Below are 227,757 nucleotides of genomic sequence, written 5' to 3' on the forward strand. Positions count from 1 at the left end.
CTCAAGTTTTATATAAAGGTCGTCCAACACGGAATCGACCTCATGGTAAATTTCATCATTGGAATAACGGTAAACCGTCCATCCCAAATTATTTAAATATTCAGTTCTAATTTCGTCTTTTTTCACGCCAACTTCAAAATAATGACTGTCACCATCCACTTCGATTATCACTTTTATTTTTACGCAAGCGAAATCAGTAATATATGGTCCAATTGGATGTTGCTTTCGAAAATGCAGTCCGAAAAATTGTTTGGCTTTTAGCTTATGCCATAATGTCCATTCTGCTTCAGTCAATTTTTTCCGTAACGCCTTCGCCTGACCTCTTGTTTTAGGGTTAGCTTTCATCTGGCTCCACCGCCAAGGCGGGGGAGGTGCTGAGACCCAAGGTCGAAGCGGAGGGGGTGGGCATATTAATTAAAACGCTGCGGCATCAAGCGCCATAACGGGCTCTGCGCCGGTTTTGATCTTGGCCAAATGCGCGTCCATCATGGGCAGCATGCGCAGCATGAAATAGCGGCCCGTGATGATTTTGTTGGCATAAAAATCTTCATTGCTGCCGTTATCAATGGCTTTTTGCGCAGTTACGCCCATCATCGCCCACATATAGGCCAGCGTCGACAGACCCATCATATGCATATAATCAACGGAGCCTGCGCCCGCATTATTGGGGTTTGTCATGCCGTTTTGCATGAGCCACATGGTCGCTTCGGTCAGTTTGCCTTTGGCCGTTTTCAGACCCGTCATGAAGTCCGGCAATTTATCATTATCGCCATTTTCCGCCAAAAACGCATCGATTTCCGCGTTCAGTGTCATCAGGGCGCGGCCGCCTTTGCGGGCGAGTTTGCGGCCGACAAGGTCAAGCGCCTGGATACCATTTGCGCCTTCATAAATCAGGGCGATACGGGTATCGCGGACAAATTGGCTCATGCCCCATTCTTCAATATAGCCGTGACCGCCAAAGATTTGCTGGCAATCAATTGTGGTTTGCATGGCTTTATCGGTCAGATAGCCTTTAATCACAGGCGTCAACAGGCCGAGATAATCATCGCATTTTTCACGGAATTTTTCGTCCGGATGTACATTTTCGAGGTCTTCGAGAAGTGTCGCCCAATAAATCAGAGCCCGCGCGCCTTCGTTAAACGCTTTGGTTTCCATGAGCATACGGCGCACATCAGGATGGACGATAATCGGATCAGCGGGGCCGTCTTCATTTTTGGGGCCCGTCAGACTGCGGCCCTGCAAGCGGTCTTTGGCATAAGCGGCCGCGTTCTGATAAGCGACTTCGGATTGCGCCAAACCCTGCATACCGACATCAACGCGGGCGCGGTTCATCATAACGAACATGACGCGCAGGCCTTTGTTTTCTTCGCCGATCATATAGCCTTCGGCTTCGTCATAATTCATAACGCATGTCGAATTGCCGTGAATGCCCATTTTCTCTTCAATAGAGCCGCAAGATACCGCATTGCGCTCACCGGCATTACCATCGGCATCAAGCTTGAATTTAGGGACGATAAAGAGGGATATTCCCTTCACGCCTTCAGGTGCGCCCTCAATGCGGGCCAATACCAAATGGATGATATTGTCAGACATGTCGTGTTCTCCGGCAGAGATAAAAATCTTCTGGCCGGAAATTTTATAACTGCCGTCGGAATTTGGAACGGCTTTGGTTTTTAAAAGGCCCAGATCCGTGCCGCAATGCGGCTCGGTCAAATTCATCGTGCCTGTCCATTCGCACGATACCATTTTGGGAAGATAGGCCGCTTTTTGCTCTGCGCTACCGCCGATAGAAATCGCTTTGATCGCCCCATTGGTCAGGCCAGGATACATGGCAAAGGCCATATTGGCCGCGCTCTGCATTTCGCCGGCGGCGATGCTGAGAATACCCGGCAGGCCTTGGCCGCCATATTCAGGATCATGGCCCAATGCCGTCCAGCCATTTTCGGCCATCGTCTTGAAAGCGTCTTTAAATCCGGTGGGCGTTGTCACGCTTCCATCCGGGTGACGCACGCACCCTTCATGGTCGCCAACAACATTAAGCGGCGTCAGAACCTCTGTTGAAAATTTCGCGCTCTCTTCGAGAACGGCGTCAATCAAATCGGTATCCACATCGGCAAACCTCTCATATTCTGAAAGCTGAACGGCGTTCAGCATTTCATGCATGACAAATTTCTGATCTCGTGTGGGGGCATTATAAATCGGCATTAAAGGCTCCTGTAAGCATTAAATTCGGGCTGCACTAACGGCAGGTTCGTCAAAAAGTTCATCATCTAAATAGCGGCGCAGAACCGCATCATAGGCCTGGGCATTCATAAAGGTAGCCGCGTCGCGCGCGGGGTCGTTGGCAAAGGCGTCAATGCGCGCGCATAGCGAAGACAGGTTTTCTGTCACAATATCAATATCATCGCGTTGGGTTTTTAAATCCTCGATCAATTGCTCAAAGCCGTTTTTACGGCGCAGTAATTCTTCGCGGCTGAGCACTTTGCCGTCATAAATATCAAGCACAGTGCGAATATCATCGAGCGAAAAGCCCAGACGCTTGCCGCGCAATATATTGTCCATGCGCGCACGCTCGCGCAGACCATAACTGCGCTGGCCGTTAATACGCTGTGGATGGATCAAGCCTTTATCTTCATAAAAGCGAAGCGCGCGCGGGGTTACATTCAGCATATCCGCCATATCGGAAATACTCCATGCTGTATTGGGATGTGCGGCGCTGGGCGTCATGAGCCGTATATGCCTTACGTTTACGTTAACGTCAACTGATATATCGTGCTTGACCGGATTTGCGCGGCGCGGCAAAGCAAAGCTATGAAAATTCTCCTCTATTGCGCCGTTATCAGTCTGTGCTTTACTCCTGCCGCTCTGGCACAGGACGCAGAGCCGTTCGACCCGTATAAAGCTTATAGTCAAGGCGACATCCAGCCGCCTGAACCAGCCGATCCGGCGCAGCCTGAGCCACCCGAAACCACGCAGGACAAAACCGCGCCTGACACGCCTTTATATGAAACGCCAATACCTCAGCCCGTCGAAGTAGCCCCGACGCCCCTGCCTAACGAAAAAAGTGACGCGCCAATTCTTATAGCGCCTGACCCTATCGCGCCGGAGACTGAACCCCTTGAGACTCAAACAGAGCCTGATATAGAGCCCGGCAGCGCCGGGAGCGAAATTCTGACCGGTGATGAAATAATCACGCCGCCGGATGGCGAAGACATTATCACGGGCGGCCAAAAAGTGCCTGAAGACCAAATAGATGTGCCCGTAACTATTGTCGACGAAAAAGACCTCCCCATTGATCGCGGCGAAAATCTGGCCATTGATAAGAGCGTTAAACCTCAGGCCAAGCCAAGTGTAAAAATATCTGAAGCGCCCGTATTGGCAGACTTCCCCGCCGCGCCATTCTACCTGACCGCCGAAGAATATCTTACGCTGCGCGGCGACGGTGACACGCCGCAATTAATGCTCAAATATGATGTCACGAGCAAACGCCTTGATGGCTCTGATATCCAGATCACTAGTCAAGCTGTCCTCATTATGGGCACAGACTTTGCCGCCATCAGCCATGCCCGCCCCGGCGAGCCCGAACGGCTGCGCATATATGATTTTAAGATGGATCGGCATCTGTCCGTCGAGGCGCAAGCCACCGGCGCGCCGCAGCTTTCAAATCACAGCCTATATGCCGGCGCACACCGCAATACGCGGCTTGTCGCCATGATGACCAATAAGGGCGCGCGCGACACAATCGAACTTGGCAAAGGCTTGTCCCTGCCCGCATTTTGGATGGAATCGGCAATCGGATTTTCAGCCAAAAGCCGCAAAGGAGATATCCAGATCACAGACCGAAACGGCGTCATAACCGCGGTCTATAAAGATCAGGACGCCGCGCAAATCACGCTGTCAACCAAACCCTTCCCCGACCGTGATATGAGTAATGTGCAGCTCGTCTTTGCCCATCATTATTGGCCTGTTCACCCCACCATATTACAGCGTCTTTACGGCGCAGTCGCACCGATTGATAAAATTTCCTATGTCTCGCGCGGGCCGGATGATCCCAAGGGCACAGAATATACATGGACGCTGGCGGCCCGCGATAACGTGACGAAACCCTTCCCGCTACCGCGCGACGCTGTTAATATTGTGCAGACCGACACTGCGCCCAAGCTGGCGATGAGCCTGCGCAAAACCCTGACAGACTCGCCGATAGAGCTTGATGAATTATCCCGTCCCTTTGCCGGGCCGAAAACGGCGCGTGCGGCGTGGCTCGCCGCGCAGAAATACCTGACATATTCAGGCCAGTGCGAGAAGAACCCGTCTGGCGAAATCTGCCGCGATATCGCCCAAATGGCGCAGGATGACAGCATTGAAGCTGACCTGCGCCCGCTCATTAAGGCCGCCGCTCAGGCGCGAAACTCCGAGACACGCGCCAAGGCGCTTCCGGTTCTCGTCAAAGCCGCGCAAGACAAAGACGCGGACCCTGCCGTGCTGTATCTGGCCGGTATTACGCGGGCCCGGATGAAGACGTCTGACGTCCCGCGCGACGCCGCAAAATTCGATGCGGAAGCTGCTCTGACCAAAGCGGTAAACGCCGACCCGCATAACCCGTCATATCTTATGGGTCTGGCGCAGGTCTACGCCGCCGCGGACCGGTTCGAAGAAGCCTGGGACATTTACGACACTCTAAAAATCGTACTGGCGCAGCCGCAAATGAAAGGTCACGCTATCAACCTTCCTATCAACCGGGTTGAGAGCGGCCTGCGTGAACTGGCGCCCGCTTATTTTCTTCCCAGATAACAGCAATTTGCTCATAACCAATATGGCCATAGCCAAGCCCGCCGCGCCGCGTTAAAAGACGGCTCATTCATTCTGACGAACAAGGACTATGGCTATGGCTGATCAAGATTTCCCCACAGGCACATTAATGGCCGGCAAACGCGGCCTTATTATGGGCGTGGCGAATAAGAACTCCATTGCCTGGGCCATTGCCCAACAGCTCGCGGCGCAAGGCGCCGAAATCGCATTTACTTTCCAGGGCGAAGCGCTTGAACGCCGGGTCCGCCCCTTGGCCGAGTCCATCGGCTCTGACATCCTGATCGAATGCGACGTTACCGATGACGCGACCATGGATAATACATTTGGCACCCTCAAAGACAAATGGGGCAAGATTGACTTTCTTGTCCACGCCATTGCCTTTGCCGGTAAAGATCAGCTCGCCGGAAGCTTTGTCGACAATACAACCCGCGAAGGCTTTAAAGCCGCGCTCGATATCAGCGCGTTCAGCTTTGTCGATGCCGCCCGCCGCGCATCCGAAATTATGAATGATGGCGGCGCCATGGTCACGCTCACCTATCTGGGCAGCGAACGCGTCATCCCCAATTACAATGTTATGGGCGTCGCCAAAGCTGCGCTGGAAGCCTGCACGCGCTATATCGCCGCCGATCTGGGTCCGCGCGGCATCCGCGTCAACGCCATCTCCGCCGGTCCGATCAAAACGCTCGCCGCCGCAGGTATCGGCTCGGGCCGTCACATGTTCCGGTTCAACAAAGCCGCCGCCGCGCTGCGTGACAATACCGACCCCGTGGGCGTTGCAGGCGCTGCACTGTATCTGCTCTCCGATCTGGGCCTGTCCTGCACGGGCGAAACCCATCATGTTGACGGCGGTTTCCACGCTATCGGCATGCCCGCAGAGGACGCCATGGCGGAAGCGAGCGGTACGCAATAAGTCTGCTAGCCCGCAAGCTGCGCTAGCTTCTTCACTGTTTTTATATTTCGCGCTGTCGCGGCCACTCCTAATTTAGCTTCTGCGCGCGCGGCGAGTTTAGATCGCCCGATGCCGCTCGGCGCGTGAAGGTAAAAGACCTTGGGCGTAAGGGTCCAAGCCTCATCGCTTGCGCGAAGCGAATCCAGAGCGTCCATGTCTGCCTGTATGGCCTCTTGCGCGAGAAAGAAAAAATGGACGGTCGCGCCTTTATCATCATCGACCGGATAAGGGTTGGCCGCCAGAGTAGCCCTTAAATCTTCACGTGTTACCGCTAAAATTCGCGGTTTGAAGTCATATACCTTATCAATAGCGCTCTGAATTTTTTGCTCTATCGCCCCTGCCGATGTTTCGGGGGCGGTAAATATACAATTGCCCGATTGGATATAGGTTTTGATGTCATGACATCCCATGCCCTCAAGCAAAGACCGCAATTCTGCCATAGGTAATTTGTTATGTCCGCCGACATTTATGCCCCTTAATAGAACAATCCATTTCATCATCATTAAGCCGCTTCTAAATCGCTTTTATCCAGATTTGCTGCAGCGAAATAGGCCAGATCGAGCAGAACGAGCGGACGGCTTTTGCCGACGGTTGCGGCCAGTGCCGCGAGCCAGTCTGCATTATCGGGCGAGAGACGTAATGTTGTGCGCCGCGACGGCGCGAAACGCGGCTCGGAGAACCACGCCGTCACTTGCGTGATATGATATTCATCGCGGATATGACTGACCGCGCGGTCCATAATTTTAGACCGTGCTTTCGTTCCCATGGATTTGCCCATTTTTATCAGCAGCGCTTCCGCCCCCGGCTCTATCGCCATTTCAATGATTTTCTGTGTCATAATTAAACTGTACCTGATTAGGGTTAATCAAGATTAAACATTCACATAGATTGAAAGCCATTTTCGCAATCCGTTTACACCTCATTAATTTTACCCTTTAATGAAAGCTAAAGCCGCTTTAATTACGGAATATATCTCGGCTAAAACTGAATTAAAGTTTAATGTTTTACCTGAATTGAAAGCCGAAATAGCTATATTATTTGTCGAGAATCATGTCCAAGCGCCATTCTGCGATGGCCCATCGGGTGACCACATGCGCGCCGGGTTGGTCGGCGGCGGCGCGCCGCAAAGTAAGCAGGAAGCCTGCGGGGCGGCAGCTCCGAAGGCTGCCAAAGAGTTTTCTAGTGTTTACGAAGATGCCATCCCCGCAGCGATATCTCACGGCCGATACGCGGCTCTCGCTAAGGTCACAGTCCACAGCGCAGTCTGCTCCCAAACCCGTTTGATGTGAGCCGTAACCTCACCTCGCCCAGATCCAATACCGTCTTCTGGCGGGCAAGAGACGTCTTACCTGTCCGGTCCAAAAGAACAGTTTAAACATAGGGCAAATAGAAGAGGCGGGGATTGTTCTTTTGAAAAGTGCGGTTTTACGGGGTATCTGGACGATTAAGGCGTTGGATTGGCGTTTCTGCAGTCCGCTGCGCCTTAAACTTGATAAAAATCCCGATACCATTTGACGAAGCGCGGAATGCCTTCGGCAATTTTTGTCTGCGGATTATATCCAAACCCGGCTTTAGCGGCATCAATACTCGCGAAAGTCCGCGAGACATCACCGGCCTGACGCGGCGCGTATATTTTTTGCGCCTCCTGACCACAGGCCGCTTCCACCGCCGCCACCAAATCCATCAGAGCATTGGGCGTATTATTACCCAGATTATAAATTTCGTGCGCGCGGCCGTCACGGCGTGGCACATCGGTCTCTAAAAGCCGCGAAATGCCGTCCGTAATATCGTCAATATAGGTGAAATCGCGGCTCATCTCTCCGGCTGAAAACAGCGTAATCGGCTCCCCGCGCAGAATTTTTTCGGTGAAAATCCAATAGGCCATATCGGGACGTCCCCACGGGCCGTAAACCGTGAAAAACCGCAAGCCCGACAAGGCAATACCGTAAAGCCGGGCATAACTCTCCGACAGCATTTCGCCGCCAAGTTTTGTCGCCGCATAAAGCGAGACCGGGCTGCGCGTCTCGTCCGTCTCAACAAACGGGCCGCCCGCGCGGTCACCATAGACGGAGGAGGATGACGCATAAGCCATATGTTTGAGCGCTTTGGCGCCGCGCGCAAATTCGAGCATATTGAGATGCCCGATCAGGTTGGACTGCGCATAGGCATGAGGATTTTCGAGGCTGTAGCGGACCCCCGCTTGCGCGGCCAGATGCACAATATGCGTGATCGTCTGTTTATCGACCTGGGCTTCGAGCGCGCCGCTCTGCGCCAAATCGACCTGGGCAAAGCGAAACCGGTCAAATCCCGCCAGTGTTTGCAGCCGTGCACGTTTCAAATCCGGATCGTAATAATCATTCAAACTGTCCACGCCTACGACCTGCCGACCGTCATTTAACAGGCGGCGGCAAAGATGGCTGCCGATAAAACCGGCAGCGCCTGTCACGAGAATAGTCATTGTGCATCTATAAGCAGATGTGCGCGCGGGCGTAACAGTTTTTTCGCCTTTTGCTGATATGCCGCTTTTATGGTGGGCAATACACACACAGCTTTGAAGATAGCGGCGCGTCATGCGCGGCAATGGGCCGTGCGTCGCGCCCTGCCGTTTTGGGCGCATGAGGGACGCGGCGGCAAAGGCGCGTTCTATGAAGACATGACCTTACGCGGCGCGGCCAAGCCGCAAACCGTGCGCCGATTGCGCGTTCAGGCGCGGCAGATTTACGTTTATTCCTACGCTCATCATTTGGGGTGGTTCAAAGGTCAGGATGTGGTCGAAGACGCGATGCATTTTATGAACAGCTTTCGTCATAAAGACGGCGGCTATATCCATCTGGTCAATCCCGATTTCACTGTGAAAGATGATCGCCGGGATTTTTATGATCATGCCTTTTATCTCTTGGCGCTGGCCTGGCACGGACGGGTGTTTAATGCGGCGTCCCTGCAACGGGCGGCGGAAGTGGTCGATTTCATCGACGAGACGATGAGCGCAGAAGAAGGATTTACCGAGGGCATCCCCCCGACATTTCCCCGGCGGCAAAATCCGCACATGCATCTATTTGAAGCCTTTCTGGCGCTATATGATGCGACCGGAGACGAGCGCTATCTTTACCGCGCGACCAAGATTTATCAGCTGTTTAAACGCTATTTCTTTGACGCGGAGCGCTCGCGGGTATGCGAATATTTCGGTCCCGACTGGCTGCTGTTAAAGCGCCGCGGCGAAACCGGCGTTGAGCCGGGTCATGCCGCCGAATGGATATGGCTGCTGCGCGAATATGAAAAACGCACATCGGTTGATGTGAGCGCCTATGCTAACGCGCTTTATGATAATGTCATGGCGCATTCCGGCTCGCGCATTTGGCTGATTGACGAATGCCATACAGACGGCTCGCCCATGCGCTCGACGCGGCGGCTCTGGGTACAGTGCGAGCTGCTCAAAGCGCATCTGGCGCAGACCGAAGCGGGCATTGCGCACAGCGCCGATATGGCCGCGGCCATACTCACCGGATTAACGCGCGAATATTTGCGCAGTGACGGATTGTGGAATGATCAATTCGGCCCGGACGGCGAGATGATCGCGCAGTCCGTTCCCGTCAGCACATTTTACCATATCTTTAGCGCTATCACCGAAGCTTGCCGGATATCCGGCCTTCAGGAGACGTCATGATTAAAATTATTCCCGTCATCATGTCCGGCGGCAGCGGCACGCGCCTTTGGCCGGCGTCGCGCAAAAAAGCACCAAAACAGCTTTTGTCGCTGGTGAGCGAACATACGATGATTCAGGATACCGCGCTGCGCTTGGCCGGAGATTTCCCGGACGGGACGTTCCTCGCGCCGATGATTATTTGCAACGCTGCCCATGGTAAGGAGATCAGCCAGCAATTGATCGATGTTGGACTGCCGCCGTCCAAAGTCATTGTCGAGCCGGTCGGACGCAATACCGCGCCCTGCGCTGCTGTCGCCGCCTTAGCCGCCGCGCAGATTGATCCCGATGCGCTGATTTTGCTCGCCCCCGCTGACCACCATATTCAAGACACAGAGGCCCTGCACCGCGCAGTCAGCGCCGCCGCAGAGATAGCGCAGAACGATTATCTGGTGACATTCGGGATTACGCCCAGCCGGGCTGAGACCGGTTACGGCTATATCCAGCAGGGTCTGGCGTTGGGCAATAGCGGCTTCACCGTCAAAGCCTTTAAAGAAAAGCCCGACCTTGCGACCGCCGAGCAATATATAGCCGGCGCGGATTATTTCTGGAATGCGGGTATATTCCTGTTCAAACCGGAAAATCTGCTGCGTGAGATGCGCGCATTTTGTCCGGATATTCTCAGCGCCTGCGAAACCGCTTATAGCGAGGCCGCGCTGGATAATTCAGGATGGGTGCTGGACGAAGACGCCTTCTCGGCCTGCCCGTCTGACTCCATTGATTACGCGATTATGGAGCGAACCGCCCGCGCGGCCGTCGTTCCGGCCGATATTGGATGGAGCGATATCGGCTCTTGGCGCGCGCTGTGGGAGCGCGGCAAAGACAGCCGCGGCAATGCCATAAAAGGCCCTGTTAACGCCATTGATACGGTCAATACATTGATCCACACGGACGGCGCCTATGTCGCCACATTAGGTCTGGAAAATATGGTGGTCGTTGTTCAAGACGGCGCCGTATTAGTCTCGCATATGGACAGAGTTCAGGATGTGAAAAAGGTGGTCGATGATTTAAAGCGCCGCCAAAAATCTGAATTTCTTTAGCGCCATACTCCGGTTTTACGGGGCAATATTAACGCTAAAGCGTTCGATCTCAATTGTTTTGCTTTGCCCTGACATATCCGGCCAAATCCCGACGAAATCCGTACCCGGATCGCCTTTCGGTTTATTTGGCGTAAACGTGAAACTGTAATCTTCAAATGTATCCGTCAATGTGAATGTCTTTAAACCGCTATCCCCGACACCGGCGGTATAATAGGCGGCGGCAAATTGCTCGGCCGGGTTATCACGTCCGGCGCGGGCGCGCACGGTGACGATAATCGGTTTTTCCGCAAATGCCGCTTCATATACAGGGCGAAGTTCGGCAAATACGCCCGCACTTGGCGGCGCTGCCGCGCGGGTCATATGGGCCACCGCGATCGCATATTCGCCCGCAAGATCCAGTTCACCGGCATAGCGCACCGTTGTGCCCGGAGAGGCGATAAGCGCGCGCAAGCCCTCGCCGTCAACGGTATAACCGTCGGCGACAGGGTCTATGTCGGGCTGCTTGCGTAATTGGGCTTGCCCGCCTGCAAACAGTGCGCCGACCACCATCGCGGCGATAAGCACAACAGCAAATGGGTAGAATAATTTATCCGGCATAATGACTTCCTCTTAGCCGCGAACCTGGACAAATCAAGCGCTACGCGCCGGGCGCGGCTTAAAAAGAGTTTAGATTAAAAACAAAACGGCGCGTTCATCCGTGCGCTCAATCAGGGCCCGCTGCAGGGTTTCGGTCAAATCCGCATGAACCTTTTCCGATGCATTGCCTGACCACGCAGTCTGCACGGCCCCGATCAGCTCTGTGCGATGCTCTGCGGCGGCGCGTTTGAGGCGTTTATCCGTCATCATACGCCGCGCTAACACGGGTATTCTGGCCGAGCGCATTTTGCCTTCCAGCGCTTTGCGCCCAAACACAATGCTGCCCACGCCCGCGCCCGCCGCAATAATAAACGTCAGCGGATGGGCCATAAGCGGAACAAGAAGCTGCGCTTTGGCCAGAATAACTCCGATCAAAATGGCGGATATTGTGGTTCCCGCAATCGCCGTGTCCTGCTCCAGATTTGCCAGCTGCGGAGAGCCGACGGACAGTCCTTCAAGGTGGCGCGAGATATGCGCGCTATCATCCAGCGACAGCACCATGGCCGGCAGGCCGTGATCCCGGCATAGCGGATCGGTGACTTTTTCGATATTGCGCTGCAACCGCGCAAACCATTCATCAATGACGGGGCGCAGGGCATCGCGGGCCTGCTCGCTGACAAGCCAGCTGCGCACCCGCTCCTGCAACACCAATTCAACATCATTTAAGCGGGCAATATCGCCGCGCCGCCAGTCCTGAAACACCGGAATAACGCAATATTCGATCAGCGCGTCGACAAGCGCAGGGGCCAGCAGATCGCCCAAATCATCGCCCGCGTCGCGCGCAATCAGGCGCACTTCGCCGCCCGGATCGGTGAGCTCCGTCACGGCGGCTTTAAAGGCCGCGTGAAGATATTCGAACCGGCCGAGCCAGGCGAGACCGCGCGCAATGGCAAATTCCGGCTCTGCGCCGCGCACGACCGTGCTGTCGGCGAAAGCGCGCTTCGTGGCCGGCGCTATTAAAGGCAGGCGAGACGCTCCGCCGGTCAATAGTACAGTCTCCGGCGCCCGCTCGCCCAGCGCCTCTAATGTTTCGCGCAGCGCAAAATCAAAGGCATCCGGCCAGTTATAGCCGTTCAGCGCTTTTATCGGCATGGACAGGATGGCATCGGCATCGGTTTTATCAATGCGGATTTCAAAATAAACGCCGCCCGCAACCGGCAGTCGCCGGATCATTTCGACAGGAACATCCGTGCCGTTGAAATATTCTTCTTTCGCCAACCGGCACCAATATTCCATGATCGGCTGATATTGCGGATAAGCCGCGATCAGTTTCTCAATCTGTTTGCGTGATTTTTGCCGCGCTAAATTCCGGTCGAAAATCAAGCGGTCCAGCAGGCCGGAGCCTAGGAAATTATGGCCGACATCTTCGGCGTTCATATCGCGGCAATAGGTAAAATCTGTGGTCGAACTTCCAATGTCAACGATCAGCACGCTATCGCGAGCGGCCTGCAGCGACAGATAGCCCTGCTCTAACGCCGTCATCAGCGCCGCGCGGCTCTCAGGCACAACGCGGCAGGTTTTCAGCCCGGCTTCGCGGAACACATCCGCGTAAATTTCGCGGTCATCTCCGCTCCAACCGGACGGACAGCCGACAATAAAGCGGCTCTTGGACGGCCCCTGAATCTGGGCCTCTTCAGTCAGCCCTTTAAACAGCGTTTTGGTAAAGAGTTGCGTCGGAATTTTAACGTCTGATTGCGTCAGGTCACGGCTCTTAAACTTGACCCAAATCTGTTGCTTCGCGCCGATTTTACGCGGGCTAAGCGCGGCAATATTGACCGCGTCCGCGCCGATACGCACTTCGCGTCCCGTCTTGGCCACGGCGGAGACAAAGGTGCGTTCGCCGTGATATTCTAAGATTTCCGGTTCGCGGTGCGATCCGCTATGCGCGCGGCCAATAGCGGTTTCGCCATGGCCTAAATCATAGCCGATAAATTCAATCTGGCGGTCTTTCATGACTGTGATTTCCAAACAGTGCCGCGTTTCAAGACGCGCTCATCAACGACAAGAGCGGGCGCGCCTTGCGGGCTGTCCATATCCGTGTCCAGCGCGGGCAGAACGTCAAACAGACGCTTGTCTTTGCTATTATAATTCACAGCACGAATACCTTCACTGGCAAGAACAGAGTTTAATTCCGTTTCAATCACGCGCAGCGCAAAATCCCCGTCGCCTGCCCCGTGGGCTTCAAGAAGGCTCTGCATCAAGCCTGTCACGCGTGAATTATCATACCATTGTGTGTCGGGCATGGGTTCAGACAGGCGCATTAAAATATGGTCAGCCGTGCGCAGAGCGTCAGCCAGACTGTCGACAAATCCGGCGCTATCGACACTGACGCGCGCTTCGGCCAAATGGCGGCGCCCGTCAGGGCCGTCCAGCGCCATCGGTTTGGCCCGCCAGAATGTTAGGAAACGGCCCAGCCCTTTAAAATGCGACGGATCAAAGGCCCGAAGCGCCGCCAATATGCCCGACGCCCACATCAAAAGCGGTATATCCTGTACCAGACCTACGCCTGCGAAAAACAAAGCCGCGCCGTAAAATAACGTCCCGCCCGCAATTTTAATCGGTTGTCGCGGCGGGGCTTCACGCCAGACCACATCAGCGCGCGCGCCGGTATCAAGCACGCCTGCACCGGTTTTGACCATTTCCAGAAGCCATAACCCGGCTTTTTGCACGGCGGGATCAGCCGTCGATTCAGCGAATTGCGCGCCTGTCCGGTCCAAAGCGCGGCGGGCCAGCCGCACGGTCTGCGCTGCGCCCAGATCACTTTCAGACAATTCAGCACGCAGCCCCTCGCGCTCGGCCTCAAAGGCGCGGGCGAGAGACGGGATTATGGCGGGAACGGGGCTCATAATTGGGATGTTGGGGGGATGACGGGTAGAGTCAAGCGGCAAGCCCCCTAATCAAGTGCCACAATATTGCGCGTCACCCGCATATCACCCCCATGCTGCGGCAGCGCCCAGTCAGGGAGCGCGGCAAGCAGGTCCCGGCTCTCTTCTCCCAGACCATACCGATAGGCGGTCAGCGTTAGCGATGGCACGCTTGCCGCGCGGTTAAAGTCGAGAGTGACGGCAAGCTCGCGGCAGCTCCGGCCCGTGCAGCGAAATCCGGCCCAATTTCCCTCGCGACTAAATCCATTAATCGTCAGGCTGTTTACAGTTAGGGAATCGCCTTTAATGCGCGCATCAATAACGTCACTTTGCGCGCCCGTAATGCGCATCTCCATCCGGCGGTTATCCCCCAGCGTTTCATCAGATATGATCTCAATAACCGGCGCGGACATGTCCAGATCAGGCGCGGCAGCCGTCATATAGTCGCCGTTAAATCCGTCGAGCTTTGCCGGTATAAAGTCTTGTTTTTCTAACATTGATAGAGGCAGAGGATCCGCCGTGCGAACGGCATATTGCGCGCCGCCTGACTGATCCGATCCGATATGCATAACGGACAGCCCGCGCGGAGACTCTGCGCTATAGGCCGGGACAATCATCGCGGCGATGACAAAGACTGCGCTAAGCGCAGAGCCAGCAACCGGCCATGCCCAGATGGCGCGGCGATTAGCCTTCACAGGGGTCCAAAATAACGGCGCGATAAGTGTGAAACTCAGGACGAGCAGAGCCGTGAACGGCGCAGCATGTTCGGGGAAGAGCATGACCTCGCCCACTGCAGTCGTCATGACGCTAAAGGCCGCAAAGATAAGCGCGCCGATAAAGAGACAGGCTTTAGCAATCGCGAGGCGGCCCGTAAGCGCCAGCACTGCGCCAATCCCCGCAATCAGCAGGGGAAGCGAAAAGAGTATCGCCGTGCCGGGAATGAAAACCGTCGACACGCCTCCAAGAAGCGCCAGCCACAGCCATCCCGATAAAGTCAGGCGCAGCGGGTCTATATTTTTGGCTATCACGGCCAGCACTAATACTGCGCCGAGCAGAGCCGCGCCGTTTTGAACGCCGCGAATAGCCCAGGCATTGGCCGCAGCGTAATAAAGTTCGGGCCGCATAAGGGCGACAAGAGCGGTCAGGCCAATCGCCAGACCGACGCCGCTAAACAGCGCGGCAGGCGGCACGAGAAGCGGCGTTATCAGACGGCCTTCCCGCCGGCGGGCATAAGCCGCGAGCACCAGAATTGCGCCGAATATAACAAAAGGCAGCGCCAGGATTTGCGGCAATTTAATAATAAATATCCCGAAGACATCCGTATACATCCACTGGCCATCGCCTTGGCCGTGAGATTGCGCGTCATAAGCCTCGACAGCGGCCAGCGCATTAGCGCCCATATGAAATAGTGCGCCCCGGCTTAGATTAGCCAGATTATCACCGGGCGTATGATAAAATTCAGGGTCGCTCGCCATAGCGTAATTGGCCACGTCAATATCGAGCGCTTTATATTCTGTAACGTCCGTACCATTGGGCATAATGTCGTAAATATTAGCAATCAAGGAGCTGCTGGCTGGCTTCGTGCCTTTCATCGACAATACGGAAATGTCGCGACCATTGGGCGTACCGGTTTCAAACATGGACACGCGGCCAGTATTGCCGCGCGCTTCCATGCTAATGACCGCGCCGACATTTTTGGCCAGAGGATCATTTTTCACAAAGGATGCCGCGCCGATCAGGCCCGTTTCTTCGCCGTCTGTGATGAGAACCAGAACGGGACGCTGCATATTACGGGGTTTTATAAGTGAGGCGACCTCTAAGCTGACCGCAACGCCGGAGCCGTCATCAGCCGCGCCAGGTCCGGCGGCGACGCTGTCATAATGAGAGGCCAGCACAATAGCGTCGTCGCCGGGCGCAGTGACCCAGAACATGACATTTTGGACGCGCGCGCAACTCATCGCGCCCCAAGAGGTTACGCAATGAAAATCGTCTCTGATAATGGGGGTAAACCCCAGCGCCGTGATCTCGCCAAGCAGACGGCCGCGCACCGCATCATTGGCCTCACTGTCGACAGGATGGGAACGTTCATCCCCCAATATCCGTGACAGGCGCGAAAATGCGCGCTCGGTTTGAAAGGCATGATCAGGATCAACCGCCGGCGGCGCGGTCAACAGTGAGCGGGCGGTGAAGATAATAAACAGCAGCAACACGGCTATGCCAAATCCAAAATTCCACTGCTTGTTCATAGAGCGCTCCCCGAATTGCACTGCAATAGGCGTGACATTGCCTTAACGTTACTGTCGGCATACAACGGCTACAGATTTTGTCAAAACGGGTTTGAGAGCTGTTTATGACCGACCTTGAAACACAATGCTGCATAGCCGGCGGCGGACCGGCGGGCCTTATGCTGGGCTATCTTTTGGCACGGCAGGGCGTTGACGTCGTTGTTTTAGAAAAACATGCCGATTTTTTGCGCGATTTTCGCGGCGATACGGTTCATCCGTCGACGCTTCAACTTTTTAATGAGCTTGGGTATTTAGACGAGCTCTTAACCTTGCCCCATCAAAAGACTGAGCGCATCAAAGTTACCGTTTCGGGACAGGAGTTCAGTTTAGCCGACTTCACACAGCTTAATGTGCCCGCGCCTTATATTGCGATGATGCCGCAATGGGATTTACTGGACTTTATCGCACGTAAAGCCCGTAAATTGTCAAATTTCAAATTGCTACAATCGACCGAAGCGACGGGCTTGATTGAAAACGGCGGACGCGTAGGCGGTATAACGGCCATAGGCGCCGGCGGGCCTGTCAATATCCGCGCAGATCTTTGCGTCGCGGCAGACGGCCGTAACTCTTGCTTGCGCGCCGCGTCCAAATTACCTCTTAAAGACATTGGCGCGCCCATCGATGTGTTCTGGTTCCGGCTCCCGCGTCAGGATGGTAACAATTCTGAATCCATGGGCACTGCAAATGCATCCGGTTTTTTGGTTCAGATCAACCGGGGTGAGTACTGGCAATGCGCGCTGCCTTTTTTAAAGGGGAGCGCCGATCACATTCGCCTTGACGGATTAGCTGCTTTCAAAACCCGTATCGCTGCAATTAAACCGCAATTAACGGCAGATGTCGCCGCGCTGAAATCCTGGGATGATGTCAAATTGCTTACCGTTCAAGTCAACCGCCTGACGCGGTGGTATAAAGACGGACTTTTATGCATTGGGGACGCCGCCCACGCTATGTCTCCTATTGGCGGCGTCGGCATTAATCTTGCCGTGCAGGACGCGGCGGCGGCAGCGCGTATTCTTGGCCCGGTGTTTAGCAGGGGGCGTCCTGAAATCCGCAATTTGAAAGCCGTGCAGGACCGCCGGGAACGCGCCGCGCGCATCACCCAGGCTATACAAATCACGGCCCATAAACGTGTATTGGTTCCCGCGCTAAATGCGGGCAAACATCTTGATCCACCCAAAATTCTAAAGGTTATAAATAGGTTTCCGCAGATTCAAGGCCTGCTGGCCCGGGCCATCGGCATGGGGCTACAGCCGGAGCACTGGCAAGATAAATGAAGGTTAAACCGGGATACCTTCGCCTTCGCAAAACTCAGCAATGGCGTTGCGCAGGCTGCTGACCGGGCTTTCAAAACGCAGCAATGGCTCAATGACGGATTTTAATTTGGCGGCATCCAGCGCCAAAGTCGCCGCTTTGACCGGCCCGATGCCTGTCACGGACATTGATAATGTATCAAAGCCCAGCGCGATGAGCGCGCAGGCCTCGAGCGGTCGTCCGGCCATTTCCCCGCATAATGAGATCGGCGTGTCATTGCGGTGGCAGCTATCGGCGATAAATTTAAGCATAGACAGCGACGCCGGATGAAGCGGGTCGTAGCGGTCGGAAACGCGGGCATTATCACGGTCGGCGGCAAAGAAAAACTGCATCAGATCATTCGCCCCGACGGAGACAAAATCGGCATAACGGCAAATCGCCTGCGTGGCCCAGGCCAAAGCGGGAGTTTCCAGCATAACGCCGATTTCGACCTTGCGCGGTAAGGAATGGCCCAATTGGCTGGCGCGTTGTAGCTCTCGCATGACCAGCGCTTTGGCTGAGATAAATTCGTCAACCGTCGCCACCATGGGGAACATGATGCGCAAAAGCTCGCCCTCGCCTGCGCTAATCAGCGCGCGGAGTTGATAGCGCATCAGGCCGGGGCGATCGAGCGCGATACGGATGGAGCGCCAGCCCAGCGCCGGATTTTCCTCGGGCACGGGCTCGCTATAGGGCAATATCTTATCACCTCCCAGATCCAGCGTACGGAAGGTAACGGGCTTGCCTTTGGCCGACTCTATGGCCTTGCGGTAAAAATCGGTCTGGGCCTGCATACGGGGCATAACCTCGGAGACCATAAATTGAAACTCTGTGCGGAACAGGCCGATCCCGTCCGCGCCGAAGCGCAGCAAATGCGGCATGTCGACGAGCAGGCCGGCATTAAGCTGTAGCGAAATAGCGCGTCCGTCTTTCGTGACGGCGGGGATGCCGCGCTGGGCTTCATAGACTTTCGCCATTTCACCCAACACGCCAAGACGCATGTCAAAACTATCGATCTGATTTTCCAGCGGGCGGATAAAGACTGTCGCCTGCTCGCAATCCAGCAGGACATTATCGCCGGTCTCAATCTGGTCTAACACGCCTTCGGCGCGGCCCAGAAGCGGCAGTCCCATGGCGCGGCAAATAATCGCCATATGGCTGCTGGGTGAGCCCTCTTCGAGAACAACGCCAACCAGTGAGTGCAGATCATAGTCCAGCAGCTCGGCCGGCCCGAGATCGCGTGCAAAGAGGATGGCATTATCGCCGGTTTCGCGCTTGCCGCCGTCCGGCATCTCACCCGAGAGCATACGTAAGAGGCGATTGGCAAGATCCTCCAGATCGTGGAGACGCGCGCGCAAATAGGGATCGCGGGCCTTCATTAACCGCGCGCGGTGCTCATTACGGACGCGTTCTACGGCGGCTTCTGCGGTAAGCCCGCTCTGCACGGCTTCGCGAAGACGCTCGACCCATTTGCGGTCATAAGCAAAAAGGCGGTAAGCTTCGAAGATTTCTTTGCTCGCCCGCGACAGGCTGGCCGCCTCGCCGGACACCATAATATCAACCGAGGCACGAAGGCGTGATATGGCCTGATTGAGGCGCGCTTCTTCCTCTTGGGGGTTATCGGCGATCAGCTTTCCGGCGAGAGTCGGCGCAACATGGAGATAAGCCTGCCCGCGTGTCAGGCCGCCTGAAAATGTTTTCCCCTTGAAATATTCCGGCTTGCTGGGGATCAGCGCAATACCTTTAAGTCGACGTTTAGCCCCGCCCGCACGCTCGTCTTCGACCGCGATCTCAGCCAGAATCATCGCCACGGTTTGCAGCGTTTCGACTTCGACCTCGTTAAAACTGCGCGCATTAATCGACTGGATGACTAAAACGCCAAGGGTCCGGCCGCCGCGCAATATCGGTACGCCGAGAAAGCTGCGGAACTTATCCTCGCCCGTCTCCGGCTTATAGGCAAACATGGGGTGATCTTTGGCTTCGGCCAGATTGAGCGGGCGCGCCGTATAGGCGACCTGACCGACAAGGCCCTGTCCGGATTCCAAACGGGTTTTATGCACCGCCACTTTGTCCAGACCTTCGGTTGCGCACAGCTCAAGCGAGCCGCCGCCGCGCTGCAGATAAATGGAGGCCACGTCCGCCTGCATATGCGCGGCGATAACTTCGACGAATTGATCCAGACGCGCCTGAACCGCGACCTCGCTTTGCATCAGCGCGCGAATACGGCGCAGCAATGCTAAAGTCGGTCCTACAAGCGTGTTTTCGGTCATAAACTCCGTCTTTAAATGTTGGGTTAAGCCTTGTTCAGCCCGAACGCGCCATGAAGCGCGCGCACTGCAAGTTCAGTATACTCAGCATCAATTAAAACGCTAATCTTAATCTCGGATGTGGCAATAACTTTGACATTTATATTGCGCTCGGCCAGGGCTTCGAACATGGTTTGTGCAACGCCGGTATGGCTGCGCATTCCGATGCCGACGATTGAGACCTTGCTGACCTTGTCATCATATTTAATGGCCTCGAAGCCAATATCGGCTCTGGAAGCTTCGAGCGTCGCCAGAGCCTTTTCGACATCTCGCTTACCGACGGTGAAGGTCATATTGGCCACATCGTCTTTAGACGAGATGCCCTGCACGATCATATCAACGATAATATTGGCCTCGCTCATGGCGCGGGTAATCCGGGCGACAATGCCGGGTCTGTCAGCCAGACGCAGCAAGGTGATCTGGGCTTCATCGCGGCTATAGGCGACGCCGCTGACGACACGTTCTTCCATATTTTCCTCCTCATTGCACACAATCGTGCCCGGGTTATGCGCGCCGGCGCCGGCCATGCTGGTCAGCACGCGGATCGGCAGATTATTATTCATGGCCAGTTCGACGCTACGCGTCTGCAGCACTTTGGCGCCTAGACTGGCCAGTTCCAGCATTTCTTCAAATGATATTTTATTGAGGCGAACGGCGTCGGGCACAATGCGCGGGTCGGTCGTATATATGCCGTCGACATCAGTGTAGATATCGCAGCGGTCAGCTTTGAGCGCCACAGCCAGCGCAACCGCCGATGTGTCGGATCCGCCGCGCCCCAGCGTCGAGATGCGGTCATCCGCTGTCAGGCCCTGAAAGCCTGCGCATACGCCGACCACGCCATCTTTTAATGACGCGTCCATATTCGGAGATTGAATGCCGGATATGCGGGCTTTAGAATAGGCAAAATCCGTGCGTAGCGGGATTTGCCAGCCCAGCCAGCTGCGCGCTTTGAGCCCGCGGCGACGTAGCGCAATGGTCAGCAATCCGGACGTCACCTGCTCGCCGGAGGCGACAACGACGTCATGCTCATCTTCAATATCATCGCCATCAAGACTATCTCCCGCCAGTGCGTCGACAAAGGCGACCAAACGGTTGGTTTCTCCGCTCATCGCGGAGACCACAACGGCCACCTCGTGACCGGCGCGGATTTCATCCTCGACTAAACCCGCCACATTCCGGATGCGGTCAAGGTCGGCCACGGACGTGCCGCCAAATTTCATAACAATACGGGCCACGTGATGCCTCTATACCAAACAGCTGGCCTTTTAGCGCGATAGAGCCATTTATCAACCGCAAGATAGGCTGGCGACGAAGATTGACCTCAATCAAGCCGCGCGCCACAGACAGATATGGCTATTACGATTTCACCCCGTCAAAATTTGATCCTGCGGACAATCATTATCGCCGTGCTTTATTTCACTATAAGCGAGCTGGGCGGTATGTGGGGATGGCGCATACTCTATCCGATACGTCTTTTCGTGACGTTCCTTCATGAATTCGGTCATGCCTTTGGCGCAATTATATCCGGCGGCGCGGTGGAGCATATCCGCATAGACCCGAATGCAGGCGGGCTGACAATGACGCGGGGCGGAAACGCGGCGATCATCATTATGGGGGGCTATATCGGTAGCGCGCTGTTTGGAAACATCCTTTTCTATATTGGCGCCGCGAAGCCAAAATGGGTGAAGCCCACTCTGGCCATTGTTATCACGCTGATGCTCCTAACAGGGTTTATCTGGTATAATTCGCTCTTCACGACGCTGATCTTATGCGCGTTCTCCGCGCTGCTTTTCTATCTCGGTTTTAAAACCAAATTTGGCCGCGATGCGCTGATGCTGCTTGGCCTCGCCAGCATAATTTATATTCTGCAGGACACGGGATCAGGACCAAGTTCTGATCTGCGCGCATTTGAGCGTGAAATGCGGTTTATTCCCGCTACGGTCTGGATGCTGCTCTGGCTTGCCGTCGCGCTCGGGCTGCTTGCCTTTAATTTTCGTCTTTTATTTAAACGCGAGAAGACCGCCAAAGCTGGCGAGATTTAAAGTCAATTCCGCAAATTTCTTTTTTCGCGTAATGTAACCTTGACGTTACACTTAAATTCGGCTTATAAGTAACTCACAGGTTACACATGGAGTAAGAGATGACTACCGATATTGAACGCCTCTCGGCGCGCCGCAGCTTTCTGTTGATGTTTACTGCCTCAGCCTTTTTAATCTGGCAGGTTCCGGGCATGGATTTCTTTAGCCGTATTGCGGACGGTCCGATGCAGGCCATAGATTTAATCGCCCTTAGTGGTGCCTTTCTCTGGATAATAGCCCTCCTCTGGCTTTTGCTGACACAGCGCAAATATTCAAAACTCAGCGCGGATGAAAACGCTATGCTCGAAGATGAGCTGGTCAAAGCCAACCGCGTCAAATCGCTCATATTTGGCTATTGGGCGATGCTGGTTGTGGCGGTCATCATGTTTGTCGCAGGACTGGCTTGGAAGGCTACAGGATTTGACGCCGCCCATATGGTTATTGTCGCGGGCGTTGTGGTTCCCATGTACAGCTTTGCGTGGCTGGAACGCCGCAATGCCTGATCATGACAAGCTCTCCAATCAGTTAAAATCATTGCGCGCCCATGCAGAGCTGACGCAAGCGCAGCTGGCGGTCAAAGCCCGCGTCAGCCGCAAGACAATTAACACGGTGGAAAACGGCGTTTTTATTCCGTCCACCATTCTCGCCCTGCGGCTGGCGCGCGCGCTTAACGTCAATGTTGAAGATATTTTTCAATTGCCGGATTAACACCCTGTCGCGGCCAAGCGCCTCATTGATTTGCCTTCTCAGTGCGCCTACCTATTGGGCGTATTAGGAGTTTGGCTATGACCCACGCAACCACTGCCCCCGAAAAATTATCAACGGTGTCTGTCGATCCGCGCGAGATGGAGAGTTTTTCGCGCATGGCGGAAAATTGGTGGGATCCGACCGGGCCGTTCAAGCCGCTCCATGTCATGAACGGCGCGCGGCTGGGTTTTATCCGCGATACACTCTGCGCGCATTTTCACCGTGACCCCAATGCGGTCCTGCCCCTCAAGGGGTTGCGGATATTAGATATTGGCTGCGGCGGCGGATTGCTAGCCGAGCCGGTCTCTCGCCTTGGCGCGACTGTGGTCGGCGTCGACGCGCTGGAGAAAAATGTCAAAACCGCTAAAACTCACGCCATAGAAACCGGAGCGGATGTCGACTACCGCCACGGCACGATTGAGCAAATGGTAGGCAGACTCAGCCAGAGCGGCGCGGACGCGCCCTTTGACGCCGTACTGAATATGGAAGTGATCGAACATGTTGTCGATCCGGCCGAATTTATGAAAGATTGCGGCGCTATGGTCAGAGAGGGCGGCGTCATAATCTGTTCGACCATTAACCGCACGGCCAAAGCCTTTCTGCTCGCGATTGTCGGCGCAGAATATGTCATGCGCTGGCTCCCGCGCGGCACGCATCAATATGACAAATTAGTCAAACCCGCCGAGATCCAAAGCTATTTGCGCGGCGCGGGCCTCACCCCCCAGCCCAGCGTCGGCATGACCCTCAACCCGCTCACGGATAAATGGTCATTTTCCAATGATCTGGGGATTAATTATGTGACGGTGGGAATTAAGGGTAGCGAATAAGTTTTGGTGCTCAAACACGCTTCTAATCTGAAATCGAAATCATATCTACACACGGCCGGAACGCTTTAGATAGCACCGCTTTTACATCGCTCTGCAATGATGCGTTCGAGTTCTCCATTTCCATGGTAAAGATAGCTCCAATATACTCGCCTTCCGTCAATAGATTGAAGATAATTATATTGAGTGGCGGTTTGCCCACGCGATGCAACGTCACTCCATTCTATGGTCGTTCTTCGCAATCCCAAAGTTGGCCCGAATAGGCGACATATTCCCGTTATACTGTTTTCATCCCAAGTTACATCATGAAAGGAAAAGAACGATGGAGCCATAAACCCACCAATACAAATTCCTAAAATAAAAATACCAAAACCTAATGAATGCTCGCCACCTAACGACGCCAAGAAAATACCAGAAATCGCAACACTGAGTCCAAAGACAATAGTTATAATTGCCAATGTTTTGCCGGGAGTAATACGTCCTCTGTCGCCCGACAGTTCTACGGGGTTTGAATTGCGCGCGTGTTTTGCAATCCAGGAGATAAGTAGTCTGTCAAACATATATCAATCAATTTCTTTCGTTAGTTTTAGATAAAGAATTTTCCCACAGTCTTCTTGCCTAAACCCCAAACGGATCATCGATGCTTTTGCTTGGCTGCGTGAACCAAACGGGGCCGTTATTATCCATGTAAAAATGATCCTCTAACCGCACGCCGAATTCGCCGTATAGGCAAATCATCGGCTCGTTTGAAAAACACATGCCCGGCGCGAGCGGGGTCTGATCTCCCCAATTTAAATACGGCCATTCATGAATATCCAGACCGATGCCGTGGCCTGTGCGGTGCGGCAGGCCGGGTGTTTTATATCCCGGCCCAAACCCGCGCGCGTCCAGTTCAGCGCGGGCAGCGAGGTCCACGGCGGCGCAAGGCGCGCCGATCTGCGCCGCGTTAAACGCTCTGATTTGAGCGGCCTTTTCAGCCTCCCAGACACTGCGCTGTTTGTCGCTTGGCGCACCGAAAACATAGGAGCGGGTAATATCAGATAGATAATCATGAAGATTACAGCCCGTATCAATCAGCACCATATCGCCCTCTTCGAGCGGCTTTGGCGATTTGACGCCATGCGGAAAAGAGCTGTCGGGGCCAAACAGAATAATCTTGAAAAACGACCCACCCGGCGCGCCGACTTTGCGGTGCGCGGCGTCGATAAATTGCCCGACTTCCGTCGTTGTTATGCCCTCGCGCAGCATAGAGGCCGTGGCTTTATGCACAGCAATGGTCATGTCCTTGGCGCGCTGCATCAAATCCAGCTCGGCGCGGGATTTAATCATGCGGCAGGCCGCTGTGATGCTTGCCCCATTGGACAAGGTTAAGTCCGGCGCAGCTTTGGCGATCCCATCAGAGACGAAAAACGGCGTGGCTTCATCTATGCTGATTTTTCCGCCAGCAATACCGCGCGCGCTTAGCAATTTCGCCGTCAGGGCGTAGGGAGACTCGTGCTCCTGCCATCCGGCGACTTCGCCTTTGACGGTCATAAATTGTAGCAATGTGCCTTCTTCGAAGGCCGGCGCGATAAAGACAGGCGGGCCATCGCGGTAGAGTAGCGCGCCGACCATGCGCTCGGAGGATTTCCAGCGCATGCCGGTAAAGTAATATAGCGATGTTCCGGCGTGCAAATAAAGCGCGTCCAGCCCGCGGTCCGCCATTAGGCTCTGCGCCTTGGCGATGCGCGCCTCAAATTCATCCAGACCGATGGGCTTCACGCCTGCCGTCATATCGGATAATATCGCTAAAGCCTGCTCCGCGGTTTTCCCGCCAACACCTATGGTCATAATATATCCTATTTAAGGGCGCGCATGGGCGCGTTAATTTAATTTTTTATCGGCATCCGGCACAAATATGTTCGGCAGGGGCGAGACGTCAATGCCTTCGTCTTTTAGCGCCGAAGATTCGTCGGGCGAAGCCTGTCCGTAAATTCCGCGTTCCTGCTTTTCGCCATAATGAATGGCGCGCGCCTCTTCGGCAAATTTGTCGCCGACATTTTCGCATTTATTAGCGATTTCTTTGCGGATTTTATCGGCGGCCGCATTCATCATCGACATGGCTTTTTTCTGGGACTGCATCATGGCCTCTTGTTTGCGCGCCGTCGAGATCGCGGGTGCCATGATTGCTTTATCAATAGTCTTATCTGCGCAGATCGGACAGATTAAAAGGCCTGATTTTTTTTGGTCGTCAAAATCACTGCCGCGTGAGAACCAGGCTTCAAAGACATGTTCCCGCTCGCATATCAGGCTATATTTAATCATCTCAGAGCAGGTTTTGGGTCAAGCGACCATGCGGGGATTTTAGCCCGCGCCGCGTCTACCTCGTCCAAGTCGACCTCAGCCGTCAAAATTCCCGGCTCGTCGTGATCCAGCGCGGCAATAATTTTGCCCCACGGGTCGATAATCATGGAATGGCCGTACGTCGTGCGCCCGTCTTCATGGGCCCCGCCTTGGGCCGGCGCAATAATAAAGGCCCCGGTCTCTATGGCGCGGGCGCGCAGCAATGTTTCCCAATGCGCCTGTCCCGTCGGCACGGTAAAGGCGGCAGGAACGGTGATGATTTGAACGCCTTCGCGGCCGTAATGGCGGTAAAGCTCTGCAAAACGCACATCATAGCAAATGGAAAGGCCCAGCTTGGCTACGGGTGTATCAATGATTTGCGGCTGCGACCCGGCTTCATATATCGCGCTCTCGCGCCATGTTTCTGTGCGGCTAACCGTGACATCAAACATATGTATTTTATCATAGCGCACGAGAATTTTGCCGTCCGGCCCGAACAAAAATGAGCGGTTAGCCGCGCGGCCCTCGCCGACTTTGACGGCCAGCGAGCCAATGAGCAGTGTGATACCCAGCGCTTTGGCCAGCCCTGCAAAAGCCGGAATGAGCGGGTCGTCATTTTCAGTTTTCACCCTGTCCCAAAATAATTTGGGTTTGCGCTGCAACAGTCCCGTCATTTCAGGGGTGGCAATAAATGTTGCGCCGCCCGCCGCCGCCTCTCGAATAAGCGTCTCCGCCGCCGCCAGGTTGGCAGCCGGATCCACTCCGGAGCGCATTTGTATGGCGGCGAGTTTTAGCACAGCTAAGCGGCCAACAATTGATCAAGCTTGCCGGAGCGCTCCAGCGCCGCCAATTCGTCAGAACCGCCGACATGTTTGCCATTGATAAAAACCTGCGGGAAGGTGTTGCGGCCCGAGCGTTTATTCATTTCGGCGCGCTTTTCTGAGCCCGTGGCCGGAATATCGACGACATCCACGCCCTTGCCTTCCAGAAGCGCCTTAGCGCGGATACAGAACGGACACATATACATAGAATACATTTCTACTTTAGCCAATTTTTTCACTCCTTAAATTTCCATTATTATGTGGGCACGCTTTGCGGATTAACAACCCGCGACAGCGTCAGCGCGTCAACCCGCGCAGCCCCTGCACGTTTAAGCGTTTTGGCACAAGCGTTCAGCGTCGCGCCCGTCGTATAGACGTCGTCAATCAGTATGAAATTGCGGCCTTTGACGGCCTGGCTCGCGCTGGCGCGCACGGCAAATGCGCCCGCCACATTGCGCTTACGCCCGCTATAGCTTTTGCCGCCCTGACTGGCCGTGGCTTTCACCCGCTGCACTATATCCGGCAAGACCTCTAAATCATTGGCTTTTGCAATGGCCCGCGCCAAGATCAGAGATTGATTATAGCGCCGGGCGCGCAGTCGTGACGGGTGTAGCGGAATTGGGATCAGACCTTCGCAGCCCGCAAATAATGCGCGTCCGGCGCGCGACACATGCTTTGTAAACACGGCAAGCCCCTCCTGCCGCCCGCCATGTTTAAACGCGAGCACAAGTTTGCGGCTGTCATTATCGTATTTAAAAGCCGCGCGGGCGCGGTCATAGGCCGGGCGCTTTATCTCACAGCGGCCGCACAATACATCCAGCCCCATATCGTAATCAAAGGGGAAGCCACAAGCTACGCAGCACGGCGCATCTAGAAAACTTAGATGCGCCCAGAGCTCGGCCTCAATACCGTGCGCGCTCGCCACATCTCCGGTAATGAGCGAACGCGGCGGAAAGACCGTATCGAGAAAGAAACTAAAACCTGCAGCGCTTATCCGTTTTACGCGGTTCATCTCTTCCCTTGGCGTCATGGACAGGCCATATCAAATTTATGGCCACGCCCCAACATATCATTTTTGACCGCAATCTGGTCGCGCTGCGCCGTAAGCGCGCACAGAAGCAGGGCGGGCTGTCCTTCCTTTTGACCCGCTGCGCGCAAGACGCCGCCGAACGGCTGCTCGATATAAACCGCAATTTTGACCGTGCTTTATTTATCGGCGATGTGCGGGCCAGTCGCGCCGTGCTGGGCGCCCTTCCGGATGATAAAGTCAGAGACGTCACCTTTGCCGATCATCTGCCCAATGATCAAAAGAATGTGCGCGCGATTGATGAAGAGCATTTACCTTATGAAGCGCCCGAATTTGATCTGATCGTCAGCCTGCTAACCCTACATCACTGCAACGATCTGCCGGGCGCATTGGTGCAGTTTCGCCGCGCGCTTAAACCGGACGGCGTCATGATCGCCGCCATATTTGGCGGGCAGACCCTGACCGAATTGCGCGGCGCACTCTACGGGGCGGAGACGCAGATTTACGGCGGGATTACGCCGCGCATTGCGCCTTTTGCTGATTATTCACAGGCCGCTAATTTGCTGCAGAGGGCGGGCTATGCCCTTCCCGTCATCGACAGTGACCGCGTGAGGGTCAATTATAGGAGTCCAATGCGGCTGCTGTCCGATTTGCGGGATTTAGGCGAAACCAACGCCCTTACCCAGCGTAGCCGAAAGCCTGTCTCGCGCGCCTTTATAGCGGCGCTGATGTCGCACTACGCCCTGCTTGCCGATAAAAGCGGTAACCATCCCGCAACATTTGAGATGCTCTGGCTAACCGGATGGGCGCCGCATGAGTCACAGCAAAAACCGCTCAAACCCGGTAGCGCCAAAACCCGCCTCGCCGACGCGCTGGGCGTAGAAGAGATAAAATTGTGACCGACCTGACTCTTTATATTGACGCGGATGCCTGCCCTGTGCGCGATGAATGCTACAAGGTGGCGGAGCGTCACGGCGTTCCCACGGTTGTTGTCGCCAATAGCTTTATCCGTATCCCGCAAAGCCCGCTGATCAGCCGTCAAATTGTCTCCGACAGTTTTGACGCTGCCGATGATTATATTGCCGAACGGGCAAATGCACGCAGCGTCGTGATCACCGCCGACATTCCGCTGGCGGATCGCTGTATTAAGGCCGGCGCGCAGGTGCTGTCGCCGACAGGCAAAGCTTTTGACGAGAATAATATCGGTAGCGCTCTGGCCACGCGGGCGATAATGAACGATCTTCGCGCAGGCGCGGAAATGCCGACATTTGGCGGGCCGCCGCCTTTTACCCACCGTGAGCGCAGCGCTTTTTTACAAAGCCTTCATACAGTTCTAGAACGATTGAAACGGGAGCATAAATAATGGAAAATTTTACGCCGATTTCCGCCACACTTGGCGGTATGTTGATAGGACTGTCCGCGCTATGGCTGATGGCGGCTAACGGGCGAATTGCGGGCGTTAGCGGAATTCTAGGCGGCCTCGTCACAGCGCCCAAAGGCGAACGGCGCTGGCGTCTCTGGTTCCTGACCGGACTGATTTTAGCGCCGCTTTTACTTACATTTATACGACGTGATTATTTAGAGATTCAGTTTCCAGTAACCGGGACGCTGCTGATACTGGGCGGCATATTGGTCGGCATTGGCACGCAAATGGGGAGCGGCTGCACCAGCGGACATGGCGTGTGCGGCATAGCCCGTTTTTCCGCGCGCTCGCTTGTGGCGACCATCACCTTTATGGCCGCGGGCGTGGTCATGGTTGCGATATTGCGCAGCGCTGGAGTCTTATCATGAACCGCAGTTTCAGCGCCTTGATTGCAGGCCTTTTATTCGGCGCAGGCCTGACGATATCGGCTATGGTTAATCCCGCAAAAGTCATCGCCTTTCTGGATATTTTCGGCAATTGGGATCCCAGCCTCGCTTTCGTCATGGGCGGCGCTTTGCTCGTGACAATTCCGGGTTATTTTGTTTTGCGCAAAAAAGAAAAGCCGCTTTTAGAAGAGCAGTTTTTCTGGCCTGAAGCAACGCAGGTTGATCGCAAGCTTATTATCGGCGCGACGCTATTCGGTATGGGATGGGGACTATCCGGTCTATGTCCCGGTCCGGCCATTGCGAGCGTCGGCGCATTTGAAATCAACAGCTTGATTTTCCTCGGCGCGATGTTAACGAGCGCCTTTGGCTATCGCTACATCAGTCAACGTAACGCGTCCCGTCCTTGAGACGGTGGGATAATTCCGCCGCCAGATCGACATCGGCGGGAACCCAGTTCACATCATTAAGCTTGCTCGGCCAGACCCATTTGATCGCCTGTCCATCTTGGGGCCGCGCAATGCCGTCCCATTCCCGGCAGAGAAAAAGCGGCATTAAGAGATGCATGTCCGGATAGTCAAATGAGGCAAAACTAAAGGGTTGCAGGCAATGATCGCACGGCTCGATTAAAAGTTCCTCGCGCAGCTCGCGGGTCAGCGCCTGCTCCGGCGTCTCGCCGTCCTCGACCTTGCCGCCGGGAAATTCCCATAGCCCGGCATGGGATTTGCCTTCAGGGCGCTGCGCAATGAGCACGCGGCCATCCCGGTCGAGCACAGCGCCGGCGACGACGAGCATGAGGGGTTTAGCTTCGGTAATCGGCATTGATATCAATATATCCATGGGTCAGGTCGCAGGTATAGATGGTCGCCCGACCCTCACCCAAACCCAGATCAATATTTAGCTCCAGCTCAGCCTTTTTCATATAGGCGCTCCCGGCCTCTTCGGAGTAACTATCTGATAGCTGCCCTTTTTCGGCCAGAATATGCGGGCCAAGCGCCACAGTCAGGCGGTCACGATCCGCGGGCTCTCCCGCTTTTCCGACCGCCATGACAATCCGGCCCCAATTGGCATCTTCGCCCGCAACCGCGGTTTTCACCAGCGGCGAATTAGCAACTGATTTTCCGATAATATTTGCGCTGTCATGACTGACTGCGCCGATCACATTTACGGTGACAAATTTGCTTGCGCCCTCACCGTCTTTGACAATTTGTAGCGCGAGATCGAGCATTAAATCCGATAATGCGGCTTTGAAATCATCCAGTCTGGGGTCGCTGGCATTATCTATTCTCTCATGACCCGCAGCGCCGCTGGCGGCCAGCAAGACCGTGTCCGATGTCGAGGTGTCGCTATCGACCGTAATGGCGTTAAAGCTGTTGCGTGTGAAGGCCGCCAGCATGTCCTGCAGCGCGCTTTGGGACAGGGCGGCATCTGTCGCAATATACCCCAGCATGGTGGCCATATCCGGCGCGATCATGCCCGAGCCCTTAGCGATACCGTTAAGTGTTACCGTCACGCCGTCCACATTGGCGGTCCGCGTCGCGCCCTTGGCATAGGTATCCGTGGTCATGATGGCGCGGGCCGCCGCTGCCCATCCGTCATTTCTCATCGCTGCAATGACCTCGGGCAATTTGGCGGTGAGTTTCGAGGCGTCAAGCGGCTGGCCGATAACACCGGTCGAAGACATCAGCACCCCTTCGGGCGGCGTCTTAAAAGCGTGACCCACATCACGGGCGGTTAGCGCGACCGCGTCTTTGCCCTTTTGCCCAGCAAAGACATTGGCTGTGCCGGAATTGACAACAATCAGCCGCGGCGCATTACGACAATCGCAATGCAGCGCGGCTTTGGAGTGATCGACGGGCGCGCCGGGGCATTTATTTTGCGTAAACACGCCTGCAACCTGCGTTCCGGCAATGCCGCGCATGATCCATAAATCGGTCCGGCCTTTATAACGAAATCCCGCTTGCGCCGTCGCCATATCGAAGCCGGCAATCGGGGGGAGGTCAGGAAAGCTTGCCGGAGCAAATGGCGAAATTTTGGCGCTCAATTGTCCGCGCTCTCGCTTTGATCCGGCTCAGCTTGATCTTCTTGGCCTTCATCTTCGGGCGTGGCCTCATCATCCATGTCCTGGTCAGCATCATCCGCCGCGGCTTTAGGGTTATTATCGGCCAGATATTCAATCGTGGAGCCATCGCGCAATTCTGTAATCAGCTTTTCAACTTCGCGATATGTCAGGAATTGGCGAACTTCATCGCGCATTTTATCATAGCTCGGGACGGGCGTTTTGCGGCGATCCTGCACCTTGATGACATGCCAGCCAAATTGGGTTTGCACAGGCTCAGATGTTGTGCCGACCTCGGTGGCAAAGGCGCGCTTTGAAAAAGGGGCGACCATGGCTTCGGCTTGGAAGTATCCCAAATCGCCGCCTTGGGCGGCGCTCCCGCGATCCGTTGACAGTTCTTCGGCCAGCGCGGCAAAGTCCGCCCCGCTTGCCAGTTTCTGCTTAACCGCATTGGCTTCGTCCAAAGTGGGAACAAGAATATGGGCCGCGCGCACTTCGTCGCCGCGCTGGCGCAATGTAATCTGTTCTTGGTAGAATTTTTGCGCTGCACCTTCTGTCACAGTGCGCTCAATAAAGTCTTCGAGTGCGACATTGCCCAGCAGACGTTCGCGCGCCGTTGCAATGCGGCGACGCACCACCGCATCGCGGTCTAAACCGTCCGCTGACGCCATACGCGACAACAGACGCTGATCAATAAGCTGCCCGAGTAGAGTCTGGTATTGGGGATGCGCCGGCGCAAATGTCTCGCCCGGTTCAATAAAACCTTTGGTCTCAGCTTCGCGGTTCAAATCGCTTTCATAAATAAAGGTTCCGTCTACGCTCGCCACGGCTTTATCACCTGTGCGGGTCACCGTCATGTCGACAGAGCCGTCATCGCCGCCGGATCCGCCACAGGCCGTTAGGCCCAAAGCAGCAGCAATTAAAAACGTTTTAAAGGAGAGGTTTGCAGTCATTTTAAGGCCCTAATTTTACGGTTTTGATAGAATTATAACAGTGGGAGCGCATTGACTTAGACCACTGCCATTCCTAAGTCACGAGCAAGATTTATCAAGACGGCGACTTCCGTCAGCTAACAGGGATATCGCGCCCGAAGCGGCGGCGAAAAATCAAAGATTTACTATGCTATCTATCGCGAAAAAGATGTTCGGCTCTGAAAATGAACGCAAGCTCAAAAAAATGCGCCCCCTTGTCGCGCAAATAAACGATTTAGAACCCAAATTTGAAAAATTGACCGACGAAGCGCTCAAAGCGCAAACGGATATTTTTCGCCAGCGATTTAAAGATGGCGAGACACTCGACGACTTATTGCCCGAAGCTTTCGCGGTTGTGCGCGAGGCGGCCAAACGCACGCTGGAGCAGCGTCATTATGACGTTCAGCTGATCGGCGGCATTTCCCTGCATCGCGGCGATATTGCGGAAATGCGGACCGGTGAAGGTAAAACACTCGTGGCTACACTTGCCGTTTACCTGAATGCGCTCAACGGCCTTGGCGTTCACGTCATTACCGTCAATGACTATCTGGCCAGCCGTGACGCGGAATGGATGAGTGAAATCTATAGTTTTCTGGGTATGACAACCGGCTGTATTGTTCACGGCTTGTCAGATGCAGAGCGCAAAGCCGCTTATAATTGCGATATTACTTACGGCACGAATAACGAATTTGGTTTTGATTATCTGCGCGATAATATGAAATACAGCCTCGACGCCATGGCGCAGCGCGGCCATATTTTTTGCATCATTGACGAGATCGATTCCATTCTGATCGACGAAGCCCGCACGCCGCTCATTATTTCCGGCCCCACTGATGACCGCTCCGAATTTTACCGCCTGATGGACGCGCTCATCCCGCTGATCGATGAGGACGGCTATGACGTTGACGAAAAGTCGCGATCCGCGACCTTCAACGAAGCCGGTACGGAGCAGATTGAAGCCTTGCTGACAGAACGCGACATGCTGGAAGGCGAGAGCCTTTACGATGTCGAAAACGTCACCGTTGTTCACCATATTAATCAAGCGCTTAAAGCGCACAAAATCTTCCACGTGAACAAAGACTATATCGTCAAAGACGACAAAGTCGTTCTGATCGACGAATTTACCGGCCGCATGATGGATGGCCGCCGCCTATCCGAAGGTCTGCATCAGGCCATCGAAGCCAAGGAAAATGTGGAAATTCAGCCGGAAAATGTAACGCTGGCCTCTGTGACTTTCCAGAATTATTTCCGTCTTTATGACAAGCTTGCCGGCATGACCGGTACGGCGCTGACAGAAGCCTCCGAGTTCCACGAGACCTACAAGCTGGACGTTTTGGAAATCCCGACAAACCGCCCTATCATGCGGATTGATGATGACGATGTCATCTACCGCACAGAGATTGAAAAATTTAACGCGATTGTTGACGAAATTCGGGAGTGCCAGACTAAAGGCCAGCCTATGCTGGTGGGGACGGTATCGATTGAGAAATCCGAAAAGCTGTCACAATATCTGACAGAAAAAGGCATTGAACACCGGGTTCTCAACGCGCGTTATCATGAGCAGGAAGCTGCGATTGTGGCGCAGGCCGGCGTGCCCGGCTCTGTCACCATTGCGACCAATATGGCCGGACGCGGGACTGACATCCAGCTGGGCGGCAATCTGGACATGCGTCTGGAACAGGAAGCGCCCGCAGGCGAGACCCCGCATCAAAAAGCCAAACGCGAAGAGAAAACCAAGGACGAAATCAGCGTGCTTAAAAAGCAGGCGCTGGACGCGGGCGGACTATATGTTCTGGCGACAGAGCGTCATGAGAGCCGCCGGATCGATAACCAATTGCGCGGACGGACAGGCCGTCAGGGCGATCCGGGCCGCTCCAAATTCTATATTTCAACCGAAGATGACCTGATGCGTATTTTCGGCGGCGAACGCCTGAAAAATATGATGGGCAAAATCGGCTGGGAAGAAGGCGAAAGCCTCACCAGCCGCTTCATGTCCAAAGCCGTTGAGCGCGCGCAATCACGCGTCGAGGCCCGTAATTTCGACATCCGTAAAAACCTGCTCAAATATGATGATGTCATGAATGACCAGCGCAAAGCCATTTTCGAGCAGCGCCTTGAATTTATGACCGATGACCATGTCTCCGACGTGATCGAGGATATGCGCCACGGCGTCTGCGAGTCATTGATCGGCAAATATGTGCCGCGTAAAGCTTATGCCGAGCAATGGGATATTGAAGGCCTGACCACAAAAACACGCGAAATTTTGGCGCTTGACCTTCCGGTATCGGACTGGGCCGCCGAAGAAGGCATTGCCGATGAGGAAATGCTCGAGCGGATGAAAAACTCTGCCGATACCATGTTCTCCAATTTATCCGAGCCATTAGGCAAAGAGCAGGTTCAGAGCATTGAAAAACAGGTTCTATTGCAAGTTATCGATGAGAACTGGCGCGAGCATTTGAAACAGCTCGACTCGCTCAAACAGGTTGTCGGTATGCGCGGCTACGCCCAGCGCGATCCGCTTAACGAGTTTAAATCCGAAGCCTTTACCCTGTTTGACAAGCTGCTGAACAATCTGCGCGAGGGCGTCACGCAGAACATGTCGCGGCTTCTTGTGCAAGTGATGATGCAAAACCAGCAGCGCCAGCAAATGGAAGAACAGGCCGCCAAGGCCGCGCCTGCCCGCGCCCCGCGCGGCCCGCAGGACATGCTCTCGGGCATGAGCCTTGACCGCTCTGACGAGCCCTCAGGCAGCATTGATGACCTTGACCCGAAACTGCTCGAAGGTCTGTCCCGCAACGCGCCATGTCCATGTGGTAGTGGCCGCAAGGTCAAGCATTGCCACGGGAATGTAAGGCGGGTTTAGGAAGCTGTTCCGCCTGCCGCGATGCATGACTATGCAGCGCGGCCTGAACAGCGCACATAATTTAGCCTCTCGCGGGCACAACCTTCATTTAGGGCAAATTCATGCGTGAATAGTGCGCTTTTAGAATAAATGTATCTCGAAATTGTCATGGACAGGAGAGACACATGAAACTCAAAGCCCTTACATCCGTAAGCCTCATCGCCGCTGCATTTGCACTGGCCGCCCCCGCCAGCGCCCAGGACGTGTCTTGGACAGCGTCGATCGATTTTAACAGCGAATATGTGTTTCGCGGCTTCGGCCTTGGCGCAGAGTCCATCCAGCCGGGCATTGAAGCCTCTATTGGCGGTTTTACCTTCGGGGCATGGGCCAGTACCGGCATTGGCGAAGAAAGTATCATCAATGCAGATGAGATCGATCTTTACGGCGGATATGCCTTTGATCTGTCGCCAACAACCAGCCTGGATATAGGCGCCACGCTTTACCACTATCCGCAAGCCGGTGATGTATTTGACATCGGTAGAAACGACGCCTCAACATTCGAGCTTTATGCAGGGCTTGGCTTTGCTGTCCCGCTCGATCCCAGCGTTTATGTTTATTATGATACATCGCTTGAAACCCTGACGGCAGAAGGCGCTGTATCTTACAGTTTTCCGACCGGCCCAAGTACCAGCATTGATTTGTCGGGCGCGCTTGGCGCGGTTGAGCCGGATCAGGGCGACGGCTATCAATATGGCACAATTGGCGCGGCGTTATCCTATGCCGTCACAGATAATGCTTCGCTCTATGCCAGCCTGAACGGCAGCGTTGCCTCGGAAGATAATTTTCTTGATTATGAAGACTTTTTGGCCAATCCGCTGACCGCGCAATTTGACAGCAATACGGTCTGGTACGGCTTTGGCGTTTCAAGCAGCTTTTAGCCGCGCCTTAATTTTACTAGGAAAAAGCGCGTCATCCGGCGCGTTTTTTATGTCAGCAAGCTACGCCCGATATTTAAAAATTTGGCCCGCCGCGCCACGATAAGCTCTTTCGCTGTCATATCGGAGAGCCGCACGAGGGTTGATTCGATATGATCGCCGACTGTGCGCACAGCGGCGGCCACATCACGGTGCGCGCCGCCCAGCGGTTCACGGATAATCTGGTCAATGACGCCTAGCGCCTTCAAATCCTGCGCGGTAATTTTCATGGCTTTGGCCGCATCTTCGGCCCGCGCGGAATCACGCCATAAAATAGACGCGCAGCCTTCAGGGCTGATGACGGAATAAATGCTGTGCTCGAGCATCATGACGTGATCGGCAGTGGCAATCGCGACTGCGCCGCCGGAGCCGCCCTCACCGGAAATTACGGAGATAAACGGCACGCGCGCAGCCAGCCCGGCGTCGATAGAGCGGGCAATGGCTTCAGCCTGGCCGCGTTCTTCCGCGCCGCGTCCCGGATAAGCCCCGGCTGTGTCGACAAATGAAATGATCGGTAAGGAGAAGCGCTCAGCAAGTTCCATCAAGCGCACGGCTTTGCGGTAGCCCTCGGGATTGGCCATACCAAAATTATGTTTCAGGCGGCTATCCGTATCTTTGCCTTTTTCATGGCCCATAACCACGACCCCGCGCCCGCGAAAGTTCGCTGTACCGCCAAGCAGCGCATCATCGTCGCCGAATTTACGGTCACCGGAGAGCGGCACATAATCGGTCAACAGGCGCTGTGCATATTGAGAAAAATGCGGACGCTGCGGGTGGCGGGCAACTTTGGTCTTCTCCCACGGGCCGAGCGCTTTGTAGATCGTGGCGAGTTGAGCGTCGGATTTATCACGGAGTTGCGTGATCTCTTTTCCCACATCGACGCTGTCATCTTTGTCCTGCAAAGTGATCAAATCATCGATCTTGCTGTCCAGTTCCGCAAGAGGTCGCTCGAAATCCAGATATGTGCGGGCAGAGAAAGTCATATAGCGCTCTTATAAGATATTCGGACCTTTGTCGCCTTAACATAGGGATAGAGATGCGCGCCACAAGTGGCTTAATGGGGATGTTATGATAATTTCGCCAAAGGGTGGGCCGAATTGACGATCTCTCTCAGGCGCTCCTCTTGGACATGTGTATAAATCTGCGTGGTCGCAATATCCGCATGACCCAGCAGTTTCTGAACGCTGCGCAAATCCGCGCCGCCTTCGAGTAAATGCGTGGCAAAGGCATGGCGGATGATATGGGGCGAGACTTTGGAAGACGGCAAGCCTGCGGCCATGGCCAGGGTCTTTAACGTCTGGGCAAAGCGCTCGCGGGTCATATGGCCCGATTTGCCTCGCGATGGGAACAGATAATTTGCCGCGCGGCTGCGCGCCTCGAGCGATTTGGGCAGGGTCGTATCGCGCAAAGGGAGCCAAAGCTCTATCGCCCGCTGCGCTGCGCCCGTCAGCGGCACAACGCGGTCTTTGCTGCCCTTGCCCCGCACAGCCAAAGTGCCGTCACGCCGCAGGATTGTTTTAACCTTTAACGACACAAGTTCGCTGACCCGAAGCCCCGCCGCATAGAGAATTTCCAATTGGCAAAGCAGGCGCACGCCCGACGCGCTCTCATCCGTCTCGGCGACCTCGAACAGGGCGTTTACATCGTCTTGAGAGAGGATTTTCGGCAGGCTCTGACGCGCTTTAGGCCCGCGCAAATGATGGGTGGGATCTTCGGCGCGCAGGCCTTCAATTTGCAAAAATTTGTAAAATTGCTTGATGGCGGAGAGCTTGCGCGCCGCTGTGCTGGGCGCAAGTCCCGACGCTCCATACCCCGCAAGCACTTTAGACAATGCCGGTGTTTCTGCGCCCTGCATATTCGACAAAGCCGCATTCAGGTCGGTCAGATCGCGGCGGTAAGCGTCCAGCGTATGTTGCGATGCGCCGCGCTCGGCGCTCATCATTTCCAGAAAATTCTCTATCAGCGCCGCGCTCATAATGCGCCTTTAGGCGCGCCCAGAAAGTCTTCAGCAGCCAAACGGGTGGCAAATTCGGTCAGCCCCGCAGCGTAAAGCGCGCGAATGACCCGCGACAGGCTATCCGGATGCAAAGCCTGCGGGCCGTCTTTGCCGAGAATAGTCGCGGCCCGTAACGCCGTTTCCGCCTGCGCGCCTTTGGCCGCAGCGTTTTCAAGCGCGAGCATTTGCCCGGCCGCAGCGGGACTCCCGCTCATTTTAATATCGCTTTTCGACATATCTACAATAATCGGATCAGACAGCCGCGCGCCCAGCGCAGAGGCGATAAATACGTCGCGCACGGCGCGCGTTTTGCCATCTCCGCCGCCAATAAACCGGGCCGTCATATCCGCGCCCGTCTCGCCCTGCATAAATCCATTACCCAGCGCGTCCGAGGCCAGCGCGATGCGGGTTTTAAACGGGTCATCATCTGCGACAAAGTCATAAAGCGGACGCAATGCATTCAGATTGCCTTCGCGGACAGCAAGCTGCGCCCAGATATGGGCATCAAATTGCGCGCGCAAATGCACGGGAATACCCGACAGATGCGGGGTAATGAGTTTGGCGATCGGGGTAAAAATTCCGGCGTGTTCGGCGCGGCTTAACAGCAGCGTGGCAGCCTTCGCCCGAACCGCCTCGTCGGATGACGACTTCACCGCGCCGTAGAGACGCCCCCATGCGCGCGGCCCTGTATCGGCGGCCATGGTGTCGAGATCAAATTCTCCCGTATCCATCAGCCCTCCGGCAATATCGTCATTATCCGTGGCGATGGAAAGCAGAGTCAGGCGTTTTTCCAGCTCCGCAGGCGGCAAGGACGGTGCTTCTTCGATAAAGGCTGTAAGCGGATCGCGGCCCGCCGGCCCGTCCATACGCTCGACCATGAGCAGAAGCAGCGGTGACGGCATGTCCGGTAAAGTGACTTTGGTCTTTACGCCTGTCAGCGTCAGTATCGCGGCATAAAAGGCGGGATCGTCGTGGCCGGATTGCTGCAAAAGATCCGCCGTCAGCTCCGCTGCACGCAGCTCCCCGCGCTCAATATGGCAAAAGGCGCGCAGCTTGGCCCAATAGGGGGCCGCGCGCTGCTCTTCCACGCTGTCCGCAATCAGGCAGGCTCCGGCGGCGTCTTTAGCTCTTAGCGCCGCGTCTGCGCGAAGTTCCTGCGCTGCAGGCCCGCGCGAAAGATTAGGCTCGCGCGCGAAAATGGCTTCCAGCGCATCGCTGCGATCAAGATCAACTAATTTACCCAGACGCGCGCCCACATAGGCGTCATTATCCGCGCCGCCGCGCGGGGGAACCCCCGGAGACAGTAATACCCGGGCGACCATATCAGTCACAACGGCGGAGCGGCTATTGCCGGGCGCGGCCTTAATCAGCTGCACCGCAATCTCGGCGCCGGTGCCGTTCCATAACGTCGGCGGCAAAGCCCCGTCCTCTGCCCCGATCGCGCCGACATCATAGGCCTGCGCGCTGCTCATATCCTCAACAACCACGCCGCCATCATAGGTCTGGGCTATGACCGCCGGAGCGAGAGTAAAGGCCGCCAAGACGGTAAACAGGCCATAAAAGATATTATGTTTCAAAATTATCATCCAGTTCAATGGTCACCGGCTGTGGATTGGCATCATCAATCCCTGTCTTGGACAGCGCAAAAAAGACCAGTCCGACAATAACGATGATGAAAAACAAGGCGGTGATCAGGCGTTTATTCATGGGTCTATCCTTGGCATAGCGGCTTTTTTATGCCGGTGAGTGGTATTGTATATTGTGACTATGGCGATTTCTCGACATATAACAGTCATGAAACTGTATGATTTTGCCGTTAGTGTCATGTTAACGCTGCGAAAGGCGGGCGGGCAAGCCTGAAGATCGCGCGGATATGACAGACATTAAGGCAGCGCAGCTCGCGCAATCCATAGCCCTTGTGGGCATGATGGGCGTTGGAAAAACGACCATTGGTCGCCGTTTGGCGAAGCGCTTGAATATGCCATTTTATGATAGCGACTCAGAAATTGAGCGCGCCTCAGGCCGCACGATCAAAGGCTATTTTCGCGATCACGGGCAAGACGCCTTTCGCGAAGGCGAGCGCAAGGTCATCAGCCGTCTTATCGAAGGAACCCCTATAATTCTCGCAACGGGCGGCGGCGCCTTCATTCCCGAACTAACGCGCAACATCCTGCTGTCCGGCGCGACTGTGATCTGGCTCAAGGCCGATCATAAGGTTATTTTCAAACGCGTGCGGCGCAAAAATACCCGGCCGCTGCTCGATGTGCCTAATCCGTCACAACGATTAGCCGAGCTTATTGAGGAGCGTTATCCCATTTACGCCCAGGCTCATATTACCGTGGACAGCAATGTCGGCCCCCACCGCGCAACGGTCGAGCGGGTCCTGGCGGCTTTGCGTGAGGGCAATATTCTTACCGGAGAACAGATATGAGCGCTCTTGAAACCGTGCGGGTCAATCTTGGCGCGCGCAGTTATGATATTATTATCGGTGACGGCATTCTGGCCGAGGCCGGGAAATATTGCGCGCCTCTTATCGGGGCAGGCAAAGCCGCAATCATTACGGATGCCAATGTCGGCCCTATATACGGGCAGGCGCTGGCGCAATCTTTGGCGCAGGCCGGTATTGAGTGCGTTACCCTCACACTGCCCGCCGGCGAGGCCACCAAGAACTTTGCGCAATTGCAGGACATGCTCGAAAAACTGCTGGGCGCGGAGTTTGAGCGTAGCGATACTTTGATTGCGCTGGGCGGCGGCGTCATTGGCGACATTACAGGCTTTGCCGCAAGCGTGCTCAAACGCGGCTGTAAATTCATTCAAATCCCGACAACATTGCTGGCGCAGGTCGACAGTTCAGTCGGCGGGAAGACGGCCATAAATTCGCCCCATGGCAAAAATCTGATCGGCGCGTTTTATCAGCCTAAATTGGTGCTGGCCGATATGGCTGTCCTGTCCACTCTGCCGAAGCGCCAGCTCAAGGCCGGATATGCCGAGGTCGTCAAATACGGCCTGCTCGGCAGTGAGGACTTCTTTGGATGGCTGGAGGCCAATGGAGAGAAAGTTCTGAAACAGCAGCCCGCAGCGCTCGGACGCGCCATTGCCATATCCTGCCGTATGAAGGCGGACATTGTCGCCACGGACGAGCGCGAACACGGACAGCGCGCCCTGCTTAATCTCGGGCATAGTTTTGGCCATGCTTTTGAGGCTCTGGCAGGCTATCAAGCCGATCTGCTGCACGGCGAAGCGGTCGCCGCAGGCATGTCTATGGCCTTTGATTACTCGCGCGCCTTAGGACTGTGCAGCGGTCAGGACGCCGCGCGGGTCAAAGCCCATTTTTCATCCCTTGGTCTAATGGATTGGGCAGCCCTGCCCGCGCGCGTAAGAGAGCAGCGCGGCGCTATGCTTTCCGCTATGATGCAGGACAAAAAGAACGAGGGCGGCGCCCTGACTCTTATCCTGACACGCGGGATTGGCCGCGCCTTTGTCAGCAAGGGCGAAGACGCCAAAAAGCTGAATGATTTTTTGCTGGCCTATGCTAAGGACGGCGTCTGATATGGACATTTTTTCTAATATTTTCAGCGCGATTGACGCGGCCACGGTGTTCACGGCCCTGGGCGTCATCGGGCTTTTAATGCTCTCGGCCTTTTTCTCCGGCTCTGAAACCGCGCTGACGGCGGCCTCACGCGTGCGTATGCACAGCTTGGAAAAGGACGGCGATAAACGCGCCACACTGGTAAGTAAATTGCTCGGTGATCGCGAGCGTTTGCTTGGCGCGCTGCTGCTCGGTAATAATCTGGTCAATATCCTCGCCTCCGTTTTAACCACGGCCTTATTTACCCGCTTATTTGGCACCGGTGGATTGGCGCTAGCGGGCGCAACGCTGGTTATGACCCTCATGGTGCTGATCTTTGCCGAAGTCATGCCCAAGACATATGCGATCTCGCAGCCCGACGCCGCCGCCGTCAAAGTGGCCCGCCCCGTCAGCTATATCGTCGCTATATTTGCGCCCATCGTTTTGGCTGTGCAGGCGATTGTCAGCGTAATTCTGCGCCTTTTTGGCGTACAGAGTGATGCCTCGCCTTGGTCAGCCATGGACGAAATCCGCGGCGCGGTCGATTTGGGCCACCGCGAAGGTGATGTGGCCAAAAGCGCGCGCGACAGGCTGGTCGGCGCAATTGAACTGGGTGATTTGACCGTCGAAGACGTCATGATCCACCGCAAAAACCTGATCACTCTGGACGCCGATGCTAAGCCCGATGATGTGGTCAATCAGGTGCTGGCAAGCGGCCATACCCGCGTCCCGATCTGGCGCGACCGCCGCGAGAATATCATTGGCGTCCTGCACGCCAAAGACATGCTGAAAGCCATGGTTAAAAGCGGCGGCGATTACAGCCAGATCGATTTTGCTAAAATCGCGCGCGCACCGTGGTTTGTGCCCGAGACGACCTCAGCCGTGTCGCAGCTGCGTATGTTTCGGCAAAAGCATAGCCATTTTGCCCTGACGGTAGATGAATATGGCGCGTTGATGGGTGTCATCACACTTGAAGATATTATCGAAGAAATCGTCGGGGATATCCAAGATGAGCATGACGTTATGGACAGCAATGTTGTGCCGCTCAAAGACGGCTCCGTCATCGTGACAGGCCAATTGCCTATCCGCGATCTTAACCGCGCCCGCGATTGGTCATTGCCGGACGAAGAAGCTATTACGGTCGCGGGCCTCGTCATTCACGAAGCCCAGACCATTCCCGATGAAGGCCGGGTGTTTTCCTTCCACGGCTACCGCTTTGAAATTTTGACCCGCAAAGGCAATCAGATTACCAAACTTAAAGTCAGCAAGACGTTCGCGCCCGATAGCCGGGATTAGACCATTTCATATAGGCCATCCAGCGGCTGGTCATAAAACATATCTATCACATCCAAATTGTGCCCATAATTATCATAAGATTCGATAGGAAGGGGCGTTTCACTCAGCGCCACCTCAAGAGCTGTTTCATCGTGGTCCAGATCGAAAACTTCCATAACCAGAGCATCTTTTTGAGGATCGCTCGAAGATGTGTCTACCGTTTCTTTCGGCACACCACTTGGACGCAGAAAAGGACCGACACCATCTTCTGAAATACCTGTCAGACGAAAGTTCTGATGTGTCAATTCATACACCATCATACCGTCAAGGCGGATGGTTTGACCGGCGCCTATATCCATCATCACATAGCCATCATACTGGCTCATCATCCCGCGCAATTGAGACATCGAAATATAAGGCGATATAGCGAGTTCCAGCACATCAAGGCTGGCGTCAAAATCGGTGATAATATCTTGCCCGTCACCGACAGCGAACACAAATTTATCCGCGCCCGAGCCGCCTGTTAGCGTGTCATTGCCTTGGCCGCCATCCAGAACATCATTGCCATCGATTCCGTAAAGACGGTCTGCGCCCAAACCGCCGGACAAGACGTCACCGTCTAACGTTCCCACAATGTCATTGTCGCTTGAATTTCCGGGCACAATCCCGTTCGCGCGTGTGTCATAGGTGGTCGTGACGATATCGCCTTGATTGTCAGCATAGGAAATGATCACGCGTCCGTCGCTCAATCGCTCAGCACCTAGAACCGCAACATAGTTACCTGTATTTGGAATTGTTACAATTTCGCTTAGAACAGCTCCGCTGAGGTCAAAATTTGTTAATGTAATGCCTTGACCGCTTTCAGAATTGACCAAAAGGAAACTTCCGTCATCTAAGGACAAAACTGCGTAATTAATACTTTGAGGGTTGCCGGGAATTATAGTTTGCGGCGTTAAAATCGATCCATCATAGCCAATTTCGACAAATCCCAATTGAGTAGGAAAGAATCCCGTATCTTCTACGGTGCCTAAGAATATTACACCGTTATCTGTAAGCGTTGCATCAAAATCAAATAGTGAAACGCCTTGATATTCACCAGAAGATATAACCGCTCCGTTATTATCGGGGTCGATGATGTCATAGCGAACGACAGCAAGAGATTGACCGTCTTGGTATGATCGACTGATCGCCATAATATTACCGTCAGGCAATAAAACCGCGCCCGTGAGATATGTGTTTTTGGCCGTTATAATTTCAGTATGTGACGTGGCTTGGCCGTCATTTGTGATTGTGGTTAGGATCAAGGTTTCGCTAGCAAACCCGCCCGAACTTCCAAGTTTAGTATACAGACTGTAAAGCGTTCCGTCTGCTGTAACAAAATGCCGTTGTGAGTTTGAATTGATGGACTCATCGCCCAGCGGCTCAATTGCCCCGGTTGATATATTATTGCCGAGATTATCAAAGCGGGCATATTCAAGAAAGTTTGAGGCGTTGCTTCCTGTAGGCGTGTAAGTAATTAAAAAACCGCCATCATAAGCGTGGACTTGACCGGAGAGGAATTCAATCCCTAAATCCGGCATAGTCTGCTCCGCAATCACGCGGTTTCCTACGGGGTCAAAAATACTAAACCGGACATCATAATCCCGGTTTACGTTTAACGTATAGACCACGATAATATTGCCATTAGACAATTGAGTTACAGAGGTTGGCGAAAAGCCTTCAGACCGAACCGCAGAGGTTATAAAGTCAAAAACTTCGATCTCACCAATCTGGGGCGTAACGGGTAATGGCATGGGAATACCTGCGTCGGATTTAATGTTTGTCGGATTTAATGTCTAAAGTGCACTAGCCAATAAGGTAAATCCTGACAATTTCAAATTACATAAGCTAAGCGCCCCTTACCGCTTAACCGTCAGCCTTAGTGCATGAACCGGGCCGGCGAGTTCTTCGGACAGCGTATCCATCACCGCGCGGTGGGCGCTAAGGCGGGACAGACCCGTAAATTCCTCTGCGCTGATCACCACATGAAAATGCGATTCTGCTGCCCCCCCGGCGTCAATATGAGCCTTAGCCCCCGCATGGTGAGCGTGTTGGTGGCTCTCATCAATCACCTCAAGCTGCGTTGGATTGAAGCGAGATGTCAGTTTAGCCTTGATTGTCGTCGCGATAATGCCCATTTTGCGCAGTCCTAATTATGTTTAGCCCAAAGAGTTTGTGTAATGGCCGACAACTTTTCTTATCGCCCCAAAGGCATTGATATCCGCATTACGCCCACTAAAGGCAAGCCCAAGCCGGAGCAAAAAGAATGCGAATGGGCGGGCTGTGTGGCTAAAGGCGGTTGCAAAGCGCCGAAAAGCCCGGACCGCCTGCGCGATTATTACAATTTCTGTGCCCCCCATGCGCGCGAATATAACAAAAACTGGAATTTCTTCTCCAATATGACGGACGAAGACATTAGTGAGTGGCAATTGGGTGCGCGCCACGGTCACCGCCCGACATGGGACGTGCGCAAAAATACGGGCGAGCGCGCCAAGGCCAATAAAAAACGCAAAGCCGGCGGCGTCAATCCCGCCACTGAAGGCTACACTATTTTTGGTGATGGCAGTAATGACATTGTGACAGAGCAGCCGCGACGCCGCTTGTCCAAATTACAGATTAAAGCGCTGACCGATATGGGTCTGGACGATCAAGCAACGCCCAAGATCGTTCGCGTGCGCTATACGCAGCTGGTCAAACAGCTTCATCCTGATGCCAATGGCGGCGACCGCAGCACCGAAGAAAGCTTCGCGCGCGTTGTTAAGGCCTATAAGGTTTTGAAAACAACGAATTTGGCGTAAGCGCCCTCCCCTCATTTCGACGGATATTTCATGAACGAGCAATTCCCTATATTCCAGCCTGATACCACCGTATCGGCGCGCGAGGTTTTCGGCGTCGATTTCGACATGCAGGTTCCGGCCTTTTCCAAAACCAGCGAGAACGTCCCGCCGCTGGATCCCAATTACCTCTTTGATGATGAGACGACGCAGGCCATTTGCGCGGGCTTTGCCTTTAACCGCCGGGTCATGGTGCAAGGCTATCACGGCACCGGAAAATCCACTCATATTGAACAGGTCGCCGCGCGGCTCAACTGGCCCATGGTGCGCATTAATCTCGACAGTCATATCAGCCGTATCGATCTGGTCGGTAAAGACGCCATTGTCTTAAAAGAAGGCAAGCAAATCACGGAATTCCGCGAAGGCCTGCTGCCTTGGGCATTGCAAAACCCGGTCGCGCTTGTCTTTGATGAATATGACGCCGGACGGCCTGACGTCATGTTTGTGATCCAGCGCGTGCTGGAGGCGCAAGGCCGCCTGACCCTGCTTGATCAAAACCGCGTCATCACCCCCCACCCCGCTTTCCGCCTGTTTGCAACGACCAATACGGTCGGCCTGGGCGATACGACGGGGCTGTATCACGGCACGCAGCAGATCAACCAAGGCCAGATGGACCGCTGGTCAATCGTCACCACGCTAAATTATCTCGACCACGACAAAGAGGCCGCGATCGTGCTCGCTCAATCTCCGCATTACGCTACGGATGAAGGCAAGAAGACCCTCTCCTCCATGGTGCGCGTCGCCGATATGACCCGCAACGCCTTTATGGCCGGCGATATATCCACGGTGATGAGCCCGCGCACAGTAATGAACTGGGCCGAAAATGCCCGCATTTTTGACGGCGATATCGCGCAATCTTTCCGCCTCACATTTCTCAATAAATGCGACGAGCTTGAACGCCCCGTCATTGCCGAATTTTATCAACGCGCCTTTGGTGTGGATTTACCGGAGAGCGTGAAGAGCGTGTTGGTGGCTTAGACTAACACACCCGCTCATCACTGCGTAGGCAGGGATAAGCGGGATAGAAGAGAGTTTTTATGACCCACGAAAACCTCAAAGAAAAGCCGACCTGCTCCAGTAGCCTCAATCGGAAATACCGTATTTGCGCCGTTCTTGCGGGCATTTGCGTTTCTCTGACGAGCGGAGCCATCACGGCATTGGCGTGTTCAGTCCCGCCCCAATCTCTTACAGGTGAACAATATTATTCGGCGCTGAAAGGCTATCCCGGCATAGAGTGGACAGATGAAGAAATTTCAGTCTCCCTTATTTATACAAAGGGCGCGGCAGAGAAACTTCGCCCTGTTCCTGAAAGCGATTGGGTTGAGGCTCCTTATACCAGACCTTTTACAAAAATTCGCTTCGAGCTTATTGAAATCCTTCAGGGCGATTATACGAAACCCGAAAAGACATGGTGGCCAAGCTTCACCGAGGAAATGCTTGCACGCGAACAAGACGCGGCGAATTCACCCCGTCCTTTCAGCTTTTGGGATTTGGGCGACGTCAAATCTGCACTTGTAACAGGATATGACGGCGGTTCCATGTGCGGCCCAAATACGACGCAGACGATTGCGCCCGACATGTATTATTTGGTTTTTCAAAAAGACGGGCGGGACATAGCTTATGAACCCGTCTTGACCCTAACCGACCCCTTCATTGAAGATATTAAAAACAGCCGATCAACACAGTCTAAAGGCGTAAGATCGCCGCGCAGTTACTTTAGGGAGATGAATGGATATGTTTCAATCCGAATGAAAAGCTGTCCTGTTGTGAATGAATATTCTTACGGATATGCAATTGATACGGACATAGACGGAGACGTTTATTTTACTACGCTTGATACGTTTAACTCGGATGCAACAGATCTGCATCTCATCGATTTCATGGCTTATCGAGCTTATTTTCACAAAGACACGCTGTGCAGCGTTGGCGACGAATATCTCGTCCTGGATTATCCGTCAAATCCATCACAGCGTAATGAATATGAAGGATGGCTTTCAGATGTCACTTATCCGCGCCACCGCTTTCTAAAAATAGAGGGCGACACAGTTTCCACGGGCGATATATTGTCGAATGTTTTCATAGAGCCCGAAACATTAGTTCCGGTGGCTCATGTAAAATCGTGGATTCGCGAAGGTAAAAATTAAGCCATGACCACCGAAACGCCCAAAGAGACCCTGAAACGCGCGCTGAGCTATACGGCGCGGGCGCTGTCGGGTGAGCGTGACTTAGAGGTCAGTTTCGGCGGCGAGATTGCGGGCATAACGCGCGGTCAAATGAGCCTGCCTAATCCGCCGTCAAAGCCGACAGACGGCGCGCTGGCCAAGGCGCGCGGCGAAGCCGATGCGCTGGCCCTGCGGCTGGCCTTTCATGACGCGGATACATTTACCGCCGCGCAGCCGCAACACGGCACAGCGCGCGCTATATTTGAGGCGCTGGAGCAAGCCCGCGTCGAGAGCCTTGGCGCGCGTTCGCTGGCGGGGGTGTCAGATAACCTTCAGGCAGCGACAGACGCCCGGGCGCGCCGCAGAGGCTATCAAAAGCCGGGCATGACCCGCGATGACTTTCCCATTCACGATGCCGTCGGCCTGCTCGCCCGCGAAGTGTTTTCAGGCCGTAAACTCCCGGGCGGTACAGTCGGTATTATGGAGGTCTGGCGCGACCATATTGAATCTGCGGGCGGCGAAACGCTAACCAAGCTGGCCGGCGATATGCAGGACACGGCCGGCTTTGCGCAGCTGGCGCGTGCGCTGATCACGGATCTGTCCTTTGGCGATGATCTGGCAAAGCCTGATGAGCAGGACGACGCCGATGAGGACTCCCGCGAGCAGGAGGATCAAAATCCCAACGCGCAGGATGACGAGCAGGATCAGGATACGCCCGGCCAGATGGAGGTCGCCCAGGCCGACAGTCAGGACGAGGCGGGTGATGACCAAACCGACGAGATCGACGCTGATATGGTCGAGGGCGACAGCGATGATAGCGCGCAGGACGCCGCGTCCTCTCCGCCGCAACGCGGATCGCGGCATAATTCAGGCCCGTCCTACAGCGTGTATACGCAAAAATTTGACGAGACGATCAAGGCCGAAGATTTGTGTGACGCCGAAGAACTGACGCGGCTGCGCGGCTATCTGGACGGGCACATGTCGGGTCTGTCGCGGGTTATATCGCGTCTGGCTAACCGCCTGCAACGCCGCCTGCTCGCGCAGCAGCGGCGCAGCTGGACCTTTGATCTGGAAGAAGGCATGCTCGACACGGCGCGGCTGACGCGCGTGGTCACAGACCCGATGCAGCCGCTCTCGTTTAAAGAAGAAAAAGAAACCGATTTTCGCGATACCGTTGTCTCTATCGTGATTGATAATTCAGGCTCTATGCGCGGGCGTCCCATCATGGTCGCCGCCGTCTGCGCCGACATCCTCGCGCGCACGCTCGAGCGCTGCGGCGTCAAAGCCGAGATTCTAGGCTTTACCACCAAAGCGTGGAAAGGCGGGTCAAGTTTCCAAGACTGGCTGGCAACCGGAAAGTCGAAAAACCCGGGGCGGCTCAACGATCTGCGCCATATCATTTATAAAAGCGCGGATATGCCGTGGCGGCGCGCGAAAAATAATCTCGGCCTGATGATGCGCGAAGGCCTGCTAAAGGAAAATATCGACGGCGAGGCGCTGGAATGGGCGCTGGCGCGTCTGCAAGCGCGTCCCGAGCAGCGCCGCATCATGATGGTGATCTCCGACGGCGCGCCCGTTGACGACGCCACACAGAGCCATAACTCCTCCGGCTTGCTGGAAGCGCATTTACGCGAGGTCATCGACAAGATCGAGAATAAAACATCCGTCGAACTCGTCGCCATCGGTATCGGTCACGACGTCACGCGCTGGTATAGCCGCGCCGTCACCATCATGGATGTCGAGCAGCTTGGCGGCGCCATGACGGAGAAACTCGCTGAACTGTTTGATGATAAGCCCAAGACAGGGCGGCGCCGCAGAGCGGCTTAGCGTTTATGACATTCTAAATGTGTTTATTTCATTAGACATGATTGACACATTTAGAAATGTGTTTATATCTGACTTATTGATTCACATCTAATGGAGAAATCACATGTCAGATGCCTACTCAAGTCGGGCTTTTATTGATTTCATTGACTACCTTTCAAATAAGGGGCTGCTAAAGAAAGCAACAGCTAGAGCTCGCAAAGCTGCGGCAGTGGCTTTTATGGATATTCTGGAAGATGAAGAAAAAACTGATATTCGGAATCTTGACATAAACAGTTTAGCCATGCGGTTTGCAAATATCCAAGGAGATAAATTTACTCCGCAGAGTTTGGTAACCTACAAATCACGCTTTAACAGCGCATATAAAGATTTTCTATCCTATAGAGAAAACCCTATGGGGTTTTCTCCATCAATTAATCAGCGAACGAAAAGGTCTAAAAGTTCAAAAACTGGACCCAATACAGATGCGAATAATCAACAAGAATTAGATGCTGATCAAGATATTAAAAAGCGCGATGTTTTAAACAATGCAATGGATACAATAACTTTCCCGATCCCGTTAAGAAAAGGTTTGATAGTTCAAATCTCAAACATTCCTGTGGATTTTTCGTCTGATGAAGCAGAACGCGTTGCAGATATTGTCAGAGCGCTAGCAATAAATTGAATTTGAGAAACGGCGGCCCCTTCCACAAGGGCCGCCCGTCCCCAACAGACATCTCAAATATGGCATCTAAATTACCGGAAGTCCAACACCGGCTAATTTAGATGCCGCTTCTATGTTCTGCGCTCAGCAAATATTCTGATACATTTTAAAAATTTGCATCCAAATCTTCCTGTCACCGCGTCTTAGTCGTATGAGAGGGAGAGTTTAGCATGACACGATTATTATTGACGGCCGCCTTTAGCGCGGTCTTTTTAGCGGCGGGCTGCGCGACAATTGAGTCGGAAATCCCTAAATCCAATCCTGATAAAGACGCCATACAGGTTATGGTTTTAGGCGCGTATCATTTCGACAATCCGGGCCGGGACGTGTTTAATGTCGAAGTGGGTAGCGTGCTAACGCCCGAGCGGCAGGCCGAGATTGAGGGCATGAGCGCGTGTCTTTTGACCTTTAACCCAACGAAAATCGCCATTGAGCGCGATGGTGAGGGCGACTCAGTTATCGACGCGGGCTACTTAAAATTCACGCCCGATATGCTGTCGACTAATGCCAATGAAATTACGCAGATTGGCTACCGCCTCGCCTATATGTCCGGCCATGATACGGTTTACGCGATTGACGAGCAGCCCGAAGGTGATGATCCGGATTATTTTCCTTATCAGACCGTCACAGACCATATCACAGCGACAGGGCAGGATGAGGCTTTTGCGAAATTTAACGCGGGGTTTGGCGCTGAAATCCAGAAATTTTCAGACAGCCAATCCACCCAAACTATCCCCGGGCTCATGCTGGACGTGAATGACGGATTTTTATCCAGCCCCGACTTCTATTTTCACATTATGGATTTTGACATTGGAGAGACGCAGCCCGCTGCAGAACTGAACGCCTATTATTATATGCGAAATGCCAAAATCGTGTCAAAATTACGCGATGCGGCGCAGCCCGGCGACCGCATCATCATCGTTTACGGCGCGGGGCATAAGTATTTTCTGGATACCATTATCGCCGCAACGCCCGGATATGAGAGTGTGGACCCCGTGCCCTATTTAAAAAAAGCGGTGAACGGCACTTGTAAATAGAGCCGTCCTACCCCGCTTTTTCAGCGCCTAAACCCGCAAGGACTTTGCCGTCGCGGCCGTAAATATCATCGAGATAGCGCAGCGCGCCTGCGCCGTCGGAGACAACCGTATTATACTGAATATGGACAGGGACGCGCACGGTCAGTTCAGCGCGTGTTTCCTTGCCGGAGGCGAGCGCGGCGTCAATTTTCTCTCCTGTCCAGATTGGGTTTTCCGCGAGCAGCCATTTGGACAGGCTGATCGGCTCTTGCACGCGAATGCATCCCGAAGAGAACGCGCGCTGCCGACTGGCAAACAGGCCGCGAGTCGGCGTGTCATGCAGATAGACAGCGTGTTGGTTCGGGAAGATCATCTTCACCTGACCGAGCGCATTTTGCTCGCCCGGACCTTGCCGCAGCCGGTAAGGAAAGCGGTCTGCGCTGATCGAAGTCCAGTCAATTGTGTTGGGGTCAACCACTTTGCCCGAACCGTCCAGCACTTGAAAGCCAAGGCGCTTTACGGCGCCGGGGTCGCGTTTGAAAACGGGTAGCTTGTCCAGCCGCGCTAATTTATGCGGCACCTCCCACCACGGATTAAATACAATATATTCAAATTCATCAGAGAAGACAGGGGTCGCCCGATAGGGCTTGCCGACAATGCCCAAATGGGTTTGCTCGATCTTGCCGTCCTGCCATGCGGTGACTTTAAATTCGGCAATATTAACACGGACATGACGAATGCCCAGATCATCGGGCATCCAGCGCGCGCGTTCCATATTGACGCGCAGAGCTGCGCGGCGCTCGCTATTATCCCGGTTGAGCGCGCCAATGGTTGCAGCGCCGGCAATTCCGTCAGCATCAAGCTCGTTGATGTTTTGAAAATCGGTGACAGACGCAATAGTCTGCGCGTCATATAAACCGCTTTTATAATCCGGTGATAATAAGCCGAGCTGTATCAGGCGCAATTGCACGGCATCCACACGCGTACCACTCATCCCGGATTTGAGCGCCGGGCCTGCTGCAACTTTGACCTGATCACCGCCGTCCAGAGCGCGCAGCGCTGCCAGCTCTTTGCGCATAGCGGCATAGACGGGCGATTGAGGCGCCAAGCGGTCAAAAGATCCGGCAATATCACCGGAGGCCAAGGCCGCGCCCAAAGCCGAGGCCGGATCAATGTCGCGCTTCTTGAGCGTCCAGTTCGGCTCATAGCTCATGGGGCTTAGCTTGCCGTGCACCATGTGGGAGGCCGCGAGCATCCAGCTTTGTGTCGCCAGCTTTTCGCGGCCCTGACGGTCGGCGCGCGCGGTTTTGAGTTTGGACAAGCTATAGTCTTCGGGGGTGAGGCCGTGGGCATGCAGTCCTTCGATGGCCGTGATGAGAGCGTCATAGCGCGCATCATCGCGCCAGACGGGCTTTTGCATATTGGCGGTGTAGAACGCATCAACGGACTTAATTGGCCCGCTTTGCGCGTGCACAGCTGGAAGCGTCATTGCCGCCAAAAATACTGAGCCTAAAGCTCCGATTACAAAATGCCTCATATCCAGTCCTCACATGTGTCGCAGGGGTTATTTTGAACAAATTCAATTCGCCTGCGTTGAATACGTAACAATTAAATAAAAGGAGTCTCGCATGAAACGCAGCGCATCAGCCAATTGGCAAGGAAACCTCAAAGACGGCAAAGGCCATATGTCCACGGAGAGCGGAGCGCTATCTAAGCAGCCTTTCGGATTTAATACACGGTTTGAAGACGGCGCGGGGACTAATCCCGAAGAGCTGATCGGCGCGGCCCATGCGGGATGTTTCTCTATGGCCTTCGCTAACGAGCTATCGAGCCGGGATATTACCGTCGAAGACATTTCGACCTCAGCTGACATCACGCTGGATAAGGTCGACGGTGGATTTAAAATCACGCGCTCGCATTTGACGGTTAATGTCAAAACCAGCGGCGGTGATACAAAATATGACGAAGCCTTGCAGGCGGCGATTGAGGGCTGCCCTGTCTCTAATGCTTTGGACATGGACATCAAAATCGATGTGAACCGGGGTTAATTATGAGCAAGACAATATTCATTACCGGCGCGTCCAGCGGCATTGGCGAAGCCACAGCCAAGCTCCTCGCCACCCATGGCTGGAACGTTGTCATTACAGCGCGCGGCAAGGCGAAGCTCAATGAGATCGCCAAGCAAATTGGCGGCGACAAAGTTCTCGCAGTCAAATGCGACGTCACGGATTATGATAGTCTGGAGGCCGCAGTCAAAGCGGGGGCCGCGAAATTCGGCCGCATTGACGCGGTGTTTGCCAATGCCGGCACGGGCGGACAAAGTGGCGGCTTCTCCGAAGCGCCGCGCGAGAGCTGGGAAGCCATCGTCAATGTCAATATTTTAGGTCTGGCTTATACGCTGCAGGCGACTTTGCCGCAGATTAAAGCGCAAAAAGGCCATGTCGTGATCACCGGCTCTATCGCCGGACGGCGCAGCCTTGACGGCTCGATGTATAGCGCGTCCAAACATGCCGCCAATGCTATTGGCTATAACCTGCGCGGCGAGCTGAAAGGCACGGGCGCGCGGGTCACCGTCATCGAGCCGGGCATGGTCGATACACCGTTTTTCGACGATCCTAAGCCCGACGCCCTGCGCCCCGACGATGTCGCGCGCAGCGTACATTTTGCGCTCAGCCAGCCTGAGACAGTTGACCTGCATGAATTAGTGATATTGCCGACGCCGCCCCAAGATTAGTCGACGATATTAAAGCAAAAAAAACCCGCTCACTAGGGCGGGTTTTAAAAATATAGTGATGTGGCTAGTTGTCAGTTTCGATCTGAATTCCGCCTTCATCGACATCAATCGCCAGATCCGGCTTGTCTGCCTGCCCGGCCATCATGAAATATCCGATTACCAAGACTGCGATCACGAGCGCGCCAACGATGAAATACAGGCCTTTACCTGATCCGCTATTATCAGCCATTATTTATCCCCAAATTCATCTCCACCCAATGTAGAGATATCTGGCTCAATAGTTACACTCAATGAGCCTGAATTCCAACAAAAAAGCCCGGCCACGATATTTTCGGGCGTCCGGGCTGTCTTAAAGACCTGAAAAAGACGTATTAGGCGGCAGCTTCAGCTTGGTTCTTAATCAGAACGCGCTTAATTTTTTTCGCTTTTTCAGTCAGCTTTACGTTCTTTGTGCCGATGAGAAAGCCGTCAAGACCGCCTTTAAACTCGACCGTGCGCAATGTCGCAGCGGTAACGCGTAAGCGGTAACGTTGTCCCAGCGCTTCAGAAGCGAGAGTGACATTACAAAGATTGGGCTCAAAACGGCGACGGGTTCTCCGCTTGGAATGGGAGACATTGTTGCCGGACATAGGGCCCGTGCCGAGTAGATCGCAAGTGCGGGACATGTTTTTCCTCACAGAATGGTAATTTGGTATGGCGCGCCTACACATATATAGGCTCGCCGGAAAGATGGCGGGACATAAACTATTCGTGAGCCCAGCGTCAACCCGCTTGCTGTTCATAATCTGTCTAATATGTGCAGTCTATAGTGCTTTCTTAGGCTAACGCCATAGAAAAGAGAATTCTGAAAGGTTTATCATGACCAAACGTATAAAAAATCTGTTTATTACAACCGCTATGTTATCTGCGGGAATCGCTCTTGGCGCGATTCTTCCGGCCATTGCGCAGGCGCAAAACGGCGCAACTCCTGTGATTCAGACCGCAAACGCACCCATGATCACGACATTTACTGTGGATTATCGCGGCTCACTCTTCATCTTCCCGCTCGGGGATTTGCGCGTGACCGGATATAAAACCGATGCGGCTTACGCCATGCGCGCCGATATGAAAGCCGCCGGACTGGGCAAAATCGCCAAAGACGGTGATCTATGGTCTACGGCAGAGGGCTATTACAGCCCGAACGGTGTGCGCTCGACCCATCATGTTATACAAAAGCTCAACGAAAAAGGCCGCCGCGTCGAAATTAAATATGACGCGGCCGGAAACCCGGTCACAGCGATTGAGCCGCGCTTCGGCTCTATGGGCGTGCCGCCGGCCACGGATCAAGAACGCCGCGAAGCTGTCGACGCCCTGTCCGCCATTATGCAATTCATGACCATCGGGCATAAATACGGCACTCAACCCTGCACGGGCAGCATTCCGGTCTTTGACGGTAAGCAGCGCTATAATCTGAACCTTAAGCCGGCCGGCAATAAGACGATCAGCCAAAGCAGCTATCGCGGCGAGACTGTGCGGTGTAATTTATTCATGGAAAATGTCTCCGGCTATGATCCCGAAGATCTGTTAACCGCAGAAGAAGCCAATACGCCGCTGGTGATCTATCTGGCCAATTATGAGAACGCCGGTATGTGGGTACCTGTGCGCTTTGACTACCGCGTCTCCGGTATCAAAGTAAACATCACGGCGACGGACATCAATATCAATACCGCCCCTGCGCCCGCACCGTAATAAGGCAGCCCAGCGCAGCATCAACACTTGAACGGGCCGGACAAAGCCGCAATTAAAGGCTATGTCCGGCTATCGTCCAGACCCTGTTGTCACGGCTATATTAGGCCCGACCAATACGGGCAAAACCCATTACGCTATAGAGCGCATGCTGGCCCGCCGCTCGGGCGTGATCGGGCTGCCGCTGCGCTTGCTCGCGCGTGAGGTTTATGACCGGATCATCAAGCTCAAAGACGCGCGGCTTTGCGCGCTGATTACGGGCGAGGAAAAAATCATCCCGCCCGGCGCGCAATATTTTGTCTGCACCGTCGAGGCCATGCCGCAAGACCGCGAATTTGCCTTTGTGGCTATTGATGAAGTGCAGCTTTGTGCCCACAAAGAGCGCGGACATATTTTCACAGACCGCCTGCTGCATATGCGCGGCACTGAAGAAACGCTGTTTTTAGGCGCGGAGACCCTGCGCCCCATCATCCGCGATCTTGTGCCCAAAGCCCGGCACGAAACGCGCGAGCGCTTCTCGACCCTCAGCTATGCGGGAGCGACCAAAATGTCCCGTCTGCCTAAGCGCAGCGTCATTGTCGCCTTTACCGCAGCAGAGGTCTATTCGCTGGCGGAGTTGATGCGTCGCCACCGCGGCGGGGCGGCCGTTGTTATGGGCGCATTGTCTCCGCGCACGCGCAATGCCCAAGCGGCGCTCTATCAGTCCGGCGAAGTCGATTTCCTGATTGCGACAGACGCTGTCGGCATGGGTCTTAATCTGGACGCCGATCATGTTGCCTTTGCCTCTATGCGCAAATTTGACGGAAATCGCCGCCGTTACCTCTCCAGCGATGAAGCCGCGCAAATTGCGGGGCGCGCCGGACGGTTTCGTAATGCCGGCACATTCGGCACCACAGCGAATTGCCTGCCGATGGATGATGATATGGTCGGGCGAATCGAAAACCATCTCTTTGATCCGCTGCGCTATGTGGAATGGCGCAACAACAATCTGGATATGAGCAGCGTTGAGCGACTGATGTTTACGCTCAATAAACCGCCGGAAAGAAGACGGCTGCGCCGCGTTAAAAATATCAGCGACGAGATTGCGCTGGACAGGTTTGTCGAAAACCAGGCGCTGATATCAGGGGTCAATTCCGCGTGGGATGTTGCGAGATTATGGGAGGTCTGCCAGATTCCGGATTTCCGGAATTTGTCAATGGATAGCCATTTTCGTCTATTATCGGACATATATCTTCATTTGCGCGATAATGGCGGGCGGCTTCCCGAAGACTGGCTGGAAAAACACGTTAAACGTCTTGACCATATTGATGGGTCAATCGACACCTTATCTTCACGTCTGGCGAATATCCGCACATGGACATATGTCACAAATAAAGCGGCGTGGTTGTCTGATGCCAAGCATTGGATTAGCCGCACCCGCATGATAGAAGACCGGCTCTCGGACGCGCTACACGAACGGCTATTGCAAAAATTCGTGGATCGCCGCACGCAGGCGCTGCTCAAAGGATTAGGAAGTAAGACAGTCATGGACATAAAAATATCGTCATCCGGTGAAGTGACAGCCGGCGGCCATTTCGTCGGGCGCCTTGACGGGCTTGAGTTTAGCATCGACACGCAAGCCTCAGGTCTGGAAGCCAAAGCCTTGCGCGAAACGGCGGAGACATCCATCGCGCCCGAAATTGACCGCAGGATTACCTCGATGGTCGGCGCGCAGCATGACGTGTTCCGCCTTGGCGCCGACGGTATTATCTATTGGGGCGAGCATAAAATTGCGCGACTTTCAGCTGGCGCTACTGTATTAAAACCGACAATCAAAGTCATCGGCGGAGAGCTGGCACAGCCCGTTCTCACTGAGCATTTAGAAGGCCGCCTGAACGATTTTATACAAGCTGACATCCGCAATAAACTTGCCGCGCTAAAAAATCTGGACGCCGTCAGTACGAATCAAGATATTGCGGGTGAAGCCCGCGGCTTTGCTTTTCGCCTGCTCGAAAATGACGGCGTCATGCCGCGCCGAGGCAATGAGGCTGTCATCAACGACGTTAAAGGCGCGGCCCGCGCGGATCTACGCAGCGCAGGCGTGCGCTTCGGAGAATACTTCGTCTATCTCTATGATCTAATCAAACCCGCCGCCGGCACACTTCTCACAACCCTTTACGCCTATAGCGAAAAAGGCGACGGCAAACCTTTTGTGCCCTTTGCGGGCGTGACCTCCACCCCGATGGAGGCGGGCTATAGCGAAGCCTCGCTCAACCGCGCGGGATATAGCGGACAAGGGTCGCGCATTGTGCGCGTTGATATTCTCAACCGCGTCGGGCAGACGATTCGTCAGGCCCAGACTGAGAGCGGATCGGCGCGGTTCCAGATCGCGCTGGAAATGCTGGCCTTACTGGGCAGCAGTTACGAGGAGTGCCAAGACGTTCTGCGCGCGCTTGGCTATAAATCGACCAAGGCTAAATCCGAAGATATCATGGCGGATAAAAAACCTGCTGCGGATGTGGCGGCGAAAACAGCGGACAAGAGTGACGGCGCAGATAAAGACCCGACATCGCCTGCCGCAGAGTCTCACGAAGATACGTTGGATGATCCGACGAAGCCCGCCGCGCAAAGCTATGATGCGGCGCAGGCCGGCGACAAACCTGCCCAAGCCGTTAAATTGAACACACTGGGTAAAGACGGAAAACCCAAACACAATATGCCAAGCGCTCCGGCCGCTAAAGCCAGGCCTAAAAAATCGCGCAGCAAAACCCCAGCGGCGCTAAGCTATTTTCAGCCGGTCACCGGACAGGATGAAGACGGCAATGATATTCGCGGCCACCAAGACGAAGTGTGGTACCCGCAACGCCGTAATAGCGGCGGCGGCTCCGCCCGTCCCGCGCAAGACAGACCGCCGCGCAATAAAAATGGATTTAAAGGCAAACCGCGCGATAATAAAACAGACGCCAAACGCGGTAAAGAGGCCCCGCGTGGCAATAAGAACAATAATCGCGGCGCGTCCAAACCCTCTAAAGCAAATTACGAAGACAGTCCTTTTGCGGCGCTTATGGCCCTAAAAAATCCCGAAAAGAAAAAGGATTAGACTGCGTCTTTGGTAGACTACGCCCAAACGGAAACAGTGCGTTTGGACATATGGCTCTGGCGCGCCCGCTTTGTAAAAACGCGCGCCCTCGCCCGACACCTCATTGAAAAAGGTAAAGTCCGCATAAGCCGTAATGGTCAGACCAAGCGGGTCAAAAAAGCGAATACTGTCGTGCGCAGCGGCGACATTGTGACTTTAACCCGCCCGCACGGACTGATCGTGGCGCAAATGATCAGCGCCGGAGAGCGGCGCGGCCCGCCATCAGAGGCCAGAGCGCTGTATGAGTTGCTCGGCGAGACGGAGCAGACTGCGCCGCGGACGTTGTGACTTATTGACAAATTGCCCCGGCCCCGCCACATCGGGCCTGTAAATTCAAGGCGTAAATATGACCTATATCGTCAAAGACGAATGTATCAAATGTAAGTATATGGATTGCGTGGAAGTCTGTCCTGTGGACTGCTTTTATGAAGGCGAAAATATGCTCGTCATTCATCCGGACGAATGCATTGATTGCGGCGTCTGTGAACCGGAATGTCCGGTGGATGCTATCCGCCCCGATACTGACGATGAGCCGGACGGAAAATGGCTTGAGATCAATTCCAAATATGCGCTGGTATGGCCCAATGTGACCACAATCGGAAATGTTCCTGCCGACGCAGAAAAATACGTGGACGAAAAGAACAAATTCGAGAAATATTTCAGCCCTAAACCCGGAACAGGTGACTAAACCGGTCTTGTTTTAGGCCTTTCACACCTCAATACGCAGCATAAAGGGTTGAAAGAGTGGATTTTTAGCCATTTTTGTGTTATGATATTTTCATATACCGCAGCGCGGGCCCTCAAAAGCCCGCGCTTTGTTTGTGTTAACCCCCCTGATTGTGCAGCAAAGTGCTGCCTGTCAGTCAAAAGGACCTCTCATGGCTGCAAAAAGATCTAAGAAAAAGAATGTAAGTTTCAAGGTTGGCGAACATATCGTCTATCCGGCCCACGGCGTCGGTCAAGTCACTGCGATTGACCAAGAAGTTATCGCCGGTTTTGACATTGAAGTTTATGTTGTCATGTTTGAGCAGGATAAAATGATCCTGCGCGTGCCGACCGCTAAAGCGTCGACATCGGGCATGCGGGCTTTGTCCAATGACCTGATCCTCAAAGACTCGTTTACAACCCTGCGGGGCCGGGCGCGCATTAAACGCACCATGTGGAGCCGCCGCGCGCAGGAATATGAAGCGAAGATTAATTCCGGCGATCTTGTGCTTGTTTCCGAAGTCGTTCGTGATCTTCACCGCACGGATGATCAACCTGACCAATCTTATTCCGAACGCCAACTCTATGAATCGGCGCTCGACCGTATGGTGCGTGAAGTTGCCGCTATTAAAAAAGCAACGCGCTCTGCGGCGATGGAAGACATTATCGAAACGTTGACTGCAGCGCGCAAGAGAGCCGCCGCGAAAGCCGCCGCGAAAGCGGAAGCGGCTGCCGATAATGACGAAGATAATGAGGACGAAGCCGCAGCATAATCCGCCGCTTTCTCTAACGCTCTCAGCCCCGCTCATAAAGAATTATGAGCGGGGCTTTTTATTATCTGCCTCTAGTCCAAAACTTCTAAACGGTCAGGATCAGAGAGATAGATTGCGGGACCGTTATAGAGCTCGATCCATCCGCGCACCCGCACCCGCGCGCCTTCGAGCGCAACAGGATCAATACCCGCTTTCTTGAACCGCTTCTTACCGTCTTTTGTCAAAGACACCGTGAAATCCGTGCGGTAATCACTGCCGAAATTAAGATAAATCTGCCCGCGCACATTCGCCGTCGAGGTGATGACGCCCTCAATAATCTGGAAGCTGTCCACATCCTGGGCCAGAGGGTCAGGGTCGGGCTTTCGCACAGCGTAATAGTCCAGCGCCCACATACCGCGCTTCGCGGCGCGCGCTTCGCGTTCGGCCGCGTAGAGACGCGCCGTGTCCTGTTGCGTATCCGGCCATGAATAAACCCGCGCCATGCCGGAGCGAACCATATCTTCCTGCACCCATATTGCACCGGACGCATCAGGCGAGCCGACAAAGACTTGCGCCAATGCGCGGTCATAGCGATCACGCTGCGTGCCGCCATAGCGCAGCTGCACGTCTCTCCCCAGTGTAAGCCGGGCCAGCGCGGCTTTGGACTCCTGTCCTAAAGGCCAGTCTGTAAAGTCTTCGCGGCCCAATGATAATTTGGGTGCCTGAATGCCCGCAAGCCGTACCTTTAATCCACTGTCCAGATAAAGCGTGTCGCCGTCGGATATGCGGCTGACTTTGCCGCGCTCCCCCTCTGTCAGATCCGGCGCTGCAAGACCCGTAGTCGATAGCGACGCGGCGGTCGCAATTGTCACCAGCGAGAGCCGCTTGAGTGCTGATCGAAATCTCATAGGACTTTATTGCGCAGGGCGGCCCGTAAGTCGAATCGTTAGCCACGGCGTAGCTAAATTGACCACGGTTTGACGCACGAAGCGCCATTGCGCGTAATCCTCAAATATGGTTTGACGCGCCTCATGATCCCGTAGCTCAGCCGGATAGAGCATCAGATTCCTAATCTGGAGGCCGGTGGTTCGAATCCACCCGGGGTCGCCATTTATATATTTTAAATCAATAACTTATGAAACATGAAGAATTTTAGCCTTGTTGAATTCTGGCTTCAGTAAGCACATAGTAAGCACGCACGCTAATCATCACTACGCGAATACGCGCTTATTGATTCTTACCAACACACCCTCACTCCTTAACGAGTGGGGCTAACGGTTTGGCTAATCGCCTTTACCACGCTCACGCTATTCCCCACGGTTGTCTGCGTTTTACAACGCGACTTTTTAGCTTTTTCCTGTCCATTTAACATGGTCTGACAATCGCCACCGGATAAACCTAAAAAGTCGCCTTGCTAACCGCGCGTAAACGACAACCGTGGGGAAAAAGCTCGCGGCCTATTGCCCGCGCACGGTTCAACAAAAAAGCCCCGCATAGAATGCAGGGCTTTGCTTCCACTCCCCCGCTAGAAACGCGGGAGTGTGGCTAAAATGTCTTCGCTCATTGTGTCCGGCTTAACGCCATCCTCCAGAGCGACGGTTTTAACGAACAGATGCTTTGCCAAAATTGGCAAAGACGAGGCCGTACCCACACGGCCTCCTTCATCCCCATCAAAGATGAGAATGACGCTTTTAATGCCGTGCTTAACGAGCAATTCAGCTTGGGCCTCCGTAACGCTATCCCCGAATGTAGAAACGCAAGGAATGCCTGCGCTGTGTAGACGCAGGACAGACCAGAAGCCTTCTACGATCACAAGGCAATCGCTTCCCTTTTCAAGAACGCGATTGAGATTATAGAGCACTTTGCTTTTCTCAAACCCTTTAGGCAAGAGATAGCGCGGCACATCTTTTGGCGGAAAATCATTGGCCCATCGTCCTGAATAGGCAATTAGCTGCCCTTCGGCGTTATTAATCGAAAAGCAAATGCGATCCTTCATCATACCCTTATTGGCAAAGCCAATCCCAAACGCTTTAACAAGTTTTTTCTTAAACCCTCTCGCGGCAATGAACCCATGCTTATGATCCAGCTTAAGCTCAAACGTCAGAGGCTTGTTAGACGGCCCGGCGGGTTTGTCTTTTGCGCTCGATTCAGACGGCTTGGACTTCTCCGCCTTTTTCGCTTTCGCCTTAACAGGCTTAGCGGAACGAGCCGTTTTACTCTTCGCTTTACCGCGACCATTTGAAGTCCGCTCTAAAGCTTGAGTGATCCCGAACATCTCCGCAGCCGCGAATGCAGCTTTGCGAAGCTCGCTGGTATTGCTTGGATCAAGCCCTTCCATATGCGCCACAAAGTCAAGTGCATTGCCGCCTGCATCGCAGGCGAAACAGTTATAAATCTGTTTTGCCACATTTACACCGCAGGATGGTTTGTGATCGTTATGAAAAGGACAGATGATCTTAATCTAATCCCCGTTGCCGTGCTCGTCTATTCCATAATGCTCGAGCACATCTTCAAAAACTCAGATGCTCGCGCATCGTTTGAAGTCTAACCATTGTGTAATGTTGAAAGCGCCCATATGACTGTTGATTAGGGAGACGTAATTTTAGCATACTCGGTGTGTTTGAGGAAAATTTCTAATAGATTTGCAAACTGATGCGACGTTACAATCTAGGCTTTAAGGGCCGCCGCAAATCTTCACGGTCGATATTGCGACGGGATTTTGTATATAAATCCTTATATGGCTTAACTTGCGCGCAGGTCTGACTGTGATAGCCTAGCGATTGTCGCATTTCCGTAACATTGGATTTATAAAGGCGCAGCTTTGCAAGGGTTTAGGTTAATGAAATACGGTCTGAGACAATTTTTGTACGCGATTTTGATTGTTTTGGCCGCGGCCCTTGTATTATCACCGTTTGCCCGTGCCCAAGACGGCCATCTCATTACCATGCAAGAGGCCGATATTCGCGCCTTTATCGATGATGTATCCATCGTCACCGGCAAGACCTTTCTGGTCGACCCGCGCGTGCAGGGCAAAGTCACGATCAGCTCCGAGCAAAACCTGTCCAAAGCTGAAGTGTTCGAGGTGTTCAAAGACGTCATGCGCCTGCACGGCTACGCCGTAATCCGAACGCCTGGCGGCGAATACCGCATCACGCTTTTGCAGGGCGCGGCGCAGGACGCCCCCTATGTCGTCAATAGCGGCTATAACGGACAGCTTGCGACAACGATTATTCGACTGAATTATGTCGATGCCGCCGAAGCCGCAAAATTAATCAAACCCGTTATGCACAGTCAGGGCGTTCTGACCGCTTTGCCCAATGGCAATATTATTGTCGTCACGGATTTTCCTGAAAACCTGCGCAAAGCGCGCGAAATTGTTAACGCCATGGACACAAGCGGCATGGTTGTCGAAACCGTGCAGCTGACCCAGATTAGCCCCATGGATGCCGAAGCGGCTATTAATAAACTTGCCGGTCCGCGCGCCGCCTATCGCGCCATCGCCGTGCCCGGCACAAACAGCATTATTCTCGAAGGCAATTTCGCCGACATAGCCCGTATCCGACCGATTATTTTGCAAATGGATCAAATCGGCGCCGTGCCGCGCGGACAGGTCACGGTTATTCCGCTGCGGTTTGCCGATGGAGAGCAAATCGCTGGTATTCTTGCCGCACTGCTGCCGAGTTATGCGCGCGAGGGACAGCCTGTTCCGACTGTAGCTTACGAAGCCGGAAGCAACACCATCATCATTAGCGCGTCGGGTGAGACGCAGCAGGCTCTGTCCACTGTGATCCGGCGCCTCGACGTGCGCCGCCCGCAGGTTCTGGTCGAAGCGATAATTGTCGAAGTGTCTGACACGGCGACGCGCGATCTGGGACTGCAATTTGCCATTGCCGGCGCGCGCGGGAATTCCGTGCCCTTTATCGGCACGAATTATTCACGCCAAGCCCCCAATATCCTCTCTCTTACCGGAGCGATTGCAACGGCAGGCGCGCCGGACGCGGCCAATCCAAATATTCCGGCGGCGGCACTGAGCTCTCTATTTGGCCTTGAAGGGGGCATTCTGGGCGGAGCCGGAATTTCCGGTAACACATTGTTCTCAGTCATTTTGAACGCGGTGGAAACTGATGATAATTCTAACGTCCTGTCCACGCCTTTTGTCACCACGGTCGATAATGTTCCGGCAACATTTTTGGTCGGTCAAGAAATTCCGATTACAACAGGCGAAAGTCTCGGGGCCAACAATGTTAATCCGTTTCGCACATTTGAGCGCCAAGAGGTAGGTATCAAACTTGAAGTCCTGCCACAGATTAGCGAGGGTGATGTCATTCGGTTGACCATTGCCCAGGAAGTATCTTCGATTAATGGCGCGGTGACAGGAAGCTCGGCGGATTTCATTCTCAATAAGCGTGAAATTACCACCACTGTTCTGGCCAATGACGGTGAGGTCATTGTGCTCGGCGGCTTGATACAGGACGACGAAGAGATCAATATCGACAAGGTTCCGGGGCTGGGCGATGCGCCTATTATCGGGCGTTTGTTTCAGTCACGCGGTAAAGCCCGCACGCGCACGAATTTAATGGTGTTCCTGCGCCCGACAATTATCCGTAGCGCCGAGGATGCCCGCCCGATTACGCGCGAGCGTATGGAATATATGCGCCGTTATGAGATTGAAAACTCAGAGGACGGGACGAGTAAACTTGACCGCGTAATGCCGCAATAATGGAAGCCACGGCGCCCATAGTCGTCTCTCCAATCGCTGCGCCGGCGCGGCTATCCTATAGTTTTGCGCGGCAGCACGGCGTACTGCTGATGAGCGGTGAAGAAGGACTAACGGCACTATACCGGACAGGCGCAGACGTTTTTGCACTACGTGAAGCCCGCCGCGTAGGGCGTCAGCCGCTGATCCGCCGCGAAGTTGATCCGGCGGAATTTGACCGTCTGCTCTCATCTATTTATGCCCAAGGTGATCTGAGCGAAACGGCCGCCACGGTAATGGAGGCGCCGCAGGATTTATCCGCTCTGGCGGACAGTATTCCGCAGACTTCTGACCTTCTCGATAGTGAAGACGATGCACCGGTGATCAAACTGATCAACGGCATCTTGCAGGAAGCTATCCGCCAGAAAGCCTCCGATATACATATCGAGCCCTATCAAAACCGTGTTTCAACACGCCTGCGTGTCGACGGCGCATTGCGCGAAGTTCTCTCGCTTGCCCCTCAGCTCTCCGGTTCACTGGTGAGCCGGGTCAAAGTCATGGCGCGTTTAGATATTGCCAAAAAACGTGTGCCGCAGGATGGGCGGTTTTCGCTTAATCTTGGAGAGCGGGCCGTGGATATCCGTGTCTCCACTCTACCCAGCCAATATGGCGAGCGAGTGGTGATGCGTTTGCTCGAAAAAACGGCGCAGCTCCTCGATTTATCACAAATCGGCTTGGGCACAGAGGATCTGGCCCTGATGCGACGCGCCATTGCCCGCCCAAACGGCATTGTTCTGGTCACAGGGCCGACAGGCTCGGGTAAAACCACCACGCTTTACGGCGCGGTCAGCGAGCTCAATGATGGCTCGCGCAATATTCTGACGATCGAAGATCCGGTCGAATATGCGCTGGACGGGATAGGACAGACCCAGGTCAATTCCAAGATCGGCATGACATTTGCGGCAGGACTACGCGCTATATTGCGGCAAGATCCGGACGTCGTCATGGTCGGGGAAATTCGCGACCCTGAAACGGCGCAGATCGCTGTGCAAGCCGCGCTCACAGGGCATTTGGTACTGTCCACCGTCCATACCAATAGCGCCGCGGCCGCCATTGCCCGTCTGCGCGATATGGGCATTGAAAGCTTTCTGCTCGCCTCTACCGCCACAGCCATTGCCGCCCAGCGCCTCGTGCGAAAATTATGCGAACAGTGCAAAGAGGGCTACACACCCAGCGCGCGCGAATTATCCGATCTGGGCCTATCGCCTAAAACCAAGCTGACATTCTTTGCGCCCAAGGGCTGCATGACCTGTCGCCAGACCGGATATAATGGACGGCTCGGCATTTTCGAGATCATCAGCGTCGACGAGGACATAAAACGTCTGATCCATGATCAGGCCCGCGAGGGCGAAATCGCTAAAATGGCGTTTAAAGACCGCCCGACCCTTCTGCAAAGCGGGGCCGACCATGTGATCTCCGGCCGCACAAGCGCTGCCGAAGTGTTGCGCGTCTGCCGCGCCAATGAAGCGGAGGCCGTCAGTGGAGACATTTGATTATGCCGCCGTAACGGCGCAGGGCCGTAAGACCTCGGGCTCAATTTCTGCGGTCAGCGCGCGGGCCGCACGTGATGTTTTGCGCGGACAGCATCTGACGCCGATTGCGATCACCCCCGCCAAAAGCAAAAGTACACTGAAAACCGCCAAAGGCGGACAGACGGTGCGGTTCAAACATCTCACCCAGGCCACACGCCAAATTGCCATACTAATTGATGCCGACACGCCGATTGAAGAAGCATTAAAAGTCATCGCGCAGCAATTTGAAAAGCAGAATATGCGGGGCATTTTAATGGGCGTGCGCGGCCGGGTGATGGAGGGCGCGCGCTTGTCCGAAGCGCTCGCCGCCTACCCCAAGGCTTTCCCGAAACTATACTGCTCTATGGTGGCTTCCGGCGAAGTGTCGGGCCAGCTTCCTACCGTGCTTAACCGTCTGGCCGCAGATTACGAAGCCGCGCAGGCTATTCGCCGCAAGGTGCTGGGCGCGATCATTTACCCGATCATTCTGTCATTTGTGGCGCTGCTGGTGACCGGCATATTGATGATGGTGGTCGTGCCCAAAGTCGTCGAGCAGTTCGATACATTAGGCCAGGAGCTGCCCTGGCTGACCAAAGCCGTGATTGCGCTATCGGACTTCCTGGCCGCTTATGGACTTCTGCTCGGCCTCGCTATCGTCGCGGCGATTGCCGGATTTGTCTTTGCGCTGCGCCGGCCAGCTTTTCGCCTGCACGTCGATAGCGCGCTTTTGCGCCTGCCGCTGATCGGCAATATGGCGCGCAGCCTCAATGCCTCGCGCTTTGCCCGCACGGCGTCCAGCCTGATGCAATCGGGCACGCCCAGCGTGGCCTCGCTACAATCGGCCAGCCATACATTGCGCAACTCTCTGATGCGGCTGCGCACGCAAGGCGCGATTGAACGTATACGTGAAGGCCAGAGCATTTCGCGCGCCCTGCGCGGCTCCGGCGTGTTTCCGCCGCTTGTCGTCCAAATGGTGGCGGGCGGGGAAACCGGCGGCGATGTAGCGGGCATGTTTGCCAAATCCGCGGATTATCTGGAAGGTGAACTGGACAGCGTTATTGGCGTGTTCCTGGCGCTACTCGAGCCCTTGATTATTATCTTTCTGGCGATGGTTGTACTGCTGATTATCGGCGCGATTTTCATGCCGATTTTGCAACTTAACTCCGCTGTTTTATAAGGAGACATTATGAGCGACATTCAAAACACCCCTGAACGTGACAACGCAGACATCCGAAAGACCGATGGTGAGTCCGGATTTACCCTTGTCGAAGTCCTGACCGTACTGGCCATCATCGCCATCATCACGACGGCTGTGGTCGTCAATGTGTTCTCCATTACCGGCACGGCCAAGGTCAAACGCGCACAGGTCGATATCTCGACATTGTCCAGCGCGATTGAGCAATATAATCTCGACATCGGGACTTATCCCGATGAACGTGACGGGCTAAACGCCTTGAGAGAATTACCCGCAGGCGCGCGGAATGCCGAACTTTACCGTCAGGGCGGGTATATCAAAAAACTGCCGACCGATCCGTGGGGTAGCGCTTATATATACCGCTATCCGGGCGATTATGGTGCTTATGATATTTATAGTTTTGGCGCAGACGGCGTCGAGGGCGGCGAGGGCGATAATGCCGATGTCACCAGCTGGGAAGAATAAAATTATAGACAGGCAGGCCGGCTTTACGCTGGTCGAAGTGCTCACGGTTTTGACCATCATTGCGCTGGTCACGGGGGCTGTGGTTTTGACGCTGCCCCCTAAGACGCCAGAGGCGCTGGAGCAGGCGCGCGATTTGCGCACCGATTTGAACGTTGCCGCCGATGACGCCCTGCTGCGCGGACAACCCACCGCGCTCTCTGTGACGCAAACGGGCTACCAGATTTACAGCTATGACGCGCTTGAGTGGCAGTCGCTCAAAGACGCGCCATGGGCTGACGGGGTTAGCGCGCAGCTTCGCCGCGATGGAGAGGTAATGACCCTGCCGGATACGCCGACGCCGCTGATTATTTTTGAACCTGTCGGCCAGTCAGAGAGCTTTGAATTGCGATTGCAGAGCCTTAGCGGCACTTATGTGCTACGCAATTCCGGCAATGGGCGCACTGTTTTGGGAGACGATAGACCATGAGAGCCAGCCTATCAGACCGGGGCTTTACCCTGACCGAAGTGCTGGCGGCTTTGGTAATTTTTTCCTTTGCCATATTAGGGCTGACGCAAGCGGCAGGACAATCCGCCGCCAGCGCCGCGCGGCTTAAATCCAAATCCCTTGCCGCAATTGTTGCTGATAATGAAATTGCGCGGCTGGACTTAACGCCTGTTAGTCCGGGCAGCCGCTCCGGTTCCGCGATGCAAATGGGACGTACATTTGATTATGTGGTCGAGGCAAGCGCCACAGACGCGCCGGGTTTCCTGCGTATTGACGTGACCGTGAGAGAACTGGACTCAGAGCAAGCACTGATCAAACGCACCGCGTTTAAGGCCGCGCAATGATCGTGCAGAGGCGCCAAGATTCGGGCTTCACGCTGACCGAAGTACTGGTTGCGCTGTTTATTTTCTCCTTGATCAGTGTCGGGTCTTTGTCGGCCATGTCGAGCAGCTTGCAGGCTAAAGCCAGCATTAAGACGCAAACCGAAGCGATGCGCGAGATCGATCTGGCCCGCGCGATACTAACATCCGATATGGGCGCGCTGCAGCGCCGCGTCGCACGCGATATACAAGGCGGATTTCAGCCTTATATTTTCGAAGGCGGGTCGGATGTTTTGCTACGCTTTACCCGCAGCGGACGAGATAATCCTGCCGCCTTGTCTGCGCGAGGGGATATACAGCGCGTAGAGTATATTTTCGACTCGGGCCGCCTTATCCGGCGCGCCCGCCTGCAAGCCAATCCCGCGCCGGATACACCCTATAGCGAACGCATATTGCTGGAGGGCCTGACCCACGCCGAGCTGCGTTTCGATACTTCGCTTGGCCCCGTCACGCAGGTGCTTATTCCGGCGGGCAGCGCAAAAGAGCTACCGCCGCTCATGACCCTGGTTTTGACATTTGAGACGGGCGAAACACTGACCCAAACATTTGGGATAGAGATGTGATGCGCGGTCATAAACCCGACACTGAACGCGGCGCAGTTTTGCTGACAACCATCCTTGTCATGGTGATTATGGCGAGTGTCGCCGTCGCCATATTCGACGATCTGCGCTATGCTGTGCGCCGCGCCAACAATATCCAGACCGCCGCACAGCTGGATTTATATGCTGACGGAGCGGAGGATTTTGCTGCGCAATATCTGGCGCAAGTCATGGGCACAGCCTCGCCCGCGCAAATGAACGCCGGCCTTAATGCACCCGAGCCGATTATCTTTCCGCTGGATAACGGCGTCATGACATTGTCAGTCCGCGACGGCTCGCAATGCCTATCTTTGACGCAAATGAACCGCGGGAATGGCCGCCGCAATTTCAGACAGCTTCTTGAGGTCATGGGCGTGCCGACAAGCCAAGCCGCGCAAATGACCAGTGCCGTGGCCGATTGGCAAGACCCCGATAGCGCGCCGCTGCCCGGCGGGGCCGAGGACGGATATTACCTTGCGCTTGATCCGCCCTATCGCACGGCCAATACGCCCATGAGTTCACCTCAGGAGCTGCGCGCTGTGCGCGGCTTTGACGCCGCCCTCGTCTCCCGTCTCCGACCTTACATTTGCGCGCGTCCCGATCCCGCGCAGAGCCGCATTAATCTCAATACCTTGACCGCCGATTATGTGCCTCTTCTGGCCGCTTATTTGGGCGGGACGGACTGGATTATTGCGGCTAAGAAGCTCATTACCAATCGTCCCGCTTCGGGCTATACCGACGCTACGGCGCTTCGGGCCACGCCTGCGCTAGAGGGGCTCGACTTGCGCGATGTTGATATCGACGCTTTGATTTTCACGCCGAATTACATATGGGTTGAGGCACAGATCCGTGACGGAGATATTATGCGCCTGCGCAGTTTCGAGTTTGATATTAGCGGCGGCGCGCCGCAGATAATCCTGCGCCGGCGCGGGGCCGAAGGTTTGCGTCCGATAGCGGCCCTCTCCCGCAGGGCGACGCCATGAGCCGCGGCTATCTGTTTGTCTCTGAGAATCCCGATGAAAGCTGGCTCTGGCTGGACAGCGGCGCAGCGCATGGTGAGCAGATTGAGGGCGCGCAAAAGCAGGTTTTTGGAGGCACGTTAACCGAACCCCCTATTATCGTCTTGCCGGGGCAATTGGTCAAAGCGTTACAGCTTGACCTGCCCAAATTGCGGCCTGCGCAGATGCGCGAAGCCGCCCGTTTCGGCGCGGAAGATAAGCTTGGTAGCGCGGCGGGCCAAATGCATATCGCGCTTCCCAAAGGCGACCAATCCTTAACGCTAGCCTGTGATCGCGATATGCTGGCCGCGCAGCTTTCGGCGCTCAATGCGGCGTCTATTTCGCCAACGGACATTTACGCGGATTTTGACCTCGTCGCGGCGGGCACTGCGCCGGTGCGCTTTTTAGAGCAGGTGATTTTATCCGCCCCGAGCGCTTATACCGAAGATGCCGGATGGGATACCAATATGACGGCGCGCGCGAATACCGTCGACGCCACGCAAATTGCGGCGCTGTTCAATCCGTCTCAAGCGACCAATTTATTGCAGGATGACTACGCGCCGCGCCGCGCCTTATTCGGCGAGCGTGCTGGGCAGATGGATATCTTAAGACCTGTCGCGGCAGCGCTGTTATTTACCGGAATTGCTGCGCTACTGTTTGACATATCCCGCCTGCGCGCTGAGCAAATGCAGATATCGTCCCTGCGCGCGGATACGGCCCGTCTTTACACTGCGGCTACCGGTGAGACCGCGCCGCCTGATCCTGCCCGCGCCCTGCGCAGAAGCGTGGATAGCGGCGCGGATATATCTGTGACCTACGCCCGGCTCTCCGCTATTGCCCTGTCTGCTGTACAAGCCACAAATGGCGTGCAGCTTGAAAATTTGCGTTATGACGCCGGCAATAACCGCCTCGTTTTGACGCTGAATTATTCCGCCTTTGAAACCGCCTCCGCATTTCAGCAGGCCGTAGCCGCTCGCGGCGGAAACCTGTCTGTCGGCGGCGTCAGGGAGCAGAACGGCGTATTGGTCGGTGAAGCTGTACTCAGCGGGGATGCATCATGAGGCTTTCTGATATCGGCTTTCTGAGAAACCGCGCGCCGCGTGAACGGGCCCTGGTGTTGGGCGCATTGAGCCTCGGCATTGTGTTTTTGCTCTTTCAATTCATATTGATGCCTTACCTTACCTATCGCAGCGAGACGGCCTCGGCGCTACAAAAAGCTAAACAGGATTTCGCTTATGTCACGCGTATGGCGCCGCAGGCCGGCGGGCCGCAGACCGCCGCGCGCCGGCCTTTTACCCGCGAAGTCTTGATTGAGCAGGCCCGCGCCGACGATCTGTCTATTAGCCGCGTACAGCCTGCGGCCAACGGCATGGTCACAGTCTGGTTTGATGACCAAAGCGCGGCAGGCGTGCTCGGCTTCATGAGGAAGATTGAAAGCAGCTATGAGACCGATATTGATCAAGTCATCCTGTCGAGGCGCGCCGGTGGACTGATTACGGCGCAAATTACCTATCGCGCCGGAGAGTAAATGCGCGCTCTGATCGTCATTTTGGCCGCAATGGTCAGCGCCTATGCAGTTCTCGCGTTTTTTCCGGCCCAATGGGCAGCCGCTCTGGCGCTACCGCAGGACGCGCGCAGGCAAGCGCAATTTACCGGTACGGTCTGGCGCGGCGAGGTCAAGCCTAACGTCAAGCTCGGGCTTGCGCCGATCGTTTACACTTTATCGCCAAAGGCTCTCATAAGCGGCGGGGATTATTTTGAGTTTAGGTCAAATGGGGCACTAATATTGCGCGGCAGCGGGTCGCATAAACGCGTAAATTCACTTCATATTTCCGGCCCCTCTTATCGCCTTTGGCCCTACTGATCCGCGTCTGGGCGGTCTGCTCGGGGACATCAAACTGGATATGAAGGACTTCATTTTCGAGCCATTTTTCCGAAGCGGCAGGGGGACATCCAGCACTGACATATTGGCCCGAAACCAGAGTTATCTCAATTGAACGGGACCGGTTTTATCGGGGCCGCTTGCCTGTGAAAACGGCGTGCTCACCGCGCGGCTCAGCGGCGCACAAGGCCAAAGCCGCATTGACCTGACCCTGCAATTTTACGGGAATGGCACATATAGCGCCGATATTGTCGCGACCTCGCCCGATCCCGGTATAGCGCCTTATCTACAAAGCTTCGGCTTTTCCGGCGACGCCTCGCGCCTATCGCTGGCGGAGACAGGCAATTGGCGCTAGGCTGAGCTATGAGATACGCCATAATCCTACTGATATCGACGCTGAGTCTCGGCTCGTGTCAGACGGCGGCTCCGCTGGAGACGACGCAAACACAGCCTGCGACGCAAAGGCCGGAGCAGCTTTCGCCGCAGACTCTAGCCCGTGGAGATTGCGCGATGTTCGTGTGGGAGCGCGCGGCGCCCAATCGCTTCATTTTATTTACCCAATCGCGTACGGGCGCGGGCGTCTGGTATGACGGGTCTAAATCTGTATCCGTCACTATTGACGCGGCGTCCGGGGAGGTTGAGCAGGGCCAAAGCCCTCAGCAAAGCCTGTCCGGCGCAGATGCCGCGCTGGATATCCGCCTTGTCGACGCGCAGTCCATTACGGGCGGCACGCGTTATAGCGGTGGACGTTTGCGGGTTACCAGCGCCCAGGAATGGGAGCGTTTTATCCCCGTTGTTGGATTGTCGAGCTGTAATATAGAGCCCTAATATTTCGGGCCTTAATAGCCCGATAATGTCAGGCCTATCCACGTTAAAAATATGCCGGCGCTTAAAAACGGCCCGAACGGCAACTGCCCGTTTTCGCTCTTTGCCCGCATAGACGGCAGAATGAGCAGAGATAAAGCGCCTGCGCTGGCAATCAGGACGATAAAGGGAAGTGCGAATGCTCCGCACCACGCGCCGCCGACAGCGAGCATTTTCGCGTCGCCGCGCCCCAGACCGTCGCGCCCGCGCAGACGTTTGTAGCCCAGTTCCAAAATGACGAAAACGCCGTACCCTATGGCCGCGCCGAGCAGGGCGGACATAAGCGCGTCGATGAAAAAGCTATAAACCAAACCCGCTATAATCAGCGGGAAAGTGAGCCTATTCGGAAGGCGGAATGTCCGCCAGTCAATCACGGACAATGCCAGAAGTCCCGCGAGCAAGACCGCGCCGCCGCCCATATTAATCCAGTTTATATTATCCAGTGAAAAGCTCTCCATAGGGCGGCTTAAATAGCGCTCACGCTTCACGCAAGCGCATTGATAAACCGCCGCCCGCGCGATACACGGATATATGACCTCACGCTCGACAGCATCGCCCGCCATGACATGGGCCGCGCGCCTTGCCGCTCTGCTGATTGCTGCGCTCGGTGTGTTTTACATTGTGCGGGCGGTGATGCTGTTTCTTGCGCCGACATCTTATTGGGCCGCGCCCCACATTCGCGGTGGTGACAGCGTTCCGGTCGCGCGCGCAATCGTGACTGTAGATCCGGCATTTGATCCGTTTTATCGTGATGAGCAGCAGTCGCAATCGGGGCAAAGTTTCGAAGACGCGCCGGAAACGACGCTGAACCTGACCCTTGTCGGCCGTATTACGGGTGACGGCGGACGCGCTATTTTGCAAACTCCAGACGGCGTGCAGCGCGGCTATGCTGTCGGCGAAGAGATCATAAATGGCGTAACGCTACAGGCGATTAATCCGGGCTATATTGTTATTTTGCAAAATGGCGCGCCGGAGCGTTTGACCATTACTGATAAGGGCGGCGTCATGTCTGCGGCGCTCCCGGATATGCCAGCGGATATTCCCAATAGTGTTGGCACAGATATCGATTTTAATCCCGCAGAGTTTCTGACCGAGACAAATATCACGCCCGTGCGCGGTGATGATGGTGCCGTGCAAGGCTACCGGATTACCGAGCGCATTTCGACGGCTGACCTTTCGCGTTATAGTCTACGCAGCGGCGATGTGATCACGGCTGTTAACGGCGCAGATATTACGCAGGGCCGGCCTGAATTCGGGCCATTATTCAATGACGCTAAACGCAGTGGAAGATTAGAACTTACCGTTATACGTGAAGGCGTAGAATATACTCGAACTGTGATTGTGAAGACCGAGTGAAACTGATTTTGAACTGATCGCCGCCCCATGTTCGTCTATTCCATAATACGCAAGCACATCATGGAAATTTAAGTGCTAACGCACCGTTTTGAAGTCTACCCATTGTGTCATGATTATCTCCCGTGACTGAAATTTAGGGAGACGTTATTTTAGCATAATCTGTATTGGTCTTGTTTTGCGCTGACCTGCCCGCCGAGGCGCAGATAGGTAAATTGGTCATTGCCCGTGAGCGGATCAACCATAGAGACGAGGCCGGAGCTGTCATAAATATTATAGATCGTCTCCCCATTCATCACGGATTTCACGCGCTTTAGACTTTGGAGGAGGTTAGCTGTGCTGACAAATCGATCCTGTGAATCGATTTGAACCGGAAAAGGCGTTGGCAGACGCCCGTCATACCCATAAGCCGCGCTGCCCCACGGCCCGGTCGAGATGAATAAGGTCAGAATGGTGAGGATAATGGGTTTTATAAAAGCCATGATACAGAGATAACAGATTGCACCCAAAGAGTCCCGGGGGATGGCAAAGCGGGACTACTTTGGCCCACTCAATAAGCTACCCGCTTTCGCGGGCACAGACTCCAAATCAGAAACTCCGCTCATCCCGGACTTGAGCCGGGATAGCGTCGAAGTGGGCCACAAGGCACGCTTCGCTTTATCTTGCTCCGCACCTATTCTGACCCTTTTTCCTTCTCAACCTGCCTTTTATCAAAACGACTAATGAGGGCTAACATCAAGAACGTCAGCACAAATATGAAAGCAAGCCATCCTGCCTCAACATACCATCTTTCCATTGTCTGTGCGAAGCCATTTGAAAATAAGACCAATAAAAATCTCATCACAAATAGCACCATAGCTATTTTTGTAGATGCCCACATAATCGATTTTATTGAAGTCACGGTCTCGACCATCTTAATAGTTTCTTTCTGGATCAATCATTGGTTCGGGTTGCACCATGTCTGATAATTGGCCAGCAGCATCATTTATTGCCGCTCCTGCATCTTGTAGGGTGTTTGATACTGCATCGACCGCACCAGGAATTTGATTCACTACTGCATTACCTAAAGCGGCAGTCCCGGCGGTAACCACATTCCCTGCAGCTTCACTCTTCAATATGGAGCCGCCAATTAGCGCCAGCTTGACCTCCAACTAATGTAGAAGTTGCTGCGACTGTAGCCCCAGCTATACCTCTTGTCACGATATCTCCTGCTGAACCACCACTAACAGTAGATTTAATTGCACCATCTGCTCCTCCCAAAAATGCCGCGCCGCCCCACGGCCCGGTCGAGATGAATAAGGTCAGAATGGTGAGGATAATGGGTTTTATAAAAGCCATGATACAGAGATAACAGATTGCACCCAAAGAGTCCCGGGTGATGGCAAAGAGGGGACGACTTTGTCCCGGTAAATAAGTTACCCGCTTTCACGGGCACAGGCTCCAAATCAGAGACTCCGCTCATCCCGGACTTGATCCGGGATAGCGTCGAAGTGGGACAGAATGGTCGCTTCACTTTATATTGCCCTACACCTATTCTGTCCTTTTTTTACTATTTCACTATTCATTTTTCCTGTTACGAAAATCATAAAGTAACGCCCACAGTAATGGCGTTATTATAAGAAGAAAATAAAACAATAATGATGGCGGATAGATGAGTATTTTTAAGAAGTAAGATGGAAATTCCATCAAAGTGATACCATATATAGGAAGACTAATTAGTCCTCCCAAAAAAACAACGGCAAAGAATATGGTGGAAAATATTCCACCTAATTTCAAAGCGGCTTTAACATTTTCACTCATTACCGATTTTCCTCTATATCTGCTTTAGGTGGAGGAATTGCATTGCCCCCTTCTGTAACACCAGAGCCAACAGCCGCGCCTAATGCTTCACCCGCAATTACGCCTGCACCATTCAAATTGCCTGCACCTCCAAATGCAGAAGCCTTAGTCAAAGCCTTTCCGATAATTGGTGATGCGCCCCCTCCAATGCCTGCGCCAAGAGCACCAGTTGCCATATTGATACTACCATTTCTGCCAATTGTTTCTGCGGCTGCTCCATCCGCAATATCGTTGGTTATACCAACTATAGCATTGCCAGTCGCTGCAACAGCCGCTGATGGTAAAGCAATTGTTGCGGCAGCACCTGCACCTGTAGCTCCTGTTAGACCAACGACTCCAGCAGCAGCCCCTCCAGTTAAACCGACAGCACCTCCAACAAAAGCGCCCTTACCAGCCCTTGAGCCTATCTTACCCCAATCTAATTTTCGACCAGGGTTCGCTTTGTGTTGTTTGTAGGCTTCAATTCCGCCGCCTACCGCGCCTCCAACAACAGCCCCTACTGCTCCAGTGATAAGCATTGCGAATTCGCCATCCGGGTCAATCTTGTTAATAGGATCATTCGTTACGTAAGCATATCTATTGAACATGCCCGGCGTGCTTGGCGTCACATTTACCGGATCAATGCTGAGGAACCGTCCGATGTTTGGATCATAATAGCGCGCCTGCATATAGGTCAGCCCTGTGGCGCTATCGTAGATATGTCCCGTAAAGGCGGCTTGGTTGTCCAGCGCGGTGGGGTTGAGCAGTTTCTCGCCATAAGGCGTATAGCGCTCGCGCCAAGCCACATTGCCTGCGCTGTCTGTGCCCGCGACGGGGCTGCCCAGATGATCGGTATGGGTATATTCGATCACCGGCGCGGTGAGATTAGACGGTTGGCGGTGTATTTTCGCGCTGACATTGCCGCCGTGGCGAACATAAGTAAATTGGTCATTGCCCATGAGCGGATCGACCATTGAGATGGAGTGTCGAATTTTATTCAGTGAATCAAATTTGGACTGCGCTTGGGGCAAAAGATTTATCTTTTGGGGAAAAGATTCCATAACGATCTGATAGTGTCGAAGTGAGTCACATGACCCGCTTCGCTTTATCTTGTTCTACACCTATTCTAACCCTTTTTCTTTAAAATTCCCGTTCCTTAATTTTTCCGCTAAATCTCTAAGTGCTTGCTCACCCTCCTTGGAACACCATCTCTTTTTCGGGTTTTTCGCAGGATATTTTTTCGCAATTGCAATAACTTCTTGCCGCACATTTTCAACATTAGTATACTTGGATTCAAATATAGTAAAGTCTTCCCATTCATACGGGCCCTGATTTTTTGCTCCAGACAATGCATCATCTATGAAATCGGCAAGTTTCGCATTGTTTCTAAGCGGGTCTGTGAAGTCACTATTAAAATATTTAAAGATCGAACAAATCATAATGTTTAGTTTTAGCTCCCTTACCTATACGCATACTAAATTTCTCTTTTCCAGACTTCTTATCATAACTAGCGCCAAAACGGATATATTTGTTGCTGTTAAAGAGGCCTCTTGTTCCTGAACCGTCTGGCTAAACACGTCCAAATAATTTGCTTCCGTCTGATGGCAATTCTGTCGCCGCCTTAGCGCCGCGCGCCGATTTTGCCATAGTATTTACGATAGGGGCCGCTCTTCCAACAAAGCTTCCGCCCCCTCCTGCAAGTATAGGGCCTTGAACCAAGCCTTCAGCAGCCCCGTCCGCGGCTTCAGGAGTCCCAGATGCAACTGCAGTTTGCGCCTGATAGGCATCGTTAGTGTCCACTGTCGGTTGACCTTCTGCTGCTGGATTTGAGTCCTGAACAAAGTTATTCAGCGCTTCATTTCGAGCTTCTTTGCCAAATATTTTCTTAAAGATATCAGGAACCCAACCCTCTTTCTCCTCTCCATACATGCCTGTTGGATCAATCGCGCATATCGTGATGCATCCGTAGCAAGTCTTGCTTTTTGATCTTCCCCACGGTTATGTGTTTGAAGCGCGGTAGAATGTGTTTTTTGAAAATTAAGCGATAATCCGCCGCAGAATTTGATTTCAGGCGCACAGATATATGGCTCTCATCAAACCTCTCATAAAGCACGAGCATTGAATAACCCGCTTTAGCCACGTCACGTTCAGCCGCAGGGTCTATGCCTAAGAAACTCGTCCTAATAAAGTTTTGGCTCTCTGGCGCGCCTCCTCAGTCGTTAATTGGCCGTGCGTGCCGAGGGTTATCCGGCGGGTACGGCCATTACGACCGCCAAGCCGATATTGGACTAGGTAGACCTTGCGTCCTTTAGGCGTGACTTTCAGGCCAAAATCTCTAAGTTCTGAGTCCCAAACATAGGTGTCTTTTAGCGCTTTTTCGGTGCTATCGACAATCCGTTTTGATATACGCATATTTGCCTCACAGGGTACTTACTAGCAATTTCCAGTAAGCACATAGTAAGCACAGCAAGCGAAAACGGCAACCCGCACGAGGACATGCAATGCAACTCAACTAATTGTTTTTATTGATTTAATCATACTATAAGCATTTCAGTCTAAGCCCGTAAAACCCGCAAAATAAGCTTCCTAATCTGGAGGCCGGTGGTTCAAATCCACCCGGGGTCGCCATTTTTTAATTAATTCAATGTTTTGCGCGCGAGATACACGGTTTGTGTAAAAGGTTTATTTTGCAATGGATTATTAAACGTAACGGGCTCGGCCCGCGCCGTACCGAAAACCTGTTTCAGCCGGGCGGTAAATGACGCGTCTTCGCGCGCATCAGACCATAGACCCATAATCCCGCCGGAGCGGAGATGCGAAGCCAGACGCAACAGCCCGTCCTCGCTGTAAAAATTGCCGCTGCGCTCATCCAACAGCCAGTCCGGGGTATGATCAATATCGATAAAAATAGCATCAAATGTCCTCCCAGGCAGATCAGGATCAAAGCCGCCCACCGACTTCGCCAGCGCGAAAAAATCATCGGTAATGATGCGGCAGCGCGGGTCATCACTTAGCGGCGGATCAAGCGGCAGGTGGCCGGCGGCATGCCAGTCTACAATGGCGTCTAATAACTCGACCACGATCAGGGAGCTTACACGATCATCTTCGAGCGCGGCAGCGGCCGTATAGCCAAGCCCAAGACCGCCAACAACAATGTCGAGCTCTTTTTCCTCAAGATCGGCCAAACCCAGCTTGGCCAAGGCGATTTCGGACGCCGTGAACAGGCTCGACATTAAATGCTCGTCGCCCAGAATGATTTCAAAGATATCTATGTCTAATGATATCAGCCGCCTGCGGCGTAAGCTGATTGGCCCGATAGGCGTTTCACGATAATCTATTTCTTCGAATAATTTGCTCATAACGCAGAGCCATACACGCGCGCGGGCTGTAGTCATAGTCATTACCAAATGCGTTATGCCTCCTTCATGCGATCATTCCATACCGCACAGTTGAAAAATTGGCATTGGATTATGTCTCACCTCCCGCAAATGCATGACCTGCCGCGCCGCTCATGCTAACGCGAGGATATGAGCCTTACCCCAACACAGGATGCCAGCGCGCGCCACTGGATCTACCGACTGCCCAAAGACTGGCAGCCTTACGGCCAGTTGTCACGATTGGACCGTCCCGTTGGCTACTGGCTGCTCGCTTTGCCCGGATGGATGGGACTGGCTTTTGCGGGCCTAAAGACTGGCTATGCCACATCGGATGCAGTTTGGGCGTTATTTATCTTCATAGGGGCGATCGCCATGCGCGGGGCGGGCTGCACTTATAATGATATTGTTGATCAAGACCTGGACGTAAAGGTTGCGCGCACCGCGCTGCGACCCCTGCCCGCCGGACATGTCACGACAAAGCAGGCGTGGATATGGCTATTTATTCAAGTCGGAATTGGATTTTGCGTCTGGTTGACCTTGCCCATGGTCGCAAAGCTCGTCGCGCTAGGCTCCATCCCGCTTGTCGCGGCCTATCCTTTTATGAAACGCATTACGTGGTGGCCGCAGCTCTGGCTGGGTTTGACCTTTAACTGGGCGTTTTTGGTCGCGGTCGCGATCAAGACCGGGGCTGTGAATATCCCCGCGCTTATCTTTTATGCCGGGCTGATCTTTTGGACGGTGGGATACGACACCATCTACGCCATGCAAGACGTCGAAGATGACGCGCTGATCGGGGTCAAAAGCACGGCGCGTCGGTTTGGCAGGCATGTGCGCAAAATTGTGTCTATATTTTATCTTTTGACAGCGTCGCTCATATTTGTGGCCGTTGGGTTACAGATTATTTCGCTGGCTAATCCGGGACTTGATTTGGGGTTTTACGAGCGCTTCTCGCGGACACAGCTTCTAAACACTACGATCATCATATGCGTCGCATTCGGTCTTTCTTTGCTGGCGCAGCCTGTCTTATTAAGGCCGGATAGCCGCAATGCGCTTCGCTTATTCAAGATCAACGGCGTGATTATGGTTTTGCTGGGCGCAGCTCTTATTGTGGTGCGTTTCCTGTGGGAGCTGAATTAGCCCCGCTCTCACCCCATCGTGATGCAACGTGAGCGCCCACGCGCACGTATACAGAGTATATAAAGGCCACACACAGGAGACGACCATGTTCACACGGCGAGATTTTAGTATTATTGGCGTAAGCACATTGGCTCTTGCGGCCTGTAGCAGCACAGACGCCGAAACCGTTAAGGAGGCCAATATGAGTAATACGGATTGGACAAATATGTCTGAAAATGAATGGCAGGAACGCCTGACCGAACAGGAGTTTTATGTCCTGCGCAAAGAAGGCACAGAACGCGCGTTTTCAAGCCCGCTAAATGATGAGAAGGCCAGCGGCACATTTGTCTGTGCCGGCTGTGATCTGCCCTTGTTTAATTCGGACACGAAATTTGACTCCGGAACAGGCTGGCCAAGTTTCTTTGACACAATTGAGGGCGCGGTTGAGACTAAACGCGACTTCAAACTCATTTTGCCGCGCACGGAATATCACTGCGCGCGCTGCGGCGGTCATCAGGGCCACATCTTTAAAGACGGCCCCGCGCCGACCGGACTGCGCTATTGCAATAATGGCGTCGCCCTTGACTTTAAGCCTGCATAAGCATTCCAAAGCCGCATAGGCCTAGCCGACAGACCAGAATAACGCTAAACAGGGCGCATGGAGATCGGGCTCAGAACTCCTTAATTTTGTTCATTCTGTTTCGAAATAAGGCGCAGAGACTGATTTTGCTGAGGTGAAGATGTGCAACCTCTTTATATCCGCAAAATCTTGTGTATGCGGCATATTTCGAAACCCTTCGGGCAAGAGACGAAACGGTTTTGGTTGCGTTGCGCCAATTTCACTATACTCATATAGCTAAAAATCGGCGCGCCTAACCCAATTCCATTTCGTCTCGCGCAGAATAAACAAAATTAAGGAGTTCTGAGCCTTATGCGCCCTATTTTTTACCCCGAAACATTTGATACGATCATTCGCGGCGGCACGGTCGTCAATCATGACGGGCGCGGCATTGCCGACATTGGTATCCGCGGCGGTAAGATTGCCGCGATTGGCGATCTCTCAACATTCGACGCAGGCCAAACCCTTAACGCCAAAGGACTGCATGTCCTGCCCGGCGTGATTGACACACAGGTTCATTTTCGCGAACCCGGCCCGACGCATAAAGAGAACCTGGAAGCGGGGTCACGCGGCGCCGTTTTAGGCGGCGTCACAGGCGTTTTTGAAATGCCCAATACCAATCCGACGACCAGCACGGCGCAAATGCTCGAAGATAAGCTGCGCCGCGCGAATGGCCGCATGCATTGCAATCATGCCTTCTATGTCGGCGGCACGCATGCCAATGCTGACCATCTGGGCGATTTAGAGCGCCTGCCCGGATGTTGCGGCGTGAAAGTCTTTATGGGCGCCTCGACAGGCGATTTATTGATCGCCGATGATGAAGGCGTCAGCCGCGTGCTCGCCTCTATCCGGCGGCGCGCAAGCTTTCATTCTGAAGACGAATTTCGCTTAGAGGAACGCCGCAAGCTGGCCCGCAAAGGCGATTGGACGTCCCATACCGATGTGCGCGACAAGAAAACCGCCCTGCTGTCCACCCAGCGGCTGATCGGATTGGCGCGACAGGCCAATAAACGCATCCACATTTTGCATATTTCTACCGCTGAAGAGCTGCCTATTCTGGCGGCTAATAAAGACCTCGTGACCTGCGAAGTTCTGCCCAATCATCTGTCGATCATAGGGCCGGAAGCTTACGAGATCCAGAAAGGCCGCGTGCAGCAAAACCCACCCATTCGCGACGCCAAGAACGCCGCCATGTTATGGGAGGGTGTGCGCCAAGGCATTTTCGATATTTTGGCCACAGACCACGCCCCGCATACGCTGGAAGAAAAAGCCATGCCTTATCCGGCGAGCCCGTCCGGCATGCCGGGCGTGCAAACGCTCGTCCCGATTATGCTGGACTGGGTCAATAAAGGCGCGCTGACGCTGGAGCGCTTTGTTGATTTGGTCTGCCACGGGCCAAACCGCGTCTGGGGCATAGCCGGCAAAGGCCGCCTCTGCGTCGGCTATGACGCGGATATTACCATTGTCGATCTGAAAAAAACGCGCGAGCTGCGCGACGAAGACCAAGCCAATATTTCAGGCTGGACGCCTTATCACGGTAAGACCGTGACCGGCTGGCCGACGCATACAATCATTGACGGCCAGATTATCATGGCTGAAGACGAAGTAGTGCTTGAAGGCCAAGGCAAGCCCTACCGCTTTAGCGAATCTATGTAGTTACGAGGCGTAATTACTCAATTGTCGCCTATTCCCGATAAGGGTCAGCCAGCATATTGGCCAGATGCCGCCCGTTTTCGGCCAGCGCCGCTGCGTCAGTAGAGACCGCGTTGGAGCATTGTGAAAACCGATCTTTCTGATCGTAATATCCCGTATTAAACGCATCAACCAGAGCACTGCGTTTTGTGGAGTCCCCTTTCGCTTCGATATCCATCATCCGCTGGGCATAATTACGCCAGGTCTGATCAGTATCGCCAAAGCATAAGGTGCGCAGATAATGAAGCTGCCCCAAATTTTTCACCAATGCCTGCACCATATTGGGCATAGCGACCATGTCTGCCTCTATACGGGCGTCAATCGGCTGACGGGGCGTCTCTGTTTGCGCATATGCCGGGCCTGTCAGACCGGCCACGCAAAGCGCGGGTAGTATAAAGCGAAACAATCTCATATCTTTGATATATCGCGTTTCGGAGCCCGCGTCATCTTTGCTATCCAGCACCTAAGTGTCTGAACCCGGTTCGAAGTCTGGCAAAACGGAGTCCAGATTATCTTCGGCGGTATTTAAAAATCGGAAGATCATATCAAGCTCAGCCTCGCTAAACCCTTTGCGCAGGGCGGCATTAAAATCGCGCATGACGTCCATGACGATAACGCGTTTTTCCCAGCCTCTTTCTGTCAAATGTACCGTGCGGCCGCGCCCGTCAAACAGCATTTTGCGGCGTTGCAAAAGATCCGCGCTTTCCATCCGGTCGCTGAGCGCGGTGATGGCGGAATTATTATGTCCAACGCCGCCGGCAAGCTCGCTCAGGCGGCATCCGTCATTATATCCCAGATAGGTGAGAACCGCGGCTTGAGCCCGGCCCAGACCGGCCTGCGCGCGCAAAATTTTATCGGCTTTTTTACCCAGTCGCGCATGGCTGCGGTCAATGAGGAAAAACAAACGCCGGTCAACACTTCGCGCAATTGCCATAACGGCCTCCTGATAGGAGACCCGTCATCGCAAGAGATTGCCCCGTTGTCTAGGCAGCGATGCGCGGTTTTGGTCCGCGCGGCGGGGTCTTACGACTGGGAAGAATATGAACGTTACCGTCCGCTGTCTCGATTACAGTTTCACCGTCAAAAATAGCTTTGATAACCTCAGAGGCATGAGCAAATGGTCCCAATTCCTGCAATAGGCGCCATTGTGCGTCCTTATTCGGTAAGGTCGCAAAAGCCGCCGCTTGATCAAGCGACACATGACCCTCGCAAAAATAATCCATAATGTGCGGGTGCAATTTATCAAGGCTGCGTATTTTGAGCATATATTCCGGGCTGCACGCAAAACGCTTAGCAATGGCTAGCGGAGACTCGCCCGCCTCTTCAGCACGCAATATGCGGCGCACAAGCTCGGCTTCAGTGACAAGTACGGGATGCTCACGCGCCGTCACGCCGCCCTGCGTAATCTCGACAGGGATGCGGGACAATCCACGCGGAAGGCGATGTGTGATGCGCAGCAATTGCAACGCGGCAAGACGGATTTTACCGTCAATGACGCTGAAATGCTTACCAGATATGACGACAGAAATAGGGTTTAAAAGACCGTCTCTGCGAATACGCCGTGCCATTTTAAGAACGCTATTGCGGTGTGTCCGCAGCATAGCCGCCGCGCTGAGGCGGGGGAGTTCGGATAAGGGCAGTGTAATCATAGTCATGACAACCTCTACAGTTTAGGGCGCTAATGCTCCCCTTTGATATGTGCAGGACATACGCCTGCTACAAGTAGAGTGTTCCGCTCAATTGCACTCAAATTGTGTCATATTGGATTAAATCATGTATAAGGTGGTTAATGATCGGTTAATGACTTAAGCTTTACTTGGCAAAACAGCGAGTCAACGCTCCGGGCTAAAGGGTTGACCCGGAATGCAAAACACAGTGTTAGATAACCCGATGAGCGCAATTTCAGGCAAAATGCAGACACATGACGGTATCTTCCGCCCGCCGCATTACGGGCGCATCTTTGATTATGCGCCTCCTGCGACAGATTTTACGCCCCAAGGCCGTGATATTATCTATTGTGATGACCACATTATTGTCGCGAGCAAGCCCCCGGGTCTGTTATCCGTCGACGGTAAATCAGACGGCCATAAAGACAGTCTCAGCTCGCGCATGGCCGCCGCCTATCCCGGGGCGAGGATAGTGCACCGCCTCGATATGGCGACATCGGGCGTCATCATCTTCGCCCGTACGCCAGAGGCGATGCGTCATATTGGGCTGCAATTTGAGCGCCGCCATGTCGAAAAAAGCTACATCGCGCAGATATCAGGCCATCCCGATTCGGATAATGGCGAAATAGACGCGGCGATTATTTGTGATTGGCCGCGCCGGCCGTTGCAGATGATTGATTTCGCGCAGGGCCGCAAAGCGGTGACGCGCTGGGAAGTTATTTCGTGTGATCACAAAAACACAAGCCGGATAAAGCTGACCCCGGTTACGGGGCGGTCACACCAATTGCGCCTTCACATGCTTTATATAAGACATCCTATTCTTGGCGACCGGCTTTACGCGCCTGATGCGATATATGCCGCGGCCCCGCGGCTGTATCTTCATGCTCATACTCTGTCAATTTTTCATCCGGCCGGCGGCGCGCGGGTGACATTTAAGGCCCCCTGCCCGTTTTAGGCGCAAACCAGCGGAGATAAGCTCACCTCCAGATACAACAATGCCCCCCTGACAGTATCAGAGGGGCACGCTTTGAAGTTTGGGTCGACCGGACATCATGCCGGCTTTGACGTTAGAAAGCACGTTTACCCATTTCGATTTTTACGAAAGTGCTGATTTAACAGCTTCGGGCAGACCCCCCAAAAAAGATAACCAAGATACACCTCCTTTCGTAATGCGGCCAGACAATCCGGCAGCTAATGATAGCTTAATAAAACCCCATTTGCGAAAAATTGCAATCCCGAAATTTTATGAAATTTTAGTGACAATTAAGGTGCTGTTAACCCTGTTTGGAGGAGACTTCTTTTTTGCTATTTTCCGGCATTTCGGCCCATACCGCAGCCACCTCCATAATAGGCGAAGTCCTGGTTTGGTTTTGGGAGGTGTAAGGTAAAATCATCGACACCGCGTACGTCCTCTATCGTGACCGTTTCCCCTAAAATTGCAGCGTTATATATTTTCTTGGATAAGCTGGGATCCAGCGGCAACATAACATTGTGGCGAAGGTTGGCCATCCAGACTGAATGACTGCGTTTTTGACCGCCGATTGTCACTTTGGGCTTGGTCCGTCTTGTCTTTCCCACATCATCACCTATCGACTGCGTAATAAGTTTGTGCGTGTTTGCTCTCCCCTCAAGACTGACTAAGGCAATGAAATCTCCATTCGCGCACATAAAGCCAACGCCGCCGGGCCCGTCTAATCGATCAGCTGACATGTACTCGACTGATGTAATTTGAACTCCGCCGCGCACACGTACTGATGACTCTACGTTAATAGTCAGTTTTCCGTCCTGCGTATGCCACTCAGAATACGAGGATGTCTCTTCATCCTCCTGTGCATAAGCCATTGGGACAAATGCAAGCGCTAAAGCCGCAAAGCTTGAAAAAAATAGGCTGAAAATATGTTTCATCTAATATCGCCTTATAAAGCAGTTTACAATTTTTAAGCCTTCCCGTCACCACTCTGCGCGATTATAGATAACTATGTCAATTACGCTCCTTCCCGATACGATATTGCGCCTTTCAGGCGAGGGCGTCTATGCATGGCTGGACGGGATCGTCACATGCACTATGCCGCCGCCTGCAAAGTTCGGCGCTTTGCTCACGCCGCAGGGCAAAATCATCGCCGATTTCTTTTTGTTCCGCGACGGTGAAACGGCGCTCTATCTAGCGACGCCGAGCAAATTTTCTGATGATCTGGAAAAGCGCCTGAAAATGTTCCGGCTTCGCGCGCCTATCACGATAGAGCGCGCAGACCTGAAATCTTACGCCATATTCGGCGATGAGGCGGATGAGGCAGATATGGGGCAGGTTGATCCGCGTCATCCATCGCTGGGGCGCCGCGTCATCGCCGCTGCACTTCCGGCGACAGCGTCACTTGACGATTACAATGCCCACCGACTCTCGCTGGGCGTTGTCGACAGCCATTTTGACTTTGACACGGCGAAAGTCTTTCCGGCAGATGTCAATATGGATTTACTGGGCGGCGTAGATTACAAAAAAGGCTGCTTTGTCGGCCAAGAAGTAGCCAGCCGCATGAAGCGCATGACCATAGCCAAGAAACGCGCGCGCGGTATTATCTGCGACAATGTATTCGCAGTTGGCGACGACATTATGTGCGGCGAGCGCGTGATCGGAACAGTGATGAGCGCGCAAAACACAATGGGCATGGCCATGATCCGCCTTGACCGGTTCAAGTCCGCAACGCAAGATCCGACACTCAACGGCGCACCGGTTCAGATTATGGGATCGCCAGATGGAGCGGAATAAGCTTTGGACACACCGGCCTGATACCCCGCGCTGCGCATGGGTGCCGTCCGCCGATGCGCTATATTGCCAGTATCACGATCTGGAATGGGGCGTGCCTGTGCGCGACTCCAAAGCGCTATTCTCCAAGTTGATTCAAGACGGCATGCAGGCAGGACTGGCGTGGATTACGATATTACGTAAGCGCGAGAATATCCTGGCCGCATTTGACGGTCTCGATCCCGATATTATCGCGCATTATGACGAGGCAAAATTTGACGCATTGATGCAGGATGCGGGTATTATCCGCTCCAAGCTTAAGATCAAAGCCGCCATCACCAATGCACAAATTTACCGCAAAATGCGCGACGAAGAAGGTCTGGATTTCAGCGCGTATTTATGGAGTTTTGTCGGCGGCGAGCCTATCGTCAACAGCTGGGACGCATTTGGTGACGCGCCCGTCAAATCGCTCGAATCGGAGGCTCTGTCCAAAGATTTAAAAAAACGCGGTTTTAAATTCGTCGGCCCTGTTATCGTCTACGCCTTCATGCAGGCCGTCGGTATGATTAATGACCATGAGGTCAGCTGCACCGCGCGCGGCGGGGCATATCACGGATAATTTCTGCTGGCCCTGCGCGCCGGAGCCGCTATTGTGTACCGATATGAAAAGGGCACATCTATGACTTCAGTAATCAGCGCGACCGGACTCTGGACCCCTGAACAATCAATTTCAAATGCGGAGCTGGTCGAGAGTTTCAACGCCTATGTCGACAAATGGAACAACGAAAATGCTGCAGAGATCGAGGCGGGTGATAAAGACGCGCTGGCGCACAGCTCGGCTGAATTTATTGAAAAAGCGTCAGGTATAAAATCGCGCTTCGTCATCTCCAAAGACGCCATCCTCGACCCTGAAAGAATGGCGCCACACATCCCCGCGCGCAGTAATGATGAGCCATCAATTCTGGCGGAAATTGCGGTCAACGCCGCCAAAATAGCGCTGCAAAAAGCAGGACGCAAACCCGAAGACGTTGATGCGGTGATTGTCGCCTGTTCTAACCTCCAGCGGGGTTATCCGGCAATTGCGGTCGAAGTGCAGCATCTGCTCGGCACGTCCGGATTTGCCTTTGACATGAATGTGGCCTGCAGTAGCGCAACCTTCGGAATCGAGACAGCGCGCGGCCTGATCGCGGGAGGACAGGCCAAATCGATACTGGTGTGCAGCCCCGAAATCTGCACCGCGCATTTAAATTTCAAAGACCGCGACGCGCATTTTATCTTTGGGGATGTGGCGACCGCAGTTTTGCTCGAGCATGTCGATATTGCGCCCGCCGAGCATTGGGACGTGATAGGCTCTAAACTCGTCACGCAGTTTTCTAATAATATCCGTAATAATTTCGGCTTCCTCAACTCAGCCGCCCCCGAAGATGACGGGCTATATGGTGAGCGGGGCCGCAAGGGCCTGACGGATAAATTGTTCGTGCAAAACGGGCGCAGCGTGTTCAAAGAAGTCGTGCCGATGGTCGCTAAAATGATCACCGAGCAATGCGTGGCCAATGGCCTTGACCCGCATGAGCTAAAGCGCATGTGGCTGCATCAGGCCAATCTGAACATGAATGTGCTGATCGCGAAAAAGGTCCTCGGCAAAGATGTCGATATTTCCAAAGCGCCCGTCGTGCTTGACGAATATGCCAATACGTCATCAGCGGGATCGATCATCGCCTTTGATAAATATAGTGATGATTTCAAAAACGGCGAAACCGGCCTGATCTGCTCTTTCGGCGCGGGCTATAGCGCGGGCGCGATTTTTGTGCGCAGGGTAGACTAATTTGCGATTTACCAGCATGGCGTATAAGTAATATTCCTTTAGAGGAGTTTTTACATGGTATCTAAGCGAAATACGAAAAAGAGTAAGTTTAATCTCACAGCGATTTTAGCTATTAGCAGCGCCATTGCCGCTATAGTTTTTGGAGCATGGCAGATTATTCTAGCAGACAAGAGCAATGACATTGCTGCTCAACATCTTAGCAGCAATCAAAAGATCGATAGTGAAAGATCGAACGCTCTTTATGATAAAAGAAGAGTCGAGAGCCTAATCAAGACTTGCACAAGAACTGCGAAGGGAGAACCGGAAGCTGCGATTATTGCAGATCGTCTTTTTGAGCTGGTGAAGTCCGGTCAACGATCTATTCGTGGAACTGGAGAGGCCAACCCTTTTTGTAAGGCTAGTGATTTCATTTCGGAATATAATTTAGATTCAGGCTACTCTGATACTTTTGTGTGGATGGAAAACTCAACATCTGAAGGTGTTAAGATCATTTGCACCTGCAGCACATAGTATTTTTGATTGAGTGTTTTGTATTCTACTAAATTATCTACCGCGAAGAATTTGCTTATGCGCTAGGCTAGGCAAATTTGCCGTGCTAGTCGCGGCTAATGCCACGAACAAAAACTCCCCCCAAACGTGCATGGCAGCGCATGTTGTCCGGCCGCCGTCTCGACCTGCTTGATCCCTCGCCCTTTGATATTGAGATCGAAGACATTGCCCGCGGCCTCGCCCGGGTCGCGCGCTGGAATGGACAGACGCGCGGCGATCACGCCTTTAGCGTCGCCGAGCATAGCGTTGTCGTGCATGACCTTTTTGCCACGCTTCACCCCGAAGCCAGCCAGCAAGACCGCTTAATGGCCCTGCTCCATGACGCCGCGGAATATGTGATCGGGGATATGATTAGCCCGTTTAAACACGCGCTCGGTCTGGATTATAAAAGCTTTGAAGCGCGGCTAGAGCAGGCCATTCATTTGCGCTACGGCTTGCCGCCCAAAATGCCGGCCGCGCTTAAAAAGCAGATTAAAAAATGCGATATTTATTGCGCTTGGTTCGAAGCCACGCAGATTGCTGGCTTCACAGAAGAGGAAGCCGATCAGTTCTTCATCCACCCGCCGAAAAAGCTCGCCATGACAATAGACCCCCTGCCCGTGGTCAAAGCTGAAGCGGTATTTTTGAACTGCTTTGAGGCGCTGGTAAGTGATCTGCCGAAATTATGAGAGTACAAAAAATCTGAAAAATACCGTTCCATTACTATACTATCTTTAAGTTTTGGTATCACGGCGTTTTTAATCGCCATTTTAGGAATCGTATTTGTTCTTATTGGCGAAACATTTTCGATCGATAAGAATTCGCTTATTTTTCGCTTCGATTATTTGGCGCTGTCTTACTTACTGTTTATATTCCCGAGTCTGGCAATTACTGGTGGAATATGGGGCATCTATCTCAACAGGAAAACTTATCATGAAAGAAATATGCGGGCATCTGTGCTCTCGATAGGAGTGGGTATATTTTTCTTCATTGTGTTCTTTGCGGTTTATCGCCTAGCGGTTTATGGTTCAGTCTGATGATATATAATGCTCAGTGTTTTAGCGTCCACACTATAAATACCTGCCAAACATACACTTTAAAATCGCGCTTTTCATTGGCGAAACCTCCCAGCACCCCCTATATATTAATCACAGACACGACAAAGGATGACGCGCATGGGTAAGGAATTGATCAATTGGGAAAATGGCCGCTGGATCGGTCAAACGCTCGAGGTCGAAAACGGCGTCTGCGCGGTGCCGGGCCATGATGCGGACGGCTACCCCGAAGGTCTGTCTTATACCGACGAGGTCAAGGCCGCCACCGATCACCTTCATGCGGAAGTCGCCGACTTTATCCCAGAGTTTGAATGGCCCGCCTATGCGCCGCTCGTCCACGCGATCAACACACTGAAAAAACAGAAAAACGCGGTTATTCTCGCCCATAATTATATGACGCCGGATATTTTTGCCCTTGTCGGAGATTTTCGCGGCGACAGTCTGGGCCTTGCGATTGAAGCGACCAAAACCGACGCTGATATTATTGTGCAGGCCGGCGTGCATTTCATGGCCGATACATCAAAAATCCTGTGCCCGGATAAAAAAGTGCTCATCCCCTCATTGCGAGCGGGCTGTAGTCTGGCCAGCTCCATCACGGGCGAGGACGTGAAATTAATCAAACAGCGCTATCCCGGCATTCCGATTGTCACCTATGTCAACACCTATGCCGATGTGAAAGCCGAGAGCGACATTTGCTGCACGTCGTCCAACGCCGTTGCCGTTGTCGAGCACATTACCAAGGCATGGGGCGTCGATAAGGTCATCATGATCCCGGATGAATATCTGGCAAAAAATGTAGCTAAACAGACCGATGTTGAAGTCATTGCCTGGCATGGCCGCTGCGAAGTCCATGCCCGGTTTAGCGCAAAAGATGTGCGCGAGATGCGCGCTGCCCATCCGGGCGTCACCGTGCTGGCCCATCCCGAATGCCCGCCCGATGTGGTCGCCGCGTCTGATTTTACCGGCTCGACCAAAGCGATGAGCGATTATGTCAGTGATAACCGTCCCAATAATGTCATCCTGCTGACCGAATGCTCTATGTCGGACAATGTCGCCATGGCCAATCCGGGCGTCGATTTCGTCCGCCCCTGTAATCTGTGCCCGTATATGAAACGCATTACACTGGAAAATATTTATGATTGTCTGCGCTATGAGCAGTTCGAAGTCCTCGTCCCGGATGATGTGCGCGAACGCGCCCACAAATCAGTCATGGATATGATCAACGTTAAATTTGACCCTGTCAAAGGCCACTTCAATCCCGAACTCCCCGAAGTTGATGTGAAGGTGATTTAGCATTTAAGCCGTTCAGAAGGGCGACTGCATAAACTTTTATCCCGCTTTTCTCAGCCTATTTGAGATATGGAGATAAAAATAATTTATGCTGCAGCCTATTGAAAAGTTGGATTTTTGACGGCCATACGGCCATCAAAGCTTTTGAATTTCAACTTAGTTCATCCCCGCAGTGTCATTCGCATATATTGTGAAACCATGACCGCTGCGGATGATATCCTCTCTTTGGCCGCCGATTTTATCGCGCGTGTTACGGCCTATTTGCTGGGCTTGAAAAATATCTACGCCCCGATAATAATCCCCCAGCCGGACGACATAATTCACTCTGATGAAATGCGGCTTATCCGTATAACGGCATGGTGTGGCCGCCGCAAAAGCGCTCAAAATATCTATACCACACCCAAGCACGCGCCGCATTTAAGCCTTGGCGGGATACCCGCTATTCGGTTGTCCGGCGCAAAACGGTGTTCGCGCCGGTGCCTCGCGCAGCGCTGGCGCGTAATTTTTTGCTCATTTTTGACCTATGCCCGCACGGCGCGCGGCGACATAATATTACCGCCGGTGCATTGCGCCGCCGCGCTAGTAAACGGACATGATCCACCCGAATAATCCGCCATTTAAATTTTATAACTTTACCGTTTAAATTCTTTTTAAGCGGCTATCGGCGCTGCCCTATCGCGCATTGCACGGACTATCGTTCCATGGCATCACGGCCTTCATATTATGGATTGCATATGAAATCTGATTGGACACTCGATCACAAACGCCTCCCTGCAGGCGCGGTATTGATCGTCGGGGCGGGGCTGGCGGGTCTCTATATGGCGCTTAAGCTTGCGCCGCGCCCCGTCTTTATCCTGACCTCAAGGCGCTCTCGCAAAGGCGCGGCGAGTGCATGGGCGCAGGGCGGTATTGCTGCGGCGCTCTCCGCCGATGACAGCGCCGCCGAGCATGCGGCAGATACGATCGCGGCTGGAGACGGGCTGGTTGATCCGGATATTGCGCTTCTGCTCGCGACTGAAGGGCCTGACCGCGTAAGAGAGCTTCTTTCGCTGGGCGTACCATTTGATTTAACCGATAATGGTGACTTTATTTTAGGCTTGGAGGCCGCGCATAGCCGCCCGCGCGTGGCCAAAGTCAAAGGTGACGGCGCAGGCCGCGCGATCATAGATGTCATGTTGGAGCACGTCCAAGCCGCAGACCATGTGACGGGCCTGATCGGCTGGCGCGCCGAAAGCTTACTGCCTGACGGCAATGGCGGCGTGGCGGGCGCGCTCGCGCGTAATGATAGCGGCGCGCTGCTGGGTATTGAAGCCGATATGACTGTGCTCGCCACAGGCGGGGTTGGCGGACTGTTCGCGGTGACGACCAATCCGCGGACGGCGCGCGGCGACAGTCTGGGCATGGCGGCGCGCATTGGCGCAACTCTACGCGATTCTGAATTTGTGCAGTTCCATCCCACCGCCATAGATATTGGCCGCGACCCCGCGCCTCTGGCCACCGAAGCGCTGCGCGGCGACGGGGCAATCCTTGTCGGATCTGACGGCCTGCGGTTTATGGATAGCTATCATCCCAAGGGCGAGCTTGCTCCGCGCGATGATGTCGCCCGCGCTATATTTGCTGAAATTCAGGCAGGGCGGCAACCCTTTCTGGATTGCCGCACCGCGATTGGCGATCACTTCCCTGAAGAATTTCCAACCGTATTTGCAATCTGTCAGAGCGCGGGCATTGACCCGCGCACACAGCTTATCCCCGTCGCACCCGCCGTGCATTACCATATGGGCGGGCTGGCGACGGACAGCGTGGGGCAGACCAACAAGGACGGCCTGTTTGCCATCGGGGAATGCGCTGCCACGGGCGTGCACGGGGCCAACCGCCTCGCCAGTAATAGCCTGCTGGAGGCGATCGTCTTTGGCGGCCGCGCCGCGCAGCACATCCTCTCCCATGACATGCCGCAGCGCAGCGCGGACACAATCGAGAGCCAGCCTTGGCTGTCTATGGGACGGCAGGTCAGCTGGACACTTCGCCAAGGCATGACGCAATATTGCGGCGTGCGCCGCAATGGGCGTGATTTGAATATTTTGCTGGAAATAATTGACAGCCTTATCGCTAAAGTCGGCGAGGCCAATCCGCTTATTGCATCCAAAATGATCGCCGCCGGCGCGCTGGCCCGCGAAGAATCACGTGGCGGGCATTTTCGCGAAGATTTCCCCGAGGAGGCCACCCCCGCGCGCAGCTCCTACCTGACCCTAGATGATTTGGGATAGTGCCGTTAGTTTATAAGCATGCCACGATTAGTTTATAAATTATAAAAATCTATACTATTTATAACTTGCTGCAGATTAGTTTATAGACTATAATATACTAATGAGAATACCTGCAACACCACCTCATAATAACATTGGTGAATATTTAAGCGACCCGCAAAGCGCAGAAAAGCTTCCTGAGTTACAATATAAAATTTCAAGTGCAAAAGAATATTTACACTGGGATTTGTTAAGGCGGAAAAAGACGCCTGAAAATGTATCTGCTGAATTTTATTGGGCAGTTGTAAAGTTAGTTCGAATGATGACAAGAGTTTTCGTTCCTCTCGTTGAGAGAACAGATCCTCAACGTAATTTTCATTATACTCGCCCCGACAGCCTGCTCGCCAAACTTCGACAAATAGATCTTAAAGCAGGCGGCTTGGTTACAGCTACTGGAGACACAGGCGTAGACATCGACAGTCGCAGATACTTAACGCGTTCAATTCTTGAAGAACCCTTCAGTAGTTCAGTTCTTGAAGGTGCTGCGACGACGCGCGAAAGAGCAAGAGAAATAATCGATCAGGGAGCCACTCCACTAAATGAGAGTGACCGTATGGTTTTGAATAATTATCGGGCAATGATGTTTATAAAAAATCATAAGGACGAAATGCTCACGCCTGAGTTAATTTGTCAATGCCACAAGATTATTACTGAAGGAACCCTGAAGCACCCTGAAATGGGGGGCCGCTTCCGTGACAATAATGACGTAGATGTCGCAGATAGCATAACCGGTGATGTTTTCCACATTCCGCCCAATTTCACTGAGCTTGATTGGCGGATGAGTTTTCTCTGCGATTTTGCTAATGCTGGGGAGGGCGAAGAAATACGATTTATTCACCCCGTGATTCGGGCAATAGTTTTGCACTTTATGCTGTCCTTTGATCATCCATTTGTGGATGGAAATGGCAGAACTGCGCGCGCTCTATTTTACTGGTCAATGTTACGGTCAAAATACTGGTTAATGGAATATGTTTCTATATCGACAATAATAAAGCGCGCGCCTAAAAAGTATGGTTTAGCATTTTTACACACTGAAACCGATGAAGGCGACCTAACTTATTTTATTTTACACCAACTCGACATAATTTTAACGGCTCTCGACGAACTGGATCAATATCTAGACCGGCAAAAAAGACGCCATGCACAAGCCAGTACTCTTATATTAGATGAACAGATCAACAGACGACAACGGGCTCTTCTTATTGAGTTTTCACGACGTGTAGTCATGAAAATCACCATTAAGCAGCACAAAAATAAAGAGAAAGTCTCCTACCTTACAGCGCGATCAGACCTTGAAAATCTAGCAGAACATGGATGGCTAACAAAAGATGCATCGGGACGCCCAACATATTATTCCCCCGGCTCTAAACTGCGTAGTATAATGCAATAGATACACTAACAATGAGATTAATTCATAACTATGAGATTAATACATCAAACTTAAATCGCTCACCCCAGTACAGAAAATATCAAATTACCTTTGTATCATCGCACTTAGACATACTTTATGAAAGTTGACAATGACCGATCTCCCCCCCCTTCCCCGCGTCATAATCGAGCCCATGGTGCGGCGCGCGCTTATCGAGGATTTCGGTAATAGCGGCGACCTGACGGCGAATATATTAGTGCCGGATAACGCGCATAGTGCCCTGTCTTTCCGGCCGCGCGAAACGGGTATTATTTGCGGGCAGCAGCTGGCGGCGCTGACCTATGAACTCGTCGATAGCCGCGTTAATTATGAACTTTTATCGACTGACGGAACGGCAGTAAAACGTCATGACGTCACCGCCCGCGTAGATGGCCCGGCGCGCAGTCTTTTGTCTGCCGAACGTGTGGCCTTAAATTTCATGGGCCGTATGAGCGGGATTGCGACTCTGACATCGCGCTATGTCGAGGCCGTTAGAGGCACATCAGCGCGTATTGCCGCGACGCGTAAAACCACGCCAGGGCTGCGCGCGATTGAAAAATATGCCGTGCTGGCGGGCGGCGGTTATGCCCACCGCGAGAGCCTCGCCGCAGCCATCATGATTAAAGATAATCATATTGCGCTGGCGGGCGGCGTGGACGCCGCTTTGTCGCGCATAAAAGCGCGCGCCGATCACATGGCCAAGATCAGCGTCGAGGTCGACACATTAGAGCAATTTGAAACCGTTTTATCTTATGAACCGGACGTGATCTTGCTGGATAATATGAGCCCGGCGCAATTATCTGAAGCTGTAAAAATCGCAGGATCGACACAATATCGCCGCCCCACACTCGAAGCCTCCGGGGGCGTTAATCTTGACACTGTAGCCGCCATTGCCGCCTCCGGCGTCGACGTGATTAGCGTTGGCGCGCTGACCCACAGCGCACCCAATTTCGATGTCGGACTGGACGCGATATAGATTTTGACACTTGACATGCGTCACGTGTCACGTTATGTAAATCATGACTACAGAATCATTGTAATCCCCCCTTACAAGTCTAGGCATAGTCAGCGAAAGGCTGACACAGCGAAGTGAGCCTAGATTGTCCTTTGAATACTTTTTCAAATGGAGATTAAGATGATTATTAGAAGTGTACGCCATAAAGGTTTAAAGCGCTTAATACAAAAGAACGACCCGAGCCTGTTGCCCGCTCAATATGTAAGCAAAATTAGGCGTTTATTACTGGCCTTGAGTATGGCCACAGACATTAATGACTTTTTGGCTCTTCCCCACGGACGGCCTCACAAATTGAAAGGAGATCGTTCAGATAGTTATGCAATTTCTGTATACGCCAATTGGCGCCTGACGTTTATTTATATGGAGGATGATCAGTCTCTCCATATTTTAGACTTTGAGGACTATCACTGATCTGAAGCTTATGACTATCGAGTTTAATATACCACCGGAGCACCCCGCAGGATTCCTAAAGGATTGGATATTGCCTGAGGGTATGACTGTTACCGAAGCGGCCAAGCGATTGGGCGTTTCGCGGCAAAGTCTTGATGCGCTTTTGAACCAGCGGCGATCCCTCACCCCCGAAATGGCCAAACGTCTGGAGCTCACCTTTGGCGGCACAGCCCGTTTGATGCTCGCCTTACAGACCAAATATGATTTATATCTCACTGAACAACGGGTTGCAGAAATTGCTAAAACTTTGACGCCCTTTAAACGAGCTGGCTAGATATCCATATACAATCTTTAGTTTAGTCACAATGCAATTTGCGTTTGATTGTTTTAAAGTGCTTTACACGCTTTACTCTACAAATGAAGCGGGGGCTTGTTCTAGTTATTTTATGTCTTTGGGCGCCGCTCGCCCGCGCCGGCGCGTGGCCTTATGATAAAGGCACAGGACAGATTATCACGACGACGGTTTACGCGCAGGCCGATACGCAATTTGATGAGACAGGTGAGCCGTCTATCGACGCCGAATTTCGCAAGTTTGATACGTCTATTTATTGGGAGCACGGATTATCTGATAGATGGACAATCATCCTGCAACCGACATACCAAAATGTGGCCTTCGAGACGACAGCAGGACCCGAAGACTATTCCGGTTTCGGGCCGACTGAACTAGCGTTGCGCCGCACACTCTGGCGGAACGAGAAGACGATAGTGTCGGCGCAAGGCGGCGTGATATTTGCGGGCGGCGGCGAGAATATTCCTGATAGAGCGCTGGGCATAGGCGGCACGGATTACGAGGCCCGACTGCTACTGGGGCGCAGCCTCATGATGGGGTCGCGGCGCGGATTTGCCGAAGCCCAATTTGGGTACCGCGTGCGAAGCGAAGGCCTCCCCGATGAGTGGCGTCTTGACGCGACCCTTGGCTTTCGACTCGTCGAGTCCGTACAGATTATGGGACAGATATTTGCTATCCAAAGTCAGCCCGCTATCTTCCCGCAACGTGAATATTTCAGCGTTAAAGGGCAAGCCTCAATTGTCTGGGACAGAGCCGCTAACCGGAGTTATCAACTCGGCCTCTACCAAACCCTCGCCGGAGAAACCATTGTCAAAGAGACTGGATTAGTGTTTTCTATCTGGCAGAGATATTAGAGGGACTATATAGTACCTTCTGGCCCGTGACCTCTCATTTACTGGGAATATAAGTAAATATGGTCTTGGGTTTTAATTGATCTGATTTTGGACAGGTCTTTAAATCTTTAAGACACAAATCAGCACCCTCTACGTGCCCATAAGATAGGGTTAAACTAGAGTTTTTAAACCTAAAGAATATTTCGGCCCCTTCATGCCAAGCCCAAAATATATCGCCTTCGGGGAACACTTTTTCAATCTCAGCAAGTGAAGTGTCGAATAGATTTATGTGATTATAGTAAAAAATACTGTGCTCAGAAGATATAGTTTTTACGCGCCCATCCAAAAACTGAACAGATAATTCATAATCACCACAAATATTCAACCGTGTTTCAATCCACTCATCTCCATAACGTCTAACCGGAAATAATTTCGTGGAATAGAGTTTTTCAATTTCACTTTGTGTGTTCCCTAAAACTTCAGTTTCCAAATAGTCATCGGATACATCAAGACTACAAAGTTTTTCAGCCGATGCTATTTCGGGCAAGCTCATCATACCCAAAATGAAAATAAGCAGCATAAAAATATTTATCGGAAGATACGACATATTATAATCACCGTTGCGAAACTTAAAAACCTCTTTCCCTATAATTGTGTCAAAGTTAAGGTATGTAAAACACACAAAAAAGCCCGCTCGGATGAGCGGGCTTCAATTGAATAAATATCATTTAATTTAAAGTGCGGCGTCGAGCTCGGGTACGGCTTTGAACAGATCGGCGACAAGGCCATAATCCGCGACTTGGAAAATCGGGGCGTCTTCATCTTTGTTGATGGCGACGATGATTTTACTGTCTTTCATACCGGCTAAATGCTGGATCGCTCCGCTAATACCAATGGCGATATAAAGCTCCGGCGCGACGGATTTCCCTGTCTGCCCGACTTGATAATCATTGGGCACATATCCTGCGTCAACAGCGGCGCGTGATGCGCCAACAGCAGCGCCGAGTTTATCAGCCAAGCTTTCAATGATCGCAAAGTTTTCCGCAGAGCCTACGCCGCGTCCGCCGGAAACAACGATTTTAGCCGCCGCCAGTTCAGGGCGGTCGGATTTGGTCAGCTCTTCGCTGACAAATTGCGATGTTGTCGGCGCGGCCGGCGCATCGAGCATTTTGTCGTCAGCGCTTCCGCCCTCGCCCGCCGCGTCAAATGCGGTGGTGCGGACTGTGATGACTTTCTTGGCGTCAGATGATTTCACGGTTGCCATGGCATTGCCGGCATAGATGGGACGGATGAATGTATCTGCGCTCTCCACACCCGTGATTGAACTGATCTGCATTACGTCAAGCTTGGCGGCCACGCGCGGCATATAGTTTTTATGCGCGGTTGTATCGGGCGCGATGACGGCGTCATATTCGCTCATCAACGGAACTATTACGGCCTGCATCGCTTCGGCAAGCTGGCGCGTCAGGCTGTCATGGTCAACGCCGAGAATGTGGCGCACACCGTCGATTTTCGCCGCCTGGGCCATGACGTCTTTGATGTTTTTACCGGCGACCAGAATATCGACATCGCCGCCCATTTGTTTGGCGGCGGTGACGGTTTTATGCGTCGCGTCTTTAAGGTCTGTATTATCGTGTTCAGCAACAACAAGAATGGCCATTAGATCACTCCTTCTTTTTTAAGACTGGCGACCAATTCTTCGACATTTTCAACGATGACGCCGGCGCTGCGTCCGGCCGGCTCTGTGACTTTGACCGTCTTTAAGCGCGGGGTCGTATCGACACCGAAATCTTCAGGTGTTTTGGCATCTATCGTCTTTTTCTTGGCCTTCATAATATCGGGAAGGCGGGCATAGCGCGGCTCATTGAGACGCAGATCGGTCGTAACAACAGCCGGCAATGTCAGTTTGACGGTTTGCAGTCCGCCATCGACTTCGCGCTTGACGGTCATTGAACCTCCGCTGGTCTCGACCGTGTTGGCAAATGTGCCTTGCGGCCAGTCCAGCATGGCCGCGAGCATAGAGCCGGTTGCGCCGTAATCATTATCAATCGCCTGCTTGCCGGCAATAACCAGCTGCGCATCTTCGGCCTCAACAATGGCCTTAAGGATTTTAGCAATGGCCAAAGGTTCAAGATCTTCGTCGGTGAGAACATGAATGCCGCGGTCCATACCGATGGCCAGTGCCGTGCGGATGGTTTCCTGCGCTTTGGCGGGGCCGATGGAGACAACAATCGCCTCGGTAGCGGTGCCGGCTTCTTTCATGCGCACAGCCTCTTCGACAGAAATTTCGTCAAACGGATTCATGCTCATTTTAACATTGGACAGGTCAACGCCGGATTGGTCAGCTTTGACGCGGGCTTTAACGTTATAGTCAAGCACGCGCTTGACCGGGACAAGGACTTTCATATTTTACTCCGTATCGGGGTAGATTTTAGCTTTCGCTTCATATGCTTTGTTTACGCGGCCAGCGCAAGACGGCTGCGTATTTATATGCAAAAGAGTGCATATTCTGATTTGCCATAAATGATTTTGAATGCGTCACCTAATTTCAAATCGAACAATGTTAGCGTCACGGCCTTTATGGCTTACCGGCTTGCGCCCGGCACCCATTTGACATCGGCCTCGCCTTTATCATTGCACCAGCGCGCGGCGACAAACAGAAAATCGGACAGACGGTTGATATATTTCACCGCCATGGGATTAACAGCATCGACGTCTTGCATCGCCACAATATTGCGTTCCGCGCGCCGCGCGACCGTGCGCGCCTGGTGTAGAAAAGCTGAGGCTGCGCTCCCGCCCGGCAGGACGAAACTATTGAGCGGGGCGAGATCTTCATTTAGCGCGTCGAGGTCTGCCTCGACCTTATCAATCTGGCTCTGGACGATGCGCAGCGCATATTCACTGTCAGGATCTTCACCCTCTGGCAGTGGCGTGGCAAGGTCCGCGCCCAGATCAAACAGATCATTCTGGATACGCGAGAGTATATCGTGGACAGCTGGTCCGCTGACATGAAGCCGTGCCAAGCCTATGACGCTATTGGTCTCGTCTATATCCCCGTAAGCGGCGACGCGCGCGCTGGCTTTAGATAGGCGCGAACCGTCAACCAGACCCGTTGTGCCGTCATCACCCGTGCGGGTATATATTTTATTGAGCTTAACCACTTTGGGTTTTGAGCCAGACAGCGATGAGCATAATCACGACCGCGCCGCCCTGGGCGTAAATACGCCGCCACATCCATTGGTTGGATTTGATGCGCGCTTCTTCGCTATTGGACGCCAATTGGATCAGGCCCATCACCAAGGTGAACAGAACCACCAAAACAGAGGCGATAATAATAAGGTTTAAAAACATAACAGGCCTTTCAGTTAGGCTCTATATACGACCCCGCGCGAAAAAAATAGCTGCGGCTTATTGTGCAGGGGCGATCAGCATGCAGTTCATGGCCGAGCTGCGCAGGGCCGCGCAGGCGGCTTGGGCTGCCCCGCCCTCCAGCCCCGTAAGGCGCACGCGGTATTGCGCGCCCATAGGCGTAATGTCCGGCGTAGCGGGCCCGCCGATAATTGTCATAGCCGGATCAATCGCGGCCTCGGCCGTGACGGGATCAGAAAACAGACCGATCTGAATTTGCCATGTGGACTGCGCAGCGCGCATGGGCGCGGTGTTAACGCCCAGCACAACCTGGCGCGTGACGGCGCCGCGTCCACGCAGGTTGAACACTCTGGGCGCGCCGGTATAAGCGGCCAATTGAGTTTGCGGCTGCGTCATCGCGATCAGGGCCGGTTTTTGAGCCTGCACTTCAAAGGCGCGGTCAATAAGACGTTCCATATGCTGGTTACGCGCCGTGGTGCTTGCCCCGCCGAGCACGACAGCGATGATGCGCCGCCCGTCGCGTTGCGCGCTGATCGTCAGGTTATAGCCGCTGGCATTGGTATACCCGGTCTTAAACCCGTCAACACCGTCAACGCGGCCTAAAAGCCTGTTGTGATTGCGCAATGTCCGCCCTTTATAGACAAAGCTTTGCTGTCCGAAATAATGATAATATTTGCGATGATTGACCAGAATTTGATCAGCGAGCTTGGCCTGATCGCGCGCAGTGGTCAGCTGCGCCGGATGTGGAAGGCCGGACGCGGTCATATAAGTCGTGTGGTTCATGCCTAAAGATTTGGCCCGCGCCGTCATCATCATGGCGAAATTGTCTTCGGTTCCGCCAATATGTTCGGCGATGACAATAGCCACATCATTTGAGCTTTTAACGGCAAGCGCCTGTATCGCCTTATGCACTGTAAGGGTCTGCCCTGCGCGCAGACCCAGCTTGACGGGCTGCGCAGCCGCTGCATTGCGCGATACCGTCATTTTATCCGATAGGGCCAGATCGCCGCGGTCTATGGCATCAAAAACCAGATATAGTGTCATCATCTTGGTGAGGCTGGCGGGATAGCGCGGCGCGTCAATTTGCCGGGCGTGCAAGACTTCGCGGCTATCGGCATCTACCGCAATGGAAGCGTAGCGGTTAGCGCCGGGCCCCGCATAGACGTTTGAATACAGCGAGCCTGCCCATAGCAAGGACATGGCCGCAATATAGCGCAAAACATACATAATCCGGTGATTCATGAACGTAAATTAGGTCGCCGGAGTTTAATCTTCGTTAACAGAAATTTACCATTTTAGCCTTGAGAGCCATTCGAACTGCGCTAGGCTTGCAAATATCCATTATGGGGGGTTTTCGCCAAAAGATTACTTCCTATCTATCAGTGTAAGACAGACACGGAGAGTTAATGCCCGACGACAATACGCCAGATGCCCCGGACGGGACGCCGGAACGCGGCGTAGCCACAAAGACGCGGCCCAAGACGAAAAAACCGTCAATGTACCGCGTTTTAATGATGAATGACGATTACACCCCTATGGAATTCGTCGTTCAGATTTTAGTGGGCGTCTTTAACAAGACGGCCGAAGAGGCAACACGGGTTATGCTCGCCGTTCACCAAAGCGGTGTCGGTGTTTGCGGCATATACACTTACGAAGTCGCAGAGACGAAAGTGTCGCAAACGATGGACGCCGCGAAGCGGGCTCAACACCCGCTACAATGCACAATGGAAAAGGCGTAAATTATGCGCCCTGAAAGGATAGTATAATGGCTTCATTTTCACCTTTACTGGAAGAAACCATTCACAAGGCTCTCGTATTTGCGTCTGACCGCAAGCACGAATTGGCCACGCTCGAGCATTTATTGCTCGCGCTGATCGATGACAAAGACGCCGCCGCCGTTATGACGGCCTGTGATGTCGATCTGCAAAGCCTGCGCGCCGATGTGCTGCGCTATATTGACGAAGATCTTATGAGCCTCGAAGTCGACGACTTTGAAGAGGCCCGCCCGACCGCCGGTTTCCACCGCGTGATTCAGCGCGCCGTCATTCATGTTCAAAGCTCCGGCCGTGAAGAAGTGACGGGCGCGAATGCGCTTGTGGCCCTGTTCGCCGAGCGCGAAAGCCACGCCGTCTATTTCCTCTCCGAGCGGGATATGACGCGCTATGACGCGGTTAATTATATCTCCCACGGTCTGGCCAAGAACGGCAAAAGCGCCCCAAGCGCGCCGCGCGGCGCTGAGGGCGAGGACGAGGACGGCCCTAATAGCAAGAAAGACAGCGCGCTGGACAGCTATACGGTCAACCTTAATGAAAAAGCCAAAGCGGGCGATATTGACCCGCTGATCGGGCGTGACCACGAGGTCGATCGCTGTATCCAGGTGCTGGCCCGCCGCCGTAAAAATAACCCGCTTCTGGTGGGTGATCCCGGCGTTGGTAAAACCGCCATTGCTGAAGGTATTGCGCGCCGTATTGTCAACGGCGAGACACCTAAAGCGATTGCAGAGAGCACGATTTACTCGCTGGATATGGGCGCCCTTTTGGCCGGAACGCGTTATCGCGGGGATTTCGAAGAACGCCTCAAAGCCGTGATGACCGAGCTTGAAGAGACCGAAGGCGCGATTTTGTTTATTGACGAAATTCATACTATTGTCGGCGCAGGCGCGACATCAGGCGGGGCGATGGACGCCTCCAATCTGCTTAAGCCCGCACTTCAATCCGGAAAGTTGCGCTGTATGGGCAGCACAACCTTTAAAGAATATCGTCAGATATTTGAAAAAGACCGCGCGCTCGCCCGCCGCTTCCTCAAGATCGATGTGATCGAACCAACGCCCGAAGATACGGTGAAAATCCTTGTCGGCCTGAAGTCTCATTTTGAGGACTTCCACAATGTCAAATATACCGATGAAGCCATTCAGGGCGCTGTTGATCTCGCTGTGCGTCATATCACCGACCGTAAATTGCCAGACAAGGCGATTGACGTGATTGATGAGGCCGGGGCCAAAATAAAACTGCGCGATGATGAAAAAGAAACAAAGTCCAAGCGCAAGAAAAAGGTCGGCATTAAAGAGATCGAAGATGTCATCAGCCGGATTGCGCGCATTCCGCCCAAATCCGTCAGCCGCGACGATGCCAAAGCGCTCAAAACTCTGCCCGCAGATTTGAAACGCATGGTGTTCGGACAGGATGACGCGATTGAGCAAGTGGCTTCGTCTGTGCGTCTGTCCCGCGCGGGTCTGCGCGAGCCGAATAAGCCGATCGGCTCTTACCTATTCTCCGGCCCGACCGGCGTGGGCAAAACCGAAGTCGCTAAACAGCTCGCTATGACCATGGGCTTGCAGCTTCTGCGCTTTGATATGAGCGAATATATGGAGCGCCATACTGTGTCACGCCTGCTGGGCGCGCCTCCGGGATATGTCGGATATGATCAGGGCGGTCTTCTGACCGATCAGGTTAACCAAAATCCGCATAGCGTGCTTCTGCTCGACGAGATCGAAAAGGCGCATCCGGATGTGTTTAACATCCTTTTGCAGGTCATGGATAATGGCTCGCTGACCGACAGTAATGGCCGCGCGGTTGATTTTCGCAATGTGATCTTGATCATGACGACCAATGCGGGCGCAGCCGATGCCGCGAAAAACGCCATTGGGTTTGGCCGGGATAAACGCGAGGGCGAGGATGACAAAGCCATCAAGCGCCTGTTTACGCCGGAATTCCGCAACCGTCTGGACGCGATCATTCCGTTCGCGCCGCTGGACGAGGACACCATTGCTCACGTCGTGGACAAGTTCATCATCCAGCTAGAGGCGCAGCTAGCTGACCGCAAAATCATGTTCGAGCTGTCCAAAGCCGCCAATGCATGGCTGGCCGGTAAAGGCTATGACCGTCAATTTGGCGCGCGTCCGCTGGGCCGTGCGATCCAGGAGCATATCAAAAAACCGATTGCGGAAGAAATTCTGTTCGGCAAGCTCCGCCAAGGCGGATTGGTTAAAGTCGGCGTGGATAAAAAAGCGGATAAACTCACCTTTAAAATTATCCCGCCGGAGCAGCTGAAAATCGAAGGCAAAGGCGGCGGCAAAGGTTTGCCAGCGCCGAAGCCGAAAGAGGACGCGTAATCATTCTGCCCAGCCGAAAGGCTAGGTTAACTCTCAAAGAAAAACCGGCGCAAATGCGCCGGTTTTTTTATACCGAAACGATGCCCATTAATCACCACGATTAACATTGGAGGTAAAGACGCATAGATGTTACTGCGCGCATATGCCCAGCAGCACCCCCATGCCCAACCGTAACGACCTGCTTGATATGGATGACGACGCTCTGCTGTGCCATTGCCGCCAAGAGACTTACCGTGCATCCGGCCCGGGAGGACAGCATCGTAATAAAACGGACTCGGCGGTTCGGCTGTCAATTCTAGGCGGCTTGGTTGTGGCCCAGTGCGCGGATCATCGCTCCCAGCACCGTAATCGGAAGGACGCGCTCGCGCGTCTCCGGTCCAGCCTCGCAATAGACCTGCGCATGCCCATAGACGCGCAAAGCGAGACGCAGCATTGGCACGGCTCATGGGCGCTCGGCAAAAAAGACCGCCGCTATGCCGCCTTTTTAGGGCATGTGCTGGATGTCCTATCGTATCACGACTGGGCCGTCGGTCTTGCGGCGGAGGCGCTGGGCCTCTCAACGGGAAAGCTCATCCGCACCCTCGCCCGCGACCCCCACGCCTGGGCCGCCGTCAATCAAGAGCGCGCAAAGCTTGATTTGATCAATCTAAGGCGCCCTTAAGATCGATTTAAATTCTTTAAAACAAGACAAATACCGAAGGTGATGCACCGCCTTATAAATGGAACGATGCCACGCACCGCACCGTTGGTTAGACAACATAAAGGATTTTCACATGACACAAACGGCACTGATTACGGGCGCATCCTCGGGCATTGGCAAAGAGATGGCCCGTATCCACGCAGAAAAAGGCGGCGATCTTGTCATATTGGCGCGCAGCAAAGATGAGCTCAACGCGCTCAAAACAGAGCTTGAGACGACGTATGGCGTCACTGTCACTGTGCTGGTCAAAGATCTGTCCAAAGAACTGGCCCCGCAGCAGATTTTCGACGCCGTGAATAAGGCCGGTATTGAGATTGACTATCTGATCAATAATGCGGGATTTGGCGGCGTTGGTAAATTCCACGAGCGCGATTGGGACAAAGACCGCGATATGATACAGGTCAATGTCGTCGCCCTATCTGCGCTGACGCGGCTATTCCTACCGGATATGGTAGCGCGCAATAGTGGACGCATATTGAACGTGTCCTCCACAGCTTCCGTTGTCCCCGGCCCGATGCAGGCGGTTTATTTCGCAACGAAATCCTATGTCCGCTTTCTCTCCAACGCGATTGCCGAAGAGCTTCACGACACTAATGTCACGGTGACAGCCCTCATGCCCGGCGCGACGCAATCCGATTTCGCCAAAACCGCCGATATGGAAGATACGAAATTATTCTCCAGCACAGCCAGCGCCCGAGACGTCGCGCAGACCGGTTATGACGCCATGATGAAAGGCGAGCTGGAAACCTTTGCCGGACTGGATTTTAAAACCAAAATGACCATGCGCCTTGCCCCGCTCATGCCAAAATCCGCCGTCATGCCCAAAATCCGTAAGATGCAGGGTGGGTAAACGAAAACAGGCTATTTTTTAAAAGTCGACCATCGTCACGTTAATCTTGGATCACCCTGACAATTCTGATTTATTTTTATAATATGTCGTGAGCTCCACGATGATAGCCGCAAGGCCAAACCCCGCCAACCCGACAGTCCACCACATTGCAGGCACCAGCATGACGTAGCCTTCGACCCCGTCACCGAGGCTAATCGCTGCAAATACGATCATACCGAAGACATAGCTCGCCAGATTAATAAGAAACCCGAGGCGCAGCGCATCTTTGGTTTTAGAATTTTCCTGTCGCAAATTTATCGCGGCCTGCTCACGCGGATCGACCATCAGAGCTATGACATCAACATTATAAGCCGCCGCCAGAGCCATGACAGAGTCGCGCGATGCGCCATCGCCATTCTCAATCCGTTGCACTGTTCGAAGACTAACGCCCGCTGCATCGGCAAGGTGCTCCTGCGACCAACAGCGCTCTTCGCGCCAGCGTTTGATCTTTGCTCCATCAGGATTCATTTGCATTTTACGCTCCTTAATCATGCCTAATATGACCCGATGAAAGTAACAAAAATCTAAGCGTTGACAACGTCAGCCCTATGACAAGCAGCCGTCAAAGAGGTGCCAACCCTGCGACAAGATACGCGACAGACTTATGTGCCGAAACGTTTTTACACTGTCATAAAATTAAAGCGGCACATTGAGCGCCGCTTTAATAGAAACTGAAACTGAAGCCTTAAATCTTATCAGGATAGCTCGGGCGGATATCGTAAGGAATATCGTCGAGCTTACCGAGTACGGTATCCGCGGCATCGTCGAGGCGTGCATATTTATCCAAAAACGTTTTAACCGCATCATAATCGCCATTGCCTTGAAGCACCACGACCATGCCTGTCAGATCGGAAATGGCCTGCTCAAATTTGGCGAAATCGATACGGAATCGGCTCTCTTCAGGGAGCCACTCAACCGCGCCGACTTCGCGAAAATAGCTATATTGAAAAGCTGCGCCTTTGCCGTGTGCGGCATCAATTCCAAAGCGCATAGAGCGGAAAAGACCGGTGAAATATGTCGCCAGCATCGCCTCTTTTTCAGAGGCCGGGATTTCGCCGCGCTCCATCATATAAATAATATTATAGACGCCCATGACGTCCGCTTTGCCTTCTTCCATACCGGAATATAGGTCCTTAAGCTGAGCATTTACGGTGGTTTTCTCGCCGTTGATTTCGATACTGCCGGGGCCGAGACTGTGAGAGAGTTCGTGAAATAAGGTATCCATGGCCATGTATTTTTTGACCGTTAACCGGGCTTGGTCAGGCACGAGGACGCGCTCGCCAATGGGCTGCAAAATCATTTCATATTTCGCGCCAAGCACATTGTTCAGGATGACTTTTTTCGCGCCTTTGGCTTCGCGCACTTTCTCATCATTGGGCAGATTAAACGCAATGGTTTGCACGCCCGGCACATTATCGCCGCCGCCGTGAATTTGATACGCGGCCACGATCGGGCTTTCAAATCCGCGCTGGAAATTTTTATAATGCTCCTCAACAGGCAGGTTTTTCTCCATATCTTTGAGGAAGTCTTTATATTTGCCAATCGCCTTGGACTCTTCGGGGTTCTTCACCGTGATGAAAGTCTCAAACGCGGTTTTGTACCCATAAAGGCCATCGTCATACACTTCATAAGGGCCGTAAACGACTTCGATCGGGCCGTCCAAATCCATCCACGCCATTTCTGAGTCGAAATAGTCATCATCCAGTAAAGCATCGGCGCGCAGGCCTAAGAATTTTTTCAAATTGGCATTTTTGGTGATCTTTGCCGCCTCGCGCAATTTCGCGGCTGCAGGGACAAGAAACTCTTTATATTCTACCGAATATGGCACGGCATAAAGCGTGCCGTCTGCATTGCGTTTAATGACCGTATAGCCGGAGGTAAATGCGGCTTTGTCATCGGGATTGGCGTCAATATGTGCTTCAAACTCAGCCTTGGTCATATCGGCGGGATAGAAGCCGGCACCGGCGGTGCACGGCGTATCGCCATAAAACACACGGCCCTCATTGAGCGTATCGCAGACGCCGTAATGCAGGTCGAACATAGACAGCATTAAATCATCACCTGACGCCGCAATTGTTTCGCGCGTAGCCGGGTTATTCGGATTTAATTGCCGCATGTAAATCTGGTCAATATAGTCGCCGGCTTCAATTAACAAATTAACGACGCGGCGCTCTTCGCTTGTCAGGAATGAGGTGTCCGTATCCATTTTGACAGGCGCAATTTTATCATGTTCGCGCTGTAGATCATAGCCGGTCTGCGCTGCGGCTACAGGCTCTTGCGGTGCCGGCGCGGCGGTCTCATCCGGTTTCGGGCTACAGCCCGCAATTAGAGCGGCGGCGGCAATGCTGGCGAGTAAAATACGCATGATGGATCCTTTGTTTATGTACGCGCAGTTTAGGCAAATGCGCGCGCGGCTGCAACGTATGTCTACGTGTATTTTGACGCGCCTTGGATAAAGGCTTTTCATCCCGCGCCGCGCGTCTTAAACGCGGCTCATGACCCATAACCCGATTATTGTAAGAACGCTGACGGAGTTGCGTGGACAGATATGGCAGTGGCGCGGAGGCGGCGAGTCTATCGGCCTTGTCCCCACCATGGGCGCATTGCATGACGGGCATTTATCACTCATCCGGCTGTCGCATAAATATGCGAGCAAAACCGTGGCCAGCATTTTCGTCAATCCGGCGCAATTTGCACCGGGCGAAGATTTTGAAGCCTATCCGCGCACCGAAGCCGCTGACGTTGCGGCGCTGGCCTCCGCGCGGTGCGATCTTGTCTACATTCCCGATACGCACAGTATGTATGATGAGGGTCATAGCACATCGATTAAAATTACAGGTGTGGCGCAATCGCTCGAGACTGATCACCGTCCGACATTTTTTGACGGCGTGGCCCTTGTCGTGGCCAAGCTGCTCAACCGCGTCGCCCCAGATTTCACGATATTCGGCGAGAAAGATTATCAACAGCTCGCCACGATAAGGCGGCTGGTGATTGATCTGGATATGCCGGTGAAGATTATCGGCGCGCCGATTGCGCGCGACGCACATGGCCTCGCTTTGTCGTCGCGCAATCGATATTTTGACGAGGGCGCGCTGACGCTGGCGCGCAAACTGAACGTCATTATGTTTGACTGCGCCGCCAAAATGGGCGCAGGCATGAATGTCGACGCCGCCGCCGCTCAGGCCAAACAGGACTTTCTCGATGCCGGATTTGAGAGCGTCGATTACGTCGCCGTCGCCTCCGCCCATTCACTCACGCCGCTCTCGGGCGGCGTTCTGGACCGCACATCGCGGCTATTGGTGGCGCTGCATTGCAGGGGCGTGCGCCTCATTGATAATTGCGAGATCTAGGATGAAAAAGTTTATTTCGGTTGTCGCCTTGGGCATATTATCATCATGCACCCACATTTCTAATTACAGCCCTAATGATGAAGATAGATGCGTTATTTATGCTGATCTTGCTGATGAAAGAATTTTGACTTCTCCCAGCAGGGGCAATCCGGATATACGTCAAAAAGTCTTTTATGAGCATGGTGGGCCACCTGTTTTCTCAACAGAAAATATCAATTGGACAACAAATATTGATAACAATTTTTCGCTAGAAAGCTGTAATTTTGGAGAATACATTCAAGTTGTTGATGGTGAGAAAACAATGTGGGAGCTCAGTAAAAGTATTCCCGGAGACGCGTTAGACGTGGATTACTTAAATACATCACAAATTGTTTTTTCAACCGATGGAAATTATGCAATCGTAGAAACCGGAATAATCTGCGGATGGCTTTGCGGCGTAATGTTCATACATTTGTTTGAATTTATAGAGGGTGAGTGGACACAAATTGCCATTGCAAGCACGGGAGTGGTCTAATTTTACCGGTGTTGTTGTTAAATATTTTTAGCCTAAATAATAAAGACCAAGCCCAAAATAACCAGCGTTCCGAGGCTGGTTACCCAGAGCGTGCGTTTGCGTAGCGGCTTTGACCAGAGCCCCATCCATAATCCGGACAGCACTACAAACAGAAGTGCCAGCGCGACAAATTTCTGATACCATTTAAACGCTACAGGGCCGTGGCCTTTATGCAATTCCATCATGCTGGCCTGGAAATTCGGGTCGCGGTAAGAGGCGGTCATAACCCCGTCATCCAGCTCAAGCTGATAATAGGCGCGCGATGTCGGGCGGGTCTGAATCACATCGCCGCGATCTTTTATATACTGGAATTTATCCATATGGCCCTGACTTTCAAGAAACGCCTTAACGTCGTCTTTGATTGTCGGACTTTGGAAATCCAGCGTGAAACCTGCAGGAACCGTGATCGGCTCTTGGCTCGTATTGCCTTTAATATCAAGCAGGTATAGCCCGCCGGAAATAGCGGCGAGGATAAAAGCGGGAGCCATAAAGGCCGCCAGAATAAGGTGAATTTGGATCAAAAGTTTGCGTGTCATACCGCGGCTATAGGAAAGTTTTTCGTAGGCAACAAGGCATAGGAAAGTTTTAATATCGAAAAGCGCCTTACCATGCGCCAATTTCGACTAATTTATTACGCAATTTTGGCGGCAAAGTCTCCGCGCCCGCAATCTCGCTCAGATCCGGCGGCGCGTCTTCGGCCTTAAGATAACGCCAGCCTTGAAAGGCCCTGCGCGGCGCGGGCTGCACAGGCACAAGTTCAGGATCCATAAGAATGGAGCACGCTTTCAGCCCTTTGGAATTCACCGTCTCTTCAAGACCGATAATACGGTTGCGGCACTGAATGATGCCTTTAATGACCCAATAAATCGAACCACCGTCCAAAAGCTCTTCTTTTTGTTTGGGAAACATCCGCGTCACATGTTCGTGACAGGGCAAAAGGCCCTTCCCTGCGCGGCGCTCGACAACTTTATTCTGCCATGTCTGGAGACTGTCTATACTGCGGGAGCCGACAGAGAGTTTTTGTAAATGCATCATGATAACCGTTTATACGGCTACGGACGCATTTCGGATAGGCCAGGCGCTGAGATATCACAGTCTAAAATATCTTCTGCGAAACTGGCGGTCCGCTAAAAATTTCTTACAAAGGGGTCCACTTTGGCGACATAACTATTCGCCTGCGGATCAACCTTAAAGGTTACGACATCTTCGCCATCAGGAACCTCATATGCCCCGACTTTGCGCAAGATGCGCCCCGCGATAGATTTGACATATTTCTCGGGCCCAGAGGCGCTGATCCAGCGCGATTTAACGCCGAATTTTTGGCGCAACACGGCATTGGTAAACATGACAGAGTTTTTGAACGCGCTTTCGCGCGTCGAATATTCTGTTGTTATTGAGACACAAAACGATTGGTTGTCTACGCGGTGCGGCGCGTTAAGACGCCAGCTGATCATCTCGCCTTCACCCAAATCGAATGCGCGCGCTGCATCATCCATATCGGCAGCGTAAGGGATATCGTCTTCGCGGTCCTGCGTGATGATGTTCTGATAGGCTTCGTCCGACATAAACTCTTCACTGGTCGGGTAGATATAGATGCGTTTTTTGCCGCGTATATGCCACAAAATTGTTTCCGTCTGGTCACAGTGATAAGGCACTTTGGCGACAGGTGAACTAATCAATATACCGCCGCGGGCATTGAACATCGGTTCGCCGATAATCTGTGCAATCGCGCCATACATTTTATCCAGTACCGCTTTATATTCCCGGTGGATATTCATGGCCTCACGGACATTTATCCACACCGCGCCCGCTTTGGCCGCTTTGATCAGCGTTTTGCCGTCGCAGTCGCGAAAATCCCCAGTCAGAAATTTATTCGGAAATTGGGGATCGTGGTCACTCATCGTGCAAACATCGATCTTATGATTGGGATGTTTGTCCAACAACTCGGCCAGGGCGTCGTCCGTAAACAGGCCCGTTTGAGCAATTTTATGCCGCACAGTAATAATGTCTTTGCGAAATTTAGACGATTGGTCTTCGCCCCAATTTGAAAATATTTCTGATTTGAGATCGGGCTTCATTTGGTTTTCTCACATGCAATAATAATTTGCCTGTTTATACCCGTACATCGTTACCATAGGCTTTTGGACTAGGGTTAATTCCGGATTAATCTGGGCGGCGCATAAAACTCCGGGCTAGATAGTAAGCCGAGCCGAGCATTAGCGTCGCGCCTAAGACGATGGCGGTCGGTATGACAAAAGATATCCACCCCGTATTTCCCAGTCCGCCCAGCATATGGGCCATAAGTCCGCCGCCAAACATTGCGCCCCCCAGAACCATAAATGCCCCGTAAATTTCCACATAGCTGCGTTCCCGCACGGATCCATTAATATCTTTATCCGGCAGGCTGACATAGCGGTCAGCCGCATTTTCAACCGCCGTTTTTTGTTGGGCCCGCGCCTCTTCTAGTGTCAATGTATCATCAATCAGCTGCGGTTCATCCGGCTCGGGATTACGCGTATCGTCAATTAAACGATCCAGCCGGTCTCCGACCTCTTCGGCGGCTAAAGCAATAGGCGATTTAGACTGTTTTTTATCAAGTGTGAACGACCGATAATCAGGCTGTTCCAGCTCTTCATCCGGCACGCCCAGAATCTCGCTATCATCAATGAAGGGAGACAAATCCAGAGGTTCAGTTAGTCTGTCTTCGTCAGTCTCATCAGATGAATTGGAAGGAGAGGATACACCGCGCGAGACGATAGCCGGTTTAAACCGCTCGGTAGCAGCCCGCGCAGGCGCAGGCTGTGATTCCGTTTGTGTCTCTAACTCCGGCTCTGGCGATGTGTTAAGGCCCGGCGCCTGCGCGGGCGCGGCTTGGTAAGGCGGCAAAGGCGGCTCCTCAGGCGTAATACCGGTCTCAGGCTCCGGTGATGCGTCCGGCGAACGGCGGCTGGCAGCCTCCGTGATAGCGTCTTCGTCTTCGTCTTCGTCTTCGTCTTCGTCTTCGTCTTCGTCTTCGCCATCAGCGTCATCGGTTGTGCCGCCAGACAGATCTAAAGGAGCAGCCTCCACGCGCCGTGTCTCAACGGTTTTCCGGATATGGGGCGCATGGGCCACAATGCCGTCTTCAGGATCAAATTTACTTGCATCGTCAGAAACAGGACTGACAGAATCATCGCGCTGCGGCGTGATCTCTTCGCGGCCCGCAGACACTGCGGCGCTTTCAGCCTTCAAAAACAGCGCTTTTTCTGCTGTGCGGCGGCGCATTAACGCGTCAACGACATAGACTTTACCGTCAATATCGGCTTTGCGCCAGGCGTCAAAGCCATTGGCCGCGTCCAATATGCGTCCATTATTTATCGCGTGACGGACATGGCTGTCGCGAAAGGCTGTCTCGCCAATATTAAACGCCAGCGAGCACAGGGCGTCGAACTGTCCCTGCGTGAGCGGTGCATGGATCGAATCATTAATCAGTGTTTCTATGGGGCGAAGGTCATAACGTAAAAGTCGTTCAGCCTGTTCCTTGCTGACATAGGCAATCTTCTCGTCGCCGACAATATGGCCGTGTCCGACAACGGTCTGTCCCGTAACAAGTTCGGCCGGTGCAGGGCGGTATCCTTCATAGGCTTTGATTAAACGAAAGCCCAAATTAGATATCTCGAAATTATGGCTCATAAGCGTTTACCGACGTTCCAATATAACACAGTGCTCCGCACAGACGGAACCTTCGGGAGTTCATCTGCAAAAACTGCGCCGCGTTTGTAAATGCGCTTCAACTTTCTCCTAAAACAAGAGAAGCGCGGCTGTGCCCAAAAACGCGAAAAACCCGATCACATCGGTGACCGTCGTCACAAAGACCGAACTGGACACGGCAGGATCCGCGCCTGCGCGTTTCAGACCCAGCGGCACCAGAATACCGGCAAGGCCTGCGCATATATGATTTACGATCATTGCGATAAAGATAACAAGCGCGAGCGTCGCGTTAGAAAACCAAATATAAGTGATAATGGCCAGCAGAACCGCAAATAAAAGCCCGATCATCGCGGCGGCAAAGACTTCACGCCGTACAGCGCGCACGGCGTTGGCGCGGGTCAAATCGCGCTCGGCAATACCGCGCACCGCAACGGCTAAAGCCTGCGTCCCGGCATTCCCGCCCATAGACGCGACAATTGGCATGAGTATGGCCAGCGCCACGATCTCCGCAATTGCGTAGTCAAAGGCGGAAATAACGAAACTGGCCATGATCGCGGTCAGCAGATTGATAAACAGCCAAGGCGCGCGCGATTTGACCGTGCTGAGCGCTGTATCGGTCAGGCCCGCATCACTCACCCCCGCCAGCGCCAGCATGTCTTCGGTATTTTCTTCGTGAATGACATTAACAATATCATCAACAGTAATCATACCGATCATGCGATCGTCAGCGTCGACGACGGGGGCTGAGATGAGGTGGTATTTAGAAAATTGATAGGCGATGTCTTCCTGGTCCATATCACGGGGTATTTTGACCAGTAACGGCATTAGCATATTCGCTATAGGCGTGTTTCGCGGCTTTCGCATAATCTGGCTGATTGGAACATATCCGACTGGATGCATATGGGCGTCAACGACATAGACGTTGAAAAACAGCTCGGGCAAATTATCACCCTGGGCACGCATATGGTCAATGACCTGCCCGACTGTCCAGAAATCCGGAGTAGCGACAAAGTCACGCTGCATCACCCGTCCGGCGGTTTCCTCATCATAGGTAAAACTGTCTTCGACCGCGCGGCGATCCGCGTCCGGCATCGCGGAGAGCACGTCTTCTAGACGGTTATCGTCCAGCTCTTCCACCACAGCGGTTGCGTCATCACTGTCCATTTCTGACAGTGCGTCCGCAATCTGGCGATCACCCAGACGGGGCAGAACGTCTTCAAGGACTTCATCCTCGAGCTCGGACAGGATTTCCGGCGTGACCGCTTCGGGGACAAGATCAACAATCGCGCGGCGCTGCTCACTGCTCATCTGCTCTAACTGGTCGGCAACATCAGCCTCATGCGCGCCGTCCATGAGGCGCAAAAGCTCGACGCGGTCACGCGCGTCCAGAGCAATGGTCAGCTGCGCAATGGCGCTGGCTTCGGGATGATCATCATCGATTAAAGTGTCAGTCATGGCGGGGGCTCAGCGGTAAGCGTGAACAGTTACGCCGCCTCTAGCACCGCCTTGAACTCAAGGGTAGTGTCGCCTCACAGATAATCGAAAATAACTGTAAATGCCTTATATGTGCCTATTTCAGAGTAGCCTTACGACAATTTTTTGAGCTTGAATTCGCCTTCAAGAATTTCATTAAAGCGGGGAAATTCTCCCGCCGGGCCAGATTATCCGCCGGTTGTGTGCGGGCCAGCGGCGTGCCGGATACGCCGTGACCTCCTTCGGGATAGATATAGCTTTGCGTCGGCAGGCCCTTCGTCTGCCGCGTCTGCGTAATCGCGGCCACCATTTGGCCAGACGCCCAGACCGTATCTTTGCCGCCGCCGATCAGAAAGACCGGCTCATCTATATTTTCGACTTTTATGCGCGCCGCAACCGCGCGGTCAGGGAAAGCGGCGCGTCCGTTTTCATGCGCCTCTATCATGGTATATTTCCCGCCTGTGCGGCGCGCGCTTAGCGCTTTGCCCATATCGACATAGGGCACAAAGGGCAGCGCCTCGCCGCGCCATGAAAATCCCGAGGTCACGCCGCTATCCGAGCCAGCGCCCCATCCTTCCCACACAACATCGGAGGGCACGTCGGCGACAATGCCACAAAAACCTCCGCCCGCGCTGTCATCAGCAATAAGGCTTCCGGCGAGCAGAACATATTCAGCGCCTTTAGAGCCGCCAATAAGCTGAATGCTTTTGGCGTCGACATCCTTGCGCTGGCGTAAGGCTGCAACTGCGGATTCTAAATAGTCAACGCGAAGTTCTGCAAAGCCTTGCGGCAGGTCTTTGAATTGCGCCTCATTCCCAAACCATGCCGGCGAGTAATAAGGCAGTCCCAGCACAATATAACCCTCCTGCGCGAACAGGGGAGCCGACGCACGGGCGGCGCCGTCCCCCCCTTCCGATCCGCCCAGTACGACAATGGTCGGACGCGGCGACGTGATATTTTTTTGTTTTAATATAAAGGCGCCCGGGAATTGATCGCCAAGCGGCTCTTCGGAAAGGGTGTCCGTATCCGGCCCGATTGCAACCGATCTCTGCACGGTTATGGCGTCACCCGATTTGACGATAATGCGCAATTGACCCTGGTCCAGATCGGTCAGCGGGTCTTCTATATAGGACATGGTGCGTATCGGCCTGTAAGGATCCGCGAGTTCGCCATCCTGAGCGGATTGCGTCGCCGTATTTATCGCGCCTTTTTCATCGGATATATAGATAAGCGATGAGCGCTCTGTCGCCTCAGCGTTCCAATTAGAAACGCGCTCCACTTCCAGTGTATAAGCTGTATCCGGTAGCAGGCCGGAGACTTCAATTGTCGGCGGCTGCGCCCATGTCAGCCGGTCAGCGACGGTGATGGACGGCTCTGTGACATTAGGTGAGCAAGCCGCAAGGACTAATATAACGGCGGAGAGGCTAATGTATTTAACTATATTTTCCATGAGCGAGGCCTAGCCCGAATTCACTTATAGCTGACATTATTCGGTGAGTGGACAGAAATTGACGGTGAACAGACACGCTATGCCGATAATTCCCGCACTCTTTTGGCGCCGGCCCGACTGGTTGTCAGGGACAGTCCGCGCGGCAAATGCAAAATAAGGCGTCCATCGCCGGAGCTTTCCGCTGATAATATGGCGTCGATTTGCACGATATGGGATCTGTGGATGCGTAGAAACTGGCGGGTCGGTAAATCCTGTACAAACTGATTCAATGTCTTTGTCGTCAGTAGCGCTTTGCGGCGTGTCTGCACCTGCACATAATCACCCGCCCCGGACAAAGCGATCACATCGGAAAACTTAACGGGGATAATTCCATCGCGGGTCTTCACTAGAAGCTGGGCCGGGCTATCGATCGGCGCAACAGACGCATTTTTTAGCTCTGTAAGTTTGCGCTGAAGAACCAGCATGTGTTTGCGGTAAAAGGCGGCATAAGCAAATAGCGCAATGACGGCATAGATTGTTACGCTTTGAAACGCCTGCCATGTGAGTGCAATTCCCAGTAATGGACGTCCTGAAATTCCCGCGCTCATCCAGCCGTCGCGCAGGCCATATCCGACTTGCAAACCAACATACCACAAAACGCTAAAGGCCACAGCCAGAATAAAATGAGCCAAAGCCTGTTTAACCAAACCCCGTTCAATCACATAGTCTTCGAGAATTTTGACAATTGGGAATGATAACAATGCTGCTGGAACCGTATTAATCAACGCGCGCTGCATTGCCGAGAGCATTCCCGCATCATTAAAGATATAAAATATGGTCGTATAGGCGGCGGCCATAACGCCCCACCCCGCCAGTCCGATGATACGAATCTGGCGGCTGGCGACATAACCGTCAGATCTGATGGACTCCCCCGCCCTCACAGATTTATCCATCCTTGTTCATGCGGCCCGTGATCAAATCATCGACAACGCCCGGATCGGCGAGGGTCGACGTATCGCCCAGCGCGTCAAATTGGTTTTCGGCAATTTTGCGCAATATACGCCGCATGATTTTGCCGCTGCGCGTCTTTGGCAGACCGGGCGCAAACTGAATCATATCCGGCGAAGCAATGGGGCCAATTTCCTTGCGCACATGTGCCACGAGCGATTTGCGAAGCGCGTCGTCGCCGTCAATACCGGCCAGCGTCGTGACATAAGCATAAATGCCCTGCCCTTTTATATCATGCGGATAGCCGACCACGGCGGCTTCGCTAACGGCGTCATGAGAAACCAACGCGCTCTCGACTTCAGCCGTGCCCATGCGATGGCCGGAGACATTAATAACGTCATCAACACGGCCTGTAATCCAGTAAAACCCGTCTGCGTCGCGTTTGCACCCATCACCGGTAAAATAATTTCCGGGATAGGCGCTAAAATAAGTGTCAATAAAACGCTGATGATCGCCGTAAACCGTGCGCATCTGCCCCGGCCAGCTCTCTTTGATGATCAGATTGCCTTCGGCTTCTCCGTGCAGTTCCTTACCCTGCGCGTCGACCAGAGCGGGAACTATGCCAAAGAACGGATGGCTACCTGCGCCGGGTTTCATGACTGTCGTTCCGGGAAGCGGCACGATCATCGCCCCGCCGGTTTCCGTCTGCCACCACGTATCGACGATCGGGCATCGCCCCTCACCCACGACATGGAAGTACCACTCCCAGGCCTCTGGATTGATCGGCTCGCCTACCGTACCGAGTATGCGCAGGCTTTTACGCGACGTCGCGTTGACCGGCCCCTCGCCTTCGCGCATCAGCGCGCGGATCGCGGTTGGCGCAGTATAAAACAGCGACACATTATGCTTGTCACACACTTGCCAGAAGCGCGATGCATCGGGATAGGTTGGCACGCCTTCGAACATCACCGTCGTCGCGCCATTGGCGAGCGGACCGTAAATTATATAAGTGTGCCCCGTGACCCAGCCGACATCTGCGCTGCACCAATAAATGTCATCTTCTTTCAAATCGAAAACATAGTCATGTGTCACAGACGCCCACACCAGATAGCCTCCGCATGTATGGAGCACGCCTTTGGGCATTCCGGTGGAGCCTGAAGTATAAAGAATGAACAGCGGGTCTTCGGCGCTCATCGGCTCGGCCGGACAATCGTCACTTACCGTCTCCAGCGCCTCGTGCAGCCAGATATCACGCTCCTCTGCCATCGTTTCATAGCCGCCTGTGCGCCGCACAGTCAGCACGGTTTTCACGGCGCAGCCGGCTTTGTCGGCAATTTCGCAAGCCGCATCGCAATTGGCCTTAAGCGGGATTTTTCGCCCGCCGCGCACGCCTTCATCAGCGGTAATAACGCATGTACTGTCGCAATCGACAATGCGTCCGGCCAGCGCTTCGGGTGAAAAGCCGCCAAAGACGACGCTATGCACGGCGCCTATGCGGGCGCAGGCCAGCATAGCCACGCCCGCCTCAACAATCATCGGCATATAAAGCGTGACGCGGTCACCCTTTTTAACGCCCCGGGCTTTCAGGACATTCGCAAAGCGGCATACATCGCGATGAAGCTCGCGGTAAGTCAGTGTTTTATCATCGGCCGGGTCATCACCTTCCCAGATGATAGCGGGCTTATCTCCGCGCGTGTCTAAATGGCGGTCCAGACAGGACTCGGTCACATTTAAAACGCCGTCCTCAAACCAGCGCACATAAAGATCGTCTTTGTCCCAGCTTACATTTTTGACTTTGGTAAATGGTTTTTGCCACGCAATGCGCCGGCCCTGCTCGCCCCAGAAAGCGTCTGGATCTTCAATTGATGCGGCATACATGCTGGCATAGGAAACAGGGTTTAAATTCGATGTTTTCGCAAATGCGTCGGGTACGGGATAAATTTTACGCTCGATTTCGGACATGGACGCCTCCGGCATGAATTTACCTATCCATAAGCCCCGTGCGCCAAAGCGTCCACATTCGTTTTAAATTTTTCGCGAATGCGGATTTGTTTTGCGCGAAGGCTCTGTTACCGTCGCCCCAAATCAGAAGGATGACATTGTGAGCAAAGTTTACAAGACCGCTTCGGCGGCGCTGGACGGCCTGACTTTTGACGGCATGAGCGTGATGAGCGGCGGTTTCGGCCTGTGCGGGATTGCAGAGAACCTGATCGCCGCCCTGCGTAATACGAAGGTCAAAGACATTACCTGTATTTCCAATAATGCCGGGGTCGACGGCTTCGGTCTGGGGCAGCTTCTCGAGACGCGGCAGATTAGCAAAATGATCAGCTCCTATGTCGGCGAAAACAAAGAGTTTGAGCGTCAGTTTCTCGGCGGCGAATTAGAGCTGGAGTTCAACCCCCAAGGCACGCTGGCGGAACGCATCCGCGCGGGCGGCGCCGGCATTCCGGGCTTTTACGTCAAAACCGGCGTCGGCACAGTTATTGCCGAAGGCAAACCCGTGCGCGAATTTGACGGCGAAGACTATATTATGGAAACAGGCCTCAAAGCCGACCTTTCCATCATCAAAGCGTGGAAGGGCGACGCGGAAGGCAATCTCATATATAATTCTACGGCCCGCAATTTCAACGCGCCCATGGCGACAGCAGGCAAGGTCACGGTCGTCGAGGTCGACGAACTTGTCCCCGTCGGCAGCCTTGATCCGAACTTCATTCACACACCGGGCATTTTCGTGCAGCGCATCATTGAAGCCAAATGCGAGAAGCGCATTGAGAACCGCACGGTTCGGGAGAAAAACGCATGACCGAAAATGTATCAGGATGGACGAGAGACGAAATGGCGGCGCGGGCCGCGCAGGAGCTGGAAGACGGATTTTACGTCAATCTGGGCATTGGCATTCCAACGCTGGTGGCCAACCATATTCCCGACGGCGTAGATGTGACGTTGCAGAGCGAGAACGGTATGCTTGGCATGGGGCCGTTTCCTTATGAGGGCGAAGAAAATCCCGACCTGATCAATGCGGGAAAGCAGACGATTACGACCCTGCCCAAATCAAGCTTTTTTGATAGCGCGACCAGCTTTGCCATGATCCGCGGCGGGCATATCGACTTGTCCATTCTTGGCGCAATGGAAGTGGCGGAAAACGGCGATATCGCCAATTGGATGATCCCGGGCAAAATGGTCAAAGGCATGGGCGGGGCCATGGATCTGGTCGCCGGCGTGAAACGCTGCATTGCCCTATTTGATCACACCAATAAACGCGGCGAGAGCAAATTTCTTAAAGCCTGCACACTGCCCCTCACGGGGCGCAATTGCATCGGTATGGTGATTACCGATCTGGGCGTTTTTACCCGTGAGGGCGAGCAGCGGCGCTTCCGCCTTAAGGAGCTCGCCCCCGGCGTGACGCTCGATGAGGTGAAGACTAAAACCGAAGCCGATGTGATTTGGGATTAAAATGTCTTTCTCATCTATTTGACGACTGCGAGAAACTAAGGCATAAATATACCCGAAGTTGTAAGTTTAGATGAAAATGTCATCAGGCTTTTGCTAAATTAAGGGGGCTAATATGCAAAGACCAGTATTTCTCGACGGTTCAAAAACGACTGAGGATGACGTAGAGTTTTCCAAAGACTATGAATTTAAATCGAAAGGCGCCGCAGAGCCTTTCGAAATGCCCGAGTCCAAATCTGGCCCGGAAACTCTTGATGAGATGATATCGCAAGCGCAAATTCCGCCTGCTCACCGCCTCTTTATGCGGGCTTATAAGCAACCGGCCGGGAAGAATAACTATTGCGGCCCGGCCTCTCTTGCGTCGGTTATGGATTATTACGGGATAGACTTTCCTGATCTTTCGAAGCCCGGCGGGAGACCCTTAAATGATGATTTTGTCTACGCTACGGCCCGGTGGTCAGGGACGCCGGATGTGTTGGGCGGGGTTCTGGGGACATCCGGAGACCATATGCGCGATACGTTTAAAAACAAATTAAACGGCTTTAACGCAGGATGGTACACAAGCGTCGCCGAAGATTATCTTATGAGTCAGGTAAAGTCTGAAATCGCAAACGGACGTCCGTGTATTATTTTGATGGATTACGGAAATTATTGGATGGATTGGCAGGTCTGTACAGGATATGATCCACACGGCATTTTTACCAATGTTACCTTTGTGCCTCAATATGAGTTCACGCATATGTGTAATTCCGAATTCATATCGCGCGCGAAGAATAATATACCCGGCTACACAGGAAGTCTGATCAAGATTTGGAAAACATAGTAAGATTCTTTTGTCAGGCATCCTTTTTCACCATATCCATTTTCCGAGTAGTATGGCAGTGCGATAAGATCGAAATTGGTCTAAAGGTGAATTGATACGTCCTGTAACGGCGCGGTAAGTTCAAGACCAGGCCGCGATGCGAAAAATTGTGCCACTCTGGGCCTTCATAAACTATTCGCATTTTTCCTGACATTCACCTACTATATTCTGATTGGGTGAGAGAACGACACGTCATGGACAGCCGAAATTCTGATATAGCCGCCCGGGCAACATGGAAGGTTACGTCTGATTTATTAGGCGTATTGGATTCAAGCGGGCTATTCGCAGATACCAATCCGGCATGGCTGGCAACATTGGGTTATTCAGCACTTGAGATTGAAAATCGGCAATTTTTCGACTTCTTACATCCCGATGATATCGAAACCACGCAAGCCGCATTTGTCGCTGTACAGTCGGGCGAGCCTGTTCTGAATTTTAAAAACCGGTATCGCCACACAGATGGTAGCTATCGGTGGTTATCCTGGAATGCCGTACCCGTTGACGATTTGTATTATTGCAGCGCCCGCGATATTACGATTGATGTCGAAAAGGCCTCCCTGCTACAAACACGCGAAGAAGAGGCCAAATTGCGGGAGGAATTTGTGGCGGTTCTCGGTCATGATATCCGCAATCCGCTAGCCTCGATCATTGCCGCATCGCGAATCATGAGGCGCGCTGAACAAAGCGATAAGAATCTGGATTTGCTGGATGCAATTGAAAAATCGGTCGGGCGCATTACCCGATTGGTTGATGACGTTAATGATTTTACACGGACGCGTCTGGGCGGCGGTTTAATTCTTCATATTGAGCCGGATCGCGCTCTGGTTCCGGCGCTGGATGCGGCGGTTGCCGAAATCCAAGTCGTTAATCCCTCTGCCGATATCCGATCGTCCATAGACATTCATCAAAATGTGAAATGTGATATTAGCCGAATACAACAACTCGTTTCGAATCTGCTCGCGAACGCTGTCACTCATGGCGATATTTCCCGTCCCGTCAGACTCCGCGCCCATATTGAAGACGGCCACTTTAAAATCGCCATTTGCAATGCCGGAGAGGCTATACCGCCCGAAACACAGACAATGTTATTCAAGCCGTTTTTTCGTGAAGAGATAAGCGCCTCTAAAAATGGTCTTGGTCTGGGTCTGTATATTTCTCGGCAAATCGCGCTCGCCCATGGCGGTGACCTTAGCGTCACATCTGATGAAGATGAAACTGTATTTGAGTTTATAATGCCGGTTTAAGAACAAGCTTGCCTTTATAGTTTTCACCCCACTTATAGTACGTCTCAGGATGAGGCCCTTCGGATTGAAGGGCAGGTGTTACAGAGCGGTTAACCCGCATCCCTACTCCAATTCCGTTAAACCCCCATAAAACCGCAGTTTTAAAAAGATCCATCCCCGCCTGCCTATCCTGTCCTATGTTAAAGCTGTCTCTTGTGGCGGGCCGGGTGTCGACGTTCGGAACTTATGAGAGATCGGTATTGGATCCGGGCGAGGTAGGGTTACGGCCTACATCAAACGGGTTTGGGAGCATTCTGCGCTGCGGAGTGTGACCTTAGCGAGAGCCGCGTATTGGCCGTGAGATATCGCCGCGAAGTCATCTCTTTGCGAAACACTTAACTCTACGGTCTCCGGCAAGGAGACGGCTTCGCGGATGAGTCCGCAAATAATTGAGAATGTGACGACCCGATGCGTCACCGCATGATGATGCTTGGGCGATGCTCCTCCGTCACCCTCCCGATGGTCGGGCGCCACCCGCTCCGGCGGCCCCGGTCCCCCGCAAGCAGGGGAGGAACCGTGCGGGGCTCTCAGACTTTTGCTCCCCTGCTTTGCGGGGGGAGCTGTCACGAAGTGACTGAGGGGGTGACTCAATGAAAAAGGAAAAACCATGATCCGCCAAAACTATTCTAACCGCCTGTCACCGACATATGGCGGGACACACTTGGCGCCTGTCCGGGTGCGTCGATTTTAAAATCATGGGCTTCAGGTTTGCGTCCGATAGCCGCGTCTATGGCCTCATTTAATGTCACGTCGCGCTCGCCGCGAATGACGGCGCGCAAATCCGATTCATCGTCTTGGCCAAGGCACATAAATAATTTGCCCGTACAGGTCAGGCGAACGCGGTTACAACTGGCGCAGAACTTATGCGACATAGGCGTAATAAATCCAAGGCGTCCGCCCGTCTGCGCCACGTCATAATAGTGAGCCGGGCCGCCCGTCTTGTGAGGGGAGGGCGACAAAGAAAGCTGTTTTTCAAGGTCAGCTCTAATTTGCGCCAGAGCGACATATTGGTCGAACCGGTCCTCGCCGCTATCGCCCATCGGCATGGCTTCGATCAGGGTCATGTCTATACCGCGGTGATGGGCCCAGCGCATCATATCAGAAACCTCGCTTGCGTTTTCATGCTTTAGCGCCACGCAATTAAGCTTGATTTTAAGGCCCACCGCCTGCGCGGCGCGAATGCCGGACAGGACTTTGGATAAATCACCACCGCGCGTTACACGCGCAAAGGTTTCCGGGTTAAGACTGTCGATGGAGACATTTATACGGCGAATGCCGGCATCCCACAACGCCTGAGCGTGACGGGCGAGCTGCGTCGCATTTGTCGTCAGGGTCATTTCATCCAGCGCGCCGGATTTGAGATGCCGTGATAGCGAGTTGATAAGCTGAAAAATGTCTTTGCGAACCAAAGGCTCGCCGCCCGTAATACGAAGCTTGGTCACGCCGCGGGTAATAAAGGCCGTGGCGATCTCGTCGAGTTCTTCGAAGCTTAGCAGATCCTCCTTAGGCAAAAATGTCATTCGCTCGGGCATACAATAAGTGCAGCGCAGGTCACATCGATCCGTTACAGACAGGCGCAGATAGGTGACTGTGCGGCCAAACGGATCGACCAAGCCCTGCGGGGATATATTTCCGGCCTCAAATAAGGTGGTAGGTTGCGCACGCAGTAAATTAGCGGAACTGTTAACGGGACTATCCATGCCCGGACTATGGAAGCAAGCGCGCTAAAAATCTAGTGCCGGGGACTGTGAATGAATGTAGGGCGGGCTAAAAACTATGGACAATAAGTGATCCAATATATCAAGACACACCATAGAGTGGTCTGAAATCAAAAAATATAATATCTATCTTTACAGTGCCCGCATTCAATTTAAGCGCTTAAAGTGCATTTATTTATTAAATTTAAACTATAATATAAATGAAATGTCCTGTTTCGAGACCTTTGAAATTTCAACTATCCAGATTCATATTTTGATAAGATTTCCCACTTAGTTGAAACTTCAATCAGATGCACCACGACGCATTACACATAACCAAGTTAGAGATTAGACATGAAAATTAAAATGATAATCGCCGCCACGACAGCCGTCTTGTTCTTCACAAGCCAACCTGCATTAGCGGGCTCTGAGGCAGGCACACAAACTCTCGCGTCAGCGCCGATTGCAAGCGCCGCAAATCAGACGCCACAACGACGTGTTTCAAACCCTATTATTGTAAGAAAAACAATGCCGACAACACGCCGTATTCGTGTCGTTCGTCACCCTCTGCCGGGACAGGATAAAGCCATTAAGTCGGTCGCTAAGGGCAGGGTTTTGACAACAAATACTTATGTAAATAAAGATATGAAAGTTTTCACTAATGAACGGGTCCGTACAAATACGCCAAATCTTTTTGAGAATTAAGTCTAGCCCTCATACGATGCATTTAAATCGATGTTTTAGATTAAATATCATCTCATAGGCTATGTAAAACGCCTGAAAAATGTGCGGATGAGAAGTCGCATATTTGTCTTTAATGTTTATATTTTACAATAAGTTAGAACGCCTGTAAACTAAATTTGTATGACGAAATGTGTGGAAATTGTAGGTCAAAATCAACTCAACCAAGCTGTATTTTCTGTATTCAGGCACTCATTACACTTGCTATCCTTAAGACTTCGTCTCTGTGTCCCATCTCTGTCAGTACACTCCAACGAAGACCAGACCGTTTTTCATCGTAATAGGTGATCAACTGACAATCTGTCAGCTCCCCCATAAATGTTTCGTCCGATCCCTGCACATACTGTCTCATGACGGTGACCTTGGTTAAGACAAAGTAGTCATTCGCCCGCAGCCAAACTGAAATATTCTCCTTAACGATGCGCTTGCCGGACGTTTGTTTGCTCGTTCTCATCTTTTTCTCCATGAGGGTGAAGATGAGCGAAAAGTCTCTCTAGACTTGTCCCGGTTTAGTTCCGGGTCCTTGATGAGTAATGTGCATCAAGGAGGACTATCGAACACCGACGCTTGCAATACCGCAAAGCCGTCGCCTAATATCAACCAACAAGGTAAGCAAAGTCTCTCTTGGCCCTGGCCGATATCTGTGCCGTTTTATATGACGACGGACAAAGACTCACTATTTACATCAGGGTCTGGCATAGGGTGATCTCCGTAAAGTCGGGAAGTTACCAGATCGGTGAAGCAAACTTACCCGAGCGTAGTGTTTGGGCAAGCCTTGGACATTCCTACGCCCTCCGGCCGTAACCGGAGACACGCAAAAACAGGACGCGCCCGACAGGGGCGTCTCACTTAACAGGGAGTTGGTGAACTCCACACGCTGATTTAGCAGGCGTGCACCCTCAAACTAGAAATGGTCGAGGCAAATCGCAATTTAATTCGTGATAATTTAGCGGACTGGATATGCAAATGGACGGGCTATGTCTTCGCCTCCGCTTGACCTTTAGCCAAAAGATATGCGCAGGCTTATCGTATGAAAAAAGACAGTTTCTTTAAACGATTAAGAATTTGCATTTCATTTTTGGCGTGTCGCCGGGAAGCTCGTCACAGATTGGCAACCCCTGCGACACAGCTTTTTTTACGCAAAATATATCAAGCCAGCAATTAACAACTATCATGCTTCTTCTATAGAAACAGTAACTTAACAGGCATATCTATTGCATATACTTCTTCATCTTAACAGCGTGTTTCATTATCGGGGCGCAATCTTTTTGGAGGCTAATATGGAGCTGATTACAGACTGGACAGAGCAGAACCAGCTCGATTATGGCAAAGAAGTCATGTCTGTGGGTCATAAGTTAAATGCGACCGGACTTTTCACCGACGACGCTTTAGCGGCGATGTTGGATCTACATCCAAACCACTTAATAGATGTACTGGCGGTTCCCAATAATCATGAATATCAAGAATATCGAGATCAACAGTTAACTGTAGATTTTCGCGGGGCAGATGGGAAAACTTTGATTGCCGCCGCGAAAGCCGGCGACATCTGGATCAACGTGCGCGAGGTCATGAACCGTCAGCCCGCATATAAGACTGTGCTGGATCAACTCCATGCGGAGCTTGAAGACAAGGCCGGAAAAAACAAGGATCGGCGCAACTGCCGCGGCGGCATTCTCATTTCCTCTCCCACGGCTCGCACACCTTACCATAGCGATCCAACCATGACCCATCTTTGGCATATTCGCGGGCATAAACGAGCTTATGTTTATCCTATGACGCAAGTGTTTTTACCCGACAGCGCTTTTGAAGCTATTGTCTTGGGCGAGATGGCCGAAGACGTACCCTATAAACCAGAGTTTGACGACAGCGCCATTGTGGCAGATTTGATGGGCGGAGAGATGATCTCTTGGCCCCACCGCTCCCCGCACCGGGTTGAAAATGTAAGCTTCTGCGTCTCTATGGTCATGGAGTTCTCCACCCAAGAAAGCGCCTTTATCAATGCCGGGATGATGACCAATGGAATTCTACGTCGCCGCTATGGCCGCACGCCAAGTTGGGAACATGCGTCTCAAATAGAACGCGTTTTTAAATCCATGATTGGCCGTGTGCTACGAAAACTGGGGGCTCAGAATGCTTATAAACGCACGGACCTCGTGAAGTTTAAATTAGATCCTTCTGCCAAGGGCTTTTTAAAAATGGTGGCAACGCCGTACCAACGTGCCTTTTAATACCGCCAATAAAATGGGTCAAAATCTGACCAAGATCAATTTATGGAAATCATAGCATGAGAGCAAAACCGTAAGGCCCGATCTGATGAAACATAATCATTTTCCGGATAATAGTCCCGAACCATTGGCTGGCGCGTCAGCAATAGATCCGCTGCATCTATTTAAACTCTGGATGGCGGAAGCCATGAGCCATAAGTCTATTAAAGAAGCCAATGCGATGAATTTGGCGACGGTATCGGCCTCGGGACGTCCGAGTAATCGTATTGTTTTGCTGAAAGACTTTGGGGTTGAAGGCTTTGTTTTTTACACCAATTTGAACAGCCATAAAGGCGTCGATTTAAAAGCTAACCCTCATGTTGCCCTATGCTTTTATTGGGAATCTCTTGGGAAACAAATCCGAATTGAGGGTGTGGCCGAAGCTGTTGAAGATGAGGAAGCTGATCGTTATTTCGCGAGCCGGCCGCGTCAAAGCCAAATCGGAGCCTGGGCTTCAGCCCAATCGCAACCCTTGAAGAAGGCTTCTGACCTTACATTTGAACTCGCCAGACAGGCGAAAGGCTTTGGAATAGGCGCTATCGCTCGCCCGCCTCATTGGTCAGGGTTTAGGGTCAACCCTCTTACCATTGAGTTTTGGAAGCGCGGGAAATTTCGAGTTCATACCCGCGACCAATACAAAAAAGACGGCCATAACAACTGGAACCATACATTGCTGTCACCCTAACCCATTCGGACAATAACGTTCGAGATTTCGTACTTGTATCATAGGAGGTAAATATGCTCGCACTTGCACCAAAAGACTATCAACATCCCCTTTGGCTGCACCCAAGTCTTGTCTGTAGTGAGTCTCAAGACCCCATGTCAGTTTTCGATGATTGCTATCAGGAGGCCGCTCTTAATAAGCTAATCGTAGATGCTAACACGGTCAATCTCGCGACAGTTTCTGCGGACGGACAACCCAGCAATCGCATGGTCACAATGAAGGCCTATGATGGTGAAGGTTTTGTCTTTTTTACAAATCCCACGAGTCATAAAGGACAAGACCTGACGGCGAACCCGAAAGTGTCCTTATGTTTTTTCTGGGAGGCGCTTAATCGCCAAATTCGTGTCGAAGGTTTGGTGTCTTTCATCGGTTGCGCCGAGGCAGACGTCTATTTTGCAAGGCAACCCCGCGAGCAACAGGTGCGTGCTTGGGTCTCCGAACAGTCCAAATCTTTGGATAACTTACGGCAGTTAAAACGCGATGTCACACGGCTCACGAAAGAGTTTGGAACATTGCGTATTCCGCGCCCGCCGTCTTGGTCCGGTTACCATGTTAAACCGCACTCGATCGAGTTCATGCACCGAGAGGCGTTTGGGTTAGACAAGCGCGAAATATACCATCTCGCCGCAAATCATGGCTGGACGCACGAGTTTTTATCTCCCTGAACTAAAGGATGCCCGACATGGCCGATAATAAATCTCTCACGCTTAGCCGTGAGGAGATGCGAACCGCCGGAGAGGATGTATTAGATTTGGTCATTGACCATTTTTTACATAATCATGAACGCTCCGTCACTAAGCCCACCGATCCCGCCATGCTAGCGCGTTGGTTACAAGAACCCATTCCGGAGACGGGAATGGATTTGGGCGAAGTGATTGAAGAGTTCAAGGAGAAAGCCCTGAACACGATGACCCATCTGGATCATCCACGGTGTTTTGCATTCGTCCCAAGTCCAAATAATTTCGTCAGCGCTTTAGCCGAGTTTATGTCATCATCTTTCAATATATTTGCAGGCGCTTGGCTTGGGCCCTCAGGTGTGGCGGCGATAGAGATGAAATCCATTGATTGGCTCAAAACGCTAATCGGTTTACCCAAGGACTCCGGAGGCCTATTCGTTAGCGGCGGATCTATGGCGAACCTGACGGCATTGGCGGTTGCTCGTCATATTAAGCTTCAAAACAATCCAACCAATGCCGCCGTCTATTTTTCTGATCAAACGCATTCTTCTGTTCCCAAAGGCTTAAAAATATTAGGTTTTCAACCCTATCAAATTAGGTCTATTGCATCAGACGTCCATATGCGTCTCCCTTTGGAATCCTTAGCTCAGAGAATTGATGAGGACCGTAAACGCGGCCTTGTTCCATTTTGTGTTATCGCAAATGCCGGGACGACCAATGCTGGGGCGATTGATCCGTTGGAGGATCTGGTAGAGTTCTGTAAAGAACAAGGACTTTGGCTACATGTTGATGGCGCATACGGAGGCGCTACGGCGATCACTCAAACAGGCAAAACGCTCTTAAAGGGTATAGAAAAAGCCGACTCTATTACAATTGACCCTCACAAATGGATGTTTCAACCCTATGAAATTGGATGCCTTTTAGTACGGGACACGCACCACTTAAAAGAGGCCTTCAAGGTCACTGCAGAATACCTTGACGTTTTAGAAGACAATGGCGAGCAGACTAATTTTTGTGACCATGGCGTACAGCTTACACGCGGATTTCGAGCCCTAAAGTTTTGGATGTCACTTAAAACATTTGGACTGAAAAACTTTCGTGATGCCGTAGACCAAGGGATAAACAATGCTGAATATGTCCAATCGCTTTTGGAGCGCGACCCCCGGTGGGAGATCATTACGGACGCCAATATTGGTGTAATTAATTTTCGGTTTAATCCCGGATACGCTCTCTCGCCAGGGTTTCACAATCAGTTGTCTCGAGACATTATTCTAGACGGTTTTGCGATGATTACGCCAACACGGATTAAAGATATGGAGGTTCTGCGCATTTGCGCCATCAACCCACGCACAACACAGCAAGACTTTGAACTTACGATTAATAAGCTGACGGCTATGGCCGAAGAGCGATTACCAGCTAAACTGACTGCCTAAGTACAACGATAGCATTAGCGCGCTCTAACTCTCGTGCTGTGTTGATATTAAAAAATGGATCGTAAGGCGCGTCGGGCCATTCCAATTCCTCACGGCCATAGGTTTTGGACGAACGGTTTAAGCTTAGCTCGCCTGCCATCGCACAATGCTCCAATGTTTCCAACGCCTCGACGGGCCAGATAGCGCAAATGGGATGTAAGCGGCCGCCGGAATTAGCGGCCACGATTTTATGACTTTTTTGCGCGGCGGGTAACAACCAGTCAACGAGGTCGCTTGGCAGAAATGGCATATCGCAAGCAACCGTGAGAACGTAGGAAAAACCTTCCTTTTTCGCAAAGGCAAGTCCGGCGATAATGCCTGACAGCGGGCCCTCAATATCAGCTTTGTCCAATATTTGGAAGTAGCCCGGCGTTAAAACCTGACCGTGTCTACGTAGCCCTATATAAATGGGCAGGTCCCAATTTTCGGCACGTTGGATTGTATGGTCTATGAGCCGTTTGCCGCAAAGCTCCGTATCAGCCTTATGGCCGCCAATGCGGCGGCCTTGTCCGCCCGCCACAATTAATGTGCAAATTTTACTCATCGAGATTTTTCAGGATTTGCCGCAGTTTCTCGGCCTGCGAAGGTTTTGTTATGCTCATATCGAGGCTTCTCAACAAGCCGTCCCGGATCGAATAAATCAACCCATGAACAGCCACGGATTGTTTGCGCCTCCACGCATCTTTCACAAATGGGTTTTGCGCGACGGAGAGCACTTGCGCTCTCACATTTTCCTCGCAAATCATATTCACGCGCGAGTCCACATCTTTGATGTCGTGCAGTGTTTTACTGCGCCGCGCGGCAATATCTGAGATGGGGCGTAGCCAATGATCGATCAGGCCGTGACGGTTGCCGTCCATAGCGGTTTTTACACCACCGCATCCGTAATGGCCGCATACGATGATGTGCTTAATTTTTAGCTTCTCAAGGGCGAATTGAAGCACAGAGAGAAAATTGGCGTCCTGCGGACAGGCAATGTTTGAGACATTGCGGTGAACAAAAAGCTCGCCGGGGTCAAGACCGACGATTTCGTTGGCAGGGACGTGGCTATCAGAACACCCTAACCATAGATATTCAGGATGTTGTTGCGCGGCAAGATGCTGGAAGTATTGCGGGTCAGCGCGAACACGGCCGCTTGCCCAATCTAGATTGTTACTTATCAGATTGTCTATCATGACGTCTTTTTGAAAGGATCTGTCAAACCTCTGCGCGCGGCCAAACGTTTTCCCAAAGATTTTTGATCCTCTTTTGTCAGACGTGCGCGCGCGATAGGCAATACCACTGCATTCTCAAGGGCAATATGGTTACGTTGCGCTCTGCAAAATTCTTCGATTACGGCTTTCGATTCTCGGCTTGTGCCGAGACCTCTTCCAGACTCCAGCGCATTTTCTAAAACTCTAATCACGTTTTTACCGATATCAAGATCGGCAGCGTGTTCACCAGAGAGCTGACCTAATGTGCGTTCCAGCCTATCCTCAGGCTCGCACCGGCGTCGCAGGAGCGGAAATAAGTCATCCTCTTCGTCAATGATGTGTAGTGGCATTTCATCTTGCAAGAAGATGAGGATTTCTTTGACAAGGCCAGCGTCGAGAACGACGGAGCCCGCATGCTCAGTAAGTTTTTGACATATTTGTCGATGCTTATGATGCTCTGCAAAAAACCACAAAAGAGGGTCCTTGAGTAAATCCGTTGAAGGTGTCTCTATTAAAGTATTGTTAGCAGCACTTGTCATGGCACTTTCCTTCAGGGGGTTTATGAACATGGTGAGCCCCAATGTTTAAGGCCCGTCCCGGTTTTTTATCTTCCGGGAATTGGTGCTTCACAATGACCGCTAAACTATCTGTCAGCGGATTATCGCTGTCTCTCAAACATGAAATAATCTTCGTCCACGCATCATCATCGGCGCGGTTGATAAACGCCGGGACGGAGTTGCCCAGAATATCTTGCGGTAAGACGTTTTGACTTTTAGCTTTTTTAATAATGACGGTTCGGCTTTCCTCGTCGAGTAGCTCAACGGCATTCTGGGGCTGATTGAAAATGTCACCCAAGACGAAACGAATTTTTCCGGCCCCGTCACTATTTCGGTCCAGTTCACCCTCTGTGTTGATTGCCAAGCTCGGGGCATGACCCGCATTCGCCGTTAAAAGACGATCAACATACTTCGCAGCCGCAACCGTCCAAGCCCGTAATTCTAGTGTGGTTTCAATATGTTCGCACACATGCTCAAACGGCAGTCGGCGTCCATCAACGCGATGATCCAGTTTGAGGATGTGCCAGCCATGTTTTGATTTGACGGCCGTCGGCGCTATTTCTTCTATATCTAAGTTTAAAAGCACATCCCATATATTGGCCAGAAGATCACCGGGCCTTAATTGGCCCAAGCTTCCACCATCGCTACTGCTTGGACAATTCGAGACTGTGCGCGCAAGTGAAAAGAATTTCTTAGGATTTTTCATAAGAAGGGACAAAAGTTCAGTGGCCTGTTCTTCTGCGGCAATCCAACTGGCCTCATCATCTTCGCGCGGCGCAATGAGGATATGAGAGGCCTCTAGAAGAGGCGCCGTGGAAAACCCCTTGGGTTGAGAGTCGTAGATTCTCCTCACGGCGATAGGATCAATCTCGTCGGGCTCAACCTCTTCACTCAGGACGGCACGAATAAGAGCTTCCTCTTTGGTTTCTTGCAGCCCCTTTTCATTGATCTCTTGCTCGAAAATAAGACCCATTTTTTCACCCTGTGCCAGAAGAACGGTTTTTGCGGCTAAAGCCCGCCCTGCCATTTGGCGCGACTCTTTCATACTGGCGGATTTGTGGTTCTGCATCTCTGACGCCAGCAAAGTTTCAGGGATTTCTACCCCGAAGAATACGGCTGAATGTGTGGAGCTCATGAGCGGCCTCCTGCTTTACGGGCTGCAAGATCGCGGCGTGTGCGAACAATTTGCCAGCCGCGGCGGGGTAAGTACCAAATGGGTGCTGATAGCATGTGGACCAGACGGGTGAAGGGAAAGACTAAGAAGATGGTCAGTCCAAGCGTAATATGCAGCTTAAATAGCCAATGCACATCAGCGATATGATTTGCGGCACCGGGGCGTAGTGTAAATATACGTTGTGCCCAAGTCATAAATTTGACCATTTCGGAACCGTCTAAATGTTGTCCTGAAAACGGTATTGTCGCCAGACCTAAAATCAACTGTACAACAAGTAATGTCAAAATAGCGATATCGCTGAAATTGGAAGTTTTCCGAATTCTGGGATCAAACAAGCGGCGGTGTAACAACATAAGGCCGCCAGCCAATGCGAACACGGCGGCAAATCCACCAACGCCCATTGCCATAATTTGTTTAGTGCCATGGGTAATACGAAAGAGCTCAAAGGCCTTAAGAGGTGTCAACAAGCCCACGATGTGCCCAACGAAAATTATCAGCACACCGATATGAAATAGCACAGACCCCCACATAAGCTGCTTTCGACGCAGAAGTTGAGACGAACTTGAACGCCAAGTATATTGTTCGCGATCAAATCGGATAATTGAACCAATCGCCAAAACAGCGAGGGCAATATATGGGTAAACACCAAAAAGAAGCTGATCTATCGGCCCAGCCGTCGCCAGTGTTACTGCGTGCTCTGTAGCCATGATAAGGATCCTTTATCGTAATGCGCGTCCGTTTTTCTAGCGTGACGAACTCTATTGTTTTAAGCGCCGGCTTGCATGCCTGCGACCATAGCCTCAGCTTTAGGGCATCCATCGGAAGGTGTTCCGGGACCAAATGTAATGGGTTCTTCCGCCCAGCTTTTGTCCAAAGCTTCCAAATCATCCGGGTCATCCTCTTCCATAGCCAAGAGGTCATCGAGAGCATCTTTATCCGCCGGACGATCGGACAGCGCCGTCAAAGCCCCAAAGATTGCACGGTATCCGCTTTCACGTTTTTTGAGGCGCTCACCGATGGCGGCCACAACATGAGCGGCCTCGCCGATAAGTGACGCGGCTTGCTCATTTGGCACAACGGATAGAAACTCTAAAAAGATAGGCAGGTAATCCGGAAGATCGCTGATTTCCATTTCTAAGCCATGCGCTTTATAAAGCTCTACAAGCCCAACCATAGCCGGGCCGCGTTCGCGGCTTTCCCCATGCACATGCTCATAAAGATGCAAAGACAATGTGCGGGAGCGATCAAATTGTTCCACATAAGCAGATTGCGCTTCATAAAGATCAGATGACGCGATGCTCGTCGCTAACTTTCGCAGTGAGCGAACAATTTTCTCAGGGATAAGACCTTCATCTGCAATTGCGTCAACGAGCGACAGAGCTTCCTCCTGAAGCGGGGCTTCAGGATAGGAGAGAAGACGAGATAAGGCTCTATAAGTGATAGCCATGATTAAAACTCCGCAGGTAATTTAGGGGGTGTCATGTCAGCCGTTTTAGACCGTGACCGCTTGTCTTTGCCAAAGAGGCCCACTTCAGTGCGGCCACCGGAGCAGTCATTACCAAAAGTAAATCCGCAGTCTCCACGCATTTGCAACATGTCTTCTTTGTCTTCACGGTGGGTCGTTGGAATGACAAAACGATCCTCATAATTGGCAATCGCCATATATTTATACATCTCGTCAATTTGAGCTGCGGTGAGACCCACTTTCTCAGCGGTCGGGTGATCAATCACGCCGTCAATGGACTTGGCTCGCATATATTTGCGCATAGCCATCATCCGCTCGAGCGCCAGAACAACCGGTTCCTCTTTGCCGGCGGTCAGCAAATTGGCGAGATATTTAACTGGAATCCGCATGGACGCGACGTCGGGCATATCATTATCAACTTCCAGCGCAGACGCTGCAACGGCAGACTGAATCGGAGAAAGCGGCGGCACATACCAAACCATTGGAAGGGTGCGGTATTCAGGATGCAGCGGGAATGCCACTTTCCAATCCATCGCCATTTTATAAACGGGACTGATTTTCGCTGCCTCGAGCCAAGCTTCGGGAATGCCGTCTTTGCGGGCCTGTGCAATGACTTCAGGATCATTGGGGTCCAAGAACACATCAAGCTGCGCTTGATACAGATCCTTTTCGTCAGGCGTGGAAGCCGCTTCTTCGATTTTATCAGCATCATACAGCAAGACGCCAAGGTAGCGAATACGGCCAACGCATGTTTCAGAACATACTGTCGGCTGACCGACTTCGAGGCGCGGATAGCACAATGTGCATTTTTCGGATTTACCGGATTCCCAGTTGTAATAGACCTTTTTATAAGGACAGGCGGACACGCACATGCGCCAGCCCCGGCACTTATCTTGGTCAATCAATACAATGCCGTCTTCTTCGCGCTTATAGATCGCGCCGGATGGACAGGCCGCAACACAGGTCGGATTTAAGCAATGCTCGCACAGGCGAGGCAAATACATCATGAAGGTTTGTTCAAACGCACCGTAGATTTCTTTCTCTATGCCTTCAAAATTATAGTCCGCACTGCGCTTTTCAAATTCACCGCCAAGGATTTCTTCCCAGTTGGCGCCCCATTCGATTTTCTCCATGCGCTCGCCTGTGATTTTAGACCGAGGGCGAGCCGTCGGGAACGCCTTCATTTCAGGGGCGGTTTGCAAGTGAGCATAATCGAAATCGAATGGCTCGTAATAATCATCGATTTCAGGCAAATCAGGGTTGGCAAAAATTTTCGACAATATGCGCCATTTCGCGCCCATATTAGGCTCGATCTTGCCGTTCTTCTTACGTTTCCAGCCACCATTCCAGCGTTTCTGGTTTTCCCAATCTTTTGGAAAGCCAATGCCGGGCTTGGTTTCAACATTGTTGAACCAGGCATATTCAACGCCCTCGCGGCTCGTCCAAACATTCTTACAGGTGACGGAACAGGTGTGACAGCCGATACATTTATCGAGGTTTAAGACCATTCCTATTTGAGCACGGATTTTCATTCTGCAGCCTCCGATCTAGACGCCGGTTCATCTAACCAGTCGACTTTATTCATTTTGCGAATAACGATGAATTCATCGCGATTAGAGCCCACAGTGCCGTAATAATTGAAGCCATATGAAAGTTGGGCATAGCCGCCAATCATATGTGTGGGTTTGAGGATTGTGCGGGTCACAGAGTTATGAATACCGCCGCGCTTGCCGGTCATTTCAGAGCCCGGTGTGTTCACCTGTTTCTCTTGCGCGTGATACATAAAGACTGTGCCTTCACGAATACGCTGGGAAACCACCGCGCGGGCTGTCAACGCGCCGTTAGCGTTAAACACTTCTACCCAATCGTTATCAATCAAATCGGCGCGCTTGGCATCGGTTTCACTAATCCAGACAACAGGGCCGCCGCGGTTCAGTGTCAGCATCAACAGATTATCTGAATAGGTTGAGTGAATACCCCATTTTTGGTGAGGCGTTAAAAAGTTAAGGGTAATCTCAGGATTGCCATTAGGCTTTTGACCTTTGACATGCGTTGTCTTCAAATCAACCGGTGGCTTGTAAACCACAAACCCTTCACCAAAAGCGCGCATCCAATCATGATCTTGATAGAGTTGCTGACGCCCTGACAGTGTCCGCCATGGGATCAACTCATGCACATTGGTATAGCCGGCATTGTAACTGACGTGTTCGCTTTCAATACCTGACCAAATAGGTGAGGAAATGATCTTACGCGGCTGGGCCACAATATCGCGGAAGCGGATTTTCTCGTCCTCTTTGGGTTCTGCCAAATGGGCGTGCTTCCGGCCTGTCTGCTTTTCAAGAGCCTTCCAGGCTTTGACGGCGACTTCGCCATTGGTTTCAGGCGCGAGCATGAGAATTGTTTCGCACGCATCAATGGCGCTGTTGATTTGAGGCTGGCCTTGGGAGACACCCTCTTTTAAGACAGGACCGTTGAGAGAGCGCAAGTTTGCGACATCTTCTTTCGTATCCCAGCCAATGCCTTTGCCACCATTTCCGACTTTTTCAAGAAGCGGGCCAAGCGACGTAAATTTGTCATAGATTTGCGAGTAATCGCGCTCGACAATGGAGATTTGAGGCATGGTTTTGCCGGGAATGGGCTCACATTCGCCTTTATACCAGTCTTTGACGCCCGAAGCCTGAGCAAGTTCCCCTGCGGTATCATGCTGGATAGGCGTAAGAACAACGTCTTCTTCAACACCCAAAACTTCGCTGGAGATTTCAGAGAAGGTTTTAGCCAACCCCTTAAAGATGTCCCAATCCGAGCGAGATTCCCATGCCGGATCAACGGCTTTTCCCAAGGGGTGAATGAAGGGGTGCATATCTGACGTATTCAGATCATTTTTCTCATACCATGTCGCGGTTGGCAAAACGATGTCAGAGTAAACGGCGGTCGTCGACATACGGAAGTCGATACAGACCAGAAGATCGAGTTTCCCTTCGGGAGCCTCATCGTGCCATTTGACATCTTTAGGTTTGTCGCCTCCGGTATCGCCCAATTCCTTACCTTGGATGCCGTGATCGGTGCCAAGGAAATGTTTGAGGAAATATTCGTGACCTTTTCCGGACGAGCCTAGCAGATTTGAGCGCCAGACAAACATATTACGGGGCCAGTTCGCCTCGTCATCGGGGTCCATGCAGGACATTTCCAAACTGCGATCAGACAGACCCTGCACCACATAATCTTTAGGGTCCATGCCGGCTTTTTTAGCGTCAGCAGCGAGATCCAGCGGATTGGTCTTGAGCGCAGGCGCAGATGGCAACCAGCCCATACGTTCCGCTTTTGCGTTGTAGTCAATGAAACTGCCGGACCAATCATCCTTAGGCGCGGTCGGGGATAGGATTTCTTTCACGTCAACGGTTTCATAGCGATACTGGTCAGTGTGAGCATAGAAGAAGGATGTTGAGTTTTGCTGACGCGGTGGACGCACCCAATCCGTTGCGAAGGCCAGCGGCGCCCAGCCTGTTTGTGGACGTAGCTTTTCTTGGCCAACATAGTGCGACCAGCCGCCACCGGATTGTCCGATACAGCCGCACATAACGAGCATGTTGATTACGGCACGGTAATTCATGTCCATATGGTACCAGTGGTTCATACCGGCACCGATAATGACCATGGACTTACCATCAGTCTTTTCAGCATTTGTCGCGAAACCGCGCGCTGTTGCAATGATTTGATCGCGCGGCACAGAGGTAATGCCTTCAGCCCAAGCCGGAGAATATGGCTGTGGATCGTCATAATCTTTGGCAATATGCTCGCCGCCATAGCCTTGGTCGATACCATAATTGGCCATCATCAAGTCATAGATACATGCGACTCGCGCCATAGTGCCATCAGCCATCTTCATAACTTTGACAGGGATATTGCGGTTTAAGACATCAGGATGATCGGTTGACGCAAAGCCGTTAGAGGCGGAGTTAGCAAAGTAAGGAAAGCGCACTTTGGCGATGTCGTCTTCAACGCCCTTTAGGCCTAGGCGCAGCTCAATATCTTTGCCTTTGCTGTCACGTTCTTCGAGGTTCCATTTACCCTCATCCCCCCAACGGAAACCAATAGACCCATTAGGACATACAACCTTGCCGGTTTTCTCATCAAGACCAACAGTTTTCCACTCAGGATTATTGGCCTCTTTCATATTTCCAACAAAATCAGAGGCCCGTAGCATTTGGCCCGGCACATACCCGTCTTCTTGTTCTTCAAGACGCACAAGAAGCGGCAGATCGCTATATTTACGAAGGTAATCACGAAAGTACGGAACAGTGCGGTCGCGGTGATATTCTTTCAAAATTATATGGCCAAAGGCCATACCAAGAGCCGCATCCGTCCCTTGCTTAGCCGCAAGCCAAACGTCTGAAAACTTTGATGCTTCGGAATAGTCAGGGCAAATCACAACGGATTTCACGCCTTTATAGCGCGCCTCGGTGTAGAAATGCGCGTCCGGTGTGCGGGTTTGCGGCACGTTAGAGCCCCAAAGGATCAAGAAGCCTGAATTGTACCAATCAGCACTCTCAGCAACATCTGTCTGCTCGCCCCAGGTCTGAGGAGAGGCAGGCGGCAAATCGCAATACCAGTCATAGAATGATCCGGTTACGCCGCCGAGGAGTTGCAAGTAACGCGCGCCGGCAGCGTAGGACACCATAGACATGGCAGGAATTGGAGAGAAGCCAAAGATGCGATCAGGGCCCCATTTTTTAATTGTATGGGCATTGGCCGCCGTGATCATTTCATTGACCTCGTCCCAATCAGCCCGCACAAAACCGCCAAGGCCGCGGAAAGCTGTGTAATTATCACGCTTAGATTTATCGTCTTGGATAGAGCGCCATGCTGCGACAGGAGCCATTGTCTTGCGGGCTGCACGCCACATTTTCAATAGACGGGCACGAATGAGCGGGTATTTCACCCGGTTTGCAGAATACAAATACCAGCTATAGCTCGCACCACGAGAACAGCCGCGCGGCTCATGGTTGGGCATATCATCGCGCGTGCGGGGATAATCTGTCTGCTGGGTTTCCCATGTGACGATGCCGCCTTTGACGTAGATCTTCCAAGAACAAGAACCTGTACAGTTTACGCCATGTGTTGAGCGCACAATTTTATCGTGACGCCAGCGGTTGCGGTAAGCTTCTTCCCATGAGCGATCCTCATCCGTCATCACGCCGTGCTTATTTGAAAAGGTTTCGGTCTTGCGCCGGAAGAATGTCAATCGGTCGAGTGTATGGCTCATGTGAATAGTCCTTTAGACGGTTGAGAGCTGCCTTGGCAGCGAGGCCAATGTGGTGAAGCTCATCTTCTAGTATGTCTGTCTGCTTGGCAGCTTACAGGCCGCGCTGAAAACTCACTTGATAAATGTGAAGTGACGGCGCGAAGTAAGTTAGGAACGACGCTCAATTTGAAATCTATCTTCTGACGCTAAAAAAAATCCGTGTGCCGACCTGACAAATGTCAATTGGCACGGGAGTAGTGTCAAAAAAAGCGGCGCTAAAGCGCCGCCAGACTCAAGAATCAAGAGAGAAACGAAAGATATATAATCGTTGAGCCTTAGGAGTATCAGGCTCCACAGCTAAACTAATTTAAAATTTCGCGCCGAGTGATATCCACAGCTTGTCGGTGTCAGTCGCAAATCCATCAGCATTATAACTACCATATTTTAGGGCAACGGAGTAATTTTGGTTGATATTCTTAGCCACTTGCAGGTTAATTTCGGAGCCGTAATCACCGCCGACATCTGCTGAAAAATCATGATAGATAACATCAAATTTTAGGCCCTTTAGAGGGCCGTCAGCCTGCACTTTATAGGACATGGATGCGTATAAATCTTCCAGGCCGCCATTGGGCGTGTTCAAGAATTTATCGGTCCAACCATTGAACTTATGGAGCGTAGCTAGGGGCGTTTTGAATGCCGCATTCCCACTATGTGAGCCCAAGACTTCATACCCTGCCTTGAGCGTAAAGCCGCCTGAGGCAACGCCTGCTAAGAGGTGATAATAGTCTGCTGAGTAATCAACAGGGTTATCCTTATAATCACTTTGCGTGGCATATTCAGCCTCATAGAGCAGACTTAAAGTATCACTGGCTTTCGTTTTACCGGCAAATCGCAGTCCAAGTGTCTGCGAGGACAGCCCAAAAACAGGCGCATCATTAAGATCAATGAACAGGCCGTAAGCCGTCAGTGTTCCGAAATTCACCCCGGTATAGTCCGCGCTGACCCATGTTGTATCCGTATCCAGATTGCCGAGCGGATTATCATCGGAGAAGATGCGGTTCACATTCCACACATATGAACCTGTTAGCATTAAGTTATCAATGGGCTCAATCATTACAACGAGACTATCATAAGTCTGATCATCTTGGCGCCAGCCTACGGTACCGACAAACCGCTGGTTCGTCATATTCATGCCGATGCGTCCGGCCTTCACCGTCGCGCCGCTTTCGCCTTTATAGGCTAGATATGCTTGATTGATTTCAGTCGACTTTGGGTCTGCAATCACCGGAAAATTAGTTTTTCCGTTAATTGTGCTATTATAGTCGTTTTGAAGGACCAGAACATTTTCAACCTCGAGAACCGCTGAAAACCCTTTGAAGTTACCCGTTGTATATTTTAGTTTTGTACGAATTGTTTGCGCCGTTGCACCTTCCGCAAAGCCATCCTGATCAACGGTCTCCAAACGGTAACGCGTATCAATTGTGGCCTTACCGTTTGTAATGGCGTCGGCAGGTGTATCTGCATTATCAGCAGCATATGCCGGGATTGATCTCAACATTGCGATTGCGGTGACGGATACGAAAAAGACGGTTTTCATGACTCTGGTCTTTCCTTACGCCAGCTTGATATCAGCAACCTCGGAACTGCGTTCTATATCGTGAAGCAGTCCACCGCGACGGGTATAAACCCGCCACGTAAGAGCGATACAGGTGATATAAAAAATCAAAAACCCTATAAGTGCGGCAACTGCACTGCCGGAAGCAGAGATAGATATGCCAAAACTCATAGGTATGAAGAAAGCCCCATAAGCGGCAATGGCTGACGTAAACCCTGTAATCGCAGCGCTTTCTTGACCCGATTGACGTAGCAACTCATCGGCAGGAATACCAGGTTGCATCCGAGCAATTTCCTTACGCATAATCACAGGAATCATCTGAAATGTCGAAGCATTGCCAACACCTGTTGCTATAAAAAGGAACATGAAGCAGGCAAAGAATCCGACGAAACTCCCGGCCTGTAGAGATGCGATCACACCTATTGTCCCCAACGCCATGGCAATAAAGACCAAGAGTGTGACCCGGCCACCGCCCCAGCGATCTGCTACCCACCCTGTGAGTGAGCGGGACAAAGCGCCAACTAAAGGTCCTAAAAAGGCAATTTGCAGAACATTCACATCTGGGAATTCTGTTTTAGTCAGCAACACAAACCCGGCTGAAAATCCGATAAATGATCCAAATGTCCCGGTATAGAGCCAGCACATAATCCAGTTATGGGCCCGTTTGAAAATGACGGACTGCTCGGCAAAAGATGCTTTAGCGTCAGCAAGATCATTCATTCCAAACCATGTTGCAAAGGCTGACGCGATAATGAAGGGCACCCAAATAAAGCCGGCATTTTGTAAGAAAATTTCTTCGCCCGCTGCTGTCACTTGCGGTTCGCCACCGATTGCCCCGAACACAGCCATAGTTATGACGATAGGTACGATGAACTGCATGCCGCTAACGCCCAGATTTCCAAGGCCTGCATTCAGAGCCAGTGCATTACCTTTCTCTGCCTTAGGAAAGAAGAATCCGATATTGGACATAGAGGACGCGAAATTGCCGCCTCCAAAGCCACACAGTAGAGCTAGGGCAAGCATGATCCAGTAAGGTGTGTCCGGGTTTTGAACAGCAAAGCCGATGCCAAGCGCCGGCGCAATAAGAGACCAAGTTGTCAGGGTTGTCCAAAGACGCCCCCCAAATATCGGCACCATAAAGCTATAGAATATTCGCAATGTTGCACCCGATAAGCCGGGTAAAGCCGCGAGCCAGAACAGCTGGCTTGTAGAATAGCTAAAGCCTATCTGCGGCAGTTTCGCGACAACAACAGACCACACCATCCAGATCGCAAAGGAAAGGAACAAGGCGGGGATAGATATCCAGAGGTTTCTCCGGGCGATTTTACGTCCGCGGTTTTTCCAAAAACTATCCTCTTCAATTCTCCAATCGGTTATCACTTTGGGACTAAGTGCATCATGGGTTTCAGGATTATGGATAGATTGCATTTCGGGTAGTTGAGGTAGTTTGCGGAACGGCAGACCCGAAGCGTCTTGTTCCATCCGACGGATAGCTAAGTGCATCCATAACAAGGACCCTGCCACGATAAAGAAAAGCAACATAAAGGAACTGGTGTATACACCTGTAAGGTCATTCAGCATGCCGAACATAATGGGCAGCACGAACCCGCCAAGCCCGCCAATCATACCGACCAAACCGCCGACAGCACCGACGTCTTTAGGATAATATATAGGGATATGTTTATAAACAGCCGCTTTGCCCAGGCTCATAAAGAAGCCTAATATAAATATCATAACGACAAATGCGACTGGCCCAGTTGCGAGACGGAACGAAATGGGACCGCCGACGCCGTCTACGATATAAGTCGTGGAGGGGTAAGCCAGAATGAATGTCACAAATAAAGACACAATGAAGGTCAGATACATGACTTTTCGGGCCCCAATTTTATCTGATAACTGACCGCCATAAATCCTGAAAATAGAGGCTGGCACAGAATAGGCCACGGCGAGAAGGCCGGCGGTTTTTAAATCAAATCCATATACTTCGATCAAGTAATGCGGCAACGTTAGGGCCAGAGCGACGAAACCGCCAAAAACAAAGAAATAATAGAGCGAAAAGCGCCAAACTTGCACATCTCTGAGCGGCTTAAACTGCGCAGCAAAGCTTCGCGGTTTGGCCCCTGATTTGCGCCGTGCAGCTAATTCAGGATCATCTTGAGTTAAGACATAAAACAATATTGCGATAACGGCCAAAGCAATCGCCCAAACTTTGGCAACCCCCATCCACCCCGTCGAAGCCATAACAATCGGCGCAGCAAATTTGGTGACCGCAGCGCCCACATTACCCGCACCTACAATACCTAGTGCTGAGCCCTGTTTTTCCTGCGGAAAAAATTTTGAGACATAGGTTACCGAGACTGAAAATGAGCCGCCAGCTAAACCAATACCGAGAGCAGCTAACAAAAATTGCGGATAAGTCGTGGCATATGTCAGAAGCCAGGTCGCTGCCGCAGATAACAACATAACTATGACATTAACTATTCGTCCGCCATATTGATCCGCCCAAATACCCAAAACAAGACGGGAAAGAGACCCTGTTAATATGGGCGTACCGACCAAAAGACCAAATTGCGTTTCTGTTAAGCCGAGATCCTTTTGAATTTGAATGCCCAAAATTGCGAATATAACCCAAACGGCAAAACAGGCCGTGAAAGCAATGGTCGTTAATCCCAAAGCCCTATTAGCGCCTTTAATAGGATATTGGATTGGACTCGGCATACTTACCCCCATTGGTATCAGATTGGCGCTTGGGGTGTTGTGCAGCCAGTTGCAATAATCGCACTTGATAAATGTGAAGTGGAGACTTAGTAAATGTTCAGCTAAACCTATAAATTGAGATCAATCGACTGTGTCTTGATCTATGAATTTAGACTTGGGAAAAATTACAAATACGTGCTCAATAATTGTCTACGTTGTAATTGACTATTATCAAGTGAGTGTTAGGTTGAAACTCAGCAAATACTTATAATGCGATTTAAAATCGCGAACCGAACAGAACCGTAAATGTCTATTAAACAATCCAGTATCGACCGAATTCGTCATGTTTCTTTTTTTAATAAGTGCGATGACTCTGTTTTCAAAACGGCCGTTTCCGGTGCTTTCCTCCAGACCTTTCCGGAAGGTACAACTCTGCTCATAGACGGGGAACCTGTCGATTTTCTTTATTTTGTTTTAGAAGGCTCTGTTGAACTATCTGCAGGATGGAAATCAAAAGACACCACATTGGCAATCCTGCGCCCCGTATCAACTTTTATCTTGGCTGCGGTGGTAATGGAATCCGATGCTCTAATGTCGGCGACAACTTTGGAACGGTCGGAAGTTTTGATGATCCCTGGAGAATCTCTTCGTCGCGCGATGCGGGAAAATGCACAATTTAGTTTTGCTGTATCTGAAGAACTGGCTGCTTGTTATCGCGGTCTTGTACGCGCAATAAAGAATCATAAATTACGGGACTCGACTGAACGATTAGCCAATTATTTAGTCACGCAAACGGCCCGTCAGGATAATGCCGCACAAATTACTCTACCCCATGAAAAACGTGTTCTAGCCGCTCTCTTGGGTATGACCCCGGAAAACTTATCTCGCGCATTTGCGAAGTTAAATAAGCAAGGTGTGAGCGTCTCAGGGAACATAGTCAAATTTGACAAAATGGATGCTTTGAAAAGATTAGCCCGTCCTGCCCCAACCATTGATAATCATTATAAACAATCTGAGCAATTAGACGGCAAAGCGAGTACTGAACGGCAGCGCGGCGGTCATGGCACTGAAACTGATGCCATTTACTAAATATCTAGCCGCCTGTTTGCGCGAGGTTCATAGTGTCTCCTGGGTTAGATGCTGATAATCTATGCCCGGCGTTTTTACTTTGCAGAGACCCCAAGACACGGGCCTGAAATTCTTCCAGGCCACCATCGGATTGCAGTAGATCCCGCAAGTCCAACCCCCCATTGCCAAATAGGCAAAGTTTCATGTTTCCTTTTGCACTGACGCGCAAGCGATTACAGCTATCACAAAACCCTTTGGAATACGGCGCAATCAATCCAATACGTCCCACATAATCGGGATGAACAAATTCAATTGCCGGACCATCATCAATACCGCGCATTTTTGGCGCCCAGCCATTTTGCGTTAGCCATCCCCGCAAGACCTCTCCGCTAACGTGTTGGTCTGCGAAAAACTCGGCATTGTCTAATGTGCGCATCAATTCAATGAACCGAACGGTCACCGGTCTATTACGCACAAAATCGCTCCAGCCCTTAAAACCGTCCTCGACTGAATCGCGCAGCAAAACAGCGTTCACTTTTACCGCGCCTAAATCATGTTCAAGCGCGCGACCAAGGCCCGCCATTACATCTTCAAAACGATCATGTCCTGTAATTTTCAAAAAAGTCTCGCGGTTAAGCGCATCAATACTAATATTTAAATGCGACAGCCCGGCTGATACCCAGTCATCGACATAACGATTTAAATTATAGCCATTTGTTGTCATCGCTACTTTGTTCACGCCGTCAATATCAGAGACCGCTTCAATGATTGATGTCAGGTCTTTTCTTACAGCAGGTTCGCCGCCTGTCAGGCGCACTTTTGCGAGCCCCATCGAGGCAAAGCCGAAGACAAGACGCCGAATTTCTTGCGTATCCATATAGTTCATTGGAGACGATTTTTTCCAGCCATTTGGGAGGCAATAGGTACATCGAAAATTACATACCTCGGTGACGGAGAGCCGCAAGTAATGAAACCGGCGACCATAACTATCCGTGGCTTTTATAGCGTCGCCCATAGTATTGGGCGTAACCTTCAGCCCATCTGATATAGAGGGCCGCAAAGCCAAGGGTTCAGGCGCAGAGGCTCCCGCAAAGGGGTATAACTGTGTCATCGCAACTCCTTTCCAAGCACGGGAGGCCAGAAGATTTCTCCGCTGACCCACGGCCTAAACGCCTTAACCAGATGGCCTTAGGCGAGCAGACTCGGAGCGATATATGATTGTGTTAGGAGACTAAGCGCGCTTTGTCATTGACCCGTCAAGGATACAGGGTTGATTAACGTCAATTGAGCCAGTGACGCGCATCAATTTCATCCAGCGGCGGTACAGGCCAATCTATCACGGTTTAGGTCGCCACAGATAACGCCCATAAAACAAGCAGTAGGTGGCAAAGGAGAGACTCCACAAAAGCGCAGCACCTATTGTAAAGCTCGGCTGTAAATCTACGTTTACATAAGGCGTAGCCACCCGCGCAGCCGCCGCAAAATTAATCAGAATAAATATGAGCACCGTAGGAATATCTGCGGTGAGCTGTCGTCCCGAATGCCCGAGCGTCGCGCGGGTCATAATGGCTAAGGTCATCACGCCTATTGCCCCCGTCCCGATGGCGTGAATGCCTGATATGGCCGGAAAAATATCGGGCTTGAGTATAGCCGCGCCATTAAGCGCAAATGCCAGAGCCGCCCACCCATAAGCGATATGCAAGATAAGCACTAAAGGCTCAGAGACCGCCGCCCAAAACTTCCAGCGCACAAGACGCAGAGCATTTAGCCCGCCTGCCAGTAGCAAGATCCCGCCGCTGATGAGATGCCCCGGAAAGGTGACCCAGCTGAAAATGGATAGCCCTGATACAGCCAGCGTTATAATGTCATATTTATTGAAGGGGACAGGCTTAGCATCGCTCCGACTGCGAAGCCAATTCGTTGTAAAAGCAGGCGTGACGCGGCCGCCAATAATCACAATCAACATGAGAACGATGCCAAGTCCCATTTTGCTCAACTGATCAAAGCTCCACCATCCAAAATTTTCAGAGAGATGAAATCCAATATTGGCCAAGGCCAAGAGCGATAGAATAAGGGCAACTTTCACATTCCGCTTATTCTTGCCCGCAATAACCTCTCGGAAAACAAGCGCGGCAAAGACGATTAAAAACGCACTATCCAGTAGCCGACTAATCCAGTCGGGATTAATGTCGATTAAGAGGGCCAATCGGCCTGCAAGCCAAAGGGCGAACAACCAGAATAAGGGCCAACCTACAATCGGCAAGCGGCCCGTCCAATTCGGTACAGCGGTCAATAAGAAACCCGCTATAATTGCGCTGCTATAACCAAAGATCATTTCATGTGCATGCCATGAAACGCCCGTTTTAATCGGCAGGCCCATATCTCCAAGAAAGTAGCCGGCTATCCATATGGGCACAGCAAGGGCGGCCCAAAGCGCGCCAAAGAAAAAGAAAAGACGAAATCCATAGCTAAAGATAACAGGCCCTTGATAGGCCTGTCCTTTGTCAGAAGGTGTCACCATAGTTTTCGTCCCTATTTTAATCACTTAACCGCACCTGGCCCGTCATCCACATTTTGAATGACCACATTCCAAACAGGTATCACAGCCCTCTTTTCTCAGGAGAGCATATTGGCTGCACTTTGGACAAAGGCCGACCTTTTTAGCCGTGTTCACAGCCTCTGTGATCACCGGGTCGGCGGTAATATCAACATCAAGCCCCAGATGTTTAAAGACAATACCGCCAATCGCAGCTGGCAGTGACGGTACATATTTTCCATCCAGAAAGGCCCCGCCCTGCGGATCAAAGACAGCCTTTAGTTCTTCGGCAACAAAGCTGACATCGCCCCCGCGCCTGAAGACGGCAGAAATCATGCGGGTGAGCGCAAGCGTCCAGGGGTAATGCTCCATATTTTTGGAGTTCACAAAAATTTCAAAGGGACGCATACCGTCGACTTCTTCAGTGTCATTGATGGTCACATAGACGGCATGCTCGCTGGGCGGCCATTTAAGTTTATAGGTGGAGCCCGTTAGTTTTTCTGCGCGAGGTGGCAGATAAGGCGTCAGTTTTTTCAGATCTTTATCTTTTGTACTCTCATCAGTCGTGCTGAGAATAGAGCCGGTAATGCTGTTTGGCCGATATGTGGTTAGCCCCTTGCATCCCATATCAAAGCCGCGGCTATATATGCCTTGAAAATCCTCAAATGAAATGTCTTCGGGACAGTTCACCGTTTTGGAAATTGAGCTATCAATAAAACGTTGCGCAGCGGCCTGCATCTTCAAATGATGCTCCGGCGTTAAGGTCTGCGCGCTCACAAAGACATCTTCGGGCATAACGGCATCACCTTTGAGCCTTTTCCAAAGTGATAAGGCGTAATCTTCAACGGCCTCAGTGTGAAAAGACCCATCGGCTTGTTTGATTTTTCGATTGTATGAAAAGGCAAAAACAGGCTCAACGCCTGACGATACATTATTAGCAAATAATGACGTGGTGCCGGTTGGAGCAATGGATGTCAGGCACCCGTTACGCAATCCGTGAGACGTGATCAGGCTTCTTGTTTCCTCATCCAGGGACAACAGATTATGCCGCTCTAATATCTCGGTTTCAAATAAGGAAAAGCGACCCTTTTCTTTTGCCAGCCCCGCAGAGGCACGGTATGCGGCGCGCTTTATCGCCCCCATCCATTGCTCCGTCGTTTTAACGGCTTCATCTGAGCCATAGGCAATCCCGCAAAAAATCAAGGCATCTGCAAGGCCCGTGACGCCAAGGCCAATGCGGCGTTTTGATTTAGCTTCTTTCTCTTGCGCCTCCAGCGGAAACCGCGAAACGTCAATCACATTATCCAAAAATCGCACAGCGGTTGCCGTAAGATCCTCAAGCTTATCTTCATCAAGGCACGCCGTTTTCTCAAATGGGGTTTTGACCAAGGTTGCCAGATTGAGAGAGCCTAAAAGACAAGCCCCATAAGGCGGCAGCATTTGTTCACCGCAGGGGTTAGACGCAGAAATGGTTTCGCAATAAGCTAGATTGTTCAGTGCATTTACACGGTCAACAAAAATGACGCCAGGCTCCGCCGCGTCATAGGTCGCCTGCATAAGCTTATCCCACAGCGATTGAGCTGAGACCGTTTTATAGACGGTGTCATTGTGAACCAAATCCCAATCAGAGTTGGTTTTCAAAGCTGCCATGAATGCATCGGGCACGAGCACGGAGAGGTTAAAATTGCGAAAGCGCGCGCCGTCGCGCTTTGCCTCGATAAAGCTTTCAATATTCGGATGATCAATCCGCAAACATCCCATCATCGCGCCGCGTCTTTGCCCCGCTGACATAATCGTGCGGCACATCGCATCCCAGGTATCCATAAAACTCAGCGGCCCTGATGCATTCGCGCCAACGCCGAGCACGGCCGCACCGTTAGGACGTATAGTCGAGAAATCCATACCGACACCGCCGCCTTGCTGCATGGTAATCGCGGCTTCTCGCAAGTGCTCGAAAATCCCCGGCAAATCGTCAGGGACAGTGCCCATGACAAAGCAATTAAACAATGTGACCTTACGGGCTGTTCCGGCGCCGGCCAAAATACGTCCTGCCGGAATAAATTGAAAACCTGTTAGAGCTGATTTAAATTTCTTCACCCAAACTTTCCGAAGTGAGGGAGTTTCAGCTTTTGCAATCGCTGTGGCAACACGGTCAAAGGTTTTCTCTAGCGAGCCATCTGTTGCTGAATCAGACTTAAATTTGTATTTTTTGTCCCAAATTTCTTCGGCTAAGGTCGTTTCGAACGTCATAAAAATCTCCTATCTGGAGGCTGACAATTTTGCGATTCGGCGGGGCCTCTCAATGGGGGTCACCCAAAATAATTAGCCGATAGATTTGCTGGCCCCACTTATTATTTATCAAGTCTTGCCCGCCCTTAGAAATCAAGCACCTCAATCGTGGCCCCCGCAGTCATAGAAGGCGAATGAGCGAGCCTGCGCACTAACACATCTGCGCGCGCAAGACTGAATTGCGCGCTAGAGTCTTGACTGGAAAACAAGACGGCTTGGCCGCCGTCATCTAAAAATGCACGTGAGAAGGTTTCCCGCCCACCAATTGAAGGTAAATCATGACGACATAGGATTGACCTAAATTGGCAGGCCTGGTGTGCATTTTGCCCAGTAATTCCCATCAATAACGGCGTTAAAAAAAGTCGCGCCGTCACAAGAGCTGAACCTGGATTACCGGGCAGCCCTAAAATTATTTTACGCGCGCTTTGAGATTTAATCCGCGCCATCCAAACCGGCTTGCCGGGCTTTATCGCGACTTTTGGAAATATGTAATCCAGTGCGTCTTCACCAAACATAGACCGCGCATAGTCTTTTTCCCCGACCGAAGCTCCGCCCGTTACAATGATAACATCTGCGTCTTCTACGGCGGCTTTAGCGGAGGCCATAAGCTTAGCGGGGTTATCAGCGATCCGCTGTGAGCGCACAATCTGCGCGCCAAGGGCTTTGGCATAGGCGGCGACGCCAAATGAGACGCTTTCCGGAATATAGCCCGGAGTCTTATAGGCGCGTCCCGGCGCGGCCAATTCATCCCCCGTTGCCAAAATGACGACTTTCGGCTGTTTATAAACCTTCACCTGCGCCCTATCAGCTGACGCCGCCGTTGTTATTGCGCGCCAAGTCAGACACGTGCCTTTGGCGACCAAGCAGTCGCCCGCCTTAAAATCAGATCCTGCCTCGCGAATATTACGTCCGGGGCCAGATTCGGTATTAAAATGCGCAACATCACCGATACGCTCAACATATTCTTGGATCACAACGCGGTCTATGCCCGCAGGCACGGGCGCTCCCGTGAAAATCCGTATGCAGCCCACGCCGTCAAATGAGCTTTGCGGTTTAGATCCTGCAAAGCTCTCGCCTATGACGGGCAGCGCAGCCGGGAGCACCGCAAGATCAGCATCACGGACGCCATAGCCGTCCATAGCGGACACATCCGTTGCAGGGGCATTAGAGCGCGCCAGCAGGTCTTGTGCTAAGACCCGCCCGGGCGCATCCTCAAACGCCACGGTTTCAACACCGACTGGCGCAGCAACATCAATAACGCGAGCCAGCGCGTCTTCAAAGGGAACCATTTGCATCGCTATTATGCTTTCTCTGCTGTCCAATCACCGGACTTTCCGCCGCTTTTAGCGGTGAGTTTTATGCCGCCTATCGTCATGGTTTTATCAACGGCTTTCATCATATCGTAAAGCGTCAGGCAGGCGACGCTGACGGCTGTCAGCGCTTCCATCTCAATGCCTGTTTGTCCTGCCGTTTGGGCCTCTGCTTCAACGCGAAACCCCGGCAGGCTGCTGTCGGGCGTTATACGCACAGCGACTTTCGTAAGTGGTAAGGGATGACAAAGCGGGATGAGCTCGGCCGTTTTCTTTGCGCCCATAATTCCGGCTATTTCCGCCGTTGTAGTCACAGAGCCTTTGGGCGCTTTACCTGCGAACACTAACTGTAATGTTGCCTCTTGGGTCATAATATAGCCGCTTGCGACCGCGCGGCGCTGCGTGACGGGCTTGTCGCCAACATCCACCATATTGACCCGGCCTGCACCGTCCAGATGAGTGAGCCCGCTCACGGACAAATCCCGCGATAGCGTTCAATCTGGCCCACCAGTGAACAGGGGCGGTATTGGCTATTAAACTCAAAAGCAAAGACATTATCCCAGGCATCGCGGCACGCGCCTGTTGAGCCCGGCACACAAAAGACAAATGTATCCTCAATCTGTCCCGCAAAGGCGCGTGATTGTAATGTTGAAATGCCCACAGTGCCCATACTGACATGATGGAAAACTGTCGCGAAGCCGTCCATCTCGCGGCGAAAGAGCGGTTTAACCGCTTCGGGAGTAACGTCTCGCGGCGCAAAACCTGTGCCGCCCGTTGCCAAAATCACATCAATATCAAGCTTATTGACCCAAGCTTTTATCGCAGCTTGTATGGCGTCAATCTCATCTTTGACGATGATATGATCCACTAAATTATGCCCTGCTTTAACGGTCCGATCAGCAAGCAACCCTCCCGAAGTATCAGTTGTTTTATTGCGCGTGTCGGACACTGTCAGAACAGCAATGTTAATTGGATAGAACGTCAGACTCTCATCAATATGGGCCATATCTATTTACTCCATCGTTTCCGGTCATTGTGGTCACGGTCGGTGGGTTCAATCCAACGTGTTCCAAAAGGACCTTCTTCTCGTTTCCAAAAAACGGCATCGGTTTTTAATCGATCCATCACATAATCCGCGGCCTGAAAAGCCTCTCGGCGATGATCGCTTGCCACTCCGACAAAAACAATCGTCTCCCCCGGCGCAATCGGCCCGCAGCGGTGAATGACGCGAACGACGTCAACACCAAAGCGAGACAATCCATTGCGCGCAATGTCATCCAGCGATTTTTCAGTCATCCGGGGGTGCCATTTGAGAACCAGAGTGTCCAAACGCTCACCTTGTTTCGTTAGCGGACGCATCACGCCACGAAATGTTACAGCGGCGCCGGCCATATTCGCAATACTGCTAAAGTCTGCTTCAACTTTAGCATTGTCAATAATGTCTTGGGTTAACCTAGCCCGGGCGCTCATAGCTTTAACCGCCGGATAAAGGGCTAAAAAATGCAACACGGTCTTGAGAAGATATGACAGTGTCCTCGGGAACCATTACGTCATTAATGACGGGCCGAATAGATGGCTTCAATAGTTCGTCATACTCATAGTCATTAGCGAGACGCGCACGTAATTGACCTACGGTCATACCAGCACTGTCTAAGTCGCAAAACCGCTTTGAGCCCATGCGATCTGATATGCGACCAAAAAATTCTACTTGTATATTTTGCATGTCGATCCTGTCTTTTAATCTGTAATAAAACAGTGCCTTTTATCTTTTATGACCTGAGACAATTTGCAACCTGTTCAGGCCAGAAATCCAACAAGTCCTAACCATTTAAATATCAAGCGAGCTGCAACATATAATATGAGCACAGCAGTAAGCCGTTTTAAAAAAGCCGGATTAAGCCGCTTAGAGGCCATCCATGATCCAATCTGACCCCCGACAAATACGGCGCAGAGTAACGGCCAATATGGCACAGCAAGAGACAATAGCTGCGTATCAGCCAGCTTCATAATTTGTCCTGACAGCCCGGAGATAGAGTTAGCCAAGATAAATAGACTACAGGCTGCTGCGATTTTACGGGGCGTGTCCCAACGCAGCCAATAGAGCACAGGGGCGAGGAAGATTCCGCCTCCAATGCCCACAATTCCAGAAAGCAACCCGATACTACCGCCTGCAAGGAAAGCCAGCGTAAGTGGTGTGCGACGCTTATCCGCCGTTTCATATACAAAGTCCCGTTGCAGCAGGAGCCGAGAACCGCTTAAAAATAAAGCGCCGCCTAAAATTCCAATGAACACAGTTTCAGTCACGGGTAGCATTCCCCCAACCCATGCGGCGGGAATGGATACGACGAGAAATGGCATCAAGGTGCGCGGCGCAACAAGCCCCTCTTTGGAGAAGCGAAGTAACCCGCCTGATACAACAATAATATTGCAGGCCAAAGCAATAGTGGGAAGAATGCGAAACTCTGTACCATGCAAAACAAGCAGAGCATTATATGTTGAACCGCCGCCAAACCCGACGGCTGCATAAAGCGCGGCTACAATAAAGAAGAGACAAATTAAGTGTAGTGGCATTCAAACTTTCAACTATCGTGCAACAGTTTTAACACAATAACTGAAAGAGGCTATAGGTTGATTATAGTCCAAATAAGCAAGTGTTCTTTTCAACAATCAAACATCTATCAAGCGTCAATCGGACATCCAACAATCCCAGATGATTTAAAGGATGCTATCGGACTCCCAACTATGGAGAACGTTGTGACCAATTATTCGGAATCACTAATAAGAGAATATGCGAGGCCCGCGCCGCGTTACACAAGCTATCCGACTGCTCCGCATTTTTCTGAAAATATTCAACATGCCCAAGTCCGCTCTTGGATGATGGGCATTCCGGAACAAGGTGGAATTTCAATCTATATACATATTCCATTTTGCGACCGACTCTGTTGGTTTTGTGGATGTCACACCAAACACACACTAAAATATGAGCCCGTCAAAAACTATCTCCAGACACTTTATGCTGAGATGCGGCTAACTGCTCAAATTATTGGTCGGCGTCAGAATATTCGGCATTTGCATTTAGGCGGCGGCTCACCCAGTCTCCTAAAAGCGCCCGAATTGGAGGAGCTTAAAGCCGTTTTGAATGAGTGTTTTACGTTTAGTACTGAAACAGAAATCAGCCTAGAATTTGACCCCACGGATTTGGATAGCGCCTCACTCAAAGCCTTTGCGAAATTTGGCATCACGCGCGCAAGCCTAGGCGTTCAGGATTTTGATCCCCGCGTACAGCAAAGCATTAACCGCATTCAAACATTTGAGCAAACAAAGTTCGTTGTCGATACACTTAGAGATTATGGCGTGACTTCACTCAACATAGATGCGCTTTACGGCTTGCCCTATCAAAGCCTTGAGACTCTTGAACGCACACTTGTATATGTTGACGCCTTACAACCCGACCGGATTGCGCTTTTCGGTTATGCTCACGTCCCTTGGGTTAAACCGCATCAGAAACTCATCCCGGACGATAGCCTGCCGAACAATATTTTGCGGTTTAAGCAAGCGCGTCTTGCCGAAGGGTTTTTTGAAACAAAAGGCTACACTGCAATTGGAATTGATCATTTTGCCAAACCGACCGATAGTTTGGCCGTTGCTTACAGGCACCAGACAGTTCGCAGAAATTTCCAAGGTTACACGACCGATGATTGTGACACACTCATCGGGTTTGGCGTGTCCTCTATAAGCCAATATCCACAAGGCTACTCCCAGAACGTTAAAGACACCCATTCCTACAAACGCGCCGTTGAAGGCGGGAGCCTGCCCATCCAACGTGGTTTTGCAATTGGCGCAATGGATATTACAACGGCAAGCGCAATAAATGAGCTGATGTGTTATTTCACTCTAACTTCGGATAGGCTGCGACGCTCATTCGGAGATCGCGCGGACCTCATTTTGACGCGCGCAGAAAGATTAGCTTCAGAAGATATGCACGGCTTTTTTGTGAAAGATGGGGCTGATTTCAAAATCACTGAACGTGGTAAACCTTTCACCCGAACTTTGACCTCAGCGTTTGATGAGTATTTAAAAAACAATGAAACGCGGTACTCGATTGCTGTATAGGGCGTGAGCCGATTGTCCTCTATTTATAGAATTCTACTTTAAAACTAACAGGACCTGTGATTTCTACGCGGTGGGCCTGTTCAGGTTTTATAATTCCCTCGCTCTGCAGATTTAAACGCGCTTTTTTCTCTGGCGGTCCAACAATGATATAATCTAGCTCGCCGCTTAAGATGCAAATACGACCCCATACAGTTGATTTCGTTTGATGAAGTGTCGTCAATTTTTCAGGCACGGTGTCTTCTGTGAAAACAGGTGACTCAGCATATTTCTGAACGTGGACGGGAATTCGGATCATTGGGTGTCTCTCAGTGATAACCAGGGTTTAAATGTTGCCAAGCGAAATCTCATTTACCATATTTTGGGCGTCCTAAGCCGGGCATTCCAAATATGGCCAGTTTCAAACTTGAGGCTATGCGTTCGGCTCTCACCATAAAATATTCAACCGCATCTTGTGTCGGGGCTGTATCTACGAGTGTTTGGCGAAACAGGCCAAGCCAAATTCCAAAATGCCAATCTTGAATAGTGTCAGCATGTTTTTGATGCGCAGGAACGGGCTTACCTGAGTACAGACCGGCATTTAGGGTTACCGAGGCCCAGAAAGCCTTCATACGACCTAAATGGTGTGGCCAATCTTCTCCTTTGATGGCGGTATTGAAAACCGGGCCTAATACCTCATGATCACGTATACGACCGTAAAACGTCTCAACTAATCGATCAATATAGACTTCATCTATGCCCATATCCTCAGCATTCTTTCGGGTATCTTCACGAGCGCTCGTTACGCGTAAATCTGTCATTGTTCAGCCTTTTCCAGAAGAAGCTTTTCAAGTGCAGTATTGTCAGTAAGCAAGTCGGCAAGTGTAAATTGGTTAAGGCAGTCGTAAAAAGCAGTTTGCGCCTGTGCCAAAACTGATGATAAACGGCATGCAGTAGTAATCATACAAGTCGCCTTACCGCCCGGAAAACACTCCACGAGAGCTGTGTCTTGCTCCATATCGCGGACAATATGCCCAATATTTATGCTTTCGGGCTTTCGCGCCAAATACAAGCCTCCTGAGCGCCCGCGAACCGAGGTGACATAGCCATCTTTCACCAAATGATGCGCAACTTTCATCATATGGTTTTTAGAAATTTTATACCGATCTGCCGTTTGTGCAATCGTGACAAGCCCCCCCTCATTGACGGCAAGGTGCATTAAAAGCCGAAGGGCATAATCTGAGAATGATGTGAGCTTCATAAACGCCTCTTAAAAGATATATCTTTCTTATTGCTTTTAAGAACCAACAGCAATAAGAAAGATGTATATTAAATATATCTTTTGTGGAGACAGATCATGCAGAGTAATAGTAATGGTCCATGCCGTTATGACTGTGAGTGTTATGACTGTGAGTGTTATGACTGTGCAGCTAATATCTATACGGGCTTCGATTTTCCTTATGAGGGCGGGAACGGTTTCATCCGCGGATCACTTAAAAGGACCGCGACTGCGTTACAAAGATTAGTCAACACATTGCTCTCAAACCTAAGAATACCATAGAGTTATCAGAGCAGACCGAGCAACATACCGACTGGATCAACCCCAAACAGAACAGGGTGAAGCAGAAGAAACAGGCTCCAGAGGGCAAAGCCCAGACAAATGCCAATCACAGCAGCACTATCAAAATGGCCGCGGGCAGATGTCATGGTAGACCACTGCTGCGGTCCAGACTTTTCGCTAAATCTTTTCTCGACGCGCTGGACACCGATGAGTCCAAATAATGCAGAACCGGCAAATAATATAAGGCTCGGCCAATCACCGTTGGCGGGAATATGGGCGACCGCCCAAAGCGTCAGCCCCCAAATAATTGGATGACGCACCCATCCGATAAAGCCAGGGCGGACGGGATCAAACCCCTTCCGGCGAAACGCAACAGAAAGTGGGTTGGGTGATAACGCGCCTACGCCAAGCAAGATAAAACTTACCAAGGTCACGACGGCCGCAAAGTGGTAGCTCCATACGGGAGTTGTCCATAGAGGTATGCGATCCGCACTTAACACGGCCCATATGACCCATGCCAAGAGCACAACTGATAAAACCGAATAGGCCAGCAAATAGCGGCTACGGCCCCAACGCTCAATCAAAGCCGGCTTTATCACCGTTCGAGAAATGGCGACATGACTGAGTATGAATACGCCCATGGCGATGAGAACCATCATTGCTTATACACCGCCATAGCTAAAGCTGAGACCTAACCATGCAAAGGCAAGGCCGAGAAACGTTACAGCAATAATATGCCCGCCAAGTACGGCCAAGCTCGCTGGCGTCAGGCGTGGTATCACACGAAATCGCGCATGAAGCGCCAGTCCGAATGTGGCCGCAAGGCAGATAAGTTTAAGTGAAATTGTAAGCGCAATAGCGTCACTCCAATCTGCCCACGCCATAATGTCAGGTAGGAGCCTGTAAGATAGCCAAAGCCCCGTGATGACTTGTATGATTAAGGCGGGCATACCGATGCGCTCATATATTCGTTCAAAGCTCTCAATCATTTTCGGATCACGCTTTGCCAACGCTTCAGGGAGTAGACTTATCGCCAAGATTAAATGACCGCCCACCCAAATTGTGGCGGCCAGCAGGTGAATATATAAAAGGATCATGTGCATGAGGACTCATCTTTTATAAGGGGCGGCGGAAGAGGACGTGACAGCACAAAGGTGCCAGCCAGTAACAAAATTATGGCTTGGGCAATTAGTGCAAAACGCGGCGCACCCAATAGAATAGACAATGTGAAAATTGCCCCCATGGATATGACGGCGATAATTTTTGTGGGGCGACCAATAGCACCGTGTTGACGCCAATTTAGTATGAGTGGGCCAAAGATACGATGGCCAACTAACCATTGATGACATCGCTGCGATGACCGCGCAAAACAAAACGCCGCAAGAAGTATAAAGGGCGTGGTTGGCAGAAAAGGAAGAACAACGCCTACCGCTCCAAGAACAAAAGCAATCAGGCCGCCGAAGAGCCAAATAGGCCGCATAATTTTAGAGGATTTATGATGTTCAAATTGCGACATGTAAGGGCCCCAGCCATGAGCTAATAGCAAATGTTACTTTGCTCAATGGTCATTATCAATACAAATGCCAATTCGGTGACTCGAATTTTATCTGCACATCAAATGTAATTTTAATTGAATTAGCATGCCATTATTGACAATCATAAGGTAACATATATGTTACCTTATGATTGAGATACAGGAATATCTTGACGATGACAGCGTAAGTGCCTTTGGACAGTGGTTTGAGGCACTAGATACTCAAGCGGCTTTGAAGGTTGCCACGTAGATGGCTCGACTTGAGACTGGTAATACATCGGCCTTAAAAGTCTTGGGAAAGGCCTTAGGGAATGCCGGATACATTGGGGCCCGGTATTCGTGTTTACTTAGGGCGCGAAGGCGACAGTCTTGTGACCCTTTTTGGCGGCGGTACTAAAAAAACGTCAAAGCAATGATATTCAAAATGCGATGGCCGCATGGGAGCGTTATAAAAAAAGAATGAAGGATGAAAGAAAATGACCGTTACAAGAAGCTTCCGCGATACAGTTCAGGCCCGCGCGGCCACAGATCCGGATTACCGTTATGGACTCTTGACCGAGAGTATGGATTCTATGTTGTCCGGTGATCTGGAAACAGGCAAAGCGCTGCTACGCGACTACATTAATGCCACAATTGGCTTTGAGCCTTTAGCTGAAGCTATAGGTAAGTCTCCCAAAAGCCTTATGCGAATGTTAGGCGTGAGCGGAAATCCAACAGCCAAAAACCTCTTTGGGATTATCAGCCTATTGCAAGAGAAAGAAGGCGTGCATTTGCACACAAAAGCCGCATCATAAGACAAAGCGAATCAGTACAAAATGTCACATATTTTCGACTTGAAAACACCCATGTATTTGTTTTCATGTGTGTTTAATGTAGGTTAACCTCCTGCTTGCGGAGTCACACTTTGAGCTCTAATGAACTGAATATTGTATTTTACGACTATCCGACTAAGATTTACGGTGAACTCAAACCTATGTTACTTGAGACATGGTCATTATCTAATACCCGCTGTGGCCGCCATAGAGGAAAGAAAAATTTTATTAAATTTGCAAAAATATCCGCTCAATCTCTTCAATCCAAAGTTGGAATTTTTGGTGCAGAAAGAGTGACCGATCAAAATTGAAGTAGGTTTTCGCAGAAAGCGGAGGGTATGGGATGAACAATTTTAAGAAACTCATCACGTCTGTACTTCATGGATCCACCATCGCCATAACTCGGGCGAGAGTTCTTGTGTCCCACCAACAAACATTGCAATCCGTAGTCCAGTCCCGCTTCCAACATCCGTTTCTCAAAGGAGTGTCGAAGTGAATAAAGTCTGTGATCCGGCGTCACCTGCAATCCCCGAACTCGCAGCCCATCCATAATAGCCTTTGACATGACATTGCCTTTATTACGGTAACGGGGAAAGCCATTAGGCGCTCTTTTGAATGCTTCTAGCGCACATCCAACCAGAGGAATATCGCGAGACGATGCCACTGCTTTTAGCTGCCGATCTAAGCGCGAGCGTATCTGGATATAAGGAACTTCTGCGTCCAGCTTGATATTTTCAGGCACGATGTTTGAAAGCTCGCTTGGGCGGCAGCCTGTTTCAATCATTGCATAGACTATGAGGGTCGCCTCGGCATTAAGTCCATCGAAAATGCCAGGCTCCAAAAAGCGCGTCCGCACAAACTCGTCAGAGAAGCAGGGCACGTCTTTAGAAGGCTGTTTCGCGAAGCCTAGTTTACGAAACGGGTTGTCACGATTTTCATCGCCTTCGTATTCCCAAAACTCACGATATAACTTTCTGATATTGCCTAGGTCGCGATTGGCACTATTCGTTGTTAGCGGCTTGGAGCCATCTTTCGGAGCAACGCGCGCCGCCCACCAATTATAATATTTGCGTGCATGGTCTCGGTTAATTTTGTTCATCGGCAGATCACCTACAACTTTGATGAAATTGTTGAGCGCGCGCATTTTAACTTTGCGCCAGGATTTCTTTTGTTCCTCCGACTTGCCCAGCAACTCGCTGACCACGATTTCATCGCAGTAAAGTTCCATCGCCTTGCTGATTTTCACGGCTGGCCGCTCAACTAAACCTAGCACGGCGTCGGCTTCTTTTTTATCCGGCACGGGGTCAGTCGAAATAGCCTTCAATCGATCGATTATGTCAGCCAGTGTCGCTACGTCCGCGAGATCCTGAACAGGTGTATAGACAAAGCCCTTTGCCATCGCACGGCGCTGCGCTGACTTATAAGATCGACGGGCAATATCTGTCGGAAGAGTGTCACTCGCCATGACGCTTGCCCAGAATTGATTGTCCGCTTCTATGAGCGCATCACGCCGAGCGCGCGCAAGTTCAAGGCTCACTGTCTTGAGCGACTTATAAACCGTACCGCGTGTGTCGAAAAATTCATACTCTCTGGGCACCCGCCGAACATAGTGCCAGCGCGCGCTGCGCTTCTTAAGATGTTGATTCAAGTGCCTCATTACGCCCATAATGTAGGCTCCTTTGTAGGTCAAAATATAGGTCAAAAATCGTGAGAAATTACAGGACCCTGCAGGAAAGTGTAGTAATTTCAGAGACTTAACCCTTTGATATCAAAGGAAAGTGGTGCGGCTGAGACGCTAGGGTGTTTGTTTCCTCTTGAACTTCGTATAGATAAAATACTCAAATAAATCAATAAAATAGTTGTTGCTTAGTTTAAAAATCATGAGAGTTTGTACTCACTTTTGTACACACATCACAGGGACGGTAATCCGTCTTAGTTTTGACGGAATCACAAGGTGATACGACTAAATCGATATTCGAGGTTGGTAAAAATTCTTTAATTTTGGAACTTTATGCCACGCTCCGCAGAGAGGAATACGACTTTCACGATGTTGAGGTTATGCCTCTGGCAATATAGGGATTTGCATCCCTTAAGGGAAGTCCATATGATGGTTGAGTTGGAGATAGCTTATCGTGCAGGCTTTCAAGTATCAGGCATTCATGTCTTATGCCCACGGCGATGAGTCGATGGCAGCGCATTTGCATCGCGCGCTTGAGACATTCCCTATTCCAAAAATGCTTCAGGCAAAGTCCGGGAAAACCCTGTCACCGATTTTCAGAGACGTCACGGAGCTAACCGCCCATCACAACCTGTCCGAAAAAATTCGAGATGCAGTGAATCACTCCAGATTTCTTATTGTGCTTTGCTCTTTCGCCGCCAAAGACTCCCATTGGGTAAATGAGGAAATCCGGCTATTTCGCAAGTTACACGGCGAAGCGTCAATTCTGTGCGTTCTGGTCGAGGGCGACCCGGACACGTCTTTCCCGCCCGCCCTCACGGAAAATAGCCGAGAGCCCCTGGCGGCAAATGTTGCAGGTGGACGTGAAAACTTTCGTCTTGGGGTGACCCAATTGGCCGCGTCCATGCTGGGTGTCGGTCTGGATGAGCTTATCCGGCGCGATGCCAAAAGGCGAAAACGGCGCACGCAGGCTATCACATTTGGCGCCGGGGTGTTCTCGGCTCTGATGGGGGGCATGGCCTGGACGGCTATGGATGCCCGGGACGACGCTATAATCAGCCGAACGGAAGCCGAAAAAATGGTCGAGTATATGATAACCGATCTCAAGGAGGATTTAGGGCCCGTCGGCAAGCTCAATATTCTTGACGATGTGGGTAAACGGGTGACCGATTATTATGACGCCATTCCGCTCTCCGACATGGATGATGATCGCATCGCCCGGCAGGCCCGGGCTCGACATTTGTTGGGACAGGTGGCCCTCTCGGAACGTGATCGGGTTAAGGCGCTTATCGAGATTAAGGCGGCCTATGACGCAACCTGGGAAATCCTGCGCCGCCGCCCCGATGACACAAGTGCCATCTTTGCCCATGCCCAAAGCGAATACTGGATGGGGGAATTAAAAAAACAAGCCAAGGATTATAACACTGCCCTTATCTATTGGACGGAATATGACCGTCTGGCGAAACTGTTATATGACAAAGACCCCAACAAGCTGGATTGGATTATGGAGGCGGGTTGGGGTGACAATAATTTGGCCTTTCTAAATAATAAGAGAAGTGAATACTCTTTAGCTCGAACAAATTATTCAGGTGCAGTAGGTTTATTCAATCAAGCACTAGCCCAGACCCCGGACAATCAAATGATTGAGCATGAGTTGGCGAATGCTTTGGCAGGCCAAGCAAATGCAGCAAGGCATTTAGGTCTAATTGAAGAAACTAAAAAAATACGACTCAAACAAATAAAAATTTATAAAAATCGAATAAAATTGGAACCAAATAATTATGAGTATTTATTTCGATTAGCTCAGGCTAAAATAGCATCTATGGATGATTTCCTTGAGGAAACAACAAGCGACGATATATTGGATATATTCGATTCGCTACAGACATTGGTTGACGCAGATTACAGGAATTTTGAGTGGGGGGGTGAATATGTGAGATTCATTACTGACGTTTTAGAATCAAAGAATGGATTAAATGCGGAGGGGAAGAAAAATCTTGCTGCTTCAGGCCTAAAATACGTCCAATCAACTGGCCCTCATCAAGATTTTAAAACCGCACATGACATTTTTAACAAATTCCTTGAGGGACAAAAAAATCGGTGACTCCATTTGGAGCCACCGAACAAGATATTTTAATTCTATGGTGGTCCTTTAGTGTCATTATTTGTACCCGGATCGACAATGATATCTGTGCGCATGATGGTGTCTTCATAATTTTCGCCAACTTTGATCCGACCGGGTTGGATAATGCTGACATGGAGATTATATTTCAGATCAAACGTTTCGCCCTTTTCCTTCTCCCAACATTTGTTCAGTACCATTAATCCGTGGCCACTATCAAAAGTACCGATCACCTCAAAGGCTTCATCCTGATGACCTTTCGGCACATTATCGACTGAGAACTGGGTGTTGTCGGTAAACCGCCAATTATCACGCGAGAGGTGAAAGAGCATGATAACGGGTGTGTTGATGTTGAAATCGAGCGGGGTAGAAGGCACGCCGCTTTGTTGCCCATCGATAGGCTCAAAGAACTTAACGTAGCCGCCATAGGCAGCCTGCGCACCTTGGCCACCGAGCCCGGCAACTTTGGGCCATAAGCTTTCAAGGTCTGGCACCTTGATACGGTGTCGTTTGATAATGCCTTCATCAATATCCACAGATATGGGCAGCAAGAGTGGCGCGCCCTTGGTTTCCTGCGTGAAGTCTGAACTGTTCAACCAGTCTAGTTGGTAATCATCCCAGTCCTTAAGATATTCCTGATTGGCTTTGATATCGTCTTTTGTAAATCGTGGCATGGTTCCCTCCTTATGCCTGTGTGATTATATTTAGCCTCTTGCTCGCACAAACGATGTGATCGCCGTCACGCATTATTTAGTTTCTGGTCCCGAGCCGGGTTTGCGTTTACCAGCATGTCAATGGCCATGGCCAAATTAGCTGCTTCCTCGCCGTTAAACGTCCGGTCACCGGCGAAATGCAGGCCGACCAGTTGGCCATCCATATCCAATATGGGCGCGCCGGAGCTGCCTCCCAGTGTTGAAGCATTGTGGCAAATCGCCATAAGTTTTTTTGAAGGATTAATCCGGGGTTCCACAGAAACCTCAACCCCGTAGGGCGTGTCCGTATCTGTCGAATGGCGGAAGATGCGACCTTGGCTTATGCGTTTGACAGCAAACACCGGGTCATCCTCTACAACCGACAAAATAAGGGCATTTACCTCAAACGGACAGGGGTAGGAAATCGACACAACTTCTCGCGTGTTTAGCTCGTCTGTGGGTATAGAGACGCGCTCAATGGGCGTGCGATCTGTCACACTTCGCGAGAGGGTAAATATGGCCACGTCCAAGTTTGAAATGATTAGGGGCGGATCCCCGTTAAACGGTACATAATCGGACGCGTCCCGGTCACGTTCGGCGATAAATTCAATGCCGCCGCAATCGGGCCCCGTCAGATATTGTTTATAAAACTCGTAGACATGCTGGTTGGTCATGATGTGGCTGGGTGTAATGAGAAAGCCTGTGCCAAACGAGACATCATCATTGGTGGGAATGCCTTCCTGCCGGCCCCCTATGCGCCCTGTGGCCAAGTAGGCCGGCTTGAGCACCGCATATTGCCCCGTCAGAGTTTGCAGTCCCGAAGGCACCATCTGCCCCATGGGTGCGAGCGGCGCCGGGCCAGGTGCGACGGCCCCAGCCAATAGAGGGCTGTCTGCGAAAACAACACCGGCCTCGGGCGGGCGCTCGGGTTTGGGCAGGGCTTGTCCAGCTGGGACAATGGGTGGAATCCACCAGCTTTTCTGTGTCAATACAGCGGATGAGACTGTTTCGGGATTTACTGGCTTGCCAAGAATAATTTTCCTGAGAAAAATGAAAAGCAAGGGCACGGCCAACAACAGAGTTCCAATAAAATATAACCATTTATATGGGTCATCCACTGTTGGATCATCCACGTTAGAGATTTTAGATGAAGGAACACCCGTTACATTATAAGTTATGTTGACCTGCCTATTCCCTCCGCGCCCATCGGACACTGTGAAAGTGATAAGATAATTACCGTTTTTAGGAAAAGTGATATTGAAATTACCATCGCGCCCATATCCAAAGGGAATTTGCGGGGTTGACTTTACGTTGATTACCGAGAGGCGATCCCGATCTGGGTCGGAAGCATAATTCAGAAAGTTCCCGTCGGTGCGATCAGTCAAGATCATCAGGTTTTGATTATATCCAACTGGTGGTCGATTGCTAAGGACGGGAGGTGGTGAAGCCGTGCCGATGAAAGTAACTTCTCTGATACCGAGTTCACCCCCCGGGGGATCAAGGAGCCACAATCGCACACGATCAATATTTTTTGGTTTATTGATGTCAAAATTAGTTGACTGGCTGTTCTGATTGTTTGGGTCAATATTAAGAGGTCCACTCGGATAATCATATATGTTTACGCCCCGGTTATCAAAAAATTCAAATCTAATGGACCGAAACCCAGCTATTGGACCATCTAGACCGTTCCAGATTTTCGCCGCTCGAATGTCAAAAGAATTGTTGAATCTAAAATCCACATAGCCAGAATTCCCGTTGACAGCTTGCGAGCTAGACACGGCAAAACCAGCCGGATAGGGCGTGATTTCAATCCCATCACTTATCTGAGAAACCTCAAAGTTACCTAAGGGTTTTAGATTGGTAGATACCGTAATTTCGGAAGGGTTGATATCTTGGGCACTGGCTATACTTGCGACAACCAGACATGTTAATAATGTGATAAAGAACCTACACCATCGGCAATTTTCAACAATTCCTCGATACATGAGTTCCTCCTTTTCCTGTTAACGCATACATCTAAAATTGTAAAGCAAGACTGTGATCTCGATCACGGTGAAAAAGCGTCAACCCTGAAACAAGAAGCTCAACTTGATAGACCTTTGGAATAAGTATAACTTGATATAATGACAAATCATTCGCAATCAGATTATCTCAGTGATTACGACAGGGCGATCACTGAACTTAAATCTGATCCTAATAATCTAGAATTTAGGCATCAAGCCGTTCTTGCGCTGGCTCGGGCTGGATCACTTGATTTTGCCGTCACTGAATTTAAACGGTACGGCTTGGACAGGATTCGTCATCATGAAGACATAATGGCTTTGGGCGGGCGCCTCTCTAAAGATCTCTATTTGGAAAGCACCGGTAAAACCGCTTTAGAACATGCGCGTGATTCCGCGGATAAGTATGAGGCGGCTTTTAAAGACACCAAAGGATATTACTCTGGTATAAACGCCGCGACGATGGCCTTGATGGCTGACATGCCCTGCGACATGGTAATGTCACGGGTTCAACATGTTTTAGATATTTTGCCGTCAACGGAAGATCTGTCGCCAACAGACCATTATTTTATCGAAGCCACCCGGGCCGAATGTTTTTTGCTGCGGCGTGAGAATGTAAAGGCCGAGGCATGTCTACGATCGGCCGTCGCCTTTGATCCGTTAAACTATCCCGCCCACGCCTCAACGCTAAAACAGTTTCGCCTGATTTTGAACCAACAAAAGGAGAGCCAATCCTGGCTTGAGGGCTTCTCGCCTCCTCGACCGGTTCATTTTGCGGGCCATATATGGGCGACCCCGTCTTCTGCTCCTAATCCCGAGCTCACACATGAAGACGTTGATGCTTTAATGATATCGATATCTGACAAAATACAGCGGCATGATATTGGTTTTGGTTACGGTGCGCTGGCAGCGGGCGCGGATATTTTGATCGCCGAGATCCTGTTAAGAGAGGGGGCCGAGCTAAATGTCATTCTACCTTGTGATACAGATAGCTTTATTGAGCATTCGGTTCGCCCGTTCGGAGAGGCGTGGGTCTCCCGGTTTAAGTCCTGCCTGGACAAGGCGCAGTCTCTGACATCGCTGACAGGCCCAACTCACAAATTGAGCGGGGATCTAAACATTATGGCGGCCCGAATAGCCATGGGGCAGGCTATATTAAGAGGCCACCATTTTGATGTTAGTGCTGCACAAGTTCTGATTTGGGACAACCTACGAAAGGGATCATATACCTCTCATCATGCTGCAGATTGGCAAGAGACCGGCCTGAAACAGGTCATTATCCCCATGGTCGAAGTCGGGAAAATTTCTTCGCCTGCTTTGCTACGATCAGACAGTATTGCTGTGAAACTCGCACGCTCCGACACGGAAGATATTGTGCTCTTCAAGACGCCCATGCAGGCCGTTGAAGCGGCGATACATATGATGTCCGATGCCCAAAATTTGCGACTTGGACTGCATTTTGACATGCAAGATTCAGATGCCGAGCTACAGGCGCTTATTGCACGGAACCTGCATCATAGCATTATGATGCCCGAAGCTTTTGCCAGTTGTGTTGCTCTGTCACAGGATGACCGATTTGCTGTGAAATATGCTGGACGTGTGAAAGACAAGGCAGGCCGGCTCATCCGCAGTTACATATTACAGGTTATGGCCTAGGCCAAACTGGGTTAGGCGAATACAGCGCGCAAGCGTTCGGGATTTTGCACAATCAGGGCTCCGGGTACACGCGATACTAAGCCCATTTTTTGAAGTTCATTCACCGTTCTTGATACCGTTTCCCGTGTGGAGTTAACGCGACGGGCCAGCTCGACAAATATGGGGTTTGGTCGAATAATCTGCTTGTCAGGGTCAATACCTATGGGCGAGGCCAGCCTAATGAGTTCGGCACAGACACGGCCTTTCACAGATAACGTATGGGCGCTAACCAAATCCGACATGGTCAAACCCAAACGATGGGCCAGATCTTTCGCAACAGCATGCGAAAGTCCGGCGTGTGAGGCTAAGCAATCTCTCATTGTGTCAACCGGCATTAGGCGCAATTCCAAGTCTGTTTCAACATGCAGCTCGAAATCCAAAAACTCTTCCGCCAAAAAAGATACCATGCCGATGAAGTGGCCTTGAGTATATTCTCCTATCCAGGTTTCATCTCCGTTTGCAGAGTAGGAGACAGCACTGGCCCTCCCGGACATGACGATACCCACGTTCTGAGGTGCCTGTCCCTGGAATCGGATGATATCTCCCGTTTGATAGCTTTTCCTTACAGAGCGTTCTTCCAGAATGCTGTACCAATCATGTTCACCGAGGTCGATCATACTAAATTTATAACATGTCTGAAAAGCAGATAAACTCTTATTTTGCAGGACAGCAATCTTATGTGCCTAGGAAATACGAAACTCAAACCCGTCTTCAAAAATCTGTAAAGGAACTGATGACGAAATTCCTGCTGATACAGAATTTGGCTTTGAAATATCTGGTGGAGCGGCAAACACATTAAAGTGCAATAGCTGCAAAATTGCTGACAGTAGATTCGCTCTCCATGACATAATTAAAATAATCAATGTCATAATTGTCCATTGTGTCAGCAACCATATGGGTTTTGCACTCACTTTTGTACACGCTTTTTAGAAACGGGAATTCATAATAGTGCTAAAATCTAACGCCGTGATCTCCGTCACAGACGGCCCGGTATTTTTGCCCAATCTTCAATCAAATTCAGAATTGGAGAATGTGATGCCAGAATTAATGAGAACCTTTGTCAGCCGGGCACCCCAAAAAACATCGCCTGAAAAGCACGCAAATACGATGTACGCTACTCACGCGAAAAATCTGCGTTCAAAATTTTACAACGACCTATCCAAACTTTGTGAGACCTCAGCATCGGATGAAATTCTAAACGAAGCCGCAGCTTATCTTAAAAACGATAATGCCGTCAGCATAATTGAAGATTTACCTGAAATTTTACAAGCGCCCCTAAAGGCGATGGAACATAAAAACTACGAATTCGTCTATTCTGATGTATCAGAACTTATTAATGGCCGCAAAAGAGGAGCCTTGTTTGGTGACGATTTTGAACAAGGTCATATTTGCCCTACTTCACCTTATTTTGAGGCACGAACACGTTTAGAAGATACGCTTTTGATGCGCTCCCTGGTTCCTGCTGAAAAACCAGAGATAAACCTACAAAGAGCGCTAAAAGGTATTTTATATTTGGAAAAAGCTTACAAAGCTGGGCGTGCGCGTAAAGATATCAATATTCGTAAGCACTTTGAAAAACCAATTCTTCTGGATTCCTGTCTTTTGTCGCATGACCCCTGTAAAGAAAGACCGCAAGATGGGGGGCATTCATTACCTGTCAATGAGCACAAACCTTGTGACTGCGCGGACAATGGAGAATGTCCTGATGAATGCTGTGAATGCGAATGTGACAATAAATGCGTCGAGCAAGATCCGTGTTGTACTAAACTTGTTCCGCATATTGGCGAGCTTTTTATTATTCGCGATGACGTTTATTGTTACGAAGCCAAGGAAATTGCGAAGATTGTGTCGGTAATGGAGTCTGAGTATCGAGAAGTCACTCATCGCAGATTAAAGCGAGAAGAATTATATTCAGAAACACAGACCGAAATTTCAACTCAGGAAGAAACCACACATCAGGTTGAAAAGGCAACAACACTACGTGACGAAATGGACAAGGCGATTGACAGGGATCTAAGCCTAAACACAAGCTCCAGCTTCACGTATGGAGGAGATAAAATTCCTTACTCAGCGACGGCCAGTGTGGACGTCAGTAGTAATACCTCGCGGCGAGATGCCCAGCGAATTGCAAAGGAAACAAGCACACGGATATTGGATCGGGCCGTGAAACAAGTGAATAAAAAAATGAAGTCACTGACATCACGGCGATTAACGCATGAAATTGAAGAGACAAATGTGCATAAGTTCGGTGCCCCAGATGGGGCCCTTAAGGACATGTCCAGGACTTTTCACGAAGTTGTTGAAAAGCGTGAAGCGCAAATGTACAGCGCCGGGATTAAGGGAATGTTGCAAATCAATTTTCCAGAACCAAGTGCGCACTTCTTCGAGCTATTGCAAATTGATTTTGATTTAGAGGCCCCCGAAATACCGTCAAGCAAACCCTTTAACTGTAGTGAATTCACGGTTGAAAATTATCAAGAGATAGCTGGCGAGTACGGTGCGAGTGCTACCTCGCCACCTGAGATGGGGCCCGTAAAATACCTAACCTATCGTGGAAAAAAGGGCGATTCAATTCAAGTAACAGTTCCGGATGGTTACACTGCTACGAAAATGGATCGTGTGGCGAGTTATCTTTATCGCCCAAATGGACTTCGTAAAGGGCATGTTGCGTTTTCATTAGACGGTGACAATGTAGCTGAGTGGAAGGGTAAGAACACATCCGACAGAAATTCCACTTCCATATCTGTACGGGGTCAAGCAACGGCGACTATTACAGGCACAAATTACAATAATAATTCATGGATTGAAGTTCGTCTAACTCTAACCCCAGATCCTGTCGATTTAAAAGGGTGGAAAGAAGACCTATGTGAACAAATCAAAGAGGCCATCAAGAAAAAAGAAGATGCTTATGTGCGTGATGTTGACATTTATGAGGAGGCCAAAGCCCAACATAAAATCAAACAGACGAAATTGGTTGATGAACGCATAAATAAAAGTAATTTTGCCTTGTCCGAAGTGATCAAGGAAAACATTGCGCATCACGCCAAAACCGTCATTGCCTGTAATTTCTTTGATATAGACAATGGTATGCGAAATCGTGTGCAGCCGTGCGGCCTCCCGCAGATGAATTTCAAGCAAACCAAGAAGTATGCCCGCGTAGTAGATCTTTTGGAGCGATGCTTTGACTGGCAGTTCATGTCTTATATGCTTTATGGCCAGTCTCATGCTCAAAAGTGCAAATGGAAAGAACTAGCCCAACGAACCCAATCTAAGAACACCCACTTTCAAAAGTTTTTAAACGCTGGGTTTGGCACGGCAATTATTCCAATCAAAGAAGGTGCTGAATTTAAGGTCAACTACTTCTTGGCGACCGGGTTAATTTGGGATGATGAAGATCAACCCCCGATTCCTGGTAAAGCCTTTGCAGATTTCTTTCAGGAGCTGAAGGAAGCTAAAGGTAATTACTCTACGGATCGCGACGGGTTTGTTATTCATGACACGAGCTACATGCCGACGCTCGATGCCAATCAGGTGGTTCTACAAGACAATGCCGATTATTATGATGATAGTGTTACCCCAGCCATATTTGATACAACACTGGCAGAAGCAGATTTCAACCGTGAAATTTTTATAGACAAGAAAGTATACCGTATTTTAGCAATTGACGAAAACTCGAATGGGGATGTTGTGATTACACTGGATAAGGGTATTCCGGTAGACTCTTATGACAATCCTTATCCATGGGCAACGGGGTTTGTATTTTCGGGTATAAATTGGATCTTCGACCAAGCCACACCACATGCCTGGCTTCGCGAAAATATGCGGTGTTTGCCATGCACGTATCCCATTGAGTGTGAAGAGGTTGAGTAATGGGTGTTTTAGATGAAATCTACCCTGAGACCGAATTGCAAAATTTTGTCTCAGAACAACAGCAACAATTTAAACCATCAAAAAAATCAAAATTAAGAAGAAGATTTGAGAAGGAGTTAGTTCAATCCGTAATGGATCTTTGCGCAATGAATTTTGGGTCTTTTTGGGGAGAAAGGGATAAAGAGTTAGTCGATGACCCTAAAGATGCTTACGATAAAGATTATTGGGAGGTAACGCCGCAAATTGAATATTCGAATGGAAACCAAAATGTTGCGACATGGTATGGCTTGAGTTTGAAGGCCAATAAAAGGCATGATCCTGCTCTAGCAATTAATGCGATACTTCAAAAGAAGGACATATGGAAAATTGACTGCGCAATTTGGTCTCAATTATGTTTAATTCTCGCACAATTGCGTATGCTCGGAAATAAAAAATTCAACAAAATTTACGGCAATAAACTATTCCTAATTCGGCAACATGGGGCCTCAGCGATTGAACGTGGTAGCATTTTTGACCACGGACAAAAATTCAGTTTACAGGATATAAAAATAGAAGATGACATCTTCTATAGATTAAGACCCTCAGCAAAGATTCATGACACCTCTACAGTTTATACTACCAAGCAGATTAAGGCATTTGCTAAAAATGGATACCGATTTACTTTTAGAAATTGGGACGCATCACCAGGAGAGGATTTCCAGTATGAAAACGCGCTTTGGTTAGGTAAAGATCAATATGCTGCATTTGGTTTTAAGGATGAAAATACATGCGTTTATACAGAAAGAGAGCTTAAAAATGCCCTTGCAAACATCACATATTCATCTGGTATGTCAGGAGAGCAGGAAACACTAAATGCATATGCCGATAGAGTGGTTACTTTGGTACAAGTAGAATTTTTAAATGCGTCTTTATGATATAAATCAAGGCCTGAAAGTTCATGGTGTAGACAATATATACATTTGTTCGAACGCAGTTCTTCCGAATGGAAGTGCAGTGAATCCGACACTTACTCTTATTGCTCTGACGGAACGTATATCAGAATATCTGACGACCGAAAAATGCTCATAGATGAACTTCTTGGTGGCGGCTTATGCTGGCCAAAAAAGAGGGACGGAAATCCGTCCCTCAACAAAAATTGCAAATCAGGTTAAATTTCCGCGAGGGCGTATATTTTGGTGCGGCTGAGAAGACTCGAACTTCCACCCGTGTTACCGGACAGCGACCTCAACGCTGCGCGTCTACCAATTCCGCCACAGCCGCACTTGAGGAGCGGCTTGCTACCAAAGGATCGACCCTTTGGAAAGCGAAATTATCGGCGCGAACAGTTCTTGATTTCATAGCTCAAAAGCCCCACGTCAGCATTATGACTACAGCCGCTAAGCTTCCGCCCTGTTATAATGACAGTCTGATAGAGCTGCGTAGAAGCAGTGCGCCGGTGGCGTACCCAAACGCACTGTCAGATATGGAAACGCGAAACGCGGCCATTGCCGCCGGCGAGGCGCGCGAGCAAATTTGGCTTCTGGAGCATCCGCCGCTCTACACTGCCGGTACAAGCGCGAAGCGTGAAGATTTGTTGACCCCTCACCGCTTTGACGTATTTGAGGCCGGACGCGGAGGTCAATACACCTATCACGGGCCCGGACAGCGCGTGGCCTATGTCATGGTCGATTTAAAGACGCGCGGGCGCGACATCCGGTGCTTTGTCAACCAGATGGAAGCTGTCATTATTGATGCTCTGTCCGAATTTGGTGTGCGGGCTGAGAGGCGCGAGGGCCGCATAGGCGTGTGGACTGTGCTGCCCGGAGGAGGCGAAGCCAAAATTGCCGCATTGGGCGTACGCATACGTAAATGGGTGACTTATCACGGCATCTCCATCAATGTGTTGCCTGACCTGTCGCATTTTAGCGGCATTGTGCCCTGCGGCATTGCTGAGCACGGCGTCACGAGCCTTTCTGCACTGGGCAGTGGTGCAACATTGCAGGATGTTGATGCAGCCTTATTACAGGCTTTCACCCACCGGTTTGGACCGATAGGGGCTTAGGCTAATGTATCCGTTTTTGCGCTTGGCTTATGTTTAATTAATGCGTTAAGCCCAAACAACGTAATCAGCGAGGCTAATAAACCGGCAATCATACCTTTAAGGGCAATAGCTTTTACATCCATCGCGCCCTCCATAGCGGCTTCCATAGCCTCAGGGTCATCAGCGCCAACCTCCATAGCAGCACCGAACATAGACATGACTTCTCCGCCCATTAGTACGGCGGCTAAAATAAGGTATAAAACCACATACACAAGAATGGGCACCAGACACATAGCGGGACTTTGCCCGCCATCGCGGTACCGTTTCATCCACAGGAATATCCACGGTACGATCAGTAAAAGTGTCAGCCAACCTAGAATTTGAAAAACCATTCCCGGGCCAAAAAGATAATTTAGAAATGATGGGATAAGACCGATCAATATCAATATGAGTCCGCCTTTAATCATGTCCGGCGATGAAATTCGGCCATTCGGGCTAAAAAATAAATTCATCATAATTACGCTCCCTATTATGTTTTTTAATATATTGAAGTCGTCCTGCCGCTTTTGGCAAGTTCAAACTTTTAAATCTGTTTTGATTTTATGAGCGTGTTTGTGCCGAATAAAAGAGCGAGCGAAGCAAAAATTGGCGCGATAACCGTTGTGACCTCTACGCGGCGCTGCTGTGACATTAACACTTCTTCCATCGCGGCCTGCATGGCGGCCCGGTCATCGGGATATTGCATGCCTTGAGACATGGCATCGCCAAATATATCGCCGAGCCCGATCATGATCAGAATCATACTCAAAATAGGAAACAGGACAATCGGGATCAGCGCCATGACCGATGGATAGCCCCCGTCGCGAAAACGTTTCGTCCATAATAATACCCAAGGCACAACTAGCGTGACGCCGAACAGCGCAAATAACCCCGCCAGACCGGCCGGAACGCCGGAGACATATTGCGCAGCTTGCAAAAATGTCCCGAGCCCGATCAGGAATACTCCGCCGCGCTGCATATTACGGGGGCCAATCGTGCCGCCGGGCACCAGCAGCAAATCAATAAGACGGGGATGCGCCACTATTTAGGCTCTATCATTTGTGTTGGAACGGGGCCGTAGCGGTTTTCGTCGGGCGTGCCGGATTTGAATGCACAAAACAGTGTCAGCACAGCGAGAGGGATTAAATTAACCCAACGCGCCCAGCCGACATTTCTTCTTAGCTCTAACTGATACGCTTTGATAAGCGCTTCGCTCGACTTCTCGTCATTAGCAATTTCCGGGTTAGCCATAAGCTCGGCCATATAATCGTCCAATCCGCCAATCCATACTGTTATTCCCACCACTAAAAGTGTCAACAAAAGCGTAGTGAAAAACAAGCCTGCACTGAAGTTCGCGTCATGCAATCTTCGCGTATAAACGACATAGGCCATAAACAAATTTAAGCAGAGCCAAAATAGGCCAACGTAGAATACAGTCAGGCTCTGTCCCATCGTCTTAACAAAATACCCCTGCAGCCCGACTGAAGCCGCCAAAATGACAAAGGCTATAACGAAGCGCAGTTGCGGGCTGCGTCCTGCGGGAAATAACAAGTCCTTGTGGATCGGAATCATAAAAATGGCCTACGGTAAGAATTGACACCCGCCTATAGACAATGTTTCCGACCCGCGAAAGGCGCGCTATGCGCGCAGCCGTTTCTAGGCTGCACTTAACAGCGGTAGAAGACTTTGGTGAAGATACGGGCTTTCAGCGGCGAGAAAATCCATCAACGCCTGTTCGTTTTCATCATACACCCCGTCTTGCCCGATCGACTCGATAATCCATCCGGCCTCGTCTGCATCAATACGTTCAGCCAAAGCGCTTTCTGCTCCGTTTTTGTTTTGCGGCTCGTCCTGCCCGCCGGTGATTTGCGCCGCAAAGTCCTTGAAACGAAGGTTTTTAATCATATTGCCTAGGCTGAGATCGCCGCGCTGCTTTAGCCATTGGTCACGGCGTAGAGCCTCATTACGGTCAGGCGTATTGTAACTGGTCAGAAACATCAGGTAATTGGCGATCGCTTTGACAAACAGATCCCGCCACCCGGGGTCATTATCCGCGCCGCGCGTAGCAGCGTTTAGCTCAAATAATGCCTGCGCCTCGACCCGCGTAACCGCAATATGATTATCGCCGCCACTCGCATAAATCATATTGCGCAAAATCTCGACATCCGCTGCGCTGACATGGCCGGGAGACAAGCTGCGGCCCCGGCCGATCACGCCCTCACCGAATAGGACAGCCTGTTTGACTTGGGCCAGCGCAAAGCCGATTAGGCGGTCAGGACAGTCTGTTGCGGTGTTGAGCACATTTACCAGAAGCCGCAATTCTGTAATTGTTTCGACGTGGCCGTCTTTGGAAATGCGTGCCATTAGCCAGCTGGCATTGGCATCATCTACATAGCCATAAGGCAGGCTTTGGCGCACGATAAAATCGGTCATCGCCTCCATAAAAAATTCGCCAAAGCTGTCAGTTTTGGTCGGGACCGTATCGGACAGATCAAAAAGACGGTTAGCCTCTTGCACTGAGATATGACCGTCACCGTATAAGGCGCGGCGCAAGGTCAGCACGTCGTTATCGTCAATCGTATCCTGAGCAAAAATACGCGTTAAAATGTCGCCAAATGTTTCACTCATGTCCCGCTCCCGAAATTTGGGCCGAGTCATAAACGGTATTATTCAAAATAGCCTTAATGCAGCACTAGCCGCCGGATCTGCGTTCCCGGTCAGCTTTAAGCGTATTTTCGAGGTTCCGGCGGGCTGATCTGCCGATCTGTCTAAGCTTTTCAAAATCGTCGATCTCAGATTTTTGAATTTCAAGTGTTTGTTGGTCGTGCTCTGTAAATGTTTTGGCCAAGCGGGCGGCTTCATCCGGGGCAACGCCCAGTAAGTGCAGCGCTTGGCGCCCCATTTCCACGGATCCCAAAAAGGTTTCGCGCTCAATCACATCAATGCCGCCAAGCCCGGCGAGGTCAAATACATGCTGGCGGTTGCGCGCGCGCACCAGAAGTTTGGCCTTAGGAAAATGCTCTTTGATTTGCGCCGCCGCGCCGGTCGAGCGGTCGCGATTATCAATGGCGATAACGATTAAATCCGCACTGGCTGCGCCGGCCGTGCGCAGGAGGTCAACATCAACCGCGCTGCCGTAATAAACTTTGTAATCGAACTGCTTGATAAATTCGATATGGTCAGGATCGTGGTCGATGATGGTCATTTCGCACCCCTGCGCGCTCATGACCCGACCGATAATCTGCCCGACGCGGCCAAAGCCCAGAATAATAATTTTCTTATTGAGACCCGATTTTGGCACGGTTTCAGCTTCAATGTCTGCATTATCCCGATCATTTATCCGGCGGATCACGAGGCGATCTATCATCAGCAGCAATATCGGCGTGGCCGCCATCGACAGCGCCACAACGGCAGATAAAAGCTGTGCGTTTTGGATACTGATCGCGCCGGCGCTGCGGCCATATTGAAACAGCACCAAGGCAAATTCGCCGCCTTGCGCCAACAGCCCCGCAAAGATCAATGTTTCGCTTCGGCCCATATTGCTGACTCTGGCCAGCGCATAAAGAATAGCAAATTTTCCGCCGATAAGCCCGACGACTAAAAGTCCGACTGTAACCGGGTGATTACCAAGCGTCGCAAAATCCAGCGACATGCCGACTGACATAAAAAACAATCCCAATAACAAAGCTTTAAACGGCTCTATATCGCGCTCCAACTGATGTCGGTAGTGACTGTCGGCCAGTACGACGCCGGCTACAAACGCCCCCAGAGCGGCAGACAAGCCCAGCCACTGCATCATGAGCGCTGCGCCAACGATCAGAAGCAGTGCGATAGCCGTGAATATTTCGCGCACATTATTTCGGGCGATGAATTTAAAAACCGGATTAAGCAGAAGTCTGCCCAGTAAGATCATACCGGCAAAAACGCCAAAAAGGCATACGGCATAAAGCCATCCCCCGGGCGCAGAAAAGCTACTCTCGTAATTATCCTCAGCGCTATGAGCGATATCCTGCGCCGCGTCGACAATATCTACGCCTGCATAGGCGGCGAAGACCGGAATCAAAGCAATAATCGGGATGACGGCAATGTCCTGAAAGAGCAAAACAGAAAAAGCCGATTTACCGGCCCCGCTATCCATAGAACCGTTTTCCTGCAAAATTTGCAGGGCTATTGCGGTTGAGGACAGGGCCAAAGCTAAAGCAATAAGCGCCGATTGACCCCATTGTAGTCCTAAAAGCATGGCAACCGCGAAGATAATCGCCGCTGTTACCGCGACTTGAGCGCCGCCAAACCCCACCAGTCGGGACTTCATTTTCCACAGTTCGCTGGGCTGTAGCTCGAGCCCGATCAGAAAGAGCATCATGACGACACCGAACTCAGCGAAGTGCAGAATAGTCTGAGGATCGTCAATAAAGCCCAATACGAAAGGCCCAATAATCACGCCGGCAATAAGATAACCGATAACAGATCCGAGTCCCGTAAATTTAGAGACCGGGACCATAATGCAAGCTGCGGTCAGAAATACGGCTACGCTAAAGAGTAATGAGGCGTCCATGACTGTGCCTAGCGCGGCTAGAACGTCTTCTCAAGCGTTACGAAAAGACTGCGCGGGCGGCCCGGAAAATAACGCTCATTACCAAAGGCAAAATCTGCGCGGTCAGCGTATCGCGTATCGAAGAGGTTCTCGGCGCGGACAAAGAATTTTGCGCTCTGGGTCAGGTCATAACTTGTGCCGCCCGTGACGACTGTATGACCGGGATAATCCTGCGTATTGGCGGCATTGGTGAAATACTCGCTCATATAATTAAGCGACAAAGATAGCGCGTAAGGCTTTTCAAGCGGCGCGTAGCTGAGCAGGCCGTAGGCTGTGACGTGCGGCGCAGTATCGATGTCATTCCCATTTGTGATAATTTCCGAGCTATTAGCAACCTGATTGGAAAAGCCGTAAGTATTTTGCGCAAAGGCGGCGTTGCCGGAGATATGCCACGTTTCCGATATATCCCAGCGTCCTGACAGCTCTATCCCGGCGTGGTCAGTTTCACCATCAGCCACATTAAACCCATCAGCGTCACGGAAAAAGAAATTATCTTTACGCTGGATATAGGCCGTCGCGTCCCAAGATAAATTGCCTGCACTACCGCGAAGCCCGATCTCGAAAGCATCCAGCGTTTCAATATCTGCCGGATTAACGGCCTGATTAACCTGCACTCTGTATAAATCGGAGGTCTGCGGCGCGCGTTCGCTATGAGCGAGTTTTGTAAAGCCTTCTAAATTTGGGGTAATTTGATAGCTGGCAGATATCTGGGGTGAGAACAGTGTGTAATTATTCTTTTGATCGGTAAGGCGCAGGAACCGTCCAAACACGCCACTATCGATATTATTACGATAATCATATTTAACTTCGGAGAGTCTTGCCGCGCCGGAAATATCAACTTTATCGGTCGCGCGGTATAAAAAATTTGCACTTATATCGACGTTAAACGCATCGACATCATAATCGTAATGTTCGCCTTGAATAAAACTGAACCGCGTGGGGGCCTCTTGAAATTCATCTAAATGACCACGGGTAGCTTCTGCATTCATTGAAAACCCATAGCTGAAGGCGTCAGAGTAATAGGTGACATCACCTTTAAATCCCAGGCTTTGATGGTCATTGCGCTCCAAAGCTTGACCCGGCAAAAAATGAAGGCGAAAATCCATATCCGCACGGCGCGCAAACGTTTTTAAAACCAGAGAATAGTCGCCAAAATCACGCGACGCCCCTATATAAGCCAGAGCGCTGCGCGTATCTCGAAAAGCCTCGGGATTGGCGTTTCTAAACGCAATTTCATCGTCTTTATAGGCATCAGTCCCCAGCGCAAATCCTGCCGTCTCCTGATTAAGGTTGGTCACCGTGGCCACGCCCCATACCGTCCAAAGATCAAAATCATGCTGCCCCCGTATGAGGATCTTCTGTACGTCATATCCGCTATCAGCACGATAGCCGCCGTCATGAACTGCAGATAGGCCAAGGCTGACACGCCCGGTTCCAAGCAAAGCTTTACCGGCAACATAATCATCAGAGCCCAATGTTATTGCCGCGCGGTTGTTATCTGGTATTTTTGTCTGCGCATTAATTGCGCCATGCTGGGCATTACCTCCGAATTGAGCCATATGCGGCCCTCTGTAAATTCCAAGGTTGTCAACCAGATCAAATGGCATTTCCAAAAAGCCGTTCACATTGGCGAAGCCGGGCGCGCGCAAGCTAATTTCGTCCAGCAAATAAGCAAAGCTCCCTGCCCCCGCGCCTCCGGTTAGTACGGGCGAGCGTATGGACGTCAAACTCTCGACGCCGCTGCCCTGCTGGATTTGTACGCCCGGTATGGTGTTAAGCGCCTCGCTGGGCACAAGCAAAATAGCGCCCGGGGCAATCGTTTTTTGGGATCCAGAATACTCCGTATTATCAACGATACTTCTTACAATTATTTCATCTGCTGAAGCTTCTGTCTCCAATGGATAAGATAATAATAAAGGCTCATCTTCGCCTTGTACCTGCGCCCATAACGGGGCCGCGTAGAGCAGCAAGATAACGGCAAATAAATATTTCATGTAATATCCAGTACTTTGGCCAGAGCGAGCGTTTCGCGGCGGATGTTTTCCGTGCGCTCGGCCGCCTCTTCATCCTCGCCCCAACGGGCGATTTGGAAGAGCTCGTCCGTACGCGAGCGTGTCAGCGCGTCTGAGGCAGATATAAACCCATCCATAACCGCAATGGCCAGCGCAGCAGACCCGAACACAACGGTAAAATGCACCAATAATGTCAGGCGCAAATCATCCTGCCGGGCAGCATATTGCGCGCCGATCTGCGTCATGGTGGCATCCTGTGATCTAAATAAGCCGTCCGTAATATCTAATTTAATATCATGCACAGCCTTCGCCCACGCCAACACATCGTCAAATGCTGCAGCTTGGTTTTTGCGCAGTTCTGCAGGAGCGACCGCGCGATAACACGTCAAATCCGTACCCAGATATTTGGCCACTTCCGCATAGAGGCTATCGCGATTGTGCGCGGTGCGCTCGATCGCAACGTTAAGCAATCGCGTGACGGGCATTGTCTCCGGATTTATCTCTCGCTCTTGAGCGTCCCATTCATCAGCAATGAGCTGTGCCAGCGCTTGGCTTTGCAAATGCATCGCTTTGCGGCCCGGCGTCTTAAGCTCTCGTGCATCGAGAAATATGCCATAGCCATTTGCGGCCGGTGACACGGTCACCGTCTTGTAAAACCGTTTCGCCATTATGCCGCTTTTGATTTTGCAAAATCCAGTAGAGACGCGCTGAGCATTTCAGCATCATTAAACATCGAGTCCGCGCCGCCGCCACGAATCTCGGCTTCGGTATGAAAGCCCCAACTCACACCGAATGCGGCGCATCCCGCCGCTTTGGCCATGGCCATATCGAACGACGTATCTCCAATAACAACCGCGTTTTGAGGCGGGGTTCCGGTGGCGTTAAGGTTCGCCTCAATCATATAAGGATGCGGCTTTCCCGGCCCGTCCGAGGCACAATAATTTGCGTCAAATATGTCGCCCCAGCCTTCGCGGGCCATAATAGCTTCCAGCCCGCGCCGTGATTTTCCCGTTGCAATACCCAGCGCCCATCCCTCAGATTTAAGCGTATTGATGATTTCGGCCATGCCAGCATAGAGCTGTTCAAGCTCTTGGCCACCCTGCCGTAGAGCCACAAATTCAGTCTTATACGCTTCAATCAAAGTCGTCAGGCCGTGCTCACCAATATCGCGCGGCGCGAGGCGATCAATGGCAACCTCCAGCGACAGGCCGACAATTTTACGGGTCTGCTCATAGCTCGGCGGCGTAAGCTCGCAGGACATAAAAGCGCGCTCCATTGCGGCGTTGATCATGAAACGGCTGTCAATCAATGTCCCGTCAATGTCCCAGATTGCAAGCGGCCTGTTCACGGCGCAGGCACGACGTCAAATGGCAAGGTGAGGCGCGGCTGATCGCCGGAAATCGGCAATGTGCCGTGCCACATATAGGACGGGAACAGCACCAGACGGCCCGGCTTGGGCTGTATAATCTTTTCCGGTATTGCAATTGCGGGGATGTCCAGCGGCGGCGCGCCAAAGCCGATCCAGCCGGATTTCGTCTTCGCGTCTGCAACTTCGTCAGGAACATCGACATAGTAAGAACTGGATACCCAGCCTTGGGGGTGAACATGGTTTACGTGATGCCCGCCTGCGGTCAGGCGCACTGACCACGCTCCGGCCAAACGATAATTGCCGCTATTTCGGCGTGTTAAAGGGTGCACGGGCGCCTGCCCGACGGTGTCCATATAATCTCTGATAGGCGCGTCTATGGCTCTGAAAAACGCGGTGATGACAGGGTCATTGGAAAAGCGCAAATCCTGATGCGTCTGTGTACCGAAACGCAAAGACTGATCCAGCGGTGCGGACTTATAATTATGTAATTTACCCAAGGCTTTTGATAACGCCGCATTAAACGCGGCTATATCATCATACCCTGCGGGCGCAGACAGATCATAAACACGTACGAATTTATCATAATTATAATAATAGCTGTAATCCTGCCCCTTCAGGCGTCCAGCTGTGGCTTTCACCGCGATCCAAAACTGGTCATTAGGCGTCACAGCCAGCGCGCTATGAGCGGCGACCATGGCGTCCTCAATATGCCCGCTCGCTAGCGCAGCGCGCGCGAAAATCGGCATTATGCTGAGATCTCCGGGACAGGTGCTGAGCGCCTGTCGTGACATTTCATAGGCTTTGGATGCATTACCGGCGCCCAGCGCGATCTGGGCCTGCGCCGCTAATATTTCGGGTGCATTATCGAATTTGGCTGCACCAGAGATTAGCGCTTTGGCGCTGTCTTCGCGGTGGCCCAGATCATCCAACGCCTTGCCCGCTGCGGCCACGATTCGCACGCCGGACCGGTCTTCACCCAGCGCTTCAAAAGCTGTGGACAGCGCGCCTGCTGCGTCTCCCGACATCGCCATAGATTGAACGGCCACGGATAGCGCCTGCGCGCCCAAGGCGTCATTTTCGAGATAGGCGCTGCGGGCATGAGCAGCGGTTTTGTCGACCTGACCCATATCTGCGGCCAATTGGGTCTTCAGCAGAGCGCCCTGCCCTTTATTCATTCGGCCCTCGCCCAGAGCGTCCAGAGCCGATGAGGCTGCGGCAGCCTGACCGCTATCTTTGAGCGCGTAAATGCGGCCAATAGCGAAATTGGCGTTATCAGGCTGCATTTTAACCAGCGTATCAAAATGCGTTAAAGCTTCGGCAGGCTGATTTTCACGCAGCAACATAAAGGCCAGATTCTGACGCGGGGCAATCATGTCAGACGCAATATTAATGGCGCCGTTAAAGGCCATTTCAGCGCGTGTCGCATCACTGTTTTTAAGATGCACATTGCCGAGTGTATTATAAAGTTCGGGATCCTTTGGCGCCTTACCCATCGCAGTTTGGAGGCGCGCAAGAGCCGTTTTGATATCTTTGCGTTCAGCAGCAATCATGGCACCAAGATGAAGAGCCCGAACGTGAAACGGATTAGGGGCGAGGATATTGCCGACCCATTGTTCGGCGACATCGTATTTACCGTTTTTATAATGCGAAAAAGCGCCCGCGAGTGTCTGTTCAACCTGCTCGCTCATGAGACCGGTTCCATTTCTGGAATCGGCATTTTTGGATCAAAGCCGAATATATCAAATGCGTGCTGAATATGGGCCGGCAGGGGCGCAATAAAGGTCAGTGATTTTCCATTACTCAGAGGCAGAGTGAGTTCGCGCGCATGCAGATGCAGCTGCTCGTCTAGGCTGGTCGGGAGCGGACGGTCGGTCAGATATTTAGGATCGCCTGCCAGCGGCGCGCCGAGCAGCTGCATATGAAGACGCAGTTGATGCGTGCGGCCGGTTTGCGGCTGCATCACCACCCAAGCCGCTTTGGTGCCCGCTTTCGCGACGACCTGATATTGTGTGCGGGCATATTTTGCGCCCTCTGCCCCGTGCCGTACGGCGACCATGATCTCTTGTCCGGCCATATGATTGCCAAATGAATTATCGCGTATGCCCTTGGCGATATAGCCTTTGATCTCGCCCTCCATGGGGCGGGGCAGTCCATTGGTGATGCCCCAGTAAATCTTGCGCGCTTTACGCGAAGCAAAAGCGCTACCCAGCATTTTGGCGCTGGCTGCGCTTTTAGCAACGACCAGTACGCCGGACGTATCGCGATCCAGACGGTGAACCAGACGCACGCCATCGCCGAGCGCAGGGAGCAGGCGGTCAATATGATTCGAGGTTTTAGATCCGCCCTGCACGGCCAGTCCAGCGGGTTTATTGAGCGCGATCAAATCCTCGTTTTCGAAAATAATCATATCGCGGATGAGACGCTGCTCGTCACTGTGTAGAGACGGCTTTTCGCGCGGCTCTTCGGTTGGGTCCGGCAGGGGCGGTACGCGCACGGCCTGACCTGCAGTCAGGCGAAAATTACCTTTGGCACGTTTGCCGTCAACGCGCAGTTGACCTGTGCGCAGCAGCTTTTCAACCCGTCCATGCGGAATATGGGGAAACAGGCGCTTGAACCAACGGTCAAGCCGCGATCCATCATCACCCTCGGGGACAGTTAATATTTGTACGGCGCTCATGTGCGGCCTCTTATAGCGCAAATAGCCGTCTCGCAATCACTAGCCCCAGAGCCAGTGCTATTATCGAGATAATAACAGATGCGCCTACATAGCCCATCGCCGCAGCGTAGGCCTTTTTCTCGATCATCAGCCATGTTTCCAGAGAAAAAGCGCTAAAGGTGGTGAACCCGCCCAACACGCCAAGGCCAAGAAACAATCGCAAAGTCTCTCCGCCCGAGACTTTATGGGCTAACCAGCCCACGAGAAGCCCCATTACAAACCCGCCCAGAATATTGGCCGCCAGCGTTCCCCACGGAAATCCCGGGCCTGCCGCGCGGAACGCCGCCTTGCCGAGACCGTAACGCAATGCGGCTCCAATAGCCCCGCCCAGCGCAACGTAAATCACAGGAGGCATTATTTAGAGGCCCCTCGCGAACCGGGACGGTAGGCTTCCGCGGCCGCAGCACGAACCTCAGCTTCGGTAATAAGCGCTCTGCGGAATTTATGCCCTGTAAAGAGAGGCGCTTGATCCGCATGATGCGGCGAGGTCTCGTCCAATGTCGCCGAACCGAAATTATGGATAACATCAGCCGAAATGGCCCCGGCCTCATCCCACTCAATCAGCGCAATGTAGCTATCTCCCGCTGTCATATGCAACTGTCCGTCATCGCGGCGCCCATTGGGATAAACTGCGCGCAATGTCGTCGCTCCGCCATCAATGGGCAAATTGACATCTCCTCGCTTGAGACGGTTTACGTCTCCCCATTGCGGGTCATAGCGCCCATAATGGGTCATCAGATAGTCGACAGCACTGATAAAAGCCTGACGCGGCGTTGGCGGTGCATTGCCGGTATATTGCTCCGTCACAAAGTCCAGAACAGTAAGACCGCCTAAAGCGCCCCTGCGACTATCGACATCAAGGCGCATATTCCATCCGCGCATATGCTCCAGGGCCTTGGCGTAAACGCTGCCTTCATCGAATTTTTCAGCCAGAACAACTTTTAATGCCTCATCAGCAATAGAGCCAACCGCGAAGCCGGTATCATATTTAATGGCCAGTAGCTTTTCACGGTCAATCGGGCTCGTCCCGTCCGTTAGCTCTAATATCCGCATAGCACGGTTGCTCATATTGGTTTGCAGTACCATTTCTGTAGGAAAGTCTTCAAACCTTAAATTGCCCGGGCCATCTGTCGCCGAAACGGGTGTATTATTCGCGTTATAGAGAAACCCGCTGGGCGGATTAAACAGCATAGGCGTGTCGCTATAAGGGCGATAATCCGTCCAAATTAGATCACTGCGGTCACCGGGCAAGTCGCCGCTATAATCCCAGCCAGCTTTGCGGTTTGGGTATTGGGCGTTATGAATAAACCCAACATTGCCGTCCTTGTCGCCATAAATGTAATTAATGCTTGGTAGGGCATGAATTTTCATGGCGGCCATGAACTCTTCGACATTAGTCGCGCGTCCAAGAGCAACATATTGGTCCAATTGGCGCACTTCGTCATGACCGGCAAAGCGCACAGCAATAGGGCCATCCGATGTATCAATAACAGCGCCATGGTCGGAAACTTTGATTTTACGCGAGGTTCTAAACACAAAAGGTCCAAATAATTTTACCTTTAACTTGGCCGTGCGGTAAGTGAAATCTTTCCATACGCCGTCCAGTCTATATTGATCGGCATTATCGGGGTTTACAATAATGCGATATGTGTCGGTTAAATCCGGCGCGCTGACCGTATTGGCCCATCCTAAATGCTCATTAAAGCCGCTAAGGATAACGGGCGTCCCGGGAAATAGACCCCCTTGAATATTCATTCCTTCACCGGAAATGGTGTGAGCTTCATACCACGCCACAGGCCCGTTTAAGGGTTGGTGTGAGTTAATAAACAGCCGCGTTATATCATCACCGCTACGCTCTGCGCTGACAGCAAAAGCGTTAGAGCCACGCTCAAATGGTGCAGCTTTATCCATATTGAACGCATCGCGCCCCCCGTCAGGATCCAGAGCCAACTCGACCTTACGTTCACCGGTAAACAGCTCTGACAGTTCTCCGTCAAAGCCATAAAAGAACGGCGTCTTCATGACAAAGCCAGCGACGACATCCTGCTCGGTAAAGGGCGCAAGACCCGCCCATGTCGTCTCGGGGTGCCGGGCGGCGTACAGATTTAGGCCTGCGGCATAGGCGCGGGACATATCTTTAGTATGGGGCGAAACGCGAGTTTCGTAATCCCGGTCAATGCGCCCCCACACATCCATAATTTCAACTATCACATCAATCGGGGCGCCCTCTTTGCCGCGATATCGGCTCATCACGCCTCGAGCGGCGGCCACAGAAACCTGTATGGTCTCGTAATCATCTTCAGCATGAGCAAAGCCAAGGCCAAAGGCCGTGTCGACATCGCGCTCGCCAATAATATGAGGCACGCCCCAATCATCGCGGAGAATCTCGACTTTGTAATTGGCAGCCCCGACGCTGAGCTGCTCCGCGTCGACATGTGACAAGCCGTCATAGCTATAAACCGCAAGCGCCGCCAAAATGGCAAGAATGAGTGCGGCTATCCATTTTATAAATCGCATAAGGGTCTCCTGACGCGTTTATAAAGGAGCCGCGTATATTATCTAGTGCGCGATTGATACAGTTTTGCAATTGCAAAATGCGCGGATGCCTTCCGAGGACAATTCGCGGCCATACCCGCTGACTTTGATGCCACCAAAAGGAAGGCGCGGATCAGATGACGTCATGGAATTGACAAATGTCGCCCCTGCCTCAATCTGACGGATGGCTTGTTGCTGCTCGTCCTCATCAGCAGTGAATATGGCAGACCCAAGCCCGAATTCAGTGTCATTAGCGATTTTTATCGCCTCGCTTAGGGAGGAGACTTTGAAAAATAACGCGACAGGACCAAAAATTTCATCGCTATAGGCCAGATTGCCTTTTTCGATATTATCCAGAATGCCGGGTCGAAAGTAGAAGCCCTTACCGTCGATAATTTCAGCACCGAAAACGCGGCGTGCCCCTTGAGTGATGGCCATCTCGACCTGCGCAGCTATATCCTTACGGGCCTGTTTGGTGACCAGCGGACCGACATCTGTGTCCTCTTTCATCGGCTCGCCGACCTTTAACGCCTTGAAGCTGTCAACAAATTTGGCTTTTACATCGTCATAAATGTCTTCGTGAACAAGAAAGCGCTTGGCTGCGATGCAGCTCTGGCCGTTATTTTGGGTTCGGGCCTTCGTGCCAACTTTCACGGCCTCATCAATATCGGCTGAGGGCATGATGATAAACGCATCCGAACCGCCAAGTTCCAACACAGTAGGCTTAATCAGCTCGCCGCATATAGCTGCCACAGAGCTTCCTGCTGGCTCTGATCCGGTCAGTGTGGCCGCACGCACGCGCGGATCACGCAAGACATGCTCTACTGCGCTACCGCCAATGAGCAATGTCTGAAACGCTCCTTCTGGAAATCCCGCACGATCAAAAATCTCGGATATAGCAAGAGCCGATTGCGGCACATTGGACGAGTGTTTGAGAAGCCCCGTATTGCCCGCCATCAACGCCGGCGCAGCAAAACGAAAGGCCTGCCAATACGGGTAATTCCACGGCATCACAGCCAGAACAGGTCCGAGCGGCAAATATGTCCGGTAAGATTTTTTTGCGTCCGTCTCAACAATTTCGTCGGCCAGATAATCTTGCGCATTATCGGCATAATGCTCGCAGACCCACGCGCATTTTTCGACTTCGGCTTTAGCCGAGGCAAATGTCTTGCCCATCTCCAGTGTAAGGATTTTAGCGTAATGCTCTGTCTCGTCTTTGAGAATTTTTGCGGCCTTACGCATGGCCTTTGCCCGCTTCTCAAAGCTCCAGTCGCGCAGAACGTGGTGCGCGGCAAGGCTTTTTGCGATCGCCGCATCGGTTTGCGCCTCTGTATGGGCGTCAAAGGTCTTTACAACCTCACCCGTTGCAGGATTGAGAGTCTGAATGGCCATAAGAAATCTCCGTCTGAGCTAGCGTTAAGAGCGTGATACTCTATCAACGCGTTGGCGCAAGACGGGTTTTTTAAATTATGGAGATGACGCAGCGCCAGAGGCTAAGGCGCAAGGACCCTATCGCGGGAAATTTCGCGGCGCGTTTTCATGCGGTAAAATTGGTGTGAGCCGATGCGCCGCGTCGGCATTAAAGAGCCCGACCAGACCGGGTTGATTTGTAAAGTATGATAGTGTGTTGCGCCTTCAGTCATCGGATGATGTACGCCGGACAAAGCATAATCAGCAATCCGCTGGGCGCGGCGCCACGCCTTGGGCGCAGTTTTTTTATTGAGTGATCCGTCGCAGGTGAATGAAAACTGGCAACCCGTGCTGCGCTCAGATCCTTGGTAGATGACGCCGCATACCGTATCCGGATAATGCTTTGAGCTGATGCGGTTGATAACGACTTCGGTGACGGCCTTCTGGCCCGCCAGCGTTTCGCTGCGCGCTTCGTAATAGACGGCTTGAGCCATACATTTACGCTGAGCGCCGGTGGCGTCGGCTTTGACAATCTTGCTATAACGCAATTGCGGCATGCCTGATAAGGCAATTTCGTCACGCTGCGTAGCGGTCGTCTCTAAATGGAGCGCCGCAAATTTTGCGCCTGCGCTTTCCGGCAATGTTGGTGTTTGTTCGAAATCAATAAAAGCCTGCACATCGGCGGGAACCACATGGGAGGATGCGGCGTTACTAATGACAGGCAAGGAAATTACCGCAGCTAAGGCTGCCGTACAAGCAAGTCCGGTTCCGGCGTAGCGTAAATAGCGCTTCGTCATATGTAACTCCCCGGCCACATGATCGGCCAATTTCAGTTGCGAGGGATTTAATGCTATTTTCGCGCCAATCAACCCCTAAACAGGAATTAATAACACATGTTACTTTTTGCATAGCCCCCCGGCTCATGCTGAAATTAAGAGCTCTGATTCGGTAAATCAGAGAATAATCGCAGCAGAGCGGGTTATTGTTAATAAACAGTGACTAGCAGATTCGTTTAGAAATGGCGTCCTAAATGCTATTTATGGCCGCCTGCCCCGCCGCCAGACGGGCAATAGGCACACGGTAGGGGCTGCAAGAGACATAGGACAGGCCTGCGCGGTGACAAAACTCAATAGAGGCGGGATCGCCGCCATGTTCGCCGCAAATGCCCATTTTAAGGTCTTTACGTGTTGATCTACCGCGTTCGGCGGCAATCTGGATCAAATCGCCCACACCCTCTTGGTCAAGCGTTACGAAGGGGTCTTTTTCCATTATGCCCTGCGCGACATAATCCGGCAGGAAGCGCCCGGAATCATCGCGCGAGAGCCCAAATGTAGTCTGCGTCAGATCATTAGTGCCAAAACTGAAGAACTCGGCTGTTTTGGCGATATCGGCGGCGCGCAGTGCGGCGCGGGGCAATTCAATCATCGTACCGATGATATATTGAGGCTCTCCGTCGATTTGTGCAGCGACAGCAGCGATTTTGCCCGCCAGAATTTCCAGCTCTTTGGCGCTACTGATCAATGGGATCATAATCTCGGCAATCGGCATAGTGCCGGTCTCTTTGCCAACGACAACCTGCGCTTCCAAAATGGCGCGCGCCTGCATTTCATAAATTTCGGGATAGCTGATCCCTAGACGGCAACCGCGGTGACCCAGCATAGGGTTTGTTTCGTGCAGCTCTTCCGCCCGTGCCATCAAAGCCCCTACGGAGAGGCCCGTGGCTTCAGAGACGGCTTTGACATCATATTCGCTATGCGGCAAAAATTCGTGAAGCGGCGGGTCAAGCAGCCGGATCGTGCAGGGCAGATCGCCCATAATCCGGAAAATAGCGGCAAAATCATCGCGCTGAACCGGCAGGATTTTATCCAGCGCCGCACGGCGGCCCTGCTCATCTTCGGCCAGTATCATTTCGCGAAAATAACCCAAACGCGAGGCCTCGAAGAACATATGTTCTGTGCGGCAAAGCCCTATGCCTTCAGCGCCGAAATCCTTGGCCGTTTGAACGTCCAGCGGCGTTTCCGCATTGGTGCGGACTTTAAGGGTACGCGCGCGGTCCGCCCATGCCATCAATGTGGCAAATTCACCGCTCATTTCCGGCTGTATCATTTTGGCTTCACCGGCCAGAACCTGTCCTGAAGACCCGTCTACGGTGACCGTATCGCCTGCTCTGACAACGCGGCCGGCGGCGGTGAATTGCTGCGTAGCGTAGTCAATGCGGATATCACCCGCGCCGGACACGCAGGGGCGTCCCATGCCGCGCGCGACGACGGCGGCGTGAGACGTCATACCCCCACGAGCCGTCACAATGGCCTGAGCGGCGTGCATACCGTGAATATCTTCGGGTGAGGTTTCCACACGCACTAAAATAACCTTTTCGCCGCCTTTGGCGCGCATTTCCGCTTCATCAGAGGAGAAGACAACCACGCCAATGGCTGCCCCCGGTGAGGCCGGCAAACCCGTTGCGATCACGTCACGCGGGGCGTCCGGATCAAGTGTGGGGTGCAAAAGCTGATCAAGCGAGCCCGGCTCAACGCGCATGACGGCTTCATCTTCGCTAATCATGCCTTCGCTGGCCATATCGACGGCAATTTTAAGTGCGGCGCGCGCCGTACGTTTACCTGTGCGGGTTTGCAGCATCCATAATTTACCGCGCTCGACGGTAAATTCGATATCCTGCATATCACGGTAATGTTTTTCTAAGTCGTCAAAAACGGCGGCGAGCTGTGCATAAACTTCCGGCAGCGCCTCTTCCATAGACGGCTCTAAATCTCCCATCTCTTCGCGCGCAATTTTGGTCAGGGTTTGCGGCGTGCGGATACCCGCCACCACATCTTCGCCTTGAGCGTTAATTAAAAACTCGCCGTAATAGGCTTTCTTGCCCGTTGACGGATCACGGGTAAAGGCCACACCGGTGGCGGATGTATCACCCATATTGCCAAACACCATAGCCTGTACATTGACTGCCGTGCCCCAACTGGCGGGAATATCCTGCAGGCGGCGGTAAACTTTGGCGCGGTCATTCATCCAGCTGCCGAAGACGGCATCAATCGCCCCCCAAAGCTGCGCCTTGGGGTCCTGCGGGAAGTCTTCACCCAAGGCTTTTTTGACAGCGGATTTATAATCGGAAATTAAGCTGGCCCAATCATCGGCAGTCAATTCTGTGTCGAGTCTATACCCGCGATCATCTTTATAGGTATCCAGAATATCTTCGAATGTGTGGTGATGCATACCCAGCACGACATTGGAATACATCGTTATGAAGCGGCGATAACTGTCCAGCGCAAAACGGCGGTCACCCGAGAGTTTCGCCAGACCTTCGGCGGTATCGTCATTCAGGCCCAGATTGAGGACCGTATCCATCATGCCGGGCATGGAGGCGCGCGCGCCGGAGCGCACGGAGACGAGAAGCGGGTTAGCTTTATCGCCAAAACCTTTGCCGGTTTCGCGTTCCAGCTTGGCCAGAGAGGCTTCGACCTGATCGGTCAGCTCTTCGGGATAGGATTGGTTATTGTCGTAAAATGCGGTGCAAACTTCGGTGGTTAACGTAAAACCAGGCGGGACAGGTAAGCCCAAATTGGCCATTTCAGCCAGATTAGCGCCCTTGCCCCCCAGCAGATTTTTAAGCCCGGTTTCGCCTTCGGCTGTGCCGCCGCCAAAATTATACGCCCATTTGGTCATTCTACACTCCGTTTATGATCACTCTTAACGACGAGAATTGGAATTAATACCCTAGCCATCAATCGCATCAAAATCCGCTATTGCGCGCGCCGTATCACGTATCATCCCAAGGAGTCTAAGCCGATTTGCGCGGATGTCTGCATCCTCATGATTGACCATCACGCCATCAAAAAAGGCGTCTATCGGAGGACGTAGAGATGATAGCGCTGTCATAGCCGTGCCATAGGACTCCTCGGAAAGCGCGCTATCGATCTGAGTCTTTGCCGCGATCAGCGCGCGATGTAGATTTTTATCCTCGTCCTGCGGCAATTTTGCCACATCTATCGGCGCGGCCATATCCGGAAGCGCGTCTTTCTTTGATTCGGCACGCAATATATTGGCCGCGCGTTTATAGCCCGCCAGCAGGTTCGTGCCGTCATCTGTATTAATAAAAGACTGAAGTGCGCAAACGCGGTTGGTGATATCGAGCAGGTCATCACCGCCATTAGAGTAAACCGCATCAATCACGTCATGACGCATACCTTGGTCACGAAGCACACCTTTGAGGCGGTCGAGAATGAAAGCGAGGAGATCGCCGACCAAATTGTTGTCTGATGGCAGGAACTGATAAGGGGCATCTAAAATATCTCTGCTCCCAGCTTTCCATGCTTCAAAGTCGGTTGGATCATCATCCCACGCAAATATTTCTAAGAACATAGATATTACTATAGCGTCTTTATCTTTCGCGCCCTGAACAATCCTCTGATTGGCCAACTTCCCTAAAGCCAACTGAGTGTAATATCCGCCCGGCCCTTCTTTTCTTTTAGATGTAAGATTTAGCCTAATCTTATTTTTCAAAATAATACGCACAACGCCCAACGCAGCGCGGCGCAGCGCAAACGGATCTTTAGACCCTGTTGGCTTTTCATCAATTGCCCAGAAACCAACCAATGTATCGAGCTTATCGGCCAGCGCGACGGCAATCGCGACAGGGTCGGTGGGGAGCTCGTCGCTTGGCCCTTGGGGTTTATAATGGTCTTCTATGGCGGTCGCGATGGAGGCGTCTCCGCCTTCCCGCTCATACATTAAGCGACCAATTTGGCCCTGCAGTGATGTAAATTCGATCACCATATGGGTGACAAGATCGCATTTAGCGAGCTTTGCCGCCTGCTCTGCCTTATCGGCTTCCGCGCCGACAATCGGCGCAAGTTCGCGCGCCAGCGCGGCGACGCGATCTGCTTTATCACGGATAGAACCCAGCTTTTTATGGAACACAACCGTGTCCAATTTATCGTAATAGTTGATCAGTTCTTTCTTGGCGTCTTCTCGTTGGAAGAACTGCGCATCAGCGAGGCGCGCAGACAAAACGCGGCTATTGCCCGCCGCAATGGCTTTGCCGCCATCGGGCGCCACTTGGTTGGCCACCACGACGAAATTTGGCGCAAGTGCGCCGCTTTTCGGTTCACGCACCGCAAAATATTTCTGATGCGTCCGCATAGACAGGCGAATGACTTCGCCCGGAAGCTCTAAAAAGCTCGGATCCATATCACCGAGAATAACAACAGGGTATTCAACCAGTCCTGCCACTTCATCGAGCAGGCCTTCATCTTCGACAAGTTCCAGCCCTTTGGCCTGACAGACAGATTTGGCATTATTCAAAATGATTTTTTTACGCTGCTTTGCGCTTAAAACAACATGACCTTCACCTTCAAGCTGCGCGGCGTAATCGGCGTATCCCGTCACAGTGAACGGGCCTTTGCCCATACGGCGGTGGCCTTCGGTCACATTGCCGGCCTCAACGCCGCCGACAGTGAACAGCACAACGGCTCCGTCCAAAAGCGCCGTAATCGAGGAAAGCGGGCGCACCCAACGAAAGGCGCTGCTTCCACTTTTCATGCTTTTAGGCCAGGGGAACTTGCCCATGACATCCGGCACAAGCTCGGCAATGATGTCGGCGCTATTACGGCCTTCGGATGTAATAATGGCGACGTAAAACTCACCCTTTTTCGGGTCGCTGCGTGTCTCGGCCTGCGCAATATCAGACAGCCCTGCCCCGCGCATAAATCCGGCCAAAGCCTGCTCCGGCGAGCCCACACGCGGCCCCTTGCGCTCTTCGGAGACATCTGGACTACGCGCCGGAATTTCGGCAACATAAGTCAGGCGGCGCGGCCCGTATAAGCTGCGCGCGCCGTCCACAGTCAGGCCCGCTTTTTTCAGGCCATCCGTGATCATTTTTTCAAGATCGCTACCCGCACGTTTTTGCATCCGCGCCGGGATTTCTTCGGATCGTATTTCAAGGAGAAATTCAGCCATTATTGAGTCTCAAACTTTCGGGCTTGCTCGATAAAATCATTATAATTCGATTTTTTAAAACTGTATGTCGGGATAGACTTTAGAGCTATATGTTTTGCGTTTAATTCGATTGTATCTGAAGTAAATCCTATATTGCTCCAGACCACACTGCGCTCATAAACATTCACATGCACTCCGATCAGCGTTCCGTCATATCCACCACAATGACCACAAACATAGAGCGACGTTAAGCCATGGATTAGATCGTTCTTCTTTTCACCTAAAAGTCTGCTCAAAGTCTCAGGCTGACAAATAACGGAACTCGCAAAATGCCTAGATCCTTGACCGCCAAAATCATTAGGTCCGCCAGCTTTAATTCCATCCATTATTGCAGGATGAAGTGGCGCGCCATTTATAACATAGTCATATTCCAAAAACTCTATGTGCGCCTCTACAATGTCTTCCATCACTATCTTATTCCGCCATCGCGGCTTCGCGCGCCACATGCGCTTCGGCGCAAGCTTTGGTCAGATCGCGGACGCGTTTGATATAGTCCTGTCGTTGCGTCGGAGAGACCACGCCGCGCGCATCGAGCAGGTTAAAAAAATGGCTGGCCTTTAGCGCATATTCATAAGCAGGCAGCGGCAGCGGCTCAGGCAGTTTAATCAACGCTTGGCACTGCGCCTCGGCGTCTTTGAACCACCCCTGCAAAATATCAACATCGGCATGACTGAAATTATAATGACTGTGCTGCACTTCATTGTCGTGGAACACATCCCCATAGGTCAGACCCGTATTATCAAAGCGCAGATCATAGACGCTCTCAACGCCCTGCACATACATAGCCAGACGCTCCAGACCGTAAGTCAGTTCGCCGGAGACCAGCTCCACATCAAGCCCGCCGACTTGCTGGAAATATGTGAATTGCGACACTTCCATGCCGTCGCACCAGACTTCCCAACCCAGACCCCAAGCGCCGACCGTTGGATTTTCCCAGTCATCTTCGACAAAGCGGATATCGTGCAGATCCATATCAATACCGATGGCGGCAAGACTGCCCAGATAGAGCTCCTGGATATTGGGCGGGTTGGGTTTCAGAATGACCTGAAATTGATAATAATGCTGCAATCTATTCGGGTTTTCACCATAGCGCCCATCGGCGGGACGACGCGAAGGCTGTACATAAGCCGCATTCCAAGGCTTAGGCCCAAGCGAGCGCAGCACGGTCGCCGGATGGAGCGTGCCTGCCCCGACATGCGCGTCAAACGGCTGCAATATCACGCAGCCATTATCACTCCAATAATGCTGCAGCGTTAAAATCAGATCCTGAAAAGAGAGCGGCTGCCCCGCTTTTTTGTCGTCTTGTGTCACGGTATGTTCCGGTGGTTAGCTATAGCTGGGTGATAGGCAGGGTTGAGCCCCATTTCAAGGCGCTATTGCGGCTCCAGCTCTTCGGCCAGTCCGGCAAGTTCCAGCGCGCGGCGCGCGGCGGCGGAATCTTCGTCTAAAATCATAATCCGGCGCGGGATAATCCCGATAGATCCTTCGATAATTGAACTATGCGTATCGGCGACAAAGCAGTGAATATCACTGTCTTTCAGAACCGCTTCGGCAAAGCTCAGCGTGACAATATTATTGGTCTTAATAACCGTGACCATCATGACAATTTGTCTTTCCATCGCGCGACTTGCTCGGCCACGCGGACCGGCGATGTTCCTCCATAAGAGAGGCGCGATCGCGCGGAGGCCAGCGGCGTAAGCACAGAATAGACATCTTGGGTAATCTCTGCATGAATTGCCTGCATATCACTCAGGGGCAATGCATCGAGCGTTGTGCCCTGTTTTTCAGCCAGCGCGACAATAACTCCCGTAACATGGTGGGCCTCGCGGAACGGCATATTGAGAGAGCGCACCAGCCAGTCCGCAAGATCAGTGGCAGTGGAAAATCCTGCGCCTGCTGCATCCGCAAGACGGTCTTTACGCGGCGTCATATCGCCGATCATGCCGGTCATTGCCGCCAGCGCAAGATCCAGCGCTTCGAATGCGTCAAAGACAGGTTCTTTGTCCTCTTGCATATCTTTAGAATAGGCCAGCGGCAGACCTTTCATGACAATTGTCAGTGTGGTCAGGGCGCCCATAATACGCCCGACTTTGGCGCGGATGAGTTCCGCTGCATCAGGATTACGTTTTTGCGGCATGATCGAGCTGCCGGTTGTGAATTTATCAGACAGCGTGATGAAGCCGAATTGAGCGCTCGTCCAAATCACTATCTCTTCGGCCAGACGCGATAAATGCGTCGCGCAAATTGTGGCTGCCGACAGCGCTTCGAGCGCAAAATCGCGCGCGCTGACCGCGTCGAGGCTATTGGCCATCGGACGGTCAAAGCCCAGCGCGCGGGCCGTCATATCGCGATCAATCGGGTAAGGCGTTCCCGCCAGCGCCGCTGCGCCTAACGGGCTCTCATTCATGCGGGCTCTCGCATCTTCAAATCGGGAGCGGTCGCGCGCAAACATTTCCAGATAGGCCAGCATATGATGGCCGAATGTAACAGGCTGCGCACTCTGTAGATGCGTGAAGCCCGGCATGACCGTGTCTGTATTTTGCTCAGCCTGCGCCAGAAGCGCACTCATTAATCCACCCAGACGGACGACAAAATGATTAAGATGTTCACGCGTCCATAGACGAAAATCTGTCGCCACTTGGTCATTTCGCGAGCGCCCTGTATGCAAGCGACCTGCAGCTTCGCCAATTTTATCTTTCAAACGACCTTCTATATTCAGGTGAATATCTTCCAGCTCTGCGCTCCACGGGAAGTCTCCCGCCTCGATCTCGTCTTTGATCTCGTGCAGGCCGCGATGAATGGCCGCTTTGTCGTCACTTGTAATAATTCCGCAGGCCGCTAGCATTTCGCTATGGGCCAGCGAGCCTTCGATATCTTGCGCGTATAGGCGGCGGTCAAAATCAATGGACACATTGATAGCCTGCATAATCTCTGAAGGATTATCGGAAAATCGTCCGCCCCACATTGTTTGACCCGCTTTTTTAGAATCTGATTGACCCATGACTAAACCCTCGCCTCATTTACCGCCGACACTTATCACCCGTCTGATCAAGATTATGGTTATCGGCCTTATCTTGAGCCTCGCTTACGTCATGTTGCAATCATGTTCAAAGCACAAAACAGGTTTAGAGAGCTACGCCAGAGATAGCCTGTCCAAACTGCGCGTGCTCGACCCCACTCCGCCGCGCCCCACGGCAAGCTTTATGACGCCCGATGGCGAGCCGGTCACATTGGCCGAGCTACAATCCGGGCAAACACAAGGCAAAACAATCGCCGTCAATTTATGGGCGACATGGTGCCCGCCCTGCATCGCCGAAATGCCGAGCCTGAACGCATTACAAGAGCGCTATGGCGATGATAAATTTGAGGTTATTACAATTAATTTTGACCGCGATCCCAAAGACGGCGAAGATTTCTTGCGGGAGAAAGGGCTGACAGCCCTACCCTTTTATCATAATTCAAATTTCGCGTTAGCGCGTGAATATGGCGTCGCGGGTTTGCCGCTAACTGTGATATATTCCCCTTCCGGTAAAGAGCGGGTCCGCGTTGTGGGCGAAGCCGATTGGGACAGCCCGGAAGCCCGCAGCTTGATTGAGGCGCTAAAAGGCGGTTAAGAACTCATATGCGCAAATTTGATGAAATCTATGACATTGCCGCCAAACGTAAAGGCGGGACCGAGACCCTAGAAACGCTCATCGCCGAGCATAATGGTCACATCACGCCGCCCAATACCGATGACCGCTGGCTGGCCCAGTTCACGAAATCCATCTTCCAAGCCGGATTTAACTGGAAAGTCGTTGAACATATGTGGGCCGGATTTGAAGAGGCCTTTTGGGGCTTTGACCTAGACAAATGCGCGCAAATCGACATGGACGATATGGAGCGCCTGACGGGGGATACGCGTATTGTCCGTAATGGCGGCAAGATCAAAGCCGTTCCGGTCAATGCACAAATGCTGCTGGATATGGGTGACGGGTCGCGCCGCGCCGGCCAGGTCATCATGAACTGGCCGGAAGAGGATTATATCGGGCTTCTCTCACATCTGCACAAACACGGCTCACGCCTCGGCCCGCGCACGGCAGGCTATGCCCTGCGCTTTTGCGGCAAACGCAATTATATTTTGTCTGGCGATGTAACCGCCGCGCTAATCCGAGAGGGTGTGATTGATAAAGAACCGACGACCAAAGCTGCAAAGCGCGCTGTACAAGACGCCTTTAGTATGTGGGCCGAACAATCCGGTCGCAGCCATAGCGAGATCAGCCGCACGCTCGCCTTTTCCGTCGGTGTTTAGATGACGCCGAAAACCCTCCCGCCGAACACAATTCGCGCCCATCTTTTGCCGGGCGTAAATATAGAGCCGGCAGACTTTATCCGCCCCGCGCGGATTAAACGCAGATGGATGGACGCCATGCCGCAAAGCTATGCGTATCGCTGCATCCCGCTGCTGGCCGCCAATACGATGGGATGGGAACTGCTTAATCCAGCCACATCAAAAGTGCGGTGGGATGGCGGAGACCTGACCGATGCCATAACCATCAATACTGAAATGCCGGGGCGGTTCGCGGCCGCCAGTCATTTCGGCACAGGCATTGTCACATGGTATTTGCCTTTCGTATTTCGCACCTCGCCGGATTTGGGACTTTATGTGACCGGCCCGGGCAATCATGATCATAATGACGCCGCGCCGCTGGATGCCTTTATCCGCACAGACTGGCTGCCTTTTCCATTCACACTGAACTGGCGAATATTGCGCAAAAATACTGATGTCGAATTTAAGGCGGGCATGCCGCTCGCACGTATCATGCCGTTCCCGCTGGCCATGATTGATGAGACGCGGCTGGAAATTGACCTGCTCAATAATGACCCCGGTTTCAAGCGCGAAATGGACGAGTTTGGGCGCGCGCGGCAGAGCAACATTGCTCGCCAGCAAAGCGACGCTGCGCGCGCCGCCGATACCGGCGAGGCCCTCACCGGAGACGGAGTATGGAACGCCCAATATGTCAAAGCCAAAGGCGCTGACCAAGGCAGCGCCACACCGCATCAGACAATATTTCGCCCTGCACCACCCATTGACATTACTGATGAGTAAGCCGCAGATTTGCGCTCTCAAAAACAATAGTGACATCGTCAATATCATAAATTGTGTCATGCAGCGCCCGCCGGATTTTCATACAAACACGCGATGAAACGCGGCGTGACATAATGTGCAGTTTTTGCGCTTTGCAAATCCTTACAGGCGTGACAAAGCCCGCGCCATGAGCCGTGCCCCGCAAACCTTACCGACCAATGACAGAGCCGCCGTTTTTACGGCGATGAGCGCCTATGTCATTTGGGGATTTTTCCCGATTTATTTCAAAATCCTGCAAAGCGTTCCGGCGATGGAAATGCTGGCGCAGCGCATTGTCTGGGCCGTTCCATTTGGCGCGCTGATCATTGCTTACCGCAAGCAATGGCCCGCCGTTCACAAGGCTATTACAACGCCGCGCACATTATTGTTCCTGATGCTGTCGACAACATTTGTTGCGATTAATTGGGGCGTGTATATTTGGGCCGTGCAAAGCGGACAGATCATGCAGGCGAGCCTGGGATATTATATCAACCCGCTTATTTTCGTCTTTGTCGGCATGTTTTTCTTTGGCGAGACCCTGCGCGTCTTACAAATTATCGCTGTCATTCTGGCGGCCATAGGCGTTGCGATCCTGACGGTGCGCGGCGGGCAATTTCCATGGATTGCGATCATCCTGGCGACAAGCTGGACGATTTACGCCATTGTCCGAAAGCAGCTTGATGTCGGCGCAATGCCAGGCCTGTTTATAGAAACAGCTATCGCCGTGCCCATCGCCGCTATCTACTTAATCTGGCTATCAACGAACGGCACTATGTCACTTACGCCCGATGAACCGGTTATTGCCTTTTGGATATTTATGGCGGGGCCGCTAACGGTCCTTCCCCTTCTGGCTTTCGCGGTGGCGACCAAAAGACTGACGCTTTCCCTATTGGGGTTTTTACAATTTATAGGCCCCACCCTGCAATTTGGATGCGCGCTTTATTATGGCGAGCCGCTTACGACTGCTCGCTTGATATGTTTTATCTTTATCTGGACTGCCGTCGCCTTCTTCTGTGTCAGCGCATGGCAAAACGGGCGGCAGAGAAACCTGCCTAAGCCTGTGTAAACACAGTCTTATTTGGAACAATTAGCCTACCTTTCCGTTGTTATAGTTAAGACGCCGCAAAATTACACGGCATCGCGATCACAATAGTTTTGGCATCGGCCATAACCGCGGATCCAATTTATCAAGGAGCAATCCATGACAAATATCACAAATTCAAAAGTTCTATTTCTGGCCACAAACGGTTTTCAGGAAGAAGAGATGTTCTCACCTTATGAAATGCTGAAAGAGAATGGGGCAACTGTTCACTTGGCATCATTTGACACTGACGCAATTAGCGCGGGAGAAAGTGATAGCCGGGAGATAACACCGGATATGGCGTTCGACAAAGTGAATGTCGACGATTATGACGCCGTCGTCCTACCGGGCGGTTTGGCCAACCCGGATAAGTTGCGCACAAGCGATAAAGCCGTGCAAATCGTGCGCGATTTTGCCAAGCACAACAAAATCATCGCCGCAATCTGCCACGGACCGTGGATGCTTGCAGAGGCCGACATTCTACGCGGACGCAACGTCACATCCTATAAATCCATTAAGACGGATTTGATCAATGCGGGCGCAAATTGGACAGACAAAGAAGTCGTTGTCAGTAATGGCATGATTACAAGCCGTAACCCCGATGATATTCCGGCCTTTAACGCCAAATTGTTAGAGGAAATTCGCGAAGGCGAACACAAACGCACACTTCGTAAAAAAGCGGCATAAGATATAAATAACCGCTTCAATTGGCCCGGCCTCAGCCGGGCTTTTTTTATGGCTCAAGCCGCTACCCCGCCGCGCACGAGACGTCCGGGCCGGGCGGTCGTAACCGCGTCATTATCGATAACCTGCTCTCCAGATACGAAAGTTGCTGTATAGCCTTTGACAGGCTGGATTAAACGCTGTCCGCCTGCCGGCAAGTCCTTGATCATTTCCGGGACGCCAAGTGTAAGTGCGTCATAATCGATGACATTGATATCAGCGCGCAGCCCCTTGGCGATACGTCCGCGATCGCTTAGTCCCAGATAATCCGCGCCGTCCGCCGTCAGCATTTGTACAGCACGCGGCAGGGTTATGCCGTCTTTACCCTCACGCAACCGGTCACGCGTCCAATGCGCCAGCAGATAAGTCGGAAAGCTGGCGTCACAAATTGTGCCGACATGGGCACCCCCGTCAGACAGTCCGGGAAGCGCTTTAGGATGACGCATCATGGTCAGGACATTGTCGTAATTCATCTCGTAATAATTATACACGGGATAATAAATCATCGCCGCACCGCCGTCTTCGAGCAAAAGGTCATAGACCTTTTCCCACGCGCTCATTGCGTCTTTGCGGGCAAGGCCCGCCACAGAAGTTTCCGATGACTGTTCGTAATCCACGACGCCGCCATAATCGAGCTTGAACAGTTTCTCGGCGATCTGCGTGAAGGCGGCGATCATCATATCGACCATGGGCGGGACGGGACTGTCCGGGCCGGAGAGCTGAATAGGCGTTTCGGAGAGAAGTTGTTTTTTATACGCCGGATCGCTCAGAATTTCGACGCGTTTCTCCAAGGGTTTATCGGCGATTGCCAGATAGCTGGGATAGGCCATGAGCGGATGGAAAGTACAGTTCAGTCCGATGAAGGAGCCAATGGCGCGCGGCGCGACCTGCAGAGAAATATCGAGGCCTTGCGCGTTCATCTTCTCCGTACGGCGGATAATATTCTTCCAGTCCTCCGGCGCGAAGTCGCGCTCCATGAGGGACATGGATCCAGGGCGGTGCGCGCCAGCTTTGAAGAACGCTTCCATTAGGTCAAATTCAGTTTCAAACGTCTCGCCGGGACGCAGCATATCAAAATCGTTGACTGCTTGCAGCACGCCGTGGTCAATACCGTCAAAGGCTTTGGCTATACCGACAAGTTCATCTTTTCCAGCCTCACTGCCGGGTGTCCAGTCGCCATCTGATGTTTTATGAAAATCGCTACGGCCAATGGACAGACCCATTGCGCCAGCCTCAAGCGCTTCGCGGACAAGGCCGCGCATAGCCGCAATGTCATCGTCATTTGCTGGTTGATTAAAGACGGCGCGGTCGCCCATGGCGAAGACGCGTAACGGGTCGTGCGGCACCATTACAGCAAAATCAATGGTGTGCGGCAGGGAATCAATCGCGTCCATATATTCAGGGAAACTCTCCCAGTCCCATTTTAAACCTTCATGCAGCGCTGTGCCGGGAATATCCTCAACCCCCTCCATGAGGCGGATAAGCTTGTCGCGATCCGTCGCACGACAGGGCGCAAAACCGACGCCGCAATTTCCGGTTAACACTGTCGTTACGCCGTGATTGACGCTGGGCCGCAGCTCCTCATCCCAGCTAATCTGTCCGTCATAATGCGTATGAAGATCAATAAATCCCGGCGTGACGATCTTGCCTGATGCGTCAATGGATTGAGCCGCCTCGCCGAGGTCAGCCCCTATCGCCGCGATGCGACCATCCTTTATTGCAATATCTGCGTTGAATGGCTCTCCGCCATTGCCGTCAATTATTGACCCGCCTGTAATTAGGATATCAAACATTTCGCTTTGCCTTTCTACGGTCTAACGCGCGCCACAGCGCGACCAGTAACAGCCCGCCAATAATATGCCATGTGCCCCAAATTCCTGCAATGGCCGCCGCCCCGCCCAGCCCTTTAAGCTGTGTGAGCAAGATGACGATCGCGATGCCAGAATTTTGAATTCCTGTTTCAATCGTCAGAGCGCGCCGATCTGCATCATCACCGCCAGCGAAACGTCCGGCCAGATTACCCAAAATAAACGCCAGTCCATTATGCACCAAAACCAGCGGAATAATCAAATATCCGAATTTGACAATCGTTTCCCAAAACGCTGCAACCGCCCCGATAATGATGATCGCCAGCAAGACCGCGCCGAGGGCCACCGTGATACGCTGCAAGATTTTCGCCGCTGCGGGTGCCTTAGCCGCGATTATCATACCGACCAATATCGGCAGGCCGAGAATAGTCATAAGCTGGATTAAAAATCCGGCGGCGTCGAAGTCGATATTGTTTAATATATTAGCCGTCGGCGGATATAGGCTGGACCAAAAAATTATCGACACAGGCGTAATTACTGCGGCCAAAAGGCTGGAGGTTGCGGTCAATGATACCGAAAGAGCGGTATTGCCGCGCGCGAACAATGTAATCAGATTGGACGTGCTTCCACCCGGGCAGCAAGCGACAATAATCATACCCAAAGCAAGACTTGGCAGAGGGTTTATGAGATAAACAAGCCCCAGCGTCAGCATAGGAAGTCCGATAATCTGCGCTATAGCTCCGGCAAAAAACGGCTTAGGACGGCGGCGGATATCGCCAAAATTTTCACGCTTTAGTCCTAATGCGACGGCCAGCATCATCAGCGCCAGCGCGACCAGCATTGCGATGTCGCCTGCCTTGCCGAGCTCTAATGTGACGGCATTAAGCTCCGCTTCCATCTATTCGGCAGGACTCAAATTTGTGCGGGCGGCTTGCGCCTTAATTTGGGCCGAGGTTTGGCGGCTGCCGTCATGGCTGTAGCCGGGCGGCGCAAAAATATATTTCAGGCGTTCTGAGAGTTTCAGATCCGGCATGAAGGCATCTTTGAAGATTTGAACCAATTCTGCAAAGGCAATCGTGACAGGATTATAGGTCTCTATTTTTTTCACAACGCCATAATCCGGCCTCTGCGCTTCCGGCACAAATGTCCCAAACATTTTATCCCAGATGATGAGCGTACCCGCATAATTTGTATCCAGATATTCAGGATTACGTCCGTGATGGACGCGGTGATGGGACGGCGTATTGAAAATAAACTCGAACCATCGCGGCATTTTTTTAATCACTTCAGTATGGATCCAAAATTGGTAGAGCAGATTTAGCGCGCCTACAAAGGCAACTAAAAAGGGGTGAAATCCGAGTAAAACCATGGGTACGCTGATAATGATTGCGCCGCTAATATGGTTCGTCCAAGGCTGTCGTAGCGCAGTCGTTAGATTATAATGCTCGCTGCTGTGATGGACAATATGGGCCATCCACCACCAGCGGACGCGATGGGCCAGACGATGACTCCAGTAATATTTAAAATCTCCAATTATGAACGCGATTATAATAACCGGAAGACCTATGCCGAGATCAAAAAAGCGAAATTGCCAAAGCCATAGCAGGATGGCCAGACCTGTCAGCTTTGCGATAATATCGCTTACGGTCATACCAAGCCCCATAGCCATGGAGGCAAACCCGTCTTTCCAGTTATAGGCGGCGCGGCGGCGGATAATCAGCCATTCAGCCACAACACAGACAATAAAAAACGGGATCGCCCAGAGCAAAATATCAGGAAAGCCGGGCTCGTTCATTCTATATCCTTTATTCGGGCTATTTATCCGGTTAAATCACCGGAGGCGACGGAACTGAAGATGGCGTCCACCTCCGCGCGGTATTTATCGGCGTAATACTCCGCCGGCGCCATAAACAAGATCAGATTAAACTTCCCGTCAATAACCGCGAGCAAAGCCTCTCCTGCAATGTCCAGACCGCTCACTGTTGTCCCGGTCATGTCAAAGCGCAAAGCATCATTGCCGGAAAATGTATCGGGACGGACATTTTGCGTTTCCAGACTTTTGACCTGTGCGCCACGCTCTAGGCTATCCGTGACCATCTCAATAAGTTCAAAATCACTCATTTCGAGAGCGAATTTCGGAACAGGGTTGTCGCGGCGCACTTGATTATACAGCGCGTCGCCCGGCTTCATGTCTGAGAATAAATATATGGCATTAAGCCGGGGGCCATCTTTCGTCAGAACCGTGGCACGCTGATTTTTATCCGTGCGTAGAGGCAATGCGTTCCATTGTGAGGGCAAATTAACGGTATAAGATTTCGTCTCAAAAGGTCCCGGCTCGGCAATGCGCGGCCCCGTCGCGCAGGCCGTAACTAAAATAGAGAGGCAAATCGCGATTAGCGCTGAGTTTAATCGTCTCGTTGTCTTCATCAGTATCATGGGACGTTCCTAAGTTTTAATTTTGCGCTTTAAGCGCTCAATATATGCAGCAATCAGAGCGCGGTCTTCCGCATTGGGAGCCTCGACGAGATAGCGCTCATAGGCGGCCAGTGCGGCTTTATTGCGACCTTGCTTGCGATAATGCTCCCCAAGCGCGCGGTGCACATCCGCAGGCGCTCCCTTTGCTTCTGCGGCCTGTTCCCACATCTCAAAGGCGCGCGCGGTATCACCCTCTTCGCGACGCAGGCGGTAAGCTTCGCCAATGAAATAATCCGCCATTCCAGGCGGAAACCCGCGCAGTTTGAGCTGCTCAAACAGATATATATTGCTGTCAAAATCGCGCGCGAGCAGCTCGGCTTCCATCCAGCTTTGCAAAAACGGTTGTATGGCGGCGATATGTGTCGCGCGGCCCATGACCTGTCCCGAAGGATAAGAGGATGCTAATGCCTCCAGTTCCTCAATACGGTCACGTGGCAGAGGGTGTGTCGAATAGGGATTAAACCATTTCCCGCGGCGGCGTTTGGATCGAAACGTGCTGTTTTCATTTTCCGCAATAAGATTTTTCCAAACAAATGCGCATTCATCGGCGCGGTAATCGGCTTTGGCCGTCAGACTAAATCCAATTTGGTCGGCCTCGCTCTCCTGCTCACGGTTAAAGCGGTAAAACAGTAATGTGCCAACTTGGTTTATAGCCTGCCCCATCTCCGGGGGTAATCCGGCCAGTGCGGCGGCAAATTGCAGGCCGATCATCCAATTACTGCTGGATTTAGCTTTGCGCCAGCCTTGCAAGGAATGCTTTTGCTCAAAATGGCCATATTCGTGTCCCAAAACGCAGGCCAGTTGGGCTTCGCTTTCCGCGCGCAATAGCAAACCTGAATAGACCATCATCATACCGTTAGGGGCCATGGAGGCGTTAAAGATCGGCTCTTCGATGATATAGATGCGCAACGCGCTACAGGCCTCTTCACCCGTCACACCACAGGTAATGCGTCGTACATAATTATTAAGCTCAGGATCGGATATGACCGCGCCGGAATTTTTGATCGCCTGCTCATATTTGTCCATTTTATACCACAGGCCCGCCTCATCGGTGGACATGTCATCAGGCCGGTCCTGCGCAGTGCCTGGCGCTGCGAGAAGACAGAATACGGCAAGCAATGATAGGGCGCGCTTCATCATAGCGGGAAATCTTTCAGTAGGCTGGCCACCAATTTATCAGCGCCCTCGGTCTTGCGCATATCTTCGCCCGGCGCAGCCGTTGCCAGATTAGACCAGACAATATCACCGGTCTCCAAATCTATTAGCGCGGCATAAAGGTTTTGACCGCCAAATTGCATCGGCCCGCCTAGCGCCGCCATCGCAATATTCATAGCAACTTTGCCTCCGCTTTGGTAATTTCCACGTGCCAAAACCATAAGAGCATAATTTGCACCGCTATCGCCTGCAAGCAATGTGGCTCCCGGGCCGATTGATCGGCTATAACGCTTTTTATGAGTTGGCAGTTTTTGACCACGATAATCATATTGCAGCGAAGTTTGCATTACGGCATCGGTCAGCTTGACCAATTGTGATTGCCGCGGCGATTGAACATCCTCTCGATCATGGACAATAATGCGTGAGGCGCGCCCGTCCAGCGCAGATTGTAAGGCTACCGTTATGTTATCCTGCCCCGTCTCGGACCAATCCGCGCGAGTCTCCTGCATACCTGTTGCCATCAATACTGAAAGCTCGACATCCGGCGTGTAAATGAGTGTTACGGCATCGGTTTTGGCTGTGAACTGGTTTGTCGTAATTTTTGTTTGCGTCGAACCACAAGCTGTCAGAACGAACGCAATAATAATTAACAAAACGGTTTGATTACGGCGCATATGTTCTCCTATTCTCCCCCTACAATACCGCGCTCTCACATCCAATCAAGTAGGGGGCGCAAAAAGCTAACGCGGAATTAACATTACCGCCTCACATTCACGCCCATGATGGATAGCACTCATATTTTAGGCGGATTTCTTAACCATCTGACAGATGAGCGCAGACTGGCAGAGAAAACCGTAGCCGCATATAGGACAGATATTTCAGGTTTTTTTGCCTTTTTGACAGAGCATAATGGCCGCGCGCCCACTTTGCCTAGCCTTGCAGCCCTCTCGCCGCGCGATTTTCGGGCCTATTTGGCCTATCGCCGTAGCGGGGATATGCCGTTGGGATCAAAAAGCATAGCCCGTCTATTGTCTGCGCTACGCACCTTCTATCACTACCTAGACGAGCGCCACGGTGTGTCCAATAGCACCTTAAATCTTATTAGCGCGCCGCGCCGTGGACGCAGCTTGCCTAAGCCGTTAAGTGTTGATGGTGCGAAGACGCTTTTGGAAGAAGCTGCAAATGACCCGGATATGACGCCATGGGTTGCAGCCAGAGATACAGCTATATTGACGCTGCTTTACGGAGCGGGACTTCGTATTTCCGAAGCGCTGTCAATATGCGGCCACGATATACCGCTGGGCGCGGCGCTAACTCTGACCGGAAAAGGCGGTAAACAGCGGCGCATACCAATTCTGCCGGTTATTCGCGATAGCGTCGCAGATTATATGCGGCTCTGTCCCTATGTCATAGATGAGAGCGACCCTGTCTTTCGAGGCGTACGCGGCGGGGTCTTGCAACCCGCTATCATACAGCGCCGCATGCAACATTTGCGCAGCGTGCTAGGGCTACCGGATACGGCAACGCCCCATGCCTTGCGACACAGTTTTGCTACTCATCTGCTCGCCGGCGGGGGGGATCTTCGCGCTATTCAGGATTTGCTGGGCCATGCCAGCCTCTCAACGACACAAATTTACGCTGAAGTCGACGCCAGCCGCCTTATGGCCGTTCACGCAAAAGCCCATCCCAGAGGGTAAATGCGGCCCAAAAAAAAGACGCCCCGAAAGGCGTCTTTTTCACATAATATCAAAGCATTTTATGGGATAATGCGGACAATCGTTCTGCGATCGGCTGGATTTTCCATATTGTCGCCCATTGCTTCGGTCTCGCCGGCAGCAACAATACGAACAACATCAGCATCAATGCCCATGTCGTTCAAGCGTGTGGATACGGCCAGAGCGCGATCCTGTGACAGATCCATATTCGCTTCTGCGGAGCCGTCTGAGTCTGTATGGCCAACGATTTCCATATAGCTGAGGTCACATGTAGAGAACGTCCGGGCGGCAGTATTAACACTGTCCAGACCTTCGCCTTTAAGTTTTGCACTTCCTGTATCAAAATAGACTGCAAAGACATCAACACTACAATCTTCGGTCATCGCCATATCCATGGGTTTATCCATAGAGCGGTCTTTTTTCATGGTCGCACATCCCGAAATACCTGAGATAGCGGTCGAAAGCACAAGTGCTGCAATTAAAGTACGCATAGTTTCCTCCTGATTAACTGGAGGTAATACGTCTGGCATACGTCGTTGTTCCGTAATGAAAATGTATTTGATAGGGCCGCATGCTATGTTCAAAAAAGCGCCTGTCCAAACGGGTGATGGACAGGCGCTAACGTCTGCCGACACTACCGGCAGCCGCAAAGTCATCTATTCGGAGGGATATTTAAGCGCGACAACCGTGGCAGCGCCGCTATCCGTGACCGTAAACTTAACATCGTCAAATGTTGGGCGTCCGCGCAAATCAGTCGCGCCGGAATTGCCCCATCCGTCTAGGACTTGATAATCATCCGTCATCGAAAACACGCCATCATCATTAAGATCATGCCAAACCGATACGGCGTAATCATCCGGCGTATCCACGTTAACGGTAACATGCATCGTGCCGTCGGTTGTCGTTTTAAGGATTTCGCTGTGGCCTTTTATTCCCATGAAATGAGCACGTTTTTGAACACTGATATAGAGTGGCGCATAGCCCGAGCGTACGCCGTCTAATGTTACGATTACCGGAATGGTTGCCTCATCGGCAAATGCTGGCAAAGCGCATCCTAAGAGGATTGCGACTCCAGTCAGACGTATTGACGTTGAAAATAAGCTCATGCGAAAGCTCCTATTTCTGATTTTGCCCCGCCCGATGCGGAGCTTATACTGCGCCTTGTTCAAGCGACTATTTGAATGCAAATTAGAAGACGTCTTACGCGTAATATTAGTTTGCTGTTCAAACTTATTTGTTTTATACACATTTTAATTTGATTTGCAAACTAATTTGTGCAAATAATGAATTTATGCATATTTACTATTAAATGGAGAGTACGATGACTCACGAAAACGCTTTAAATGATTTAGATTATCTGCGCTCTGTTGCGCAGTCGGGCGAAAATACGCCCCTTCTCGGAGGGCCGATCGGCTTGATGTGGGGAATATTATTGACAGCAGTCTTTACCTATCAATGGGCGGTACTCGCGCAACTCTTCCCCGCTGATCCAACAACATTATTGTTTGCGTGGTTTGGTTTTGCAGTAGTTGGCGGCTTGGGCACTTTGGTTCTGGGCCGAAAGATTAGTCAGAAAGCCGGGTCATCTAGTACGGCGAATAAAGTCGAATCCTATGTTTGGACAATGTATTCGGCGATGATGTCCTCACTTTTCGTGGGCATTATTCTCAAAATGTTGCTTAGCGGAGGAACCTATGCTCTTTACGATTTTATGGTCGTTGCGGGATTTGCCGGACAGGCTATGTGCTACGCTATCGTTGCGAAAGTCACCGGTCGTACATGGCTGAAATGGACAGCCATAACGGGATTTATCGCCAGCGCTGTTGCTTTTGTTGCACTTGGGGAGCCTCATCTGTACCTTGTCGCAGCGATTGCCACCACTTTCACCGTTATTATCCCGTCTCTATATTCAATGTCAGAGGTTCGTCGTCATGCCGGATAAAAACGAGGCACCTGAGATCGACGCGATTGATGATATCATCCACGGACGATTGCGGTTGGGCATTATGGCCTATCTGTCTGCAATTGAACCCGCGAGTTTTCCTGAGCTTCTGGATAGGACCGGCGCAACTAATGGCAATTTGTCGACCCATTTGACTAAGCTGGAGACAGCCGGATATGTGCGGCAAGAAAAAGGCTATAATGGTAAACGCCCGCAAACTCTGGTTTATCTGACTAAAGACGGACGCGCAGCGTGGATTGTCTATCTCGACGCGATGCGAGCCCTTCTCGGCGACGGCTAGGCTATGACTTTTAGGCGGCAGGTAACCGTGTCGCCTTCGCCAAAGTTTTCCGCTTTACGAATGGCTGCTTTTACCGGCAAAATATATCTCTTAGTCTCTTTACTTGGAAAGATAGAGGTTCGCCAAACGCTTTTCCCGATTGTTACTTCGACGCGTAGAGAGCCAAACCCCGGCCCCTTTCGAGGACAGAAAAATTTTATCTCTGAGGATATGTCGTCAGGCAGAGTCAAGAAATACCATGGCGTTGCCGTCTCACTCTGCCATTTCCAAAGCCCGGTTTTAAAGTCGTAAAATTCAGACAACATAATAGAGCATAGCCCAAATAAAAAACGGCGTCACGTAATGTGCCGCCGTTTAGGTTTGTACGAAATGCTGCGACGCTACATCTGCATCGCCCATCCTTCAACATCCATTGCTGCCTGACGGACAGCTTCGGTGAGTGTTGGATGAGCATGACAGGTGCGCGCAATATCTTCGGAAGCCGCCTTGAATTCCATGGCGAGGCACACCTCGGCAATCAAATCGCCAACATTGACGCCAATCATATGGGCCCCCAGAATTTCGTCTGTTTCGGCATGGGCGAGTATTTTGACAAAGCCATCTGTTTCGTGATTGCATCGCGCGCGGCTATTGGCTTGGAAGGGAAATTTACCCTTTTTATAGGGGATGCCGTCTTCCTTAAGCTGCTCTTCAGTTTTTCCGACGCTAGATATTTCAGGTTTGGTATAAACTATGCCCGGAATGACGTCATAATTTACATGTCCGGCCTTGCCGACAATTAATTCCGCGACAGCCACGCCTTCATCTTCGGCTTTATGAGCCAGCATTGGGCCATGGGTGCAGTCCCCAATCGCCCAAATATTCTCGACATTGGTTTTAAAATGATCCGTTTCGATAAAGCCGCGCTTATCCGTGGCCACTTTCAATATATCGAGACCCAACCCGTCCGTATATGGACGGCGGCCTATACAGACAAGAACCACATCGGCATCGAATGCCTTGCCTTTCCCGCCCGCGCTCGCTTCCGTGTCGACAGACAGTCCGGACGTCCCTTTATTCACGCCTGTAACCTTGCGGCCCAGTTCGAACTTCATACCCTGTTTTTTAAAAATGCGGGTTGCTTGCTTCTGCACTTCAACGTCTAAGCCCGGTAGAATATGATCCAGATATTCAACAAATGTCACTTCTGCGCCCAGGCGGCGCCAAACAGAACCCAGCTCCAGACCGATAACGCCCGCACCGATAACCAGCATTTTACCCGGCACTTTGGTTAGCTCCAGCGCTCCGGTCGAGGACACAATGGTTTTCTCGTCAATCTCTACGCCGGGAAGTTTCGCCACTTCTGAACCGGTTGCTATCACGATATGCTTGGTACTATAAGCTGTGCCGTCGATATCAACGGTGCCTTTGCCCGTAATTTTTCCAAAACCGAAAACATGATCGACTTTGTTTTTCTTAAACAAAAATTCGATGCCCGCGGTCAAGCCGTTGACGGCCTTCTCTTTGGACTCAAGCATTTTTTTCAAGTTTAGCTTAACAGTCGCGTCAATACCGATATCAGCAAAACTTGTCCGCGCTTCCTCGTAAAGCTCTGACGAATGGAGCATGGCTTTGGATGGAATACACCCGACATTAAGACATGTGCCGCCCAGCTTTTTGTTGTCACGTTTCTCAACGCACAAGACTTTCAACCCGAGTTGTCCGCACCGTATGGCGCAATTATATCCGCCCGGCCCTCCGCCAATGATAATGACATCATAGCTATTATTTTTATCATCAGACATAAAAAACTCCGCGCGTTAGCTGTCGACCATTTGAGCAGTGAAGTAGCGCGGTAAGCGTGCAGACGCAACGCCGTAGCGGCGTAAATTACGGTCAAATTTACTTCTAGCTCAGAAGATCGTTGGTCGTTTGACGGTCGTGCCCACAAAATCTCAAGTGTACCAATGACGACTACGACAGTCGGCATCAGCCAGTACGTTTCACCGCCTGCACCTTTCACGGCTGGCATAGTAAATGTGGGAAGAAAACAAATCAGAGCCGCGATAAAAGAGATCAGGAACGCCGGAACTGCCAATTAATTGCGCAAGAGAAGCATAATTGCAGCGCCCAACCCGCCCCATAAGACAACGGCATAAGCCGCAGTCGCCCAGAGGGGATAAGCCAGAGAAAACCCCGCTCTAGGCGGGGCGTTTGGCATTAAAGATCCAATAATAAACGCTCGGGATCCTCAAGACATTCTTTGACCCGCACTAAAAACATCACGGCTTCTTTACCGTCAACAATACGGTGATCATATGAGAGCGCCAAATACATCATCGGACGAATAACGATCGCGTCATCAATGACAACAGCGCGCTTTTCAATCTTATGCATACCTAGAATGCCGGATTGGGGCGGGTTCAATATGGGCGAACTCATCAAGGATCCGTAAACACCCCCGTTTGAAATCGTAAATGTACCGCCGGACATATCGTCCATAGAGAGCTGTCCATCACGCGCTTTCGCACCCAGCGCGCCAATCCCTTTTTCGATACCGCCAAGGCTTAAGCTGTCGCAATCTCGCAGGACGGGCACAACGAGGCCCTTATCTGTGCCGACGGCAATGGAAATATCATAATAATTTTTGAAAATAATATCCGTGCCATCAATTTCGGCATTGACCGAAGGCACGTCTTTAAGCGCCTGAACGCAAGCTTTCACAAAAAAGCTCATAAAGCCTAATTTAACGCCGTGCTTCTTAATGAACAGCTCTTTGTAATCACTGCGCATCGCCATAATATGGCTCATATCAGCCTCATTATAGGTCGTTAGCATGGCCGCCGTGTTTTGCGCTTCTTTTAGGCGACGCGCAATTGTCTGGCGAATCCGAGACATACGCACGCGTTCTTCGCGCTCGCCTGTAGCGCGCGGCGTAGCCGGGGTCGCAGGAGCCGTAGATGATTTTTCCGGAGTGTTGGCAGGCGGAGCAGGCATCTTTTGTCCTGCCGGATTATTTTTCGCTTGAAGCGCATCGCCTTTGGTTATGCGTCCATCGCGGCCTGTTCCGGAAATGGCGGAACCGTCCAGATTATTTTCTTTGATAATGCGCTCTGCACTTGGCATCGCTTTAGCATTACTTGGCACAGTCTCGTTGACTGAAGGCGTAACGGCGATGCCGCCGCCTTCATCCCCCGCAGATGAAGCGGAGATATCGCCATCCGGCGACGCGCTGTTGGATTCGCCAAGACGCGCAAGTGTATCGCCAATTTTGGCCACTTCGCCTTCATCAATCAAAATTTCAGTGATAACGCCGGAGCGCGGCGCAACCAATTCCTGCGCTGCTTTATCAGTCTCCAGTTCAACAATGGGCTGATCTTTCTTGACCGCATCCCCGGCTTTGACCATCCAGGCAGCGACAGTCACTTCTGAGACAGATTCGCCGACATTGGGCACCTCAATATCGACGGACGCCCCGCCCGGGCTCTTTGACGATGCGCTTTGTGTACTGCTCGGCGCTTCGGTCTGGGCTTTCACTTCGGAATCGCCTTTATCAGCAGACTTTTCTTTATCAGCAGGCTTTTCTTTTTTACTGTCAGATTTAGCTTTAGCGCTACCGCTGGACAGTCTCGCAATCAATGCGCCAATGGCAACATTTTCGCCTTCTTCCGCAACGATCTCTTCCAATATGCCGTCTTCAGGAGAGACCAGTTCTTGCGCAGCCTTGTCGGTTTCCAGCTCAACGAGCGGCTCGTCTTTCTTCACCGTATCGCCGGGCTTCTTAAACCACTGGGCAATGGTGACTTCGGAGACGGATTCGCCGACATTTGGAACAGTAATATCTGTCATAATATGACCTATTGTTTTGCGCCGTGAAGCGCCGGTTTTTTACTTTGCAAAGGCTGCGTCAAGAATAGCCTGTTGCTCTTTTTTATGCTTTGACGCAACACCTGTTGCTGTCGATGCGGAGGCTTTGCGGCCGATATAGCGCGCGCGGCTATGCTTGGCTTCAATGCCCAGAAGCGTCTGTTCTATACGCGGCTCGATGAATGCAAAAGCCCCCATATTTTTGGGTTCCTCCTGACACCACACCATTTCGGCGTTCTTAAAGCGTGACAGCTCCTCGGTCATGGAATCACCCGGATAAGGGTAGAACTGCTCGACGCGAAGCAGGTAAACATCATTTCGGCCTGTTTTTTCACGCTCTTCAAAAAGATCGAAATAGAGTTTACCGGAACATAGAATTACGCGCTTTATTTTACTGTCAGAGACCAGCTTAATCTCGCTCGCGTCGGACCTGTATTGCGCGTCGTCCCAAAGCAGACGGTGGAACCGGCTGCCCGGCCCCATTTCTTTTAGTGTGGAGACACACAACTTATGCCGCAGCAGGCTTTTTGGACTCATATTAATGAGTGGCTTACGAAAGTTTCGCTTCACCTGACGTCGCAAGGCATGGAAATAATTAGCCGGCGTCGATATATTCGTCACCTGCATATTATCTTCCGCGCACATTTGAAGATAGCGCTCCAAACGGGCCGAACTGTGCTCGGGGCCCTGCCCTTCATATCCATGAGGCAGAAGCATAACAAGACCGCTCATGCGCAGCCATTTTTGCTCTGCAGAGCTGATAAATTGATCCACCATAACCTGTGCACCATTAGCAAAATCGCCAAATTGCGCTTCCCAGATGGTTAGCGCCTTTGGCGCGGCGCCGGAGAACCCATATTCAAATCCAAGCACCGCTTCTTCGGATAGATGCGAATTCAAAACCTGATAATATTCTTGCGTCTCGGACAAATGATTGAGCGGCGTATATTTATGTTCATCATCCTGATCAACAAAATGGCTCTGGCGCTGTGAAAACGTTCCGCGTTCCGTGTCCTGACCGGACAAACGCACAGGATGGCCCTCTGTAACCAAAGTGCCAAAAGCCATATGCTCGGCGAGACCCCAGTCAATATCCGCGCCGTTTTTAATCTTTTCCGCGCGCGCCTTGATAATACGCTTAAGCGTGCGGTGTATTTTTACGGAATTCGGAATGGTCGTGATGCGCTTGCCGATGTCCTTAAGCGTTTCGATAGTCACAGCAGTCTCACCGCGGCGTTTACCGTCAGTTTCCGCCGGAAGCGTCAAGCCCTGCCAGACACCTTGCAGCCAGTCCGGCGCTTTGGTTTCATAACTTTTGGCTTTATCAAATTCGCCGTCGAGGAATGTATAAAATTCGTCGACCATCTTTTGATGCTCGACCTCAGTGATCGCGCCGTCTTCGATCAGACGGGCAGCATAAACCTGCCGCGAACTGGGGCGATCATTAATGACCTTATACATAATTGGTTGCGTAAAGGAGGGATCATCACCTTCATTATGGCCATAGCGACGATAGCAGATAATATCGAGAACCACATCCTTGCCAAATTTCTGGCGGTATTCCGTCGCAATGCGCGCCGCAAAGACAACGGCTTCGGGATCGTCGCCATTCACGTGGAAAACCGGAGCCTGAACCATGAAGGCTACATCCGAGCAATATTCGCCTGAGCGGTATTCGTCCGGTGTCGTGGTAAATCCGATTTGATTGTTAACAATAACGTGGATTGTGCCACCCGTGCGGTAACCCGTCAACTGGCTCATCTGGAAACATTCCATGACGACGCCCTGACCGGCAAAAGCGCTGTCACCATGCAGGATGACGGCCATAACTTCTTCGGGTTTATGGGACTGATATGTGCCGGAGGCCATTTGTTGTTTGGCGCGGGTTTTGCCCATGACAACAGGCGCAACAACTTCCAGATGGGACGGGTTTGGCGCAAGACTAAGATGAACTTTATTACCGTCAAATTCACGGTCATCAGAAGCGCCCAAATGGTATTTTACGTCACCGGAGCCAAAATCTTCGGCCCCGGAGGCAACACCGCCAAGAAATTCATAGAAAATCGCGGAATATGGCTTCTGCATAATCGCAGCCATAACGTTTAGGCGTCCGCGATGGGGCATTCCGAAATTTATATCTTTCAGTCCAAGCTGCCCGCCGCGTTTAATAATCTGTTCCAGCGCTGGCAAAACAGCTTCCGCGCCGTCAATACCGAAACGTTTGGTGCCGGGGTAGCGTTTTTGCAAAAGCTGCTCGAAGCCTTCGCCCTCAATCATTTTTTGCAAAATTGCTTTCTGTCCTTCAGGCGTAAAACTGACCGACTTATCCGGTCCCTCGATACGCTCCTGAAGCCACAGCTTCTCCTCCGGATTGGAGATATGCATAAATTGAATGCCAAAGGTGCCGCAATAAGTGCGGGTCACAATCTCTAAAATTTCGCGAACCGTCGCCGTTTCCAATCCTAATACGCCGTCGATAAAAATATCGCGGTCCATATCGGATTCGGTAAATTCATAAGTGGCGGGATCAAGCTCTGGATGCGTGCCTTGGGGCCGTAGCCCCAGGGGATCGAGATTGGCAATATGGTGCCCGCGCACGCGATAAGCCCGTATTAGCATCAATGCGTTCAAGCTGTCACGCGCCGCAGCGCGAACTTCATCACCAGATAGCTGCGGCGCGGCTTTGGCAATTTTGGCTTTCGCCATATCCGGCGTGGGAACGTCGCCCCAATCACCGGTGAGCGCGGCCGTTAGCTCTCCGCTTTCTGCACCGGGCCAGCCGTCCTGCTTCCATGACGGGCCTGCAGCCACTTTTTTAGCGTGCGCCCCGTCTTCGGACAGTGAGTCAAAATAGGCCCGCCAGCTGGCGTCTACGCTGCCGGGATTATCGGCATAACGCGCCTGCATTTGCTCCAGATAGAGCGCATTGGCCCCGTCCAGAAACAGCGTGTCGATCAGGTTTTGATTGTGCTCGGAGCGGGATTTATCCGCCATATTAGCCTCTTTCGGATATTATCCGTTTAAAACATCCATCATGGTTACGCCGAGCTTTGCCGGAGAATTGGAGACGCGAATCCCCGCCTTTTCCAACGCCGCAATCTTGTCTTCTGCGCCGCCCTTGCCGCCCGACACAATTGCGCCGGCATGGCCCATTGTACGGCCGGGAGGCGCTGTGCGTCCGGCAATAAAGCCCACCATAGGCTTTTTGATACCCTTTTTGGCCATATGCGCCACATATTCAGCGGCTTCTTCTTCGGCGCTGCCGCCGATCTCACCGATCATGATAATTTGTTTTGTTGCATCGTCATGCAGGAATAACTCCAAACAGTCGATAAAGTTCGTTCCGTTGATGGGATCGCCGCCAATACCAATCGCCGTCGTCTGCCCAAGGCCGACCTGCGTGGTTTGAAATACGGCTTCATAGGTCAATGTGCCGGAGCGTGAAACCACGCCACATGTGCCTTTTTTGAAGATTTTACCGGGCATAATGCCGATTTTGCACTCTTCAGGCGTTAAAACGCCCGGGCAGTTCGGGCCAATTAGGCGCGACTTAGAACCGACAAGCGCGCGCTTAACCGGGATCATATCAGAGACAGGAATGCCTTCAGTAATCGCAATGATCAGCTCCATCTCAGCGTCAATTGCCTCAAGAATAGAGTCGGCCGCGAAGGGCGGTGGCACGTAAATCACGGACGCCGTTGCGCCGGTGGCATGTTTGGCCTCGTCCACGGTATCAAAGTTCGGCAGACCCAAATGCGTTGTGCCGCCCTTACCGGGCGTCACGCCGCCGACCATCTTCGTGCCATACTCCATGGCTTGCTTGGTATGGAACGTACCGGTCTTACCGGTCATACCCTGCGTAATAACTTTGGTATCTTTGTTAATTAATACTGACATTATTCTAATTTCCCTCTGCCACGACTGGCACGATCTTAATATATGTAAAATAATTTATATCAGGCGAGCGTATTTCGCGCATAATATAGTGTGATCCCGCTTCACCTGACGCAGTGAAGCGCTTTTCGATATCTATATCTACGACCTGAGTAAGATTTAGGTTTTTTGCGTGAACAAAATCCTGTTGATAGCCATCGGGATCATCATCGATTACAGTAACCGAACAGTAATTGTATTTTTGTGTTGAGAGCTGTCCCTTAGCCGTAAGAGCTAGCCACATGCCACCATCTTGAATTTCGACAACATAACCCTTAGCAGAGTTAACCTTCGTCATGAAATCATCAGGCATAAGAGCCTCAACAACATCACTATCAGCGCTATCCCAGTTTTCAGTCATGAAACGCGCATCTACAGCGTCTTGCTCGCCACTACCTGAGTCGCAGACATTAAGAAACTCAGCGGTGGGGCCGTATTGGGGCACTCCGGCAAATGCGGATGTCGAGCCTAAAACCAACATAGCGGAACAGGCCCGAATAGACTTAAATACTCTCACAGCCCTATCCTTTAACCGCCGCGACAATCTTCTGCGCTGCGTCGTCAAGGTCGTCAGCCGCAATGACGTTCAGACCAGACTCATTAATGATTTTTTTGCCGGCTTCGACATTTGTGCCTTCGAGGCGCACAACGAGCGGTACTTTCAGACCAACTTGTTTAACCGCGTCGACAGTGCCTTGGGCAATGACGTCACATTTCATAATGCCGCCAAAGATATTAATCAGAATACCTTCAACTTTTTCATCAGACGTCAGGATTTTGAACGCAGCAACGATATTTTCTTTGGTCGCGCCGCCGCCCACATCGAGGAAGTTGGCCGGCTCTGCGCCGTAAAGCTTGATAATATCCATTGTCGACATCGCCAAGCCCGCACCGTTGACCATACAGCCAATATTGCCATCCAGCGCTACGTAAGACAGGCCGTATTTCGCCGCTTCCAACTCTTTTGCGTCTTCTTCAGTCTCATCACGAAGTGCCTCAATATCAGGATGCCTATAAAGCGCATTTTCATCAAAGCTAATTTTAGCGTCCAGACAATGCAGACGCTGATCTTCGGTAACGATTAATGGGTTAATCTCAAGCATGCTCATATCTTTGGCTAGAAAGCCTTCATATAAAATCTTGCCGAGTTTTCCCGCCTGCTTAGCCAGATCACCTTTGAGTTTAAGCGCTTTGGCCAACGTGCGGCCATGATGGGGCATAAAGCCTGTCGCCGGATCAATGTCAAAATTGATAACCTTTTCCGGCGTATCATGCGCAACAGCTTCAATATCCATCCCCCCCTCGGTGGAGACAATAAAAGAAACGCGTGATGTATCGCGGTTTATAATGATCGACAAATAGAGTTCGCGGTCAATATCGGAGCCGTCCTCGATATATAGTCGGTTGACTTGCTTACCCTCATCAGAGGTCTGCGCGGTCACCAGATACTCACCGAGCATCTCTTTGGCATTTTTGACAACATCTTCAACGGAAAAGGCCAAACGCACGCCGCCTTTAGCGTCGGCGGGTGCGCCGACAAATTTACCTTTGCCGCGTCCACCCGCGTGAATTTGTGATTTTACGACCCATAATGGCCCGCCTAATTTTTCGGCTGCGGCTTTAGCTTCGGTGGCTTTAAAGATCGCAATGCCTTTGCTGACCGGCGCGCCAATTTCTTTTAGGACGGCTTTGCCCTGATATTCGTGAATGTTCATGGAAAAATGTGCTCTTTGTGACTAAAGTCTACCCCGATAGCCGGGCGAAGCCCGCTTATAAGAGCCCATCCCGCGCGCTGCAACAGCGGATTGACCATATCACATATATGTAATGACGCAGCTTGTGAAATATGGGCTGAAAGAGCTCAATATAACTAACGCCGCGTTATAATATCGATAGCGAATTCGGAGTTATAAGTCATATTCTTCGCCCCGCGTAAATTACACGGGATTATTTCAGTATAACTGATATGACCGTTTTGGAGCCCGCGACAGAAAATTTTGCCGAATTAAAGTCAGGCGGACCGAATGCACTGCGCGCATTGTTGGAAAAGGTATAAGGCTCTGACGGAATGCCCAGCGCATTAGTATCAAGCTTGCCATTTTCATTTATATCCCGAAACATACGCAGCGCATAATCACCTTCTGGAACATCGAAGAATTCGAGCATAGCCGTCGGCTCTGTAACTTTTACATTGGCTGTAAAATTTGCAGTATCAGCATTGTAGGTCTGCTTATCAGAAAGCGTCGCCCGTATCGTTCCGGAAAGACTTTCAAGGCCGGCCACAGATACAATTACACTGGACTTTGGCGTAATCTCGGTATTGATCTCAGGGTTTGTTGAAGCCGATGTATGTGGAAATTTCGGCGCATCTATACCCGCGCAACTCGTCACACCAAGAACAGACATTAAGATCACATGTTTTGAAACTTAAAACTCCTGCCCGTAAGCCCAGCATTTTACTTCACCGAAAGGCGGAAGGTGTGTCACAGGGTAAAGCCGCTTTGACCCTAGCGCCTCTGCCGTTTTTATCGATCCGATATTCTCCTCACCGATAACATGAATAACACGGCTCCACCCAAGATGGTCGCGGACATAATCAATACAGGCGCGGCCCGCTTCCTTAGCGTAACCTTTGCGGATGTAATCGCGGTGAATTGTCCAGCCGATTTCCGGCTCAGGCCAGCCTTCGGGGCACCACGGGCCGACCCTTCCAATAAAATCACCGCTGGATTTTTCAATGACCGACCAGAAACTATAGCCCCGCACAGCCTGGTGGCCGATAAGCATCGCCATTTGACGCCAAGCGCCCGCACGGTCCATGATTTGCCCGCCGATAAAGCGCACCGTCTGCGCATCACTCATCATATCTGTCCATGCATCAAGATCCGCTACAGGATCAATATGGCGCAATATAAGGCGGTCAGTTTCCAGAACAATATGACTCATATGGAGTTTTTAGCGCATGAGTACCGCGCTGAACACTCAAACTTCATTTCAAAGAAATACTATTCCGCGTGGTGTGATCTTCGGAGAGTATACACTTTGACTCACCTCATTGGGACGTTCTGACGGTCTAAATATTTTCGTCAGAATCAGGCGCGTCGCCCGCGCCTTCAATATCTGCGCCCTCGGCAGGCTCTGCCGGGCCGGGCTCAGGCAGCGGCGTAGTGCGCGGCGCGGCGCCATCGTAAACGGCGGGCATAGCCGATGTTGGACCGGGCAAGAGCGCAGCATCTGCTGATTTAGTCGAGCTTGGCGCGGAACCTGGTCCACCAGTGACGCAGGCCGTCATAGCAACAGTAGAGATAAGCGCAGCCGTCATGAACAGTGCGCGGTAAGAAGCAGTCTGGATCGTGTTTTTCATAGTAGAATAATCCGCAGCTCCGCGCATTGTTCCTCACGCGTCCGAATAATGATCCACTTCACATAAAAAAGCCGCCCCAAAGGACGGCTTTTCATTTTTTTGAAGCCTGTCTTTAATCGCGAAGTTCGGGTTCCATTTCCTGACATTCGGCGATGATTTTCTCAACCGCAGCGACAGAATTCATGAACATTTCGCGCTCATCGGATTTCAAACGGATATTCATAATCTTCTCGACTCCGCGCGCGCCAATCATAGCCGGCGCGCCCACATAAAGACCGCGAACCCCTGCAATCTGTCCGGATAAGCGCACCGCACATGGCAGAATACGTTTCTTATCGCGCAGATAAGAAACAGCCATTTCAATGGCTGATTCAGCAGGCGCGTAAAACGCAGAGCCATTACCCAACAGGCCGACAATCTCGCCGCCGCCCTTACGGGTGCGGGTGACAATCGCGTCGACTTGCTCCTGTGTGATCCATTTCATCTTGACCAAATCCGGCAGCGGGACTCCATTTACGGTCGAATAGCGCGTCAGCGGCACCATAGTGTCGCCGTGGCCGCCGAGAACAGAAGCGTGAACATCTTCAACAGAGACGCCCATGGCTTCGGCAAGGAACCAGCGGAACCTTGCACTGTCCAGAACGCCGGCCATACCCACAACTTTGCGCGGTGACAAACCGGAGAATTTCTGCAGGGCCCAGACCATGGCGTCCAGCGGATTCGTTATACAGATAACGAAGGCTTTAGGCGCGTATTGCTTGATCCCCTCGGCGACCTGTTTAATCACGCCTAGGTTTTTTCCGACAAGTTCAGAACGGTCCATACCGGGCTTACGCGGAAAACCGGCCGTAATAATGCAGACATCGGCGCCTGCAATATCAGCGTAATCATTTGTCCCTTTAAGATGGCTATCTTTGCCAAAGACGGATGTAGCCTCGCACAAATCAAGGGCTTTACCCTTAGCCGTTCCTTCGAAAATATCGAATAGGACAACATCGCCCAACTCTTCGCGCGCCGCAATATGCGCCAGTGTTCCGCCGATCATGCCTGCGCCGATAAGTGCTATTTTTGCCCGTGCCATATAGGTCTCCGTAATTTACTGATTTAGCATGCTGTTAACGTGCACGACCCTGCGGGGCAATGAAAACCCTGTGATAATTAAGTCAATTTTGCGATATTGGAGGGGGCGCATTGATAAATGTCTGCCTTATGCATAATTAATCAATGTTCAAAATATTTGTTCAGTGAATTGATAGGCTAATCCACGACAGTTTTTGCGCTCTAGAAACATATAGTTTATTGGAGGCGGCGCATGTAATTGCCAACGAGCATATGAATAATGGGACGCTGTTTTACAACGCCACTGCGTTAAGGGAGAAACTCATGTTTAAATATCTGATATTTACCGGGTTGAGTGTAGCGCCGTTTATGTCTGGACCAGCCTTTGGGCAAAGCGCGGCAAATCCGGATAGGGAAATCGAGATTTATATGAGTGCTGCGATTGCGTGTTCTAAGGCTGTTCAACAGGGCGGTTATGCCGCCGGGACAGAGACTGACTGCTTTGAAGTCAAACGCTTGTTGGACGACATTATTAATAGCGGCGAGCCTATGACCCCGCACGTAAAAAACTACGCCGTGCTTGCAGATATTTTGGTCTATCAGACCATCAGCACGGTTTATGCCAAAATTGAAGGCATCGGATCTACCCATGGCTGCCAAATCGTTCGCGATTCCCGCGCAGTGAGCGCGCAATATGTGAATGGCGAGACACCTGAAGCTGATCTAACAATGAGTAAGATAGTAGGCGGCATCGATGAATTGGGTAAGTCTTGCTAACTCACTTTAAGGAGGGGAAAATCATTCTATCCTGACCAGGTTTTATTGTCCATTAGCGTCTAAATTTCTGCGCTGAGATAGATAGGCTTCGCCTCGCATCTCATAGAGACGGCTGGCCGTGCGGGCAAATTCAAACGCGCCGTCCCCGTCTATATATAGCGCATCCGGCTCCGCCGCAGCGCTCATCACAAGCTTGGTGCGGGTCTCATAAAGCGCGTCGATTAAGGTCACGAAACGCTTAGCCTCGTTGCGGCTCTCTGCCCCCATTTGCGGCACATTTTCCAAGATCAAAGTTTGGAAGGCTTTTGACAAACGTAAATAATCTGCGGCGCCAAGTGGATTTTCGCACAAACGGGAAAAGCTGGCACGCGCCACGCCCGCTGCTGTCCGTTTTAGCTTTAGCTCTCGCCCCTGCACAGTCAGCCGTGTTTCGCGCGGCGCTGCGCCTCCAATCAGCCGTCTCCATACGGCCTCAATTTTCGCCGCAGCGTGTTCGTCAAGTGGACTATAATAAACCGGGGCGGCTTGTATCTGTGATAAGCGGTGATCTGTCGCGCCTGGAAATTCAACGACATGACATTGGCTTTGTAGCAAGTCGATAAACGGCTCAAATAATCCGCGGTTAAGTCCATTTTTATACAGATCCTCCGGCGCCCGGTTAGACGTCGCGAGCATAGTTATACCCCGCGCAAAAAGCTGCTCGAACAGACGTGATAATATCATGGCATCAGTAATATCCGTGACATGAAATTCGTCGAAACATATAAGAGACGCTTCATTTGCCAAGTTCTTGGCAATATGCTCGATAGGCTCTCCCTGCCTTAGCGAGCGCTCCTTAGATATACGCTCGTGAATTTCAAGCATAAAGGCGTGAAAATGCACGCGCCTTTTGGCTTTGACCGGAGCGAGATCGAAAAATATGTCCATAAGCATAGATTTTCCGCGCCCCACCCCGCCCCACAGATAGAGACCTTTAACGGGCTCAGGTGCGCGGGAAAACAATTCCCAGCGCGGCGCGGACTCTCCCAGCCTCACAAGCAAATCATCCAGAGCGGACGCTGCTACACTCTGCGCTGGATCACGCTCCAAATCACCCGCAGCGATACGGGCTTCAAGAATGTGGGTGACCGTTTTGGGTTTAGACATGAAAATCTACTCTATGATAAGAATACTGCGTTAAATTTTGCCATTGCCCCTGTCAATTGCGCGCAGATGTGCTTAAAGTTAATGTGTACATTATCCGTGCGAAACGAATCAGGAGGGCAACGTGGAATCTGCGTTTTCGAATACAATGAATTATCTGGAGGCCAATGCCGCAAATTGGGCAATAGCTTTAGCAATTTTAATCGCCGGCTATCTCATAGCGCTTGTCGTTCGATGGGTTATTACGGCCGCCATAAACCGTACGGGCTTTGGCGTTCGCGCAAAAGCATCAGGCGGAAACATTGGCCGCTCTGTTGGACAGGCTTTATTTTGGCTCATATTGCTGATCTTTATCCTAATGGCGCTAGGACGTTTCCCATTGGTAGCCAGACAACTGGACTTCCTTAACACGATGATGGGCGATATATTCAATTACATCCCTAAGCTTCTC

The 227,757-nt window shown here is 51.8% G+C and carries 232 protein-coding genes, 2 tRNA genes and 1 riboswitch (1 of these 235 only partly in view); of the genes, 99 read left to right on the plus strand and 135 right to left on the minus strand.

From position 1 onward, the window contains the following. The 3 genes from H142_RS0111915 to H142_RS15650 form a co-directional block, all read right to left on the minus strand. A partial coding sequence (locus tag H142_RS0111915) for an endonuclease domain-containing protein (RefSeq protein ID WP_017932372.1) occupies positions 1-345 on the minus strand: 345 nt, incomplete at its 3' end. Positions 346-414: 69 nt separating this feature from the next. Further along, positions 415-2,205 carry an acyl-CoA dehydrogenase C-terminal domain-containing protein gene (locus tag H142_RS0111920; protein WP_017932373.1) on the minus strand — a complete coding sequence of 597 codons (1,791 nt, stop codon included), beginning with the start codon at positions 2,203-2,205 and terminating at the stop codon, positions 415-417. An 18-nt stretch (positions 2,206-2,223) separates the two neighbouring features. Continuing rightward, the gene (locus H142_RS15650) at positions 2,224-2,727 is read right to left on the minus strand and encodes a MerR family transcriptional regulator (RefSeq protein ID WP_017932374.1); all 504 of its coding nucleotides are present in this window, start codon (positions 2,725-2,727) and stop codon (positions 2,224-2,226) included. Between the two features lie 84 nt (positions 2,728-2,811). Between H142_RS15650 and H142_RS0111930 the strand changes: the two genes are divergently transcribed. Both H142_RS0111930 and H142_RS0111935 read left to right on the plus strand, forming a co-directional pair. Next, positions 2,812-4,791, plus strand: coding sequence for a tetratricopeptide repeat protein (locus H142_RS0111930; RefSeq protein WP_017932375.1), 1,980 nt, complete (start codon positions 2,812-2,814; stop codon positions 4,789-4,791). Between the two features lie 94 nt (positions 4,792-4,885). Beyond that, positions 4,886-5,719: an enoyl-ACP reductase FabI gene (locus H142_RS0111935; protein WP_033315319.1), complete on the plus strand. Its 834-nt coding sequence runs from the start codon at positions 4,886-4,888 to the stop codon at positions 5,717-5,719. A gap of 5 nt (positions 5,720-5,724) precedes the next feature. Here the strand turns inward: H142_RS0111935 and H142_RS0111940 are convergent, their stop codons facing one another. Next, positions 5,725-6,258: a DUF1697 domain-containing protein gene (locus H142_RS0111940; protein ID WP_026148027.1), complete on the minus strand. Its 534-nt coding sequence runs from the start codon at positions 6,256-6,258 to the stop codon at positions 5,725-5,727. Positions 6,259-6,260: 2 nt separating this feature from the next. Next, the gene (locus H142_RS0111945; RefSeq protein ID WP_017932378.1) at positions 6,261-6,596 is read right to left on the minus strand and encodes a hypothetical protein; all 336 of its coding nucleotides are present in this window, start codon (positions 6,594-6,596) and stop codon (positions 6,261-6,263) included. A gap of 100 nt (positions 6,597-6,696) precedes the next feature. Here H142_RS0111945 and H142_RS17110 point away from each other — a divergent pair, with 100 nt between their 5' ends. Beyond that, positions 6,697-7,047 carry a hypothetical protein gene (locus tag H142_RS17110; RefSeq protein WP_017932379.1) on the plus strand — a complete coding sequence of 117 codons (351 nt, stop codon included), beginning with the start codon at positions 6,697-6,699 and terminating at the stop codon, positions 7,045-7,047. 194 nt (positions 7,048-7,241) lie between these two features. Here the strand turns inward: H142_RS17110 and H142_RS0111955 are convergent, their stop codons facing one another. After that, positions 7,242-8,216, minus strand: coding sequence for an SDR family NAD(P)-dependent oxidoreductase (locus H142_RS0111955; RefSeq protein ID WP_026148028.1), 975 nt, complete (start codon positions 8,214-8,216; stop codon positions 7,242-7,244). Between the two features lie 69 nt (positions 8,217-8,285). On the opposite strand from H142_RS0111955, the gene H142_RS15655 reads away from it, so the two are divergent. Together H142_RS15655 and H142_RS15660 are read left to right on the plus strand one after the other, a co-directional pair. Next, positions 8,286-9,422 carry an AGE family epimerase/isomerase gene (locus tag H142_RS15655; protein WP_083899035.1) on the plus strand — a complete coding sequence of 379 codons (1,137 nt, stop codon included), beginning with the start codon at positions 8,286-8,288 and terminating at the stop codon, positions 9,420-9,422. After that, a complete protein-coding gene (locus H142_RS15660; protein WP_017932382.1) occupies positions 9,419-10,498 on the plus strand; it encodes a mannose-1-phosphate guanylyltransferase/mannose-6-phosphate isomerase in 1,080 nt (359 codons plus the stop codon). The genes H142_RS15655 and H142_RS15660 overlap by 4 nt, the downstream gene beginning before the upstream one ends. 15 nt (positions 10,499-10,513) lie before the next feature. Here H142_RS15660 and H142_RS15665 read toward each other — a convergent pair whose 3' ends face one another. The 4 genes from H142_RS15665 to H142_RS0111980 form a co-directional block, all read right to left on the minus strand. Beyond that, positions 10,514-11,095, minus strand: coding sequence for a hypothetical protein (locus H142_RS15665; RefSeq protein ID WP_017932383.1), 582 nt, complete (start codon positions 11,093-11,095; stop codon positions 10,514-10,516). Positions 11,096-11,164: 69 nt separating this feature from the next. After that, complete coding sequence (locus H142_RS0111970) at positions 11,165-13,102, minus strand: Hsp70 family protein (RefSeq protein ID WP_156812020.1); 1,938 nt, start codon at positions 13,100-13,102, stop codon at positions 11,165-11,167. Next, positions 13,084-13,980 (minus strand): hypothetical protein, encoded by an 897-nt coding sequence (locus tag H142_RS0111975; protein ID WP_017932385.1) that lies wholly within the window; start codon positions 13,978-13,980, stop codon positions 13,084-13,086. Before H142_RS0111975 ends, H142_RS0111970 begins: the two co-directional genes overlap by 19 nt. Before the next feature lie 47 nt (positions 13,981-14,027). Further along, positions 14,028-16,244: a M28 family peptidase gene (locus H142_RS0111980; protein WP_017932386.1), complete on the minus strand. Its 2,217-nt coding sequence runs from the start codon at positions 16,242-16,244 to the stop codon at positions 14,028-14,030. Positions 16,245-16,348: 104 nt separating this feature from the next. On the opposite strand from H142_RS0111980, the gene H142_RS0111985 reads away from it, so the two are divergent. Then, a complete protein-coding gene (locus H142_RS0111985) occupies positions 16,349-17,557 on the plus strand; it encodes an FAD-dependent oxidoreductase (RefSeq protein ID WP_017932387.1) in 1,209 nt (402 codons plus the stop codon). A 3-nt stretch (positions 17,558-17,560) separates the two neighbouring features. On the opposite strand, the gene ptsP is transcribed toward H142_RS0111985, so the two are convergent. Both ptsP and H142_RS0111995 read right to left on the minus strand, forming a co-directional pair. Next, positions 17,561-19,843 carry a phosphoenolpyruvate--protein phosphotransferase gene (gene ptsP, locus H142_RS0111990; protein ID WP_017932388.1) on the minus strand — a complete coding sequence of 761 codons (2,283 nt, stop codon included), beginning with the start codon at positions 19,841-19,843 and terminating at the stop codon, positions 17,561-17,563. A 23-nt stretch (positions 19,844-19,866) separates the two neighbouring features. Next, positions 19,867-21,114, minus strand: coding sequence for an aspartate kinase (locus H142_RS0111995; protein WP_017932389.1), 1,248 nt, complete (start codon positions 21,112-21,114; stop codon positions 19,867-19,869). Positions 21,115-21,228: 114 nt separating this feature from the next. Between H142_RS0111995 and H142_RS0112000 the strand changes: the two genes are divergently transcribed. The 4 genes from H142_RS0112000 to ubiG all read left to right on the plus strand — a co-directional run bounded on the left by H142_RS0112000 (position 21,229) and on the right by ubiG (position 23,531). Next, positions 21,229-21,921 (plus strand): M50 family metallopeptidase, encoded by a 693-nt coding sequence (locus H142_RS0112000; RefSeq protein ID WP_017932390.1) that lies wholly within the window; start codon positions 21,229-21,231, stop codon positions 21,919-21,921. A 98-nt stretch (positions 21,922-22,019) separates the two neighbouring features. Next, positions 22,020-22,460 (plus strand): hypothetical protein, encoded by a 441-nt coding sequence (locus H142_RS0112005; RefSeq protein ID WP_017932391.1) that lies wholly within the window; start codon positions 22,020-22,022, stop codon positions 22,458-22,460. Then, positions 22,453-22,665 (plus strand): helix-turn-helix transcriptional regulator, encoded by a 213-nt coding sequence (locus tag H142_RS0112010; protein WP_017932392.1) that lies wholly within the window; start codon positions 22,453-22,455, stop codon positions 22,663-22,665. The genes H142_RS0112005 and H142_RS0112010 overlap by 8 nt, the downstream gene beginning before the upstream one ends. A 77-nt stretch (positions 22,666-22,742) precedes the next feature. Next, positions 22,743-23,531 (plus strand): bifunctional 2-polyprenyl-6-hydroxyphenol methylase/3-demethylubiquinol 3-O-methyltransferase UbiG, encoded by a 789-nt coding sequence (gene ubiG, locus H142_RS0112015; RefSeq protein ID WP_017932393.1) that lies wholly within the window; start codon positions 22,743-22,745, stop codon positions 23,529-23,531. A gap of 65 nt (positions 23,532-23,596) precedes the next feature. On the opposite strand, the gene H142_RS16890 is transcribed toward ubiG, so the two are convergent. The 6 genes from H142_RS16890 to H142_RS0112040 are packed head-to-tail and all read right to left on the minus strand — an operon-like array spanning position 23,597 to position 27,683. Then, entirely contained in the window at positions 23,597-24,088 is a 492-nt protein-coding gene (locus tag H142_RS16890) for a hypothetical protein (RefSeq protein ID WP_156812021.1), read from the minus strand. Positions 24,089-24,146: 58 nt separating this feature from the next. Continuing rightward, positions 24,147-25,358 (minus strand): M24 family metallopeptidase, encoded by a 1,212-nt coding sequence (locus H142_RS0112020; protein ID WP_017932394.1) that lies wholly within the window; start codon positions 25,356-25,358, stop codon positions 24,147-24,149. A gap of 33 nt (positions 25,359-25,391) precedes the next feature. Then, positions 25,392-25,832 carry a DUF1178 family protein gene (locus H142_RS0112025; protein WP_017932395.1) on the minus strand — a complete coding sequence of 147 codons (441 nt, stop codon included), beginning with the start codon at positions 25,830-25,832 and terminating at the stop codon, positions 25,392-25,394. Continuing rightward, positions 25,829-26,647 carry a carbon-nitrogen hydrolase family protein gene (locus tag H142_RS0112030; protein WP_233341687.1) on the minus strand — a complete coding sequence of 273 codons (819 nt, stop codon included), beginning with the start codon at positions 26,645-26,647 and terminating at the stop codon, positions 25,829-25,831. The genes H142_RS0112025 and H142_RS0112030 overlap by 4 nt, the downstream gene beginning before the upstream one ends. A gap of 2 nt (positions 26,648-26,649) precedes the next feature. Continuing rightward, positions 26,650-26,901: a glutaredoxin 3 gene (grxC, locus tag H142_RS0112035; RefSeq protein ID WP_026148029.1), complete on the minus strand. Its 252-nt coding sequence runs from the start codon at positions 26,899-26,901 to the stop codon at positions 26,650-26,652. A gap of 26 nt (positions 26,902-26,927) precedes the next feature. Then, a complete protein-coding gene (locus H142_RS0112040; protein ID WP_017932398.1) occupies positions 26,928-27,683 on the minus strand; it encodes a ComF family protein in 756 nt (251 codons plus the stop codon). Between the two features lie 38 nt (positions 27,684-27,721). On the opposite strand from H142_RS0112040, the gene H142_RS0112045 reads away from it, so the two are divergent. From H142_RS0112045 to H142_RS0112060, 4 genes are read left to right on the plus strand one after another with little or no spacing between them, the layout of a single operon-like run. Beyond that, complete coding sequence (locus H142_RS0112045) at positions 27,722-28,597, plus strand: methyltransferase domain-containing protein (protein WP_026148030.1); 876 nt, start codon at positions 27,722-27,724, stop codon at positions 28,595-28,597. Further along, entirely contained in the window at positions 28,594-29,061 is a 468-nt protein-coding gene (locus H142_RS0112050; protein WP_017932400.1) for a YaiI/YqxD family protein, read from the plus strand. Before H142_RS0112045 ends, H142_RS0112050 begins: the two co-directional genes overlap by 4 nt. Further along, positions 29,061-29,489, plus strand: coding sequence for a YeeE/YedE family protein (locus H142_RS0112055; protein WP_017932401.1), 429 nt, complete (start codon positions 29,061-29,063; stop codon positions 29,487-29,489). Before H142_RS0112050 ends, H142_RS0112055 begins: the two co-directional genes overlap by 1 nt. Continuing rightward, positions 29,486-29,914, plus strand: a complete 429-nt coding sequence (locus tag H142_RS0112060) for a YeeE/YedE family protein (RefSeq protein WP_017932402.1) — start codon at positions 29,486-29,488, stop codon at positions 29,912-29,914. The genes H142_RS0112055 and H142_RS0112060 overlap by 4 nt, the downstream gene beginning before the upstream one ends. On the opposite strand, the gene H142_RS0112065 is transcribed toward H142_RS0112060, so the two are convergent. Genes H142_RS0112065 through H142_RS15670 form a run of 3 tightly spaced genes read right to left on the minus strand, consistent with a single transcriptional unit; the run spans position 29,886 to position 32,516 of the window. Beyond that, entirely contained in the window at positions 29,886-30,344 is a 459-nt protein-coding gene (locus H142_RS0112065; RefSeq protein ID WP_017932403.1) for a (deoxy)nucleoside triphosphate pyrophosphohydrolase, read from the minus strand. The genes H142_RS0112060 and H142_RS0112065 overlap by 29 nt on opposite strands. Then, positions 30,307-31,548 (minus strand): bifunctional glutamate N-acetyltransferase/amino-acid acetyltransferase ArgJ, encoded by a 1,242-nt coding sequence (argJ, locus tag H142_RS0112070; RefSeq protein ID WP_017932404.1) that lies wholly within the window; start codon positions 31,546-31,548, stop codon positions 30,307-30,309. The genes H142_RS0112065 and argJ overlap by 38 nt, the downstream gene beginning before the upstream one ends. Beyond that, positions 31,545-32,516 carry a peptidylprolyl isomerase gene (locus H142_RS15670; RefSeq protein WP_017932405.1) on the minus strand — a complete coding sequence of 324 codons (972 nt, stop codon included), beginning with the start codon at positions 32,514-32,516 and terminating at the stop codon, positions 31,545-31,547. The genes argJ and H142_RS15670 overlap by 4 nt, the downstream gene beginning before the upstream one ends. Positions 32,517-32,682: 166 nt before the next feature. Between H142_RS15670 and secA the strand changes: the two genes are divergently transcribed. After that, complete coding sequence (gene secA / locus H142_RS0112080; protein ID WP_017932406.1) at positions 32,683-35,397, plus strand: preprotein translocase subunit SecA; 2,715 nt, start codon at positions 32,683-32,685, stop codon at positions 35,395-35,397. 164 nt (positions 35,398-35,561) lie between these two features. Next, positions 35,562-36,314, plus strand: coding sequence for a TorF family putative porin (locus H142_RS0112085; RefSeq protein WP_017932407.1), 753 nt, complete (start codon positions 35,562-35,564; stop codon positions 36,312-36,314). Between the two features lie 47 nt (positions 36,315-36,361). Here H142_RS0112085 and H142_RS0112090 read toward each other — a convergent pair whose 3' ends face one another. The 4 genes from H142_RS0112090 to H142_RS16895 form a co-directional block, all read right to left on the minus strand. Next, on the minus strand, positions 36,362-37,333 hold the full coding sequence (locus H142_RS0112090; RefSeq protein ID WP_017932408.1) for an acetyl-CoA carboxylase carboxyltransferase subunit alpha: 972 nt from the start codon (positions 37,331-37,333) through the stop codon (positions 36,362-36,364). 83 nt (positions 37,334-37,416) lie between these two features. Next, positions 37,417-38,325 (minus strand): site-specific tyrosine recombinase XerD, encoded by a 909-nt coding sequence (locus tag H142_RS0112095; RefSeq protein WP_017932409.1) that lies wholly within the window; start codon positions 38,323-38,325, stop codon positions 37,417-37,419. Next, positions 38,322-39,923 carry a hypothetical protein gene (locus tag H142_RS0112100; RefSeq protein WP_156812022.1) on the minus strand — a complete coding sequence of 534 codons (1,602 nt, stop codon included), beginning with the start codon at positions 39,921-39,923 and terminating at the stop codon, positions 38,322-38,324. Before H142_RS0112100 ends, H142_RS0112095 begins: the two co-directional genes overlap by 4 nt. Beyond that, on the minus strand, positions 39,913-40,053 hold the full coding sequence (locus H142_RS16895) for a hypothetical protein (RefSeq protein WP_017932411.1): 141 nt from the start codon (positions 40,051-40,053) through the stop codon (positions 39,913-39,915). The genes H142_RS0112100 and H142_RS16895 overlap by 11 nt, the downstream gene beginning before the upstream one ends. 166 nt (positions 40,054-40,219) lie before the next feature. On the opposite strand from H142_RS16895, the gene H142_RS0112110 reads away from it, so the two are divergent. Genes H142_RS0112110 through H142_RS0112120 form a run of 3 tightly spaced genes read left to right on the plus strand, consistent with a single transcriptional unit; the run spans position 40,220 to position 43,210 of the window. Continuing rightward, positions 40,220-40,777 (plus strand): shikimate kinase, encoded by a 558-nt coding sequence (locus H142_RS0112110; protein ID WP_017932412.1) that lies wholly within the window; start codon positions 40,220-40,222, stop codon positions 40,775-40,777. Continuing rightward, positions 40,774-41,895, plus strand: a complete 1,122-nt coding sequence (gene aroB, locus H142_RS0112115; protein ID WP_017932413.1) for a 3-dehydroquinate synthase — start codon at positions 40,774-40,776, stop codon at positions 41,893-41,895. The genes H142_RS0112110 and aroB overlap by 4 nt, the downstream gene beginning before the upstream one ends. A gap of 1 nt (position 41,896) precedes the next feature. After that, positions 41,897-43,210 carry an HlyC/CorC family transporter gene (locus tag H142_RS0112120; protein WP_017932414.1) on the plus strand — a complete coding sequence of 438 codons (1,314 nt, stop codon included), beginning with the start codon at positions 41,897-41,899 and terminating at the stop codon, positions 43,208-43,210. Here H142_RS0112120 and H142_RS17205 read toward each other — a convergent pair. Together H142_RS17205 and H142_RS0112130 are read right to left on the minus strand one after the other, a co-directional pair. Next, complete coding sequence (locus H142_RS17205; protein ID WP_017932415.1) at positions 43,207-44,982, minus strand: calcium-binding protein; 1,776 nt, start codon at positions 44,980-44,982, stop codon at positions 43,207-43,209. The two genes, H142_RS0112120 and H142_RS17205, sit on opposite strands and share 4 nt — an antisense overlap. A 105-nt stretch (positions 44,983-45,087) precedes the next feature. Beyond that, entirely contained in the window at positions 45,088-45,366 is a 279-nt protein-coding gene (locus tag H142_RS0112130; protein WP_017932416.1) for a BolA family protein, read from the minus strand. A gap of 42 nt (positions 45,367-45,408) precedes the next feature. On the opposite strand from H142_RS0112130, the gene H142_RS0112135 reads away from it, so the two are divergent. From H142_RS0112135 to H142_RS0112160, 6 genes are all read left to right on the plus strand, one after another. Continuing rightward, positions 45,409-46,026, plus strand: coding sequence for a J domain-containing protein (locus tag H142_RS0112135; RefSeq protein ID WP_017932417.1), 618 nt, complete (start codon positions 45,409-45,411; stop codon positions 46,024-46,026). Positions 46,027-46,056: 30 nt separating this feature from the next. After that, positions 46,057-47,040 (plus strand): cobaltochelatase subunit CobS, encoded by a 984-nt coding sequence (gene cobS, locus H142_RS0112140; protein WP_017932418.1) that lies wholly within the window; start codon positions 46,057-46,059, stop codon positions 47,038-47,040. A 59-nt stretch (positions 47,041-47,099) separates the two neighbouring features. Beyond that, a complete protein-coding gene (locus H142_RS0112145; protein WP_017932419.1) occupies positions 47,100-48,206 on the plus strand; it encodes a hypothetical protein in 1,107 nt (368 codons plus the stop codon). A gap of 3 nt (positions 48,207-48,209) precedes the next feature. Beyond that, positions 48,210-50,051 carry a cobaltochelatase subunit CobT gene (gene cobT / locus H142_RS0112150; protein WP_017932420.1) on the plus strand — a complete coding sequence of 614 codons (1,842 nt, stop codon included), beginning with the start codon at positions 48,210-48,212 and terminating at the stop codon, positions 50,049-50,051. 103 nt (positions 50,052-50,154) lie between these two features. Then, positions 50,155-50,712, plus strand: coding sequence for a hypothetical protein (locus H142_RS15680; protein WP_017932421.1), 558 nt, complete (start codon positions 50,155-50,157; stop codon positions 50,710-50,712). A 209-nt stretch (positions 50,713-50,921) separates the two neighbouring features. Beyond that, a complete protein-coding gene (locus H142_RS0112160) occupies positions 50,922-51,788 on the plus strand; it encodes a DUF5694 domain-containing protein (protein ID WP_017932422.1) in 867 nt (288 codons plus the stop codon). Positions 51,789-51,795: 7 nt separating this feature from the next. On the opposite strand, the gene H142_RS15685 is transcribed toward H142_RS0112160, so the two are convergent. Then, on the minus strand, positions 51,796-53,304 hold the full coding sequence (locus tag H142_RS15685; protein ID WP_017932423.1) for a L,D-transpeptidase family protein: 1,509 nt from the start codon (positions 53,302-53,304) through the stop codon (positions 51,796-51,798). A gap of 91 nt (positions 53,305-53,395) precedes the next feature. On the opposite strand from H142_RS15685, the gene H142_RS0112170 reads away from it, so the two are divergent. Together H142_RS0112170 and H142_RS0112175 are read left to right on the plus strand one after the other, a co-directional pair. Continuing rightward, positions 53,396-53,815: an OsmC family protein gene (locus H142_RS0112170; RefSeq protein ID WP_017932424.1), complete on the plus strand. Its 420-nt coding sequence runs from the start codon at positions 53,396-53,398 to the stop codon at positions 53,813-53,815. 2 nt (positions 53,816-53,817) lie between these two features. Continuing rightward, entirely contained in the window at positions 53,818-54,501 is a 684-nt protein-coding gene (locus H142_RS0112175; RefSeq protein WP_017932425.1) for an SDR family oxidoreductase, read from the plus strand. A 64-nt stretch (positions 54,502-54,565) separates the two neighbouring features. Here the strand turns inward: H142_RS0112175 and H142_RS16900 are convergent, their stop codons facing one another. Continuing rightward, positions 54,566-54,730 carry a hypothetical protein gene (locus H142_RS16900; protein WP_017932426.1) on the minus strand — a complete coding sequence of 55 codons (165 nt, stop codon included), beginning with the start codon at positions 54,728-54,730 and terminating at the stop codon, positions 54,566-54,568. 142 nt (positions 54,731-54,872) lie between these two features. Further along, positions 54,873-55,166: a 50S ribosomal protein L28 gene (rpmB, locus tag H142_RS0112185; protein WP_026148033.1), complete on the minus strand. Its 294-nt coding sequence runs from the start codon at positions 55,164-55,166 to the stop codon at positions 54,873-54,875. 193 nt (positions 55,167-55,359) lie between these two features. Between rpmB and H142_RS0112190 the strand changes: the two genes are divergently transcribed. The 5 genes from H142_RS0112190 (at position 55,360) to H142_RS0112210 (ending at position 60,822) form a co-directional block, all read left to right on the plus strand. Next, the gene (locus H142_RS0112190; protein ID WP_017932428.1) at positions 55,360-56,229 is read left to right on the plus strand and encodes a DUF3108 domain-containing protein; all 870 of its coding nucleotides are present in this window, start codon (positions 55,360-55,362) and stop codon (positions 56,227-56,229) included. 61 nt (positions 56,230-56,290) lie between these two features. Next, complete coding sequence (locus H142_RS0112195; protein ID WP_017932429.1) at positions 56,291-59,305, plus strand: helicase-related protein; 3,015 nt, start codon at positions 56,291-56,293, stop codon at positions 59,303-59,305. Positions 59,306-59,314: 9 nt separating this feature from the next. Beyond that, positions 59,315-59,632 carry an RNA-binding S4 domain-containing protein gene (locus H142_RS15690; RefSeq protein ID WP_033315307.1) on the plus strand — a complete coding sequence of 106 codons (318 nt, stop codon included), beginning with the start codon at positions 59,315-59,317 and terminating at the stop codon, positions 59,630-59,632. Between the two features lie 58 nt (positions 59,633-59,690). Further along, complete coding sequence (gene fdxA / locus H142_RS0112205; protein ID WP_017932431.1) at positions 59,691-60,032, plus strand: ferredoxin FdxA; 342 nt, start codon at positions 59,691-59,693, stop codon at positions 60,030-60,032. Between the two features lie 190 nt (positions 60,033-60,222). Further along, on the plus strand, positions 60,223-60,822 hold the full coding sequence (locus H142_RS0112210) for a CarD family transcriptional regulator (RefSeq protein ID WP_017932432.1): 600 nt from the start codon (positions 60,223-60,225) through the stop codon (positions 60,820-60,822). A 71-nt stretch (positions 60,823-60,893) separates the two neighbouring features. Here H142_RS0112210 and H142_RS15695 read toward each other — a convergent pair whose 3' ends face one another. Continuing rightward, positions 60,894-61,709: a thermonuclease family protein gene (locus tag H142_RS15695; RefSeq protein ID WP_017932433.1), complete on the minus strand. Its 816-nt coding sequence runs from the start codon at positions 61,707-61,709 to the stop codon at positions 60,894-60,896. 125 nt (positions 61,710-61,834) lie between these two features. Here H142_RS15695 and H142_RS0112225 point away from each other — a divergent pair. Further along, positions 61,835-61,911: transfer RNA gene (locus tag H142_RS0112225), tRNA-Arg, on the plus strand. 415 nt (positions 61,912-62,326) lie between these two features. Here the strand turns inward: H142_RS0112225 and H142_RS0112230 are convergent. Next, positions 62,327-63,262 carry a CHC2 zinc finger domain-containing protein gene (locus H142_RS0112230; protein ID WP_324602983.1) on the minus strand — a complete coding sequence of 312 codons (936 nt, stop codon included), beginning with the start codon at positions 63,260-63,262 and terminating at the stop codon, positions 62,327-62,329. A gap of 402 nt (positions 63,263-63,664) precedes the next feature. Here H142_RS0112230 and gspD point away from each other — a divergent pair, with 402 nt between their 5' ends. From gspD to H142_RS0112295, 13 genes are all read left to right on the plus strand, one after another. Beyond that, positions 63,665-65,521: a type II secretion system secretin GspD gene (gene gspD / locus H142_RS15700; RefSeq protein ID WP_169331860.1), complete on the plus strand. Its 1,857-nt coding sequence runs from the start codon at positions 63,665-63,667 to the stop codon at positions 65,519-65,521. Further along, on the plus strand, positions 65,521-67,050 hold the full coding sequence (gene gspE, locus H142_RS0112240) for a type II secretion system ATPase GspE (RefSeq protein WP_017932437.1): 1,530 nt from the start codon (positions 65,521-65,523) through the stop codon (positions 67,048-67,050). The genes gspD and gspE overlap by 1 nt, the downstream gene beginning before the upstream one ends. Beyond that, positions 67,037-68,245 carry a type II secretion system F family protein gene (locus tag H142_RS0112245; RefSeq protein ID WP_017932438.1) on the plus strand — a complete coding sequence of 403 codons (1,209 nt, stop codon included), beginning with the start codon at positions 67,037-67,039 and terminating at the stop codon, positions 68,243-68,245. Before gspE ends, H142_RS0112245 begins: the two co-directional genes overlap by 14 nt. A gap of 9 nt (positions 68,246-68,254) precedes the next feature. Beyond that, entirely contained in the window at positions 68,255-68,728 is a 474-nt protein-coding gene (gene gspG, locus H142_RS0112250; protein WP_017932439.1) for a type II secretion system major pseudopilin GspG, read from the plus strand. Beyond that, complete coding sequence (locus tag H142_RS0112255; protein ID WP_169331861.1) at positions 68,700-69,194, plus strand: GspH/FimT family pseudopilin; 495 nt, start codon at positions 68,700-68,702, stop codon at positions 69,192-69,194. Before gspG ends, H142_RS0112255 begins: the two co-directional genes overlap by 29 nt. Next, complete coding sequence (gspI, locus tag H142_RS15705; RefSeq protein ID WP_017932441.1) at positions 69,191-69,556, plus strand: type II secretion system minor pseudopilin GspI; 366 nt, start codon at positions 69,191-69,193, stop codon at positions 69,554-69,556. The genes H142_RS0112255 and gspI overlap by 4 nt, the downstream gene beginning before the upstream one ends. Continuing rightward, positions 69,553-70,155, plus strand: coding sequence for a type II secretion system minor pseudopilin GspJ (gspJ, locus tag H142_RS0112265; RefSeq protein WP_017932442.1), 603 nt, complete (start codon positions 69,553-69,555; stop codon positions 70,153-70,155). Before gspI ends, gspJ begins: the two co-directional genes overlap by 4 nt. Then, positions 70,155-71,153: a type II secretion system minor pseudopilin GspK gene (gene gspK, locus H142_RS0112270; protein WP_026148035.1), complete on the plus strand. Its 999-nt coding sequence runs from the start codon at positions 70,155-70,157 to the stop codon at positions 71,151-71,153. Before gspJ ends, gspK begins: the two co-directional genes overlap by 1 nt. Continuing rightward, positions 71,150-72,229: a type II secretion system protein GspL gene (gene gspL / locus H142_RS0112275; RefSeq protein WP_017932444.1), complete on the plus strand. Its 1,080-nt coding sequence runs from the start codon at positions 71,150-71,152 to the stop codon at positions 72,227-72,229. The genes gspK and gspL overlap by 4 nt, the downstream gene beginning before the upstream one ends. Continuing rightward, positions 72,226-72,696: a type II secretion system protein GspM gene (gspM, locus tag H142_RS0112280; protein ID WP_017932445.1), complete on the plus strand. Its 471-nt coding sequence runs from the start codon at positions 72,226-72,228 to the stop codon at positions 72,694-72,696. The genes gspL and gspM overlap by 4 nt, the downstream gene beginning before the upstream one ends. Then, complete coding sequence (locus H142_RS0112285) at positions 72,697-73,032, plus strand: hypothetical protein (RefSeq protein WP_017932446.1); 336 nt, start codon at positions 72,697-72,699, stop codon at positions 73,030-73,032. 175 nt (positions 73,033-73,207) lie between these two features. After that, positions 73,208-73,405: a hypothetical protein gene (locus H142_RS0112290; RefSeq protein ID WP_017932447.1), complete on the plus strand. Its 198-nt coding sequence runs from the start codon at positions 73,208-73,210 to the stop codon at positions 73,403-73,405. 8 nt (positions 73,406-73,413) lie between these two features. Further along, positions 73,414-73,878 carry a hypothetical protein gene (locus H142_RS0112295; RefSeq protein WP_017932448.1) on the plus strand — a complete coding sequence of 155 codons (465 nt, stop codon included), beginning with the start codon at positions 73,414-73,416 and terminating at the stop codon, positions 73,876-73,878. 11 nt (positions 73,879-73,889) lie between these two features. Here the strand turns inward: H142_RS0112295 and H142_RS15710 are convergent, their stop codons facing one another. Further along, positions 73,890-74,372 carry a prepilin peptidase gene (locus H142_RS15710; RefSeq protein ID WP_169331862.1) on the minus strand — a complete coding sequence of 161 codons (483 nt, stop codon included), beginning with the start codon at positions 74,370-74,372 and terminating at the stop codon, positions 73,890-73,892. Between the two features lie 73 nt (positions 74,373-74,445). Between H142_RS15710 and H142_RS0112305 the strand changes: the two genes are divergently transcribed. Next, the gene (locus tag H142_RS0112305) at positions 74,446-75,270 is read left to right on the plus strand and encodes a type II secretion system protein N (protein WP_083899037.1); all 825 of its coding nucleotides are present in this window, start codon (positions 74,446-74,448) and stop codon (positions 75,268-75,270) included. A 149-nt stretch (positions 75,271-75,419) separates the two neighbouring features. Here H142_RS0112305 and H142_RS0112310 read toward each other — a convergent pair whose 3' ends face one another. From H142_RS0112310 to H142_RS0112350, 9 genes are all read right to left on the minus strand, one after another. Next, positions 75,420-75,749, minus strand: coding sequence for a hypothetical protein (locus H142_RS0112310; RefSeq protein ID WP_017932451.1), 330 nt, complete (start codon positions 75,747-75,749; stop codon positions 75,420-75,422). A gap of 432 nt (positions 75,750-76,181) precedes the next feature. Further along, positions 76,182-76,382, minus strand: coding sequence for a hypothetical protein (locus H142_RS0112320; protein ID WP_169331863.1), 201 nt, complete (start codon positions 76,380-76,382; stop codon positions 76,182-76,184). Between the two features lie 442 nt (positions 76,383-76,824). Continuing rightward, positions 76,825-77,067, minus strand: coding sequence for a hypothetical protein (locus H142_RS0112325; RefSeq protein ID WP_017932454.1), 243 nt, complete (start codon positions 77,065-77,067; stop codon positions 76,825-76,827). After that, on the minus strand, positions 77,067-78,146 hold the full coding sequence (locus H142_RS16470) for an RHS repeat domain-containing protein (RefSeq protein WP_017932455.1): 1,080 nt from the start codon (positions 78,144-78,146) through the stop codon (positions 77,067-77,069). Before H142_RS16470 ends, H142_RS0112325 begins: the two co-directional genes overlap by 1 nt. Positions 78,147-78,206: 60 nt before the next feature. Beyond that, entirely contained in the window at positions 78,207-78,524 is a 318-nt protein-coding gene (locus H142_RS0112335) for a hypothetical protein (RefSeq protein ID WP_017932456.1), read from the minus strand. Positions 78,525-78,654: 130 nt separating this feature from the next. Further along, on the minus strand, positions 78,655-79,014 hold the full coding sequence (locus tag H142_RS16475; RefSeq protein ID WP_017932457.1) for a hypothetical protein: 360 nt from the start codon (positions 79,012-79,014) through the stop codon (positions 78,655-78,657). A 10-nt stretch (positions 79,015-79,024) separates the two neighbouring features. Beyond that, a complete protein-coding gene (locus H142_RS17280; RefSeq protein ID WP_017932458.1) occupies positions 79,025-79,204 on the minus strand; it encodes a tyrosine-type recombinase/integrase in 180 nt (59 codons plus the stop codon). Positions 79,205-79,251: 47 nt separating this feature from the next. Beyond that, positions 79,252-79,497: an Arm DNA-binding domain-containing protein gene (locus tag H142_RS16485; RefSeq protein ID WP_051048620.1), complete on the minus strand. Its 246-nt coding sequence runs from the start codon at positions 79,495-79,497 to the stop codon at positions 79,252-79,254. Positions 79,498-79,721: 224 nt separating this feature from the next. Continuing rightward, entirely contained in the window at positions 79,722-80,444 is a 723-nt protein-coding gene (locus H142_RS0112350; protein ID WP_026148036.1) for a polyamine aminopropyltransferase, read from the minus strand. 168 nt (positions 80,445-80,612) lie between these two features. Here H142_RS0112350 and H142_RS0112355 point away from each other — a divergent pair, with 168 nt between their 5' ends. The 3 genes from H142_RS0112355 (at position 80,613) to H142_RS0112365 (ending at position 83,853) form a co-directional block, all read left to right on the plus strand. Next, entirely contained in the window at positions 80,613-81,599 is a 987-nt protein-coding gene (locus tag H142_RS0112355) for a 4-hydroxybenzoate octaprenyltransferase (protein WP_017932460.1), read from the plus strand. A gap of 85 nt (positions 81,600-81,684) precedes the next feature. After that, a complete protein-coding gene (msrB, locus tag H142_RS0112360) occupies positions 81,685-82,179 on the plus strand; it encodes a peptide-methionine (R)-S-oxide reductase MsrB (protein ID WP_017932461.1) in 495 nt (164 codons plus the stop codon). Between the two features lie 330 nt (positions 82,180-82,509). Next, positions 82,510-83,853, plus strand: coding sequence for a dihydroorotase (locus H142_RS0112365; protein WP_017932462.1), 1,344 nt, complete (start codon positions 82,510-82,512; stop codon positions 83,851-83,853). A gap of 28 nt (positions 83,854-83,881) precedes the next feature. Here H142_RS0112365 and H142_RS15730 read toward each other — a convergent pair whose 3' ends face one another. The 3 genes from H142_RS15730 to H142_RS0112380 are packed head-to-tail and all read right to left on the minus strand — an operon-like array spanning position 83,882 to position 85,544. Next, on the minus strand, positions 83,882-84,352 hold the full coding sequence (locus H142_RS15730) for a TIGR02301 family protein (protein WP_017932463.1): 471 nt from the start codon (positions 84,350-84,352) through the stop codon (positions 83,882-83,884). Beyond that, complete coding sequence (locus H142_RS0112375) at positions 84,353-84,823, minus strand: MarR family winged helix-turn-helix transcriptional regulator (protein WP_017932464.1); 471 nt, start codon at positions 84,821-84,823, stop codon at positions 84,353-84,355. It lies immediately after the preceding gene. Positions 84,824-84,872: 49 nt separating this feature from the next. Next, a complete protein-coding gene (locus H142_RS0112380) occupies positions 84,873-85,544 on the minus strand; it encodes a ParB/RepB/Spo0J family partition protein (RefSeq protein ID WP_017932465.1) in 672 nt (223 codons plus the stop codon). Between the two features lie 235 nt (positions 85,545-85,779). Between H142_RS0112380 and H142_RS0112385 the strand changes: the two genes are divergently transcribed. Beyond that, positions 85,780-86,511, plus strand: a complete 732-nt coding sequence (locus H142_RS0112385) for a pseudouridine synthase (protein WP_233341688.1) — start codon at positions 85,780-85,782, stop codon at positions 86,509-86,511. 350 nt (positions 86,512-86,861) lie between these two features. On the opposite strand, the gene H142_RS0112390 is transcribed toward H142_RS0112385, so the two are convergent. Next, a complete protein-coding gene (locus H142_RS0112390; RefSeq protein ID WP_017932467.1) occupies positions 86,862-87,461 on the minus strand; it encodes a hypothetical protein in 600 nt (199 codons plus the stop codon). Positions 87,462-87,534: 73 nt separating this feature from the next. On the opposite strand from H142_RS0112390, the gene ygfZ reads away from it, so the two are divergent. The 13 genes from ygfZ (at position 87,535) to H142_RS15745 (ending at position 99,313) form a co-directional block, all read left to right on the plus strand. Beyond that, entirely contained in the window at positions 87,535-88,320 is a 786-nt protein-coding gene (gene ygfZ / locus H142_RS15735; RefSeq protein WP_017932468.1) for a CAF17-like 4Fe-4S cluster assembly/insertion protein YgfZ, read from the plus strand. After that, positions 88,307-88,915 carry a DNA-3-methyladenine glycosylase I gene (locus H142_RS0112400; RefSeq protein WP_017932469.1) on the plus strand — a complete coding sequence of 203 codons (609 nt, stop codon included), beginning with the start codon at positions 88,307-88,309 and terminating at the stop codon, positions 88,913-88,915. Before ygfZ ends, H142_RS0112400 begins: the two co-directional genes overlap by 14 nt. Before the next feature lie 60 nt (positions 88,916-88,975). Next, on the plus strand, positions 88,976-90,121 hold the full coding sequence (locus tag H142_RS0112405; RefSeq protein ID WP_017932470.1) for a beta-ketoacyl-ACP synthase III: 1,146 nt from the start codon (positions 88,976-88,978) through the stop codon (positions 90,119-90,121). A 54-nt stretch (positions 90,122-90,175) separates the two neighbouring features. After that, the gene (locus H142_RS0112410; RefSeq protein ID WP_017932471.1) at positions 90,176-90,631 is read left to right on the plus strand and encodes a hypothetical protein; all 456 of its coding nucleotides are present in this window, start codon (positions 90,176-90,178) and stop codon (positions 90,629-90,631) included. Positions 90,632-90,729: 98 nt separating this feature from the next. Further along, a complete protein-coding gene (locus H142_RS0112415; protein ID WP_026148038.1) occupies positions 90,730-91,338 on the plus strand; it encodes an HD domain-containing protein in 609 nt (202 codons plus the stop codon). Between the two features lie 477 nt (positions 91,339-91,815). Continuing rightward, positions 91,816-92,997, plus strand: coding sequence for a quinolinate synthase NadA (gene nadA, locus H142_RS0112420; RefSeq protein WP_017932473.1), 1,182 nt, complete (start codon positions 91,816-91,818; stop codon positions 92,995-92,997). Positions 92,998-93,192: 195 nt separating this feature from the next. Then, positions 93,193-93,603 carry a hypothetical protein gene (locus H142_RS0112425; protein WP_017932474.1) on the plus strand — a complete coding sequence of 137 codons (411 nt, stop codon included), beginning with the start codon at positions 93,193-93,195 and terminating at the stop codon, positions 93,601-93,603. Positions 93,604-93,728: 125 nt separating this feature from the next. After that, positions 93,729-95,258, plus strand: coding sequence for an L-aspartate oxidase (locus H142_RS0112430; RefSeq protein ID WP_017932475.1), 1,530 nt, complete (start codon positions 93,729-93,731; stop codon positions 95,256-95,258). Positions 95,259-95,358: 100 nt separating this feature from the next. Then, complete coding sequence (locus H142_RS0112435; protein WP_017932476.1) at positions 95,359-96,687, plus strand: Fic family protein; 1,329 nt, start codon at positions 95,359-95,361, stop codon at positions 96,685-96,687. A gap of 130 nt (positions 96,688-96,817) precedes the next feature. After that, entirely contained in the window at positions 96,818-97,681 is an 864-nt protein-coding gene (nadC, locus tag H142_RS0112440; RefSeq protein ID WP_017932477.1) for a carboxylating nicotinate-nucleotide diphosphorylase, read from the plus strand. Positions 97,682-97,840: 159 nt separating this feature from the next. Beyond that, positions 97,841-98,131, plus strand: coding sequence for a type II toxin-antitoxin system RelE/ParE family toxin (locus H142_RS0112445; RefSeq protein WP_169331864.1), 291 nt, complete (start codon positions 97,841-97,843; stop codon positions 98,129-98,131). Between the two features lie 10 nt (positions 98,132-98,141). Then, positions 98,142-98,444 carry a HigA family addiction module antitoxin gene (locus tag H142_RS15740; RefSeq protein WP_033315311.1) on the plus strand — a complete coding sequence of 101 codons (303 nt, stop codon included), beginning with the start codon at positions 98,142-98,144 and terminating at the stop codon, positions 98,442-98,444. An 83-nt stretch (positions 98,445-98,527) separates the two neighbouring features. Beyond that, positions 98,528-99,313, plus strand: a complete 786-nt coding sequence (locus H142_RS15745) for a hypothetical protein (protein WP_017932480.1) — start codon at positions 98,528-98,530, stop codon at positions 99,311-99,313. A 34-nt stretch (positions 99,314-99,347) separates the two neighbouring features. On the opposite strand, the gene H142_RS0112460 is transcribed toward H142_RS15745, so the two are convergent. The 6 genes from H142_RS0112460 to H142_RS0112485 all read right to left on the minus strand — a co-directional run bounded on the left by H142_RS0112460 (position 99,348) and on the right by H142_RS0112485 (position 103,903). Then, on the minus strand, positions 99,348-99,872 hold the full coding sequence (locus H142_RS0112460; RefSeq protein WP_156812026.1) for a hypothetical protein: 525 nt from the start codon (positions 99,870-99,872) through the stop codon (positions 99,348-99,350). A gap of 153 nt (positions 99,873-100,025) precedes the next feature. Then, entirely contained in the window at positions 100,026-100,952 is a 927-nt protein-coding gene (locus H142_RS0112465) for an electron transfer flavoprotein subunit alpha/FixB family protein (RefSeq protein WP_017932482.1), read from the minus strand. Next, positions 100,952-101,698, minus strand: coding sequence for an electron transfer flavoprotein subunit beta/FixA family protein (locus tag H142_RS0112470; protein WP_017932483.1), 747 nt, complete (start codon positions 101,696-101,698; stop codon positions 100,952-100,954). Before H142_RS0112470 ends, H142_RS0112465 begins: the two co-directional genes overlap by 1 nt. Before the next feature lie 179 nt (positions 101,699-101,877). After that, the gene (locus H142_RS0112475; protein ID WP_017932484.1) at positions 101,878-102,453 is read right to left on the minus strand and encodes a cob(I)yrinic acid a,c-diamide adenosyltransferase; all 576 of its coding nucleotides are present in this window, start codon (positions 102,451-102,453) and stop codon (positions 101,878-101,880) included. Next, positions 102,446-102,643 carry an HIG1 domain-containing protein gene (locus tag H142_RS0112480; protein ID WP_017932485.1) on the minus strand — a complete coding sequence of 66 codons (198 nt, stop codon included), beginning with the start codon at positions 102,641-102,643 and terminating at the stop codon, positions 102,446-102,448. Before H142_RS0112480 ends, H142_RS0112475 begins: the two co-directional genes overlap by 8 nt. A gap of 57 nt (positions 102,644-102,700) precedes the next feature. Continuing rightward, positions 102,701-103,903: a D-alanyl-D-alanine carboxypeptidase family protein gene (locus H142_RS0112485; protein ID WP_026148040.1), complete on the minus strand. Its 1,203-nt coding sequence runs from the start codon at positions 103,901-103,903 to the stop codon at positions 102,701-102,703. A 164-nt stretch (positions 103,904-104,067) separates the two neighbouring features. Here H142_RS0112485 and clpS point away from each other — a divergent pair, with 164 nt between their 5' ends. The 4 genes from clpS to H142_RS0112505 all read left to right on the plus strand — a co-directional run bounded on the left by clpS (position 104,068) and on the right by H142_RS0112505 (position 108,322). Beyond that, positions 104,068-104,400: an ATP-dependent Clp protease adapter ClpS gene (gene clpS, locus H142_RS0112490; RefSeq protein ID WP_017932487.1), complete on the plus strand. Its 333-nt coding sequence runs from the start codon at positions 104,068-104,070 to the stop codon at positions 104,398-104,400. A 26-nt stretch (positions 104,401-104,426) separates the two neighbouring features. Further along, entirely contained in the window at positions 104,427-106,772 is a 2,346-nt protein-coding gene (gene clpA, locus H142_RS15750) for an ATP-dependent Clp protease ATP-binding subunit ClpA (protein ID WP_017932488.1), read from the plus strand. A gap of 160 nt (positions 106,773-106,932) precedes the next feature. Further along, positions 106,933-107,433: a peptide chain release factor family protein gene (locus H142_RS16490; RefSeq protein WP_051048622.1), complete on the plus strand. Its 501-nt coding sequence runs from the start codon at positions 106,933-106,935 to the stop codon at positions 107,431-107,433. 112 nt (positions 107,434-107,545) lie between these two features. Beyond that, positions 107,546-108,322 carry an SDR family NAD(P)-dependent oxidoreductase gene (locus tag H142_RS0112505; protein WP_017932490.1) on the plus strand — a complete coding sequence of 259 codons (777 nt, stop codon included), beginning with the start codon at positions 107,546-107,548 and terminating at the stop codon, positions 108,320-108,322. Between the two features lie 51 nt (positions 108,323-108,373). Here H142_RS0112505 and H142_RS16495 read toward each other — a convergent pair whose 3' ends face one another. Both H142_RS16495 and H142_RS0112515 read right to left on the minus strand, forming a co-directional pair. After that, positions 108,374-108,835 (minus strand): helix-turn-helix domain-containing protein, encoded by a 462-nt coding sequence (locus H142_RS16495; protein WP_051048628.1) that lies wholly within the window; start codon positions 108,833-108,835, stop codon positions 108,374-108,376. 211 nt (positions 108,836-109,046) lie between these two features. After that, positions 109,047-110,726, minus strand: coding sequence for a dipeptidyl-peptidase 3 family protein (locus tag H142_RS0112515; RefSeq protein WP_017932492.1), 1,680 nt, complete (start codon positions 110,724-110,726; stop codon positions 109,047-109,049). A 130-nt stretch (positions 110,727-110,856) separates the two neighbouring features. Between H142_RS0112515 and panC the strand changes: the two genes are divergently transcribed. Continuing rightward, positions 110,857-111,711, plus strand: a complete 855-nt coding sequence (gene panC / locus H142_RS0112520; protein WP_017932493.1) for a pantoate--beta-alanine ligase — start codon at positions 110,857-110,859, stop codon at positions 111,709-111,711. Between the two features lies 1 nt (position 111,712). Continuing rightward, positions 111,713-112,225, plus strand: coding sequence for a hypothetical protein (locus H142_RS0112525; RefSeq protein WP_017932494.1), 513 nt, complete (start codon positions 111,713-111,715; stop codon positions 112,223-112,225). A gap of 32 nt (positions 112,226-112,257) precedes the next feature. Here H142_RS0112525 and H142_RS0112530 read toward each other — a convergent pair whose 3' ends face one another. The 8 genes from H142_RS0112530 to acs all read right to left on the minus strand — a co-directional run bounded on the left by H142_RS0112530 (position 112,258) and on the right by acs (position 121,766). Next, the gene (locus H142_RS0112530) at positions 112,258-112,800 is read right to left on the minus strand and encodes a PepSY-associated TM helix domain-containing protein (protein WP_026148041.1); all 543 of its coding nucleotides are present in this window, start codon (positions 112,798-112,800) and stop codon (positions 112,258-112,260) included. Between the two features lie 67 nt (positions 112,801-112,867). Then, the gene (locus H142_RS0112535; RefSeq protein ID WP_017932496.1) at positions 112,868-113,299 is read right to left on the minus strand and encodes a DUF1489 family protein; all 432 of its coding nucleotides are present in this window, start codon (positions 113,297-113,299) and stop codon (positions 112,868-112,870) included. A gap of 92 nt (positions 113,300-113,391) precedes the next feature. Continuing rightward, positions 113,392-114,342 (minus strand): hypothetical protein, encoded by a 951-nt coding sequence (locus H142_RS0112540; RefSeq protein ID WP_017932497.1) that lies wholly within the window; start codon positions 114,340-114,342, stop codon positions 113,392-113,394. A gap of 85 nt (positions 114,343-114,427) precedes the next feature. Then, a complete protein-coding gene (locus H142_RS16500) occupies positions 114,428-115,936 on the minus strand; it encodes a glycoside hydrolase family protein (RefSeq protein ID WP_017932498.1) in 1,509 nt (502 codons plus the stop codon). Positions 115,937-116,044: 108 nt separating this feature from the next. Then, entirely contained in the window at positions 116,045-117,409 is a 1,365-nt protein-coding gene (gene mgtE, locus H142_RS0112550) for a magnesium transporter (RefSeq protein WP_017932499.1), read from the minus strand. Positions 117,410-117,524: 115 nt separating this feature from the next. Beyond that, entirely contained in the window at positions 117,525-118,877 is a 1,353-nt protein-coding gene (locus H142_RS16505; protein WP_017932500.1) for an alpha/beta hydrolase family protein, read from the minus strand. Positions 118,878-118,954: 77 nt separating this feature from the next. Then, positions 118,955-119,809, minus strand: coding sequence for a LytR/AlgR family response regulator transcription factor (locus H142_RS0112560; protein WP_017932501.1), 855 nt, complete (start codon positions 119,807-119,809; stop codon positions 118,955-118,957). Then, positions 119,802-121,766 (minus strand): acetate--CoA ligase, encoded by a 1,965-nt coding sequence (gene acs / locus H142_RS0112565; RefSeq protein ID WP_033315339.1) that lies wholly within the window; start codon positions 121,764-121,766, stop codon positions 119,802-119,804. The genes H142_RS0112560 and acs overlap by 8 nt, the downstream gene beginning before the upstream one ends. 139 nt (positions 121,767-121,905) lie before the next feature. On the opposite strand from acs, the gene H142_RS0112570 reads away from it, so the two are divergent. The 4 genes from H142_RS0112570 to H142_RS0112585 all read left to right on the plus strand — a co-directional run bounded on the left by H142_RS0112570 (position 121,906) and on the right by H142_RS0112585 (position 125,360). Then, a complete protein-coding gene (locus tag H142_RS0112570) occupies positions 121,906-122,607 on the plus strand; it encodes a CoA transferase subunit A (protein WP_026148043.1) in 702 nt (233 codons plus the stop codon). Beyond that, complete coding sequence (locus H142_RS0112575) at positions 122,604-123,257, plus strand: CoA transferase subunit B (RefSeq protein ID WP_017932504.1); 654 nt, start codon at positions 122,604-122,606, stop codon at positions 123,255-123,257. The genes H142_RS0112570 and H142_RS0112575 overlap by 4 nt, the downstream gene beginning before the upstream one ends. Before the next feature lie 112 nt (positions 123,258-123,369). Then, positions 123,370-124,077, plus strand: a complete 708-nt coding sequence (locus H142_RS0112580) for a C39 family peptidase (protein WP_017932505.1) — start codon at positions 123,370-123,372, stop codon at positions 124,075-124,077. Between the two features lie 233 nt (positions 124,078-124,310). Further along, positions 124,311-125,360, plus strand: a complete 1,050-nt coding sequence (locus H142_RS0112585; RefSeq protein WP_017932506.1) for a PAS domain-containing sensor histidine kinase — start codon at positions 124,311-124,313, stop codon at positions 125,358-125,360. A gap of 665 nt (positions 125,361-126,025) precedes the next feature. Here H142_RS0112585 and moaA (H142_RS0112590) read toward each other — a convergent pair. Beyond that, entirely contained in the window at positions 126,026-127,012 is a 987-nt protein-coding gene (gene moaA / locus H142_RS0112590; RefSeq protein WP_026148044.1) for a GTP 3',8-cyclase MoaA, read from the minus strand. Positions 127,013-127,450: 438 nt separating this feature from the next. Here moaA (H142_RS0112590) and H142_RS0112595 point away from each other — a divergent pair, with 438 nt between their 5' ends. Then, a complete protein-coding gene (locus H142_RS0112595; protein ID WP_017932508.1) occupies positions 127,451-127,801 on the plus strand; it encodes a hypothetical protein in 351 nt (116 codons plus the stop codon). Positions 127,802-128,021: 220 nt separating this feature from the next. Here the strand turns inward: H142_RS0112595 and H142_RS0112600 are convergent, their stop codons facing one another. Then, a complete protein-coding gene (locus H142_RS0112600) occupies positions 128,022-128,291 on the minus strand; it encodes a hypothetical protein (protein WP_156812027.1) in 270 nt (89 codons plus the stop codon). A gap of 826 nt (positions 128,292-129,117) precedes the next feature. Between H142_RS0112600 and H142_RS16510 the strand changes: the two genes are divergently transcribed. From H142_RS16510 to H142_RS0112620, 4 genes are all read left to right on the plus strand, one after another. Next, positions 129,118-130,065, plus strand: a complete 948-nt coding sequence (locus H142_RS16510) for a hypothetical protein (RefSeq protein WP_017932510.1) — start codon at positions 129,118-129,120, stop codon at positions 130,063-130,065. An 85-nt stretch (positions 130,066-130,150) separates the two neighbouring features. Next, on the plus strand, positions 130,151-130,786 hold the full coding sequence (pdxH, locus tag H142_RS0112610; RefSeq protein ID WP_017932511.1) for a pyridoxamine 5'-phosphate oxidase: 636 nt from the start codon (positions 130,151-130,153) through the stop codon (positions 130,784-130,786). Positions 130,787-130,839: 53 nt separating this feature from the next. Continuing rightward, positions 130,840-131,490, plus strand: a complete 651-nt coding sequence (gene pdxH / locus H142_RS15780) for a pyridoxamine 5'-phosphate oxidase (RefSeq protein ID WP_083899038.1) — start codon at positions 130,840-130,842, stop codon at positions 131,488-131,490. Between the two features lie 17 nt (positions 131,491-131,507). Next, on the plus strand, positions 131,508-132,935 hold the full coding sequence (locus H142_RS0112620; RefSeq protein ID WP_026148045.1) for a pyridoxal phosphate-dependent decarboxylase family protein: 1,428 nt from the start codon (positions 131,508-131,510) through the stop codon (positions 132,933-132,935). Here H142_RS0112620 and mobA read toward each other — a convergent pair. The 10 genes from mobA to H142_RS0112670 all read right to left on the minus strand — a co-directional run bounded on the left by mobA (position 132,919) and on the right by H142_RS0112670 (position 146,938). Beyond that, the gene (mobA, locus tag H142_RS16515) at positions 132,919-133,518 is read right to left on the minus strand and encodes a molybdenum cofactor guanylyltransferase (RefSeq protein ID WP_017932514.1); all 600 of its coding nucleotides are present in this window, start codon (positions 133,516-133,518) and stop codon (positions 132,919-132,921) included. The genes H142_RS0112620 and mobA overlap by 17 nt on opposite strands. After that, the gene (locus tag H142_RS0112630) at positions 133,511-134,149 is read right to left on the minus strand and encodes a carbonic anhydrase (protein WP_017932515.1); all 639 of its coding nucleotides are present in this window, start codon (positions 134,147-134,149) and stop codon (positions 133,511-133,513) included. The genes mobA and H142_RS0112630 overlap by 8 nt, the downstream gene beginning before the upstream one ends. Further along, a complete protein-coding gene (locus tag H142_RS0112635) occupies positions 134,146-134,706 on the minus strand; it encodes a hemerythrin domain-containing protein (RefSeq protein WP_156812028.1) in 561 nt (186 codons plus the stop codon). The genes H142_RS0112630 and H142_RS0112635 overlap by 4 nt, the downstream gene beginning before the upstream one ends. Next, positions 134,690-135,859: a peptidylprolyl isomerase gene (locus H142_RS0112640; protein WP_017932517.1), complete on the minus strand. Its 1,170-nt coding sequence runs from the start codon at positions 135,857-135,859 to the stop codon at positions 134,690-134,692. Before H142_RS0112640 ends, H142_RS0112635 begins: the two co-directional genes overlap by 17 nt. Further along, the gene (gene narI, locus H142_RS0112645) at positions 135,856-136,605 is read right to left on the minus strand and encodes a respiratory nitrate reductase subunit gamma (RefSeq protein WP_017932518.1); all 750 of its coding nucleotides are present in this window, start codon (positions 136,603-136,605) and stop codon (positions 135,856-135,858) included. The genes H142_RS0112640 and narI overlap by 4 nt, the downstream gene beginning before the upstream one ends. A gap of 59 nt (positions 136,606-136,664) precedes the next feature. Then, positions 136,665-137,345, minus strand: coding sequence for a nitrate reductase molybdenum cofactor assembly chaperone (gene narJ / locus H142_RS0112650; RefSeq protein ID WP_017932519.1), 681 nt, complete (start codon positions 137,343-137,345; stop codon positions 136,665-136,667). A 2-nt stretch (positions 137,346-137,347) separates the two neighbouring features. Further along, on the minus strand, positions 137,348-138,895 hold the full coding sequence (narH, locus tag H142_RS0112655; RefSeq protein WP_017932520.1) for a nitrate reductase subunit beta: 1,548 nt from the start codon (positions 138,893-138,895) through the stop codon (positions 137,348-137,350). Then, positions 138,892-142,626 carry a nitrate reductase subunit alpha gene (locus H142_RS0112660; RefSeq protein WP_017932521.1) on the minus strand — a complete coding sequence of 1,245 codons (3,735 nt, stop codon included), beginning with the start codon at positions 142,624-142,626 and terminating at the stop codon, positions 138,892-138,894. Before H142_RS0112660 ends, narH begins: the two co-directional genes overlap by 4 nt. Positions 142,627-142,972: 346 nt before the next feature. Continuing rightward, positions 142,973-144,202, minus strand: a complete 1,230-nt coding sequence (locus tag H142_RS0112665; protein WP_017932522.1) for an alginate export family protein — start codon at positions 144,200-144,202, stop codon at positions 142,973-142,975. 15 nt (positions 144,203-144,217) lie between these two features. Continuing rightward, positions 144,218-146,938 (minus strand): nitrate/nitrite transporter, encoded by a 2,721-nt coding sequence (locus tag H142_RS0112670; protein ID WP_017932523.1) that lies wholly within the window; start codon positions 146,936-146,938, stop codon positions 144,218-144,220. A gap of 285 nt (positions 146,939-147,223) precedes the next feature. On the opposite strand from H142_RS0112670, the gene H142_RS0112675 reads away from it, so the two are divergent. Further along, complete coding sequence (locus tag H142_RS0112675) at positions 147,224-148,006, plus strand: cyclic nucleotide-binding domain-containing protein (protein ID WP_017932524.1); 783 nt, start codon at positions 147,224-147,226, stop codon at positions 148,004-148,006. Positions 148,007-148,010: 4 nt separating this feature from the next. Here H142_RS0112675 and moaA (H142_RS0112680) read toward each other — a convergent pair whose 3' ends face one another. The 9 genes from moaA (H142_RS0112680) to H142_RS0112715 form a co-directional block, all read right to left on the minus strand. Next, complete coding sequence (moaA, locus tag H142_RS0112680) at positions 148,011-149,000, minus strand: GTP 3',8-cyclase MoaA (protein WP_026148049.1); 990 nt, start codon at positions 148,998-149,000, stop codon at positions 148,011-148,013. Positions 149,001-149,086: 86 nt separating this feature from the next. Next, a riboswitch (molybdenum cofactor riboswitch) is annotated at positions 149,087-149,205 on the minus strand. Between the two features lie 116 nt (positions 149,206-149,321). Beyond that, positions 149,322-150,506, minus strand: a complete 1,185-nt coding sequence (locus H142_RS0112685; RefSeq protein ID WP_017932526.1) for an NnrS family protein — start codon at positions 150,504-150,506, stop codon at positions 149,322-149,324. A 42-nt stretch (positions 150,507-150,548) separates the two neighbouring features. Then, a complete protein-coding gene (locus H142_RS0112690) occupies positions 150,549-152,771 on the minus strand; it encodes an adenosylcobalamin-dependent ribonucleoside-diphosphate reductase (protein ID WP_017932527.1) in 2,223 nt (740 codons plus the stop codon). Positions 152,772-152,896: 125 nt separating this feature from the next. Then, the gene (locus H142_RS0112695; RefSeq protein WP_033315345.1) at positions 152,897-154,099 is read right to left on the minus strand and encodes a molybdopterin molybdotransferase MoeA; all 1,203 of its coding nucleotides are present in this window, start codon (positions 154,097-154,099) and stop codon (positions 152,897-152,899) included. A gap of 11 nt (positions 154,100-154,110) precedes the next feature. Further along, on the minus strand, positions 154,111-154,593 hold the full coding sequence (gene moaC / locus H142_RS0112700) for a cyclic pyranopterin monophosphate synthase MoaC (protein WP_026148050.1): 483 nt from the start codon (positions 154,591-154,593) through the stop codon (positions 154,111-154,113). Continuing rightward, entirely contained in the window at positions 154,590-155,126 is a 537-nt protein-coding gene (locus H142_RS0112705) for a molybdenum cofactor synthesis domain-containing protein (protein WP_017932530.1), read from the minus strand. The genes moaC and H142_RS0112705 overlap by 4 nt, the downstream gene beginning before the upstream one ends. Positions 155,127-155,128: 2 nt before the next feature. Then, complete coding sequence (locus H142_RS0112710) at positions 155,129-155,590, minus strand: molybdenum cofactor biosynthesis protein MoaE (protein WP_033315312.1); 462 nt, start codon at positions 155,588-155,590, stop codon at positions 155,129-155,131. Positions 155,591-155,594: 4 nt separating this feature from the next. After that, the gene (locus tag H142_RS17285) at positions 155,595-155,843 is read right to left on the minus strand and encodes a MoaD/ThiS family protein (protein WP_033315313.1); all 249 of its coding nucleotides are present in this window, start codon (positions 155,841-155,843) and stop codon (positions 155,595-155,597) included. A gap of 74 nt (positions 155,844-155,917) precedes the next feature. Continuing rightward, a complete protein-coding gene (locus H142_RS0112715; RefSeq protein WP_017932532.1) occupies positions 155,918-156,691 on the minus strand; it encodes a sulfite exporter TauE/SafE family protein in 774 nt (257 codons plus the stop codon). A gap of 171 nt (positions 156,692-156,862) precedes the next feature. Here H142_RS0112715 and hemN point away from each other — a divergent pair, with 171 nt between their 5' ends. Further along, positions 156,863-158,233, plus strand: a complete 1,371-nt coding sequence (hemN, locus tag H142_RS0112720; RefSeq protein ID WP_033315314.1) for an oxygen-independent coproporphyrinogen III oxidase — start codon at positions 156,863-156,865, stop codon at positions 158,231-158,233. A 19-nt stretch (positions 158,234-158,252) separates the two neighbouring features. Here hemN and H142_RS0112725 read toward each other — a convergent pair whose 3' ends face one another. From H142_RS0112725 to H142_RS0112750, 6 genes are all read right to left on the minus strand, one after another. Beyond that, positions 158,253-158,528 carry a DUF1971 domain-containing protein gene (locus H142_RS0112725; RefSeq protein ID WP_017932534.1) on the minus strand — a complete coding sequence of 92 codons (276 nt, stop codon included), beginning with the start codon at positions 158,526-158,528 and terminating at the stop codon, positions 158,253-158,255. Between the two features lie 49 nt (positions 158,529-158,577). Then, complete coding sequence (locus H142_RS0112730; protein WP_017932535.1) at positions 158,578-159,030, minus strand: group III truncated hemoglobin; 453 nt, start codon at positions 159,028-159,030, stop codon at positions 158,578-158,580. Next, complete coding sequence (locus H142_RS0112735) at positions 159,027-159,470, minus strand: RrF2 family transcriptional regulator (RefSeq protein ID WP_017932536.1); 444 nt, start codon at positions 159,468-159,470, stop codon at positions 159,027-159,029. Before H142_RS0112735 ends, H142_RS0112730 begins: the two co-directional genes overlap by 4 nt. A gap of 305 nt (positions 159,471-159,775) precedes the next feature. Continuing rightward, a complete protein-coding gene (locus H142_RS0112740; protein WP_026148052.1) occupies positions 159,776-160,429 on the minus strand; it encodes an NnrU family protein in 654 nt (217 codons plus the stop codon). Positions 160,430-160,432: 3 nt separating this feature from the next. Further along, the gene (locus H142_RS0112745; RefSeq protein WP_017932538.1) at positions 160,433-160,867 is read right to left on the minus strand and encodes a CopD family protein; all 435 of its coding nucleotides are present in this window, start codon (positions 160,865-160,867) and stop codon (positions 160,433-160,435) included. Continuing rightward, on the minus strand, positions 160,864-161,286 hold the full coding sequence (locus H142_RS0112750) for a YbaN family protein (protein WP_017932539.1): 423 nt from the start codon (positions 161,284-161,286) through the stop codon (positions 160,864-160,866). Before H142_RS0112750 ends, H142_RS0112745 begins: the two co-directional genes overlap by 4 nt. Before the next feature lie 494 nt (positions 161,287-161,780). Here H142_RS0112750 and H142_RS0112760 point away from each other — a divergent pair, with 494 nt between their 5' ends. Both H142_RS0112760 and H142_RS0112765 read left to right on the plus strand, forming a co-directional pair. Further along, positions 161,781-162,098 carry a helix-turn-helix domain-containing transcriptional regulator gene (locus tag H142_RS0112760; protein ID WP_017932541.1) on the plus strand — a complete coding sequence of 106 codons (318 nt, stop codon included), beginning with the start codon at positions 161,781-161,783 and terminating at the stop codon, positions 162,096-162,098. 110 nt (positions 162,099-162,208) lie between these two features. Next, positions 162,209-162,427 (plus strand): hypothetical protein, encoded by a 219-nt coding sequence (locus H142_RS0112765; protein ID WP_026148054.1) that lies wholly within the window; start codon positions 162,209-162,211, stop codon positions 162,425-162,427. On the opposite strand, the gene H142_RS0112770 is transcribed toward H142_RS0112765, so the two are convergent. Continuing rightward, on the minus strand, positions 162,418-163,782 hold the full coding sequence (locus H142_RS0112770; protein ID WP_017932542.1) for a site-specific integrase: 1,365 nt from the start codon (positions 163,780-163,782) through the stop codon (positions 162,418-162,420). The two genes, H142_RS0112765 and H142_RS0112770, sit on opposite strands and share 10 nt — an antisense overlap. Positions 163,783-164,275: 493 nt before the next feature. On the opposite strand from H142_RS0112770, the gene H142_RS0112775 reads away from it, so the two are divergent. Next, positions 164,276-165,898, plus strand: coding sequence for a toll/interleukin-1 receptor domain-containing protein (locus H142_RS0112775; protein ID WP_017932543.1), 1,623 nt, complete (start codon positions 164,276-164,278; stop codon positions 165,896-165,898). Positions 165,899-165,933: 35 nt separating this feature from the next. Here the strand turns inward: H142_RS0112775 and H142_RS0112780 are convergent, their stop codons facing one another. Next, positions 165,934-166,590, minus strand: a complete 657-nt coding sequence (locus H142_RS0112780; protein ID WP_017932544.1) for a hypothetical protein — start codon at positions 166,588-166,590, stop codon at positions 165,934-165,936. A gap of 65 nt (positions 166,591-166,655) precedes the next feature. Next, positions 166,656-168,593, minus strand: coding sequence for a trypsin-like peptidase domain-containing protein (locus H142_RS0112785; protein WP_083899039.1), 1,938 nt, complete (start codon positions 168,591-168,593; stop codon positions 166,656-166,658). A 138-nt stretch (positions 168,594-168,731) separates the two neighbouring features. Here H142_RS0112785 and H142_RS0112790 point away from each other — a divergent pair, with 138 nt between their 5' ends. Further along, positions 168,732-170,264 (plus strand): TRAFs-binding domain-containing protein, encoded by a 1,533-nt coding sequence (locus H142_RS0112790; protein WP_017932546.1) that lies wholly within the window; start codon positions 168,732-168,734, stop codon positions 170,262-170,264. A gap of 11 nt (positions 170,265-170,275) precedes the next feature. Here H142_RS0112790 and H142_RS0112795 read toward each other — a convergent pair whose 3' ends face one another. Both H142_RS0112795 and H142_RS16905 read right to left on the minus strand, forming a co-directional pair. Then, the gene (locus tag H142_RS0112795) at positions 170,276-170,920 is read right to left on the minus strand and encodes a Crp/Fnr family transcriptional regulator (RefSeq protein WP_017932547.1); all 645 of its coding nucleotides are present in this window, start codon (positions 170,918-170,920) and stop codon (positions 170,276-170,278) included. A 66-nt stretch (positions 170,921-170,986) separates the two neighbouring features. Next, the gene (locus H142_RS16905) at positions 170,987-171,172 is read right to left on the minus strand and encodes a hypothetical protein (RefSeq protein WP_156812029.1); all 186 of its coding nucleotides are present in this window, start codon (positions 171,170-171,172) and stop codon (positions 170,987-170,989) included. Positions 171,173-171,338: 166 nt separating this feature from the next. Here H142_RS16905 and H142_RS0112810 point away from each other — a divergent pair, with 166 nt between their 5' ends. From H142_RS0112810 to H142_RS17290, 3 genes are read left to right on the plus strand one after another with little or no spacing between them, the layout of a single operon-like run. Continuing rightward, on the plus strand, positions 171,339-174,173 hold the full coding sequence (locus H142_RS0112810; protein ID WP_026148055.1) for a hypothetical protein: 2,835 nt from the start codon (positions 171,339-171,341) through the stop codon (positions 174,171-174,173). Beyond that, entirely contained in the window at positions 174,173-175,087 is a 915-nt protein-coding gene (locus H142_RS0112815; RefSeq protein ID WP_017932550.1) for a hypothetical protein, read from the plus strand. Before H142_RS0112810 ends, H142_RS0112815 begins: the two co-directional genes overlap by 1 nt. Next, positions 175,074-175,241: a GMC oxidoreductase gene (locus H142_RS17290; protein ID WP_083899040.1), complete on the plus strand. Its 168-nt coding sequence runs from the start codon at positions 175,074-175,076 to the stop codon at positions 175,239-175,241. The genes H142_RS0112815 and H142_RS17290 overlap by 14 nt, the downstream gene beginning before the upstream one ends. 105 nt (positions 175,242-175,346) lie before the next feature. On the opposite strand, the gene H142_RS0112820 is transcribed toward H142_RS17290, so the two are convergent. Then, positions 175,347-175,433: transfer RNA gene (locus H142_RS0112820), tRNA-Leu, on the minus strand. Positions 175,434-175,581: 148 nt separating this feature from the next. Between H142_RS0112820 and lipB the strand changes: the two genes are divergently transcribed. Next, positions 175,582-176,214: a lipoyl(octanoyl) transferase LipB gene (gene lipB, locus H142_RS0112825; protein WP_026148056.1), complete on the plus strand. Its 633-nt coding sequence runs from the start codon at positions 175,582-175,584 to the stop codon at positions 176,212-176,214. On the opposite strand, the gene H142_RS0112830 is transcribed toward lipB, so the two are convergent. From H142_RS0112830 to argH, 20 genes are all read right to left on the minus strand, one after another. Continuing rightward, entirely contained in the window at positions 176,211-176,708 is a 498-nt protein-coding gene (locus H142_RS0112830) for a YjgN family protein (RefSeq protein ID WP_017932552.1), read from the minus strand. The genes lipB and H142_RS0112830 overlap by 4 nt on opposite strands. A gap of 68 nt (positions 176,709-176,776) precedes the next feature. Further along, complete coding sequence (locus tag H142_RS0112835; RefSeq protein ID WP_017932553.1) at positions 176,777-177,274, minus strand: hypothetical protein; 498 nt, start codon at positions 177,272-177,274, stop codon at positions 176,777-176,779. Then, positions 177,274-177,804, minus strand: a complete 531-nt coding sequence (locus H142_RS0112840) for a DUF805 domain-containing protein (protein ID WP_017932554.1) — start codon at positions 177,802-177,804, stop codon at positions 177,274-177,276. Before H142_RS0112840 ends, H142_RS0112835 begins: the two co-directional genes overlap by 1 nt. An 84-nt stretch (positions 177,805-177,888) precedes the next feature. Next, positions 177,889-178,860, minus strand: coding sequence for a hypothetical protein (locus H142_RS0112845; RefSeq protein ID WP_017932555.1), 972 nt, complete (start codon positions 178,858-178,860; stop codon positions 177,889-177,891). A 64-nt stretch (positions 178,861-178,924) separates the two neighbouring features. Beyond that, on the minus strand, positions 178,925-180,787 hold the full coding sequence (locus tag H142_RS0112850) for a monovalent cation:proton antiporter-2 (CPA2) family protein (RefSeq protein WP_017932556.1): 1,863 nt from the start codon (positions 180,785-180,787) through the stop codon (positions 178,925-178,927). Between the two features lie 17 nt (positions 180,788-180,804). Then, entirely contained in the window at positions 180,805-182,820 is a 2,016-nt protein-coding gene (locus H142_RS15795; RefSeq protein WP_017932557.1) for a TonB-dependent receptor, read from the minus strand. Further along, on the minus strand, positions 182,817-183,506 hold the full coding sequence (locus H142_RS0112860) for an ATP12 family chaperone protein (RefSeq protein ID WP_017932558.1): 690 nt from the start codon (positions 183,504-183,506) through the stop codon (positions 182,817-182,819). The genes H142_RS15795 and H142_RS0112860 overlap by 4 nt, the downstream gene beginning before the upstream one ends. Beyond that, the gene (locus H142_RS0112865; protein ID WP_017932559.1) at positions 183,506-184,186 is read right to left on the minus strand and encodes an HAD-IA family hydrolase; all 681 of its coding nucleotides are present in this window, start codon (positions 184,184-184,186) and stop codon (positions 183,506-183,508) included. Before H142_RS0112865 ends, H142_RS0112860 begins: the two co-directional genes overlap by 1 nt. Continuing rightward, positions 184,183-185,895: a putative 2OG-Fe(II) oxygenase gene (locus H142_RS16520; RefSeq protein ID WP_017932560.1), complete on the minus strand. Its 1,713-nt coding sequence runs from the start codon at positions 185,893-185,895 to the stop codon at positions 184,183-184,185. The genes H142_RS0112865 and H142_RS16520 overlap by 4 nt, the downstream gene beginning before the upstream one ends. Continuing rightward, positions 185,892-186,884 carry an RluA family pseudouridine synthase gene (locus tag H142_RS0112875; protein ID WP_017932561.1) on the minus strand — a complete coding sequence of 331 codons (993 nt, stop codon included), beginning with the start codon at positions 186,882-186,884 and terminating at the stop codon, positions 185,892-185,894. The genes H142_RS16520 and H142_RS0112875 overlap by 4 nt, the downstream gene beginning before the upstream one ends. Positions 186,885-186,894: 10 nt before the next feature. Beyond that, positions 186,895-187,278, minus strand: coding sequence for a fluoride efflux transporter CrcB (gene crcB / locus H142_RS0112880; protein ID WP_017932562.1), 384 nt, complete (start codon positions 187,276-187,278; stop codon positions 186,895-186,897). Beyond that, positions 187,278-189,440 carry a penicillin acylase family protein gene (locus H142_RS0112885; RefSeq protein WP_017932563.1) on the minus strand — a complete coding sequence of 721 codons (2,163 nt, stop codon included), beginning with the start codon at positions 189,438-189,440 and terminating at the stop codon, positions 187,278-187,280. The genes crcB and H142_RS0112885 overlap by 1 nt, the downstream gene beginning before the upstream one ends. Before the next feature lie 42 nt (positions 189,441-189,482). Continuing rightward, on the minus strand, positions 189,483-190,850 hold the full coding sequence (locus tag H142_RS0112890) for an NAD-dependent succinate-semialdehyde dehydrogenase (protein WP_017932564.1): 1,368 nt from the start codon (positions 190,848-190,850) through the stop codon (positions 189,483-189,485). 101 nt (positions 190,851-190,951) lie between these two features. Next, complete coding sequence (locus H142_RS16525; RefSeq protein ID WP_156812030.1) at positions 190,952-191,665, minus strand: cell wall hydrolase; 714 nt, start codon at positions 191,663-191,665, stop codon at positions 190,952-190,954. Between the two features lie 229 nt (positions 191,666-191,894). Then, entirely contained in the window at positions 191,895-194,546 is a 2,652-nt protein-coding gene (gene ppdK, locus H142_RS0112900) for a pyruvate, phosphate dikinase (protein WP_017932566.1), read from the minus strand. A 51-nt stretch (positions 194,547-194,597) separates the two neighbouring features. After that, positions 194,598-196,838 (minus strand): glycine--tRNA ligase subunit beta, encoded by a 2,241-nt coding sequence (gene glyS, locus H142_RS0112905; RefSeq protein ID WP_017932567.1) that lies wholly within the window; start codon positions 196,836-196,838, stop codon positions 194,598-194,600. Then, positions 196,838-197,284 (minus strand): hypothetical protein, encoded by a 447-nt coding sequence (locus H142_RS0112910; protein ID WP_017932568.1) that lies wholly within the window; start codon positions 197,282-197,284, stop codon positions 196,838-196,840. Before H142_RS0112910 ends, glyS begins: the two co-directional genes overlap by 1 nt. Positions 197,285-197,291: 7 nt before the next feature. Further along, the gene (locus tag H142_RS0112915) at positions 197,292-198,188 is read right to left on the minus strand and encodes a glycine--tRNA ligase subunit alpha (RefSeq protein ID WP_017932569.1); all 897 of its coding nucleotides are present in this window, start codon (positions 198,186-198,188) and stop codon (positions 197,292-197,294) included. Between the two features lie 62 nt (positions 198,189-198,250). After that, on the minus strand, positions 198,251-198,478 hold the full coding sequence (locus H142_RS0112920; RefSeq protein ID WP_017932570.1) for a putative signal transducing protein: 228 nt from the start codon (positions 198,476-198,478) through the stop codon (positions 198,251-198,253). Then, positions 198,475-199,878, minus strand: a complete 1,404-nt coding sequence (gene argH / locus H142_RS0112925; protein ID WP_017932571.1) for an argininosuccinate lyase — start codon at positions 199,876-199,878, stop codon at positions 198,475-198,477. Before argH ends, H142_RS0112920 begins: the two co-directional genes overlap by 4 nt. Between argH and H142_RS0112930 the strand changes: the two genes are divergently transcribed. The 5 genes from H142_RS0112930 (at position 199,877) to H142_RS0112955 (ending at position 203,752) form a co-directional block, all read left to right on the plus strand. Then, positions 199,877-200,491 (plus strand): TlpA family protein disulfide reductase, encoded by a 615-nt coding sequence (locus tag H142_RS0112930; RefSeq protein ID WP_017932572.1) that lies wholly within the window; start codon positions 199,877-199,879, stop codon positions 200,489-200,491. The genes argH and H142_RS0112930 overlap by 2 nt on opposite strands. Before the next feature lie 8 nt (positions 200,492-200,499). After that, the gene (locus tag H142_RS0112935; protein ID WP_017932573.1) at positions 200,500-201,168 is read left to right on the plus strand and encodes a DNA-3-methyladenine glycosylase I; all 669 of its coding nucleotides are present in this window, start codon (positions 200,500-200,502) and stop codon (positions 201,166-201,168) included. Continuing rightward, positions 201,169-201,966 (plus strand): DUF6065 family protein, encoded by a 798-nt coding sequence (locus H142_RS16530; RefSeq protein WP_017932574.1) that lies wholly within the window; start codon positions 201,169-201,171, stop codon positions 201,964-201,966. A gap of 166 nt (positions 201,967-202,132) precedes the next feature. Then, positions 202,133-203,050 (plus strand): EamA family transporter RarD, encoded by a 918-nt coding sequence (gene rarD, locus H142_RS0112950; protein ID WP_017932576.1) that lies wholly within the window; start codon positions 202,133-202,135, stop codon positions 203,048-203,050. A gap of 135 nt (positions 203,051-203,185) precedes the next feature. Then, positions 203,186-203,752 carry a type 1 glutamine amidotransferase domain-containing protein gene (locus tag H142_RS0112955; protein ID WP_017932577.1) on the plus strand — a complete coding sequence of 189 codons (567 nt, stop codon included), beginning with the start codon at positions 203,186-203,188 and terminating at the stop codon, positions 203,750-203,752. Positions 203,753-203,805: 53 nt separating this feature from the next. Here H142_RS0112955 and H142_RS0112960 read toward each other — a convergent pair whose 3' ends face one another. Genes H142_RS0112960 through H142_RS0112985 form a run of 6 tightly spaced genes read right to left on the minus strand, consistent with a single transcriptional unit; the run spans position 203,806 to position 209,900 of the window. Beyond that, positions 203,806-205,581, minus strand: a complete 1,776-nt coding sequence (locus tag H142_RS0112960) for an N-acyl-D-amino-acid deacylase family protein (protein WP_017932578.1) — start codon at positions 205,579-205,581, stop codon at positions 203,806-203,808. Then, positions 205,574-206,494 carry a bile acid:sodium symporter family protein gene (locus tag H142_RS0112965; RefSeq protein WP_017932579.1) on the minus strand — a complete coding sequence of 307 codons (921 nt, stop codon included), beginning with the start codon at positions 206,492-206,494 and terminating at the stop codon, positions 205,574-205,576. The genes H142_RS0112960 and H142_RS0112965 overlap by 8 nt, the downstream gene beginning before the upstream one ends. Beyond that, positions 206,495-207,391, minus strand: a complete 897-nt coding sequence (locus H142_RS0112970; RefSeq protein ID WP_017932580.1) for a sterol desaturase family protein — start codon at positions 207,389-207,391, stop codon at positions 206,495-206,497. It abuts the gene before it with no gap. Positions 207,392-207,414: 23 nt separating this feature from the next. Beyond that, entirely contained in the window at positions 207,415-208,032 is a 618-nt protein-coding gene (locus tag H142_RS0112975) for a hypothetical protein (RefSeq protein ID WP_017932581.1), read from the minus strand. A gap of 9 nt (positions 208,033-208,041) precedes the next feature. Then, positions 208,042-209,211: a M48 family metallopeptidase gene (locus tag H142_RS16535; RefSeq protein ID WP_083899042.1), complete on the minus strand. Its 1,170-nt coding sequence runs from the start codon at positions 209,209-209,211 to the stop codon at positions 208,042-208,044. Continuing rightward, the gene (locus tag H142_RS0112985; RefSeq protein ID WP_017932583.1) at positions 209,208-209,900 is read right to left on the minus strand and encodes a hypothetical protein; all 693 of its coding nucleotides are present in this window, start codon (positions 209,898-209,900) and stop codon (positions 209,208-209,210) included. Before H142_RS0112985 ends, H142_RS16535 begins: the two co-directional genes overlap by 4 nt. Positions 209,901-210,008: 108 nt before the next feature. On the opposite strand from H142_RS0112985, the gene H142_RS0112990 reads away from it, so the two are divergent. Beyond that, a complete protein-coding gene (locus H142_RS0112990; RefSeq protein WP_017932584.1) occupies positions 210,009-210,923 on the plus strand; it encodes a tyrosine recombinase XerC in 915 nt (304 codons plus the stop codon). A 59-nt stretch (positions 210,924-210,982) separates the two neighbouring features. Here the strand turns inward: H142_RS0112990 and H142_RS16720 are convergent, their stop codons facing one another. Next, entirely contained in the window at positions 210,983-211,432 is a 450-nt protein-coding gene (locus tag H142_RS16720; protein WP_017932585.1) for an OmpA family protein, read from the minus strand. 165 nt (positions 211,433-211,597) lie between these two features. Next, entirely contained in the window at positions 211,598-212,047 is a 450-nt protein-coding gene (locus tag H142_RS15825; RefSeq protein ID WP_017932586.1) for a DUF2141 domain-containing protein, read from the minus strand. A 215-nt stretch (positions 212,048-212,262) separates the two neighbouring features. Here H142_RS15825 and H142_RS0113005 point away from each other — a divergent pair, with 215 nt between their 5' ends. Beyond that, a complete protein-coding gene (locus H142_RS0113005; protein WP_017932587.1) occupies positions 212,263-212,883 on the plus strand; it encodes a hypothetical protein in 621 nt (206 codons plus the stop codon). After that, positions 212,873-213,184 carry a winged helix-turn-helix domain-containing protein gene (locus H142_RS0113010; RefSeq protein ID WP_017932588.1) on the plus strand — a complete coding sequence of 104 codons (312 nt, stop codon included), beginning with the start codon at positions 212,873-212,875 and terminating at the stop codon, positions 213,182-213,184. The genes H142_RS0113005 and H142_RS0113010 overlap by 11 nt, the downstream gene beginning before the upstream one ends. Here H142_RS0113010 and H142_RS0113015 read toward each other — a convergent pair. The 11 genes from H142_RS0113015 to mdh all read right to left on the minus strand — a co-directional run bounded on the left by H142_RS0113015 (position 213,181) and on the right by mdh (position 225,408). Continuing rightward, positions 213,181-213,489 (minus strand): DUF1905 domain-containing protein, encoded by a 309-nt coding sequence (locus tag H142_RS0113015; protein ID WP_017932589.1) that lies wholly within the window; start codon positions 213,487-213,489, stop codon positions 213,181-213,183. The two genes, H142_RS0113010 and H142_RS0113015, sit on opposite strands and share 4 nt — an antisense overlap. Before the next feature lie 75 nt (positions 213,490-213,564). Further along, positions 213,565-214,968, minus strand: coding sequence for a dihydrolipoyl dehydrogenase (gene lpdA, locus H142_RS0113020; RefSeq protein ID WP_017932590.1), 1,404 nt, complete (start codon positions 214,966-214,968; stop codon positions 213,565-213,567). Positions 214,969-215,383: 415 nt separating this feature from the next. Then, positions 215,384-217,012 carry a 2-oxoglutarate dehydrogenase complex dihydrolipoyllysine-residue succinyltransferase gene (gene odhB, locus H142_RS0113025; protein ID WP_017932592.1) on the minus strand — a complete coding sequence of 543 codons (1,629 nt, stop codon included), beginning with the start codon at positions 217,010-217,012 and terminating at the stop codon, positions 215,384-215,386. Between the two features lie 39 nt (positions 217,013-217,051). Continuing rightward, positions 217,052-220,024, minus strand: coding sequence for a 2-oxoglutarate dehydrogenase E1 component (locus tag H142_RS0113030; protein ID WP_017932593.1), 2,973 nt, complete (start codon positions 220,022-220,024; stop codon positions 217,052-217,054). An 18-nt stretch (positions 220,025-220,042) separates the two neighbouring features. Continuing rightward, a complete protein-coding gene (sucD, locus tag H142_RS0113035; RefSeq protein WP_017932594.1) occupies positions 220,043-220,927 on the minus strand; it encodes a succinate--CoA ligase subunit alpha in 885 nt (294 codons plus the stop codon). A gap of 4 nt (positions 220,928-220,931) precedes the next feature. Further along, positions 220,932-221,480, minus strand: coding sequence for a hypothetical protein (locus H142_RS0113040; RefSeq protein ID WP_156812032.1), 549 nt, complete (start codon positions 221,478-221,480; stop codon positions 220,932-220,934). 4 nt (positions 221,481-221,484) lie between these two features. Then, a complete protein-coding gene (gene sucC, locus H142_RS0113045; protein ID WP_017932596.1) occupies positions 221,485-222,678 on the minus strand; it encodes an ADP-forming succinate--CoA ligase subunit beta in 1,194 nt (397 codons plus the stop codon). A 232-nt stretch (positions 222,679-222,910) separates the two neighbouring features. After that, positions 222,911-223,369, minus strand: a complete 459-nt coding sequence (locus H142_RS16545; RefSeq protein ID WP_017932597.1) for a DUF2141 domain-containing protein — start codon at positions 223,367-223,369, stop codon at positions 222,911-222,913. A 21-nt stretch (positions 223,370-223,390) separates the two neighbouring features. Continuing rightward, a complete protein-coding gene (locus H142_RS0113055; protein ID WP_017932598.1) occupies positions 223,391-223,909 on the minus strand; it encodes a GNAT family N-acetyltransferase in 519 nt (172 codons plus the stop codon). A 127-nt stretch (positions 223,910-224,036) separates the two neighbouring features. Beyond that, positions 224,037-224,327 (minus strand): hypothetical protein, encoded by a 291-nt coding sequence (locus H142_RS0113060; RefSeq protein ID WP_026148060.1) that lies wholly within the window; start codon positions 224,325-224,327, stop codon positions 224,037-224,039. A gap of 112 nt (positions 224,328-224,439) precedes the next feature. Then, positions 224,440-225,408, minus strand: a complete 969-nt coding sequence (gene mdh / locus H142_RS0113065; RefSeq protein ID WP_017932600.1) for a malate dehydrogenase — start codon at positions 225,406-225,408, stop codon at positions 224,440-224,442. A gap of 302 nt (positions 225,409-225,710) precedes the next feature. Here mdh and H142_RS0113070 point away from each other — a divergent pair, with 302 nt between their 5' ends. Then, positions 225,711-226,163 (plus strand): hypothetical protein, encoded by a 453-nt coding sequence (locus tag H142_RS0113070; protein WP_017932601.1) that lies wholly within the window; start codon positions 225,711-225,713, stop codon positions 226,161-226,163. Between the two features lie 42 nt (positions 226,164-226,205). Here H142_RS0113070 and zapE read toward each other — a convergent pair whose 3' ends face one another. Further along, positions 226,206-227,309 (minus strand): cell division protein ZapE, encoded by a 1,104-nt coding sequence (zapE, locus tag H142_RS0113075; protein WP_017932602.1) that lies wholly within the window; start codon positions 227,307-227,309, stop codon positions 226,206-226,208. A gap of 121 nt (positions 227,310-227,430) precedes the next feature. On the opposite strand from zapE, the gene H142_RS0113080 reads away from it, so the two are divergent. Further along, positions 227,431-227,757 carry the start of a mechanosensitive ion channel gene (locus tag H142_RS0113080; protein WP_156812033.1) on the plus strand. The gene runs 939 nt beyond the window's last position, so 327 of the gene's 1,266 nt are visible here — the first part of the coding sequence; the start codon lies at positions 227,431-227,433; its stop codon lies off the right edge, out of view.

This window comes from Robiginitomaculum antarcticum DSM 21748, assembly GCF_000365025.1.
GTDB lineage: Bacteria > Pseudomonadota > Alphaproteobacteria > Caulobacterales > Maricaulaceae > Robiginitomaculum > Robiginitomaculum antarcticum.

Excerpts from the sequence above, each read along its gene's own strand:
- H142_RS0111920 (WP_017932373.1), bottom strand. The coding sequence starts at position 2,205 with ATGCCGATTTATAATGCCCCCACACGAGATCAGAAATTTGTCATGCAT.
- H142_RS15650 (WP_017932374.1), bottom strand. The coding sequence starts at position 2,727 with ATGACGCCCAGCGCCGCACATCCCAATACAGCATGGAGTATTTCCGAT.
- H142_RS0111930 (WP_017932375.1), top strand. The coding sequence starts at position 2,812 with ATGAAAATTCTCCTCTATTGCGCCGTTATCAGTCTGTGCTTTACTCCT.
- H142_RS0111935 (WP_033315319.1), top strand. The coding sequence starts at position 4,886 with ATGGCTGATCAAGATTTCCCCACAGGCACATTAATGGCCGGCAAACGC.
- H142_RS0111940 (WP_026148027.1), bottom strand. The coding sequence starts at position 6,258 with ATGATGAAATGGATTGTTCTATTAAGGGGCATAAATGTCGGCGGACAT.
- H142_RS0111945 (WP_017932378.1), bottom strand. The coding sequence starts at position 6,596 with ATGACACAGAAAATCATTGAAATGGCGATAGAGCCGGGGGCGGAAGCG.
- H142_RS17110 (WP_017932379.1), top strand. The coding sequence starts at position 6,697 with ATGAAAGCTAAAGCCGCTTTAATTACGGAATATATCTCGGCTAAAACT.
- H142_RS0111955 (WP_026148028.1), bottom strand. The coding sequence starts at position 8,216 with ATGACTATTCTCGTGACAGGCGCTGCCGGTTTTATCGGCAGCCATCTT.
- H142_RS15655 (WP_083899035.1), top strand. The coding sequence starts at position 8,286 with ATGGTGGGCAATACACACACAGCTTTGAAGATAGCGGCGCGTCATGCG.
- H142_RS15660 (WP_017932382.1), top strand. The coding sequence starts at position 9,419 with ATGATTAAAATTATTCCCGTCATCATGTCCGGCGGCAGCGGCACGCGC.
- H142_RS15665 (WP_017932383.1), bottom strand. The coding sequence starts at position 11,095 with ATGCCGGATAAATTATTCTACCCATTTGCTGTTGTGCTTATCGCCGCG.
- H142_RS0111975 (WP_017932385.1), bottom strand. The coding sequence starts at position 13,980 with ATGAGCCCCGTTCCCGCCATAATCCCGTCTCTCGCCCGCGCCTTTGAG.
- H142_RS0111980 (WP_017932386.1), bottom strand. The coding sequence starts at position 16,244 with ATGAACAAGCAGTGGAATTTTGGATTTGGCATAGCCGTGTTGCTGCTG.
- H142_RS0111985 (WP_017932387.1), top strand. The coding sequence starts at position 16,349 with ATGACCGACCTTGAAACACAATGCTGCATAGCCGGCGGCGGACCGGCG.
- ptsP (WP_017932388.1), bottom strand. The coding sequence starts at position 19,843 with ATGACCGAAAACACGCTTGTAGGACCGACTTTAGCATTGCTGCGCCGT.
- H142_RS0112000 (WP_017932390.1), top strand. The coding sequence starts at position 21,229 with ATGGCTATTACGATTTCACCCCGTCAAAATTTGATCCTGCGGACAATC.
- H142_RS0112005 (WP_017932391.1), top strand. The coding sequence starts at position 22,020 with ATGACTACCGATATTGAACGCCTCTCGGCGCGCCGCAGCTTTCTGTTG.
- H142_RS0112010 (WP_017932392.1), top strand. The coding sequence starts at position 22,453 with ATGCCTGATCATGACAAGCTCTCCAATCAGTTAAAATCATTGCGCGCC.
- ubiG (WP_017932393.1), top strand. The coding sequence starts at position 22,743 with ATGACCCACGCAACCACTGCCCCCGAAAAATTATCAACGGTGTCTGTC.
- H142_RS16890 (WP_156812021.1), bottom strand. The coding sequence starts at position 24,088 with ATGTTTGACAGACTACTTATCTCCTGGATTGCAAAACACGCGCGCAAT.
- H142_RS0112020 (WP_017932394.1), bottom strand. The coding sequence starts at position 25,358 with ATGACCATAGGTGTTGGCGGGAAAACCGCGGAGCAGGCTTTAGCGATA.
- H142_RS0112025 (WP_017932395.1), bottom strand. The coding sequence starts at position 25,832 with ATGATTAAATATAGCCTGATATGCGAGCGGGAACATGTCTTTGAAGCC.
- H142_RS0112040 (WP_017932398.1), bottom strand. The coding sequence starts at position 27,683 with ATGAACCGCGTAAAACGGATAAGCGCTGCAGGTTTTAGTTTCTTTCTC.
- H142_RS0112045 (WP_026148030.1), top strand. The coding sequence starts at position 27,722 with ATGGCCACGCCCCAACATATCATTTTTGACCGCAATCTGGTCGCGCTG.
- H142_RS0112055 (WP_017932401.1), top strand. The coding sequence starts at position 29,061 with ATGGAAAATTTTACGCCGATTTCCGCCACACTTGGCGGTATGTTGATA.
- H142_RS0112060 (WP_017932402.1), top strand. The coding sequence starts at position 29,486 with ATGAACCGCAGTTTCAGCGCCTTGATTGCAGGCCTTTTATTCGGCGCA.
- H142_RS0112065 (WP_017932403.1), bottom strand. The coding sequence starts at position 30,344 with ATGGATATATTGATATCAATGCCGATTACCGAAGCTAAACCCCTCATG.
- H142_RS15670 (WP_017932405.1), bottom strand. The coding sequence starts at position 32,516 with ATGACTGCAAACCTCTCCTTTAAAACGTTTTTAATTGCTGCTGCTTTG.
- secA (WP_017932406.1), top strand. The coding sequence starts at position 32,683 with ATGCTATCTATCGCGAAAAAGATGTTCGGCTCTGAAAATGAACGCAAG.
- H142_RS0112085 (WP_017932407.1), top strand. The coding sequence starts at position 35,562 with ATGAAACTCAAAGCCCTTACATCCGTAAGCCTCATCGCCGCTGCATTT.
- H142_RS0112090 (WP_017932408.1), bottom strand. The coding sequence starts at position 37,333 with ATGACTTTCTCTGCCCGCACATATCTGGATTTCGAGCGACCTCTTGCG.
- H142_RS0112095 (WP_017932409.1), bottom strand. The coding sequence starts at position 38,325 with ATGAGCGCGGCGCTGATAGAGAATTTTCTGGAAATGATGAGCGCCGAG.
- H142_RS16895 (WP_017932411.1), bottom strand. The coding sequence starts at position 40,053 with ATGAATAAACGCCTGATCACCGCCTTGTTTTTCATCATCGTTATTGTC.
- H142_RS0112110 (WP_017932412.1), top strand. The coding sequence starts at position 40,220 with ATGACAGACATTAAGGCAGCGCAGCTCGCGCAATCCATAGCCCTTGTG.
- aroB (WP_017932413.1), top strand. The coding sequence starts at position 40,774 with ATGAGCGCTCTTGAAACCGTGCGGGTCAATCTTGGCGCGCGCAGTTAT.
- H142_RS0112120 (WP_017932414.1), top strand. The coding sequence starts at position 41,897 with ATGGACATTTTTTCTAATATTTTCAGCGCGATTGACGCGGCCACGGTG.
- H142_RS17205 (WP_017932415.1), bottom strand. The coding sequence starts at position 44,982 with ATGCCATTACCCGTTACGCCCCAGATTGGTGAGATCGAAGTTTTTGAC.
- H142_RS0112130 (WP_017932416.1), bottom strand. The coding sequence starts at position 45,366 with ATGGGCATTATCGCGACGACAATCAAGGCTAAACTGACATCTCGCTTC.
- H142_RS0112135 (WP_017932417.1), top strand. The coding sequence starts at position 45,409 with ATGGCCGACAACTTTTCTTATCGCCCCAAAGGCATTGATATCCGCATT.
- cobS (WP_017932418.1), top strand. The coding sequence starts at position 46,057 with ATGAACGAGCAATTCCCTATATTCCAGCCTGATACCACCGTATCGGCG.
- H142_RS0112145 (WP_017932419.1), top strand. The coding sequence starts at position 47,100 with ATGACCCACGAAAACCTCAAAGAAAAGCCGACCTGCTCCAGTAGCCTC.
- cobT (WP_017932420.1), top strand. The coding sequence starts at position 48,210 with ATGACCACCGAAACGCCCAAAGAGACCCTGAAACGCGCGCTGAGCTAT.
- H142_RS15680 (WP_017932421.1), top strand. The coding sequence starts at position 50,155 with ATGTCAGATGCCTACTCAAGTCGGGCTTTTATTGATTTCATTGACTAC.
- H142_RS0112160 (WP_017932422.1), top strand. The coding sequence starts at position 50,922 with ATGACACGATTATTATTGACGGCCGCCTTTAGCGCGGTCTTTTTAGCG.
- H142_RS15685 (WP_017932423.1), bottom strand. The coding sequence starts at position 53,304 with ATGAGGCATTTTGTAATCGGAGCTTTAGGCTCAGTATTTTTGGCGGCA.
- H142_RS0112170 (WP_017932424.1), top strand. The coding sequence starts at position 53,396 with ATGAAACGCAGCGCATCAGCCAATTGGCAAGGAAACCTCAAAGACGGC.
- H142_RS0112175 (WP_017932425.1), top strand. The coding sequence starts at position 53,818 with ATGAGCAAGACAATATTCATTACCGGCGCGTCCAGCGGCATTGGCGAA.
- H142_RS16900 (WP_017932426.1), bottom strand. The coding sequence starts at position 54,730 with ATGGCTGATAATAGCGGATCAGGTAAAGGCCTGTATTTCATCGTTGGC.
- rpmB (WP_026148033.1), bottom strand. The coding sequence starts at position 55,166 with ATGTCCCGCACTTGCGATCTACTCGGCACGGGCCCTATGTCCGGCAAC.
- H142_RS0112190 (WP_017932428.1), top strand. The coding sequence starts at position 55,360 with ATGACCAAACGTATAAAAAATCTGTTTATTACAACCGCTATGTTATCT.
- H142_RS0112195 (WP_017932429.1), top strand. The coding sequence starts at position 56,291 with ATGTCCGGCTATCGTCCAGACCCTGTTGTCACGGCTATATTAGGCCCG.
- fdxA (WP_017932431.1), top strand. The coding sequence starts at position 59,691 with ATGACCTATATCGTCAAAGACGAATGTATCAAATGTAAGTATATGGAT.
- H142_RS0112210 (WP_017932432.1), top strand. The coding sequence starts at position 60,223 with ATGGCTGCAAAAAGATCTAAGAAAAAGAATGTAAGTTTCAAGGTTGGC.
- H142_RS15695 (WP_017932433.1), bottom strand. The coding sequence starts at position 61,709 with ATGAGATTTCGATCAGCACTCAAGCGGCTCTCGCTGGTGACAATTGCG.
- gspE (WP_017932437.1), top strand. The coding sequence starts at position 65,521 with ATGGAAGCCACGGCGCCCATAGTCGTCTCTCCAATCGCTGCGCCGGCG.
- gspG (WP_017932439.1), top strand. The coding sequence starts at position 68,255 with ATGAGCGACATTCAAAACACCCCTGAACGTGACAACGCAGACATCCGA.
- H142_RS0112255 (WP_169331861.1), top strand. The coding sequence starts at position 68,700 with ATGCCGATGTCACCAGCTGGGAAGAATAAAATTATAGACAGGCAGGCC.
- gspI (WP_017932441.1), top strand. The coding sequence starts at position 69,191 with ATGAGAGCCAGCCTATCAGACCGGGGCTTTACCCTGACCGAAGTGCTG.
- gspJ (WP_017932442.1), top strand. The coding sequence starts at position 69,553 with ATGATCGTGCAGAGGCGCCAAGATTCGGGCTTCACGCTGACCGAAGTA.
- gspK (WP_026148035.1), top strand. The coding sequence starts at position 70,155 with ATGCGCGGTCATAAACCCGACACTGAACGCGGCGCAGTTTTGCTGACA.
- gspL (WP_017932444.1), top strand. The coding sequence starts at position 71,150 with ATGAGCCGCGGCTATCTGTTTGTCTCTGAGAATCCCGATGAAAGCTGG.
- gspM (WP_017932445.1), top strand. The coding sequence starts at position 72,226 with ATGAGGCTTTCTGATATCGGCTTTCTGAGAAACCGCGCGCCGCGTGAA.
- H142_RS0112285 (WP_017932446.1), top strand. The coding sequence starts at position 72,697 with ATGCGCGCTCTGATCGTCATTTTGGCCGCAATGGTCAGCGCCTATGCA.
- H142_RS0112295 (WP_017932448.1), top strand. The coding sequence starts at position 73,414 with ATGAGATACGCCATAATCCTACTGATATCGACGCTGAGTCTCGGCTCG.
- H142_RS15710 (WP_169331862.1), bottom strand. The coding sequence starts at position 74,372 with ATGGAGAGCTTTTCACTGGATAATATAAACTGGATTAATATGGGCGGC.
- H142_RS0112305 (WP_083899037.1), top strand. The coding sequence starts at position 74,446 with ATGACCTCACGCTCGACAGCATCGCCCGCCATGACATGGGCCGCGCGC.
- H142_RS0112310 (WP_017932451.1), bottom strand. The coding sequence starts at position 75,749 with ATGGCTTTTATAAAACCCATTATCCTCACCATTCTGACCTTATTCATC.
- H142_RS0112325 (WP_017932454.1), bottom strand. The coding sequence starts at position 77,067 with ATGAGTGAAAATGTTAAAGCCGCTTTGAAATTAGGTGGAATATTTTCC.
- H142_RS16470 (WP_017932455.1), bottom strand. The coding sequence starts at position 78,146 with ATGGAATCTTTTCCCCAAAAGATAAATCTTTTGCCCCAAGCGCAGTCC.
- H142_RS0112335 (WP_017932456.1), bottom strand. The coding sequence starts at position 78,524 with ATGATTTGTTCGATCTTTAAATATTTTAATAGTGACTTCACAGACCCG.
- H142_RS16475 (WP_017932457.1), bottom strand. The coding sequence starts at position 79,014 with ATGTATGGAGAGGAGAAAGAGGGTTGGGTTCCTGATATCTTTAAGAAA.
- H142_RS17280 (WP_017932458.1), bottom strand. The coding sequence starts at position 79,204 with ATGCTCGTGCTTTATGAGAGGTTTGATGAGAGCCATATATCTGTGCGC.
- H142_RS16485 (WP_051048620.1), bottom strand. The coding sequence starts at position 79,497 with ATGCGTATATCAAAACGGATTGTCGATAGCACCGAAAAAGCGCTAAAA.
- H142_RS0112350 (WP_026148036.1), bottom strand. The coding sequence starts at position 80,444 with ATGAGCAAATTATTCGAAGAAATAGATTATCGTGAAACGCCTATCGGG.
- H142_RS0112355 (WP_017932460.1), top strand. The coding sequence starts at position 80,613 with ATGAGCCTTACCCCAACACAGGATGCCAGCGCGCGCCACTGGATCTAC.
- msrB (WP_017932461.1), top strand. The coding sequence starts at position 81,685 with ATGTTCACACGGCGAGATTTTAGTATTATTGGCGTAAGCACATTGGCT.
- H142_RS0112365 (WP_017932462.1), top strand. The coding sequence starts at position 82,510 with ATGCGCCCTATTTTTTACCCCGAAACATTTGATACGATCATTCGCGGC.
- H142_RS0112375 (WP_017932464.1), bottom strand. The coding sequence starts at position 84,823 with ATGGCAATTGCGCGAAGTGTTGACCGGCGTTTGTTTTTCCTCATTGAC.
- H142_RS0112380 (WP_017932465.1), bottom strand. The coding sequence starts at position 85,544 with ATGACTATGATTACACTGCCCTTATCCGAACTCCCCCGCCTCAGCGCG.
- H142_RS0112385 (WP_233341688.1), top strand. The coding sequence starts at position 85,780 with ATGAGCGCAATTTCAGGCAAAATGCAGACACATGACGGTATCTTCCGC.
- H142_RS0112390 (WP_017932467.1), bottom strand. The coding sequence starts at position 87,461 with ATGAAACATATTTTCAGCCTATTTTTTTCAAGCTTTGCGGCTTTAGCG.
- ygfZ (WP_017932468.1), top strand. The coding sequence starts at position 87,535 with ATGTCAATTACGCTCCTTCCCGATACGATATTGCGCCTTTCAGGCGAG.
- H142_RS0112400 (WP_017932469.1), top strand. The coding sequence starts at position 88,307 with ATGGAGCGGAATAAGCTTTGGACACACCGGCCTGATACCCCGCGCTGC.
- H142_RS0112405 (WP_017932470.1), top strand. The coding sequence starts at position 88,976 with ATGACTTCAGTAATCAGCGCGACCGGACTCTGGACCCCTGAACAATCA.
- H142_RS0112410 (WP_017932471.1), top strand. The coding sequence starts at position 90,176 with ATGGTATCTAAGCGAAATACGAAAAAGAGTAAGTTTAATCTCACAGCG.
- H142_RS0112415 (WP_026148038.1), top strand. The coding sequence starts at position 90,730 with ATGCCACGAACAAAAACTCCCCCCAAACGTGCATGGCAGCGCATGTTG.
- nadA (WP_017932473.1), top strand. The coding sequence starts at position 91,816 with ATGACGCGCATGGGTAAGGAATTGATCAATTGGGAAAATGGCCGCTGG.
- H142_RS0112425 (WP_017932474.1), top strand. The coding sequence starts at position 93,193 with ATGACCGCTGCGGATGATATCCTCTCTTTGGCCGCCGATTTTATCGCG.
- H142_RS0112430 (WP_017932475.1), top strand. The coding sequence starts at position 93,729 with ATGAAATCTGATTGGACACTCGATCACAAACGCCTCCCTGCAGGCGCG.
- H142_RS0112435 (WP_017932476.1), top strand. The coding sequence starts at position 95,359 with ATGAGAATACCTGCAACACCACCTCATAATAACATTGGTGAATATTTA.
- nadC (WP_017932477.1), top strand. The coding sequence starts at position 96,818 with ATGACCGATCTCCCCCCCCTTCCCCGCGTCATAATCGAGCCCATGGTG.
- H142_RS0112445 (WP_169331864.1), top strand. The coding sequence starts at position 97,841 with ATGATTATTAGAAGTGTACGCCATAAAGGTTTAAAGCGCTTAATACAA.
- H142_RS15740 (WP_033315311.1), top strand. The coding sequence starts at position 98,142 with ATGACTATCGAGTTTAATATACCACCGGAGCACCCCGCAGGATTCCTA.
- H142_RS15745 (WP_017932480.1), top strand. The coding sequence starts at position 98,528 with ATGAAGCGGGGGCTTGTTCTAGTTATTTTATGTCTTTGGGCGCCGCTC.
- H142_RS0112460 (WP_156812026.1), bottom strand. The coding sequence starts at position 99,872 with ATGCTGCTTATTTTCATTTTGGGTATGATGAGCTTGCCCGAAATAGCA.
- H142_RS0112465 (WP_017932482.1), bottom strand. The coding sequence starts at position 100,952 with ATGGCCATTCTTGTTGTTGCTGAACACGATAATACAGACCTTAAAGAC.
- H142_RS0112470 (WP_017932483.1), bottom strand. The coding sequence starts at position 101,698 with ATGAAAGTCCTTGTCCCGGTCAAGCGCGTGCTTGACTATAACGTTAAA.
- H142_RS0112480 (WP_017932485.1), bottom strand. The coding sequence starts at position 102,643 with ATGTTTTTAAACCTTATTATTATCGCCTCTGTTTTGGTGGTTCTGTTC.
- H142_RS0112485 (WP_026148040.1), bottom strand. The coding sequence starts at position 103,903 with ATGAATCACCGGATTATGTATGTTTTGCGCTATATTGCGGCCATGTCC.
- clpS (WP_017932487.1), top strand. The coding sequence starts at position 104,068 with ATGCCCGACGACAATACGCCAGATGCCCCGGACGGGACGCCGGAACGC.
- clpA (WP_017932488.1), top strand. The coding sequence starts at position 104,427 with ATGGCTTCATTTTCACCTTTACTGGAAGAAACCATTCACAAGGCTCTC.
- H142_RS16490 (WP_051048622.1), top strand. The coding sequence starts at position 106,933 with ATGCCCAACCGTAACGACCTGCTTGATATGGATGACGACGCTCTGCTG.
- H142_RS0112505 (WP_017932490.1), top strand. The coding sequence starts at position 107,546 with ATGACACAAACGGCACTGATTACGGGCGCATCCTCGGGCATTGGCAAA.
- H142_RS16495 (WP_051048628.1), bottom strand. The coding sequence starts at position 108,835 with ATGCAAATGAATCCTGATGGAGCAAAGATCAAACGCTGGCGCGAAGAG.
- H142_RS0112515 (WP_017932492.1), bottom strand. The coding sequence starts at position 110,726 with ATGCGTATTTTACTCGCCAGCATTGCCGCCGCCGCTCTAATTGCGGGC.
- panC (WP_017932493.1), top strand. The coding sequence starts at position 110,857 with ATGACCCATAACCCGATTATTGTAAGAACGCTGACGGAGTTGCGTGGA.
- H142_RS0112525 (WP_017932494.1), top strand. The coding sequence starts at position 111,713 with ATGAAAAAGTTTATTTCGGTTGTCGCCTTGGGCATATTATCATCATGC.
- H142_RS0112530 (WP_026148041.1), bottom strand. The coding sequence starts at position 112,800 with ATGACACGCAAACTTTTGATCCAAATTCACCTTATTCTGGCGGCCTTT.
- H142_RS0112535 (WP_017932496.1), bottom strand. The coding sequence starts at position 113,299 with ATGATGCATTTACAAAAACTCTCTGTCGGCTCCCGCAGTATAGACAGT.
- H142_RS0112540 (WP_017932497.1), bottom strand. The coding sequence starts at position 114,342 with ATGAAGCCCGATCTCAAATCAGAAATATTTTCAAATTGGGGCGAAGAC.
- H142_RS16500 (WP_017932498.1), bottom strand. The coding sequence starts at position 115,936 with ATGAGCCATAATTTCGAGATATCTAATTTGGGCTTTCGTTTAATCAAA.
- mgtE (WP_017932499.1), bottom strand. The coding sequence starts at position 117,409 with ATGACTGACACTTTAATCGATGATGATCATCCCGAAGCCAGCGCCATT.
- H142_RS16505 (WP_017932500.1), bottom strand. The coding sequence starts at position 118,877 with ATGGAAAATATAGTTAAATACATTAGCCTCTCCGCCGTTATATTAGTC.
- H142_RS0112560 (WP_017932501.1), bottom strand. The coding sequence starts at position 119,809 with ATGGATAAATCTGTGAGGGCGGGGGAGTCCATCAGATCTGACGGTTAT.
- acs (WP_033315339.1), bottom strand. The coding sequence starts at position 121,766 with ATGTCCGAAATCGAGCGTAAAATTTATCCCGTACCCGACGCATTTGCG.
- H142_RS0112575 (WP_017932504.1), top strand. The coding sequence starts at position 122,604 with ATGACCGAAAATGTATCAGGATGGACGAGAGACGAAATGGCGGCGCGG.
- H142_RS0112580 (WP_017932505.1), top strand. The coding sequence starts at position 123,370 with ATGCAAAGACCAGTATTTCTCGACGGTTCAAAAACGACTGAGGATGAC.
- H142_RS0112585 (WP_017932506.1), top strand. The coding sequence starts at position 124,311 with ATGGACAGCCGAAATTCTGATATAGCCGCCCGGGCAACATGGAAGGTT.
- H142_RS0112595 (WP_017932508.1), top strand. The coding sequence starts at position 127,451 with ATGAAAATTAAAATGATAATCGCCGCCACGACAGCCGTCTTGTTCTTC.
- H142_RS0112600 (WP_156812027.1), bottom strand. The coding sequence starts at position 128,291 with ATGAGAACGAGCAAACAAACGTCCGGCAAGCGCATCGTTAAGGAGAAT.
- H142_RS16510 (WP_017932510.1), top strand. The coding sequence starts at position 129,118 with ATGGAGCTGATTACAGACTGGACAGAGCAGAACCAGCTCGATTATGGC.
- pdxH (WP_017932511.1), top strand. The coding sequence starts at position 130,151 with ATGAAACATAATCATTTTCCGGATAATAGTCCCGAACCATTGGCTGGC.
- pdxH (WP_083899038.1), top strand. The coding sequence starts at position 130,840 with ATGCTCGCACTTGCACCAAAAGACTATCAACATCCCCTTTGGCTGCAC.
- H142_RS0112620 (WP_026148045.1), top strand. The coding sequence starts at position 131,508 with ATGGCCGATAATAAATCTCTCACGCTTAGCCGTGAGGAGATGCGAACC.
- mobA (WP_017932514.1), bottom strand. The coding sequence starts at position 133,518 with ATGAGTAAAATTTGCACATTAATTGTGGCGGGCGGACAAGGCCGCCGC.
- H142_RS0112630 (WP_017932515.1), bottom strand. The coding sequence starts at position 134,149 with ATGATAGACAATCTGATAAGTAACAATCTAGATTGGGCAAGCGGCCGT.
- H142_RS0112635 (WP_156812028.1), bottom strand. The coding sequence starts at position 134,706 with ATGACAAGTGCTGCTAACAATACTTTAATAGAGACACCTTCAACGGAT.
- H142_RS0112640 (WP_017932517.1), bottom strand. The coding sequence starts at position 135,859 with ATGAGCTCCACACATTCAGCCGTATTCTTCGGGGTAGAAATCCCTGAA.
- narI (WP_017932518.1), bottom strand. The coding sequence starts at position 136,605 with ATGGCTACAGAGCACGCAGTAACACTGGCGACGGCTGGGCCGATAGAT.
- narJ (WP_017932519.1), bottom strand. The coding sequence starts at position 137,345 with ATGGCTATCACTTATAGAGCCTTATCTCGTCTTCTCTCCTATCCTGAA.
- narH (WP_017932520.1), bottom strand. The coding sequence starts at position 138,895 with ATGAAAATCCGTGCTCAAATAGGAATGGTCTTAAACCTCGATAAATGT.
- H142_RS0112660 (WP_017932521.1), bottom strand. The coding sequence starts at position 142,626 with ATGAGCCATACACTCGACCGATTGACATTCTTCCGGCGCAAGACCGAA.
- H142_RS0112665 (WP_017932522.1), bottom strand. The coding sequence starts at position 144,202 with ATGAAAACCGTCTTTTTCGTATCCGTCACCGCAATCGCAATGTTGAGA.
- H142_RS0112670 (WP_017932523.1), bottom strand. The coding sequence starts at position 146,938 with ATGCCGAGTCCAATCCAATATCCTATTAAAGGCGCTAATAGGGCTTTG.
- H142_RS0112675 (WP_017932524.1), top strand. The coding sequence starts at position 147,224 with ATGTCTATTAAACAATCCAGTATCGACCGAATTCGTCATGTTTCTTTT.
- moaA (WP_026148049.1), bottom strand. The coding sequence starts at position 149,000 with ATGGGCGACGCTATAAAAGCCACGGATAGTTATGGTCGCCGGTTTCAT.
- H142_RS0112685 (WP_017932526.1), bottom strand. The coding sequence starts at position 150,506 with ATGGTGACACCTTCTGACAAAGGACAGGCCTATCAAGGGCCTGTTATC.
- H142_RS0112690 (WP_017932527.1), bottom strand. The coding sequence starts at position 152,771 with ATGACGTTCGAAACGACCTTAGCCGAAGAAATTTGGGACAAAAAATAC.
- H142_RS0112695 (WP_033315345.1), bottom strand. The coding sequence starts at position 154,099 with ATGGTTCCCTTTGAAGACGCGCTGGCTCGCGTTATTGATGTTGCTGCG.
- H142_RS0112705 (WP_017932530.1), bottom strand. The coding sequence starts at position 155,126 with ATGGCCCATATTGATGAGAGTCTGACGTTCTATCCAATTAACATTGCT.
- H142_RS0112710 (WP_033315312.1), bottom strand. The coding sequence starts at position 155,590 with ATGAGCGCCCGGGCTAGGTTAACCCAAGACATTATTGACAATGCTAAA.
- H142_RS17285 (WP_033315313.1), bottom strand. The coding sequence starts at position 155,843 with ATGCAAAATATACAAGTAGAATTTTTTGGTCGCATATCAGATCGCATG.
- H142_RS0112715 (WP_017932532.1), bottom strand. The coding sequence starts at position 156,691 with ATGCCACTACACTTAATTTGTCTCTTCTTTATTGTAGCCGCGCTTTAT.
- hemN (WP_033315314.1), top strand. The coding sequence starts at position 156,863 with ATGGAGAACGTTGTGACCAATTATTCGGAATCACTAATAAGAGAATAT.
- H142_RS0112725 (WP_017932534.1), bottom strand. The coding sequence starts at position 158,528 with ATGATCCGAATTCCCGTCCACGTTCAGAAATATGCTGAGTCACCTGTT.
- H142_RS0112730 (WP_017932535.1), bottom strand. The coding sequence starts at position 159,030 with ATGACAGATTTACGCGTAACGAGCGCTCGTGAAGATACCCGAAAGAAT.
- H142_RS0112735 (WP_017932536.1), bottom strand. The coding sequence starts at position 159,470 with ATGAAGCTCACATCATTCTCAGATTATGCCCTTCGGCTTTTAATGCAC.
- H142_RS0112740 (WP_026148052.1), bottom strand. The coding sequence starts at position 160,429 with ATGATGGTTCTCATCGCCATGGGCGTATTCATACTCAGTCATGTCGCC.
- H142_RS0112745 (WP_017932538.1), bottom strand. The coding sequence starts at position 160,867 with ATGATCCTTTTATATATTCACCTGCTGGCCGCCACAATTTGGGTGGGC.
- H142_RS0112750 (WP_017932539.1), bottom strand. The coding sequence starts at position 161,286 with ATGTCGCAATTTGAACATCATAAATCCTCTAAAATTATGCGGCCTATT.
- H142_RS0112760 (WP_017932541.1), top strand. The coding sequence starts at position 161,781 with ATGACCGTTACAAGAAGCTTCCGCGATACAGTTCAGGCCCGCGCGGCC.
- H142_RS0112770 (WP_017932542.1), bottom strand. The coding sequence starts at position 163,782 with ATGGGCGTAATGAGGCACTTGAATCAACATCTTAAGAAGCGCAGCGCG.
- H142_RS0112775 (WP_017932543.1), top strand. The coding sequence starts at position 164,276 with ATGTCTTATGCCCACGGCGATGAGTCGATGGCAGCGCATTTGCATCGC.
- H142_RS0112780 (WP_017932544.1), bottom strand. The coding sequence starts at position 166,590 with ATGCCACGATTTACAAAAGACGATATCAAAGCCAATCAGGAATATCTT.
- H142_RS0112785 (WP_083899039.1), bottom strand. The coding sequence starts at position 168,593 with ATGTATCGAGGAATTGTTGAAAATTGCCGATGGTGTAGGTTCTTTATC.
- H142_RS0112790 (WP_017932546.1), top strand. The coding sequence starts at position 168,732 with ATGACAAATCATTCGCAATCAGATTATCTCAGTGATTACGACAGGGCG.
- H142_RS0112795 (WP_017932547.1), bottom strand. The coding sequence starts at position 170,920 with ATGATCGACCTCGGTGAACATGATTGGTACAGCATTCTGGAAGAACGC.
- H142_RS16905 (WP_156812029.1), bottom strand. The coding sequence starts at position 171,172 with ATGACATTGATTATTTTAATTATGTCATGGAGAGCGAATCTACTGTCA.
- H142_RS0112810 (WP_026148055.1), top strand. The coding sequence starts at position 171,339 with ATGCCAGAATTAATGAGAACCTTTGTCAGCCGGGCACCCCAAAAAACA.
- H142_RS0112815 (WP_017932550.1), top strand. The coding sequence starts at position 174,173 with ATGGGTGTTTTAGATGAAATCTACCCTGAGACCGAATTGCAAAATTTT.
- H142_RS17290 (WP_083899040.1), top strand. The coding sequence starts at position 175,074 with ATGCGTCTTTATGATATAAATCAAGGCCTGAAAGTTCATGGTGTAGAC.
- H142_RS0112830 (WP_017932552.1), bottom strand. The coding sequence starts at position 176,708 with ATGATGAATTTATTTTTTAGCCCGAATGGCCGAATTTCATCGCCGGAC.
- H142_RS0112840 (WP_017932554.1), bottom strand. The coding sequence starts at position 177,804 with ATGATTCCGATCCACAAGGACTTGTTATTTCCCGCAGGACGCAGCCCG.
- H142_RS0112845 (WP_017932555.1), bottom strand. The coding sequence starts at position 178,860 with ATGAGTGAAACATTTGGCGACATTTTAACGCGTATTTTTGCTCAGGAT.
- H142_RS0112850 (WP_017932556.1), bottom strand. The coding sequence starts at position 180,787 with ATGGACGCCTCATTACTCTTTAGCGTAGCCGTATTTCTGACCGCAGCT.
- H142_RS15795 (WP_017932557.1), bottom strand. The coding sequence starts at position 182,820 with ATGAAATATTTATTTGCCGTTATCTTGCTGCTCTACGCGGCCCCGTTA.
- H142_RS0112860 (WP_017932558.1), bottom strand. The coding sequence starts at position 183,506 with ATGGCGAAACGGTTTTACAAGACGGTGACCGTGTCACCGGCCGCAAAT.
- H142_RS16520 (WP_017932560.1), bottom strand. The coding sequence starts at position 185,895 with ATGAGCGAGCAGGTTGAACAGACACTCGCGGGCGCTTTTTCGCATTAT.
- H142_RS0112875 (WP_017932561.1), bottom strand. The coding sequence starts at position 186,884 with ATGAGCGCCGTACAAATATTAACTGTCCCCGAGGGTGATGATGGATCG.
- crcB (WP_017932562.1), bottom strand. The coding sequence starts at position 187,278 with ATGCCTCCTGTGATTTACGTTGCGCTGGGCGGGGCTATTGGAGCCGCA.
- H142_RS0112885 (WP_017932563.1), bottom strand. The coding sequence starts at position 189,440 with ATGCGATTTATAAAATGGATAGCCGCACTCATTCTTGCCATTTTGGCG.
- H142_RS0112890 (WP_017932564.1), bottom strand. The coding sequence starts at position 190,850 with ATGGCCATTCAGACTCTCAATCCTGCAACGGGTGAGGTTGTAAAGACC.
- H142_RS16525 (WP_156812030.1), bottom strand. The coding sequence starts at position 191,665 with ATGACGAAGCGCTATTTACGCTACGCCGGAACCGGACTTGCTTGTACG.
- ppdK (WP_017932566.1), bottom strand. The coding sequence starts at position 194,546 with ATGACCAAATGGGCGTATAATTTTGGCGGCGGCACAGCCGAAGGCGAA.
- glyS (WP_017932567.1), bottom strand. The coding sequence starts at position 196,838 with ATGGCTGAATTTCTCCTTGAAATACGATCCGAAGAAATCCCGGCGCGG.
- H142_RS0112910 (WP_017932568.1), bottom strand. The coding sequence starts at position 197,284 with ATGGAAGACATTGTAGAGGCGCACATAGAGTTTTTGGAATATGACTAT.
- H142_RS0112920 (WP_017932570.1), bottom strand. The coding sequence starts at position 198,478 with ATGATGGTCACGGTTATTAAGACCAATAATATTGTCACGCTGAGCTTT.
- H142_RS0112930 (WP_017932572.1), top strand. The coding sequence starts at position 199,877 with ATGACTAAACCCTCGCCTCATTTACCGCCGACACTTATCACCCGTCTG.
- argH (WP_017932571.1), bottom strand. The coding sequence starts at position 199,878 with ATGGGTCAATCAGATTCTAAAAAAGCGGGTCAAACAATGTGGGGCGGA.
- H142_RS0112935 (WP_017932573.1), top strand. The coding sequence starts at position 200,500 with ATGCGCAAATTTGATGAAATCTATGACATTGCCGCCAAACGTAAAGGC.
- H142_RS16530 (WP_017932574.1), top strand. The coding sequence starts at position 201,169 with ATGACGCCGAAAACCCTCCCGCCGAACACAATTCGCGCCCATCTTTTG.
- rarD (WP_017932576.1), top strand. The coding sequence starts at position 202,133 with ATGAGCCGTGCCCCGCAAACCTTACCGACCAATGACAGAGCCGCCGTT.
- H142_RS0112955 (WP_017932577.1), top strand. The coding sequence starts at position 203,186 with ATGACAAATATCACAAATTCAAAAGTTCTATTTCTGGCCACAAACGGT.
- H142_RS0112960 (WP_017932578.1), bottom strand. The coding sequence starts at position 205,581 with ATGTTTGATATCCTAATTACAGGCGGGTCAATAATTGACGGCAATGGC.
- H142_RS0112965 (WP_017932579.1), bottom strand. The coding sequence starts at position 206,494 with ATGGAAGCGGAGCTTAATGCCGTCACATTAGAGCTCGGCAAGGCAGGC.
- H142_RS0112970 (WP_017932580.1), bottom strand. The coding sequence starts at position 207,391 with ATGAACGAGCCCGGCTTTCCTGATATTTTGCTCTGGGCGATCCCGTTT.
- H142_RS0112975 (WP_017932581.1), bottom strand. The coding sequence starts at position 208,032 with ATGATACTGATGAAGACAACGAGACGATTAAACTCAGCGCTAATCGCG.
- H142_RS16535 (WP_083899042.1), bottom strand. The coding sequence starts at position 209,211 with ATGATGAAGCGCGCCCTATCATTGCTTGCCGTATTCTGTCTTCTCGCA.
- H142_RS0112985 (WP_017932583.1), bottom strand. The coding sequence starts at position 209,900 with ATGCGCCGTAATCAAACCGTTTTGTTAATTATTATTGCGTTCGTTCTG.
- H142_RS0112990 (WP_017932584.1), top strand. The coding sequence starts at position 210,009 with ATGGATAGCACTCATATTTTAGGCGGATTTCTTAACCATCTGACAGAT.
- H142_RS16720 (WP_017932585.1), bottom strand. The coding sequence starts at position 211,432 with ATGCGTACTTTAATTGCAGCACTTGTGCTTTCGACCGCTATCTCAGGT.
- H142_RS15825 (WP_017932586.1), bottom strand. The coding sequence starts at position 212,047 with ATGAGCTTATTTTCAACGTCAATACGTCTGACTGGAGTCGCAATCCTC.
- H142_RS0113005 (WP_017932587.1), top strand. The coding sequence starts at position 212,263 with ATGACTCACGAAAACGCTTTAAATGATTTAGATTATCTGCGCTCTGTT.
- H142_RS0113010 (WP_017932588.1), top strand. The coding sequence starts at position 212,873 with ATGCCGGATAAAAACGAGGCACCTGAGATCGACGCGATTGATGATATC.
- H142_RS0113015 (WP_017932589.1), bottom strand. The coding sequence starts at position 213,489 with ATGTTGTCTGAATTTTACGACTTTAAAACCGGGCTTTGGAAATGGCAG.
- lpdA (WP_017932590.1), bottom strand. The coding sequence starts at position 214,968 with ATGTCTGATGATAAAAATAATAGCTATGATGTCATTATCATTGGCGGA.
- odhB (WP_017932592.1), bottom strand. The coding sequence starts at position 217,012 with ATGACAGATATTACTGTTCCAAATGTCGGCGAATCCGTCTCCGAAGTC.
- H142_RS0113030 (WP_017932593.1), bottom strand. The coding sequence starts at position 220,024 with ATGGCGGATAAATCCCGCTCCGAGCACAATCAAAACCTGATCGACACG.
- sucD (WP_017932594.1), bottom strand. The coding sequence starts at position 220,927 with ATGTCAGTATTAATTAACAAAGATACCAAAGTTATTACGCAGGGTATG.
- sucC (WP_017932596.1), bottom strand. The coding sequence starts at position 222,678 with ATGAACATTCACGAATATCAGGGCAAAGCCGTCCTAAAAGAAATTGGC.
- H142_RS16545 (WP_017932597.1), bottom strand. The coding sequence starts at position 223,369 with ATGTCTGTTCTTGGTGTGACGAGTTGCGCGGGTATAGATGCGCCGAAA.
- H142_RS0113055 (WP_017932598.1), bottom strand. The coding sequence starts at position 223,909 with ATGAGTCATATTGTTCTGGAAACTGACCGCCTTATATTGCGCCATATT.
- H142_RS0113060 (WP_026148060.1), bottom strand. The coding sequence starts at position 224,327 with ATGAAAAACACGATCCAGACTGCTTCTTACCGCGCACTGTTCATGACG.
- mdh (WP_017932600.1), bottom strand. The coding sequence starts at position 225,408 with ATGGCACGGGCAAAAATAGCACTTATCGGCGCAGGCATGATCGGCGGA.
- H142_RS0113070 (WP_017932601.1), top strand. The coding sequence starts at position 225,711 with ATGTTTAAATATCTGATATTTACCGGGTTGAGTGTAGCGCCGTTTATG.
- zapE (WP_017932602.1), bottom strand. The coding sequence starts at position 227,309 with ATGTCTAAACCCAAAACGGTCACCCACATTCTTGAAGCCCGTATCGCT.